Below are 201,498 nucleotides of genomic sequence, written 5' to 3' on the forward strand. Positions count from 1 at the left end.
ATTGAAATCGCCCCCACAGGTGTATGCCGGGGGGGGGGGCGTGCGGGGGGCTTTCGCGAATGAATTCGCTCCCACGGGGTGCCTGCGGTGGAGCGTCTGTGCGTGAGGCGCGCCGTCCGATCATCTGCACTGCGACCTATTGCCGCGATCCATGCAGGGCCTTCGCCCGCGTGGCCAGGCACCACGGGTTTCAAGGGCCAGGGGGTGCTGCGGGGTCATCTGATATGGTTTTTGCCTGATTACCTGAATCTGTTTCCGGTATCAGCGCCTCCCTATAGTCCGCCTCGCCGTCATAGCCCAAAAGGCCTGAATCATGAGCGAGACCATCCCCGTCCGGCAGGTAGAGGTCGACCCAACGAGTCGCCCCGCTGCCACGTCCCTGTATGCCTCCAGTGCACCGATCCACACCCGCAGCTTCACCGGGCGTTTCCGCAACCTGCGCCGGTTGGGCGCGGGGCTGTTGTGCTTGTTGTTCTTCGGCACCCTCTGGCTCGACTGGGACGGCCGCCAGGCCGTGCTCTGGAGTCTGGAGGACAGCAAGTTCTACATCTTCGGTGCGACCTTCTGGCCGCAGGACTTCATCCTGCTGTCGGGGTTGCTGATCATCTGTGCCTTCGGGCTGTTCTTCATCACGGTGTTCGCCGGCCGGGTGTGGTGCGGCTACACCTGTCCGCAGAGCGTCTGGACCTGGATGTTCATGTGGGTGGAGCAGCGCACCCAGGGTGACCGCAACCAGCGCATCAAGCTAGCCGCCGCGCCCTGGGGTGCGGAGAAGGTGGCGCGCAACGTGGCCAAGCACGGTCTGTGGCTGGCCATCAGCCTGGCCACGGCGGTGACCTTCGTTGGCTACTTCACGCCGGTGCGCGAGCTGGCGATGAACCTGCTGACGCTGGAAGCCGGCGGGGTGGCGCTGTTCTGGGTGGTGTTCTTCACCGCGGCCACCTACATCAATGCCGGCTGGATGCGTGAGCAGGTGTGCATCCACATGTGCCCCTATTCGCGCTTTCAGAGCGTGATGTTCGACAAGGACACCCTGGTGATCTCCTACGACACCGCCCGGGGCGAGTCGCGCGGGGCGCGCAAGAAGGGGGTGGACCCGAAGAGCCAGGGCCTGGGCGATTGCATCGACTGCACGCTGTGTGTGCAGGTGTGCCCGACCGGCATCGACATCCGCGATGGCCTGCAGATCGCCTGCATCGGCTGTGCGGCCTGCGTGGACGCCTGCGATTCGGTGATGGAGAAGATGGGCTACGCCAAGGGCCTGGTGCGCTACAGCTCGGAACGCGAGCTGGAAGGCGGCACCACGCACCTGCTGCGCCCGCGCCTGGTGGGTTACGCCGCTGCGCTGGTGATCATGATCGGGGCCTTCGCCTGGTTGCTGGCGACGCGCTCGGAGGTGTCGCTGGATGTGATCAAGGACCGGGGCATGTTCCGCGAGAACGCGGCCGGGCAGATCGAGAACATCTACAACCTGAAGCTGATCAACAAGACCCAGCAGGACCTGCGCTACCGCCTGGAGCTGGCCGAGGGCGAGGGCCTGGAGCTGGAGGCGCCGGCGCTGATCAGGGTGGAAGCCGGGGAGATCCTCGATCTGCCGGTGTCGGTGGCCCTGGTGGACGACGATGGCCGCAGCGGCCCCCGCGAGCTGGTGTTCCGCATCCGCGCGGTGGAGGGCGATGCCCAGGCCAGCGCCAGCAGCACCTTCGTCAGCCCGAGGCGCTGAGCCATGGAGCACGGCCGTGGCGGTAGCCGCACGCAGCGCTTAGAGTGGGCCTCCCCGGCCCACCTTCCCCAGGACAAGATGAAGCGCTACGAGAAATTCGCGGACGAGATCGCCGAACTGATCCGCACCGGCGTCCTGGCGCCGGGCCAGAAGGTGCCCTCGGTGCGGCATGCCAGCCGCACCTACGGGGTCAGTGCCTCCACGGTGTTCCAGGCGTACTACCTGCTGGAGAGCCGCGGGCTGATCATGGCCCGCGCACGCTCCGGCTACTTCGTCTGCCAGCACGTCAAGCGTCCGCTGCAGGAGCCCCAGGTGAGCAGCCGCGAGGCGGCCACCACCGAGGTGGACGTGAGCGAGCTGGTGTTCTCGGTGCTCAGTTCGATCCGTGACCCGGACACGGTGCCCTTCGGCTCGGCCTTCCCCAGCCCGGACCTGTTCCCCCTGCAACGCCTGGCGCGCTCCATGGCCCATGCGGTGCGCGACATGGACCCGCGCTCCACCGTGGCCGACATGACGCCGGGCAACCACGGCCTGCGCCGGCAGATCGCCCTGCGCTACATGGTCGGCGGGCTGCCGCTGCCCATCGAGGAGCTGGTGATCACCAACGGCGCGCTGGAGGCGCTGAACCTCTGCCTGCAGGTGGTGACCCGGCCGGGCGACCTGGTGGCCATCGAGTCACCGGCGTTCTACGCGAGCCTGCAGGTGCTGGAGCGGCTCAAGCTGAAGGCGGTGGAAATCCCGGTGCACCCGCGCGAGGGCATCGACCTGGAGGTGCTGGAGCGCAGCCTGGCGAGCCTGCCGATCAAGGCCTGCTGGTTCATGAGCAACTTCCACAATCCGCTCGGGGCGAGCCTGACCGAGGAACGCAAGAAGCACCTGGCGGGGCTGCTGGCCCGCTACCATGTGCCGATGATCGAGGACGACGTGTACGCCGAGCTGTACTTCGGCCAGCACGCGCCCAAGCCGGTGAAGGCCTTCGACAGTGAAGGGCTGGTGATGCACTGCAGTTCGTTCTCCAAGAGCCTGGCACCGGGCTACCGGGTCGGCTGGGTGGCGGGTGGGCGCTATGCCGGGGAGATCGAGCGGCTGAAGCTGATGACCAGCATCTCCGCTTCGGTGCCGGCCCAGGCGGCCATTGCCGACTACCTGCAGCACGGCGGCTACGACCGCCACCTGCGGCGCCTGCGCTATGCGCTGGAGAGCCAGCAGAACGCGATGCTGGCGGCGGTGGCCCGGCACCTGCCGGAGCAGACGGGGGTCAGCCGGCCCGACGGTGGTTACTTCCTCTGGCTGGAATTCCCCCGCCAGGTGGATGCGCTGCGCTTGTTCCAGTTGGCCCTGGCCCAGGGCATCAGCATCGCGCCGGGGCCGATCTTCTCGGCGACCCGCAGCTACGGGCATTGCGCCCGCCTCAACTACGGCCATCCCTGGACGCCCCGCAGCGAGCAGGCGGTGGAAACCCTCGGGCGCATCATCAAGTCGCTTTAAGCGCAACTCCCCGCGCAAAACGGTCGCCTTGTTCATTGACCTGAACTTGGGCGGCCGTTGTGCGCTCTATTTTTCAGGTTCGATACGCCGTCACTACGCAGTTGCCATGGCAGCGATGTGCGGCAGCGTTTGAATAACACCGGCAGCATGTCCTACACCTGACAGTGCATGAACTACTCACATGAGTCTGGAGCTTTCGACAAGTTTGCCTATATACTTCGCCAGCCTCCCCGAATGCATTGCGACCTCGCTGTAACGCAGACACCATGCGGCCTGGGCAGGCACCGAAGACAACCTCAAGGTTGCATCGGGATTGTGCATGGCACGCACACTCCCTCTTCTGGCGAAAGTTGCAAAGGGTACTCGCCCCTTCATCGCCGGAACTTGGATCAAGACCATTTCAACAGCACACAAGCGGATCACTACGTGACGAAAGACGAACTGCGCGCCGAACTCGAGCGCCAGGAGAAACGTTACAAGGATGTATACGGCGGGGAAGTCACCACCTACGCCGCCCAGCCGGACCCCGAACGCAAGCCCTGGCGCAAACGCCCCAACTACCTGGACCAGGCTTTCGAGCGCGAGCTCCAGAAGATGGAAAAAGAGCTCAAGCAATCGGACTGAAACGATTTTTAAACAAAGCCTGCGCAGCCCTCGTTTCTAGGGCTGCGCTGCCATGACGCACGGAACGATACGACCAATCAGCGGTCCGGAGCTGGGCGGGAAGCGGTTTTCTGGCATAATCCGCGCCCCCTAACCAGCCGTCATAAAACCTTCATGTTCGATCTCTTCAGCGGGCTTGATGCCTGGCTGGTGCTGAGCCTGGTGCTCGCCCTGGCATTCGTCCTGTCCTTCGAGTTCATCAACGGTTTCCATGACACCGCCAATGCGGTGGCCACGGTCATCTACACCAAAGCCATGTCGCCCTACCGGGCGGTGGTCCTCTCCGGCATCTTCAACTTCCTCGGCGTGCTGCTGGGTGGCGTTGGCGTGGCCTACGCCATCGTGCACCTGCTGCCGGTGGAGCTGCTCATCAACGTCAACACCGGCCACGGGCTGGCCATGGTGTTCTCGCTGCTGGCGGCGGCCATCACCTGGAACCTGGGCACCTGGTACTTCGGTATCCCGGCGTCCAGCTCCCACACCCTGATCGGTTCCATCCTCGGCGTCGGCCTGGCCAACGCGATGCTCACCGACCTGCCCCTGGGCGAGGGCGTGAACTGGGGCAAGGCCATCGACATCGGCCTGTCGCTGATCTTCTCTCCGGCTGCCGGCTTCATGGTCGCAGCCCTGGTGCTGCTGAGCCTGAAGTGGCTGTATCCGCTGTCGAAGATGCACAAGACGCCGGAAACCCGTAAGGAGCTGGACGACAAGAAGCATCCGCCGTTCTGGAACCGCCTGGTGCTGGTGCTCTCGGCCATGGCGGTGAGCTTCGTGCATGGCTCCAACGACGGCCAGAAAGGCATCGGCCTGATCATGCTGGTGCTGATCGGCATCGTTCCGGCCAAGTTCGTGCTGGACCTGAACAGCACCACCTACCAGATCGAGCGCACCCGCGACGCTGCGACCCACCTGAGCCAGTTCTACCAGCGTCACACCGACACCCTCGGCGAGATGCTGGCCCTGGGCAAAAGCAACGGCAGCGAGATGCCGCAAGCGTTCCGTTGCGATCCGAAGCAGACCGAAGCGACCATCGCCGGCCTGCTGGGCAACCTGAAGGGCGTGCGCAGCTACGCCGACATGAGCGAGGAGAAGCGCGTCGAGACCCGCCGCTACCTGCTCTGCCTGGACGACACGGCGAAGAAGGTGGGCAAGCTGTCCGGCCTGCCGGCCCGTGAAAAGGCCGACCTCGACAAGCTGCGCAAGGACCTGACCGCCACCACCGAGTACGCCCCCTTCTGGGTGATCATCGCGGTGGCCCTGGCCCTGGGCATCGGCACCATGGTCGGCTGGAAGCGCGTGGTGCTGACCGTGGGCGAGAAGATCGGCAAGCAGGGCATGACCTACGCCCAGGGCATGAGTGCGCAGATCACCGCCGCTGCAGCCATCGGCATGGCCAACCTCTACAGCCTGCCGGTCTCCACCACCCACGTGCTGTCTTCCGGCGTGGCCGGCACCATGGTCGCCAACAAGAGCGGCCTGCAGGGTGGCACGGTGCGCACCATCCTGATGGCCTGGGTACTGACCCTGCCCACCTCGATGGCGCTCTCCGCCGGTATGTTCTGGCTGGCGACCACGCTGTTCGTCTGAGTCATCTGCTTCATCGAGAAAGGCGCCTGCGGGCGCCTTTTTCATGCCTGCTCGCCGGCCGGGGCGTCGCTGAATGCCTGTGGAAAGCTCCGACATACAGGCATTTCGCCAGCCTCAAGCTTTAATGGGTAATGACCGACACACTGAGGGACGCAGCCACCAGAAGCCGCGTACCCGACGTATCAGGTATCCGCCCCAACCGGACGCACGAAGCCATGACCAAGAATATGAAGTTCAGCCACAAGATCCTGCTCGCCGCCTCGCTGGTGGTGATCGCGGCGTTCTCGCTGTTCACTCTGTACAACGACTACCTGCAACGGAATACGATCCGGGAAGACCTGGAGAGTTACCTGAAGGAAATGGGTAACGTCACCGCCGGCAATATCCAGAACTGGCTCTCCGGCCGGATTCTGATGGTGGAAAACCTGGCGCAGAACATTGCCCAGCACCCCGAGCCGGATGCGGTGGCCAAGCTGCTGGAGCAGAAGGCGCTGACCTCCACCTTCGCCTTCACCTACCTGGGCACTCAGGACGGCGCCTTCACCATGCGCCCGGACGAAGAGATGCCGGCCGATTACGACCCCCGCGTGCGCCCCTGGTACAAGGACGCCGTGGCCGCCGGCTCGACCACCCTGACCGAGCCCTACATCGACGCGGCGACCAAGGCGCTGATCATGACCATCGCCACGCCGGCGCCCGGCCAGGGCGTGGTAGGCGGCGACCTGAGCCTGGAAACCCTGCAGCAGATCGTCAATTCGCTGGACTTCCAGGGCATGGGCTACGCCTTCCTGGTAAGCGAGGACGGCACCATTCTGGTCCACCCCAACAAGGACCTGGTGATGAAGAAGCTGACGGAGGTCTACCCGACCAATACGCCACGCATCAGCACCGACTTCACCGAGACGGAGCTGGACGGCAAGGCCCGCATCCTCACCTTCGCCCCCATCAAGGGCCTGCCGACGGTGAAGTGGTACATCGGCCTGTCCATCGACAAGGCCCAGGCCTTCTCGATGCTCAACGAGTTCCGCACCTCGGCCATCATCGTCATGGTGATCGCGGTGGTGATCATCATCATCCTGCTGGGCATGCTGATCCGCTTCCTGATGCAACCGCTGCTGCTCATGGGCCGCGCCATGCGCGACATCGCCCAGGGCGAGGGTGACCTGACCCGCCGGCTGGAGGTGCACTCCCAGGACGAGTTCGGCGAAATGGCCCAGGCGTTCAACCAGTTCGTCGAGCGTATCCACGGCTCGATCCGCGAGGTCTCGGCCACCACGCGCCAGGTCAACGAGGTCGCCCAACTGGTGCTGAACGCCTCCAACTCCTCCATGAGCAACTCCGACGAGCAGGCGCAGCGCACCAACAGCGTGGCGGCGGCCATCAATGAGCTGGGCGCGGCGGCCCAGGAGATCGCCCGCAACGCAGCGGACGCTTCCCACCAGGCCTCCAATGCCAAGGATCAGTCGGAAGACGGTCGCCAGGTGGTGGAGCAGACCATCAAGGCCATGAGCGACCTGTCGGCGAAGATCAGCACCTCCTGCGCCAACATCGAGGCCCTCAACGCCAAGACGGTGAACATCGGGCAGATCCTGGAGGTGATCAAGGGCATCTCCGAGCAGACCAACCTGCTGGCGCTCAACGCGGCCATCGAGGCCGCCCGCGCAGGCGAAGCCGGGCGTGGCTTTGCGGTGGTGGCCGACGAGGTGCGCAACCTGGCCCACCGCACCCAGGAGTCGGCCCAGGAGATCCAGAAGATGATCGAGGAGTTGCAGGTGGGCGCCCGCGAGGCGGTCAACACCATGACCGAGAGCCAGCGCTACAGCGAGGAGAGCGTGACCATCGCCAACCAGGCCGGCGAGCGCCTCTCCAGCGTGACCCAGCGCATCGGCGAGATCGACGGCATGAACCAGTCGGTGGCGACCGCGACGGAAGAGCAGACCTCGGTGGTGGAATCCCTCAACGTGGACATCAACGAGATCAACATGCTCAACCAGGAAGGCGTGGAGAACCTGCAGGCGACCCTGCGGGCCTGCGCGGACCTGGAGCAACAGGCCGCCCGCCTGAAGCAACTGGTGGACAGCTTCCGCATCTGAACCGTCCGGGTACGAAAAAGGCGCCTCAAGGCGCCTTTTTCGTGTCTTCCGCTTCGTCCTGGATCTGCTTCCACAGGGCTTCGGCATCCGGGAAGTCGGTGCCGTCCTCCTCGTCCAGCGCCTCGGGGTCATAACGCCGCACACACCCCTCGCCGAGGGTGGGCGGAGCCTTGGAGGTGGCGCGTTCGAGGGGATCGGACATGCGGAGCTTCCTAGGCCAGACGGCTGCCGTCGTGCTGGGCAAAAGCCTTGATCGCCCGCAGGGCATCACGGCGGCTGAGTACGCCCACCAGCACGCCCTGCTCCACCACCGGGAAGGCCTCGCGCTGCTCACGCAACAGGCGCTGGCAGACGTCGACCACATCCTCCTCGGGAGACACGCTGTCCAGCTGCGACTGCATGCATCCGCCTACCACGCCGCCCACGGCGTCGTAGTAGGCACCGGAGAGGATGCCGCGCAGGCAATCGGATTCGGACAGCATCCCCAGCAGGTGGCCCTGGGCGTCCACCACCGGAGCACCGCTCAGGCGGTGCTCCAGCAGACGCTCGATGGCCAGGAACAGGTCGGTCTCCGGCCTAAAGGTCACCTGATGGTGGGTCATGTAGTCACGAACCTGGACGGACTTGAGCATGGGATCGTTCCTTGTATCGAAATCTCGGGGTCAGTCGAAGACCACGGTCTTGTTGTCGTGCACAAGCACGCGGTCTTCCAAGTGGTAGCGCAAGCCACGGGCCAGCACCAGCTTCTCCACGTCCTTGCCGAGGCGGACCAGGTCCTCGATGTCGTCGCGGTGGCTGATGCGCACCACGTCCTGTTCGATGATTGGGCCGGCGTCCAGCTCCTCGGTGACGTAGTGGCAGGTGGCGCCGATCAGCTTCACGCCGCGCAGCGAGGCCTGGTGGTAAGGCTTGGCACCCACGAAGGAGGGCAGGAAGCTGTGGTGGATGTTGATCACCTGGTGGGCGTAGCGCTGGCACAGGTCCGGCGGGAGGATCTGCATGTAGCGCGCCAGCACCACGGTGTCGGCATTGTGTGCGTCGACCAGGCGGGACACCTCGGCGAAGGCCGGGGCCTTGTCCTTCGGGTCCACCGGTACGTGGAAGTAGGGGATGCCGTGCCATTCGACCATGCTGCGCAGGTCGTTGTGGTTGGCGATGACACAGGGAATCTCGCAATCCAGCTCGCCACTGTGCCAGCGGTGCAGCAGGTCGGCCAGGCAGTGGGACTCACGGCTGGCCATCAGCACCACGCGCTTCTTCACCGCTGAATCGGTGATTCGCCAGGACATGGAGAACTCCCGGGCAATCGGCGCGAAAGCCTGGCGGAAACCGTCCAGGTCGAACGGCAGCGAGTCGGCGCGGATTTCATGCCGCATGAAGAACCAACCGCTCTGGTTGTCGGAGTGATGACTTGCCTCGGTAATCCAACCGTTATAGGTGGCCAGAAAATTACTCACCTTGGCGACAATGCCGACGCCGTCCGGGCAGGCAATCACCAGACGAAATGTGCGCATGGGAAACTCCAGATACTTCGCAAAGGCGGCCATTCTAGCGGCACGCGGTGAAAACTTCAGCAGGCCCGAACACTTCATCCGACGTCCCGCGTGCCCCTGCCAGGGGCATGGGTATTAGCACGCGGGTCTTCAATTCGCGGGGGAGTTGTTCATGCCAGTTACGTGCGAACAACTAACAGGCCCGCCTGCATTCATTGGTAAAAAATATTCGGCCGATACTTTCCTGACATGTTTACTTGGTTTAGTGTCCTGACTATTATCCCTTCCACATCATTCACCCCTAATTCACCAAGGGACACCGACATGTCGCTGATCAATGAATACCGCGCCACTGAAGAAGCCATCAAAGAACTCCAGGAGCGCCTGAAGAATCTGTCCCAGGACGACAAGCTGCAGAAAGAACTGGAATTCGAAGGCAAACTCCGCACCCTGATGGGCGAATACCAGAAGTCCCTGCGCGATATCATTGCCCTGCTCGATCCCGAAGCCAAAACCGCCAGGCAACCGCGCGCTGCCAGGCCGGCCACCGGCGTCAAGCGTGCCCGCAAGGTCAAGCAGTACAAGAACCCGAACACCGGCGAAGTCATCGAAACCAAAGGCGGCAACCACAAGACCCTGAAAGAGTGGAAAGCCAAGTGGGGCGCCGAGACCGTTGAAAGCTGGGCCACCCTGCTGGGTTGATTCAGTCAGCTCCATCAAAAACGCCAGCGGATGCTGGCGTTTTTTATTGCCTATTCAAAGCGGGACTACAGCGTATATCGCTGGCGCACTACTTCGGCGTGGGCATTCCAGGCATCGAGAATCGCCAATTGCGCGGGTGACGCAGTTGCCCGTAACTCCAGCAGCGCCTCGGTGAATGCCGCCAGGGTATTGGGTGCCCCGTAATTGGGATGCATAAGCCGATTCCGACAGAACTCCTGCCAGCGCGACGTCTCCTCGGCACTCAAAGTTTCCGGGAAGTTTCGTGCCCGGTAACGGAACAGCAATTCCGGCAAGCGCGAATCATCGAATGGCCATACTTCTCGCGCCAGTCGTTGCGGGTCGGCATTACGCACCTGTTCGCACAGTCGACGATCACGATCCCCGAGGAAGCCGTCATAAAGTTGCTGCTCAGGATCTTCGCTGCCGGCAAAGGACTCTTCGGCATAAACCGCTGCCAACTTGTCCTGCCAGTTCGCCTGTTGCCGTGCCAGTTCATCGGCCTTGGCCTGACAGGCAGACAGGTCGACGCCAATCCGCTCCCGGTCCGCAGGCCTTAATACGGAAAGCGGGGCCACCACGGGGCACTTGTTGATGTGCAGCAGCTTCAGCGGGACCGGCAACTCGCCTTCAGCCAGGGCATCCCGCCGGGTATAGAGGCGCGCGCGCAAGGTCTCGGCATCCAGCTCCAGCAGAGGCGACACCTCCACCTGCAGGTCGCAGACGATCAGGGCGTTGCGGTTGCGCGGGTGCCACGCCAACGGCAGCACCACTGCGAGGAAATGACGTTCCGCCGAGTAGCGGCCCGATACGTGGACCAGCGGCTGCATCAGGCGGATCTGCTCCATCACCTTGTGCTTGCTGCGCAACTGGAACAGGTAGTCGTACAGCCTGGGCTGGGCTTCGCGCACCCGGCGGGCCATGCCGATGGTGGCACGCACGTCGGACAGCGCATCGTGGGCCTGGCCATGATCGATGCCGTTGGCGGCGGTCAAGCGTTCCAGGCGCAGGGTCACCCGCCCCTCCTCGGTGGGCCACTGGAGGCCTTCCGGTCGCAGGGCATAGGCCGTGCGCAGGGTGTCGATCAGGTCCCAGCGGCTGTTGCCGCCCTGCCATTCCCGGGCGTAGGGATCGATGAAGTTGCGATAGAAGCTGTAGCGGGTCACCTCGTCGTCGAAGCGCAGGGTGTTGTAGCCCGCGCCGCAAGTGCCCGGGCGTGACAACTCGGCATGTACCTGGTGGATGAAGGCCGCCTCGTCCAGGCCCTTGTCCTGCAGGGTCGACGGCAGGATGCCGGTCACCAGGCAGGCCGCCGGGTGAGGCAGGATGTCGTCGCTGATGCGGCAATACAGGTTCACCGGCTCGCCGACTTCGTTCAGGGCCTCATCGGTGCGGATGCCGGCCACCTGGATGGCGCGGTCGCAACGCGGGTTGATGCCGGTGGTCTCGTAGTCGTACCAGAAGATGCTGGGGGTCACGCCGCCTCCTTGAATCCGGGCGCTGGGATGCAATGGGCGAGGAGTCTAACAGCCCCCTTTCCATGCAAATCGCCAAATCGTGAAGCAGCCGATTGCAATTGCCCGGGCAACTCCAGAAACTCCCCCACCATCCACAACCAGGCCCAAGGCACAGGGAAGCGTCATGAGCGAGATCCAGCAGAACCCCTACTCCGCACCGCGCAGCGAGCTGGTGGAGCGTCCGCCGGCTGTCGATGTACCGAGCATCGAAGAAGCCCTGGCGCGCGGCTATGACTTCCGCATCGGCGAGCTCATCAGCGAGGGCTGGCAACGCATCCAGGGCCTGAAAGGCATGATCATCGGCGGCCTTCTGGTCTACTCGGTGGTCAGCCAGCTCGTCAGCTTCATCCTCGGCCTGGTGCTGGGGCTGCTCGTTGCAAGCGATGGCATGCTGCTGATGATCGGCCAGTTGGTCATCGGCATCATCGCTGGTGCCTGCGCCGCACCGGTGATGGCCGGCCTTTATATGCTTGCCATGCGCCAGGTGACCGGCCAGCCGCTGAACTTCAACGAAGTCTTCGCTCACACCGGCAAGTTCGTCCCCCTGGCCATCCTCAGCCTGCTGCTCCCGCTGATGGTCTACCTGGGCTTCCTGCTGCTGGTCATTCCCGGCATCTACCTCAGCATCGCCTACGCTTTGGCCATGCCGTTGATGGTAGAACGCGGCCTCTCGCCCTGGCAGGCGATGGAAGCGTCGCGGCGTGCCATCAGCCAACGCTGGTTCAAGTGCTTCGGCCTGTTCGCCCTGCTCGGCCTGATCGTCATGCTCAGCGCCCTGCCGCTGTTCGTCGGCCTGGTCTGGACGCTGCCCATGTGCTTTGTGGTGGTGGCCCTGCTGTACCAGCGCATCTTCGGCATCCAGCAGTTCCCCCAGTAATTCGCGGAGCCCGGACCGGTCCGCCTGAGCGGATCGGTTGCCTCACCCCCCCGTTGCTCGCTAGCATCGGCCACCCCCTCCACGCAGTCGGACCATGTCTTCTACGACCGGCAACAACAGCCCATACGGAAATGAGCAGGGTCTGACCGCTCCGCTGGACACCCGCTACCGCGTCGAGACGCCCGAGGGCATCGACCTGCTGCTGCGCCCCGCCAGCCTCCTGCCACGCGCCCTGGCGTTCTTCATTGACCTGCTGATCCGTGGCGGCATCCTCCTGGTGATGTTCGTGGTCCTTGCCCTGCTCGGCCAGTTCGGCATCGGCCTGGGGATGATCCTGCTGTTCCTGGTCAACTGGTGGTACATGGTGCTGTTCGAGGTGCTCAACCAGGGGCGTTCCCCCGGCAAGCAGGTGATGGGCCTGCGCGTGGTGCATGACGACGGCACCCCGGTGGGCTGGGCCTCCTCCCTGGTGCGCAACCTGCTGCGCTTCGTCGACCTGCTGCCCTTCGGCTACACCCTCGGGCTGATCAGCAGCCTGCTCAACCCGGCCTTCAAGCGCCTGGGCGACATCGCCGCCGGGACCCTGGTGGTCTACCGCGAAGAGAAGGCCAGCCGCCCGAACCTGCCCGAGGCCACGCCCCTGCGCTCGCCGGTGCCCCTGAGCCTGGAGGAGCAGCGCGCCATCCTCGGCTTCGCCGAGCGCCAGGCCGGCCTCTCCACCGGCCGCCGTGCCGAGCTGGCCGGCATCCTCGCCGCGCCCCTGGAAACACCACCCGAACAGGCCGAAGCCACACTCAACGGCATTGCCCGCGGCCTACTGGGAAGCCCATGAAACAGAGCCTCTTCGAACACCGCCACCAGGCCGGCTGGAACCGCTTCGCCGCCCAGCTCGACGCCCTGGAACGCGGCAAGGCCGACCCCGCCAACTGCGAAACCTTCGCCGCGGAGTACCGCCACCTCTGCCAGCAGCTCTCCCTCGCCCAGGAGCGCGGCTACAGCAGCCACCTGATCGACCAGCTGCAGCACCTGGCCATGCGCGGCCACCAGCAGTTCTACCGCCACCGCAGCCACCTGGGTGCGCAGATCCTCGGCTTCATCCTCGGCGGCTTCCCGCGCCTGGTGCGCGAACAGTGGCGCAGCATCGCCGTTTCCAGCCTGCTGTTCTACGGCACCCTCATTCTCATGGGCGTGCTGGTCTACTGCTTCCCCGACCTGGTCTACAGCGTCGTCTCGCCGGAACAGGTCAGCGAGATGGATTCGATGTACGAGCCGGACGCCCACCGCATCGGCGCCAGCAAGCGCGACGCCAGCGACGACTGGATGATGTTCGGCCACTACATCATGAACAACATCGGCATCGGCTTTCAGACCTACGCCGGTGGCCTGCTCTTCGGGGTCGGCAGCCTGTTCTTCATCCTCTTCAACGGCCTGATGATCGGCGCCATCGCCGGCCACCTGACCCAGGCCGGCTACGGCGAAACCTTCTGGTCCTTCGTCATCGGCCACGGTGCCTTCGAGCTCACCGCCATCACCTTCGCCGGCGCCGCCGGGTTACAGCTCGGCTGGTCCCTGCTGGCCCCTGGTCGCCATACCCGTGCCGAATCCCTGCGCCTGGCCGGCGCCCGCAGCGTGCGTCTGGTGGCCGGGGTGATCCTGATGTTGCTGATCGCTGCCTTCATCGAGGCCTACTGGTCCTCCATGACCTTTGCCACACCCCTGGTGAAGTACGTCGTCGGCAGCAGCCTGTGGCTGCTGGTGGGCTGCTATTTCACCTTCGTCGGACGGGGTAGCCATGCGCCTGACTGACGCCTCCGTCGCCATCCGCCCACGCAGCGCCTGGGAGGCCATGGACCTGGGCGTCCTGCTGGCCCGTCGCCACGCCGGCCTGCTGATGGCCAGTTGGGCGCTGACCACCCTGCCGGTGTTCATCGTCATCAGCCTGCTGCTGTGGAAGTACTCCACCTGGGCCTTCATCGCCTTCTGGTGGCTAAAGCCGCTATTCGAACGCCTGCCGCTGTACATCCTTTCCCGCGCCCTGTTCGGCGACACCCCGACCCTGCGCGAAGCACTCAAGGCCTGGCCGACCCTGGCCAAGCGGCAGATCATCGCCAGCCTGACCTGGCGCCGCTTCAGCCCCACCCGCAGTTTCGACATGCCGGTCATGCAGCTCGAAGTGCTGTCAGGCGCCGCCCGTAGCCAGCGCCTCACCGTGCTGGGTCAGCGCGATGCCGGCGGCGCCACCTGGCTGACCATCATCGGCATGCACCTGGAGTGGGCGCTGTTCACCGGTTTCATCACGCTTCTCTACCTGATGCTGCCCCAGCAACTGATCATCGACATGGACTGGCAGAAGCTGCTGCAAGCCCAGGATGGCGACTGGGTCTGGATCGAGCACCTGTCCAACCTGTTCTATGCCCTGGTGCTGGTGATCTGGGAGCCGGTCTACGTCGCCTGCGGCTTCACCCTCTACCTGAACCGCCGCACCCAGTTGGAAGCCTGGGACATCGAACTGGTGTTCCGCCGCCTGCGCCAGCGTCTCACCGGAGTCGCCTATGCCCTGCTGCTGGGCCTGAGCGTCGGCCTGGCCTTCACCCTGCCTTCAGCCCCGGCCGTCGCAGAGGAAACCACGGCCGAGTCGGCGCCCGACACGGCCACTGCCGGCGACAAGGCCGCCGCCAAGCCGGAAGAGAAAATCGACCCGATGGGCCCCGAGGCCGACCGCCTGCTCAACCAGCCCCTCACCAGCACCGCCTCCCGGGACAACATCAAGGCCATTCTCGACGCCCCGCCCTTCACCAACCGCGAGACGGTCACCCGCTGGCGCCTGCATGAGGATGAGAAGCCGGAGAAGAAGCAGGAAGAGCTGAGCCAGGACGACAAGGACGCCCTCGAAGGCTTCATCCGCGGCCTCATGGCCCTGGGGGATTTCTGGAAATCCCTCGGTTTCCTCGCCAAGGTCATCGAGGTCCTGCTCTGGACCCTGGTCATCAGCCTGGTGTTGCTGCTGGTCTGGCGCTACCGCGAATGGCTCTCCACCTTCGTCGACCGGATCGGCCTGCCCGCCCGCATCCGCCGCGATACCCCCACCCAACTGTTCGGCCTGGAAGTGGCGCCCGAAAGCCTGCCCGACGATGTCGCCGCCGAAGCCGAACGCCTCTGGAGCGAACACCCCCGCGAAGCTCTCGGCCTGCTCTACCGTGCCCTGCTCAGCCGGCTGTTGCACGACTTCCGCCTGCCCCTCAAGGGCTCCCACACCGAAGGCGAGGTGCTGCAATTGGTTCAAGCCCTGGAGCGTGACGATCTTGGGCGCTTCACCCAGGTACTGACCCGCCACTGGCAGAACCTCGCCTACGGCCACCAGATGCCGCCGGAAACCCTCAAGCGCGGCCTCTGTGAAGGCTGGCGCCGACTGTTCGCCCAGGGGGCCAGCGCATGAGCCGTCGCGGCCAGTTCATCCTTGGCGCCCTCGCCTTCCTGATCATCGGCCTCATCGCCATCTACCTGCTCGGCCGCCTGGAGCCCTACGAGGAGACCCTCGAACTGGGCGCAGCCCCCGAGGCCCGTCAGGACGATTACCTGGCCGCCCAGTACTACCTCAAGCGCCAGGGCATCGAAGCCAGCCGGGCCGACAACCTCAGCGTGCTGGACACCCTGCCCGCCCCCGGCAACACCCTGCTGCTGATCGCCAGCCGCACGAACATGACCCCCTCCCAGGCCGACCGCGTCCTGGAATGGGCCAGCAAGGGCGGTCACCTGCTGTTCGTCGCCGAAGCCCTCTACGACGAAGAAACCGGCACCAGCGATGACCTGCTGCTCAACCGCCTCGGCATCCAGCAGTTCGACGCCGAGGAACTCGACGACGTCGACGAGGATGCGTCCGAGAGCGCAGCGGACGACGAGCAGGCAACGGACAGCGAAGACGCCGACAGCGAGGCCGACAGCAACGAAGACGCCGACGTCGACGCAGGCATCGACGAAGAGACCCAGCAGGCCGAAGCCCCTGCCGACGAACAGGACGCGGACGAGCAGCCCGAAGCGGACAGCGAGAACAGCAAGGAGCCCTACCCCGAGCTGACCAAGCTCTACCTGGAGAACGAAGACGCGCCGGCCTACATCGAATTCGACACCCGCTTCCACCTGTACGACAGCGAGGACCGCGCCCACGCCTGGGCCAACAGCGACAAGGCCACGCACATGCTGCAACTGAACTACGGCAACGGCCTGGTCACCGTGCTCACCGACAGCTGGATCTGGCAGAACGACAACATCGCCGACCACGACAACGCCTGGCTGCTCTGGTACCTGACCCAGGACACCCACGCCACGCTGCTCTACAACGCCGACCGCGACGACCTGGCCAGCCTGCTCGGCCGCCACTTCCCCGAAGCCCTGGCCGCCCTCGCCCTGCTGATCCTGTTCGGCCTGTGGCACGTCGGCCTGCGCCAGGGCCCGCAGATCGCCCCGGCGAACCGGGCGCGCCGGCAACTGGAAGAGCACCTGCGCGCCAGTGCCGACTTCCTCCTGCGCCGCAGCGGCAACCAGGTACTGCTGCGCCACCTGCAGGGCGACATCCTGCGCCGCGCCCGTCGTCGTCACCCCGGTTTCGAACGCCTCGGCGTGGCCGAGCAGTGGCAGGTGCTCAGCCGCCTCAGCCGCCTGCCTCCCAGCGCCATCAGCCAGGCCATGCGGCCGCTGCCCAAGCAGCGCCTCAGCGCCTCCGAATTCACCCGCCAGGTCGCCCACCTGCAAAGCCTCAGGAATGCCCTATGAGCGAACAGAAGCCCGATCAGCCGATCACCAACGAAGCCGAAGGCCTCAACCTGGACCTCGCCGACGTGACCTCGGACGCCACCGCCACGCCCCAGCCCGCCCAAGCGGCACCGGCTGCTGCCGCACCGGCGCCTGCCCCGCAGCCGGCGCCCGCACAGCCCACTGCCGCCAGCTCCCAGCGCCAGCGCGCCAGCCAGCTCGCCCAGGCCCTGCGCCAGGAGCTGCAGAAGGCCGTGGTCGGCCAGGTGCAGGTCATCGACGACGTGCTCACCGCTCTGCTGGCCGGCGGCCACGTGCTGGTGGAAGGCGTGCCCGGCCTCGGCAAGACCCTGCTGGTGCGCGCCCTGGCCCGCTGCTTCGGCGGTGAGTTCTCGCGTATCCAGTTCACCCCCGACCTGATGCCCAGCGACGTCACCGGCCACGCCGTCTACGACATGCAGAGCGAGCAGTTCAAACTGCGCAAGGGCCCGGTGTTCACCAACCTGCTGCTGGCGGACGAAATCAACCGCGCCCCCGCCAAGACCCAGGCCGCCCTGCTGGAGGTGATGCAGGAACGCCAGGTCACCCTGGAAGGCCGTGCCCTGGCCGTGCCCCAGCCGTTCCTGGTGATGGCCACCCAGAACCCCATCGAGCAGGAAGGCACCTACCCCCTGCCCGAGGCCGAGCTGGACCGCTTCATGCTCAAGCTGCGCATGGACTACCCCGAAGCCGGCGAAGAACTCGCCCTGGTGCGCCAGGTGACCCGCTCCGCCCGTGCCGACATGCTGGAAGTGGCGCCCCTGCGCACCCTGCTGCAGGCCAAGGACGTCCAGGCGCTGCAACGCATCGCCAGCGAACTGCCGATCGACGACCAGGTGCTCGACTACGCCGTGCGCCTGGCCCGCGCCACCCGTAGCTGGCCGGGCCTGGCCATGGGTGCCGGCCCGCGCGCCTCCATCGCCCTGGTGCGTGGCGGCCGTGCCCGCGCCCTGCTGCGCGGTGGCGACTTCGTGCTCCCCGACGACGTCAAGGCCTGCGCCCTGGCCGTGCTGCGCCACCGCGTGCGCCTGTCGCCCGAACTGGACATCGAAGGCCGCTCCGTCGACGACGTCCTCCAGCAACTGCTCGACCAGGTGCCGGCGCCCCGCCTATGAAGCCATCGCGCCTCCTGCTGGCCCTGCTGGGCGTCCTGCTGGCGCTCGGCATCGTGCTCGGCACCCTGGATGCCCTCAAGGTCGGTACGCCGGCACAGCTCCACCTCATCTGGTGGGGCCTGCTCGGCGCCCTTGGCTTCATCGCCGCCCTCGACGCCACCTGGCTCCGCCAGTTGCCCTCGCCGCGGCTGGAGCGCCAGTTGCACGGCAACCTGTCCCTCGGTCGCTGGGGCGAAGTGCGCATGATCGTGCACCATCCCTACGCTCGCGAACTGGCACTGAAGGTGTTCGACCACGTACCCGAAGGCATGGAGTTCGAGCACCTGCCCCAGGCAGTCGACCTGCAGCCCGGCAACACCACCGAATTCGGCTACCGTGTCCGCCCGCTGGCCCGCGGCCGCTTCGTCTTCCCCCGCTGCGAGCTGGAGCTGCCCAGCCCGCTGGGGCTCTGGGGCCATCGTCGGCGTCTGGAGATGAGCGACGAAACCCGCGTCTACCCCGATTTCGCCCGCCTCTACGGCGCTCAGTTGATGGCGGTGGACGACTGGATCAGCCAGCTCGGCGTGCGCCAGCGCCCGCGCCGTGGCCTGGGGCTGGAGTTCCACCAGCTGCGGGAATTCCGCGACGGCGACACCCTGCGGCAGATCGACTGGAAGGCCACCGCCCGCAAGCGCATGCCGATCGCCCGTGAGTACCAGGACGAACGCGACCAGCAGATCGTCTTCATGCTCGATTGCGGCCGCCGCATGCGCAGCCAGGACGGCGACCTCTCGCACTTCGACCACGCCCTCAACGCCAGCCTGCTGCTCAGCTACGTGGCCCTGCGCCAGGGCGACGCGGTGGGGCTGTCGACCTTCGCCGGCACGGGCGCGGATCGCTACCTGGCACCGGTCAAGGGCCAGGCGCAGCTCTCGGTGCTGCTCAACGCGGTGTACGACCTGGAAAGCAGCCAGCGCCCCGCCGACTTCGCCACCGCCATCGACGCGCTGCTGGCCAAGCAGCGCCGCCGCGCCCTGGTGGTGCTGGTGACCAACCTGCGCGATGAGGACGACGAGGAATTGCTGACAGCGGTGAAACGCCTGGGCCGGCAGCACCGGGTGCTGGTGGCCAGCCTGCGCGAGGAAGTGCTCGACACCCTGCGCCACACGCCCGTGCAGCGCTATGAGGAAGCCCTCGGCTACTGCGGCACGGTGAGCTACCTCAACGCCCGTAACGGCCTGCACGAGCGGCTGGCCGCCCACGGTGTCCCGGTCCTGGATTGCCGCCCTTCCGAACTGGGCCCCGAACTGGTCAGCCGCTACCTGGCCTGGAAGAAGGCCGGCGTCTTCTGAGGCCCCACCCCGATCAGGCAGAGGCGGCCAAGGGGTGGAAGCTGAAGTAGTAGCGCAGCGCCTCGACCAGCTCCGCGTACTCCAGCGGCGGCTCCACCAGCGAAAAGCCCGAATCGTAGTGGCCGGGGTTCACATCTTCCCGGCTCCAGTGGCACGTGGCGTAGAAATCGATGAAGCGGATCTGCCCGTCATGCGCCGGGATCTTCAGGCGCATGTCGAAACGGGCCCCCACCAGCATGGGCAACTGGCTGACGAGCATCAGGCCATCCAGGGACACATTGCCCAGATAACCCATGGGTTTGTCGGTGATGCGGTTGAACACCTTCAGGTAGTACGGCAGTTGATGGCGTTCGATATGGCGCTGGCTACGCATGATGGCGAATCGCTATTGATGGCCGTTCAGTATGGCCTCACTACTGCACCCAAACCAACTACCGCCCGCAACGCTCCTTGATCGCATCGGTCAGTTTGCGACGAGCGGCGTCCACCTGTTCGGCGCTGTAGTACTGCCGTTCTCCCTTGGCGTCGACGCTGAAATACTGGCCTTCGCGCTTGATCTGCGACAGCTGGGAACGCAACTGCACGCACTGGCTCGCCCGCTCGTTGCGGGCCTGGGCTTCCTTGCGACGCGCCTCTTCCTTCTCCTGACGACGCGCATCGAAGAATTGTTCAGCGCGTTGCAGACGCTCCCGGGTCGCCGCGTCGTCGTCCAGGGCCGGAGGACGGACCTCGACCTGCTGCGCGCCCTCTCGCGGCTGCTCGCTGAAATGCACCTGGCCGTTGGCATCCGTCCAGCGGTAGATCTCGGCCGACGCCAGGCCGGAACAGGCCAGCAGGCAGAAAAGCAGATGACGCATGGATTCTCCCTGTCCCGCCACGCCCACCGTCAGAGGGGCGCCGCGTTCGGTTTGGCCGCACTGCCCAGTTGCCCGATGCGCTCCAGGGTCTCGAGACGAGCCTTGGCACGGAAGGCGTATTCGCTGCTGGGGTAGCGGTTGATGATGAAATGGTAGGTCTGCGCCGCATCCACGAACAGGCTCTGGCGCTCCAGGCACTGGCCACGCAACAAGGAAATTTCCGGCTGCATGTAACTGCGCGAGCGGCTGCTGCGCTCGGCCTTGGACAGCTCGAGCATCGCCTCCTCGCAATTGCCTTCGTCATAGGCCTCGTAGGCGTTGTTCAGGTGCCGGTCAAGGGACCAGCGGGTGCAGCCGGCAAGGCCGACCAGCAGGGCCAGGATGATGAACGTGCGCATTGGGGTGTCTCCTCCGTTGGCGAGTATATCGGCGCTCCCGGGGATTTCTGCAACGCCTTCCGCCGGCCGGGCATAACCTCCGATGGGACTTGCATGGCTCCGCAACGACGCCCCCGGCGGCGCTGCTAGACTCCCGCCGTCCGGCCCAAGCGCCCCCTGGAGCCCCCATGCGCCACCTCCGCCCTGCCCTGCTCGCCAGTTGCCTGCTCGCCCTGTCCGCGTGCGCGCCGACCACCCCGTTGTTCATCGCCCAGATCACCACCAACGAAGTGGTCGAGCAGAAGGCCCTGAAGAACGCCCGCATGGCAGCGGCCGTGGAGGAAGAGGGCGACCTGCTCACCTACAGCGCCATGGCCATCCGCGACGGCACCAGCGCCAAGGCCGAGGCGCTGTACATGACCGGCTACCGCGACCGGCAGTTCACCGCCGAAGTCCGCGCCATCGCCCTCTACCAGATCGGCCTCATCTACATGAGCCGCTACAACGACCAGCGCGACGACACCCGGGCCCTCAACCTGTTCTATCAGGTCACCAACGAATTCCCCGGCACCCACGCCGCCGAGCATGCCCAGGCGCGCATCCTGATGATTCAGAAACGGGCCGAAGCGCCGGTGCAGAAGACCGCCCGCGAGCTGCTGGCGGACTGGAAGCCCAGCCAGGACCTCGACCTCTACCAGCGCGACCTGGACCCCGACATGACCCTGCTGTCACGCCGCGCCGTGCTCAAGGACCGGGTCGGCGAAGCCGAGCAGCTCTACGCGCTGGCACTGATCGACGACCATGTGCAGCCGGATATAAAGGCCCGTTCCCTGTACCAGATGGCCCTGATGAACCTGGCGCCGGCCAATCCCCATGCAGACCGCCAGAAGGCCGTGGGCTACCTGCGTCGCCTGCTGGCCGAATTCCCCGAAGCCGAACAGGCCGAGCACGCCGCCCGCCACCTGGACATGGCCCTGAACCCCGGCGTGAAGTGACGGCATGCACCCGCCGCGCGGGTAGTAGAAATGGAGCGAGACTACAGCCGAAGGGCGGTGTAGCCTCGGGCTCTGCTTTGAAACTGGAGCCTTCGCATGTCCTTCCGCCGTACCAAGATAGTCGCCACCCTCGGCCCGGCCAGTAACTCACCCGAGGTGCTGGAGCAACTGATCATCGCCGGGATCGACGTCGCCCGCCTGAACTTCTCCCACGGCACCCCCGACGAACACAAGGCACGCGCCCGCCTGGTACGCGAGCTGGCGGCCAAGCATGGCCGCTTCGTCGCCCTGCTCGGCGACCTGCAAGGCCCGAAGATCCGCATCGCCAAGTTCGCCGGCAAGCGCATCGAGCTGGAAGTCGGCGACACGTTCCGCTTCTCCGTCACCCATCCGCGTGACGCCGGCAACCAGGAGGTGGTCGGCATCGACTACCCGGACCTGATCAAGGACTGCGGCGTCGGCGACGAACTGCTGCTGGACGACGGCCGCGTGGTCATGCGCGTCGACGCCAGCACCGCCGACGAACTGCACTGCACCGTACTGATCGGCGGCCCACTGTCCGACCACAAGGGCATCAACCGTCGCGGCGGTGGCCTCACCGCCCCGGCCCTGACCGCCAAGGACAAGGCCGACATCAAGCTCGCTGCCGAAATGGAGCTGGACTACCTGGCCGTCTCCTTCCCCCGTGACGCCGCCGACATGGAACTGGCCCGCCGTCTGCGCGACGAGGCCGGTGGTACCGCCTGGCTGGTGGCCAAGATCGAGCGCGCCGAAGCCGTGGCCGATGACGAAGCCCTCGACGGCCTGATCCGCGCCAGCGATGCCGTGATGGTGGCCCGTGGCGACCTGGGCGTGGAGATCGGCGACGCCGAGCTGGTGGGCATCCAGAAAAAGATCATCCTGCATGCCCGCCGCTACAACAAAGCCGTGATCACCGCGACCCAGATGATGGAGTCGATGATCCACAGCCCCATGCCGACCCGCGCGGAAGTCTCCGACGTAGCCAACGCCGTGCTCGACTACACCGACGCCGTGATGCTCTCCGCTGAGAGCGCCGCCGGCGAATACCCGGTGGAGGCGGTCCAGGCCATGGCCCGCGTCTGCGTCGGTGCCGAGAAGCACCCCACCAGCCAGAAGTCCAGCCACCGCCTGGGCCACACCTTCAGCCGCTGCGACGAGAGCGTGGCCCTGGCGACCATGTACACCGCCAACCACTTCCCGGGCGTGAAGGCCATCATCTGCCTGACCGAAAGCGGCTACAGCCCGCTGATCATGTCGCGCATCCGTTCCTCGGTGCCGATCTTCGCCTTCTCCCCCCACCGCACCACCCAGGCGCGCGTGGCCATGTTCCGCGGCGTCTCCACCATCCCCTTCGACCCGGCCGCACTGCCGGCGGACAAGGTCAGCCAGGCCGCCGTGGACGAGTTGCTCAAGCGCGGCATCGTGCAGCAGGGCGACTGGGTCATCCTGACCAAGGGCGACAGCTACCACACCGTCGGCGGCACCAACACCATGAAGATCCTCCACGTCGGCGACCCGCTGGTGTAAGGCATCTGCAGTACGTGAAAAGGCCGCTCATCGAGCGGCCTTTTTTCATGTGCCGACACGGGATGGGTGGGCTGAAGCCCACCCTGCGGGGCCACTCAGGCGAACTTTGAAAAATCGGCGGTGCGCCGCTGCATGAACGCCGACAGCGCCTCGATGGCCTCGGGGGTGCGCAAGCGCTGACCGAACAGCTCGCCCTCTTCCATGATCACCCGGCGCAGTTCCTCGCGGCCGGGCTCGTGCATCAGTCGCTTGCTCACCTCCACCGCCGAAGGCGCGAGCGCCTCGAAGCGGCGGGCCATTTCGCGGGCACGGGCCAGGGTCGCGGCGCCGTCTGCCAGGGCCTCGTTGGCGATGCCCCAGGCGGCGGCCTGCTCACCGGTGAAGGATTCGCCGAGCAGCAGCAGTTCCGCCGCACGGGCATGGCCGAGCAGGCGCGGCAGGATCAGGCTGGAACCGAACTCCGGACACAGCCCCAGGTTGACGAAGGGCATCTTCAGCCTGGCGTCACGGGCCACGTAGACCAGGTCGCAGTGCAGCAGCAGCGTGGTGCCGATGCCCACGGCCGGGCCGCTGACGGCGGCCACCACCGGCTTGCTGAAGTCGAACAGTGCCTTCATGAAGCGGAACACTTCGCTGTCCAGCCCGGACGGCGGCGCCTGGATGAAGTCGGCCACGTCGTTGCCGCTGGTGAAGCAGGTCTCGCTGCCGGTGATCAGCACCGCACGCACGCTGCGGTCCTCGTCGGCGGCGTCCAGCGCATCGGCCAGGGCGCCATACATGGCGCGGGTCAGGGCGTTCTTCTTGTCCTCGCGGTCCATGCGCAGGGTCAGCAGGCCCTGCTCGCGTTCCAGGTGGATGTGTTCGCTCATGGTGGGTCCTCGGCGGTGGCCGCCTCAGACGGAGCGGCTCAGGAATTCGTCGGCCAGCAGTTGGTTGCGGGGCAGGCCCGCGAGGTAGAGCCGGCGGGCGAAGGCCTCGACCCGCTCCGGCCGCCCGCAGAGTAGGGCGACGGTTTGCCGGCTCACAAGCCGGATTTCGGCCAAAACAGCCTGTAGCTGCGCCACCGTCACCAGCTCGACCGTGATGTTGCCATGCTCGGCGGCCAGCGCACGCAAGGGCTCCGCCAGGTAGTGGCCGGCCTCGTCATGGGCCACATGAATGAGCCGGATGGGCCCGGCATGATGCTGGCGCAGCGCCTCCCGCAGCACGCCCCAGATCGGTGCCAACCCCGTGCCGGAGGCCAGCATCAGCAGCGGCCGGGTGTCCCAGGCCGGGTCATAGTGCAGCGCCCCGCCGCCCAGCTCGCCGAGGCGCAGCTCGTCCCCGGGCACCAGGGCCCGGGCGGCATTGCAGAAAGCGCCCGGCGCCCGGCAATCGATGTGGAACTCCAGCCAGGGCGTCTCCCCCGGCAGGCTGGCCAGCGAGTAGGGCCGGGCCACGCCCTCCCCCGTCCACAGCAGCAGGTGCTGCCCGGCGCTGTAGCGCAGCGGTCGTTGTGGCTCCAGGCGCAGGCGCAGCACCTCGCCCCCTAGCCAGTCACAGGCCTCGACCCGAGCCGGGATGCCGTCGCGCTGAGGGTCGAACAGCTCCACCGCCAGGTCCTGCACCACCAGGCACTGGCAGGCCAGGCGCCAGCCCTGCTCACGGCGCTCGGCATCCAGCGCCTCGGGGCGCGCATCGGCCGGCTCGCCGGCGGTCACCCGCACCAGGCAGGCATGGCAACTGCCGGCACGGCAACTGAATGGCACACGGCAGCCGCCGGCATTCAAGGCATCCAGCAGGTTGCTGGCGGGCGCCACGCTCCAGCGGCGCCCGGCGGCTTCGAGCTCAGGCACCCTGGATCTCCCATGCCGCATCGCAGCGGTTGCGGCCATTGCGCTTGGCCCGGTAGAGCGCCTGGTCGGCCCGCTGCAGGGCCTCGTCCAGGTCATCGTTGCAGCCGATCAGGGTCATCCCGGCAGACAGGCTCAGCGCCCCCACCTGCACCCCCACCGGTTCGGCGCTGGCGAAGGCCTCCCGCAGCCGCTCGCAGCAACTGGTCAGGCGGTCGGCATCGCAGTCGGGCAACAGCAGCACGAACTCCTCGCCACCGTAGCGGGCCAGGAGATCGCCATCGCGCAGGCAGGCCCGCGCCACGGCCGCGAAGGTCTGCAGCACCCGGTCGCCGGCCGCGTGGCCATGCTGGTCATTGATGCGCTTGAAGTGGTCGAGGTCGATCAGCGCCAGGCCATGGAAACGGCCCGGCGGCACGCCCCTCATCTCTCGCGCCGCCATGCGCAGGAAGTGCCGGCGGTTGAACAGCCCGGTGAGTTCGTCGGTGGCCACCAGGTCTTCCAGTTGGCGCATCATCCCGCGCAGCGTGTCCTGGTGGGCCTGCAGGGCGAAGCGCCGTTGCCGCATGCGCTGGCGCATCGCCTGGACATAGCTGGCGAACAGCCCCAGCCACACCAGCAGCACGAACAGCGCACACACCTGCAACAGCGCCAGGGCCGGCGACTGCAGGCGCATCTGGTACGCCTCCAGCAGGTTCAGGCCAGCGAAGGCCGTCAGCCCGAAGCCCGCACAGCGCAGGAATACCCGTGGCGGCAGTTGGAACACGCCGAACAGCAGGATCAGCACATACACCACCAGCAGTGCGCCCCGGGCCGGCCCCAGGTCGGCCATCAGCAGGGTGTGCCAGGTCATGGCCACGAGGATCTGCGCCTCAGTCAGGCTGGGGTCGGGGAAACGCAGGTTGCGACCGCTGCGCAGGAGCACGAAGAACACGAGTTGGGAAATGACGATGAGTCCGGTGAAGCCCAGCGCCACCCAGGGCGAGCGCTGGTAGAAACCGCCCAGCACCGCCAGCCAGAACAGAAGCAGCACGAGCGCATAGGTTGCCACTGCCATGCCGAAGCGCTTCAGCAGCAGGCTTTGCAGGCCCCGTTGGGTGGCCCCTCGACTGGATGTGCTCATGGGCTCCGTCCCGTGCTGGCACGATGCCGCCACTCTACGCGCGTGAAAACGAAAAACCTAGGGGACGCCAGCGGTTCGCCGAGGGCCGGTGTCGACTCTTGGCGGGTGTGCCCGGCCTTGAGCACGCGGTATACTTCCGCGCCATTTTCACCCCCAATCCAATGCGCGCCGGGTCGTGGTCCGGCGCTTCCTGATGTTCCCGAATTGAAGAGGAGCGCACCCATGACCGTGATCAAGCAGGACGACCTGATACAGAGCGTCGCCGATGCCCTGCAGTTCATCTCCTATTACCACCCCGTCGACTTCATCCAGGCCATGCACGAGGCCTACCTGCGCGAAGAGTCGCCCGCCGCGCGCGACTCCATGGCGCAGATCCTGATCAACTCGCGCATGTGCGCCACCGGCCACCGCCCCATCTGCCAGGACACCGGCATCGTCACCGTGTTCGTCCGCGTGGGCATGGACGTGCGCTGGGACGGCGCCACCATGAGCGTCGACGACATGATCAACGAAGGCGTGCGCCGCGCCTACAACCTGCCGGAGAACGTCCTGCGCGCCTCCATCCTGGCCGACCCGGCGGGTGCCCGTAAGAACACCAAGGACAACACCCCGGCGGTGATCCACTACTCCATCGTCCCCGGCAACACCGTGGAAGTGGACGTGGCCGCCAAGGGCGGTGGCTCCGAGAACAAGTCGAAGATGGCCATGCTCAACCCGTCCGACTCCATCGTCGACTGGGTCCTCAAGACCGTCCCGACCATGGGCGCCGGCTGGTGCCCGCCGGGCATGCTCGGCATCGGCATCGGTGGTACCGCCGAGAAGGCCGCGGTGATGGCGAAGGAAGTCCTGATGGACCCGATCGACATCCACGAACTGAAGGCCCGCGGCCCGCAGAACAAGATCGAGGAAATGCGCCTCGAACTGTTCGAGAAGGTCAACCAGCTGGGCATCGGCGCCCAGGGCCTGGGTGGCCTGACCACCGTCCTCGACGTGAAGATCATGGACTACCCGACCCACGCCGCCTCCCTGCCGGTGTGCATGATCCCCAACTGCGCCGCCACCCGTCATGCCCACTTCGTGCTCGACGGTTCCGGCCCCGCCGCCCTGGAAGCGCCGCCGCTGGACGCCTACCCGGAGATCGTCTGGGAAGCCGGCCCGAGCGCCCGCCGCGTCGACCTCGACAGCATCACCCCCGAGGACGTGCAGAGCTGGAAGCCGGGCGAGACCCTGCTGCTCAACGGCAAGATGCTCACCGGCCGCGACGCCGCCCACAAGCGCATGGTCGACATGCTCAACAAGGGCGAAGAACTGCCGGTGGACCTCAAGGGCCGCTTCATCTACTACGTCGGCCCGGTCGATCCGGTCGGTGACGAAGTGGTCGGCCCGGCGGGCCCCACCACCGCCACCCGCATGGACAAGTTCACCCGTCAGATCCTGGAAAGCACCGGCCTGCTGGGCATGATCGGCAAGTCCGAGCGTGGCCCCATCGCCATCGAAGCGATCAAGGACAACAAGGCCGTGTACCTGATGGCCGTCGGCGGCGCCGCCTACCTGGTGGCCCAGGCGATCAAGAAGTCCAAGGTCCTGGCCTTCGCCGAACTCGGGATGGAAGCCATCTACGAATTCGACGTGAAGGACATGCCGGTCACCGTCGCCGTCGACACCAACGGCGAGTCGGTGCACATCACCGGCCCGGCGATCTGGAACAAGAAGATCGCCGAAAGCCTCGCGGTGGAAGTGAAGTAAGCCACACCGCAATTGAAAAGCCCGGCCTCGTGCCGGGCTTTTTCATTGGCACTCTTCCGGTAACGCGCTGCTGATCAGTTCACCGCCAAGCGGATTCCAGGCTCCAACCTACTGCCCACCAAATCCCCAAAACGGGACGCACATCCGCAAATGACCGCACGGTCAATTTCAGGAGTGTGAGCCCTTGCACAGTTGCACTCCGACCAGTCGAACGGACGTGCCGCTTTCCTTATTCTCTCGCCCGCTTGTCGGGCCACACCCAGGCAGGTCGCCATAGGAAACCAACACGTCGCCTGGATGCGCAGCAGTCTGTCGAGCTTCACTATGCCCTGGACCCTTCTCCTCTCCCTGTGCCTTCCGGCCGGTACGCGGCTGCCTGCACCTGACCGCCCAAGCGCACCGGGAGCCGTCCGATGAGCCTGTGCCTGCCACGTCGTCTGGCCCGCCTCGCCTGGGCCTGCCTGCTGCTGTGCCCGCTGCTGTGGGCGGAACCGGCCAGCCAGGACAGCGAAGAGCGCTGGACCATCAACATGCGCGACGCCGACATCCGCGACTTCACCGAGCAGGTCGCCAGCATCAGTGGCCAGACCCTGGTGCTCGATCCCCGGGTCAAGGGCCAGGTCACCGTCATCTCCGAATCGCCGCTGACCCTCAGCGAGGTCTACCAACTGTTCCTCTCGGTGATGAGCACCCACGGCTACAGCGTGGTCACCCAGGGCAACCAGGCGCGCATCGTGCCCGATGTGGAAGGCCGCAGCGTGGCCAACAGCCCCACCGGCAGCGGCCCGGAAACCCTGGAGACACGCCTGCTGCAGGTGCAGCAGACGCCGGTCAACGAACTGCTCCCGCTGATCCGCCCGCTGGTGCCGCAGAACGCTCACCTGGCGGCCATCCCCTCCAGCAACTCGCTGATCGTCAGTGACAAGCGCGCCAACATCGAACGCCTGATCGCGCTGATCGCCCAGGTGGACAGCGCCGGTGCCAACGACAGCGTGTTCTACGACCTCAAGCACGCCTGGGCCCGCGACGTCGCCGCAATGCTGCAGGAGAGCCTGCGGCGCGGGCAACCGGCCGGTAACGGCAACGCCCAGGTGATCGCCGACCCGCGCACCAACCGCCTGCTGCTGCTTGGCCCGCCCGAAGCCCGCGAGCGCCTGCTGAAGATGGCCCGCCAACTGGACACCCAGCCCGTGCGCTCGGCCAACACCCGGGTCGTGCGCCTGCGCCATGGCGACGCCAAGGACCTGGCCAAGACCCTCAGCGACCTCTCCGAGCAACTGCGCGGCGCCGCCTCGCCCACCACCACCCAGGCACCGGTGCTGATCCGCGCCGACGAGGGGATCAACGCCCTCATCCTGATGGCCGAGCCGGACATGGTGGCGCAGCTTGAAGACCTGGTGCACCAGCTCGACGTGCCCCGTGCCCAGGTGCTGGTGGAGGCCGCCATCGTCGAGATGTCCGGCGACGTCAGCGAGGCCCTCGGCGTGCAGTGGGCCATCGACGGGCGCTCCGACAGCGGCCCCATCGGCGGCAGCAACTTCAGCAACACCGGGCTCTCGGTGGGCACCCTGCTCGGCGCCATCGACGCCAAGACCCCGGTCAACCTGCCCGACGGTGCCATCGTCGGCATCGGCAACAAGAACTTCGGCGCGCTGATCACCGCCCTCTCCGCCAACGGCAACAGCAACCTGCTCTCCACCCCCAGCCTGCTGACTCTGGACAACCAGAAGGCCGAGATCCTCGTGGGGCAGAACGTGCCCTTCCAGACCGGCTCGTACACCACCGACGCCGCCGGGGCCAACAACCCCTTCACCACCATCGAGCGCAAGGATGTCGGCGTCACCCTCAAGGTCACCCCGCACATCAACGAAGGCGGCACGTTGCGCCTGGTGATCGAGCAGGAGATTTCCTCCATCGCCCCCAGCACCGGCGCTGCCTCCCGCGCGGTGGACCTGGTCACCAACAAACGCATGATCAAGAGCACCGTACTGGCCGACAACGGCCAGGTGATCGTGCTCGGCGGCCTGATCCAGGACGACGTCACCCGCAGCGAAAGCAAGGTCCCGCTGCTGGGCGACATGCCCCTGGTGGGCGGCCTGTTCCGCTCCAGCAAGGACGTCAACGTCAAGCGCAACCTGATGGTCTTCCTGCGGCCCAGCGTGGTCCGCGATGGCACCCGCCTGGCCGACCTCAGCCAGGAGAAGTACCTCGACCTGCGGCAGCAGGCCGCCGGGTCAAGCGCCCAGCGCAGCCTGCCCCAGGAGCCGGCGCAGTTGTTCAAGTCCACCCGTGCAGCCGCCCCCGCTGCCCCGGTCGCCACGGCACCCGCCCCGGTTCCCGCGCCCAGGCCAGCCCAGACTCCAACCCCGGCCCAGCCCTACGCCGCCCCCGCTGAAACGCCCCTGCAGGGCAGCGCCCACCCCGTGGCGGCTACCCCCCCGCCAGCGGTACAGCCCCCAGCGCCTACGGCTCCGGCCCAGCCGACCACCGCTCCGGCGCCAGCTCCCGCCGCCCCGCAGCGCTACAGCATCAACCTGATCGAAGGCAGCAGCGAGCAGTACATGCGCGCACTGATGGCCCGCCACCCCGGCGCGCCCCTGCGCATCCAGCATTCGCAGCGCAACGGCCAGGACTGGTACCGCATGTTCTACGGCGAGTACTCCCAGGCCGACCTGGCCGAGCGCGCCTTGCGCGACCTGCCCGCCACACTGCCCAGCCATCGGGGACGGGTCACGGCGCTCTGAGGCTCAGGCTCACAACAATCACAACAATGCCGAACTGAAAGCGAGGGGACATGTTTCGCAAGCTCGTACTGATCTACGGACTGCTCAGCCTGGCCGGTTGCCTGGACCTGGGCGGCGGCGGAGGTGGCGGAGGTTCCAGCAACCCTGCCCCACCGGCCACCAGCACCCCCGAGACGCCGCCCCAGCCGCCCGCCAGCGGTGGCGCCAGCCCTGATCCGGAAACGCCCGCCCCCCCGGAACCGCCGGTCACGCCCCCTGTCACACCGCCCACCGAGCCGCCGGTCACCCCGACGAACCGCTTCCCCGAGCCCAGTGCCGCCGTGGTGGATGAAGTCGGCGCCCTCGGCTTCTACGACCAGACCGCCGACGGCCAGCCGCGCCCAGTGCGCAACGACCTCAGCGGTACCCTCGCCGCCATGCTGCAATTCGTGCAGAGCCACTCGGTGGACCCGCAAGGCAACGAAGCGAAGAACATGCCGCGCCTGACCAGCGAGCGCGAAGCCCTGCTGCTGGTCACCCCGGACCCGGCCCAGCCCCTGCCCAACTCCATGCGCGTGCAGGTGCTGGTGGACGGCGTCCTCAAGGGCGACCTGACGCTGCGCCACCCCGACGAGCTGTTCCGCGCCGACCGCACCGGCAGCGACGCCCGCCCCGACGTGGTGTATTCGCGCCGCGCCTGGTCCGCCGTACTGCCCTGGGACTGGGTGGTGCCCGGCATGAGCCTGCAACTCAGCGACGACCGGGGCCGCAGCGGCCAGCGCGCCGCCGAGCTCTTCGACTTCGCCCCGCCCGCCGAACTGCTGGTCCAGGCCATTCGCATCGGCATGCTCACCGCCGAGGTTCCGGGCGGCCAGCACGGGTTCAACACCCAGCCGGTCCAGGCCGCCACCGACTACTTCCAGACCGTGCCCATCGCCCGCATGGTGGCCGGCCAGTACGAAGACGTGCTGTTGCGCAAAGTGATGGTGGCCAACGGCACGATCTACGACGCCGACCAGGGCCAGGCCAGCGCCACCACCGGCGACGTCTACAGCGGCGACATGCGCGAGAACACCGCCAAGTCCACCTTCAGCACCGGCATCAACCTGGCCAACTGGGGCATCACCAGCGCCGGCATGGCCAGCCAGGAGCAGCCGCAACTGACCAACTCGGCGGTCATCCACCACGCCCGCGGCCAGTACGCCAACGGCCCGGCCAACCACGGCCTCAGCGGCGGCAACGGCATCCTCACCCTGATCGACTCGGTGGGGAACGAGTTCAGCCACGAGATCGGCCACCACTACGGCCTCGGCCACTACCCCGGACAGAGCGGCGACAACTACTTCTGGTCCGGCCACCACCACGACAGTGGCTGGGGCTACATCGCCTACCGCAAGCGCATGCGCGCCAACCTGCACTGGACCCGCGCCAAGACCGGCGGCCTCAACGGCATGCCGATCTACGCCGATGCCTACAGCTTCGCCACCGACGCCATGGCCGGCGGCAACTTCGCCAGCGGGCTGTCGCGCTACACCCACTACACCGGCTACAGCACCCGACAGAAGATCCAGCCGGCGCTGAACCGCGCCGTCTGGGCCCCCGACTCCCCAACCGGCTACCGCAAGTGGGACGCCACCAGCCGCAAGATGGAGGTGTTCCAGCCGAAGACGCCGACCTCCAGCACCGTCTGGTACAACAGCGCCGACGGTCACTACCGCAAGCCGCGCCTGTTCGGCGTCCCGGTCATCACCCTGCTCGGCGGCTACGACCCGGAGACCGGCGCCGCCGTGCTCTACCCGGCCCTGCGCGGCAACTGGGGCCAGGTCTACGACCTGCCGCTGCCCGACGCCGCTGCCACCAGCCGGCAATGCTGGCTGGCGGTCAGCTTCGCCAGCGGCACAACCCAGCGCATCGCCGTCGCCCCCACGCGCCTGGGCAGCAACGCCAACAAGCTGCACGTCAACCTGGCCCAGGCCGAACAGCCCCTCGCGGCGGCCCTGCAATGCCGCGACACGGCCGGCGCCGCCACCACCGAGCTGGCCAGCGTGATCATCCCCCAGGGCCTGCCCGCCCTGCCGCCGCCGGTGATCGTCGGTCGCGAAGCCGGCTTCCAGGCCCTGCGCCAGGAAGAACTGCCCCAGCTCGACGCCGCCCTCACGGCCCTCGCCGGCCAGCTCGTGCCCACCCTCAAGGGCAACGCACGGGTGCTCTTCGACAGCTACAGCGACCAGCCCGACGGCCTCTCGGCCACCGCCCAGCAGGTCCGCCAACGCCTGCTGGAGCAACAGGCCCACGCCCTGCGCCTGAACCGCTGGCTCGACGCCTACGGTGCCCAACTGGCCGGCAGCGCCGACGCCGCCCAGGCCCTGGATGCCCTGCTGACCACCCTGCAGTTCGACAGCCGCACCCTGCTGCCGCCGCGCCAGGGCTTCGCCATGGGCAACGGCAACTGCGTGCGGGTGGAACAGGTGGACGGCGCCTGGCAGCCCTACGTGCTGGCCAAGGCCCAGTGCACCGGCTCGGCGGAGGAACAATGGCGGGTGGACGCCAGCGGCCGCATCCGCAGCGTCGCCCAGCCCACCCAGTGCCTGACCGCCAGCAACGACGTGGGCCTGAGCGCCTGCGACATCCAGCAGGACGCCCAGGCCTGGGACTTCTCCGCACTGCCGCAGCTCAAAGCCGGCAACCGCTGTCTGGACCTCTCCGGCGGCTACCTCACCAACGGGCGCGGAAAGCTGATCCTCTATGGCTGCACCAGCGGCGCCAACCAGAAATGGTACGGCCCCACCCTCAGCGACAACGGCCTGCTGCCGCTGCTGCAAAGCCGCAACATCGCTGCCTTCACCGCCTATGCCGAGCAACGCGCCCAAGCCGTGTCCCCCTGAGGCCCACTGGCGCCAGGCCCCATGGGGCCTGGCGCTGCTGCTGGCACTGCTGCCTCCGCCGCTTGCCGCGGTGGAGCTGCCCACCGCCTTGCTGACCCCACCCCGGCTGCACCTGCAGCCGCTGGGCGCACTGCCCGGTCTCAGCGCATGGCGTCTGCACGGGGTGTTCAGCCGGGGGGATGGCCAGGGCAGCGCCACCCTCAGCCTTGAAGACGGGCCGCCCTTCAGCGTCCGGACCGGCGACCGCCTGCCTGGTGGCGTCGAGGTGCTGGCGATCCAGCGCGACCGCCTGCTGCTGCGGCGCGCCCGAGAACTCGGTGAACTGGTGATCCTGGGCCGCGCGCCGGGCGCGGGCGACAGTTCCGTCGCCGCCGCCCCAGTGGCCAGCGAGGCCCCCGGCAACCTGCCCAGCCTGCCGCCCGACTGCGAAGCCTTCGCCCTCGGAGGCGTCCCCCTGGACGAACTGCAGGCCCTGGGCGGATGCCCGTCGCTGGCGGACGAGAGCGGGCGTTAGCCCCTCACGCGCTCGAACTGCTCCGGCCAGTCCCGCCGGGTGAACACCTGCCCCTCCCGCCGTACCCGGCGCACCTCCTCCAGGTCCAGCTCGGCCAGCAGCCAGCGACTGCCGTCCGGACACAGCTCGGGGCTCTCGGCGATCACGCCGTTGCTCGGCATGCCGTAGTCCGGCGGCACATAGAGGCCGGCGCGGCCGATGTTCTCATCCAGCGCCGGGGACCAGGGCGCCAGCCCCACGGTGGGCGACTGCAGCACGGCGATCTGGCTTTCCAGGGCACGGGCCTGGGCGCCGATACGTACACGGTGGTAGCCGGCCTCGGTGTCGGTGCAACTGGGGGCGAGGATCAGGTCGACGCCGCCCTCGGCCAGGGTCCGCGCCAGCAGGGGGAACTCGTTGTCGTAGCAGATGAGGATGCCCAGCCGCCCGAACGCCGTGTCGAACACCCGCAGCCCCTGCCCTGCCGAAATGTGCCAGTGCTCGCGCTCGAAGCGGGTCATCATCAGCTTGTCCTGGTGGCCCAGTTCGCCGTCCGGGCCGTAGAGCCAGGCGCGGTTGCGGTACTGGCCATCGGCATCGCGCACCGCCACCGAACCGGGCTGCAGGTAGAGGCCGAGGCGCCGCGCCAGGTCCGCGCACAGCGCCCGCCAGGCGGGCAGCAGCGGCTGGATGCCGTCGATGGTGGCGTGCAGGTCGCCGCGCAGGGCCGGCGGCAATTGCCCGCTCAGCACCAGGCCGGCGTACTCAGGCAGCAGCAGCAGCTCTGCGCCCTCGCCGGCGGCGGCCTCGCACAGGGTAGTGAGGTGCTCGGCGTAGGCGTTCCAGGTTTCGAAGAGGTCGATGTGGTATTGGCAGGCGGCGATCTTCACGGGGCCAGCTCCCTCAGCCAGAACGACATGGGCTTGGCGCTTTCCTCGCACTCGCCCAGGTCACGCCAGTGGTATTCGGTGCGCAAGGCGGGGTGGTGGCGGTAGCCGCGACGGGCCCAGAACCCGTGCAGCGGCTGGTAGCCGGGCGGGCGGCGCGGGTGGTCGTCCGGGCGCTCCACGGCGCAGAAGGCGCACCACTGGAAACGCTCCAGCGAGCGGGCATAGGCCTCGCGCTCGGCGAAGAAGCGCACACCCAGGCCGCCGCCCCGGTACGCCGGCATCAGCACCGACTCCCCGAAGTAGAAGATCAACGCCGGGTCCCAGCCCTGCTCAAGAAAGGGCCGCTGGAAGGCGTCGGTCTCGTCCGCCAGGGGCAACCCGGTGGAGGCCCCGACCACCCGGCCCTGGTCGAACACCAGCACGAACAGGCTCTCGGCCGACTCGGCGTAGGTGGCCAGGTAGCGCGCCTCGTAGTCCAGGGTGCCGTCGTAGAGATAGGGGTACTCGCGGAACACCGTCAGGCGCAGCCGTGCGAGGTCGTCGATGAAAGGCGCGATGGCCGCGCCCTGGTAGCGTCGGATGTCCATGGTCGTCGTTTTGCCGGTCCCGATGACGCCCCTGGCTAAGAGCGGGGGCGGACAAGACCCTATCATGCAGCGCAACCCCGAACCGACCCATTTGCGACAGGACCTTGACCATGACCGCAGCCGAACTGGTGAAAGCCTATTACGACGCCTTCAACGCCGGGGACATGCCGGCCTTCCTCACCCTGCTCAGCGAGGACGTGGTGCACGACATCAACCAGGGCGAGCGCCAGCAGGGCAAGGCGGTGTTCGCCGCCTTCATGGAGAAGATGAACCGCTGCTACAGGGAGCGCCTGACCGACATCGTCATCATGCCCAGCGCCGACGGCAGCCGCGTGGCCGCCGAGTTCGTGGTGCACGGGCAGTACCTGGTGGGTGACGAGGGCCTGCCACCGGCCCGCGGCCAGACCTACGTGCTGCCGGCCGGCGCCTTCTTCCACGTGCACGCTGGCAAGATCGCGCGGGTGACCAACTACTACAACCTGACCGACTGGATCGAGCAGGTCAGTTGAGGCCCCAGGCCAGCCAACGCATCGAGAAACGCGCCAGGATGGCAGACGGTGCAGCCTGGTGCGGGCAGAGGCGTCGTGGCAACCGGCCCGGAGGCCGGTTGCCGGGCACGGATCAGAGCTTGGCTTCGAGGGCCTTGCGGATCGCGTCGGCGCGGGCGTCCACGTCGTCGACGTTGCTGAACGGGCGGAAGTTCAGGTCCAGCACGCCGCCGTCGAAGGCCACGCCGTCCTGGTAGGCGCTGGAGGGTGCAGTGGCCTCGTCGTAGCGCACCACCACCTTGCTCAGCTTGGCTTTCAGGGCCTGCTTGCCCATGTCGTCCACGGCAATGGCGGACAGGGCCTTCTGCAGGGGCACGAAGTAGATCTGGGTCCAGAAACCGTCCTGGGCGTAGTTGGCGGACTGGTCGGGCAGCGCAATGGTGTTCCATTGCACGTCCAGCGGCAGCTCGTAGCCGGCAGCGGCCTGAATGGCCTTGACCTGGTCGACGTAGGCGCCCTGCTCGTAGGCGGTGATGGCGCGACGCTCGGCCAGGGACGGCTCGGCGAAGGCGGGCGCACCGGCCAGCAGGCAGGCAGCAAGGGCGGTGAGGGTGATGAAACGTTTGGCAGCCATGAACAACTCCTGGGGCCATCGAACCCCGACCGCGAATGCAGCCGGTGGACGCGCGGCTGTGGCCTCCCTGCCACGCGCGGGGCAAGACTACCCGAGCAGGCTGGGGCGATCCGCCGACCGCCTCATGTTTCCGACCGATCGGTCACCCGGTGCGACGCGGCACCAGGCTCAGCCCGGCCGCCGTGCTGCGCTGGGCCAGGTAGCGGGTGCAGCTCACCCGCAGGAAGGAGGCGAAGTTCACCACCTCGCCGCGGTAATCCATCACCTCGTCGTAGAGCTTGGTGATGAGCTGGTTGGTGGTCATGCCGTCCACCTCGGCGATCTCCCGGAGGATGTCCCAGAACTGGTTCTCCAGGCGCAGGGTGGTGACCACGCCACGGATGCGCAGGGAGCGCGAGCGGGATTCGTAGAGGATCGGGTCGGCCTTTACATAGAGCTCGCACATGGGGTCGGTCCTTTATCGGGTGGTCCTGAACGTGTAGGGGCGACTTCAGTCGTCCGGTGGTGCGACGCAGCGCCATCGTGCCTGTATGCGGCGCCCCCTCGCACCTGCCCATCAGTCGTGAGGGGGCACCGCAGTATGCAGGACGGCGCGGGGATTCCCGCGCCTCGTTACAGGCTGATCCGCGTCCCCAGCACGTCGAGGAACTTCGCCAGCCAGGCCGAGTGGGCCGGCCAGGCGGGGGCGGTGACCAGGTGGCCGTCGACGTGGGCGTGGTCCACGGCGATGTCGACGAACTCGCCACCGGCCAGGGTGACTTCTGGGGCGCAGGCCGGGTAGGCGCTGCAGGAGCGGCCCTTGAGCACACCGGCGGCGGCCAGCAGTTGCGGGCCGTGGCAGACGGCGGCGATGGGTTTCTTCGCGGCGTCGAAGGCTTTCACCAGTTCGATCACCCGGGCGTTCAGGCGCAGGTATTCGGGGGCACGCCCGCCGGGGATCAGCAGGGCGTCGTAGTCCTCGGCGCGGACGCGGTCGAAATCGAAGTTGAGGGCGAAGTTGTGACCGGGCTTCTCGCTGTAGGTCTGGTCGCCTTCGAAATCGTGGATGGCGGTGCGCACGGTCTGCCCGGCGACCTTGTCGGGGCACACGGCGTGGACGGTGTGGCCGACCATGCCGAGGGCCTGGAACGGCACCATGGTTTCGTAGTCTTCGGCGTAGTCGCCGACCAGCATCAGGATCTTCTTGGCTGCCATTGCGGGGTCCTCCCAGTCAGGGTTCAGGGTGACAAAGGTAGCCAATCATCCTCCCCGGCACCGTTCCGTGGGTAACACCCGGCTACTACAGGGGCTGGCCGTTGGCGTCGATGCGCAGCAGCGGTTGCACCTGGCGGGTGGTGGCGATCTCCTGGCGGCCCAGCGCCTCATCCACCAGTTGCAGCGGGCCGTCGCCCTGGGGCGGAAGCTCGGCGTTCTTCGGTGGCGGGTCGAGTTCGTCGTAGCGCAGGTAGTAGGTGCCGCCGGCACCGGCTTCGAAAACGAAGCTGGTGATCTGGGTGAAGTCGAAATAGCCGCCGGCCAGCAGCGTCCAGTAGGTGCCCATCAGCGGGCGGCGCATCTCCAGGCGGTAGTTGGCCACGTCGAACTCCAGGGCCAGGTAGCCGTTGCTGGGCAGGATGCCGATCAGCCTGCCGTCGAGGAACAGCCCCGGCGCCTCCAGCTCCTGGTCGGCCCAGTCGCTGCGGGGGCGGTAGATGTAGACCAGGGCATGGTCACCGTCCCGTGGCGCCAGCGCCTCGAAGGCCGGGCCGTCGGTGGCGCCGAAGAAGGCACCGGGGGTGGAACAGGCGGACAACAGCACGACCAGCAGGGGCAACAGCAGCGGACGGCGCATGGGCACATCTCTCGTTATGGCGTGCAGGGAGCGTAGCCGGCGGCAGGCCACTGCCGACACCCGACAAAGGTTCGGCTCAGCGGCGGCGGTCCAGCAGGTTCACCGCCAGGCGGTCGAGCCAGCCCCACAGGCGCTGGTAGAGGCGTTTGAGCAGCGGCCGGGCGTGCCAGTCCTCCAGGGTGATCTCGCGGCTATCGTCGAAGTCACGGCAGAGGGAGGCCGCCACCTGCTCGGTGAAGCGATGGTCCAGCGCCTCGACGTTGGCTTCGAGGTTGAAGCGCAGGTTCCAGTGGTCGAAGTTGCACGAGCCGATGCTGACCCAGCCATCCACCAGCACCATCTTCAGGTGCAGGAAGCGCGGCTGGTACTCGAAGATCCGCACGTTGGCCCGCAGCAGACGCGGGTAGTAGCGCTGCCCGGCGAAGCGCACCGGCGGATGGTCGGTGTTGCGCCCGGTGAGCAGCAGGCGCACGTCCACGCCACGCCGGGCGGCCTTGATCAGGGCACGGCGCACCTTCCAACTGGGCAGGAAGTACGGCGTGGCCAGCCACACCCGCTCCTTGGCGTTGCGCAGGCTGCGCACCAGGGACTGGACGATGTCCAGGTGCTGGCGGGCGTCGGCGTAGGCCACCCGGCCCATGCCAACGCCGGCCGAGGGATAGGGCGGCAGGTGGCGAAGCCCCGGCGCCTCGCCCGGCAGCCAGGGGCGCCGGCTCAGGTTGGCCATCCACTGGTAGTCGAAGATCAGCTTCCAATGCACCACCAGCGGCCCCTGGATCGCCACCATGGCCTCGTGCCAATGGCTTTCGGCCTCGCCGGGCTGCCAGAAGTCGTCGGTGGAGCCGGTGCCGCCCACGTAGGCGACGCGGTCGTCCACCACCAGGATCTTGCGGTGGTCGCGGTAGAAGTTGTTCACCCCGCGCCGCCAACGGATGGGGTTGTAGAACTGCAGCAGCACACCGGCCTCGGCCAGCCGCCCGCGCGGGGCCTGCCCCAGCTTCTGGCTGCCGAAGCCGTCGAAAAGGCAGCGCACCTTCACCCCCCGCCGCGCGGCCTGGCAGAGCACCTCCACCAGGGCCTCGCTGCAATGGCCATCCTCCACCAGGTAGAGCTCCAGGCTGACGTGGTGCTCGGCCCGGCCGATGTCGGCCAGCATGGCGGGAAAGAAGCTCGGCCCGTCGATCAGCAGATCGAAGCGGTTGCCGGACTTCCAGGGGAAGATGTGGCCCATCAGCGCGCCGTGAAGATCAGCACGGCGCCCACCGGCACCGAGCTGCTGATAGAGGGGAGCCCGGCCAACTGCTTGAGCGTGCCCAGGCCGTCCATCAGACCGAAGTCCTCCACCTGCAGCACCAGCGGGGCCAGGGTCACCACCTGGAAGCGGCGGTCGTCCAGGCGGGTGGCCAGCAGCTCGGCCTGGTACTCGTGCTCGCGACCATGCAGCGTCACCTTCAGCGGCAGGCGCAGTTCCAGCTGGGCGCCGGGGGCCAGGTCGGTGATCGGGCGCAGGTCGATCTGGGCGTGCACCTCGGCCTCGGGGTTGCGCTCGATCTCGAAGAACAGGTCGCGCAGGCGCTGGTCCCGCAGCGGGATGCCCGTGCTCACCGACTCCAGTTCGATGCGCAGGTGGGCCTTGCCGGTGTCGCCGATGCTGCCGTGCAGGGTGAGGAAGCGGTGCACCTCGGAGAGGCTGCCGCCCTTGGTGGAGATGAAGGACAACCGCGAGGATTCGTTGTCCAGGTACCAGCCGGCGTGAGCCGGTAGCGCCAGGGCGCCCAGCAGGGCGAAGACGAGGGGAATGGACGTGCGCATGGGGACTCCTGTTGCAAATCGGCGCCACCTTAAACCGCCGGCCAGCGCACCTGCAAACCAGGGTCGCCGGCCCGCCTCCAGCAGGGCGAGGGCCGGCCGCTCCTTCGGATCAGAAGCTGTAGACGTAGTTCAGGTACAAACGTTCGGCGTGGTGGGTGACGATGCCCGCCGGCCCGCGCGAGGCCTGCCGGCGGTCCACCCCGTCGGGCACGCCTTCGGTGTGGAAGCGGTTGTGCAGCCAGGCCAGGCTGAGCCCCTTGAGCGGCCCGTCGAAGCGGTACTGCAGCAGGCTCTGGAACTCCCGCCGGGAGAAGTCGCGGTAGCCGGCGGCGTGGTCGGAGACGGCGTAGTGGCTGTCCAGCCGCAACTGCGGCAGGCCGAAGGCGCTGAAGTCCAGGCCGGCCATGAGCTTGACCATGGCCTCGTCCTCGGCGCCGAAGTAGTAGAACAGCTTGGCGCTGCTGTTCCAGGTGCCGTGGTCCTGGCGGAAGAACGGGCGGTCGAAGTCGCCGCCGCGCACCTTGTTGTAGGCCGCCCCCACGTAATGGGAGGGCGCGCGGTACTTCAGCGACAGGTCGGTGTAACGGGCCCGGTGCTGCCGCTCCGCCTCGAACAGGCCGCGCACGCCCTCGTGCTCGAACAGGCGCCCGGCGTCCTGCTGGGCGCCGAGGGTGCCCGCGAGGTCGATGAAGCGCTCATCCCCCAGGGCCAGGCTGTGCTCCAGCTTGATGGAGCCGACCTTGAGGTAGTCCTCGGCCAGGCTGTACTCGGCGGTCAGGCGGCTGGTGGTGGGCAGCGTCCACTCCACGGCCGCCAGGTGCAGCGCCTCGATGCGCTGACCACGGAAGTTGCGCAGGGTGTCGGACCAGCCCGACTCGTTGCGCGCGCTGAAACCGGTGAGCCGGCTGTAGCGCAGGGCGCGGCCCTCGGCGCGCCACTCCAGGTCCGTCCCCAGGGTAGAGGGCGGCAGGATGCGGCTGATGGGGTCGTCGTAGTACTGCCCGTAGCGCCGGCTCTTCTTGCCAAGCCCCAATTGCAGGTACCCGTCTGCAAGCGGGAGCCGCCCGCGCAGGTAAGCCTCCACCGGCTTGGCGATGCCGTGGGGCGACTGCACGCTGCGCCCGGCTTCCAGGTTGCTGATGCTGGTGGCCTCGTGGCCCACGTGCAATGCATCGGCCAGGCCGTAGGCGTAGTCCACGCCGAACAGGTCGCGGTACCAGCCGGAGTTGAAGCTGAACAGGGCGGCCTGCACCCATTCGTCGCGGTTGGGGCCGACCTCGCCACCGTCGTTCTCCTTCCAGTAGAACTGGCTGTAGCGCAGCGATGTGCGGGCGTCATCGACAAAGGGTTCGGCATGGCACGGCCAGCCGGACGCCAGGCACAGCAGCCCGGCGAGGCCTTTCTCTCGCAGGTTCATCTCGTTGTCCTTCTTGTTGTTCTGGATGAAAGGTGAGGCTGTCCGGACAGGCAGGCCCATTGTGGGCGGCCGCCCCCGACGGGCAATCGAAATGGGTTCCACCGGGTGGAATGGCGGGCGGGGCGATGATGCAGGCGGCAGGAAGCCGGGCAGGCCTGCCCGGCGGGAGGGTGGGCCGGCGGCCTAGGCCAGCCGGCCCTGCAACAGGTCGACGGTGCCGGCGAGGTCCTGCAGGTGCTGGCCGCTGACCCGCTCGACGCTGTCCTGGTCGCGGGGCCAGTGCAGGGCGACGCTGCCCACCACCCGCCCCTGGCGCCGCACCGGCAGGGCCACGGCACGGATCAGGAAGGGCAGGCGCACGGCATATTCCCAGCTACCCTCGGTGCGCTCGCCATAACCCTGGCGGTGGGCCTGTTCATGGACCCGCTGCAGCGCCTCGCCGGGCAGGCCATGGCGCACGGCCAGGCGCTCCAGGTCGGTGGGCTCCAGGGCGGCGACGCAGGCCTTGCCCATGGCCGACTGGTGCAGGCTGGCCTTGAGCCCCACCACCAGGCGGTTGTTCGGGTAGCGCCGACGCAGCACCTGGGGCACGGCGCTTTCCACCACCAGCAGGTCGTCGCCGTCGAAGAACGACAGGTCCGCCACCAGGCCGGTGCGCTCGGCCAGCTCGCAGAGCAGCGGCGAGGCCCGCTCCACCAGTTGCCGGAGGAAGCGCTGTTGCGGGTCGCCGAACAGGCGCTCGGCGGTGAGCCGGTAGCGCCGGTCACACAGGCCCCGGTACAGCCAGCCCTGCTCCTGCAGGGTGTGCAACAGGCGCGACACCGTGGCCTTGGGCAGGCCGGTGAGGTAGTGCAGCTCCTCCAACCCCAGGGCGTCGTGGGCGCCCAGCAGTTCGAGGATGCCCAGGGCGCGCTCCACCGAACGCACCGTGCCGCTTTCTTCTCGAGTGTGCATACCCGCCTCCCCTCCCCCATGGCGATGACAGGCGCCAGCAAGATACGGGCCTTGGCCAGGCCCGTGATCGCTCAGTTCGCGGATGGCCAGCCCAGCAACGCAGGCGGGCGCCGCGCCACCCAGCGGGTCTGCTGCTCGTGGGCATGGGCCAGTTGCAGCACCGCCAGGTCGGCGCGCGCCGGGCCGATCAGTTGCACGCCCATGGGCAGCCCGGCCTCGCCGAAGCCCACCGGCACGCTCATGGCCGGCAGGCCCGCGAGGCTCACGCCGATCACCACCTCCATCCAGCGGTGGTAGCTGTCCATGGCGCGGCCGGCCACCTCGGTGGGCCAGGGCTGCGCCGAGTCGAAAGGGAACACCTGGGCGCAGGGCAGCAGCAGGTAGTCGTAACGCTCGAACAGCGCCGTCACCACGCGGTACCAGTCACTGCGGTCCACCGAAGCCTGGTGCACCGCCTCGGCACTGAGGCCCAGCCCGCCCTCCACCTCCCAGCAGGCTTCCGGCTTGAGCCGCGCGCGCCGCGCCGGGTCGGCGTACAGCGGCCCCAGGCTGCCGGCCACCAGCCAGTGGCGGTGTACGCACCAGCAGCGCCAGAGCCGTTCCGGGTCGTAGTCCGGCACCACCGGCTCCACCTCGCAGCCCAGGGCGCGGAAGTCCGCCAGCCCGGCCTCGCACAGCGCCAGCAGGCCCGCCTCCATGGGCAGGTGCCCGCCCAGGTCGCCGAGCCAGCCGATGCGGGTGCCTGTGAAGTCCCGCTCCAGCGGGCCTTCCAGGTCATCGCCGGACAACTGCGCCAGAGGCACGCCCGCTGCCGGTCCGGCCTGGGTGCGCAGCAGCGCGGCGACATCGGCCACGCGGCGGCCCATCGGGCCTTCGGTGGCCAGTTGCTGGACGAACAGCTCCGGTGTCGGGCCGAAGGGCACCCGCCCCAAGGACGGGCGCAACCCGTAGACGTTGTTGAAGGCCGCCGGGTTGCGCAGCGAGCCCATCATGTCGCTGCCATCGGCCACCGGCAGCAGCCGCAGGGCCAGCGCCACCGCCGCCCCGCCACTGCTGCCGCCGGCGCTGCGGCTGGGGTCGTAGGCGTTGCCGGTGATGCCGTGCACCGGGTTGTAGGTGTGCGAGCCGAGGCCGAACTCGGGGGTGTTGCTGCGCCCGATGAACAGCGCCCCGGCCGCCCGGGCGCGGGCCACCACGTGGGCGTCGTGGCGGGTCACCTGGTCGGCGAACAGCGGCGAGCCGAGGCTGGTGCGCAGGCCGGCGGTGGCGGCCAGGTCCTTCGGCGCCTGGGGCATACCGTGCATCCAGCCGAGCCATTGCCCATTGGCCAGTTGCCGGTCGCGCTGCTCCGCCTCGGCCAGCAGGCGCTCCTCGGGCTGCAGGTCCACCAGGGCGTTGACCACCGGGTTGAGGGCGTGGATGTGCTCCAGGTAGGCCTGCATCACCTCGCGGCAGGCCACCTGGCGGGTGCGGATGGCCTCGGACAGCGGCAGGGCGTCCAGGGCGACGATCTGCTCGCGCAGGGAGCGGGCGGGTGAGGGGGTTCGGGTCAGGCTCATTCGGCGAGGCTCCGGGTGGGCTGGGACAGGGAGCGTCGGCGGGCACGGCGCGCCAGGGCGGCGGGGGCGCCTTCGCGCAGGTGCCAGTTGGCGACCAGTCCGATGCTGGCGGCAAAGATCACGTAGTAGGCCGGCGCCACCGGGTCACCAGTGGACTGGGTGAGCCAGGTGACGATGAAGGGGGCGAACCCGCCGAACAGCATCACCCCCAGGTTGTTCGACAGCGCCAGCCCGGTGGAGCGCACCGCCGCCGGGAACTGCTCGGCGCTGGCGGTGGGCCCGGGGCCGTAGATGCTGCCGATGGCGCTGCACAGCAGCAACTGCATCACCAGCAGGCGGCCGAGGCCGGGCGCAGCTGCGACCCAACTGAACAGCGGGTAGACCATCACCAGGAAGGCGAAGGTGCCCACCAGCAGCACCGGGCGCCGCCCGACCTGGTCGGACAGGTGCCCCGCCAGGGGGATCACCAGGGTCATCCAGGCCACGGCGGCCATCTGCACCATGAACACCTGGTCCAGCGGCAGCCCCAGTTGCTTGTGGGCGAAAGTGGGCATGTTCACCAGCACCACGTAGAAAGCCACGGTGCCGCTGATGGTGCAGCCGAGGGTGACCAGCACGGCCCGGCCGTTCTCCCGCAACATGCGGCCGAAGCCGACGGGCTCGCCGCGCTGGGTATCGCGGGCCTCCAGGAAGGCTTCGGTCTCGGCCATGTGCCGGCGCATCCACAGCCCCACCGGGCCGATCAGCAGGCCCACCAGGAAGGGCACCCGCCACCCCCAGGCATCCAGCGCTTCGGGCGAGAGCCCGTGGGTGACCAGGGCGCCCATGCCGGAGCCGGCGAACACCGCCAGGCACTGGCCGAACAGTTGCCAGGCGCCATACAGCCCGCGCCGATGGGCCGGGGCACTCTCCACCAGGAAGGCCGTGGCGCTGCCGTACTCGCCGCCGGTGGCGAAGCCCTGGAGCATCCGCGCCACCACGATCAGCAGCGGCGCGCCGAGGCCGATGGCGGCGTAGTCGGGGGCCAGGGCGATCATGGCGATGGAGACGGTCATCAGCAGGATGATCAGTTGCATGGCCGCCTTGCGTCCCCGGCGGTCGGCGTAGAGGCCCAGGAGGATGCCGCCCACCGGGCGCATGAAGAAGCCGACGCCGAAGGTGGCCAGGGCCATCAGCAGCGAGGCGTACTCGTCGTCCGAGGGGAAGAACAGCCGGGCGATGATGCTGGAAAGGAAGCCGTAGACGATGAAGTCGTACCACTCCAGTGCGTTTCCGATGACGGCAGCCGTCACCTGGCGGCCGCGCGAGGCGCCGCTGGCGGATGGTTTCATGGCGGTCTCCGGGTCAGGCGTGGGCGACGGGTTCGGCGAGGCGCACGGGCGTCACCTGTAGCCAGGATTCAGCCAGGGCGGCCCAGTAGGCGGCGCCCCTCGGGAGGATGGCGTCGTTGAAGTCGTAGGCGGGGTTGTGGACCATCGGCCCGTCGCCGTTGCCGATCATCAGGTAGCTGCCGGGGCAGCGCTGCAGCATCCAGCCGAAGTCCTCGCTGCCCATGAGGGTGGGCGCATCCTGCACGGCATCGGCGCCGGCCAGGTCGAGGGCGACACGGCGGGCGAAGGCGGTCTCGGCCGGGTGGTTGACGGTGACCGGGTAGGCCGGGCGGTGCTCGATCTGCACCTGGCAGCCGTGGCTGGCGGCGTGGCCGCGGATGATCGCCATCACCCGCTGAAGCTGGCGCTCGCGCACCGCCGGGTCAAGCGCACGCAGGCTCAGGCGCAGGCGTGCCGTCTGCGGGATGACGTTGGCCGCTTCGCCGGCCTGGAAGGCGCCGACGCTGACCACCGCCGCCTGCTGCGCATCGATGTGGCGGGCCACCACCGTCTGCAGCGCCATGACGATGTCGGCACCGGCCACCAACGGGTCGACGCACAGGTGCGGCATGGAGCCGTGGCCGCCGACGCCTTCGAGGGTGACCTCCAGCAGGTCCTGAGAGGCCATCACCGGCCCGGCGCGAAAGGCCAGTTGTCCGGCCGGCAGGCCCGGCATGTTGTGCATGCCGAACAGCGCATCACAGGGGAAGCGCTCCAGCAGGCCGTCCTCCAGCATGGCCAGGGCGCCGCCCTGCCCTTCCTCGGCGGGCTGGAAGATCAGGTTGAGGGTGCCGTCGAAGCGCCCGGCCTGGGCCAGGTAGCGGGCGGCGCCCAGCAGCATCACGGTGTGGCCGTCGTGCCCGCAGGCGTGCATGCAGCCGGGGTGACGGCTGCTATGGGCAGCCGCGCCGGCCTCGTGGATGGGCAGCGCATCCATGTCGGCCCGCAGGCCGAGCCGCGCCGTACCCCGGCCACGGCGCAGCACACCGACCACGCCGGTGCGACCGATGCCGGTGTGCACCTCGTAGCCCCAGCCGCGCAGCAGGCGCGCCACCAGTTCGGCGGTGCGGTGCTCCTCGAAGCCGAGTTCGGGGTGGGCGTGGATGTCGTGTCGCAAGGCACGCAGCTCGTCGGCGATGTCGTCGAGCCAGGCCTGAATGGGAGCGAAGCGGGTCATTGTTGTTGTTCTCCTCGTCCGGTGGAGACCGCCCGGGGCGGTCGGTCTCCAGCTAACCGCGCGGGGCGGAGGAGAACAATCGAAGGTGGTTCCACAGGGTGGAACCCGAGCGCGCGGCCTCAGGGCAGCGGGTCGGGCTCCGCCAGCAACTGGCAGCCCTGGCGCTCGCCGAGCCAGGCGGCGGTGTTGCTGCGCCCCAGGCCACGGGCGGTCACGCGCTTGCCGGCGGCATCGTCGAGGAAGCCGCTGATGGGCACGTACTGCTTCACGTAGCCCTGGCAGTAGTCCGCCGGGTTGTGCATCACGTAGCGGCAGGAGCAGTACTCCTTGGCGGTGTAGGCGCTGATGATGCCGGGGAAGGCCTGCAGGTGAACGCGGTTGTGCCAGGCCAGCCCGGCGAGCAGGAGCAGCAGCATAGCGAGGACGCTGAGCACGGGACGACGGCGGATCATGGCTTCACCTCCGAGGCGAAGGCGGCCAGGGCCAGCTCCAGGAAGCGGTCGTGCTGGTAGGTGCCGTCGCGGTCATCGGCGTAGCGCACGATCACCAGCTTCTCGGAGGGCAGCACGTAAAGCGCCTGACCCCAGTGGCCGAGGGCGGCGAAGGCGTCTTCCGGGGCGTGCGGCCAGGGCTTCGGCGCGCCTTCCACCACGCGGTTGAGCCACCAGTGGCCGCCGGGGACGGCTTCGCCGGGCTGTTTCGGGTCCGGCCGGTAGTCGGCGAAGGGCGTGCGGTTGAAGGCCACCCACTCGGCGGGCAGCAGTTGCCGCTCGCCCCAGCGACCGTTGCGCTGCATGAGCAGGCCGACGCGGGCCAGGTCACGGGCGCTGAGGTAGGCGTAGGAGGAGCCGACGAAGGTGCCGGCGGCGTCCCGCTCCCACACGGCGGAGCGGATGCCGAGGGGCTCGAACAGTGCGGTCCAGGGGTAACTCGGGTAGGCGGCCTCGCCCACCATGCCGCGCAGGGCGGCGGAGAGGACGTTGCTGTCGCCGCTGGAGTAGCGGAAACGCTTGCCGGGCACGGCGTCCAGCGGGTGTTCGGCGGCGAAGGCGGCCATGTCGCCGCGCCCTCGGGTGTAGAGCATGGCCACCACGGAGGACTTGAGCGGGGCGTATTCGTAGTCCTCCTGCCAGGCCAGGCCGGAGGCCCAGTGCAACAGGTGCTGCACCTGCACGCCGGGGTGGCTGGCGAAGGCGGGGTAGTGGCGGGCGACCGGGTCATCCAGCTTGAAGCGCCCCTCGCCAAAGGCCACGCCGAGGGTGGCGGCCAGCAGGCTCTTGCTCACCGACCAGGTGAGGTGCGGCGTCTGCGGCTGGGTGGGGCCGGCATAGCGTTCGTAGACCAGCTCGCCATCACGGATCACCACCACCGCGTCGCTGCGCACGCCCTGGCGCTGGGCATCGTCACGGGCGGGAAAGGCGTAGCGCTCGAAGCCGTCGAGGGCGGGGCTGCTGGCAGCGGGGGTGGTCGTCCAGTCGGGATCGGGCCAGCGCTCCGCCTGGGCGGGTAGCGCAGCGACAAGGCCGAGGGCCAGGTACAGGGCTCTGAGCAGGGGCATCGGGAGGCCTCTTGTTGTAGGAAGAGGCCGACCCTAGCACGGGCTGATGACAGCCCAAAGCGCCGGGCGCGCCGCGAAAGGTGGCCATTCCAGACAACTTCATTACGGTGCGAAGGCGTGGAGCGATTCCGCAAGAAACCAGGTGGTTTCCGTGTGCGCACCTGGCGAACGCGGGCCTGTTGCCTGCGCGTTCGCCTCGGCCATCAGCGAGGCAACTGATAGTCCTCGGGGCCCATCAGGTCGAGGCCGCAGTCGAGGTTCTCGATCCAGTAGAGGAAGGCGCTGATCATCTCCTTGCCGACGAAGGGACGGCCGTGCTGCGGCACGATCATCTCCAGGTCCATGCCACGGACCATCGCGGCCCACAGGCGGCAGGCCTTGTTGCCGGCCATGTAGCGCCGGTGGAAGCCCTCCATCTCCGGTACGTGATTGATGAAGTCGCGCACCGGGGAGGCGTCTTCGGTCATGGATGCGCCCATGTCGCCGGAGAAGAGGATCTTGCTCACCGGGTCATACAACTGGAAGTTGCCCACCGAGTGCAGGAAGTGCGCGGGCACCGCCTTGAGGTTGCAACGGCCGAGCGGGATCGACTGGCCACGGTCGGGCAGCGCGATGATGCGGTCGTAGGTGGAGATGCCGTGGCTGATGGCCAGGTAGTTGGCGGTCAGGTGCGGCAGGAAGCGCGCCCAGAGCTTGGAGCAGACCACCTTGGCGCGGGTGTGCAGCAGCCACTTGTCCAGGGACGCGATGATGTCCGGGTCCTGGTGGGAGGCGAAGATGTAGGTCAGGTCCTGCACCGGGATGTGCTTGGACAGCTCCAGCGACAGCGGGGTGTAGGTCAGGTCGCCGCCCGGATCGAGCAGCAGGTACTGGTCATGGTCGGTGATCAGGAACTGGTTGGACTGGATGCCGTCCCCACTGACCAGATCGTCGAACAGCATGCATTGGTGGGTGCCGTTGTCGAACAGCACGATGGGTTCACGGCGCATGGACACCTCGGATTCGGTTGCGGCGCACAGCATGCGGAGCCCCTGGTCCGGGCGTACTGATCTGCGTCAAGCGCCCCCTTCGTCGGGGGCGCAAAGGTCGCAGGGTGGCGGGCTGCGTCTCAATCCACCCACCCCAGCGCCTCCCGCGCCTTGACCAAGCGCGTGGCGCGCGCGGCACCGGCGATGGCCAGCAGGCCCTGGTCGCGCGTCCAGAGCGTTGCCCACTGCGCGGGGCCGCTGGCGAAGGCGGCGTCCAGCTCACTGCGCAGGCCGTCGAACTCGGCGAAAAGGCCGGCCAGCATGACGTGCATCACCGGGCTGGTGGCACACAGCCGGGCCACTTCGGCCGTGCCGGACAACAACCCCAGCAGGCGCATGCGCAGGGCCGGCGGCCAGCCGCTGTCCTGGCCGACACCCAGCAGCCAGGCGCTGAGGGCGGCGAGGACGTGGAGGTCTTCCAGGCTGCGGAAGGGTTTGACGTAGGCATCCCAGCCATCCCCGGCGAGGCGCTCGCAGTGGGCGCCGTCCAGGTGCAGGCGGGCGTGGGGGATGTCGGGCATCAGCGGCAGCGCCGGCAGGGGTTCGATGCGCACGCCGGGGGCGCCGTTGCGCACCACGGTGAGGGCCAGGCGCGGGGCCTCGCCGTCGGCTTCCTCGCGGGCGGCCACCAGCAGCCAGTCGGCAGCGTCGGCGGCGGTGACGAAGTCCTTGCGGCCATTGAGGCTGAGCCCGTCGAGGCGGACCTGCATGTCCGCCGGGCGCACACTGCGCGCTTCGGTCACGCAGAGCGCGCCGAGGCTGCGCGGGGCGGAGGGCCAGAGCAGGCGCAATGCACCCTGGTAGCCCGCGAGAAAGGCCAGCCCCGGGGTGGCGGCGAGGCGCCCGCCGAGGACGGCAAGTTCAAAGGGTGTGGCCTCGCCCAGGCGCTCCAGCAGGCTGCCGTACCACTCTTCGAGGGGCTGTGCGGGCAGGCGGTCACGGGTCTCGAGCAGGCGTTGCCAGGTCATGGGCGGTCTCCTTGGGGGCTGTCATTCAAGCATCACGGAAACGTCACGGAGGTGACACCGGGTCTGCCTAGCCTGAGCTTGCACAACAAGATCGTCCGGCTGCAACCGGGATCTAGCCGGCCCAAATGGAGGCTTACTCATGACCCAGATCGCTATCACCCGCGACAACGCCGCACGCGGCGACAAGAGCCCGCGCCGCCTGCAGGCCGAACGCCTCAGTGGGGTCGCTGCCCTGCGTGAAGCCCAGGCACTGCGCTACCGGGTGTTCAGCGCGGAGTTCGACGCCAAGCTCAAGGGCGCCGAATTCGGCCTCGACATGGATGACTTCGACCCGCACTGCCAACACATCGGGGTGCGCGACCTGGACAGCGGTGCGCTGGTGGCCACCACCCGCCTGCTGGACCACCAGGCCGCCCACGACATCGGCCGTTTCTACAGCGAGGAGGAGTTCCGCCTCGAGGGCCTGGGCGAGCTGCAAGGCCCGGTGCTGGAGATCGGCCGCACCTGCGTCGATGCGGCCTACCGCAACGGCGGCACCATCGCGGTGCTCTGGAGCGAGCTGGCAGAGGTGCTCAACGAGGGCGGTTACCGCTACCTCATGGGCTGCGCCAGCATCCCCATGCAGGACGGCGGCATCCAGGCCCAGGCGATCATGCAGCGCCTGCGCGAACGCTACCTGTGCACCGAACACCTGCGCGCCGAGCCGCGCACCCCGCTGCCGGCGCTGGAGCTGCCGGGCAACGTGATCGCGGAGATGCCGCCGCTGCTGAAGGCCTACATGCGCCTGGGGGCGAAGATCTGTGGCGAGCCGTGCTGGGACCCGGACTTCCAGGTCGCCGACGTGTTCATCCTGCTCAAGCGCGACGAGCTGTGTCCGCGCTACGCCCGCCACTTCAAGGCGGCAGTCTGAGGCCATGGCCGGGCTGCGGTTCTACCTGCGGGTCATCCGCCTGCTGGCAGTGATCGGCCTCGGCCTGCTGCTGGCGAGCGGGGTGGTGGTGCTGGAACGGCTGGCCCGGGGACGGGACCTGATGCCGCGCCGGCAGCGCCTGACCCGCTGGTTCCTGGCGCGCCTGGCCGGCGCCCTGCCCTTCCGGGTGCGGGTGGAAGGCGAGGTGCCGACGGTACCGATGCTGTGGGTCAGCAACCATGTGTCGTGGACCGACATCCCGCTGCTGGGCATGCTCGCGCCGCTGTCCTTCCTGTCCAAGGCGGAGGTGCGCGCCTGGCCGGTGGCCGGCTGGCTGGCGCACAAGGCCGGGACGCTGTTCATCCGCCGGGGTTCGGGGGAGAGCAACCTGGTGGGGCAGCAACTGGGCCGGCACCTGGGGCTGGGCCGCAACCTGGTGATCTTCCCGGAAGGCACCACCACCGACGGCAGTCTGGTGCGCACCTTCCATGGCCGCCTGCTGACCAGCGCCTGCGAGACCGGGGTGGCGGTGCAGCCGGTGGCGATCCGCTACCTGCGCGATGGTGAGCGGGACAGCGTGGCGCCGTTCATTGGCGAGGATGATCTGGTGTCTCACCTGGTGCGCCTGCTGCGCAGCCCGTGCAGCGAGGTGGAGATCCGCCTGCTGACGCCCATCCCCAGTAGCGGTCGCCACCGCAACGCTCTGGCCCGCGAGGCCCAGCAGGCGGTGCAGGTGGCGCTGTTCGGTGACGCCCCATCCGACGAGCTGGCGGCCTGATCCGCCACCTCAGCGGGCGGGCGGCACCACCAGCATGTCGCAATCGAATTCCCGCAGGGCAGCGTCCGCCACGCTGCCGATCAATGCCCGCTTGATCCCGCCCATGCCCCGCGTGCCCAGCACCAGCAGGTCCGGTTCGGCCTGCTGCAGTGCGCGGCGCAGCACGGTGATGGGCAACCCCTCCTCTGCCGAATGCTGGCTGAACACGCCCAGCAGCCCTTGCTCGCCAAGGAACTGCGCCAGGGCCGAACGGGCGGCCACGGCCTCGCGTTGCTCATGCTCCTCCAGGGCGCTGTCGGACAGCCCGGCACCCAGCAGGGTGAGCCGGGCGAAGGGCTCGAAGGCGTAGAGCGCGCGGCTGCGGGCCAGTTCCAGCAGCCCCAGTTCGCAGGCGGCCTGGGCGGCGCGGGCCGAACACGGCGAGAGGTCGAGACCGATGAGGATGTCGTGGTAGTGCCCTTCGGTCTCGCGGTTGACCACCAGCACCGGCGTGTCCCCGGTGCGCAGCACGCGCTCCAGGGTGGTGCCGACGAACACGTCGCGCAGGGCGTTGCGCCGGTGGCAGCCCATCACCAGCAGATCGAAGCCCTGGCTGCGCGCGAAGTCGACGATGCGCTCGGCCGGGTCGCCCACTTCGATGCGCAGCGTGGGGGCGGCGCCCGCCAGTTCGGCGATCTCACTCAGGTGCGAGGCCAGGGCCTCGTGGACCTGGGCGCTCCAGGCGCTGGCCAGGGCCTGGGGCTGATCGGCATCCACCACATGCAGCACCGTCCAGGGGCAGCGGAACTGCCGCACCAGTTGGGCGGCACGGCGCAGGGCACGTTCGGAGCGGTTGGACAGGTCGGTCGCCAGGAGCAGCGCTTTCATCGGAGCACCTCCACTGTTCTCGTCAGGTCGGACCGGGGTGGTCCGGGGCCCACGCATTGCACGCCCCGATCCGCTGCCGGGGCTTGATGCAGGTCAAGCCATGCCGGCCTGGGCGGCAAAGCGTTGCAGCTCGGGGTAGAAGCACCGGAAGCGTTCGCTGAGGGGCTGGTAGCGCTCAGCCAGTTCGTCGAACCCGCCGGCCAGCAGCTCGGGGCGGGACAGGCGGCGGCTCATGCCGCCCACCACGGCGGCCAGGGTGTCGAAGTCGCGGTAGCTGCCGAGCCAGTCCTGCTCGGCCATGCGCGGGGCGATGCGGGCCAGGGCACCGGGCAGCGCCGCCTGGTCGGCCAGCACCCGGTAGACCTGCCCGGTGAAGGCGGGCAGCGGCACCTCGGCGTAGTCGGCCCAGTCGCGGGCCAGGCAGTGGTCGAAGAACAGGTCCAGCAGGATGCCGGACACCCGCCGCCGGGCCGCCGGGAACAAGGCGCGTGCATCCCGGACCTGCGGGTGGGTGTCGGTGAACAGGTCGATGCGCCGGTGCAGGCGGATGCCGGCCTCGATGGCCTGGGGCCAACGGCCATCCAGCGGTCCCTTGACGAAGTCGCCGTAGAGGCTACCGAGCAGTTGGTGGGGCGTGGAGCCGCCGAGGTGGAGGTGGGCGAGGTAATTCATCGCGCCAGCTTAGCAGGCTGTTGAAAAAGCCCGTTGCGTCGACGCGCGTCCATCAGCCGGGCTGATGATGACTATCGCGGGAAACGATCCCGTATCGTTTTTGCCCGATATATAGTTCGCTCCATTCCGATATGACTGGTGGAGACGGCGATGACCGACACCCCCGACAGCCTCGACATCGACCTGGGCGAGATCCTCAAGGCCCTCGCCCACCCGGTACGGCGCGACATGCTGCTGTGGCTGAAGGAGCCGGAGCGCTACTTCGTCGAGCAGGACCACCCGTTCGAGATCGGCGTGTGCGCCGGCAAGTTCGACCAGCGCACCGGGCTCTCCCAGTCCACCGTATCGGCCCACCTGACCACGTTGCAGAAGGCTGGCCTGGTGACCAGCCGACGCATCGGCCAGTGGAACTTCTTCAAGCGCAACGAGGCCGTGATCGAGGCGTTCCTGCAGCGGATGAGCACCGAACTCTGACCGCAGCACCCGATCAAGAGTCCCGCCCGGCGGGCTCACCTCGGCCCCTTTGCCACCTGCCCTCATTCATTCAGGAGCTGGCCCATGCCAACCGCGCTTCTCGTCCTGGCGTTGTCCGCGTTCGCCATCGGCACCACCGAATTCGTAATCATGGGCCTGCTGCCCGATGTCGCCACGGACCTGTCCGTGAGCATTCCCGTCGCCGGCTGGCTGGTGACCGGCTACGCCCTGGGCGTGGCGGTCGGTGCGCCCTTCATGGCCATGGCCACGGCGCGCTTTCCCCGCAAGGCGGCGCTGCTGGCGCTGATGGCAATCTTCATCCTCGGCAACCTGCTGTGTGCCACGGCACTGAACTACGACCTGCTGATGCTGGCGCGGGTGGTGACGGCGCTCTGCCACGGGGCCTTCTTCGGCATCGGCTCGGTGGTGGCCGCCAGCCTGGTGCCGCCGAACCGCAAGGCGTCGGCGGTGGCGCTGATGTTCACCGGGCTGACCCTGGCCAACGTGCTGGGCGTGCCCCTGGGCACCGCGCTGGGCCAGGTGGCGGGTTGGCGCTCGACCTTCTGGGCGGTGACGCTGATCGGCGTGGCGGCCTTCATCGGGCTGTGGCGCGTGCTGCCGCGCCAGGATGACGAAGAGGCCGCCGACATGCGTGCTGAGCTGGCCGCCCTGCGCGGGGCCGGGCTGTGGCTGGCGCTGTCGACCACGGTGCTGTTCTCGGCGGCGGTGTTCTGCATCTTCACCTACGTGGCGCCGCTGCTGGGCGAGATCACCGGGGTGTCGCCACGCGGCGTGACCGGCACGCTGCTGCTGATCGGCCTGGGCCTGACCCTGGGCAACTTCATCGGCGGCCGCCTGGCCGACTGGAAGCTGGCGCAGACGCTGATGGGCGTGTTCATCGCCCTGGCCGTCACCTCCACCGTGGTGCACCTGGCCAGCCCGTACCTGATTCCCATGGAGATCACCCTGTTCCTCTGGGCCACCGCCGCCTTCGCGGCCGTGCCGGCCCTGCAGGTGAACGTGGTGGCGTTCGGCGCCGGTGCGCCGAACCTGGTCTCCACCCTCAACATCGGCGCCTTCAACGTGGGCAACGCCCTGGGCGCCTGGGTCGGTGGCGTGGTGATCGAGCAGGGCCTGGGTCTGACCCGTGTGCCGCTCGCCGCAGCCGTACTCGCCATCCTGGCGCTGGTCGCCACCCTGTTGACCTTCAGCCAACGCAAACCCGAGCTGGAAACCGCTCTCGACTAAGACGAGGTGTTCAAAATGGCAACATTGTTCGATCCGATCAAAGTGGGCGACCTGGAACTGGCCAACCGCATCATCATGGCCCCCCTGACCCGCTGCCGCGCCGACGAAGGCCGCGTACCCAACGCGCTGATGGCCGAGTACTACAGCCAGCGCGCGTCCGCCGGCCTGATCATCAGCGAGGCCACCGCCGTGACCCCGATGGGCGTCGGCTACCCCGACACCCCCGGCATCTGGAACGACGACCAGGTCAAGGGCTGGAGCAACGTGACCAAGGCCGTGCACGCCAACGGCGGCAAGATCGTCCTGCAACTGTGGCACGTGGGCCGTATCTCCGACCCGAGCTACCTGGACGGCGAAGCCCCGGTGGCCCCCAGCGCCATCGCCGCCAAGGGTCACGTCAGCCTGCTGCGTCCGCTGCGTGACTACCCGGTGCCCCGCGCGCTGGAGACCGAGGAAATCGCCGACGTCATCGAGGCCTACCGCCTCGGCGCGGAGAATGCCCTGGCTGCCGGCTTCGACGGTGTCGAGCTGCACGCCGCCAACGGTTACCTGGTGGACCAGTTCCTGCAGGACAGCACCAACACCCGCACCGACCGCTACGGCGGCTCACTGGAGAACCGCGCGCGCCTGCTGCTGGAGATCACCGACGCGCTGATCAAGGTCTGGGGCGCCGGCCGTGTCGGCGTGCACCTGGCACCGCGTGCCGACGCCCACGACATGGGCGACTCCAACCGCGCCGAGACCTTCGGCTACGTGGCCCGTGAACTGGGCAAGCGCGGCATCGCCTTCATCTGCGCCCGCGAGAAGGAAGCCGACGACAGCCTGGCCCCGCAACTGAAGGACGCCTTCGGCGGCGTGTTCATCGCCAACGAGCGCTTCACCAAGGACCAGGCCAACGCCTGGATCGCCGAAGGCAAGGCCGACGCCGTGGCCTGGGGCATCCCCTTCATCGCCAACCCGGACCTGCCGGCCCGCCTGGAGCAGGACGCGCCCTGGAACGAGCCGCACCCGGAAACCTTCTACGGCAAGGGCCCGGTCGGCTACATCGACTACCCGCGCCTGTAAGCGGCAACGCTGCAGTGAACGAAGCCCCGGCCCGCAAGGTCGGGGCTTTTTCGTGGCGGTAGGCACGTGCGGGCGAATGAATTCGCCCCTACAGGTCCCCCGTAGGGTGGGCCGGGCGGCGTTCCGCTTCAGCCCACCCACAAAGCCTCGCAGGTGGCACCTCCAGCAGCGGCGCTGGGCCTGTCCACGAGGGTGGATTAAAAGAGCGTTACCCACCCTCCATCCTGCTCAGCCCGGGCATGAAAAAGCCCCGGTCCTTGCGGTGCGGGGCTCATTCGCTGCGGCGACGGATCAGCGCGCGTTGATCTGCTGCTGCAGGTTCTGCACCTGGCTCTGCAGGGTGCTGATGTTGCGGGTCATCTGCGCGCGGAAGGCGTCGAACTCGGCCTGGTTGGTACCGCCGGCAACTGCCGGGGCCTGGGCCGGGCGGCTGTCCAGTTGGCTGCGCAGGACCAGCAGGTCCTGTTCGAGGCTCTTGATGGCCTGGCTGGGGTTGCCCTGCTTCTTCAGGACCTCCACTTCGCCGGCCAGTGCCTTGATGCGCTCCTCCAGCTTGGCGGCGTCGCCCTGAGCGGCCTTCAGGCGGGCCTGCTCTTCGGCCAGGCTCTGCAGGCGGCTGTCCAGTTGGCCGGCGGAACCGCTCTGGGTCTTGAAGTCGCCGGAAAGCTGCTCGACGCGCTTGTCCTGGCTGCCCAGTTGGGCGCTCAGGGCCTGCTGCTGCTTGGCTACTTCGGCCAGGCGGGATTGCAGTTGGCGGATGTCCAGCTTGATGGACTCGCTGCCGCTGGTGACGGTGGACTCGGTGGCGACCACCTTGCCGCTGATGTCCTTGATGCGGCCGGCAGCCTCTTCACTGATGCGGGCGAAGCTTTCCTGGGTGGCGACCAGTTGCTGCTCCATCATCGAGATCTGCTGGAAGCTCCACCAGCCGAGGCCGCAGAAGGCGATGACGGTGGCACCCAGCAGGGCCCACAGCGGGCCGGTGCTGGCGCCACCACGCGTTTCGGGCTCGTACCCCGCGCGACCACCCCGGGCCGGCGTGGAGGCGACACGGCGTGGGTGGTGGCCGAACTCGTCGCGGTCCTGCGCGTCGGTTGACAGGCTGGGGACATCGTCCAGTTCATCGAGAGCATCGTTACGCATGATTGACCTTCGGCAGGAGGAGCAAGAAATCGGGGTCGGCCCCAGGGCCGAGGGGCGCCAGTATACCGGTTCGCTTGGCTGGCATCAGCGCCGCGCCATGCTGGTGCGGGTGCCCTTCGTCGGTGCGCATCCTGGCTGATGGACCGGCTGCAGGGCCCATGGTTCCTGGGATTGTGAACTGGTACGCGGCTTGCTTTGGTCGTTGCGGGGCGTCCGGGGGCGCTCCACATGCGGCCGATGCCGCGCCGGACGGAGCCACCGCTGAACGGGTCCGACGCGCTCCGTCCGGGCAGGACGACAGGCCGGAGCTCTCTTCACACCTTGGGGGGAATACGCGTGGAACTGACCAAAGCCGTCTTGGATTGCATGCAGTGCCTTCGTCGCCAGATTCGCGAGGAGCAGGCCCTGGACATCCGCCTCAGCCAACCCGATGCCATCCAGCAGATGCTCAAGGCCTGTGCCGAGTCCCGACGCGAGGCGGTGATCAGCCTGGGGGAGCGCCTCAGCGAACTGACCGGCGTGCGCGTGCCGAAGGTGCTGTCCGAAGAGGAACTGGTGCGCAAGTACACCCAGTACGCCGGCCCGCTGCGCGGCTGAATCAGGCGCCCTGCTGCGCCTTCCACCAGGTGCAGAACTCGTCGAGGGCCGTCCACAGGCTGACCTGGGGGTCGTACTCCAGGTAGTGCCGGGCACGACTGATGTCGAGGCTGAAGTCCCGCGCCATCACGGCCACGCCCAGGCGGAACAGCGAGGGCTCGGGGCGCCCCGGCAACAGCCGGCAGACCGTTTCGTTGAGGGTCGCCGCCGCGTAGGCCACGCCGAAAGGCACGTGCCGGGTGACCGGCGGCAGGTCGAGGCGGCGCAGCACGTAGTTGACCACGTCCCACAGCGGCACCGGCTCGCCGTTACTGATGTTGTAGACCTTGCCCAGCGCCGGCCCGGCGGCCAGCAGGCCACTGAACAGCACGTCGTTGAGGTTGTGCACGCTGGTGAAGTCGACCTTGTTCAGGCCGTTGCCGATGATCGACAGGTGCCCCTTGCGCTGCATGGCGATCAGCCGCGGGAAGATGCTGGTGTCACCAGCCCCGGTGACGAAGCGCGGGCGGAAGGCGATAACCTCCAGGCCGAACTCCTCGGCGGCGAAGACCTTCTGTTCGGCCAGGTACTTGGTGGCGCCGTAGTGGTCGGAGAAGCGCTTGGGTACTTGCTCCTCGGTGATGCCGACATGGGAGCGCCCATCGAAGTAGATCGACGGCGAAGACAGGTGTACCAGGCGCTTGACCCGCTGCTTGAGGCAGGCTTCCACCAGGTTCTCGGTGACTTCGACGTTGGCCCGATGGAAGTCCTCGTAGCGCCCCCAGACGCCGACGGCGCCAGCGCAATGAACCACCGCCTCCACATCCCGGCACAAGGCCTGGGCCAGTTGCGGGTCCCCCAGGTCGCCAGCGACGAACTCCGCGCCCCGCCGCACCAGGTGCTCCACGGCCTCGGGCCGACGGCCGGTGACCCGCACCGTCAGGCCCTGTTCCAGGGCAAAGCGGGCGAAGCGCCCGCCGATGAAGCCACTCGCTCCGGTCACCAGAATCTTCATTGCCGTCCCCCACAGGTCGTGTGTTGCGCACTCTAGCAGCGCCCCGGCATGCCGTCGTGGGGCGGTGAGCCAGCACCCGCCCGCTGCCGGCCAGTTGAGTCAGTCACGCACCAGCCAGCGCCCGCCGGCGCGGGCCAGGTACTCGGTGAGGCTTGCCAGCAACTCGCCACCGTGGCGCCAGTGGTGCCAGTAGAGCGGTACATCGATGGGCCGTTCGGAAATCAGTTCCACCAGTTCTCCTCGGGCCAGTTCGCCCTCCACCTGGTGCTCGGGCACCAGGCCCCAGCCGAGGCCCGCCTGGGTCAGGCGGACGAAGCCCTCGGACGAGGGGCAGAGGTGGTGGGGAAAGGCGCCCTGGATGCCCAGCGCGGCGAGGTAGCGGTGCTGCAATTGGTCGTCGGGGCCATAGACGATGGAGGGCGCATTCAGCAGCGCCTCCGCCGTGACGCCCCGGGAGAAGTGCCGGGCCACGAACCCCGGGCTGGCCAGGGCACGGTAGCGCATGGCGCCCAGGGCCAGGCTGCGGGCGCCGGCCACCGGGCGCTCGGCGGCGCAGATGCAGCCGGCCACTTCACCGGCACGCATGCGCTTGAGGCCGACTTCCTGGTCCTCCACCACCAGATCCATCAGCACCCGGTGGCTGGAGCAGTAGTCCGCCACCGCCGGGGCCCACCAGGTGGCCAGGCTGTCGGCGTTGATGGCGATGCGCAGGCGCTCTGGCAGGCCGCCTTCGTCCAGCGCCGGCACCTGGGCCTGGAGGTCGCGTTCCAGCAGGCGCACCTGCTGCACATGGTTGAGCAGGCGGGTGCCGATCTCCGTCGGTGCCGGTGGCGCGGCGCGCACCAGCACGGGCTGCCCGACCCGCGCCTCCAGCAGCTTGACCCGCTGGGACACTGCCGACTGGGACAGCCCCAGCACCTGGGCGGCCCGCTCGAAACCACCCTGCTCCACCACGGCGGCGAGGGCGGCCAGGAGCTTGTAGTCGAACATATCGATTTTCCTTATGCGAGATCAGCAGGATTCGTTTTCCTTATACAGCCGCCCTCGGCAGACTCGCCAGCATTCCCTTCCCTCTTCAAGGAACCGACCGTGGCCGGAGAAACCGCCCTGTCCGTGCTGCTGCGCAGCCTGGAACCCCGTCTCGACGACAGTGACTACGTCTTCTGCACCCTGGTGTCTGACGCCCCGGCCGATTGCACGCCCGTGGCCAGCATCCGCGAAGCCGAGGGGTTGAGCCTGATCCTCCCGCGTGAACAGGCCGATGCGCTGGGGTTGCCCTACAACTACGTCGCCGCCTGGATCACCCTGCAGGTGCATTCCTCCCTGGCGGCGGTGGGGCTGACGGCCGCCGTGGCGGCGGCACTGGCCCAGGCGGACATCAGTTGCAATGTGGTGGCGGGCTACCACCACGACCACCTGTTCGTGCCCCGCGAGCGCGCCGAGTGCGCGGTGTCGATCCTGCGGGCGCTGGCCGCCAGCGCGGTGGAGGGCTGAGGCATGTGGCAGAGCTATTTCAACGGCATGCTGGTGGCCGCCGGGCTGATCATCGCCATCGGCGCGCAGAACGCCTTCGTCCTCGCCCAGAGCCTGCGCCGCGAGCATCACCTGCCGGTGGCGGCGCTCTGCGTGCTGTGTGATGCGCTGCTGGTGAGCGCCGGGGTGTTCGGCCTGGCCAGCGTGTTGGCGCAGAACCCGATGCTGCTGGCCATCGCCCGCTGGGGCGGGGTGGCTTTCCTCGCCTGGTACGGCAGCCAGGCACTGCGCCGCGCGCTGAGCCCGGGCACCCTGGCGATGCAGGCCGACGCCGGGCCACGCTCGCGCAAAGCGGTGCTGCTGGCGGCGCTGGCGGTGACGCTGCTCAACCCCCATGTCTACCTGGATACGGTGCTGCTGATCGGCTCCCTCGGCGCCCAGCAACCGGTGCCCGGTGCCTATGCCCTGGGCGCGGCCAGCGCCTCGCTGATCTGGTTCTTCGCCCTGGCCCTGGGCGCCGCCTGGCTCGCTCCCTGGCTGGCCCGCCCCACCACCTGGCGGCTGCTGGACTTCACCGTGGCGGTGATGATGTTCGCCATGGCGGCACAACTGGTGAACGGGATCTGAGCATGGGCGGTCCAAGCAGCACGGGCCGCGGAGGGGCTATTCCACACGGATACTGCGTGGTTAAGCCTCTGGTCGGGTGCTATGATCCGGCCTTCGCGGCATATAAAGAGTACGAACTCAAAGCCGCTCACCGGCCGCCCGTGAACGGCCCCGCGCCTTGCGCACATATCCAGACCTGATGAAGGAGACAGACATGGCTTTCGAATTGCCGCCGCTGCCGTACGAGAAGAACGCTCTCGAGCCGCACATTTCCGCCGAGACCCTGGAATTCCACCACGACAAGCACCACAACACCTATGTCGTGAACCTGAACAACCTGGTTCCGGGCACCGAGTTCGAAGGCAAGAGCCTGGAAGAGATCGTCAAGACCTCCTCGGGCGGCATCTTCAACAACGCCGCCCAGGTGTGGAACCACACCTTCTACTGGAACTGCCTGAGCCCGAACGGCGGTGGCCAGCCCACCGGCGCCCTGGCTGATGCCATCAACGCTGCCTTCGGTTCCTTCGACAAGTTCAAGGAAGAGTTCACCAAGACCTCCGTCGGCACCTTCGGTTCCGGCTGGGGCTGGCTGGTGAAGAAGGCTGACGGTTCCCTGGCCCTGGCCAGCACCATCGGCGCCGGCTGCCCGCTGACCAGCGGTGACACCCCGCTGCTGACCTGCGACGTCTGGGAACACGCCTACTACATCGACTACCGCAACCTGCGTCCGAAGTACGTCGAGGCGTTCTGGAACCTGGTGAACTGGGACTTCGTGGCCAAGAACTTCGCCGCCTGAGTCATCCGCACCACCTGAAAGGACCCGGCCATGCGCCGGGTCTTTTCGTTCATGCCCACCTGAACGGCAGCGCATGTCGAGCCGTGCAGTGCCATCCATTCGTCGAGCAGTATTCAAGTCGGACGATGCAACACCGACACAGGGGCGTGTTCGCTTGATGCATCAGCCCGCGAACCTTTCATTCGTGGCCCCTATTCCGCTTTTTGCGTACTGGCCCTTTGACGGCTCCCCGGTGTTTGCCAATACTCAAGCGGTCCGGCACCTACCGGCATCGAACAAGGAATTCCTACTTGAAGCTGGATCTGAAAAACAGCTTGTCACTGAAGTTGCTCCGCGTGGTGCTGCTGTCCGCACTGGTGGTGGGCGTGGTGCTTAGCTGCGCGCAGATCGTGTTCGACGTCTACAAGACCCGCCAGGCGGTGGCCAACGACGCCCACCGTATCCTTGGCATGTTCCGCGACCCATCGACCCAGGCCGTCTACAGCCTGGACCGCGAAATGGGCATGCAGGTCATCGAAGGCCTGTTTCAGCACGAGTCGGTACGCTTCGCCAGCATCGGCCACCCCAACGAACCCATGCTGGCGGAAAAGAGCCGACCACTGAGCGAGTTGCCGACCCGCTGGCTCACCGACCCGATCCTCGGCAAGGAACAGAACTTCACCACACAGTTGGTGGGGCGTGGTCCGTACAGCGAGTATTACGGCGACCTGGCCATCACCCTCGACACTGCGCCTTACGGCGAGGACTTCGTCATCAGCTCGGTGATCATCTTCGTCTCCGGTGTACTGCGCGCCCTGGCCATGGGCCTGGTGCTCTACTCCGTCTACCACTGGCTGCTGACCAAACCGCTGTCGAAGATCATCGAGCACCTGACCAACATCAACCCCGACCGCCCCAGCGAGCACAAGCTGCCCATGCTCAAGGGCAATGAGAAGAACGAGCTGGGGCTATGGATCAATACCGCCAACGAGCTGCTGGCCTCCATCGAACGCAATACGCACTTGCGCCGGGAGGCAGAGAACAGCCTGCTGCGCATGGCCCAGTACGACTTCCTCACCGGCCTGCCCAATCGCCAGCAGTTGCAGCAACAGCTCGACCAGATCCTCGAGGACGCCAGCCGTCTGCAGCGCCGAGTCGCCGTGTTGTGCGTGGGCCTGGATGACTTCAAGGGCATCAACGAGCAGTACAGCTACCAGACCGGCGACCAGCTGCTGATCGCCCTGGCTGATCGCCTGCGTGGCCACAGCGGCCGACTGGGCGCCCTGGCACGCCTGGGAGGCGACCAGTTCGCCCTGGTCCAGGCAGATATCGAGCAGCCCTACGAGGCCGCCGAGCTGGCCCAGAGCGTGCTGGACGACCTGGAAGCTCCCTTCGAGCTGGAACAGCATGAAGTCCGTCTGCGCGCCACCATCGGCATCACCCTTTTCCCGGAAGACGGCGACAGCACCGAAAAGCTGCTGCAGAAAGCCGAACAGACCATGACCCTGGCCAAGAGCCGCTCGCGCAACCGCTACCAGTTCTACATCGCCAGCGTCGACAGCGAGATGCGCCGTCGTCGCGAGCTGGAGAAGGACCTGCGCGAAGCCCTGAAGCGCAACGAACTGCACCTGGTCTATCAACCCCAGGTGGATTACCGCGACCACCGCGTGGTAGGTGTCGAGGCGTTGCTGCGCTGGCAGCACCCGCAACACGGTTTCGTGCCGCCGGACCTGTTCATCCCGCTGGCCGAGCAGAACGGCAGCATCATCCCCATCGGCGAATGGGTGCTGGACCAGGCCTGCTGCCAGTTGCGCGAGTGGCATGACCAGGGTTTCAACGAACTGCGCATGGCCGTGAACCTCTCCACCGTGCAACTGCACCACACCGAGCTGCCGCGCGTGGTCAACAACCTGCTGCAGGTCTACCGCCTGCCGCCGCGCAGCCTGGAGCTGGAAGTCACCGAGACCGGCCTGATGGAGGACATCTCCACCGCCGCCCAGCACCTGCTCAGCCTGCGCCGCTCTGGCGCGCTGATCGCCATCGACGATTTCGGGACCGGCTATTCCTCCCTGAGCTACCTGAAGAGCCTGCCGCTGGACAAGATCAAGATCGACAAGAGCTTCGTCCAGGATGTGCTCGAGGACGAGGACGACGCCACCATCGTCCGCGCAATCATCCAACTGGCCCGCAGCCTGGGCATGCAGGTGATTGCAGAAGGGGTCGAAACCCCCGAGCAGGAGAGCTACATCATTGCCCAGGGCTGCAACGAGGGGCAGGGCTACCTCTACAGCAAGCCGCTGCCCGGTCGCGAGCTGACCGGCTACCTCAAGCAATCCCGCCGTCTGAGCGCTGCGGCCTCCAATCCCGCCACTCTCTGATACCCCGCATGCACCACCGTGCGGGGGCGGGGCCGCGAGACGCTAGAGCCAACCGGTGGTGCGCAGCAGATAGACCGTCGCAACCGCCCCTACGATGCATACCAGGCCAGCGCCCAACGCCTGCCAGAAGAACGCCCGCGCCAGCACGTCCTCGCCATGGCTGGATAGCAGGAAAGGCCGCGCCTCCCCCGGGCGACGCATACGATTGACCGCCGGTGCCGCACTGGTGGCGCGGTGGCGGTCCTCCGCCTCCAACTGCGCGGCCAGGCGCACACGCCCCCACTCCCCCTCGTCCAGTTGGCCATCTCCATTGCTGTCGAAGCGTTTCAGCAGGCCGGTGAAATCACTTTTCCATTCGCGGATCACCGCCCCTTCGGCCCGGTTGGCATCGAACCCCTGCTGGCTCGCACCGGTGGTGACGAACTCGCCGATGGCATAGAGCGGGCCACCCAGCTCCAGGCGCTCCTCGGTGTAGCGGTAGTCGCCTCCACCGAACAGCGAGCCGAACAACCCGGCGGACTCCACCCGTAGCGGGTGCCGCTGGCTGCCCCGCCACACCTCACGGGTGGCGGGTCGTACCTCGGCGCCGCGCGGGTCGATCAGGCACTCGCCGGTGCCATCGCCCAGGGCCAGCCACTGATCGCTGACGCCGCTCTCCACCACTTTCCAGCGCTTGTTCTTGCCACTCTCGCTGTACTCCTCGATACGGAAGCGCCACCACACGCAGGGCTTGCCGGTAAGTGGCGCGCTCAACAGGCCGTGCTGCGGCTCGTGCAGCACACCGTAGAGTTCCACGTAACCCTGAGCCGCCGAACGGATCTTCGAGGTCGGCGTATCCAGCAGCAGGCGCCCCTCGTAGAAGCGCTTCAGGCACCACCAGCCGCCGCCAAGGAAGGCTCCCAGGCTGAAGGCCAGGCTCATCGCCAGACCACCAGCTTCACCCCCGTCCATCAGTTGAACAGGCTCTTGATGTCCACATCGGCCTTCTCTGCCTCGCTGAACACCAGCAGCTCTGCCGGACGGAAGCCGAACACCCGGGCGATCAGCACATCAGGGAACTGCTCGATGCGCACGTTGTTCAGGTTGACCGCCTCGTTGTACAGCTCGCGACGGTCGGCGATGCCGTTCTCCAAGCCACTGATGCGCTGCTGGAGGAACTGGAAGTTCTCGTTGGCCTTGAGCTGCGGGTAGTTCTCCGCCAGGGCGAACAGTTGCCCGAGGCCGGCGCGCAGCCCGCTTTCAGCCTGGCCCAGGGCGCCCAGGTCGCCGCGCTCACGGGCGCCCGCCACGGCATTTCGCGCAGCGATCACGCGCTCAAGGGTGCTGCGCTCGTGCTGCATGTACTGCTTGCAGGTTTCCACCAGCTTGGGCAGTTCGTCGTGGCGCTGCTTGAGCAGCACCTCGATGTTCGACCAGGCCTTGCCCACGCCGTGTTTCAGGCGCACCAGGGCGTTGTAGAGGATCACGGCATAGGCGCCCAACAACAGCAGGGCGACGAGGATGGCAACGGTGCTCAGGGACATGCGAACGACTCCTTGTCTTCGGTTCCGCAGAATTCTAGCGCCCGTCGCCCTCCGGCACAGCGACCCGGGGCACACCCATCGCGACAACGGGACAAAGTGCCACTTTTCAAAAATGCAAATCTTTCGCATTATGTCCGCCGTTTTCGCGCAGCAGCGCTTCCCAACACCACCAAAGGAATCCGCCATGAGTCGTATGCCCCTGGCCACCGCCAGCCTGCTTGCCATCGCCATCACTCTCGCCGGTTGCGGCGACGACAAGGACAAGGCCGCCGCGCCCCAGACCGCAGCCCCGGCTGCCGCCAGCAGCAGCAGCGCTGCACCGGCCGCCACCAAGCTGGACGAGGCAGCGACCAAGGCAGTGGTCAAGCACTACGCCGACCTGGCCCTGGCCGTGTTCACCGATGCCCACACCACCGGCCTCGCCCTGCAAAAGGCCGTGGACGCCTTCCTCGCCACCCCGAATGACGACACCCTGAAAGCCGCCCGCGAAGCCTGGCTGGCTGCCCGCGTGCCCTACATGCAGACCGAGGTGTTCCGCTTCGGCAACCCGGTGGTGGACGACTGGGAAGGCCAACTGAATGCCTGGCCGCTGGACGAAGGCCTGATCGACTACGTCGCCAAGGACTACCAGCACGCCCTGGGCAATCCCGGTGCTACCGCCAACATCGTCGCCAACAAGGAAATCCAGGTCGGCGAAGACAAGATCGACGTCACCGAGATCACCGGCGAGAAATTGGCCAGCCTCAACGAACTGGGCGGCTCCGAGGCCAACGTCGCCACCGGCTACCACGCCATCGAATTCCTGCTCTGGGGCCAGGACCTGAACGGCACCGGCCCGGGCGCCGGCAATCGCCCGGCCACCGACTACGCCCAGGGCAAGGACTGCACCGGCGGCAACTGCGACCGCCGTGCCACCTACCTGAAGGCCGTCACCGACCTGCTGGTGAGCGACCTGGACTACATGGTCGGCCAGTGGAAAGCCGGCGTCGCCGACAACTACCGTGCCAAGCTGGAAGCCGAACCGGCCGAGTCCGGCCTGCGCAAGATGCTGTTCGGCATGGGCAGCCTGTCCCTCGGTGAGCTGGCCGGCGAGCGCATGAAGGTCGCCCTGGAAGCCAACTCGCCTGAAGACGAACACGACTGCTTCAGCGACAACACCCACAACTCGCACTTCTACAACGGCAAGGGCATCCGCAACGTCTACCTGGGCGAATACAAGAAGGTCGACGGCACCACCCTGACCGGCCCGAGCCTGTCCTCCCTGGTCGCCAAGGCCGATGCCCAGGCCGACGCCACCCTGAAGGCCGACCTGGAGGCCACCGAGGCCAAGCTGCAGGTCCTGGTGGACCGCGCCAACAAGGGCGAGCACTTCGACCAGCTGATCGCTCCGGACAACGCCGAAGGCAACCAGGTGGTGCGTGACGCCATCGCCGCCCTGGTCAAGCAGACCGGTGCCATCGAACAGGCTGCCGGCAAGCTGGGCATCAGCGACCTGAAGCCGGACAACGCCGATCACGAGTTCTGATCGCACCGTCCACCTGTCCCGAAAGCGGATGCGGCCCATCGCCGCATCCGCTTTTTTCATGCCTGCAAATCCGCGTCTCGTCTGGCTGAAGATCGCGTCACGCCTGGGCTCCACCCTCTTCACAGCGGCCATCCAGACCCGCTATCACGAACGCAAATCCCTCTTATTTAATAGCCGTTCGCCTGCTAACATTGCCGGCCTGTTTTCCCCAGCCGGACCCGCCAATGCCCGTATCGTCGGCCCTCCGCCACCTGTCGCCGCTGTTGCTGGCCGTTGCCCTGGCCGGTTGCGACAAGCCCCCCCGCTTCACCCAGGCCGAACCCGGCGAGCAGCTTTCAGGCGGTGCCGCGACCATCAACCTGCATGACCGCAACGCCTTCTCCCAGGCCTCCGGCAACCTCACGCCGAGCCGCCGGCTGGACTTCAACGTCGGCAACAGCTTCTTCCGCAACCCCTGGGTGATCGCCCCCTCCTCCACCACCGCGAGGGATGGCCTGGGCCCATTGTTCAACACCAACGCCTGCCAGAACTGCCACGTGAAGGACGGCCGCGGCCATCCGCCAGGCGTTCGCGGTGACAACGCCGTGTCGATGCTGGTGCGCCTGTCCATCCCTGCCGAAGCCAAGGCCGAACACCAGCAGATGCTGGAGCGCCTGGGCGTGGTGCCCGAGCCGGTCTACGGTGGGCAACTGCAGGACGTTGCCATCCCCGGCGTCGCGCCGGAAGGCAAGGTGCGCATGCGCTACGAGCCGCTCAACGTCACCCTGGCCGACGGCACCGTGGTGGAACTGCAGAAGCCCACCCTGGAGATCACCCAGCTGGGCTATGGACCCATGCACCCACAGACCATGTTCTCTGCGCGAGTCGCCCCACCGATGATCGGCCTGGGCCTGCTGGAGGCCATTCCCGAGGACGCCATCCTGGCCAATGCCGGCCCATCCGAGGCCAAGGGCCCCGGCGTCATCGGCCGCCCCAACCGGGTCTGGGACGATGCCGCCGGAAAGACCGTGCTCGGCCGCTTCGGCTGGAAGGCCGGCCAGCCCAGCCTGAACCAGCAAAACGCCCACGCCTTCTCCGGCGACATGGGCCTGACCACCAGTCTGCTGCCCCACGACGACTGCACGCCGGCCCAGGTGGACTGCCTGAATGCCGTGAACGGCGGTGAGCCCGAGGTCAGCGACAACATCCTGCGTCTGGTGCTTTTCTACAGCCGCAACCTCGCCGTGCCCTCGCGGCGCGGGATCAACGACCCACAGATACTGGAAGGCAAGGGCCTGTTCCACCAGGCCGGCTGCCAGGGCTGCCACACCCCGAGCTTCACCACCCGGGCCGATGCTGCCGAACCGGAGCTGGCCAACCAGTTGATCCGTCCCTATACCGATCTGCTGCTGCACGACATGGGCGAGGGCTTGGCCGACGGCCGCCCCGAGTTCCAGGCCAGCGGCCGCGACTGGCGCACACCGCCGCTGTGGGGCATCGGCCTCACCGAGGTGGTCAATGGCCATACCCGCTTCCTTCACGATGGGCGCGCCCGCAACCTGCTGGAGGCCATCCTCTGGCACGGTGGCGAGGCCGAGGCGGCGAAACAGACCGTCATGCGCTACGACGCCGGGCAGCGAGCCGCGCTGCTGGCCTTCCTGAATTCCTTGTAAGGAGCCCTGCATGTTCCGCCCCAAACTGCTCTTCACCAGCCTCGCCGCCCTTGCCCTCGGTGCGTGCGCCCCTCAGGACCCACAAGCCCAGGCCACCTCGGCACTGGCCAAGCAGGTGATCCTGCCCACCTACAGCCGCTGGGTGGAGGCCGACCGGGCCCTGGCCGCCAGCGCCCTGGCGTTCTGCTCCGGGAAGGAGGACCTGGCCAAGGCCCGCGCCGACTTCCTCGTCGCCCAGAAGGCCTGGGCCGAACTGCAGCCGCTGATGGTGGGCCCGCTGGCCGAAGGCAACCGCGCCTGGCAGGTGCAGTTCTGGCCGGACAAGAAGAACCTGGTCGGCCGCCAGGTGGAACAACTGGTCAACGCCAAGCCGCAGATCGACGCTGCGGCCCTGGGCAAGTCCAGCGTGGTGGTGCAGGGCCTGTCCGCCTACGAATACATCCTCTTCGACAGCGGCCTGGACATGGCAGACCCGGAACAGAAGGCCCGCTACTGCCCCCTGCTGGAGGCCATCGGCGAGCGCCAGAAGACCCTGGCCGAGGAGATTCTCGCCGGCTGGAACAAGAAGGACGGCATGCTGGAGCAGCTGACCACCTTCCCCAACCCGCGCTATGCCGACTCCCACGAAGCCGTCTCGGAGCTGCTGCGGGTGCAGGTCACCGCTCTCGACACGCTCAAGAAGAAACTTGGCACCCCCATGGGCCGCATGAGCAAGGGCGTGCCGCAACCCTACCAGGCCGACGGCTGGCGCAGCGACACCTCCCTGGCCAGCCTCGGCGCCAGCCTGCTCAGCGCCGAGCAACTGTGGAAAGGTGTCGACGGCAAGGGCCTGCGCAGCCTGCTGGGTAGCGACCAGAAGGCGCTGGCCGAACAGATCGACGCCGCCTACGCGGACGCCCGCAGCAAACTCGACGCCCTGCAGCCGCCGCTGAGCAAACTGCTGGAGAGCGAAGAAGGCCTCAAGCAACTGGGCGTCTTCTACGCCAGCCTGGACGTGGTGCACCGCCTGCATTCCAACGAGCTGGCCCGCGTCCTCAACGTACAACTGGGCTTCAACGCCAACGATGGTGACTGACATGTTGCGCCGCCAGGTGATCGCACTCGGCAGCCTGCTGCTCGGCGCGGTGACGCTGGCCGGCTGGTCGCTCAGTCGCAAGGGGCGCGAGCCTCTGCTGCTCTCCGCCCGTGACGATGCCGACGGCGGCCACTACGCCGTCGGCTACCGCCTGGACGGCACCCAGGTGTTCGCCACCCGGGTTGCTCAGCGCTGCCATGACATCGTCCAGCACCCCAGCGAAGCGGTGGCCCTGTTCGTCGCTCGCCGCCCGGGGACCGAGAGCTACCTGATCGACCTGGAGGACGGCCGCCTGCTGCAGACCCTGCGCTCGCAACCGAACCGGCATTTCTACGGCCACGGGGTGTTCCACAAGAGCGGCGAATGGCTGTACGTCACCGACAACGACACCCGCGACCCAGGCCGTGGTGTGCTGGGCGTCTACGCCTACGCCGACCGCCAGTTGAGTTTCCAGGGCGAGCTGTCCACCCACGGCCTCGGCCCGCACCAGGTGTCCTGGATGCCCGACGGCGAGACCTTCGTGGTGGCCAACGGCGGCATCCGTACCGAAGCGGAAAGCCGCAAGGAAATGAACCTCGACGCCATGGAACCGAGCCTGGTGCTGATGCGTCGCGACGGCAGCCTGATCAGCCGCGAGACCCTGCCACAACAGATGAACAGCATCCGCCACCTGGCCGTCGCCGCCGACGGTACCGTGGTGGCGGGCCAGCAGTACATGGGCGATGGCGGGGACCACGCCGACCTGCTGGCCATCAAGCGCCCTGGCCAGCCGCTCGTCGCCTTCCCCGTGGCGGACGAGCAGCGCCTGGCCATGGCCCAGTACACCGCCAGCGTGGCGGTGCACGACGAACTGCGCCTGGTGGCCCTGACCGCCCCGCGGGGCAATCGCTTCTTCATCTGGGACCTGGATAGCGGCGCCCTGCGCCTGGACGCCCCGCTGCCCGACTGCGCCGGCGTGGGCGCGGTGAAGAACGGCTTCGTCGTCACCTCCGGCCAGGGGCGCTGCCGCCTCTACGACTGCCGCCAGGCCACCCCCACCGCCACACCGCTGCAATTGCCCGCCGGACTCTGGGACAACCACCTGCACCTGGCGTGAAACCCGAGCATTTCGTCGCCATGGTCTAACGCCTCGGTCATGGCGGCCGACCTATACTTTGCCTGCCCTTCCCTTCCTCCTCCCTGAGGCGTTCTTCAATGTCCCTGCAAAACTCCCTGCGAGGCCAACTCCTCGCGCTGTTGGGTGGCAGCCTGTTGCTGATCCTGGTGGTCGCGCTCGCCTGCTTCAATTCACTGTCTGGTGGTATCCAGTCCTATCGCAACCTCGTAGGCGGCACGCTGGAAGCGTCCGGCCTCGTCGACAGCGCCAACGTCGAGTTCAAGGTACAGGTCCAGGAATGGAAGAACGTGCTGCTGCGCGGCAAGGACCCGGCCGCCCTGGCCAAGTACTGGGGCCAGTTCGAGGACCAGGAGCGCAAGGTCCAGGATATTCTCGGCAAGCTGGTCAACGAAGCTCGCGACATGGGCGACCGTGACCTGCAGACCCAGGTAGAGCGCCTGCGCAGCGAACACCAGAGCCTGGGCGCGGCCTACCGCAAGGGCCGCGAAGCCTTCCTCGCCGCCGGGGCCGACCCGAGTGCTGGCGACAAGGCGGTGCAGGGCATCGACCGCGCCGCCAGCGACCAGATGACCGCGCTGGTCACCCAACTGCATGACCGTGGCACCCAGCAATCCGCCGAGATCAGTGCCAGTGCCAGCGCCACCCTCACCGGCGGTCTGGTGACCATGCTGCTTTCCAGCCTGGTGATCGGCGTGCTGGCCCTGTGGCTGATCAACCGCCGCCTGATCGCACCGATCCGTACCCTCATCGAGCACATCGCCCGCCTGAGCCGGGGCAACTTCGGCGAGCGTGTCGACAGCAGCCGCAAGGACGAACTGGGAAGCCTGGCCAATTCGGCGAACGTGTTGCGGGACTTTCTCGCCGACACCTTCAACCGCCTGAAGCACAGCACCAGCGAGCTGGACAACGCCAGTGGCGAACTCAACGCCATCGCCGCAATGATGGCGCAGGGCGTGCGCGAGCAGTTCTCACGCACCGACCAGGTGGCCACGGCCATGCACGAGATGTCCGCCACCGCTCAGGAAGTGGCGCGTCATGCCGCTGAAGCAGCCGGCGCCGCCGACCAGGCCGATACCTCCGCCCAGCAGGGCGAGCGGGTGATGCAGGCCACCATACAGAGCATCACCGGCATGCGCGGCGAGATCGCCTCCACTGCCGAAGTCATCCGCCGCCTGGAAAGCGACAGCGGCCGCATCAGCAAGGTGCTGGAAGTGATCCGCGGCATCGCCGAGCAGACCAACCTGCTGGCCCTCAACGCCGCCATCGAGGCTGCCCGTGCAGGCGAGCAGGGCCGCGGCTTCGCTGTGGTGGCCGATGAGGTCCGCACCCTGGCCCAACGCACGGCCGAATCCACTGCCGAGATCCACCAGATCATCGACACGGTGCAGACCGGTGCGGTGAATGCCGTGCGCGCCATCGAAAGCGGCCAGAACCGCAGCGAGCAGAGCGTCATCCAGGTCACCGAGGCCGGCGCCATGCTGCAGCGCATCACCGAGGCCGTGGAGGCGATCCGCGACATGAACCGGCAGATCGCCACTGCAGCCGAGGAGCAGACCTCGGTGGCCGAGGACATCTCCCGCAACCTCACCGAGATCACCGCCATCGCCGACACCAATAACGAGAACGTGCAGCGCACCGAAGGCGCCAGCCAGCGCCTGCATGAACTCTCGGGCGAGCTCAACGACATCACCCGCCGCTTCAGCGCCTGATTCTCCCGGCACAGGGATGTGCCCTCCCCTCTCACGCCTCTTTGGTAGCCGATCAAGCGCTCCAGAATAAGATCAGCGATCTACAGCGATCTTCGCCGATCATGATCGGCAGCCCTGGCATCACTCGCTGAACGCAATCTTTTGCAATTCCGAGGCTTTGACTTGCCCCCGCCGGTAGGAATAAGGTGCTCGCCTCGCCTATTCCCAGGCCCGACTCTGCCTTGCCAAGGAACCGGAATATGTTGCTTCGCCGCATGCTCATCATGCTCGGCGCGGTCATCCTCGTGGTGCTCGCCCTTGCCGCCTACAAAGCCTTCTCCATCCAGCAACAGATCGCGATGTTCACAGCACCCAAGCCGGCCATCAGCGTGTCGGCCGCTCTGGCCGAGCAGCGTCCTTGGCAGGAGCGCCTGCCGGCGATCGGCTCGCTCAAGGCCTTCCAGGGCGTGGACCTGACCGTCGAGGTCGCCGGCACCGTGCAGGACGTGCTGTTCCGCTCCGGCGAAAAAGTGCGCCAGGGTCAGCCGCTGATCCAGATGGACAGCGACGTGGAGAAGGCCAGCCTGGCCACCGCCGAGGCGACCCTGTCCCTGGCCCGCGTCGAGTTCGAGCGCGGCCGCAGCCTGGTGAACCGGCAGAACATCTCCAAGAGCGAGTTCGACCGCCTGTCCTCCGAACTGCAGAAAGCCAACGCCTCGGTGGCGCAGCTGAAGGCGACCCTGGACAAGAAACGCATCCTCGCACCGTTCGGCGGCACCATCGGCATCCGCAAGGTGGACGTGGGTGACTTCCTCTCTTCCGGCACTACCATCGCCACCCTGCAGGACCTGGACAACCTCTATGTGGACTTCTTCCTGCCCGAGCAGGCCGTGCCCAAGCTGGCCCTGGAGCAGCGCGTGCGGGTGAGCGTGGCGGCGTACCCGGGCGAGGTATTCGAAGGCACCATCTCGGCAATCAACCCCAAGGTCGAGGACACCACCCGCAATCTGCAGATCCGTGCCGTGCTGAAGAACCCCGACAACAAGCTGCTGCCGGGCATGTTCGCCAACCTCGAGGTGCTGCTGCCGGGCGAAGAACAACGCGTGGTGGTGCCTGAAACCGCCATCACCTACACCCTGTACGGCAACTCCGTGTACGTCATCGCACCGAAGAAGGGTGAGGATGGCCAGGAACAGAAGAACGACAAGGGCGAGCCCTACCTGGTGGTCGAGCGCCGCTTCGTCGAGACCGGTGAGCGCCGCGACGGCCAGGTGGTTGTGCTCAAGGGCCTGAAGACCGGCGAGCAGGTGGTCACCTCCGGCCAACTGAAGCTGGACAACGGCTCCCACGTCGCGGTGGTGGACGATCCGGTCCTCGCCCCCAAAACGGAAGATCAAGCCAGCGCTGCCCAGTAAGGCTGCGCCAAGGAATCGCATATGGCTTTCACAGATCCCTTCATCCGTCGGCCGGTCCTGGCGACCGTGGTCAGCCTGCTCATCGTCCTGCTCGGTTTCCAGGCGTTCAGCAAGCTGGTCATCCGCCAGTACCCGCAGATGGAGAACGCCCTGATCACGGTGACCACCGCTTACCCGGGGGCCAACGCCGAGACCATCCAGGGCTACATCACCCAACCGCTGCAGCAGAGCCTGGCGAGCGCGGAAGGCATCGACTACATGACGTCGTCGAGCCAGCAGAACATGTCGGTCATCTCGATCTACGCACGCATCGGCGCCAACTCGGACCGTCTGTTCACCGAACTGCTGGCCAAGGCCAACGAGGTGAAGAACCAACTGCCCCAGGACGCCGAAGACCCCGTGTTGTCCAAGGAGTCGGCCGACGCCTCGGCACTGATGTACATCAGCTTCTACAGCGACGAGCTGTCCAACCCGCAGATCACCGACTACCTGTCGCGGGTGATCCAGCCCAAGCTGGCGACCCTGCCGGGCATGGCGGAGGCGGAGATCCTCGGCAACCAGGTCTTCGCCATGCGCCTGTGGCTGGACCCGGTGAAGATGGCCGCCTATGGCGTCACCGCCACCGACGTGAGCGATGCGGTGCGCAAGTACAACTTCCTCTCGGCCGCCGGCCAGGTGAAGGGCGAATACGTGGTGACCAGCATCAACGCCACCACCGACCTGAAGTCCCCCGAGGCCTTCGCCGCCATCCCGGTGAAGACCGTGGGTGACAGCCGCGTGCTGGTGCGTGACATCGCCCGTGTCGAAATGGGTGCGGAGAACTACGACTCCATCAGCTCCTTCGACGGCATCCCCTCGGTGTACATCGGCATCAAAGGCACCCCCAGCGCCAACCCGCTGGACGTGATCAAGCACGTGCGCGCGATCATGCCGGAGCTGGAAGCGCAGCTACCGCCGAACCTGAAGGTGTCCATCGCCTACGACGCAACCCGCTTCATCCAGGCCTCCATCGACGAAGTGGTGAAGACTCTCGGCGAGGCGGTGCTGATCGTCATCGTGGTCGTATTCCTGTTCCTCGGCGCGTTCCGCTCGGTGCTGATCCCGGTGATCACCATCCCGCTGTCTATGATCGGCGTGCTGTTCTTCATGCAACTGATGGGCTACTCCATCAACCTGCTGACACTGCTGGCCATGGTGCTTGCCATCGGCCTGGTGGTGGATGACGCCATCGTGGTGGTGGAGAACATCCACCGGCACATCGAGGAGGGCAAGACGCCCTTCGACGCTGCCATTGAGGGCGCCCGCGAGATCGCCGTGCCGGTCATTTCCATGACCATCACCCTGGCGGCGGTGTACGCCCCCATCGGCTTCCTCGAAGGCCTGACCGGTGCACTGTTCCGCGAGTTCGCCCTGACCCTGGCGGGGGCGGTGATCATCTCCGGCATCGTCGCTCTGACGCTGTCGCCGATGATGTGCTCCAAGCTGCTGCGCCACGAAGAAAACCCGAGTGGCCTGGCCCACAGGCTGGACCTGATCTTCGAGCGCCTCAAACGCAGCTACCAGCGCGCCCTGCATGGCACCCTCAACACCCGCCCGGTGGTGGTGGTGTTCGCCGTGCTGGTGTTCTGCCTGATCCCGGTGCTGATGATGTTTACCAAGAGCGAGCTGGCCCCCGACGAAGACCAGGGCATCGTGTTCCTCATGGCCAAGGCGCCGCAGCCGACCAACCTGGACTACCTGAACGGTTACTCGGCGCAGTTCATGGACGTGTTCAAGTCCTTCCCGGAGTACTACTCGTCGTTCCAGATCAACGGCTTCGACGGCGTACAGGCAGGCATCGGCGGCTTCCTGCTCAAACCCTGGGACGAGCGTGAGCGCACCCAGATGGAGCTGCTGCCGCAGGTCCAGGCCAAGCTGGACGAGATCCCCGGCCTGCAGATATTCGGCTTCAACCTGCCGTCTCTGCCGGGCACAGGCGAGGGCCTGCCGTTCCAGTTCGTGGTCAACACCCCCAACGACTACGAGTCACTGCTACAGGTGACCGAGCGCATCAAGAAACGCGCCGAGGAGTCCGGGAAGTTCGCGTTCCTGAACATCGACCTAGCGTTCGACAAGCCCGAGGTGGTGGTGGACATCGACCGGCAGAAGGCCGCACAGATGGGCGTCTCCATGCAGGACCTGGGTTCGACCCTGGCGCTGCTGCTGGGCGAAGGCGAGATCAATCGCTTCACCATCGACGGCCGCAGCTACAAGGTGATCGCCCAGGTGGAGCGCGCCTACCGCGACAACCCGGGCTGGCTGAACAACTACTACGTGAAGAGCGAGAGCGGCACCATGGTGCCCCTGTCCACGCTGATCACTGTGCATGACACGGCGCGGCCGACCAAGCTGAAACAGTTCCAGCAGCTGAACTCGGCGATCATCGAGGGTTTCCCGGTGGTGAGCATGGGCGATGCGGTGGAGACGGTAACCCAGATCGCCCGCGAGGAGGCCCCGCGCGGCTTCGCCTTCGACTACGCCGGCGCCTCGCGCCAGTACGTCCAGGAAGGCAGTGCGCTGTACGTCACCTTCGGCCTGGCGCTGGCGATCATCTTCCTGGTGCTGGCTGCGCAGTTCGAGAGCTTCCGCGACCCGCTGGTGATCCTGGTGACGGTGCCGCTGTCCATCTGCGGGGCGCTGATCCCGCTGTTCCTCGGCATCTCCAGCATGAACATCTACACCCAGGTGGGCCTGGTGACGCTGATCGGCCTGATCAGCAAGCACGGCATCCTGATCGTGGAGTTCGCCAACCAACTGCGCCGCGAGAAGGGCCTGTCCCCGCGCGAAGCCGTGGAGGAAGCGGCGTCGATCCGCCTGCGTCCAGTGCTGATGACCACAGCGGCGATGGTGTTCGGCATGGTGCCGCTGATCCTCGCCACCGGTGCGGGTGCGGTGAGCCGCTTCGACATCGGCCTGGTGATCGCCACCGGCATGTCCATCGGCACGCTGTTCACCCTGTTCGTTCTGCCCTGCGTCTACACGCTGCTGACGCACAAGGACCCGCAGCACCAGCCCCAGGCCGAGCCCGTCTCGAGCCACTGAGGCGCGTAGAACCAGAAGGCCCCGCGGATGCGGGGCCTTCTTCGTTCAGGGCCGCTCAAAGCCGGCGCAGGACCTCCACGCGGTGGCCGAAGGCGCATTCGTAGGCGGTCAGCAGGTAGGCCCAGTCCGCATCGCTGATGGGGGGGAACGGCTATACCGTTGAAGAGAGATGGGTGCGAAAAATCGAGGACAGGCAGGAAACGAGCATGCATTGCGCCTGCACAGCTCCTCCCTTTCTCGCGGGAGGAGCGCCGTGGCGATGGTCAGTCCTGACCGCGCAGCCCTTGGGTCAGGCCATACATCAGCAGCAACAGGTTGTCGTCCGGCCTGGCCATGGGCTTGTGGCGGGCATTGGGGGGCACCGGGCAATAGCCGAGGTCATTGGAGCGAACCACCGAGGGGGATGGCTCGTGCCAGGCCGCCGCAGCCGCAGACGCGACCCCCAAGGCGCCAGCGAGGAACAAAGCTCGCGTGATTTCTAGTTTCATGATCGCAACCCCTTGATAGCGCTGCCAACGCTGTGACTTAACCGTAGAACACTTGGCGGTGCCCGCGACCTGGAGTGACGAACGGTCCTTCGGGCCCGGGGTGCTCGGCGCACCGCCGCAAAAATCAACGGCAGAGGGTGACAGACAATTGTTTCAGTTCGAGGTTCCCTACCACCCAATCCGCGCACCGATACGCTGCGCGGATGAGGATCAAGGGCAGATCAAGCGGAGGTGAAAAAAGCGTCAACTCAAGCGGGACGCTTGCCGAGTGCAACCTCGAACCGGCAGCCACTGGGCTCGACGGAAGTGAGGGTGACGCTCCAGCCCTGGTTGTCGCAGATCCGCTGCACCAACGAGAGGCCGAGCCCGAGACCGTCGCCCCGCTTGGCGCCGCCGCGGACGAAGGGCTGGAACATCACCTCGCGGTCTTCCTCGAGGATGCCGACTCCAGTGTCCTGCACCACGAAGGCGGCGCCGGACAGTTCCAGGCGAATGCGCCCGCTGTCGGTGTAGTGCAGCGCGTTGCGCAGCAGGTTGCCCATGACGGAGCGCAGGAAGGCAGCGTTGTAACGCTCCTCGCTGACCGCCTCACCGGGCAGGTAGAGGAAGGCCAGGCCTTTATCCTCGATGGCAGGCCGCCACAGTGCCTCCAGCTCATCGGCCACCTCGCGCAGGCTGGCCTGGGGCCCGAGGTTGGCCTCTTCCTGGCGCGCGCGGGCAAGCATCAGGAAGGTCTGCACCAGGTCGCGCATCTCCTCGCTGGCGCGGGCGATGCGAGCCACCTGGGCCTGGGCACGTCCGTCGAGGCTGCGGTTCTCTTGCAGCAGTTCGCAGGAGGAGGCCATCACCATCAGCGGGGTGCGCAACTCGTGGCTGACGTCACTGGTGAACAGTCGCTCACGGGTCAGTACCTGATGCAGGCGGCCCAGCGTATCGTCGAAGGCCAGGGCCAGTTGCCCCACTTCGTCGGTGGCATAGTCCGGCGCCAAGGGCGGCGCGAGCCCGAGCAACCGGTCACGATGGCGCACTTGGCGGGCCAGGCGCACCACCGGCTCGATGACCTTGCGCGCCAGCAGCCAGCCAAGCACGGCGGAGAGCAGTACGCTGAGTACGAAGCCCGCCAACACCACGCCGTAGAGCACCTGCTCGCGGTCTTCGAAGTCGCTCTGGTCCTGCAGCAGCATGTAACGGCGCCCGTGCGAGTCGCGCACCAGGGCGTGGTAGGACTGCGTACCTTCGAAGAGCTCGTGGAAACCCTCGCTCAGTTCACGGTAGGACGCCGGCATGGAGTAGCGGTTGTGGCCGCCGTCATCCATGTAGAAACGGGTGTCGCTGTCCAGTACCGGCGGACGTCCCTGGTAGATGTTCTGCGCCAGCACGCGGTCCAGTTCGTTGCTCAGGTCACGGGAGATGAGCTGCTCCTCGATCATGTGCACCACTTCGATGATGCCCAGGGAGAAGGTACCGCCCACCAGCACGGTCATCAGGGTGAAGGCGATGACGATGCGGCGGGCGAGGCTCTGCCTAAACTCCATCGATCGACTCCGAGAGCCGGTAACCGAGACCATGCAGGGTACGCAACAGGGGCTTTCCAAAAGGCTTGTCGATCACCTGGCGCAGTTGGTGGATATGGCTACGGAGGGCGTCGCTGTCGGGGCAGTCGTCGCCCCACAGGGCCTCTTCCAGCACTTCACGGCGCACCAGATGAGGGCTCTTCTGCATCAGCACCGCCAGCAGCTTGAGGCCGATGGGGTTGAGCTTGAGCGGCTTGCCGCCCCGGCTGACCTCCAGGGTGTCAAGGTCATAGTGCAGGTCGCCCACCTGCAGGGCGCGCTTGCCGCCGCCCCGGCTGCGCCGCAGGACGGCCTCGATGCGGGCGACCAGCTCCGACAGGGCGAAAGGTTTGACCAGGTAGTCGTCGGCACCGGAGCGGAAACCCTGCAGGCGATCGTCCAGGGCATCGCGGGCGGTGAGCATGATCACCGGCGTGTCCAGCCGTGCCTCTTCCCGCAGGCGCTGGCACAGGCTGTTGCCGTCCAGGCCGGGGAGCATCACGTCCAGCACGATCAGGTCGAAATGCCCGTTGGCCGCCAGGTGCAGGCCGGAGAGGCCATCCTGGGCGCAGTCCACCGTATAGCCCTTGAGCTCTAGGTAATCGGCCATGTTGACCAGGATGTCCTTGTTGTCTTCTACCAGCAGGATGCGCATCGCCCCCTCCTCGAACAGGTTGCCCGCACGTTGCAGGGCCGGCCTTTGACCACAGCCGGGACACAGGTTCCGGAAGTGGCGCTCATTCTGGCGAGAGCAGCCGGGGGTTGGGAAGCGCAGCGCCACGTTGCGGCATCCCGGTCGGCGCAGAAGCCTGGGCGCTCCAAAAGAAAAGCCCCGCGCAAGGCGGGGCTCTTCGATCAGCGTGTGGGCTGGAATGGCTTACATCATGCCGCCCATGCCGCCCATGCCACCCATATCGGGCATGGCCGGAGCCGGCTTGTCTTCCGGCAGGTCAGCCACGATGGCTTCGGTGGTGATCATCAGACCGGCGATGGAGGCAGCAGCCTGCAGCGCGGTACGGGTGACCTTGGCCGGGTCGATGATGCCGAACTCGATCATGTCGCCGTACTGGCCGGTGGCAGCGTCGTAGCCGTAGTTGCCGGAACCCTGCTTGACCTTGTCCAGGACCACGGAGGCCTCGTCACCGGCGTTGGTGACGATCTGGCGCAGCGGAGCCTCGACAGCGCGACGCAGGATGTTGATACCCGCGGTCTGCTCTTCGTTGACACCCACCAGGTCCTTGATGGAGGCCAGGGCACGAACCAGTGCCACGCCACCGCCAGGAACCACGCCTTCTTCCACTGCAGCACGGGTGGCGTGCAGGGCGTCTTCCACGCGGGCCTTCTTCTCTTTCATCTCGACTTCGGTAGCCGCACCGACCTTGATCACGGCAACACCGCCGGCCAGCTTGGCCAGACGCTCTTGCAGCTTCTCCTTGTCGTAGTCGGAGGAGGTTTCCTCGACTTGCTTGCGGATCTGGGCAACGCGGGCCTCGATGTCAGCCTGGGCGCCAGCGCCGTCGATGATGGTGGTGTTTTCCTTGCTCAGGACGACGCGCTTGGCGTTGCCCAGGTGCTCCAGGGTGGCGCTTTCCAGGGACAGACCGACTTCTTCGGAGATGACGGTACCGCCGGTCAGGATGGCGATGTCCTGCAGCATGGCCTTGCGACGGTCGCCGAAGCCCGGGGCCTTGACGGCAGCAACCTTGACGATGCCGCGCATGTTGTTGACGACCAGGGTAGCCAGGGCTTCGCCTTCGACGTCTTCAGCCACGATCAGCAGCGGACGGCCGGACTTGGCAACGGCTTCCAGAACCGGCAGCAGTTCGCGGATGTTGGAGATCTTCTTGTCGACCAGCAGCAGCAGCGGGCCGTCCAGCTCGGCCACCATGGTGTCCGGCTTGTTGATGAAGTAGGGGGACAGGTAGCCACGGTCGAACTGCATACCTTCCACGACGGACAGTTCGTTTTCCAGGCCCGAGCCTTCTTCAACGGTGATCACGCCTTCCTTGCCTACTTTCTCCATGGCTTCGGCAATGATGTTGCCGATGGAGTCGTCGGAGTTGGCGGAGATGGTGCCGACCTGGGCAATGGCCTTGGTGTCGGTGCACGGCTTGGACAGGTTCTTCAGCTCGGCAACGATGGCGGTGGTAGCCTTGTCGATACCGCGCTTCAGGTCCATCGGGTTCAGGCCGGCAGCGACGGCTTTCAGGCCCTCGGTGACGATGGCCTGGGCCAGAACGGTGGCGGTGGTGGTGCCGTCACCGGCAGCGTCGTTGGCCTTGGAGGCCACGTCTTTCACCAGCTGGGCGCCGATGTTCTCGATGCGATCCTTCAGCTCGATTTCCTTGGCGACGGAAACGCCGTCCTTGGTGATCAGCGGAGCACCGAAGCTGCGCTCCAGGACCACGTTGCGACCTTTCGGGCCGAGGGTGGCTTTAACGGCATCAGCCAGGGTGTTAACGCCTACGAGCAGTTTCTTGCGAGCGGCATCGCCGAATTTGACGTCTTTAGCAGCCATGTTGTCTTCCTCGAATCTCTAAGTGGGAAAGGGGTCGGGTTCAGGCTTCGATGACAGCGAGGATTTCGTTCTCGCCCATGACCAGCAGGTCTTCACCGTCGACTTTCACGGTGTTGCTGCCGGAGTAGGGGCCGAACACAACCTGGTCACCAACCTTCACAGCCAGGGGACGGACTTCGCCGTTGTCCAGCACGCGACCGGTACCGACAGCAACCACTTCGCCGCGGTTCGGCTTCTCGGCAGCCGAGCCCGGCAGCACGATGCCACCAGCGGTCTTGGTTTCTTCTTCGCTGCGACGGATCACGACGCGGTCATGCAGGGGACGAAGCTTCATGGTCTAACTCTCCCAATCAGTGTTTTCCGGCGCCGGTGATAATCACCGGCGGGTTAGCAAAAGCCGGCGGTGCCGGCAGCAGCGCGCCAGGCACGCTGCGGAAGTCTGAACTGCCCCTTGGGGACAGTAACCTTGCGGTGTCGGATAGATAGGGTCGCCTGACAGCATTTCAAGGGGCACCCGAAAAAAATTCCTCCGACCACAGGAAAACGGGGCGGAATCAGTCTTCGCGACGCTCGTATTCGCCTTCGATGACGTTATGCCGCGGCTGATTGCGTGCCAGTGGGTCGTCGGAGAAGGCCCGCTGGCGTTCGGCTTGCCGGGTAACCCGCTGCAGGACTCGACGGATGACCAGGCGACGTGTGAAGGGAATGATGCAAACCAGCCCGAAGAGGTCGCTGATGAAGCCGGGAAGCAGCAGCAGGCCGCCGCCGACCGCGATCATCAATCCCTCGAGCATCTCCTGCTCCGGCAGTTCGCCCCGGGCCAGCCGCTCGCGGGCACGCCAGGCGGTGGCAACACCGGCGATGCGCAGCATGAAGCTGCCCAGCAATGCGGTGGCCACCAGCAGCAACAGGGTCGGGAAGACGCCGATGACGCTGCCAACCTTGATCAGGACAGCCAGCTCGATGAGCGGGAACAGCAGGAAGAGGAACGCAAAGACACGCATGAAAGTTTCCTTCGCGGAAGAACGGCTTCCGGTAAGACAGCTACATGAAGCCGGCCTCCGGCGAATTCAAGCGTCGGGCGCCTCGGCATCAGGCCAGCGATCGGCCCGGGCCAGCGCCACCAGGGCCTGACGGACCGCACCCGGTGTGTTGCAGGATGTTGGGAAGGGCAGCCAGTGAATACTCTGACCCAGCCGGACATGGAAGCCTTCGCTGTCGATGCCCACCAGCTCGGCCGTCGGATCGGCAGGCAGGCCGCGCAGGGCCAGGTAGTGGTCGATGGCGCTGCGATGGTCGGCGTTCATGTGCTCCACCATCCCGGTCTCGCTTTCCCCGGCGAAAGGGTTGGCCAGGGCCACCTCGTCGATCCAGTGGATGGCGCCGAAGCCGCCGATGAAACGGGCACGCACCGGCTCCAGTACCCAGAAATCGAAATCATGGGTCAAGTGGTAGTCACGGGATTGGGGGAAGTAGCGGTAGTAGCGCGCACCGGCAGCGGCGATGGCCTCGGGCTCCGTCAACTGGCGCGCCTCGGCCAGCAGGGTCAGGCGGCCGACGGCCTGGATGTCGTCTGCACCGCGTTCGCCCACCAGCAGCGAGCACTTCGGATCTTTCTGCAGGTTGTGGGTGTGCTGGGCGATGCGGCTGATGAGGATGAGCGGCCGCCCTTCGGCGTCCAGGCAATAAGGGGCCACCGATCCGAAGGGGTAGCCGGGCATGGCCTTGGACTGGGTCGAGAGCACGCCCCGGTATTCCTTGAGCAGCAATTCTCGGGCATTCTTTGCGGCTTTCACGCTCACCTTCTGACTCCTCGCAGAGAATCCGTCGTAAACGGACGGGCGCTCAGGATAACGGTTCCGGGCTGCCAGCGGGGCACAGCGATCCATAATTCCCAGTTCGAGGGGCTACACCATGCAGCTGAAAGACAAGGTCATCATCATCACCGGCGGCGGCCAGGGCCTGGGCCGGGCCATGGGCGAATACCTGGCGGCCAAGGGCGCACGCCTGGCGCTGGTCGACCTCAACCAGGAGCGCCTGGACGAGGCCGTGGCGGCCTGCAAGGCAGCCGGTGGCGACGCCCGCGCCTACCTGTGCAACGTGGCCAACGAAGAGCAGGTGACCCACCTGGTCAGCCAGGTGGCGGATGACTTCGGCGCGATCAACGGCCTGGTGAACAACGCCGGCATTCTGCGCGACGGCCTGACCATCAAGGTCAAGGACGGCGAGCTGACCAAGATGAGCCTGGCCCAGTGGCAGGCGGTGATCGACGTGAACCTGACCGGCGTGTTCCTCTGCACCCGCGAAGTGGCCGCCAAGATGATCGAGCTGAAGAACGAAGGCGCCATCGTCAACATTTCTTCCATCTCCCGCGCCGGCAACATGGGCCAGGCCAACTACTCCGCGGCCAAGGCCGGGGTGGCGGCCGATACCGTGGTGTGGGCCAAGGAGCTGGCACGCTACGGTATCCGCGTCGGGGCCGTGGCACCCGGCTTCATCGAGACCGAGATGGTCGCCAGCATGAAGCCCGAGGCCCTGGAGAAGATGACCGCCGGCATTCCGCTCAAGCGCCTGGGCAAGCCGATGGAGATCGCCCACTCGGTGGCCTACATCCTGGAGAACGACTACTTCACCGGCCGCGTACTGGAACTCGACGGCGGTCTGCGCCTGTAAGGCGCGCCCCGCTCCACGAAAAAGCCCCGCCGAAGCGGGGCTTTTTCATACCGGTCGCCGTTACCAGCCGATACCGAAGCCCACGGTGTAGCGGGTGCGGTCGGTGTCTCCTTCGGCGCCGCTGACCAGGTCGCGCTCGGCCTTCATGTTGAGCGACGCCCAATCGGTGACCTTGTAGCGCAAGCCCACCTCGGCATCCAGGGAGTAATCGGCAGCGTTGCCCAGCGGGCGGCCCACTTCGCCAGTGCTGAAGAGTTCGACCGTCTTGCCCACCAGATAGCGGTTGTAGTCCCACTTCACACCGAGGGCATAGAAGTTGTCCTTCTCGCCGGTGTCGTACTGGTAGTCGGTGCGGTTGACCAGGGAGGCCAGGGAGAAGGCGCCCAGTTCGTCGTCCCAGAACTGGTAGCCGGGGCCGGTACCCAAGGTACGCTGACGGCGCAGCTCCTCGATCTTGTCGCGCTTGTAGCCGGCGCGGCCCTGCCAGAAGAACTTGTCGGTGATGAAGCGGTCGAGGGCGTACTCCAGCTCCCAGTTCTCGGTGGTCTTCACCTCATTCTGGAACTCGCGGTTGTACTCGCCGTTGGCGTTGTGCCGCCAGCGGCCGTGGCGGGCCTTGGTCTTGAAGTCGACGTCGTAGTCGTCGGTGTCCTTCTCGGCACGCTTGTAGTCGAGCGAGACGTCGACGTTGCCGGTCCAGGTCAGGTCTTCGACGAAGGGCTTGGGCTTCATGATCTGCTCGATGCTGGCCAGTTCGACGGTCTTGGGCGCATCGCCATTGGCCAGGATCACCTTGCCCGGTTCGGCCGGCATGAGGGTCTTGGCGCGCTCGCCGGTGAGATCGTCCTGCTTGACCATGAGTTCCTGATCGCTCTGCAGTGTGGCGACCTTGGACCAGTCCAGCGGGATGGAACCGCCGTAATCGGTCTGCAACATCAGTTTGCCGCCGTCGAATACCCGGATCTTGCCGGTCAGGCGGTCACCGTTCTTCATCCAGACGGTGTCGGCGAAGGTGGAGGTCGAAGCGGCAACAAGGGCCAGGCAAAGGAGTTTTCTGGACAACATGATGGATACGCAGGCTCAGGACTTTGCGGAAAAGCCAGGCATTATCCGCAAGCCCGGCGACTGAGCAAGGACTGACCGACGTATCGTCGCCAAGTTCCCGTCACCACCTCCGACGTTGCCCCTCCCCCGGCACCACCCTATGCTGGCCGCCACCGCCCGCCGGAACCCGCCATGCCCCCGTCAACACCCCCTGCCCAGGACGATTTGCGGCTGTCCAGCCCTGAAGCCCGTCGCGAAGCCCTCTACCTTACCTTGGCCCAGGTTCCGCCCGGCAAGGTGGTCAGCTACGGGCAGTTGGGCGAGATGGCCGGACTGGGCCGTGCAGCACGCTGGGTGGGTCGCACCCTCGGTCAGTTGCCGGAAGGCACCCGCCTGCCATGGCATCGTGTCATCGCGGCGGGTGGACGGCTCAGCCTGCCTGCCGGAACCGTCTCCGGTGACGAGCAACGGGCACGTTTGCGAGCCGAAGGGGTCTTCATCCACAACGAACGGGTGGACATGCGTCGGCACGGCTGGCTTCCCATGCCACCCAAGGGTTAGAGTGCGCGCTTTGTTGCGGTCCCCTGGCACGCACGCCGTCAAGGACCGCCCCGTGCCTTCTGGATCTCACGCCTGATGTCCCACCGAACCTGGCGAGCCGCCCTGGCCGCCTATGCCAGTCCGGCCACCCTGGCCCTGCTTTTGCTGGGCTTTGCGGCAGGCCTGCCGTACATGCTGGTGTTCTCCACACTCTCCGTCTGGTTGCGCGAGGCCGGCGTCGCCCGCGAAACCATTGGCTTCGCCAGCCTCATCGGCCTGGCCTACGCCTTCAAGTGGATCTGGTCGCCGCTGCTGGACCAGTTCCGCCTGCCGTTACTGGGCCGCCTGGGCCGGCGCCGTTCCTGGCTGGTGCTCTCCCAGGCACTGGTAGCCCTCGGCCTGGTGGGCATGGCCCTGGCAGACCCCAAGGAGCACCTGACCTGGCTGATTGCCCTGGCGGTGGTGGTGGCCTTCGCCTCGGCCACCCAGGACATCGCGGTGGACGCCTACCGCCTGGAAATCGCCGACGACAGCCGCCAGGCCGCCCTGGCCGCCAGCTACATGCTGGGCTACCGGGTCTCGGCCCTGCTCGCCACTGCAGGCGCCCTGTACTTCGCCGAGGGGTTCGGCTCCACCGCCAGCGCCTATGAATACCGCGCCTGGGCCAGCACCTACCTGGTATTCGCGTTGCTGATGCTGCCGGGGCTGATCACCAGCCTGTGGATGCGCGAGCCACACATCGATGCCCAGGTGCAGGCCAACACCTCGCGCTTCCGCCTCAAGGACCAGCTCGCCTCGGTGCTGATCCTGCTGGTGATGCTGATTTCCCTGCCGGCGATGATCACCGGCATGCTCGACCGCGCCTGGCCACGTGCCCTGCTCTATTTCCTGTTCCTCGTGGCCTGCCTGTCGCCCTGGGGGCGCCGCCAGATCGCCCCGGTGCGCGACCTGCTCAGCCAGCAACGCCGGCAACTGCTGGCGGCAGCGCGGGGCAAGGTGATTCCCAACTTCGATTTCGTCCACCAGGCGGTGTCGATGATCGTGCTGATCGTGATCCTGGTGACCACGGCGGCCGCCATCAAGGCCTATGCCTCGGGCGCCTGGCCCCGGGGCACGCTGTTCGTACTGATCACCCTGGCCTGCTTCTCCGCCCCGGGTCGCCTGCTGATGGCGCCGGTGGTGACGCCCATCAGCGAGTTCGTCCAGCGCTACCGCTGGCACGCCCTTCTGCTGCTGGGGCTGATCGCCACCTACAGGATGTCGGACACGGTAATGGGGGTGATGGCCAACGTCTTCTACATCGACCAGGGCTTCACCAAAGACCAGATCGCCAGCGTCAGCAAGGTCTTCGGTCTGGTGATGACGCTGCTGGGCGCCGGCGCCGGCGGCCTGCTGATCGTGCGCTTCGGCATCCTGCCCATCCTGTTCATCGGTGGTGCCGCCTCGGCGGCCACCAACCTGATGTTCGTGATGCTCAGCGACATGGGCGCGCACCTGCAGATGCTGATCCTCACCATCTCCTGCGACAACTTCAGCGCCGGGCTCGCCACCTCGGCCTTCGTGGCCTACCTGTCGAGCCTGACCAACCTGAAGTTCTCGGCGACCCAGTACGCACTGCTCAGCTCGCTGATGATGCTGCTGCCACGCCTGATCGGCGGCTATTCGGGGGTGATGGTGGAGAGCCTGGGCTATCACCAGTTCTTCCAGCTCACTGCCATTCTCGGCATCCCCACCCTGGTGCTGATCGCCATCCAGTGGAACCGTGAGTCACGCCAACCGGTGCAACCCGGCGAGCCCAAGGCCGAGGAACCGGCAGCGCCGCCCTCCTCCGAACGCCCATGAAAAAGGCCGGGATCACCGGCCTCTTTTCATCATCCGGACCTAGCCCGGCTGGACCTGCACCAGCCTCGACGGCTGGGCCAGCTCCACGCCGACCGCGCGCAAACGGTCACGCACCTGCTCGTTGAGCATGAACATCACCGCACCATAGTCGCCGCGGGCCGTCCATAGGCGCAGGGAGAGGTTGATGGCCGTGTCCGTCAGGGCCGCCACCACCACTACCGGTGCGGGATCTTGCAGCACACGGGGGTCGTCCGCCAGGGCCAGCAGGGCCTCCCGCGCCTTGCCCAGGTCGCTGGCGTAATCGAGCTTCACGTCGTACATCAGTTGCCGGGTGGGCTGGCTGGACACGTTGGTGATAATGCCGTTGGACAGCGCGCCATTGGGCAGGATCACCGTGCGGTTATCAACCGTGCGCAATACGGTGTGGAAGATCTGGATGCTGTCGACGGTCCCGGAAACGCCCTGGGCCTCGATGAAGTCGCCCACCTTGAACGGCCGGAAGAACAGGATCAGCACCCCGCCGGCGAAGTTCGCCAGGCTGCCCTGCAGCGCCAGGCCGATGGCCAGGCCGGCGGCACCGATGGCGGCGATGAAGGAGGTGGTCTCGATGCCGATCATCGAGGCGACACTGACCAGCAGCAGCACCTTGAGAGCAACGTTTGCGAGGTTGGAGATGAAGCGGTGCAGGGTCAGGTCGACCCGGCGCATCGACAGCAATGCGCTGATCCGGTTGGTGAGCAGGTTGATCAGCCACCAGCCGACCAGCAGCGTCACCAGGGCGAGGGTGACCTTGCCGCTGTATTCGAGAATGACGGGGAGCCAGGCTTCGGACTGCCTGACCAGGTTGTCGAGGTTCATGTCCATGCGGACCTCCTTCTATCGACTCGAGAAAACCGCAGCCGCCCTGGCAAGCAGAGCGGCAAACGGACCTATGTGCGACGCGGAGAGACCGCGAAGGTTCAACGGGTCAGTCGCGGAAGTTGGTGTACTGCAGCGGCATGCCGAGGGACTCGCCACGCAGCAGGGCGATGGCTTCCTGCAGGTCGTCGCGCTTCTTGCCGGTGACACGCACCTGCTCGCCCTGGATGGCAGCCTGGACCTTGAGCTTCTTGTCCTTGATCAGGGCGACGATCTTCTTCGCCAGTTCCTTGTCGATGCCCTCGCGGAAGTTCACTTCCTGCTTGACCACCTTGCCGGACGGGTAAGGGTCCTTGAGCTCCATGCATTGGATATCCAGCTTCCGCTTGATCAGGCAGTTGCGCAGGATGTCCAGCACCTGCTCCAGCATGAAGTCGGCCTCGGCGGTGATGGTGACGGACTTGTCCTTGCTTTCCACGCTGCACTTGCCGCGCAGGTCGAAACGGCGCTCCAGTTCCTTGGTGGCGTTGTCGAGGGCGTTGGTGAGTTCGTGCTTGTCCAGCTCGGACACCACGTCGAACGATGGCATGGGTTTCCTCCAGATAGACGGCGCGACCCACATCACGTAAGGGATGCGCCTGGCTTGACGGGTGAAAATGGGCGCCCATTATAACGATCAGGATTCCCTTTTTTGCGGGAATGCTTGGCAGCGACACGTTCAGCGCTAACCGTCAGCGTAAAAACCTGCTGAAATAGGCGCTGATATCACCGAGCCATCAAACTCCCCTCTTCTGTCTTTCTTGCGAGCCTGCCATGCCCAACCCTCACCTCAGCATCCTGGTGGTGGATGACGCCAAGTTCTCCAGTGCGATGATCGGTCGGGCGCTGACCCAGGCCGGCTATCAGGACGTCCGCTTCGCCAACAGTGCGGGCGAAGCCCTGCGCCTGCTGGAAGAGCGACCGGCGAACGTGCTGCTGGCGGACTGGCTGATGCCGGAGATCGACGGCCTGGAGCTCACCGCCCGAGTTCGCCAGCTCGACGAGATGATCGATCACTACACCTACGTCATCCTGCTGACCGGCAAGGAAGGCGAGAACGTCCTGGGCGAGGCCTTCGACCGCGGCGTGGACGACTTCATCAGCAAGTCCTCGATGAACGAGCAACTGGTGCCCCGCGTCTACGCCGCCGACCGCCTGTGCAACACCCTGCAGCGCCTGCTCCACGAAAACCGGTTGATGACCCAGAACATCGCCAGTCTGGAGCAGCGCAACCTGGTGGACTCCCTCACCGGCCTCGGCAACCCGCGCTACCTGCGCCAGAAACTGGCCGACAGCCTGCGCCAGGTGGAGTCCCGTGGCGGCGCCCTGTGCTACCTGCTGATCGGCCTGCAGGATGCGCCGCAACTGCGCAACCAGCACGGCGTGGCGTTCTACAACGAACTGCTGCAGGGCGTTTCCCGCCGGCTGCAGCAACTGGTGCGCCCGCTGGACGTACTGACCCGCCTGGACGACAACCATTTTGGCCTGATCACCCTGCTGGGCGACCTGCATGAGTGCTCCCCCAGCAGCTTCAAGCGCCTGCATGAAAGCCTGAACCTCAAGGCCTTCAAGACCAGCGAAGGCTTCATCACCCTCAAGGCCGGCATCAGCCTGGTGGGCCTGGATGCCAAGGCCCTGCCGGTGGAGGTTGAGGCCCTGCTCGAGCGGGCCGAGCGTCTTCTGCCGGACTCCTACGCCAGCGGCCGGGTCAGCGCGATACGCCTGCCCAGCGCATGACCTGGCACATCCTCGGTAGCGGCAGCCTCGGCACGCTATGGGCCTGCCGCCTCGCCCGGGCGCATCTGGACGTGCGCCTGCTGCTGCGTGACGAAGCACGTCTGGCCGCCTACCACCAGGCGGGCGGGCTGACCCTGGTGACCCAGGGCCAGGCCCGGGCCTACGCCCTGCCAGCCGAACTCGCCAGTGCCCCCGACCCGATCCAGCGCCTGCTCGTCGCCTGCAAGGCCTATGACGCCGAAGCCGCCGTGGCCAGCGTCTGCGCACGGCTGGCCCCCGGTGCCGAGGTGGTGCTGCTGCAGAACGGCCTCGGCAGCCAGCAAGCCGTGGCGGATAGCCTGCCCCAGGCCCGCTGCATCCTCGCCTCCAGCACCGAAGGTGCCTTCCGCGAAGCGGACTTCCGCGTGGTGTTCGCCGGGCAGGGCTTCACCTGGCTGGGCGACCCACTCGCCTCCGCCCCGCCGGCCTGGCTGGGTGAACTGGAGGCAGCCGGCATCCCCCACGGGTGGACCGCCGACATCGAAACCCGACTCTGGCGCAAGCTAGCGCTCAACTGCGCGATCAACCCGTTGACGGTGCTGCACCATTGCCGCAACGGCGAACTGTCCGCCGAGCCGGATGCGGTCAACGGCCTGTGCGACGAACTCGCCCACCTGCTCCAGGCCTGCGGCCAGGCCGAAGCCGCACACGACCTGCACCGCGAGGTGTGGCGGGTGATCGACGCCACCGCCGCCAACTACTCCTCCATGTACCAGGACGTGGCACGCGGCCAACGCACCGAGATTCGCTACCTGATCGGTCACGCCAGCGCCGAGGCACGGCGCCTGGGCGTGTCGCTGCCACGCCTGGAACAGCTGCTGGACGCCCTGCGCCAGCACCTGGCCGCCCACGGATTGCCCCAGGACTGAGCCCCGCGCTAACCTGCCGCCTTCCCCGCGCCCTGCCTGGACCCTGCCCGTGAACAGCCTGCGCCAACGCCTCGAGAACCTGTCCGTCGGCCGCAAACTGCTGGCCGCCCTGCTGGTCCTGCTGGCCACCGTGCTGCTGATCGCCAACCTGGCCTTCATCAGCGCCGCCTACTGGATCTCACAGGAGAGCATGGCGCCCCAGGCCCTGCAGACCCTCGGTCGGCTCATCGCCACCCCGCAACTGGCCGGCGAGGCCCTGTCCTCGGCGAAGGCTGCCGAGCATTTGCTCATCCAACTGGAGGGCTACAGCCCCCTGCGCGCCGCGGCGATCTACGACAGCCGGGGCCAGCGCCTGGCCGAGCGGGTCAGCGGCAGCGACCTGAAGCTCCCGAAGCACGCCGACGCCCTGAAGCGCTGGCGCCTGCACGAGTTCCGCAGCACCCAGGTGGTGGAGTTGCCGCAACCAGCAGGCCCGCCGGGCCACCTGCTGCTGGTGGCTTCCAGCGAGCTACCGGGGGTCTTCTACACCGGCACCCTCAGCGCCAGCCTGGCGATCCTCGCCTGCAGCATCCTGATGTGGATGCTGGTGGCCCGGCAGATCCGCCGTCTGATCACCCGGCCGATCCACGAACTGGAAGAACTCTCGCGCCAGGTAACCCGGGAAGAGAACTACTCCCTGCGTGCCGAGCGCGGCCACCGCGACGAGATCGGCAGCCTGGCCGACGCCTTCAACACCATGCTCAGCCGCATGGAAGCCCGCGAACAGCAGCTCAAGCGCGCGCGGGACGAATCCCAGGCGGCCTTCAACCAGGCCCAGGCCCTGGCCGAGGAGACCCGTCACTCCAACCGCAAACTGGAGCTGGAAGTGCAGGTGCGCAGCAAGATCGAGAAGAAGCTGACGGGGTTCCAGAACTACCTCAACAGCATCATCGACTCCATGCCGTCGGCGCTGATCGCCCTCGACGAGCAGCTCTACGTTACCCAGTGGAACCAGGAAGCCACCGCCCTCTCCGGCACCCCGCTGGACGACGCGCTCAACCAGCCGGCGTTCCTCGCCTTCCCTTTGCTCAAGCCCTTCCTGCCGCAGATCAAGCGCACCGCCGAGCACCACCGGGTGGAGAAGGTCGAGCGGGTCAGTTGGCTGATGGGGGAAGAGGTGCACCACTACGCCCTGACCTTCTACCCGCTGATGGGCGGCACCGGGCGCGGCGTGGTGATCCGCATAGACGACATCACCCAGCGCCTGTCCATGGAAGAGCTAATGGTGCAGTCGGAGAAGATGCTCTCCGTTGGCGGCCTGGCGGCCGGCATGGCCCACGAGATCAACAACCCCCTCGGCGCCATCCTGCACAACGTGCAGAATATTCGCCGCCGCCTCTCCCCCGAGCTGGAAAAGAACCGCGAGCAGGCCGAGGCCGCCGGCATTCGCCTGGAGGCCGTCAACCAGTATCTGGCGGCACGCGAGGTACCCAAGCTGCTGGAAGGCATCCACCAGGCCGGCAGCCGCGCGGCCAAGATCGTCACCCACATGCTGGCGTTCAGCCGTCGCAGCAACCGCCAGATGGAACCCTGCCAGTTGCCCCAGTTGCTGGACCAGGCCGTGGAAATCGCCAGCAACGACTTCGACCTCACCGAGGGCTTCGACTTCAAGGGCATGCGCATCACCCGCGAGTTCGACCCGAAGCTGGGTCCGGTGCCCGGCACCGCCAACGAACTGGAACAGGTGCTGCTCAATCTGCTGAAAAACGCCGCCCAGGCCATTCACCAGCGCGAGGACGAGCAGGAAGGTCACATCGCCCTGCGCACCCGCCTGGCGCCGCCCTGGGCGGAGATCCAGGTGGAGGACAACGGCGTGGGCATCCCCGAGAACGTGCGCAAGCGCATCTTCGAACCCTTCTTCACCACCAAGGAGGTGGGCCAGGGCACCGGGCTCGGGCTTTCCGTCTCCTACTTCATCATCACCAACAACCACAAAGGCCAGATGGAAGTGCAGTCCAAGCCCGGACAGGGCACCTGTTTCACCCTGCGCCTGCCGTTGAATGCCAGCGCCCCAGGAGCCTGACATGGGAAACCGCCTTTCGAAGATCTACACCCGCACCGGCGACCAGGGGCAGACCGGCCTCTCCGGCAACCGCCGCGTCTCCAAGAACCATCCGCGCATCGAAGCCATCGGCGAGGTGGACAGCCTCAACAGCCAGATCGGACTGCTGCTGGCCGAGATGGCAGAGCGCCAGGCCGACTGGCCCGGACTGGCCGAAGTGGTCGAGGTGCTCGCGCCCTGCCAGCACCGCCTGTTCGACCTGGGTGGCGAACTCTCGATGCCGGAGTACCAATCGCTGCGCGCCAGCGAAGTGGAGCGGCTGGAAGTGGCCATCGACCACTGGAACGAGGAGCTGGGCCCTCTGGAGAACTTCATCCTGCCCGGCGGCTCGCGCCTGGTGGCACAGGCCCACGTCTGCCGCGCCGCCGCCCGCACCGCCGAACGCCGAGCCCAGGCCCTCAACGCCGAGGAGCCCTTGCGTGGGGAATTGCTCGCCTACCTCAACCGCCTCTCCGATCTGCTCTTCGTCGCCGCCCGCCTGATCGCACGGCGGCAGGGGATCGGCGAAGTGCTGTGGCAGGCGGCGGCAAAGGCCTGAAACCACTGTTCTGCAGCCAGGATAGGGCGATACATCCAGTAGCCCGGGCTTCAGCCCGGGAGGCCAGCCGAACCGCATGGCACGAAGCGGATCAAACCTCGCAGCCTCATCAACGCGGCAAGCGCGCTCTGGTGGATGCAAAGAGCGGCATCCAAGCTACCCACCTCGGCGTGTCCCGCCTGATTGCAGGATGGCGGCAGCAAACCAATGCCGGAGCAGGCGGTAACGCGCGACGCACTACAAGAGCCAGCAGCGTAGGGGGGACCACGCTTCACCGGTCCACCCATCGTGCTCATGCCCACTCCCGACGGTGGGCGTGAACAATGGCGCCCACCCTCCCCCTCTTCAGCCTTGGCCGGGCCAGAAGGCACGGATGCCCGCCACGCCCTGGGCGCCGGCTTTCCATGCCCGCTCACGGTCATCGGGACCGACGCCGCCGAGCAGGTACACCGGTTTGTTGAAGCGACGGATCATCGATTGCGCAGCCTCCCAGCCCAGAGGCTGTGCGTCCGGGTGGGTCTGGGTGGGCTCTACAGGCGACAGGGTGACGAAGTCCACCCCCATCCGGGTCGCCAACTCCAGTTCCTCTTCGCTGTGGCAGGACGCAGCCAGCCAGCGCGCTTCGGGGAACGGGCGTCCCTTGGCAGCGTACTTGCGCAGTTGCTCGGCGGTCAGGTGCCAACCCGCCGCCGGGAAGTCACCGAGCCATTCCAGCGGCCCCTTGAGCATCAACTGGGCCTTGCGCGCGCAGAGCCCCTGGATGTCCACCGCCAGGTCGCGGTACTGCGGGTCGAACATGTTCGGCGCCCGCAGCTGGATGAGTTGCACACCCTCGGCGACGGCGCGCCGCACCCCTGCCAGCAGCTCCGCAGGCTCCAGGCCATCCGGGGTGATCAGGTAGCGGTCCGGCAGCCGTGCAGCAGTGATGATCGGCTGATTGGCGGCGGGAAAGGCGTAGTCGGGCAGGTCGCGGGACTCCACCCAGGCAAGGGGCTGGCCTTCGGCACCATGGGGTTCGCCGGAGAAGGCGGTGACCTCCCAGACATCCAGCAGCACCTGCTTGTCCGGGTAGTCATGGTGAATCTGGATCAGCGGGCGGGCGGCTTCGACACGGATGCCCAGCTCTTCCTCCAGCTCCCGTGCCAGGGCCGACTCAACGGCCTCCCCGTCTTCGACCTTGCCACCGGGGAACTCCCACAGGCCGCCCTGGTGCTTCTCCTCCGGGCGCTTGGCAATCAGCACCCGGCCATCGGCGCCACGGATCACCGCCGCCGCTACGTGTACTCGCTTCATTCACTGCTCTCCGCTTCCTCCAGGGCCGCCTGGTACCAACGCTGGAAGGCAGGCCACTGGTAGAGGGTTTCGACATAGGCGGCGGCCTCGTCCGGCAGCACCACCACATAACTGCGCAACCGGCTCGCCACCGGTGCGAAAAAGGCGTCCGCCAGGCTCGGCTGGCCGAACAGGTAGGGCCCGCCCTGACCGAAGCGGTGACGGCACTCCGCCCACAGCGCCACGACCCGCTGGATGTCCGCCTCCACCTCCGTCGGCACCGTTTCCAGGGCCTGGCGACGCGCCATATCCATCGGCATGTGGCTGCGCAGGGCCATGAAGCCGCTGTGCATCTCGGCGCATACCGAGCGTGCTAGGGCTCGCGCAGCCACATCGCGGGGCCAGAGGCCCGCCTCGGGGAAGCGCTCAGCGAGGTATTCGCCGATGGACAGGGAATCCCAGATGACGCCATCGGCCTCGGTCAGCAGGACCGGCACCTTGCCCGTGGGGGAGCGGGTCAGCAGGCGCTGGCGGCTGTCAGGCTGGTAGAGAGGGATGAGGATCTCGTCATAAGCGACGCCGGTCAGCTCGATGGCGAGCCAGGCACGAAGGGACCACGACGAATAGTTCTTGTTGCCGATCACCAGGTTCAGGGGCATGACGTTCTCCTCAGGGACTGTTCCAGGGGCCGAACATGCACCCTAGAGAGGCCGCCGAGGCCTGGCAACTCCCATCGTTCATGGGGCATGAGCGATGGGAGTGCCGGGCTGTCAGGTACGGTATTCGGCGTTGATTTTCACGTACTCGTGGGACAGGTCGGTGGTCCAGATCGTCTCGTTGCAGTTGCCACGGCCCAGCTCGATGCGGATACCGATCTCCTCGCGGGCCATCACCTCGGCGCCCTGGGCTTCGGTGTAGGTCGACGCGCGACCGCCTTTGCTGGCGATGCAGACGTCACCGAGGAACACGTCGATCTTGCTCACATCCAGGTTCGGCACGCCGGCGCGGCCGACCGCAGCCAGGATGCGGCCCCAGTTGGGGTCGGAGGCGAACAGGGCAGTCTTGATCAGCGGGGAGTGGGCCACGGCGTAAGCCACATCCAGGCACTCCTGGTGGGTGCCACCGCCGTTGACCTGCACGGTGACGAACTTGGTGGCGCCTTCGCCGTCGCGGACGATGGCCTGGGCCACCTCCATGCACACCTCGAACACTGCCTGCTTCAGGGCGGCGAACAGTTCGCCGGACGCCTGGGTGATCTCCGGCAGTGCGGCGCGGCCGGTGGCGACCAGCATGCAGCAGTCGTTGGTGGAGGTGTCGCCGTCGATGGTGATGCGGTTGAAGGACTTGTTGGCGGCATCGCGCAGCAGGTCCTGCAGGACGCCCTGGGCGACCTTCGCGTCGGTGGCGATGTAGCCGAGCATGGTGGCCATGTTGGGCTTGATCATTCCGGCGCCCTTGCTGATGCCGGTGACGGTGACGGTGACGCCGTCGTACACGAACTGGCGGCTGGCGCCCTTGGGCAGGGTGTCGGTGGTCATGATGCCGGTGGCAGCCGCCGCCCAGTTGTTCTCGGAGAGGTCAGCCAGGGCATCGCCCAGCACCGCTTCGATCTTCTCGACCGGCAGCGGCTCACCGATCACGCCGGTGGAGAACGGCAGCACGGCGCTTTCATCCACGCCGGCCAGTTCGGCGAGGCGGGCGCAGGTACGCGCTGCAGCAGCCAGGCCGGGCTCACCGGTGCCGGCGTTGGCATTACCGGTGTTGGTGAGCATGTAGCGTACCGGGCCGAGAACGCGCTTGCGGGCCAGGATCACCGGCGCGGCGCAGAACGCATTGAGGGTGAATACACCAGCGACAGTGGAGCCTTCCGCGCATCGCATCACCACCACATCCTTTCGCCCGGGTCGCTTGATGCCGGCAGAGGCGATGCCGAGTTCGAAACCGGGAACCGGATGGAGGGTGGGCAGAGGGCCGAGACCAACAGCCATGGAAGCGCTCCTTGTCGTGATGTGGACAGTCGGCGAGGTGCCGCTGTTCAGGGGGTCAGTGTGAAAACGCCGCGAGCGGCTCAAGCCGGTCGCGGCGCTGTGGTCATGCCTGGCAGGTCAGCTGATCTGGCCGTGGCAGTGCTTGTACTTCTTGCCGGAACCGCAGGGGCAGGGCTCGTTGCGACCGATCTTGGGCTCGGCGCGAACCGGAGCCACGGCGGCGGCAGTGGCAACATCGCCCTCTTCCGCTGCCTCTTCGGGCTCATCCAGGCCCGGGGCTTCGGCGTGCTGGAACTGCATGCGCTTGGCCAACTCCTCGGCCTCGCGGCGCAGACGGGCTTCTTCCTCGGCCGGGTCTTCGCGGCGGACCTGAACGTGAGAGAGGACGCGGATGGTGTCGCGGCGGATGGAGTCCATCAGTTCCTGGAACAGGGCGAAGGACTCGCGCTTGTATTCCTGCTTCGGGTTCTTCTGCGCGTAGCCGCGCAGGTGGATACCGTGGCGCAGGTGATCCATGGTGGACAGGTGGTCCTTCCACAGGTCGTCCAGTACGCGCAGCAACATCTGCTTCTCGAAGGAGCGCAGGGCTTCGGCGCCGGCCAGCTCTTCCTTCTCGTTGTAGGCGGCCACCAGTTGCTCCAGGATCTTCTCGCGCAGCGTTTCCTCGAACAGCTTGTCATCTTCGTCGAGCCACTGCTGGATCGGCAGCTTGATGCCGAAGTCGCTGTACAGCGCCGCCTCAAGACCGGCGACATCCCACTGCTCCGGCAACGATTGCGGCGGAATGTGGGTGTCGATGGTGCGCCCCAGCACGTCCAGGCGGAACTCGGCGATGGTCTCACCGATGTCCTCGGCCGCCAGCAGGCTGTTGCGCATGTGGTAGATCACCTTGCGCTGCTCGTTGGCCACGTCATCGTATTCGAGCAACTGCTTGCGGATGTCGAAGTTGCGACCTTCGACCTTGCGCTGCGCCTTCTCGATGGCGTTGGTGACCATGCGGTGCTCGATGGCCTCGCCCTGTTGCATGCCCAGCGCCTTCATGAAGTTCTTCACCCGGTCGGAGGCGAAGATGCGCATCAGGTTGTCTTCCAGGGACAGGTAGAAACGGCTGGAACCCGGGTCCCCCTGGCGACCGGCGCGGCCACGCAACTGGTTGTCGATACGACGGGATTCGTGGCGCTCGGAGGCAATCACGTGGAGACCGCCGGCCTCGATCACTTGCTGGTGGCGCTTCTGCCACTCTGCCTTGATCTGCGCGATCTGCTCTTCGGTGGGATTTTCCAGGGCGGCGACTTCGACCTCCCAGTTACCCCCCAGGAGGATGTCGGTACCGCGACCGGCCATGTTGGTGGCGATGGTGACTGCACCGGGACGACCGGCCTGGGCGATGATCTCGGCTTCCTTCTCGTGGTACTTGGCGTTGAGCACCTTGTGCTCGATGCCAGCCTTGGTCAGCAGCTGGGAGACGTACTCGGAGCTGTCGATGGAGGCAGTACCCACCAGGATTGGCCGGCCGCTGGCCTGGCAATCCTTGATGTCAGTGATGATGGCGGCGTACTTCTCTTCCTGGGTCAGGTAGACCAGGTCGTTGAAATCCTTACGGGCAATCGGGCGGTGGGTGGGAATGACCACCACTTCGAGGCCGTAGATGCTGTGGAATTCGAACGCCTCGGTGTCGGCCGTACCGGTCATGCCGGCGAGCTTGTTGTAGAGGCGGAAGTAGTTCTGGAAGGTGGTGGAAGCCAGCGTCTGGCTCTCGGCCTGGATCTGCAGGTTTTCCTTCGCCTCGATGGCCTGGTGCAGGCCCTCGGACAGGCGGCGGCCGGGCATGGTGCGACCGGTATGCTCGTCGATCAGCAGGATCTGGCCGTCCTGGACGATGTACTCGACGTTGCGGTGGAACAGGGTGTGGGCGCGCAGGCCAGCATAGACATGGGTCAGCAGGCCCAGGTTGTGCGCGGAGTAGAGGCTCTCGCCCTCGGCCAGCAGGCCGGCCTGGGTGAGCAGCTCTTCGATGTACTGGTGGCCCTGCTCGTTGAGTTCGACCTGGCGGGTCTTCTCGTCGACGCTGTAGTGGCCTTCCTGGACGACGTTGCCTTCTTCGGGCTCGACGTGCTTCTTCAGGCGAGGGATCAGTGTGTTGATCTGCTGGTAGAGGCGGGAGCTGTCCTCGGCCTGGCCGGAGATGATCAGCGGGGTACGCGCTTCGTCGATGAGGATGGAGTCCACTTCGTCGATCACGGCGAAGTTCAGTTCGCGCTGAAACTTGTCTTCCAGGCTGAACGCCATGTTGTCGCGCAGGTAGTCGAAGCCGAATTCGTTGTTGGTGCCGTAGGTGATGTCGGCGGCATAGGCGGCGCGCTTCTCTTCCGGCGGCTGGAACGGCGTCACGATACCTACAGTGAGGCCGAGGAACTCATACAGCGGACGCATCCAGTTGGCATCGCGGCGGGCGAGGTAGTCGTTCACCGTCACCACATGCACGCCCTTGCTCGACATGGCGTTGAGGTAGACCGGCAGCGTACCCACCAGGGTCTTGCCTTCGCCGGTACGCATCTCGGCGATCCTGCCTTCGTGGAGGGTCATGCCGCCGATGAGCTGGACGTCAAAGTGGCGCATGCCCATCACACGCTTGCCCGCCTCACGAACGACGGCGAATGCTTCGGGAAGAATCTGGTCCAGGGTTTCGCCCTTGGCCACCCGGGCCTTGAACTCTTCGGTCTTGGCTCTGAGCTGTTCGTCGCTCAGCGCGACCATTTGCTCTTCCAGGGCGTTGATTGCCTGGACAGCTTTGGCCATGCGCTTCACTTCGCGCTCGTTCTTGCTTCCAAAGAGTTTCTTCAACAAAGGCGCAAACATATCGAAAGGATCTTCCACATATATGGATGGGGGGCGCTCCCGAAGTCGCCCTTGCAGCCTTCATGGCTGCATGCGAAGGGGGCATTCTACTCGGATTCGTTCTGGAGAAAAGCGGCGTTATTCCGCGTCGGTGGAACGCGCTATATAGAGAGCCGGATTGACGACTTCGCCGTCCCGGGTGACCTCGAAATGCACGTGGGCACCAGTGGATCGGCCACTGCTGCCGACCTTGGCGATGGCCTGTCCGCGCTGTACCAGGTCCCCTACATCGACGAGGTTGCGCTGGTTGTGCGCGTAGAGGGTCCGGTAGCCATCGGCATGACTGATCTCGACCAGATTGCCGTAGCCGCTCTTGCGGCCGGACCAGGTCACCACACCGGCGCCGACCGCCAGCACATCGCTACCGGCCTTTGCGGCGAAGTCGACGCCCTTGTGGTAGCTGAGCCGACCGGTCAGCGGATCGCTGCGCACGCCAAACGGCGAGGACACGTAACCCTGGCGAACCGGGCGCCCAGCCGGGCTGGTGGCGTCGTTGAGACGGCGCTCGCCCAGCAGTTGCTCCAGCACTTCCAACTGCTGTTCGCGGCTGTGCAGACGCTCACCGAGCTGGTCCAGAACCTGCATGAACGGAGGTGGCTGGTAGGCCGGCGCGTCGAGCGCATCCTCCGGCCCTCCCTGCCCGACACTCAGGGAAAAGTCGAACTCGCTGGCATCCAGTTCGGCCAGCTCGGCAACGCGCTCGCCCAAGGCATCGAGCCGGGTCAGGCGGGCCTGGAGTTCGGCGATATGGGCGGCGAAGGCATCCAGCTGCCGCTGGGCATCCTCGCGAGCCTGGGTCATCTCGCTGCGCTGGGCATCGAGCGCATCGGCCAGGCGAGGATCGGCGGATACTGCCTCGCTTGCGTTCATCCACGCGCCCAGAGCAACACCGGTGCCCAGCGCAAGCCCGAAGCTAAGCAGACCGCCCAATAGCAGCCAGCGAACGTCCAGGCTGAGCGACCGCGCCGCACCGCGGTCGCGGCTCAGAAAAATGATGTGCATGACTTCCCCATGTGATCCGGCGGGTCGCTGGTGCAGCCTTCTGCTACCATGCCCGCTCTGTATTCTTCAGGCGTCCTGCCATGTCTTTTCGTCCCTTGCCGGCCCGCTCCCCCGTCGCCTTGCTGAAGGAGGAGAAGCCCCTGAGGGCCCTGTTCGACCAGGCCCAGCGCATCGACCATCTGCAACGCGTTCTGGAAGGCCAATTACAACCTGCGGCCCGCGAACACTGCCGGGTGGCATCGTGGCGAGAGGGCTGCCTGCTGCTGATCATCAGTGACGGCCACTGGGCAACTCGCCTGCGTTATCAGCAGCGACGCCTGCAACGTCAGTTGCAGGCACTCGAAGAGTTCGCGAACTTAACGAAAATCATCTTCAAGGTGCAACCTTCGAGAAGCGCTGGGCGCAACCCCTCTCAGGGCGCTGCGTTGTCCGCCTACGCGGCGGAAAGCCTGCAATCCACGGCCGAAGGCATCAGCGACCCGCGACTGCGTGCCGCACTCGAACGCCTGGCCTCCAGAGCTCGTCCGACGGACTGACCCCTTCATACCCAGGCGACAATAATCTGGAAAAAAAGAGGCCACCCATCGGGTGGCCTCGAAAGAAAGGAAAGGTATTGTTGCTTACACGGCCGCTACCGGGCGCATGTAGGAGATCGGTGCGGTGCTGGCATCCTCGAAGGTCACCACTTCCCAGGCATCCTTGTCGGCGATCAATGCGCGCAGCAGGCGATTGTTGAGCGCATGGCCCGACTTGTAGCCACGGAACTCGCCGATCAGGCTATTGCCGAGCAAATACAGGTCACCGATGGCGTCGAGGATCTTGTGCTTGACGAACTCGTCCTCATAACGAAGGCCGTCTTCGTTCAGCACGCTGTCCTCATCCACCACGATGGCGTTGTCGACGCTGCCACCGAGTGCCAGATTGTGGGACCGCAGGAACTCCAGATCACGCACGAAACCGAAGGTGCGCGCGCGGCTGACTTCCTTGACGAAGGTGGTGCTGGAGAAGTCCACCGACGCTTTCTGGGTGCGACCGTTGACCACCGGGTGGTCGAAGTCGATCTCGAAAGTGACCTTGAAGCCATCGAAGGGAACGAAGGTGGCGCGCTTGTCGCCATCCTGCACACTCACTTCACGCTTGATACGGATGAAGCGCTTGGGTGCGTCCTGCTCTTCCAGGCCAGCGGACTGGATCAGGAAGACGAACGGACCGGCGCTGCCATCCATGATCGGCACTTCGGCGGCAGAAAGTTCGACGTAGGCGTTGTCGATACCCAGGCCGGCCATGGCCGAGAGCAGGTGTTCGACCGTGCCGACCTTCACGTCGCCATTGAAAAGATTGGTGGACATGGTCGTCTCGCCAACATTCTCGGCATAGGCGGCAATCTGGACCATCGGGTCCAGGTCGGTACGGCAGAACACGATGCCGGTGTCCACGGGAGCGGGCTTGAGGGTCAGGTAGACCTTTTCCCCGGAGTGCAGCCCGACACCCGTGGCACGGATGACGTTCTTGAGAGTGCGTTGTTTGATCATGGCTGTGGCCGCTTTCGCGCTAGTTGCGAACTGTTTTCAACAATGGCCGGGGATGATAGCAGAACCGGCCTTTGCTGAACACCAATCACAGACATAGCACTGATTGACTCCATCAATCGGCCTGACGGCGCAGGAACGCGGGGATGTCCAGGTAATCCAGGTCATCCTGCGGGTTCAGCTTCGCCGCGGCTGCGGTGTTGCCATGGGACTGGTTGCGCATCACCGTCGGACGGTCCAGGTCACGGTAGTTGACCGACGGTTGCTCGGCGCGCTGAGGCGCAGCCGGGGTGGCTACGGCTGCAGCGGCCTGGACGGTGTTGTCCACAACCTTGACCGGCTTCTCCAGGCGCGCGCCCAGACCGGTGGCAACCACGGTGACGTGCAGTTCGTCGCGCATGTCCGGATCGATCACGGTGCCCACCTTGACGGTGGCGTTCTCGGAAGCGAACTGCTCGATGATGCTGCCCACGTCGGAGTACTCACCCAGGGACAGATCCGGACCCGCAGTGATATTGACCAGGATGCCGCGGGCGCCCTGCAGGTTGACGTCGTCCAGCAGCGGGTTTCGGATGGCCGCTTCGGTAGCCTCGCGAGCGCGATTCGGACCGCTGGCGCAGCCGGTGCCCATCATCGCCATGCCCATCTCGCTCATGACGGTCTTCACGTCAGCGAAGTCGACGTTGATCATGCCCGGGCGCTTGATGATGTCGGAGATGCCGCGCACAGCGCCGGCCAGCACGTCGTCCGCCTTGGAGAAGGCAGACAGCAGGCTCGCATCCTTGCCCAGGATGGTCAGCAGCTTCTCGTTGGGGATGGTGATCAGCGAATCGACATTCTCGGCCAGCGCGCGGATGCCTTCGTCGGCGATCTGCATGCGCTTGCGACCTTCGAACGGGAACGGACGGGTGACCACGGCCACGGTCAGGATGCCCAGGTCCTTGGCCACCTCGGCGATGATCGGCGCCGCACCGGTACCGGTACCGCCACCCATGCCGGTGGTGATGAAGACCATGTCGGTGCCCTGCAGGACTTCGGCAATGCGGTCGCGGTCCTCCAACGCGGCCTGACGACCGACTTCCGGATTGGCACCCGCACCTAGGCCCTTGGTGACGCCCGGGCCGAGTTGCAGAACGGTGCGCGCACCGATGTTCTTCAGCGCCTGCGCATCGGTGTTGGCGCAGATGAACTCCACGCCTTCGATGTTGGTCTTGGCCATGTGGTTCACGGCGTTGCCACCGCCACCACCGACGCCGATCACCTTGATGACCGCTGTTTGCGGAACGTTATCTACGAGTTCGAACATTTTCCCCTCTCCTTCCTTTCTAGTTGTATCGCCTACTGCAAAACTCAGAAATTGCCCTGGATCCAGCGTTTGAAGCGTTCCAGGACAGGTGCCTTCGGTTCGTCGCTGAAGCTGTTCCCCACGGAGAAGGACAGGCCATCGGACTGCTTCTGCAGGCCGTACATCAGCAAGCCCACGCTCGTGGAGTAGATCGGGTTGCGCACCACGTCGCTCAGCCCCTTGACGCTATGCGGCACGCCCAGGCGCACCGGCATGTGGAAAATTTCTTCGGCCAGTTCGACCGCCCCTTCCATTTTCGCCGTACCGCCGGTCAACACGATGCCGGCGGGAATCAGGTCCTCGTAGCCGCTGCGACGCAGCTCGGCCTGGATCAGGGTGAACAGCTCGTCATAGCGCGGCTCGACCACCTCGGCCAGGGCCTGGCGAGACAGTTCACGCGGCGGCCGATCGCCCACACTTGGGACCTTGATGGTCTCGCCGGCACCGGCCAGCTTGGCCAATGCGCAGGCGTAACGGATCTTGATCTCTTCGGCGTACTGGGTCGGCGTGCGCAGGGCCATGGCGATGTCGTTGGTCACCTGGTCGCCGGCGATCGGGATCACCGCCGTGTGGCGGATCGCGCCCTCGGTGAAGATCGCGATGTCGGTGGTGCCGCCGCCGATGTCCACCAGACACACGCCCAGCTCCTTCTCATCGTCGGTCAGCACCGAATAAGCCGACGCAAGCTGCTCGAGGATGATGTCGTCCACTTCGAGGCCGCAGCGACGGACGCATTTCTCGATGTTCTGCGCCGCATTCACCGCACAGGTCACCACGTGCACCTTGGCCTCCAGACGCACGCCGGACATGCCCAGGGGCTCGCGCACACCTTCCTGGTTATCGATCACATAGTCCTGCGCCAAGGTGTGCAGCACCCGCTGGTCGGCAGGGATGGCCACGGCCTGGGCAGCGTCCAGCACGCGCTCGATGTCCGCCGGGCTGACTTCGCGATCACGGATCGCGACGATGCCGTGGGAGTTCAGGCTGCGGATATGGTTACCCGCCACGCCGACGAAGGCGGAGTGGATACGGCAGCCCGCCATCATCTGGGCTTCCTCGACCGCGCGCTGGATCGATTGCACGGTGGACTCGATGTTCACCACCACGCCTTTCTTCAGCCCGCGGGACGGATGGGTCCCGATGCCCACGATTTCCAGCTGCCCGTCGGCCGCGATCTCGCCCACCAGCGCCACCACCTTGGAGGTACCGATATCCAGGCCGACGATCATCTTGCCGCTCTGCACGCTTGCCATGTTCCTAACCTTCTCCTCAATTCGCGCGACTGGCCACAGCCGCTGCGGGGGCCTCGACCGGCGTGCGCCACGCTACCGCCAGCCCGTTGGGGTAACGCAGGTCGACACGCTCGATGTTGGCGATCTGATCTTTCAGCGTCTTGTCGTAGATCGAGATGAACCGACGCATCTTTTCCACAAGGTGATCCCTACCCAGCAGTATCTCCACGCCCTGCCCCGTCGACAGGAACCAGCTCCCACGTTCACGAAGCTCCAGCCGAGCGATGGAAAAACCCAGCGGGCGAAGCATCTGGCTGAGCATCTGGTATTGCTGCATCACCTGTTCCTGGGCCCGCTGTGGCCCCCACAGCTGAGGCAATTGTTCGTAATGGGCCAACTCACGCGGGGTGAACGCCTGGCCCTTGTTGTTCAGCAACGCCTCGTCACCCCAACGGGCGATGGGCAGTTGCTCGTCGAGCCGGATCATCACTTGATCCGGCCACACCCGACGTACTTCGGCGTGTGCGATCCAGGGCATCTGCTCCAGCTCGCGGCGCATGCCGGCGAGATCGATGCTGAAGAAGCTCGCCGCGATGTAAGGCGCGATCCGCTGCTGCACCGCCTGCTGGCTGATGTAACTGAGATCACCCTGCACGCTGACCTTGGCAATCGGCCGATCCGCATAAGGCAACAGCCGTTGTGCCCCCTCGTAGGCACCAACACCCAGCACTACCAGCATCACCGGCCAGGTCAGCCGGCGCAGGAAGCCGAAGCTCGGCTTGGGCAGCCGGACGCTCAGCGGTTCCTTCGCCACCAACCGGCTGGCACCCCGCGGCACGTCCTTGCGCTGAGGCGCACGGACGGGGCCGGGTTGCGGGTGACGGAGGGAGGCGCCACGCATGGTCTTAACCCCTTGCCTCGACGCTATCGGCGAGGACAGCCAGCACCAGTTGCTGGTAATCCAGGCCTACGGCGCGTGCCGCCATCGGCACCAGGCTGTGGTCGGTCATGCCAGGCACGGTGTTGACTTCCAGCAGCCAGAAACGCCCCTCGGCATCCTGCATCACATCGGCACGGGCCCATCCCTGAGTACCCACGGCCTCACAGGCACGGGCAGTCAGAACCTTGAGCTCGGCCTCCTTCTCGGCGTCCAGCCCACAGGGGATCTGGTAGCGGGTGTCACTGGCCAGGTACTTGGCCTCGTAGTCATAGAAGGTATGCGGGGTGCCCAGCCGGATGGGTGGCAGCACCTCGCCACGCAGCATGGCGACGGTGAACTCGGGGCCGTGGATCCATTGCTCCACCAGCACCTGAGGGTCATAACGGCTGGCGTCACGCCAGGCATTCACCAGCGCGTCGACGTCTTCCACCTTGGCCATGCCGATACTCGAACCTTCATGGGCCGGTTTGACGATCAACGGGAAGCCCAGTTCCCTCGCAGCGCGCTCACAATCCTCAGCACTTGCCAGCACGGCGTGACGCGGCGTGGGCAGGCCAAGGCTGTGCCAGACCTGCTTGGTGCGCAGCTTGTCCATCGCCAGTGCTGATGCCAATACACCACTGCCGGTATACGGAATACCCAGGCATTCCAGCAGGCCCTGCATACTGCCATCCTCGCCGCCCCGCCCATGTAGGACGATGAACGCACGATCGATGCGCTCGCTCGACAGGCGTTGCAGGAAGTCGTCGCCAACATCGATCCCGAAGGCGTCTACACCCGCCGACAGCAAGGCCTCCAGCACCATGGAGCCAGACTTCAGGGACACTTCGCGCTCTGCGCTGCGGCCCCCGTAGAGCACCGCTACACGGCCGAACGCGCTCGGCGGAACGGTGGATTTCAGATGGTCAGTCATGCGTCCTTCCTCGCGGCGCCCGCATCGCCGGCACCACTGAACAGCGGGCTCTGAATCAATTGGGGGGCCAGTGCACCGATATCGCCGGCCCCCTGGCAAAGCAGGATGTCGCCGGGCCGCAGCAGTGGCTTGACCAACGGCGCCAGATCGACACCGCGCTCGATGTAGATCGGGTCGAGCTGGCCGCGCTGACGAATGCTGTGGCACAGCTGACGGCTGTCGGCACCGGGAATCGGCTCTTCGCCCGCCGGATAGACCTCCATCAGAAGCAGCACGTTGGACTCGCCCAGCACCTGCACGAAGTCGTCGTAGAGGTCCCGGGTGCGGCTGTAGCGGTGCGGCTGGTAGACCATGACCAAGCGACGCTCCGGCCAACCACCACGGACGGCCTTGATCACCGCGGCGACCTCGCGAGGATGATGGCCGTAGTCATCGACCAGCATCACGCTGCCGCCCTCGACCTGCAGCTCACCGTAGACCTGGAAGCGGCGGCCGACGCCCTGAAAGCCCGAGAGGCCCTGGACGATGGCGGCATCGTCGATGCCTTCGTCGGTGGCGATGGCGATGGTGGCCAGCGCATTGAGCACGTTGTGGTTGCCGGGCATGTTCACGGACACCTCCAGCGGCTCGCGGTCACGGCGCAGCACGGTGAACCAGGTGCGCATGCCCTCCTGGCGCACGTTGATAGCGCGCAGGTCGGCATCTTCGGAGAAGCCGTAGGTCACGGTCGGGCGCGCGACCTGGGGCAGGATTTCGCGAACCACCGGATCGTCCACACACATCACCGCCAGTCCGTAGAACGGCAGGTTGTGCAGGAACTCGACGAAGGTCTTCTTCAGCTTGTTGAAGTCGCCGCCGTAGGTACTCATGTGGTCGGCGTCGATATTGGTCACCACGGCCACCATCGGCTGCAGGTGCAGGAAGCTGGCATCGCTCTCGTCGGCTTCGGCCACCAGGTAGCGGCTGGTACCCAACTGGGCGTTGGTGCCGGCGGCATTCAGGCGCCCACCGATGACGAATGTCGGGTCCAGGCCACCGGCGGCGAAGACGGAGGCGATCAGGCTGGTGGTGGTGGTCTTGCCGTGAGTGCCGGCAACGGCGATGCCGTGGCGATAGCGCATCAGCTCGGCGAGCATCTCGGCACGCGGCACCACCGGAATGCGGCGCTCCAAGGCGACGGCCACCTCGGGGTTGGCCTTGTTCACGGCACTGGACACCACCAGCACATCGGCGTTTTCGGCATTCTCGGCACGGTGGCCGATGAATATCTGGGCGCCGAAGCTCTCCAGGCGCGCGGTAACAGCCGAGGCCTTCAGGTCGGAGCCGGAAACCTGGTAGCCCAGGTTCAGCAGCACTTCGGCGATGCCACACATGCCCACGCCGCCAATGCCCACAAAATGGATACGGCGGATGCGGCGCATTTCCGGCTGAGGTACGGCCTTCTGGCTCTCAACCATGGGCCACCTCCAGGCAGATATCGACCACGGTGCGGGTAGCAGCGGGCTTGGCCAGACGGCGAGCAGTGTCGCCCATGGCCTTGAGTCGTTCGGGTTGCATCAGTACCTCGGTCAACCGCGCGGCCAGGGTCGCCGCGTCGGTGGCATGTTGCGGCAGAAGGAAGGCTGCGCCCTCCTTCGCCAGGTAATCGGCATTGCGCGACTGATGGTCGTCGATCGCATGGGGCAACGGCACCAGGAATGAGGGCAGCCCGGCAGCAGCCAACTCACTGACCGTCAGCGCACCAGAGCGGCACACCACCATGTCCGCCCAGGCGTAGGCCCGGGCCATGTCCTTGATGAAGGGGCCAACCTCGGCCTCCACCCCCGCCGCGCGATAACGCTCGGCGGTAACTTGATCGTGATTCTTACCGGCCTGGTGAAACACCTGCGGGCGAATATCCGCCGACACAAGGGCCAAGGCCTCCGGCAACAATTTGTTCAGCGGCTCGGCACCCAGGCTCCCGCCCAGCACCAGCAGACGTGGCTGACGGCCTTCCAGCGCATCACGCGGAGTCTCCAGAAACAGCTCTTCACGCACCGGGTTCCCAGTGGTGCGGCGTTTGCTGCTGGCCGCGAAGGTATTGGGGAACGCCTCGCAGATACGCTTCGCAAAAGGCGCCAGGCTGCGGTTGGCCGTACCCGCCACTGCGTTCTGCTCGTGGATCACCAGAGGTACACCCGCGAGGCGCGCCGCCAGGCCGCCGGGGCCCGTCACGTAGCCGCCCATGCCCAGCACGCACACCGGTTTGAGCTCACGCACCACACGGCGAGCCTGGAATAGCGAGCGCAACAGCTCGAAAGGCGCCTTGAGCAGAGACTTAAGTCCTTTGCCGCGGAGGCCGCTTATATGAATCAGGTGGAGCGGCAAGCCGGCCTGGGGAACCAGTTCGTTCTCGATGCCACGGGGCGTACCCAGCCAGTGCACGCTGTAACCACGCGCCTGGAATTCGCGGGCACAGGCCAGCGCCGGAAAGACGTGTCCGCCGGTGCCGCCGGCCATGATGAGCACATTGCCGGTCATGTGCGCACCTCCTCTTCTGCGAAGTCGCTCTCGTCGAACTCCACGTCTTCATTACCCAGGTAGGTCCTGCGCTCCCACTCGATCCGGAGCAGCAGGCCCATACAGACGCAGCAGATCACCAGAGAGCTACCGCCATAGCTGAGGAACGGCAGCGTGAGGCCCTTGGTGGGCAGCAGGCCGACGTTCACGCCGATGTTGATGAGCACCTGGCCAATCCATTGGAACGCCAGGCCGTAAGCCACATAGGCCGAAAAATACTGCCGGGCCTTCTCCGCCCAGAGTCCGATATAGAGGGCCCGCACACTGACGAACACGAACAGAGCGACCGTAGCCAGTGCCCCGACCATGCCCAGTTCCTCGGCCAGTACGGCGAACACGAAGTCGGTATGGGCTTCCGGCAGGTAGAACTGCTTCTGAATGCTGTTGCCCAGGCCAACGCCGAACCATTCACCACGACCGAAGGCGATCAATGCCTGGCTCAATTGGTAACCGGCACCGTACTGGTCGGCCCAGGGGTCGATGAAGTTGGTCAGGCGCTGCATCCGATAGCTCTGGCTGGTCATCACCAGCACGCCGGCTCCCAGTACGGCAACGACAAGTGGGATGAAGCGCACCAGGTTGATGCCGCCGAGGAACAGCATGGCAATGCAGGAGCCGACCAACACCACAGTAGCCCCGAAGTCCGGCTCGGCCAGCAGCAGCACGGCCATGGGACCGAGCACCAGCATGGGCTTGATGAAGCCGGTGAGTTTGGAGCGCACCTCGTCCTGCCGGCGCACCAGGTAGCCGGCGATGAACATAACGGTGAACAGCTTGGCCAGTTCAGACGGCTGCAGGTTGAACAGACCAAAGCCGATCCAACGCTTGGCCCCGTTCACCTCGCGACCGATACCTGGCAACAGCACCATGATCAGCAGCACGAAGGCCAGCAGCATCAGCCGAGCACCGTGGCGCTGCCAGAACGCCATGGGTACCTGCAAGGTGACGAGGCAGGCCGCGCCACCGATGGTCAGGTAAATGAGATGACGAATGCTGTGATAGAGCGGGTTGCCGGACAGCGCCGAGGCCACTTCCGAAGATGCAGAGGTGACCATCACCAACCCAAGGCCGAGCAGCGCCAGACAACCCGCCAGGAGCGGGAAGTCCAGATCGATGCCGCGGTTATTGCGCAGCGGCGACTGCTGGGCGAACAGGTGGGCGAGCATCAGGACAACCCCTCCGCAGCCTGGGCGAACAGGCGCCCGCGTTCCTCGAAGTTCTTGAACATGTCGAGGCTGGCGCAGGCGGGCGACAGCAGCACTGCATCCCCCTCATGGGCCAGCTCGGCGCAACGCTGTACGGCCTCATCAAGGGTCTGAACGCGAACCAACGGCACCGCATTGCCCAGGGCGGCGGCGATCAGCTCGGCATCGCGCCCCAGCAGGACCACGGCTCGGCAGTAGCGTGCAACCGGTGCGGTGAGGCCGGAGAAGTCGGCCCCCTTGCCATCCCCGCCGGCGATCAGCACGAGCTTGCCGTCGATGTCGGCCCCCAGGCCGTCGATGGCAGCCAGGGCCGCACCGACGTTGGTGGCCTTGGAGTCGTCGTAATACGCCACGCCGCGCAGTTCGCGAACCCACTGGCAACGGTGAGCGAGGCCGGTGAACTCCCGCAGCGCAACCAGCATCGGCTCGAACGGCAGGCCGACGGCATGGCCCAGCGCCAGGGCTGCCAGGGCGTTGGCCTGGTTATGGGCGCCACGGACCTTGAGCTCACGCACCGGCATGAGCTTCTCGAACTGGTAGGCCAGGTACTTCTCGCCATCTTCCTCGATGAGGCCGAAGGCTTTGAAATCCGGCTTGTTCAGGCCAAAGCTCCAGCACGGCAGCTGGTCGGCCACCAGCGGACGGGACAATGCGTCGCCACGGTTCACCACCACCTGGCGGGCACCGCGGAAGATGCGGTGCTTGGCGAGATGATAGGCCTGCATGTCGGCGTAGCGGTCCATGTGGTCTTCGCTGACGTTGAGCACCGTGGCCACTTCGGCATTCAACCGCTCGGTGGTCTCCAACTGGAAGCTGGACAGCTCCATCACGTAGAGCTCGATGTCGTCGGCCAGCAGGTCCAGCGCCGGCGTACCGAGGTTTCCTCCCACCGCAACCCGCTTGCCGGCCGCGCGCGCCATGTCCCCAACCAGGGTAGTGACGGTGCTCTTGGCGTTGGAGCCGGTGATCGCAACGATAGGTGCCTTGGCATGGCGGGCGAACAGCTCGATGTCACCCGACAGCTTCACACCACGCTTGGCGGCTTCCTGCAGCGCCGGGGTGGCAAGGGCCAACCCGGGGCTCACGTACAGCACCTGGGCGCGGCAGAGGAACTCCACGTCCAGCTCGCCGCACCGTACTTCGACCTGCGGGAACTGGAGGCGCAGCTTCGCCAGCTCCGGCGGGTTCTCGCGGGTGTCGGCGACCGCGAACGGCACGCCCTGGCGCGCCAGGAAGCGCACCAGGGACATGCCGCTCTTGCCGAGGCCGACAACGATGCGGAAGTGGTCGGAAGCGATCAGGCTCATGCTGTCCTCAACGCAGTTTCAGGGTGGCCAGGCCGATCAGCACGAGGATCACGGTGATGATCCAGAAGCGCACGATCACGCGGGGCTCGGGCCAGCCCTTGAGTTCGAAATGGTGATGAATGGGCGCCATGCGGAACACGCGGCGGCCGGTGAGCTTGAACGAGGCCACCTGGATCATCACGGACAGGGTCTCCATGACGAACACGCCGCCCATGATGAACAGCACGACTTCCTGGCGCACGATCACAGCGATGGTGCCCAGAGCGGCACCAAGCGCCAGGGCGCCGACGTCGCCCATGAAAACCTGTGCCGGGTAAGTGTTGAACCAGAGGAAGCCCAGGCCGGCGCCCACCAGGGCGGCGCAGAACACGATCAGCTCGCCCGCGCCCGGTACATAGGGAATCAGCAGGTACTCGGCAAATTTGATGTTGCCGGAGAGGTAGCAGAAGATCCCCAGCGCACCGCCGACCATCACGGTCGGCATGATCGCCAGGCCATCCAGGCCGTCGGTGAGGTTCACCGCGTTGCTGGAGCCCACGATCACGAAGTAGGTCAGGACAATGAAGCCGACGCCCAACGGGATGCCGACGTCCTTCACCAGCGGCAGGATCAGGGTCGTCTCGGCCGGCGTGGTGGCGGTCATGTAGAGGAAGACGGCCGCTGCGATGCCGAACACCGACTGCCAGAAATACTTCCAGCGACTCGGCAGGCCACGGGAGTTCTTCTCGATCACCTTGCGGTAGTCATCCACCCAGCCAATGGCACCGAACAGCAGGGTGACAGCGAGCACCACCCAAACGTAACGATTCGACAGGTCGGCCCACAGCAGCGTGCTGATGCCGATGGCCGTGAGGATCAGCGCACCGCCCATGGTGGGCGTGCCGGATTTGGACAGGTGCGATTGCGGGCCGTCATTACGCACGGACTGGCCGATCTGGCGGATCTGCAAGGTGCGGATCATCCAGGGACCGAGCCAGAGCGACAGCGACAGGGCCGTCAGGACGCCGAGAATCCCGCGCAGGGTCAGGTACTGGAATACGCCGAACCCTTTGTAGAACTGTTGCAGGTACTCAGCGAGCAGCAGCAGCATGATTAGTGAGCCTCCCCCGTCCCGCAGAGGGCCGCGACGACCTTGTCCATCGCCGCGCTACGGGAACCTTTGATCAGAATGGTGGTGTTTGCGTCCTGCTCACCGGACAACGCTTCGACCAGACTGGTCTGGTCGATGAAATGACGGCCGCCTGGGCCAAACGCCTCGACGGCGTGACGCATCAGAGGACCCACGGCATACAGCGAACTGACCTTGCCCCGCGCGTAGAGTCCCACGTCGCGATGACCCTGTTCGGCCCATTCGCCCAGTTCACCCATGTCCCCCAGCACCAGAACGGTGCGACCGGAAAAGCCGGTGAGTATGTCAACAGCGGCCATCATCGACGCGGGGTTGGCGTTATAGCTGTCGTCGATCACCCGCATGCCACTCGTCGCCAACAGTGCAACGGTGCGGCCTTTGACCGGCTGCAGACTCTGCAGCCCCAGGCGGATGTCGACCAGAGGCACACCCAGGGCGTGGGCTGCAGCAGCGGCAGCGAGGGCATTGGCCACGTTGTGCAGACCCAGCAGGTTGAGCTGGATGTCCGCCTCGCCAGTCACGCCCGTCAGGCGGAAGCCCATGCAGCCACGGGCGTCACGCACGATGGAATCGGCCCGTACGTCAGCGCGGACATCGTTCAGGGCAAAACTCAGGACCGGGCGACCAGAGGCACGCTGGCGCCAGGTCTCGAAAGCCTTGTCGTCAAGATTGAGCACGGCGGTGCCATCACTCGCCAGACCTTCGAGGATTTCCCCCTTGGCCAGGATGATCTTCTCCGGCCCGCCGAACTCGCCAACGTGGGCGTTGCCGGCATTGTTGATGATCGCTACGTGCGGACGGGTGAGACCGACGGTGTAGGCGATCTCGCCCACACGGGAAGCGCCCAGCTCGATGACGCCGCTGCGGTGCTCGGGAGCGAGCTCCAGCAGTGTCAGTGGTGCACCGAGGTCATTGTTCAGATTGCCCCGGGTGGCCAGCACCGGCCCCTGGGTACGCAGGATGCTGGCGAGCATCTCCTTGACGGTGGTCTTGCCGCTGGAACCGGTCACCGCTGCAACACGGCCAATGAAGGCATCGCGATTGAGCGCGCCCAGTCGCCCGAGGGCCTCGCGGGTATCGGCCACCACCAACTGCGGCAGGTGAACGCCTTCGACTGCACGCTCCACCAAAGCAGCAACAGCGCCCTTGGCGGCTACGTCAGCCAGATAGTCATGACCATCGAACTTCGGCCCGGTCAGGGCGATGAACAACTGGCCGGACTCGATGCGCCGGCTATCGGTGGAGACCGAGGTGAACGTGGCGTCTTCGCCGACGAGCCGCCCCGCCAAGGGGGACTGCAGGCTGCTGAGGCGTAAGGCTTCGATCATGGGCGCTCCCAGGTGGACAAGGCGCTTTCTGCTTCAACTAGATCGGAGAAGGGCAGGCGCTCGCCCTGGATCTCCTGGTAATCCTCATGCCCCTTGCCTGCCAGCAAGACGACATCGTCGACGCCGGCCGAGGCGATGAGTTGCGCAATAGCGGTGCCCCGACCGTGCACGAACTCGACGGTGGACTGCTCGGCAAAGCCCGGGCGGATGTCATCGAAGATGCGGGCCGGGTCCTCGGTGCGCGGATTGTCGTCGGTGACCAGCACGGCATCAGCCAGACGCTCGGCTACGGCAGCCATCAGCGGACGCTTGCCACGATCACGGTCACCGCCACAGCCGAACAGGCAGAGCAGCCGCCCACGCGCGTGGGGACGCAGGGCTTCGAGCACCTTTTCAAGGGCATCAGGGGTGTGGGCGTAGTCGACTACCACCAGTGGTTTCTCACCGCCGCCCAGGCGTTGCATACGACCTTCCGGCCCTTGCAGTTCGGGCAGTACGGCCAGCACATCGCCCAGCGGATAGCCCATGCCCAACAGCGCACCGACCACGGCCAGCAAGTTGCTCAGGTTGAAGCGCCCCAGCAGCGGACTGCGCAGCAGGCCTTCTCCCTGAGGCGTGACGATCTGGGCGCGGACACCATCGTCATCGAACGAGGCTTCGCGGCAATAAAGGAAAGCTTCCGGGTCGATCTGGCTGTAGCCGATAAGGCGAGCGTCATGCTCGCGACTGGCCAGTTCACGGCCAAATGCGTCGTCCAGATTGATCACGCGGCAGCGCAAGTCCGGCCACTCGAAAAGGCGGGCCTTGGCAGCGCCGTAGGCTTCCATGGAACCGTGGTAGTCCAGATGATCGCGGGACAGGTTGGTGAATACCGCCACGTCGAACGCAAGCGCAGCCACCCTCCCCTGTTCCAGGCCATGGGACGAAACCTCCATCGCCACCGCACGGGCACCTGCCTGCTTGAGGCGGGCCAGGGTGGCCTGGACAGCGAGGGGGTCAGGCGTGGTGTGGCGGCCGCTCTCCAGCTCGCCATGGAACCCGGTGCCCAGGGTGCCAACAATGCCGCAGCGCTCGCCCAGTCGGTCCAGCGCCTGGGCCACCAACTGGCTGACGCTTGTTTTACCGTTGGTGCCGGTCACGCCGACCAAATCCAGCGCACGGCTGGGTTCGCCATAGAAACGCCCGGCAATGGCCGAAAGCTGGCCAGCAAGCCCCTTGATGGGGATCAGCTCGGCCTGGGTGGGCGCCGGCAGGCTGGGCGCAGACTCGCTTTCATAAGCCACGGCGGCCGCGCCCCGTGCGAGTGCGTCAGCGATGTGCAGACGGCCGTCGTGCTGACCGCCGGGAACAGCCAGGAACAGGTCGCCGGGCAGCACCTTACGACTGTCCAGGGTAAGTTCGCGGATCAGCGCAGCACCCTGCGCCTGAAGTAGCAGTTGGTTCAGTGGCATGGGCATCAGGTGCGCCCTCCTTTGCCGTTGGCCGCATTAGCGGTCTGTTGTTCCTCGGTGGGCAGGTTGTCCGGGGCGATGTTCATCAGTCGCAGCGCGCCGGCCATGACCCTACCGAATACGGGTGCCGATACCAGGCCGCCGAAGTAGCCGGCCTTGGTGGGCTCGTCGATCACAACCACCATCGCCAGGCGCGGGTTGGTGGACGGCCCGAAGCCCGCGAAAAGCGAGCGGTAGGCGTTCTGGGTGTAGCCTTTGGTGCCCACGCTGGCCTTGCGCGCGGTGCCGCTCTTGCCGGAGACGTGGTAGCCCGGGACCTGGGCGCGGAACACACCGCGCGGCGCCTCTACCACTTGCTGGAGCATGCCTTGCAAGGTCTTGGCGACATCGGGCGGGATGGCCTGGGAACCGGATGGCAGTCTGTCGACACGGGTCATGGACAGCGGAACAGCCAAGCCGTTGTTGGCCAGAGTGGCGTAGGCATGGACCATCTGCACCGCTGTGACCGACAGGCCGTAGCCATAAGACAGGGTCGCGGTTTCAGCCTTGCGCCACTCGCGGTGGTTGGGCAGGTTGCCGACGCGCTCGCCGGGAAAGCCGAGGCCGGTGTCCTGGCCAAGCCCGAGCCGGCGCATGGTGTCGTAGATGCTCTCGCCACCGATGTCGAAGGCGATCTTGCTCATTCCGACGTTGCTGGAATTGATGAGGATGCCGGTCAAATCGAGAATCGGACCTTCACTCCTGGACACGTCCTTGATGGTGTAGCGACCGATCTGTAGAGAGCCGGGATAAACCTCAACCTTGTCTTCCGGCTTCCAGCGGCCGGACTGCAAGGCAGCAGCCATGGAGATCGGCTTGACGGTGGAGCCCGGCTCGAACACGTCGATCATGGCGCGGTTGCGCATCGCCGCCGGCAGCAGGTTGCGGCGGTTGTTTGGGTTGTAGGTGGGCTGGTTGGCCATGGCCAGCACTTCACCGGTTTTCACGTCGACAATGACCAGGCTGCCCGCCTTGGCACCGTTCTCCACCAACGCATTGCGCAGTTCGCGGTGGGCGAGGTACTGCAGGCGCAGATCGATGGACAACGCGAGGGTCTTGCCGGGCTTGGCATTGCGGGTGACCTGGACGTCCTTGATCAGCCTGCCGCGGCGGTCCTTCAGAACCTGGCGCTTGCCGGGAACACCCGCCAGCCACTGATCGAAGGACAGTTCGACACCCTCACGGCCGCGATCATCCACGTCGGTGAAGCCGACCACATGGGCAGTGACTTCGCCAGCGGGGTAGAAACGACGAAACTCCTCAATGGCATAAACGCCCGGGAGTTTGCGATCAAGGATCATCTGCCCCTGCTCTGGCGTAAGGCCACGGGCCAGATACAGGAATTCGCGGTTGGCATTCTGCTCGATGCGCTCGGCGAAGATGCGTGGGTCCTGCCCCAACGCGCCAGCGATCGCCTGCCACTGGTCGCGAAATGCCATGAGGTCCTTGGGATTGGTCCACAGGGTAGTCACCGGGGTACTGACGGCCAGCGGCTCGCCATTGCGATCAGTAATCAGGCCGCGGTGAGCCGGAATCGGGATGTGGCGGACACTTCGCGCGTCGCCCTGCTCCTTGAGGAAGTCGTGGTCGATGACGTGCAGGTCGACTATGCGCCAAGCAATCGCGGCGACCATCACGCCAAGCAGGCCGAGGACGATCCGGAAGCGCCACGGATAGAGCGCGCCCTCCAGGTTCATCATGGGGCCACCATGCGGATTTCCGCAGGCTCGGGGATGCGCATCTTGAGCTGTTCGGTCGCCAGGGACTCGATGCGGTTATGGGCCGTCCAGGTGCTTTGCTCAAGAATCAGCCGTCCCCACTCAGCCTGGGCCTTGTCACGGACACTGAGCTCGGCATACAGCTTGTTGAGCAACTGCCGGTTCCAGTAAGCGCTGTAGGACACCGAGATAGCGGACACCAGCACGCCAACGAACAACAGCAACATGATGAAGCTGCCGCGCGGCAGGGGCTTGGAGAAAAGGCGGCTCATCGCAGCTTCTCCGCCACACGCATCACCGCGCTACGGGAGCGGGGGTTGGCCTTGAGTTCCGCCTCGGAGGCGTACTGGGGCTTGCCGAGCAGTCGCAGGCGCGGTTCGAACGCGGCCTGGCGCACGGGCAAATCGCGGGGCAGGTTGTCCGCCTCGCCCTTGACCTGGCGGCGCATGAATTGTTTAACGATGCGGTCTTCCAGCGAGTGGAAGCTGATCACAACCAAGCGACCGCCGATGGCGAGGCTGTCCAGCGCAGCCTGCAGGCCGCGCTCGAGGTCACCCAACTCGTTGTTGATGTGGATTCGGATGCCCTGGAAGGCACGGGTCGCAGGGTTTTTGCCCTTCTCCCAGGCCGGGTTGGCAGCGGCGATCACGGCCGCCAGGTCGGCGGTGCGCTCGAAGGGGCGCTCGGCACGACGCTGCACAATGGCACGAGCCATGCGGCGAGCGAAGCGCTCCTCGCCGTATTCCTTGAGCACATGGCTGATCTCATCTTCGCTCGCTGTGGCAATCCACTGCGCTGCACTCTGGCCACGCTCAGGGTCCATGCGCATGTCCAGCGGGCCATCGTTGAGGAAACTGAAGCCACGCTCAGCGTCATCCAGCTGCGGAGACGAGACTCCAAGGTCCAGCAGGACGCCGTCGATCCGACCAGCCAATCCACGCTCGGCAAGCTCTTCGCCAAGTTCGGCAAAGCTGCGCTGCACAATGACAAAGCGGCCGTCTTCGGCCGCCAGCGCTTGCCCCGTGGAGATGGCTTGGGGGTCCTTGTCAAAACCGAGAAGCCGCCCCTCGCTGCCAAGATGCCGAAGAATGAGCCGACTGTGCCCACCTCGCCCGAAGGTGCCATCGAGGTAGCAGCCGTCCACACGCACGGCGAGACTTTCAACGGCCTCGTCGAGCAGGACAGTGATGTGGCGGAAGCTGCTTTCAATGCTCACAGGATAAGATCACGCAGTTCGTCCGGCAGGCCGCCGGGTTGTTTGATTGCCTGGAGATCAGCGTCGGAAACGGTATTCCAGGCGTCTTCATCCCAGATCTGAAATTTGTTCAGTTGCCCCACCAACATCGCCTTCTTGTCCAGCCCGGCGTACTCACGCAGACGGGGCGGGACCAGGAAACGACCATTGCCATCCAGCTCGAGATCAACGGCGTTGCCAATCAGCAGGCGCTGCAGTCGACGCGTTTCCTCTCGCAGGGACGGCAACTCGCGGAGCTTGGCTTCAATGATTTCCCACTCAGGAAGGGGGTAGAGGGTCAGACAACGGTCAACCGCATCGATGGTAACGATGAGCTGCCCAGCACAACGCGAAAGAAGCTCGTCGCGATACCGACTTGGCATCGCGATGCGCCCTTTGGCATCGAGACTGATGGCATTTGCTCCGCGAAACACGGCTGCGCTTCCCCTGAATCAGGCTATCCGTACCAATTAATCCCACTTCTACCCACTTTCCACCACTCCGCACACTATAGAAATGGCCCCGCCCCACCGTCAAGGCGCGCCAGAACGGAAAATTCCTTACGGGACGGTGATTTAGAGAACTTTTTGGCGAAACGGAGGGAGTTTTTCTGCGTATTTCAGAATGAAAAATCAGCGGCAACAAAGACGCCGAGATGCAAACTTAAAGTAATGTCTTAAGAGTTAGGGCTTCTGAAATTTCAGACAGGAGGCAGGGAGGGGTATTTCTGAGGGGAAAGTGGGGAAAAGTGGAGAGTCGATCTGTAAGCCGGGTTCTGTCGTGGACAGTCATTCATCTACGGCTGCCATCACTGACAGCCTTTAGCAACCTACCCGAATCCGACGCGGGCCACGCCAAGGATTCCTATTTGGTCTTGCTCCGAGTGGGGTTTACCTAGCCACGAGCTGTTACCAGTCGTGCGGTGCGCTCTTACCACACCTTTTCACCCTTACCGGCGCTTGCGCGCTTAGGCGGTTATTTTCTGCGGCACTTTCCGTAGGCTCTCGCCTCCCAGGCGTTACCTGGCACTCTGCCCTATGGAGCCCGGACTTTCCTCCCTCCCGAAATCGCGAACGAAACGGGACAGCGACTGTCCGATCGACTCTCCGGCGCGAAGGTTAGCGGCAGACTGCCCAGGACACAAGCTCAGGAATCAGCCTGACGCTCCAACGCTGCCTGATAGAGGAGGTTCTTGCGTACGCCGGTGATCTCGGCGGCCAAAGCTGCCGCGCGCTTCAGCGGGAGTTCGCCCAACAACAGATCCAATACACGCAACGCCTCGCCGCTGATCGCATCCTCTCCTTCCGGGGGCTGCCAACCAGCTACCAGCAGCACGCACTCGCCTCGCTGCTGATTGCTGTCTGCCGCGATCCACTCGGCCAATCCACCGAGCGGTGCTCCCTTAAGGGTCTCGAACGTCTTGGTGAGTTCACGGGCAAGCACGGCATGACGCGCCTCGCCGAACAGCAACGCCATGTCCTGGACCGACTCCAGCACCCGATGAGGCGCCTCATAGAAGATGAGCGTCCGCGGCTCTTCCTTTAATAGCTCCAGTCGCCCTCTTCGCGCCGCTGCCTTCGCTGGCAGGAAGCCTTCAAAGATGAAGCGATCAGACGGAAGACCGGCCGCCGACAGCGCTGCGATCAGCGCACTGGGCCCCGGCACCGGCACCACCTCAATTCCGGCCGCACGCACCTGGCGCACAAGGTGATACCCGGGATCGGAGATCAGCGGCGTACCCGCATCCGAAATCAGCGCAACGTCATCTCCAGCCAGCAGCCGAGCCACGAAGCGGCCGCCTTGCTCACGTTCGTTGTGGTCATGGCAGGCCGCGAGGGCCGTTGTGATTCCGAAGTGCTGCAGGAGGCGAATCGAATGACGCGTATCCTCTGCAGCGATCAGCGCAACTTCCCTCAGCGTGCGCAAGGCCCTCGAACTGATGTCGTCGAGGTTACCGATGGGCGTCGCGACCACGTAGAGCTTGCCGGGCTGGGCGGCAGCAACAGAAGACGTGGAAAGAGTCACAGGGCACCTCGGAATAAACTGAAAGGCGCGCATTGTAGCCCGTTTCCAGGCACCGACATCGCACCCCGCCCGCCCCTCCGGTACAATCGCGGGCTTCGTTGATCAAGTACCGGGATCGTTAAATGATCGCTCGACTGCGCCCGCTCTCTGCCCTCTGCCTCGCCGGCCTCCTGGTCGCCTGCGGCAGCTCGCCTACATCCAGCCTCGGCGAACTGCCCCGCACACCCCAGGCCAGCATCGAACAGCTCCTGCAAAAGGCCGGAGAGAGCAAACCCGAGCAAGCCGCCATACTGCGCCTGTCAGCTGCAGATCTGGCCTATCGCCAGCAGGACGTCGGCCGCGCAGCCCGCATCCTGGAGCAAGTCCAACTGGACGGCCTGAAACCTGCGCAACAGGTATTTGCCAGCACCCTTTCAGCCGAACTGGCCATGGCGCGCAATCAACCCAAGAGCGCCCTGAAAGCACTTGGCCACCCCAGCCTCGACCGATTGGCTGAACTCCCGGTCGACCAGCAAGTACGCTCCCAGCTCGTACGCGCACGTGCCCTGGAGGCAGATGGACAGAGCCTGGCCGCCGCACGCGAGCGCGTCTTCATTGCCCCACTGCTCAATGGCGAAGCTGAAAAGCAGAACCATGAAGCCATCTGGGTGCTGATTTCCGGCTTGCCCGTGGATCAGTTGCAGCCGACCGGCGATGCCGACCTGGCAGGATGGATGGAACTCGCCCGCTCAACACGCAGCGCCGCCACCCTGCCCCAGCAGCAAGCCGCCATCGAAGCCTGGCGCAGCCAGCATCCGCAACACCCGGCAGCCGAGCAACTGCCTGCACCGCTGGCCAAATTGAAAGAGCTCGCCAACCAACCCCTGACCAAGATTGCCTTGCTCCTACCGCAGGAAGGGCCACTGGCCTCGGTAGCCCGCGCACTACGCGATGGCTTCCTCGCCGCCCACTACCAGGCGCAGCAAGCCGGCCAGAACCCGCCCTCCATTCAGATTTACGACAGCGCCCACCTGACCTCGCTCGATGACTTCTATCGCCAGGCCCAGATGGACGGCGTACAACTCGTGGTCGGTCCGCTGGAGAAGCCGCTGGTCAAGCAGATGAACGAACGCCAGCAGTTGCCCATCACCACACTGGCCCTGAACTACAGCGATGCTGGACAAGAAGGGCCGGCACAGCTCTTCCAGTTTGGCCTAGCGGCCGAAGACGAAGCACGCGAAGTAGCGCGCCGCGCCTGGTCCGACGGCATGCGCCGCGCTGTCGCCATGGTGCCACGCGGCGAGTGGGGGGACCGAGTGCTCGCCGCCTTCCGCCAGAGCTGGCAGCAAGCCGGCGGCAGCCTGATCGCCGCAGAACACGTGGACCAACCGGTGCAACTGGCCCAGCAAATCGCAGACCTGTTCCAGCTTCGCCAAAGTGAAGTGCGCGCCAAACGCCTGCGAAGCACACTCGGCACCTCCGTTGCCACCCAGCCGACTCGCCGCCAGGACGTCGACTTCATCTTCCTCGCCGCCACACCGCAGCAAGCCCAACAGATCAAGCCCACGCTGGCCTTTCAGTACGCTGGCGACGTCCCCGTTTACGCCACGTCACACCTCTACTCCGGTGGTAACGATGTGGCCCAGTACCAGGACCTGAGCGGTATCCGCTTCTGCGAGACCCCCTGGCTGCTGAACCGCGACGACCCACTTCGCCAACAGGTCGACCGCCAGTGGCCCCAAGCTGGCGGCAGCCTCGGCCGACTCTATGCCATGGGCGTAGACGCGTACCGCCTAGCCCCACGCCTCGCCGAGTTGAAGGCCCTGCCGGAAAGCCGCGTGGACGGCCTCTCAGGCCGACTCAGTCTCACTCCGTCTCAGCGCGTTGAGCGCCAACTGCCGTGGGCGGAGTTCCGCGACGGCCAAGTCCAACGCCTGCCCGATAGCGACTCTTGACCACGAGCGGAGACAGCGGGCGAAACGCGGAAGAAGTCGCCCGCCAACACCTTCAAAAGCACGGCTTGCGATTGCTTGCCAGCAACTGGCGATGCCCCCGGGGCGAGCTCGATCTGGTCATGCTGGACGGCGATACAGTAGTATTCGCCGAAGTCCGCTACAGGCGGCATAGAGCCTGGGGCGGAGCACTGGAAAGCGTAGATGCGCGCAAGCGCGCAAAACTCATCAGTGCGGCACAGTACTTCCTGCAGAAGGAATCCCGCTGGGCCAATCACCCTTGCCGATTTGACGTGATCGCCATCGACTCGATGGATGGCGACTCACCCGTGCGACTGACCTGGCTTAAGAACGCCTTCGACACTTGAACAGTCGCCTTCCACTGAAGGTCATACCGATGGACATGCAACCCCGAATCCGCCAGTTGTTCCAGGCCAGCATCGACACCAAGCTGCTCGCCATGGAAGTCGTGGCCCCCCACATCGAGCATGCCAGCATGGTGATGGTCAATGCGCTGCTGAACGAGGGCAAGATCCTCGCGTGCGGCAACGGTGGCTCCGCTGGCGATGCCCAGCATTTTTCCTCCGAACTGCTAAACCGCTTCGAGCGCGAGCGCCCCAGCCTGCCAGCCCTGGCGCTGACCACCGACAGCTCCACGATCACCTCGATCGCCAATGACTACAGCTACAACGAAGTCTTCTCGAAACAGATCCGCGCACTTGGCCAACCGGGCGACGTGCTGCTCGCCATCTCCACCAGCGGCAACTCGGCCAACGTGATCCAGGCCATCCAGGCCGCACACGATCGCGAAATGATCATCGTCGCCCTGACAGGTCGCGATGGTGGTGGCATGGCATCCCTGCTACTGCCCGAGGATGTCGAGATTCGCGTGCCCTCCAAAGTCACCGCGCGTATCCAGGAGGTCCACCTCCTGGCCATCCACTGCCTCTGCGACCTGATCGACCGTCAATTGTTTGGGAGTGAAGAATGACCCGTTCCCCCCTGATCCTGACCCTACTGGCATTCACCCTTGTGTTGGGCGGCTGCGGTGGCCGAACCATTGGCAAGACCATTGATGACCAGTCCACCCCCTCGAAGGTGCGCGCCAAGATCGACGCCGCAAGCCCCGAGCTCAAGACCAACTCGCACATCGTGGTAACCAGCTTCAACGGCGTGGTGCTGCTGGCTGGACAAACTCCCAAGCAGAACCTGAAGACGCTGGCAGAGCAGGCGGCTCGTACTGCTCAGGGCGTCAAGAAGGTTCACAACGAACTGCAGGTCGGAGCGAACTCATCGACCCTGGCACGCATGAATGACAGCGCCATCACCACCAAGATCACCACCCAACTGCTCGCCAACAGCCAAATCCCCAGCTCCAACATCAAGGTGGTGACCGAGAACGGAATCGTCTACCTGCTGGGCCTGGTGAGCCGCCAGGAAGCAGGGCTGGCCACCAGCGTGGTGCAAGGGGTTTCCGGCGTACAGAAGATCATCAAGCTCTTCGAATACACCAACTGAATACAACAGCCATAAATAAAAAGGCGATCCAGTTGGATCGCCTTTTTTTATTTCACCACTTTCAGGCTGGGCCGACCGGCCGGACGACCTCCTCCCGAAGAAGGAGAGGCGCCATCACCAGATGGCCCATCATCCTCAGGGCCGTCCCCTTCATCCATTGCAGACGACTCCAGGTCGAAGACCATGCCTTGCCCGTTCTCACGTGCGTAGATGGCCATGACCGCCGCGCCAGGGATGTAGAGGCTATGGGCGACGCCACCGAAACGCCCCTCAAAGCTCACCGCTTCGTTATCCATGTGCAGATGACGGACAGCACTCGGCGACACGTTCAGCACAATCTGGCCGTCACTCGCATACCCCGGAGGCACCCGAACACCCGCATGCTCCGCATTGACGAGCAAATGGGGTGTGCAATCGTTGTCGACGATCCACTCATACAGGGCCCGAACCAGATAGGGACGACTGGATTTCATCGATTCACCTCAACGCATATCACGCTCAACGTCCGACAGACTCGCCTGGAAAGCCGGCCGCGAGAAATGGCGATCCATATACTCGAGAAGCGGCTTGGCCGGACGAGGCAATTCGATACCCAGCTTCGGCAGACGCCAGAGGATGGGCAACAGGCAGCAGTCTACAAGACTCATCTCTTCACTGAGAAAGAAAGGCTTGTCAGCAAACAACGGAGACACGCCGGTGAGGCTTTCCCGAAGCTCCTTGCGAGCCTGGGCCTTCGCTGCATCCTTGATCTTTGGGTCCAGCACCAGATCGACCAGGGAACACCAATCGCGCTGAACCCGATGCATGAGTAACCGGGTATTGCCCCGTGCAACGGGATAGACCGGCATCAGCGGCGGGTGAGGATAGCGCTCTTCCAGGTACTCCATCACCACCGTCGGCTCATACAGTGCAAGATCCCTGTCCAACAACGTGGGCACAGTGCCATAAGGGTTCGACTCGATCAGCTTTGGCGGGCACTGGCCATTGGCGACATCGATGATATCTACAGCAACGCCCTTCTCTGCAAGGACGATACGCACACGATGGGAATAGTGATCCGCGGGGTCGGAGTAACAGGTCAGCTTGGTAATAGCCGCCATCGCGCCCTCCTCGCTTGAAGTTTTATGCGGAGTCAAAAAAAGCGCGCGCCCATCAGGGCGCGCGCGTTACAGCATCAGCTTTCGATCAGTGAACGTCTTTCCAGTACTCACGCTTGAGCAGGTAGGCGAACACGAAAAAGAAGGCCAGATACAGCAGGACGTAGGTCCCGATGCGCTGCATATGCAGCTTGTTCGGGTCAGCGGAGTAAGCCAGGAAGGTCACCAGATTCTGGATCTTCTGATCGAACTCGGCCTCGGTCAGCTTGCCGGTCTTCGGAACGATAGTCAGCTGGTCGCACGCCTCATGGGTAATCGGCGCACCGGTCAGCGGATCGAACTGCTTCTTGCCATCTTCGACAACCTGAACCTGCTTGCAACCGACAACCTGGCGACCTTGCAGACCCACCAGTACGTTAGGCATACCCACGTTCGGGAAAACCTTGTTGTTGACGCCCCACGGACGTGCCGGGTCTTCGTAGAAAGCACGCAGGTAACTGTACAGCCAGTCGGTACCACGAACGCGAGCCACAAGGGTCAGGTCCGGCGGAGCTGCACCGAACCACACCTTGGCGTCGTTCGGCTTCATGGCGCTCTGCATGTGGTCACCGATCTTTGCACCGGTGAACACCAGATTTTCCAGCATCAGCTCTTCGGGGATGCCCAGATCCTTGGCTACACGTTCATAGCGCTGGAACTTGGCACCGTGACAGCCCATGCAGTAGTTGGCGAAGGTGCGCGCACCATCCTGCATGGCAGCCTTGTCGGTCAGGTCGATTTCGACATGATCCAACTCGACCTTTTCACCACCGGAAGCGAATGCGGCAACCGGCAGGAGAGCGATAACAAATGCAGCAAATAGCTTCTTCATCAGCCTGTCACCCTTTCCGGAACCGGTTTGGTTGTTTCCATCCTGGTGTAGAACGGCATCAGGATGAAGTACGCGAAGTACAGGATGGTGCACACCTGCGAAAGCAGCGTACGGCCAGGGGTCGGCGCCAGAACACCCAGCACGCCGAGAATGATGAAGGAAACGCAGAACACCAGCAGCCAGATCTTGCTCAGCCAGCCCTTGTAGCGCATGGAGCGCACAGGGCTGCGATCCAGCCAAGGCAGGACGAACAGCACAGCGATTGCAGCTCCCATCGCAATCACGCCCATCAGCTTATCCGGAACCGCGCGGAGAATTGCGTAGAACGGGGTGAAATACCAGACAGGCGCAATGTGCTCAGGCGTCTTGAACGGGTTGGCCTGCTCGAAGTTCGGCTTCTCGAGGAAATACCCACCCATTTCCGGGAAGAAGAACACCACGAAGCAGAACACGAAGAGGAACACCACAACACCGACAATGTCCTTCACGGTGTAGTACGGGTGGAAGGCGATGCCGTCCAGCGGAATGCCGTTCTCGTCCTTCTTCTTCTTGATGTCCACACCATCCGGGTTGTTGGAGCCCACTTCGTGGAGCGCCAGGATATGCAGGACCACCAGACCCAGGATCACGATCGGCAGAGCGATCACGTGCAGGGCGAAGAAGCGGTTCAGGGTGATACCGGAGATCAGGTAGTCACCACGGATCCACTGGGTGAGGTCGTCACCGATGACCGGGATCGCGCCGAACAGCGAGATGATCACCTGTGCACCCCAGTAGGACATCTGGCCCCAGGGCAGCAGGTAGCCCATGAAGGCCTCGGCCATCAGAGCGAGGTAGATCAGCATGCCGAAGATCCACACCAGCTCACGGGGCTTCTGGTAGGAGCCGTAGAGCAGGCCGCGGAACATGTGCAGGTAGACCACGATGAAGAACGCGGACGCACCCGTGGAGTGGAGGTAACGGATGATCACCCCGTATTCCACGTCGCGCATGATGTATTCGACGGAAGCGAAGGCTTCTTCCGCGGACGGAGTGAAGCTCATGGTCAGCCAGACACCGGTCAGGATCTGGTTGACCAGAACCAGCAGAGCCAGCGAGCCGAAAAAGTAGAAGAAGTTGAAGTTCTTGGGAGCGTAGTACTTGCTCAGATGGTCTTCCCACATCTTGGTGGCGGGGAAGCGCGCATCGATCCATTCCATGAATTTGCTCATCATGCCTTCTCCTGGTCCACGCCGATGATGATGACATCATCCGACTCGTAGGAGTGGGGTGGCACCGGCAGGTTCAAGGGGGCAGGCTGCGCTTTGTAGACGCGGCCAGCGAGGTCGTAGCGGGAACCGTGGCACGGGCAGAAGTAACCACCAACCCACTCGGCACCCAGGTCAGCCGGGGCGACCTCGGGACGGAAGGAAGGCGAGCAGCCCAGGTGGGTGCACAGGCCGACCAGCACCAGGATCTCCGGCTTGATCGAACGCTTCTGCGGATCGACGTAGGTCGGTTGCACGGAGGCTTTGGACTCCGGGTCGGCCATGCTGCCGTCAATCTTGGCCAGGTTACCGAGGATTTCCTCCGTGCGGCGCAAGATGAACACGGGCTGACCGCGCCATTCGGCGACAATCTGCTGGCCTGCGTCGATCTTGGCGATGTTCACCTTCACAGGTGCACCTGCGGCCTTGGCCTTGGCACTGGGTTGCCATGACCCCACAAACGGGATCGCAGCACCCACCGCTCCTGCAGCACCCACCACGGATGTGGCTGCCACAAGGAAGCGACGCCGGCCTGCATTCACGCCGTCATTGCTCATTCAGTCGTCTCCCATCAGCTTTGCGGCCTGTTGTTCAGGCCTCTACTAAGTAAAAATCGAGCCGCGCAAAAAATTCGCCAAATGGTAAAGAAAACCCCCTCTGATGACAAGGTAATAGCCGGATACAAAACAGCTGAAAGCCTTGAACCACTAGGGATTCGCGAGTGCGACAAGCTGTCGCAGCCAACTTTTCCACAGGCATAAAAAAACGCCCAGGCCGAAAAGGAACCTGGGCGTTTCTTGCAGCGCCGTATTAGCGCTTGGAGTACTGCGGACGCTTACGCGCTTTACGCAGACCGACTTTCTTACGTTCGACTTCGCGAGCGTCGCGAGTCACGTAGCCGGCCTTGCGCAGCGGGCTGCGCAGGGACTCGTCGTAGCTGATCAGGGCGCGAGTGATGCCATGACGGATGGCACCGGCCTGACCACTGACACCACCACCGAGAACGGTGACGTAGATGTCGAACTTCTCGACGGTCTCGGTCAGCTCCAGAGGCTGACGCACGACCATGCGAGCAGTTTCGCGGCCGAAGAACTGCTCCAGGCTGCGATTGTTGATGGAAATCTTGCCAGTACCCGGGCGCAGGAATACGCGCGCGGTTGCAGTCTTGCGACGGCCAGTGCCGTAATTTTGAGTCGCCGACATAATGAATCTATCCCGTTAAATCTTCAGTTCTTGGGGCTGCTGAGCGGTGTGCGGGTGGACGGCACCCTTGTACACCTTCAGCTTGCGATACATGTCGCGACCCAGCGGGTTCTTCGGCAGCATGCCTTTGACCGCGGTCTCGATCACGCGCTCAGGCGCCTTGGCGATCAGCTTCTCGAAGTTGATCTCCTTGATGCCACCCGGGAAACCGGAGTGCGAGTAGTACTTCTTGTCGGTGGTTTTGGAACCAGTGACACGAACCTGCTCGGCATTGATGACGACGATGTAGTCGCCGGTATCAACGTGCGGAGTGTATTCCGGCTTGTGCTTGCCGCGCAGACGGCTTGCAATTTCGGTGGCCAGACGACCCAGGGTCTGACCGGCAGCGTCGACGACATACCAGTCGCGCTTAACAGTTTCCGGTTTTGCAGTAAAAGTCTTCATTCGCTATAGCCTCAGGGGCCGCCCTGAAAATAAGACGGCGGATCTTACTGAATAGTGCTCGCCCTGGCAACACAGGGCAGCCGGAAACAGACGCTATCGGGGGCTCGGGTCAGCGCGTCCGCTACGGCAAAAGGTTTTCGGCAGGCTAGGCATCCCCGCCTTCCTTCTCGGCAGGCTAGGCATCCCCGCAAAGAAAGCCGCGAAATTATGCCGATTGCAGGAAAAATTTCAACCTGATTTGATAACGATCTTTCGCCCGACGAGGAGCCACCATGCAATACCGTCAACTCGGCCGCACGGATGTGAAGGTCAGCAGCCTCTGCCTTGGCACCATGACCTGGGGCGAACAGAACACTCAGGCCCAGGCGTTTGCGCAGATCGAACGTGCCAAAGCCTACGGCGTCAACTTCATGGACGTGGCGGAGATGTACCCGGTCCCTCCTCGCCCCGAGACCTACGGTGCCACCGAAACCATCATCGGCAACTGGTTCGCCGCCAGACGGGACCGGGCGGACTGGGTCCTGGCGAGCAAGGTCGCAGGGCCGGGCAACGGCATCACCCACATCCGCGACGGCTATCTAAAGCACAACCGGCACCACATCGCCGCCGCGCTCGACGCCAGCCTCAAGCGTCTGCAGACCGACTGGATCGACATCTACCAGTTGCACTGGCCCGAACGCAGCACCAACTACTTCGGCCAACTGGGCTATCGCCACCGGGACGAAGACTTCACGCCCCTGCAGGAAACCCTCGAAGCGCTCGCCGAGCAGGTCAAGGCCGGCAAGATCCGTTACGTCGGCCTGTCCAACGAGACACCCTGGGGAACCATGACCTTCCTGCACCTGGCCGACCGTCTCGGGCTACCCCGTGCCATATCCATCCAGAACCCCTACAACCTGCTGAATCGCACCTTCGAGGTGGGCCTGGCGGAAGTTGCCATTCGCGAGCAGTGCGGCCTGCTGGCGTATTCACCCCTGGCCTTCGGCATGCTCTCCGGCAAGTACGAGAACGGCGCACAACCGCCCCAGGCACGCATCACCCGGTTCAGCCGTTTCACCCGCTACACCAACCCGCACGCGAAGGCGGCCTGCTCGCGCTATGTCGCCCTGGCCCGTGAGCACGGGCTGGACCCGGCGCAGATGGCCCTCGCCTTCGTCACCGCACAGCCGTTCGTCACGAGCAACATCATCGGCGCGACTGACCTCGATCAGTTGGAGAGCAACCTCGCCAGCAGCGAACTGAAGCTGCCCGATGCCGTGCTGGAGGGGATTGCCGAGATTCACCGCGACCAGCCGAACCCCGCCCCCTGACCTAATCGAACAACCCCGGCAGCGTGTCCGCTCCAGCAGCGGACATGTCGCCTCGCCGGGTCAGTTCTGGCAGCCGATAACCTCGACAACCACGCAAGACCAACTCCAGCGCGCAGCTCATCGACAACCGTTGCCCGGGCGACACCACCGGCGGCGCACGCCATCCCGGCTGCGCAGCATCCAGCCGATCTGCTCGCCCTCATGCTCCAGTGGCACATGCTTGCCCCGCGCAATGCCTGACTCAGCGTGATGCCCCACAAGCACCACCCGCGCGGCCAGTTCACCCTGCAGGCGCTTGGCGTGGCGGACGCTGCCGTCCCAGTCATCGAAGGGGGAAGTACTCATGAACGGGCTCCGGAAAATCGACACAGGGTAGACCCGGAGCCAGCGGAAAGGGTCCGCCGCACTGCCCGGCGGCGGAACCGGGGCCTTACAGCGAACGGGCAATGATCTCCTTCATGATCTCGTTGGTGCCCGCATAGATGCGCTGCACGCGAGCATCCGCCCAGGCGCGTGCTACCGGGTACTCCCACATGAACCCATAGCCACCGTGCAGCTGCACGCACTCATCCAGCACCTTGCACTGCAGGTCCGTGCCCCAGTACTTGAGCATTGCGGCTGTCGGAACGTCGAGCTTGCGCTGCAGGTGCAGCTCCAGGCAGCGGTCGACGAAGACCCGGCCGATCTGGATCTCGGTGGCCATTTCCGCCAGCTTGAAGCGCGTGTTCTGGAACTCCGCGATGGCCTTGCCGAACGCCTTGCGGTCGCGGGTGTAGTCGAGGGTCCACTTCAGCGCCGCCTCCGCCGAAGCCAGTGCCCCGATGCCCACCGTCAGGCGTTCCTGAGGCAGCTCCTGCATCAGGTAGGCGAAGCCCATGCCCGCCTGGCCCAGCAGGTTCTCCTTGGGTACCCGGACGTCCTGGAAGAACAGCTCGGAAGTGTCCTGGGCCTTCATCCCCACCTTCTCCAGGCGCTTGCCCTTGGAAAAGCCGGGCGTATCCGCCTCCACCAGGAACAGGCTGGTACCCTTGGCCCCCGCCTTGGGATCGGTCTTGGCAACCACGATGACCAGATCGGCCAGGAACCCGTTGGTGATGAAGGTCTTGGAGCCGTTGATCACGTAGTGGTCGCCATCCAGCACCGCCGTGGTCTTCACGCCCTGCAGGTCGGACCCCGCCCCGGGCTCGGTCATGGCGATGGCCGTCACCAGCTCGCCGCTGACCAGGCGCGGCAGGTACTTCTCCTTCTGCGCCTCGCTGCCGTAGTGAAGGATGTAGGGCGCCACGATGTCCGAATGCAACGAGAAGCCGATGCCGGTGAGGCCCAGGCGACCGATCTCCTCGATCACCACCGTGCTGTAGAGGAAGTCGGCCCCGACACCGCCATAAGCCTCGGGAATGTGGGAGCAGAGCAGCCCCGCCTCCCCCGCCTTGTTCCACAAGGCCCGGTCCACGTGGCCATCCTTCTCCCACTGGTGATGGAAGGGCACCGCCTCCTCTTCGAGGAAGCGGCGCACGCTATCACGGAAGAGTTCATGTTCGGGGCTGAAGAGCGTTCTGGGGATCATCGCGTCACCTTCACGGGCAGTCGGTCGAAGAAGGCCCCGACTGTAGGACAGGCCTGCGCCGGCACACACTGGACACTTGCGACAAAAAATAAGACGATCCAGCCGCCTAATGACCGCTTTCCCCTAATAAGAACAAGACCATGACCATTCAGCAGTCCCCCACCCTAAGGCGGGTGAGCATCCTCGCCACCGACGGCGTCTTCGCCTCCACCCTCATGCAGGCCAAGGACTTCTTCCACATGGCCAGCCTGCGCTACAGCAAGCTGCAGGGCCTGGGGCTGAGGCCCGCGTTCCAGATCAACCTGGTCAGCCCGGATGGGCAGCCGATACGCAGTTTCAGCGAAGTGACCATGCCGGTGGACGGCTCCCTGGATGCCGCCGACGTCATCATCCTCCCCGCGTTCTGGGACGACTTCGACGCCCAGTGCGCGCGCTACCCCCAGATACTGCCCTGGCTGCGCGAGCGGCACGGCGCCGGCAGCATGATCTGCGGCGAAGCGACCGGCGTGTTCTGGATGGCCCAGGCCGGGCTGCTGGACGGCAAGGAGGCGACCACCTACTGGCGCTTCTTCCGTGAGTTCGCCGAGCGCTTCCCCAAGGTCCAGCTCAACCAGGACAAGCACCTCTCCGACGCCGACAACCTCTATTGCGCTGGCGGCGTCACCTCCGCCTGCGACCTGTACATCTACATGATCGAGCGCTTCTGCGGCGCCTCCATCGCCCAGGCGGTCTCCCGCGACATCCTCTACGAGGTCCAGCGCAGCTACTCGCCCGGGCGCATCGGCTTCGGCGGACAGAAGCTGCACCAGGACGTCACCATCCTGCAGATCCAGCATTGGCTCGAGGAGCACTACGCCGACAAGTTCCGCTTCGAGGACGTGGCCCGGGATCACGGCATGAGCATCCGCAACTTCATGCGGCGCTTCCAGGCCGCCACCGGTGACAAACCGCTGCACTACCTGCAACGGTTACGCATCGAAACAGCCAAGGGCCTGCTCTCCGCCACCCGCAAGAGCATCAAGACCATCAGCTACGAAGTGGGCTACGACGACGCCAGCTTCTTCGCCCGACTGTTCCGCCAGCACACGACCCTGTCGCCCAACCAGTACCGCCGGCAGTTCCAGCACAAAGGCGACTGACGCGGCCATCCCAAGGATGGGTTGGCCCCCAGGGTGAGCATCTTATGATCCGCGCCAGGCCCTAGCGGGCTCTCGACCCTTCGCCGCCCGAGGGCGGATGCGCAGAACAACAAGAAAGGTACTCTCCCATGCGCCGCTACCTGCTCACCCTGCTGGCTGCCGCCAGCCTTCATGCCACCGCCGACGACAGCTGGAAACCCTTCCCCTACGACCAGTCCGCCTACGACTATTCCGGCGACAAGCTGCGCCAGGCCTGGCCCCAGCTGATGCGTGGCTTCGGCCCCGACTACCCGTTCCCCGATGCCGACTGGGTGGTAACCATGGCCACCCAGAACCCCAAGGCACTGGAGATGACTGTAGCCGGCAACACCGGCTTCACCGGCAAGCCCGAGGAAGCAGAGGCCTACGCCGCGCGCTTGCAGGACGTCTGGCGACTGATGTTCCGTGGCGATTTCGAACAGGCGAAGAAGAAGGGCCTGGAACTGGGCGTGGGCGGCCAGGTGCCAGCGATGTTCGCCCAGGTGATCTACGCCATGTTCCTCGCCCCCGACCAGGCCGAGAAACACCGCCTGCTGGAGGAAGTCATCACGTACACCGACGAGGCCGGCGAGCTGGTCCAGGCCGACACCGTGGCCCAGTTCGGCCGCGTCTACGCCAAGGCACGCCTGGGCGAGGAGCTGTCGGTGCCGGTGGTGCTCAAGCGCGGCTACACCAGCCAGATCCCCGAGGAACTGGACGCCCTGCTGAAGAAACAGCCTCGCCAACCCTTCGCCCTCGCCCTGTATGGCGGCTACGAAGCCGGGGTGATCCGCAAGGTCGGCAAGCTGGTGGGCAAGATGACCTACGGGGTCAGCGCGGACAAGATGGAGCAGTACTTCACCCGCTCCTTCACCGCCAAGGACGACCTGCCCATCGGCCACTACGAATACGCCAACGCCCTGGTCTACGTGTACGGCGAAGACGAGCAGGAAAAGGTGCTGGAGCACCTGCGCAAGGCGGTGGCCATCAAACCCATCAACGCCATGGAGGCGCTCGAAGTGGCCCACGCGCAGCAACTGCTCAAGCAATACGAGAAGGAAGTGGCCCAACGCTGAGCGCGAAAGGCGGAAATGAAAAAAGGGCAGGTCCGAGACCTGCCCTTTTTCATGCCTGCACGCCTCAAGGCTTGTGCGGGCGAGAGAGGAACTCGTGGGACTGCATCTCTAGCAGGCGGCTCAGGGTGCGCTGGAACTCGAAGTTCAGGCGGCCACCGCTGTAGAGGTCCTTCAGCTCCACCTCGGCGGAGATGATCAGCTTCACGTTGCGGTCGTAGAACTCGTCCACCAGGTTGATGAAGCGACGCGCCATGTCGTCCTTGGCCACGCCCATCTGCTCGACGTTGGCCAGGATGACCGCGTGGAAGATCTTGCCCAGCTCGATGTAGTCGTTCTGGCTGCGCGGGCCATCGCACAGCTCGCGGAACTCGAACCAGGCGACGTCTTCGCAGACACGCACGGCACGGATCTCGCGGTTCTCCACCATCAGCACCTCGCCTTCCTGGGCATGGGTGCAGTCGGGCAGCAGGCTCTTGAAGCTGGCCTTCAGGCTGGCCTCGGAGGCCGGGCCCAGCGGCCAGTGGTAGAGCTCGGCCTGCTCCAGGGCACGCAGGCGATAGTCCACGCCGCTGTCGACGTTGACGATCTCGGTGTGCTCCTTGAGCAGCGCAATGGCCGGCAGGAAGCGCGCGCGCTGCAAGCCGTCCTTGTAGAGGCCGTCCGGGACGATGTTGGAAGTGGCCACCAGCGAGACGCCGTTCTTGAACAGCTCTTCCAGCAGCGTGGCAAGGATCATCGCATCGGTGATGTCGGAGACGAAGAACTCATCGAAACAGATGACCCGGGCCTCGTCGGCAAAGCGCTTGCCGATGATGGTCAGCGGGTTCTTCTCGCCCTTGAGGGTCTTCATCTCCTCGTGGACGCGCTTCATGAAGCGGTGGAAGTGCGTGCGCATCTTCTGCTTGAAGGGCAGCGCATCGAAGAAGGTGTCCACCAAGTAGGTCTTGCCGCGGCCGACCCCGCCCCAGAAGTAGAGCCCCTTCACCGGTCCCTGGCGTTTCTTGCCGAACAGGCCGCCGAACAGCCCGGGCTTGGCTCGCTCATCGGCGATCAGGTCGTCGTAGAGCCGCTGCAGATGACGCACGGCATTTTCCTGCGCCGCGTCGTGGAAGAAGTCCGGCCGCTTGAGGTCGGCCTGATAGCGCTCGAGGGGGGTCATGATCGATAGCAAGGCAAGGAAAAACGGGGCCGTCACTTTAGCGACGGCCCCGTTGATTGGCAATCAGCCGGAATGCGGGCTTGCGCCGGGCATTCAGTCTTGCGGTGCAAGCGCCTCGCGCAGCCGCTCGATGGCCTGCTCGCAGGCCTGAAGGTCGGCGAAGGCCGGGCTCTGTGCCACGGCCGCGCCGTCCAGCCACACCGCGAAGGCATTGCCGTCCACGCGAATATCCAGGGCCTCGCCGGCCTGCAGGCGCTTGGTCACCTGGCCGGCTGCCTTGCCGTCGGCAAAGGCGCTGGAGAGCAGCAGTTGCTCGCCCGCGGCATCCAGCAGGCGGAAGCGGAAGCTGCCGTCGTCCTCGCGGAAGCTGACGAAGCGCGCGCTCTTGGTCGCCTTCTTCTTGCCGCCTTCATTGCCCTGCACCGCGCTACGGAAGGAACGCAGGCCGACCGCTTCGCGCAGTTCGTTGAGGAAGGGCGTCGCGGTCTTGCGAGCCTTGGCCGCACCGGCCAGGAGGATGTCCTCCAGATCCGCCGGGCGCTCGATCAGTGCGTGGTAACGCTCGCGGGCCTCGCCCAGCTCGTTGTCCAGCAACTGGAACAGGCGCTGCTTGGCCTCGCCCCAGGCCAGGCCATCAAGCAGTTCGGCACGGAACGCGGCCAGTTGCTCCGGCGTGGCGAAGGCCTGGTAGAGGGTGAACAGGTGAGCGCTGTCCGGGTCCTTCGGCTCACCCGGCGCGCGGGAGTCGGTGACGATGCGGGCGATCGCATCCTTGAGCTGCTTGGCACTGCCGAACAGCGGGATGGTGTTGTCGTAGCTCTTGGACATCTTGCGACCATCGAGGCCGGGCAGCGTCGCCACTTCTTCCTCGATCACCGCCTCGGGCAGAGTGAACAGCTCGCGACCGGCACCGAACAAGTGGTTGAAGCGCTGGCCGATATCGCGTGCCATCTCCACGTGCTGGATCTGGTCGCGGCCGACCGGCACCTTGTGGGCGTTGAACATGAGGATGTCCGCCGCCATCAGCACCGGGTAGCTGTACAGGCCCATGGTGACGCCGGCGTCCGGGTCTTCGCCGGCCTCGACGTTCTTGTCCACCGAGGCCTTGTAGGCATGGGCGCGGTTCAGCAGGCCCTTGGCGCTGACGCAGGTGAGCAGCCAGGTGAGTTCGGGGATCTCGGGAATGTCGGACTGGCGGTAGAAAGTCGCCTTGTCGGTATCCAGCCCGCAGGCCAGCCAGGTGGCGGCGATCTCCAGGCGGGAACGCTGGATGCGCGCGGGGTCGTCGCACTTGATCAGCGCATGGTAGTCGGCCAGGAAGTAGAACGAATCCACATCGCCGGCACGGCTGGCGACGATGGCGGGACGGATGGCACCGGCGTAGTTGCCCAGGTGGGGCGTGCCGGTGGTGGTGATACCGGTGAGGATACGAGTGGTCATGGTTTTCGCTTGTCGGACTTCGTTCGGAATCAGAGACGCGGCAGGACCAGGTCCTTAAGATCGGTCAGCTTGCCGTGGAAGAAGTGGCCGCATTCTGCCACTTTCAGCAACTCATGGGGGCGTGTCAGGCTCGCGCACCAGTCATACACCGCCTGGGGTGGAACCACCTCGTCGGCCTCAGGCTGGATCACCGTCAGCGCCGCGCGCTCGGGCAGCTCGGCCGGATCGGCAAGGCGCATCACCGCTGGGGCCACCATCACCAATCGGGGTACTTCGCCCCCCTCGCGTTCCAGCCGCCCTGCCAGGCTCGCCGCCACGAAACCGCCGAAGGAGAAGCCCAGCAGCGTCAACGGCTGGCCGGGATGCTGCTCGATGAACCAGCGGGCAGCCGCCTCGGCATCGTCCACCTCGCCGGTGCTCATGTCGTGGCTGCCGGCGCTGGCACCTACGCCCCGGTAGTTGAAGCGCAACGTGGCGTAGCCTGCATCACGCGAGGTGCGCTGGAGGGTGGAGACCACCTTGTTGAGCATGGTCCCACCCTGCACGGGGTTCGGGTGGCAGATCAGCGCCAGCCCACGGGCGTCGGGCAGGTCGAGGTGAAGTGCCTCCAGCGACCCGCAAGGCCCCTGGAGCAGGATGGGATTTTCACGATTGGACAACGGGAACTCCGTGACCCCAGGCCGGGTCGACTCGTCTTGGTTAGGCACCACATAGGGCTTGCGTCGCGGTATACAGCGCAGATTCGAGCCGTTAACGTAAAGCAAAGCCGCTTATAGAGGAAGGACTCGTGGAACAGTCGCTCACGGCCTGGTTGTTACCGGCCCTCGCCCTGCTCGCCGGCATCGGCATCGGTTTCTTGGTGGCCCGCGTGCTGCCGGGCACCTCCCCCAATCGCACCCAGCGCCAGCTGGACGACCTGCAGGCCCGCTTCGACACCTACCAGAGCGAAGTGGTCACCCACTTCAACACCACCGCCAGCCTGGTCAAGAAACTCACCCAGAGCTATCAGGAGGTACAGGAACACCTGTCCGAAGGCGCCAACCGCCTCGCCCTCGACGAGCTGACCCGCCAGCGCCTGCTAGCTGCCCTGCACGCCGACGACGCCCCCGGCACCCGGGAGCGCCTGACACCGCCGCGCAGCAACGAGGCGCCCAAGGACTACGCCCCGAAAGCCCCAGACTCACCGGGTACGCTGGACGAGGGCTTCGGCCTCAAGGGCAAGTACTGATCCAACGTGCTGAAAACAGAAGGCCCCGCACATGCGGGGCCTTCTTCATGGGGCACAGCTCAGCGCCAGTTCCAAAGAAAATGCCCCGCCTGAGCGGGGCATTTTCGTGGAGCGGCGCTTAGATCAGGCCGCGACTGCGCAACAGGTCGAGGACTGCCTTGGCCCCCTCCTCCACCGACAGGCTCTGGGTGTCGACCACCAGGTCGGCATTCAGCGGAATGTCGTAGGGGAAGGACTCGCCCGGGATGTTGTCCTGGCCGGCCGCGTAGAGCCCCTGAGGATCACGCTCACGGCATGCCTGCGGCGAGGCCTGCACGTAGACGGTGATCAGCCGCTCGGGACCGATGAGCGACCTGGCCTGCTCGCGACCTTCGGCATCCGGCGCGACGAAGGCGGCCAGGGTCAGCAGGCCGGCTTCGTTGAACTGACGCGCCATCTGGGCGGCACGGCGCCAATTCTCGGTGCGGCCCGCACGGTCCTGCGGCAGCCCCTTGTTCAGGTCGTGGCGCAGGTTCTGGCCATCCAGCACGTAGACGGCGCGCCCCGCATCGAACAGCTTGCGCTCCACGGCATAGGCCAGGGTGCTCTTGCCTGCGCCGGAAAGGCCGGTGAACAGCACGGTGGCCGGCTGCTGGCCGAAGCGCGCGGCGCGCTCCTCGCTGCTGACGTGACCAAGGGGATCACGATGGCCCGCGCCGAACTGAGGCTCGGCGATGATCATGCCGGCGCCGACGGTGCCGTTGGTAAGGCGGTCGATGACGATGAACGCACCGGTGGTGCGGTTCTGCTCGTAGCCATCGAGGGCGATGGGCGCGTCGAGGCTGACCTTGACCCGGGCGATCTCGTTCAGTTGCAGGCTGCTGGCAGCGGCCTGCTCCAGGGTGTTCACGTCCACCTTGTGGGTGATGCTGGGGATGGAGCCCGGCACGTAGCTGGTGGCGCGCTTGATGTCGTACTTCTTGCCCGGAAGCATCGGCTCCTCGGACATCCACACCAGCATCGCGTCGAACGCATCGCTGACCAGCGGGCGATTGTCGGCATGCACCAGCATGTCGCCACGGGATACGTCGATCTCGTCTTCCAGGGTCAGGGTGATCGCCTGGCCCGGGCCGGCCTGCTCCAGCTCGCCTTCGAAGGTGACGATGGATTTGACGCGGCTGCCCTTGCCCGACGGTAACGCCACCACTTCGTCGCCCTTGTGCACCACGCCGCTGGCGAGGGTGCCGGAGAAGCCACGGAAGTTCAGGTTGGGGCGGTTCACGTACTGCACGGGGAAGCGCATGTCGTCGAGGTTGCGGTCACCACTGATTTCGACGCTCTCGAGGATCTCCATCAACGGCTGGCCGGTGTACCAGGGCGAACGCTCGCTGCGGTTGACCACGTTGTCGCCCTTCAGCGCCGACATCGGCACGAAGTGCAGGGAGCTGGGCTTGAGGCCGATGCGCTCGGCGAACTGCAGGTAGTCCGCCTTGATCGACTCGAACACGTCCTGGTCGAAGTCCTTGAGGTCCATCTTGTTGATCGCCACGACGATGTGGCGGATGCCCAGCAGGGACGCGATGTAGCTGTGGCGGCGGGTCTGGGTCTGCACGCCGTAGCGGGCATCCACCAGGATGATCGCCAGGTCGCAGGTGGAGGCCCCGGTGGCCATGTTGCGGGTGTACTGCTCGTGACCGGGGGTGTCGGCGATGATGAATTTGCGCTTGGCGGTGCTGAAGTAGCGGTAGGCCACGTCGATGGTGATGCCCTGCTCGCGCTCGGCCTGGAGGCCGTCCACCAGCAGTGCGAGGTCGACGTCGTCACCGGTGGTGCCGACCTTCTTGGAGTCACGGGTGATGGCTTCGAGGTGGTCCTCGTAGATCATCTTGGAGTCATGCAGCAGGCGCCCGATCAGGGTGCTCTTGCCGTCGTCGACGTTGCCGCAGGTGAGGAAGCGCAGCAGTTCCTTGCGCTCGTGCTGGGCCAGGTAGGCGAAGATGTCCTGGCTGATCAGATCGGATTGGTGGCTCATGGTGCGGAATCCTTAGAAGTAGCCCTGACGTTTCTTCTCTTCCATCGAACCGGCCTGGTCATGGTCGATGACACGGCCCTGGCGTTCGGAGGTACGGGTCAGGAGCATTTCCTGGATGATTTCCGGCAGCGACTGGGCAGTGGACTCCACCGCACCGGTGAGCGGGTAGCAGCCCAGGGTGCGGAAACGCACCCTCTTCTTCTGGATACTGGCCTTCTGCTCGGGCGTCAGGTGCTCGAGGATGCGCTCGTCGTCGATCATGATCAGTGCGCCGTTCATCTCGATCACTTCGCGCTCGGCGGCGAAGTACAGCGGGACGATCGGGATCTGCTCAAGGTAGATGTACTGCCAGATGTCCAGCTCGGTCCAGTTGGACAGCGGGAACACGCGGATCGACTCGCCCTTCTTCACCTTGCCGTTGTAGACGTTCCACAGCTCGGGGCGCTGGTTCTTCGGGTCCCAACGGTGCTTGCTGTCGCGGAAGGAGTACACGCGCTCCTTGGCGCGGGACTTCTCCTCGTCACGGCGGGCGCCACCGAAGGCGGCATCGAAGCCGTACTTGTCGAGCGCCTGCTTGAGGCCCTCGGTCTTCATGATGTCAGTGTGCTTGGCACTGCCGTGTGTGAAGGGGTTGATGCCCTGGGCCTTGCCCTCGGGGTTCACGTGGGTAATCAGCTCGAGCCCCAGTTCGCTGACCATCTTGTCGCGGAACCGGTACATCTCCTGGAACTTCCACTGGGTGTCCACATGCATCACCGGGAACGGCAGCTTGCCCGGGAAGAAGGCCTTGCGTGCCAGGTGGAGCATCACGGCAGAGTCCTTGCCGATGGAGTAGAGCATCACCGGGTTGTCGAATTCGGCGGCCACCTCACGAATGATGTGGATACTTTCCGCCTCCAGCTGTTTCAGGTGCGTCAGTTTATCGAGCATGGCTACTCACGGATTTCGGTCTTATACGACGGCCTTCGGGCCGTGGACGAGCGCGCACTCTAGCACAGCACCTTCTTATATTGAGGCGCCCTGTTAGAACGAAACGATCTAGTTATATAGCCACGGAAACGGGCGCTGAAAGCACCTCAAACCGGATTGGTGCAGTCGATGAACAGGTGCTCGATGGCGAAGCGCCGGGCCAGGTATTCGCCCAGTGCCTGCACGCCATAGCGCTCGGTGGCATGGTGGCCGGCAGCGATGAAGCTGACATCGTTTTCCCGCGCGCTGTGGAAGGTCTGCTCGGATGCCTCACCGGTGAGATAGAGGTCGACGCCTGCCGCGATGGCCGTGTCGATGTAGCCCTGGCCGCCGCCGGTACACCAGCCGATGCGCTGGATCGCCCGCGATCCCTCCACCAGCAGCGGTTCGCGGCCGAGCACGTCGCGCACGCGCCGGGCGAAGTCCAGCGCCGCCATCGGCTCGGACAACGAGCCGACCAGGCCGACCACCTTGGCATCGTTCGGGTCTAGCGGGCCCTCCACGGTGACGTCGAGCTGCCGTGCCAACTGCACGTTGTTGCCCACCTCGGGGTGAACATCGAGCGGCAGGTGATAGGCCAGAAGGCTGATGTCGTGGGTGAGCAGCGTCTTCAATCGACGCTGCTTGATGCCGGTAACGCAGGGGTTCTCGCCCTTCCAGAAATAGCCGTGGTGAACCAGCACCACGTCCGCCTCAACATCCACCGCTGCATCCAGCAGGGCCTGGCTTGCCGTAACACCGCTGACGATGCGCCGCACCTGGGGGCGCCCCTCCACCTGCAGTCCGTTGGGGCAGTAGTCGCTGATGCGCGCCGCGCTCAGGTAACGATCCGCTTCTTCCACCAGGGTGGTCAGTGCGATAGCCATCCGCCTCTCCTCACAAGCTGTTTCGCGCGGCTATTTTCTTCGTCGCCGCCCCGTATAATGGCCGCCACCTTAAAGGGGGCCTCTCCCCCCTCGCAACCCTCAGGATTCCACTCGATGTCCAAGGCCCTGCGTTTCTTCGGCTGGCCCCTGCTTGTCGGCGTACTGGTCGCCCTGTTGATCATCCAGCAGTACCCCGAACTGGTGGGCCTGCCCCGCCAGGAAGTCCACCTTCAGGAAGCACCCCGCTACAGCGTGTCGCGACCCGGCCCCCAGTCCTACGCCGAGGCGGTGGACAGCGCATCACCTGCGGTGGTCAACCTCTACACCACCAAAGTGGTGAGCAAGCCGGCGCACCCTCTGTTCGACGACCCGCAGTTCCGCCGCTTCTTCGGTGACAACCTGCCCCGCCAGCGCCGCATGGAGTCCAGCCTGGGCTCGGCGGTGATCATGAGCCCTGAGGGCTACCTGCTGACCAACAACCACGTCACCGCCGGTGCCGAGCAGATCGTCGTCGCCCTCAAGGACGGTCGCGAAACTCTGGCTCGCCTGGTAGGCAGCGACCCGGAAACGGACCTGGCGGTTCTCAAGATCGACCTCGACAACCTGCCGGCCATCACCCTCGGGCGTTCCGACGCCATCCGCATCGGCGATGTCGCCCTGGCCATCGGCAATCCGTTCGGAGTCGGCCAGACGGTGACCATGGGCATCATCAGCGCCACTGGTCGCAACCAGTTGGGCTTGAACACCTACGAGGATTTCATCCAGACCGATGCTGCCATCAACCCAGGTAACTCCGGGGGCGCGCTGGTGGATGCCGCCGGCAACCTGGTGGGCATCAACACCGCGATCTTCTCCCGCACCGGCGGCTCCCAGGGCATTGGTTTTGCCATCCCCACCAAACTGGCCCTGGAGGTAATGAGAGCCATCATCGAGCACGGCCAGGTGATCCGTGGCTGGCTGGGCATCGAGGTGCAGCCGCTGACGCCAGAACTGGCGGAGTCCTTCGGCCTCACCGGCCGCCCCGGCATCGTGGTCGCCGGCATCTACCGCGACAGCCCAGCCCAGCGCGCCAACCTGCTACCGGGGGACATCATCCTCGCCATCGACGGTGAGCCAGCAGGTGATGGACGACGTTCGATGAATCAGGTGGCGCGCACCAAGCCTGGCGAGAAGGTCAGCATCCAGGTGTTGCGCAACGGCAAGCTGCTGGAGCTGGTGGCAGCAGTGGGGCTACGCCCACCCCAGCAGACGGCGCCAGTCGGAAACGAGTAAGCGGTATCGACCACCGATGAAAAAGCCGAGGAACATGCCTCGGCTTTTTCGTTACTGACTCGCGATCAACCCACGTCCAGGGCATCCAGCAGCGCCTGGTTCTGCTCCGGCGTGCCGATGGTGATGCGCAGGAACTGGGCGATGCGCGCCTGCTTGAAGTGACGCACGATAACGCCCTTCTCCCGCAGCCCCGCGGCGATACCAGCGGCATCCTTGTCCGGGTGCCGGGCGAAGACGAAGTTCGCCGCCGACGGCAGTACGTCGAAACCACGGGCCTCAAGCGCCGCCACCAGTTGCTCGCGGCTGTGGATGACGCGCTGGCGGGTTTCATCGAACCAGGCGCGATCATCGAAGGCCGCCGCCGCACCGGCAATGGCCATGCGATCCAGCGGGTAGGAGTTGAAGCTGTTCTTGATTCGCTCGAGGGCCTCGATCAGGTCCGGGTGCCCCACCGCAAGACCCACACGCAAGCCGGCCAGGGAGCGGGACTTGGACAGGGTCTGGGTCACCAGCAGATTCGCATAGCGATCGACCAAGGCGATGGCGCTCTCTCCACCGAAGTCGATGTAAGCCTCGTCGACCACCACCACCGAGTCCGGGCTGCCGTCCAGCAGGGCCTCCACGGCGCCCAGGGTCAGCAGGCAGCCAGTGGGCGCATTCGGGTTGGGGAAGATGATGCCGCCGTTGGGGCGTGCGTAGTCCTCCACACGGATCTGGAACTGTTCGTCCAGCGGCACCGCCTCGAAGGGGATGCCATAGAGGCCGCAGTAGACCGGGTAGAAGCTGTAGGTCACGTCGGGGAACAGCAGCGGGCGGCCGTGCTGGAACAGGCCGTGGAAGATGTGCGCCAGCACCTCGTCCGAGCCGTTGCCGACGAACACCTGGGCCGTGGTCACACCGTAGTGGTCGGCAACGGATTGCTTGAGGCGTTCGCTGTTCGGGTCCGGGTAGAGGCGCAGGCTATCGCCCAGCTCTGCCTGCATCGCGGCGATGGCCTTCGGCGAAGGGCCATAGGGATTCTCGTTGGTGTTCAGCTTCACCAGGTTGGCGATCTTCGGCTGTTCACCCGGTACGTAGGGCACCAGTTCCTTGACGAAGGGACTCCAGAACTTGCTCATGCTTATTCCCCCTTGATCCGGTATTCGGCACTGCGGGCGTGGGCGGTCAGCGACTCGCCACGGGCCAGTACGGACGCCGTCTTGCCCAGCTCGGACGCGCCATCAGCGGAGCAGTAGATGATCGACGAACGTTTCTGGAAGTCATACACGCCCAGCGGAGAGGAAAAACGCGCGGTGCCGGACGTCGGCAGCACGTGGTTCGGGCCGGCGCAGTAGTCGCCCAGGGCCTCGGCGGTGTAGCGGCCCATGAAGATGGCGCCGGCGTGGCGGATGTGCGGCAGCCAGGCCTCGGGCTCGGCCACCGAGAGCTCCAGGTGTTCCGGGGCGATGCGGTTGGCTACCACGCAGGCCTGGGCCGGGTCGACGACCTGGATCAGCGCTCCGCGGTTGCTCAGGGAGGTGCGAATTATCTCGGCACGCTCCATGGTCGGCAGCAGCCTGTCGATGCTGGCAGCCACCTTGTCGAGAAACGCGGCATCAGGGCTGACCAGGATGGCCTGGGCATCCTCGTCGTGCTCGGCCTGAGAGAACAGGTCCATGGCGATCCAGTCCGGGTCGGTGTCACCGTCGCAGACCACCAAGATCTCCGACGGGCCGGCGATCATGTCAATGCCCACCTGGCCGAAGACGTGGCGCTTGGCGGTGGCCACGTAGATGTTGCCGGGGCCGACGATCTTGTCCACACGCGGCACGCTCTCGGTGCCGTAGGCCAGCGCGGCCACGGCCTGGGCGCCACCGATGGTGAAGACGCGGTCGACGCCGGCCACACAGGCGGCGGCGAGGACGATCTCGTTGATCTCGCCACGGGGGGTCGGCACCACCATCACCACTTCGGCCACGCCGGCGACCTTGGCCGGGATGGCATTCATCAGCACGGAAGACGGGTAGGAGGCCTTGCCACCCGGTACGTAAAGGCCGGCACGGTCCAGCGGGGTGACCTGCTGCCCCAGCACGGTGCCGTCGGCCTCGGTGTAGGTCCAGGAGTCCTGCTTCTGCTTCTCGTGGTACAGGCGCACCCGCTCGGCGGCTTTCTCCAGCGCCTGGCGCTGTTCGGCGGTGATGCGGGTCAGGGCCAATTCCAGGCGCTCGCGAGGGAGGATCAGCTCCGCCATGGTGGTGGCCTGCACGCCATCGAAGCGCTGGGTGAACTCGACCACGGCTGCATCGCCACGCTCGCGCACGGCCTGGATGATATCGAGGACGCGCTGGTTGACCGCCTCGTCGGAAACGCTTTCCCAGCTCAGCAGATGATCCAGGTGTCGACCGAAGTCCGGATCAGCGGCATTGAGACGACGGATAGCAATGGGAGCAGTCATAGCGAGCCTCTTGTAAGAATGGCGTTAACTCGGGCGCCGCTAGACTACCAAGCCCACCGTGCGGGCACCCGAGAAAATTCGCTATGACACGGATAGGGCCGGAGCTGCACGCCAGGCCTTCTCCCGAGCGGGAAACAGGCCTGGAGGGCAACGGGTATCAGTGACGGTGTCGCTTCTCGACCGCTTCGCGCAGCGTGTCGATCAGGGCCTGGATGCGTGCGTGCTGCATCTTCATCGAGGCCTTGTTGACCACCAGGCGGGAGCTCACGGTGGCGATGAGTTCCTGGGGCTCCAGGCCGTTGGCGCGCAGGGTGTTGCCGGTGTCCACCACGTCGATGATCTTGTCGGCCAGACCGACCAGCGGAGCCAGCTCCATGGAGCCGTAGAGCTTTATCACGTCGACCTGGCGACCCTGCTCGGCGTAGTAACGCTTGGCGACGTTGACGAACTTGGTGGCTACGCGCAGGCGCCCCTTTGGCTCCGGCGCGCCGACCGCACCGGCGGTCATCAGCTTGCAGTTGGCGATCATCAGGTCGAGAGGCTCGTAGAGCCCCTGCCCGCCGTACTCCATCAGCACGTCCTTGCCCGCCACACCAAGGTCGGCTGCGCCGTGTTCGACGTAGGTCGGCACGTCGGTAGCACGGACGATCAGCAGGCGGACGTCATCCTGAGTGGTCGGGATGATGAGCTTGCGGCTCTTGTCCGGATTCTCGGTGGGCACGATGCCGGCCTCTGCCAACAGCGGCAGGGTGTCATCGAGAATACGGCCCTTGGACAGCGCGATGGTGAGCATGGGGTTCCCTTGTTAGCCCGGCACGCGGCGGATCTTGGCGCCGAGCAGCTGGAATTTTTCCTCGATGCATTCGTAGCCACGGTCGATGTGGTAGATGCGGTCGATCAGCGTGTCGCCCTCGGCTACCAGACCGGCAATCACCAGGCTGGCGGATGCACGCAGGTCGGTGGCCATCACTGGGGCGCCCTTGAGCTTCGGCACGCCAGTGACAATGGCGGTGTTACCCTCGACCAGGATCTGAGCGCCCATGCGGTTCATCTCATAGACGTGCATGAAACGGTTCTCGAACACGGTTTCGATGACCGCACCAGTGCCTTCGGCCACGGCGTTCATGGAGATGAACTGGGCCTGCATGTCGGTAGGGAATGCAGGATACGGCGCGGTACGCACGTTGACGGCTTTCGGGCGGTTTCCCTTCATGTCCAGCTCGATCCAGTTGTTGCCGGTGCTGATGTGAGCACCCGCTTCTTCCAGCTTGAGCAGAACGGCTTCGAGGATGGTCGGATCGGTATCCTTCAGCTTGACGCGACCGCCTGTGGAGGCAGCGGCGACCAGGTAGGTGCCGGTCTCGATACGGTCGGGCATCACGCTGTAACGTGCACCACCAAGGCGCTTCACGCCATCGATGATGATGGTGTCGGTGCCGGCGCCCTGGATCTGAGCCCCCATGGCGATCAGGCAGTTGGCCAGGTCGACCACTTCCGGTTCGCGGGCGGCGTTTTCCAGCACGGTACGGCCATTGGCCAGGGTGGCGGCCATCATGATGTTCTCGGTACCGGTCACGCTGACGGTATCGAAGAAGAAGTGCGCACCACGCAAACCACCGGCAGGGGCACGGGCCTTGATGTAGCCGCCGTCAACGTCGATCAGCGCCCCCATCGCCTCAAGGCCGCGAATATGCAGGTCGACCGGGCGGGAGCCGATGGCGCAGCCACCGGGCAGTGCCACTTCGGCCTGGCCAAAGCGCGCGACCATGGGGCCGAGCACCAAGATCGAGGCGCGCATGGTCTTCACCAGTTCATAGGGCGCGACCAGAGTCTTGATGGAGCTGGCGTCCACTTCAACGCTGAGCTTCTCGTCGATGACCGGCTGCACGCCCATGCGACCGAACAGCTCGATCATGGTGGTGATGTCGTGCAAGTGCGGCAGGTTGCAGACGGTGACCGGGGTATCGGCCAGCAGCGTGGCAGCCAGGATCGGCAGAGCCGAGTTCTTGGCGCCGGAAACGCGGATTTCGCCATCAAGGCGTTGGCCGCCGGTGATAATCAGTTTGTCCATTGGGAGTCTCGTCGCCGGGGGGTCAGGAACGCTCGGCCCAGCCGGCGCGGCTGAAGAATTTCATGGTGACGGCGTGGATGCTGCCGTCGGCGATCCAGGGATTCAGGTGCGAATAGACCTGCTGCTGGCGCTTGACCGGGCTGAGAGCGGCCAGTTCGTCGCTGATCAGGTTCAGCTGGAAGTTGCAACCTTCACCTTCCACTTCGACCTGGGTACCGGGCAACTTCGCCTCCAGGAGGCTTTTCACTTCTACGGCCTGCATGCTCAACCTCTATCGGCGCCCTGTGCGCGCGGGTCGGCAATGATACAAAAAAGCCCCCCGCCTGCGAACCCCGCTCATGCGGGGCCTGACGGAGGGCTTTCGGGCATCAGTGCTCGAGGGGCAGCAACGCGTCGAGCCCGGATACACCGGCAATCTGCCGCATGTCCTCGGGCAGCGCGCGGATGCTGAGGGTCTTGCCGGCCTTGCGGGCATCACGCATGAAGGCCAGCAGCAGGGAAAGCCCGACGCTGCTGGATTTCACCACGCCGGAGCAGTCGATCACCAGGGCGGCGGCGGCCTGCTCGCGGATCAGCCTGGCACCGGTTTCACGCAAGGTGGGGCCGCTGCTGTAGTCAAGGACGCCAAGGAGCTTGAGCTCCCCGCCGTTCCCAGCTACCAGAGACGCCTCACTCATGACCGGCAGCCTTCTGGCCTTCCTCGGACTGCTTGGCCTTCGCCACGATCTCGGCCCAGCCATCGATGGTCTTGTTGAGGTCGTTGCCGTTCTTCTGCATGGCGTCGGCGAACTGATCACGGAACAGCTTGCCGATGTTGATGCCGTTGATGATCACGTTACGCAACATCCATTGACCCTCGATGTTCACCATGGTGTAGGAGACGGGGTAGACGGTGCCCTTGCTGTCCTTCACTTCCATGCCGACGCTGGTGCGCTCGGGGTCTTCCTGCTTGGCGGGCAGGACGCGGATATCCTGGTTGTCGTACTCCAGCAGTGCATTGCCGTAGAACTGGATCAGGCTGCGCTTGAAGTTCTCCTCGAAGCGGGTCATCTGCTCCGGGGTGGCCTGGCGCGAGTATTTGACGGTCATGATGCTGCGGGAAATGCCGTCGGCATCTACAACCGGACCGAGGATGCCGTTCAGCGCATCGTAGAAAGCACTTGGGTTGCTGCGGTACTGGGCCTTGTTGGCCTTGAGGTCGTTGAGCAGCTTGTCGGTGGTCTGCTGCACCACATCGCGGGCGCTCGGCGCCGCATTGGCCAGCAGGGGCAATGCGGCCATCAGCAGCAACAGGCCTTTTCGCAGGGCTTTGATCATTTCGAAGGTCCTCACTTGGTGTCCTTGTTGACCGTATTGAGCAGGAACTTGCCGATCAGGTCTTCCAGCACCAGCGCGGACTGGGTATCGCGGATGGTGCTGCCATCCTTCAACAGCCGATCGTCGCCGCCAACGCTGATCCCGATGTACTTCTCGCCCAGCAGGCCGGCGGTCAGGATGGAGGCAGTGGAGTCGGTCGGCAGGTTGTCGACCTTCTTCTCCAGCTCCATGGTGACGCGACCTGTGTAGCTGTCACGGTCCAGGTCGATGGCCGTGACCCGGCCGATGGTTACACCGGCCATGGTCACCTTCGCTCTGACAGTCAGACCGGCGATGTTGTCGAAATGTGCATAAACCTTGTATGTCTCGCCAGCACTGCCTACGGACAGCCCGCTAACACGCAGGGCCAGCAGCAGCAGGGCAAGCAACCCGGCCAGGAGGAACAGGCCGACACCAATTTCCAGGGTGCGGATTTGCATCAGAAATCTCCAAACATCAGGGCGGTCAGGATGAAGTCGAGCCCCAGCACGGCCAACGAGGCATAGACCACGGTTTTAGTCGTTGCGCGGCTGATCCCCTCGGAGGTGGGCTCGCAGTCGTAACCCTGGAACACGGCGATCCAGGTGGCGACGAAAGCGAAGGCCAGGCTTTTCAGCACGCCATTGAGAACATCTTCGGTGAATTCAACGCTGTTCTGCATGTTCGACCAGAACGAACCGTCGTAGACACCGAGCCAGTTGATGGCCACCATTGCGCCCCCCCAGATGCCGACCACATTGAAGATCAGCGCGAGCACCGGCATCGAGATGAAGCCGGCCCACAGGCGGGGCGCAATGATGTACTTGAGCGGGTCGACACCGATCATTTCAAGGCTGGAGAGCTGCTCGGTGGATTTCATGTTGCCGATCTCTGCGGTCAGCGCGGAGCCCGCACGCCCAGCGAACAGCAGCGCCGTGACAACCGGGCCGAGCTCGCGCAACAGGGTCAGGGCGACCATCTGTCCGACAGCCTGCTCGGACCCGTAGCCGACAAGGATGTTGTAGCCCTGCAATGCCAGCACCATGCCGATGAAGACGCCGGAGACGACGATGATCGGCAGCGACAGCACGCCGACGAAATAGAGCTGCTTGACCAATAACTGGAAACCGGAGCCAGTCCCGGTGCGGCCGAACATGGCCCGCAGCAGGAACAGGGTGGAACGGCCGAGCGCCTCCACCACGTCAAGGCCGGCGCGCCCGAGCAGGCGGATGCGCTCGAGCGGGGACTTCTTGCGCATCAATGCTCTCCCAGCAAGTCGTTACGGTAATCGGGCGCCGGGAAGTGGAACGGCACCGGCCCGTCAGGGATGCCCTTCATGAACTGGCGAATCCGGGGATTGTCCGAGTCCATCAACTCAGCCGGAGTGCCCTGGCCCAGCACCTGCGCATCGCCCACCACATAGATGTAGTCGGCGATGCTCGCGGTCTCAGCCAGGTCGTGAGAAACGACGATGCTGGTGATGCCCAGTGCGTCGTTCAACAGGCGGATCAGGCGCACCAAGACGCCCATGGCAATCGGGTCCTGGCCGACGAAGGGCTCGTCGTACATGAGGATCTGCGGGTCCAGGGCTATGGCCCGGGCCAGCGCCACACGCCGCTTCATCCCGCCGGAGAGTTCGTCAGGCATCAGGTCGATGGCACCACGCAGCCCGACGGCCTGAAGTTTCATCAGCACGATGTCGCGGATCATCTCCTCAGGAAGCTGGGTATGAACACGCAACGGGAAGGCGACGTTCTCAAACACATCCAGATCGGTGAACAATGCGCCACTCTGGAACAGCACACCGAACTGCTTGCGCATGTCGAAGAGCTCGGAACGGGAAAGCGAGGGCAGGTTCTGACCATTGACCCAGACTTCTCCCGACGCCGGCTTCAGTTGAGCAGCGATCAGGCGAAGGAGGGTGGTCTTGCCGCAGCCGGACGGCCCCATGATCCCGGTGACCTTGCCACGGGGTATGCGTATGTCAACGTCGCGAAAAATGCTGCGCTCGCCGCGCTTGAAGGTCAGGCCCTTCAGCTCCACGGCATAAGCGTTATCGGCGCTCATCTGTACTCCTTGCGATGCGGCCATCCCTGAATGGACGTCGTCTCCCGAGAACGAGACACGGCCCGGCGAGGTGGCCGAACAGGCGGCGGATCATAGCATTGCGCCCTGGGCCGCCCAAGGCCGCAGACAGCTTCGTTCAGGAGCGTGACAGGTTCGACGCATCATTGACGACGATGAAGCGTGAGCGATTCGTGCTTTACCGGTATAATCCGCGCCTTTTCCTCGGCCACTGCACTCAAGACATGAGCCAGTCCAGCGACCTGATCCAATCCGCGCAACGCACCATTCGACTGGAACGCGACGCCATCGACGCCCTTCTCCAGCGAATCGACAGTGATTTCATCAAAGCCTGCGAACTCGCCCTTGCCTGCAAGGGGCGCGTCGTTGTTGTCGGCATGGGCAAATCCGGCCATGTCGGCCGCAAGATCGCTGCGACCCTGGCCAGCACCGGTACGCCTTCCTTCTTCGTCCACCCGGCAGAAGCCAGCCACGGCGACATGGGCATGATCACTCGCGACGACGTGGTACTGGCCCTCTCCAACTCCGGCTCGACGGCGGAAATCATCACACTGCTGCCGCTGATCAAGCGTCTGGGTATTCCGCTCATCAGCATGACCGGCAACCCGGAGTCCGCCCTCGCGAAAGCAGCCGAGGCACGCCTGGATGCGAGGGTAGACAAGGAAGCCTGCTCGCTCAACCTGGCCCCTACCTCCTCCACCACAACAGCACTGGTGCTTGGCGATGCCCTGGCCATTGCCTTGATGGAGGCACGCGGCTTCTCCGCCGAAGACTTCGCCTTCTCGCACCCGGGTGGCGCGCTGGGCCGCCGCCTGCTGCTAAAAGTGGAAAACGTCATGCACAGTGGCGAAGCGCTACCCCGGGTCGCCCGCGGTACTTCGTTGCGCGACGCCCTGCTGGAAATGACCCGCAAGGGGCTCGGCATGACCATCGTACTGGAGAATGACGGCCGTCTCGCCGGCATCTTCACCGACGGCGACCTGCGCCGGACCCTCGACAAGGGCGTCGATGTGCACCAGGCGAGCATCGACGAGGTGATGACCGTGCACGGCAAGACCGCACGCGGTGAAATGCTGGCGGCCGAGGCCTTGAAGATCATGGAAGACCACAAGATCAACGTGCTGGTGGTGGTGGACGACAACGACACCCCCATCGGCGCCCTGCATATCCACGACCTGACCCGCGCCGGAGTGATCTGATGAGCGAACACCTGCACCAGCGCGCCCAAGCGATCCGCCTCGCGGTCTTCGACGTGGATGGCGTGCTCACCGATGGCAAGCTCTACTTCCTGGCAGATGGCAGCGAGTTCAAGACCTTCAATACCCTGGACGGCCACGGCATCAAGATGCTGATCAACTCCGGCGTACGCACAGCCATCATCTCCGGACGCAGCACCCCGGTGGTGGAGCGCCGCGCGCGCAACCTCGGCATCCAGCATCTCTACCAGGGCCGCGAGGACAAGCTGGTCGTCCTCGACGAGTTGCTGGGCGAACTGGGCCTGGACTACAACCAGGTTGCCTATCTGGGTGACGATCTGCCGGATCTGCCCGTGATCCGCCGCGTAGGCCTGGGCATGGCCGTTGCCAGCGCCGACGCCTTCGTGCGCCAGCATGCCCATGGGGTTACCGCTGCCAAGGGCGGTGAAGGTGCCGCACGGGAATTCTGCGAACTGATCATGCGCGCCCAGGACACCCTGGATGCCGCGCAATCCGCCTACCTGTAGGTCCCCCATGCACAAGAACGTTCGCCTCGCCCTGATCCTTGCGCCGCTCGCCGCCCTGCTGATCGCGCTGGGCTACTGGAACATCCGCCCCGAGAGCTTCATGGACCGCCAGGCCCAGCCAGCCGGGGACGAGAACACCATCGACTTCTACGTCATCAACGCAACCAGCGTGCAGTTTCAGGAAGATGGCAAGCGCCACTATGAAATGAGGGCAGACAAACTCGAACACATCAAGGCAAACGATGTGACGATGCTGACCAGACCGGACCTGCAGCTTTACCGAGGCACCGACTACCCTTGGCATGTTCAGAGCGAACGTGGAGAGGTGGGCCCGGAAGGCAAGCAGGTGGAATTGATCGAACAGGTCCGCGTGGCCCGCACCGACCCCAAGGGGCGACCGACCGTCCTGACCACCAGCCGGCTGACCGTGTTCCCGGATCAGGAATATGCGCAGACCGAGCAAGCCGTTAAAATCGACGCCGCCAACGGGGTCACCACGGCACAAGGAATGAAAGCGTACTTGAATGACGGCAGGATGCTCCTGCTGTCCAACGTAAGAGGCCAGCATGAGGTTCGTTAAAACCCTCCCCCTACTGCTCAGCCTGGGCGCCGCACTCGGAAGTGCCAGTGCCTGGGCGCTGCCCAGCGATCGCGACCAGCCTATCCGCGTCCAGGCGGACAGCGCCGAGCTCGACGACAAGCAGGGCGTTGCGGTCTACCGCGGTGACGTGGTCATCACCCAGGGCACCCTGAAGATCACCGGTGATACCGTGACCATCACCCAGAACGCCCAGGGCGAGCTGGATGTGTTCACCTCAGTGGGCAAGCCGGCCTACTACGAGCAGAAGCCGGCCCCGGACAAGCAGATCGTCAAGGCTTACGGGCGCACCATCCAGTACTTCGCCGCCAACGAGCGCATCGTACTGATCGACCAGGCGAAGGTGATCCAGGAAGGCAATACCTTCGAAGGCGAGAAGATCGTCTACGACACCCGCCGCCAGATCGTCAACGCAGGTCGTGCCACCGGCACCAACGTCGGCACGCCACGCCCGCGCATCGACATGGTCATCCAGCCCAAGAAGCAAGCGGGACAAGCACAGTAATGGCGATCCTCAAAGCCCAGCACCTGGCCAAAAGCTACAAGAGCCGCCAGGTGGTCCGTGACGTCAGCCTGTCCATCGAAAGCGGCCAGATCGTCGGCCTGCTCGGCCCCAACGGTGCAGGCAAGACCACCTGCTTCTACATGATCGTAGGCCTGGTCAAGGCTGATCAGGGCCGTGTCCTGATCGACCAGCAGGATGTCACCCACCAACCCATGCACGGCCGGGCGCGCGCCGGAATCGGCTATCTGCCGCAGGAAGCCTCAATCTTCCGCAAGCTGAGCGTGGCGGACAACATCATGGCGATCCTGGAAACCCGCAAAGACCTGGACCGCGCAGGGCGAAACCGCGAGCTGGAAAGCCTGCTGCAGGAGTTCCACATCAGCCACATTCGCGACAGCCTCGGCATGAGCCTCTCCGGTGGCGAGCGTCGTCGCGTCGAGATCGCCCGTGCACTGGCCACCGCGCCGAAGTTCATCCTGCTGGACGAGCCCTTCGCTGGCGTCGACCCCATCTCCGTGGGCGATATCAAGCAGATCATTCATCACCTCAAGAACAAGGGCATCGGCGTACTCATCACCGACCACAACGTTCGCGAAACCTTGGACATCTGTGAGACGGCCTACATCGTCAACGATGGCCAACTGATCGCCGAAGGCACCGCTGAGGAAATCCTGGCCAACCAGCTGGTCAAGGAAGTCTACCTGGGGCACGAATTCCGTCTCTGAGGCGCGCTGCAGCCCAGAAGGGCGTTGCGCCTGCTGGAAAAATCATTCAAGGTCAGGCATATAATTTGCTTCCTGGTGGCGCCTCGGCGTCCTGTAGTGGATGGCGCACACGCGCCGGCGAATAAGGTGCAAAGCCCTCTGCCATGAAACCATCGCTTGTCCTGAAGATGGGCCAGCAGCTGACGATGACCCCGCAGCTGCAACAGGCCATCCGCCTACTCCAACTCTCCACCCTGGACCTCCAGCAGGAGATCCAGGAAGCGCTGGAGTCCAACCCCATGCTCGAACGCCAGGAGGAAGGGGAAGACTTCGACAACTCCGACCCCATGGCGGAAAGCGAGCAGCAGCCCAACTCCGGTGGTCAGGAAGCCAGCTTCCAGGAAACCACCGTGCCCAGCAACGACAACGAGGGCATCGACGAGGGCGAATGGCACGAGCGTATCCCCAGCGAACTTCCCGTCGATACCGCCTGGGAAGACGTTTACCAGACCAGCGCCAGCAGCCTGCCCAGCTCAGATGATGACGAGTGGGACTTCACCTCACGCACCTCCGCCGGGGAAAGCCTGCAGAGCCATCTGCTGTGGCAATTGAACCTCGCCCCTATGTCTGACACAGACCGGCTGATCGGCGTCACCATCATCGACTGCATCAACAACGACGGCTACCTTGAGGAAACGCTCGAGGAGATCACCGAGTCCTTCGACCCTGAACTGGGCATCGAGGTGGATGAGGTCAAGGTCGTTCTCAATCGAATCCAGCAGTTCGAGCCGTCCGGTATCGGCGCGCGTGACCTGCGCGAATGCCTGCTGCTGCAGCTTCGCCAACTGCCGACCGCGACGCCCTGGCTGGGCGAAGCACAGCGCCTCGTCGGCGATTACCTGGACCTGCTCGGTAGCCGCGACTACAGCCAGCTGATGCGCCGCATGAAGCTGAAGGAAGACGAGCTTCGCCAGGTCATCGAGCTGATTCAGGCCCTCAATCCACGCCCAGGCTCGCAGATTGAGGCCAGCGAACCCGAATACGTCGTTCCCGACGTCATCGTTCGCAAGCACAACGACCGTTGGCTAGTCGAATTGAACCAGGAGGCCGTGCCTCGTCTGCGCGTCAATCCGCACTACGCGGGATTCGTCCGTCGTGCCGACTCCAGCGCGGACAACACGTTCATGCGCAACCAGTTGCAAGAGGCACGTTGGTTTATCAAGAGCCTGCAGAGCCGCAACGAAACCCTCATGAAGGTGGCCACCCAGATCGTCGAACATCAGCGTGGCTTCCTCGAGTACGGTGATGAGGCCATGAAGCCTCTGGTCCTGCACGACATCGCCGAAGCAGTCGGGATGCACGAGTCCACGATTTCCCGCGTCACCACACAGAAATTCATGCATACCCCTCGTGGCATTTACGAGCTGAAATACTTCTTCTCCAGCCACGTCAGCACCTCCGAAGGTGGCGAATGCTCGTCCACCGCGATCCGCGCGATCATCAAGAAACTGGTGGCCGCCGAAAATGCCAAAAAGCCGTTGAGCGACAGCAAGATCGCTGGTTTACTGGAAGCACAGGGTATCCAAGTGGCCCGCCGCACAGTCGCCAAGTACAGGGAATCTCTTGGCATCGCGCCTTCCAGCGAACGCAAGCGACTGATGTGAGCGGATTGATCCACGCCAAAGTGTTCCGGTGGCAGGCCCGTTAGCCTGTCTCTTACACACGGGCAATAAGGAGAAAGCGGTATGCAAGTCAACATCAGTGGACATCAACTGGATGTGACCGACGCCCTGCGCGACTACGTGATCGAAAAGTTCGAACGCCTGGAGCGCCACTTCGACAAGATAACCAACGTGCAAGTGATCATGCAGGTCGAAAAGCTGAAGCAGAAGATCGAGGCCACCCTGCACATCGCAGGTGGTGAGGTCGTCGCCAACGCCGAGCATGAAGACATGTACGCCGCCATCGACCTGCTGACCGACAAACTCGACCGTCAACTGATCAAGCACAAGGAAAAGCAGCTCAACCGCCAGCAGGGCGCGGCCGTCCGCTGACCTACCCCCTCCCCTATGATCCGACTTGAGCAAATACTGACCCCCGGCCGTTCACTCGTGAACGTGCCGGGTGGCAGCAAGAAACGCGTGCTGGAACAGATCGCCAACCTCGTCGCACGCGACCTGGTGGATCTCGACTCGCAAGACATCTTCGAAAGCCTCGTGGCCCGAGAAAAACTCGGCTCGACCGGCTTCGGCAACGGCATCGCCATTCCCCACTGTCGCCTTCAGGGCTGCGCAGCACCGGTGAGTGCGGTGCTGCGCCTGGATGCGCCTGTAGATTTCGACGCCATCGATGGCGCCCCTGTGGACCTGCTCTTCGTACTGCTGGTACCCGAAGCGGCGACCGATGAACACCTTGAGCTGCTGCGCCAGATCGCCAGCATGCTCGACCGCAGCGACGTTCGGGATCGCCTGCGTCACGCGCGAGACAGCGAGGATCTGTACCAGGTGGTCGTCGACGTGCAGAACGCACAGTAGGCACCGGGATGCGCCTGGTCATCGTCAGTGGTCGTTCCGGGTCCGGCAAGAGCACAGCCCTCGACGTTCTTGAGGACAACGGCTTCTACTGCATCGACAACCTCCCCGCCGGACTCCTTCCCGAACTCGCCGAGCGTGCACTGCTGCACACCGAACTGCTTCACCCGCAGGTCGCGGTTTCCATCGACGCCCGCAATCTGCCGAGCCAGCTCCAGCGTTTCCCGGAGCTGCTCGCCGAGGCCCGCGCCAAGCACATCCTCTGCGACCTGCTGTACCTGGATGCGGACGAGGAGACGCTGCTCAAACGCTTCTCCGAGACCCGCCGGCGCCACCCGCTGACCACCGAGGATCGCTCCCTGGCCGAGGCCATCCACGACGAGAGCAAGCTGCTCGCACCGATCGCCGACCTCGCCGACCTCAAGATCGACACCACACACCTGAACCTCTATCAACTGCGTGACACCATCAAGCTGCGCCTGCTCAACAAGCCCGAGCCCGGCACCGCCTTCCTGGTGGAGTCCTTCGGTTTCAAGCGCGGCATGCCGGTGGACGCCGATTTGGTTTTCGACGTGCGCTGCCTGCCCAATCCCTACTGGAAGCCCGACCTACGGGACTATTCCGGGCTCGACAGCGTGGTCGCCGACTACCTGGCCGCCCAGCCCGATGTCGAGGAGATGTATCAGGACATCTTCGGCTACCTGAACAAATGGCTGCCCCGGTTCGCCGCCAGCAACCGTGCCTACGTCACCATCGCCATCGGCTGCACCGGCGGTCACCACCGCTCCGTGTACCTCGCCGAGCGCATTGGACGCACCCTCAAGCCGCTTCTCAAGAACGTTCAGGTTCGCCACCGCGACCTCACCTGATAAGGACCCCACGCGATGCCAGCCTGTGAAATCACCATCTGCAACAAGCTCGGCCTGCACGCACGCGCTGCGGCGAAGTTCGTTGGCGTTGCAGGCCGCTTCCCGTGCCAGGTCCGCGTCGGACGCTCCCCGGAAAGCTTGGTGGACGGCAAGAGCATCATGGCCGTGATGATGCTGGCCGCGGGCAAAGGCACCCCCATTCACCTGCACACCGAAGGGGACCAGGGGGACGAAGCCCTCAACGCCCTGATCGAGTTGATCAACAACAAGTTTGACGAAGGCGAATAGCCCCCCCTCGCTACACCAGCGCCGTATCCAGCACCATCATCAGGCAGAAGCCGAACGCCAGGCCCAGGCTACCGGCCACCGGATGTCCTCGCCTATGGCACTCAGGAATGATCTCGTGGGTTACTGCGAAAAGCATTGCACCCGCAGCCAGGGCCAGGCCCCACGGCAGCAGCAAGGTCGAGACCTGCACCAGCCACGCACACAAGAGCGAAAACAGTGGCTCCACTAACCCGGATGCAGCGCCAATCAACAGCGCCTTCCCTCGGGACATCCCAGCACCCGCCAGTACCAGGGAAATGATCAGCCCCTCCGGCAGATCCTGCAGGGCAATGCCCAGTGCCAGGCTGTCAGCACCGGCCAAACCCGCTCCAGCCGCCACCCCCACCGCCATGCCTTCCGGAATGTTGTGCACCACGATGGCAATCACGAATAGCACCACCCGGGGGGCCAGGCGAACGCCAGCCCCAGCATCGACGGGTAACGCGTGATCCGGCAGCAAGCGCCCCAGGCCGAACAGCGCGCTGGCCCCCAATAGCAAGCCAATGCTGACCAGAAACCCAGCCGACCACCGGGAAAACCCCAGTTGCCCCGCCGCCTCCAGTCCTGGCATCAGCAGCGAAAACACCGTCGCTGCCAGCATCACACCGGCCCCGAAACCAAGCAGGGCATTGGACGCTCGAGCCGACAGACTGCCCAGGCACAGTACCGGCAGGGCGCCAACGGCCGTGCCCAAGGCACAGAGGCTCCCAGCCATCAGCGCATGCCAAAGGTGCGGCTCCAGCACCCGCTCGGTAGCCAACAGCGCCCGCCACCCCAGCAGCAGCGCCCCGATCAACACCAGGGCGATACCCAACACCTGCCGAAGCGACAAGCCGCTGGGCAGGCCCGACCCCACCAGCCGCCGTCGACGGGCCAGGAACGGTACACGCAAGGGCGCAGCCATCAGGCAAGCGCCTCTCGATAGCGCCGCTCAACCTCGACCCAATCCACCACGTTGTAGAACGCCCCGATGTATTCCGGTCGGCGGTTCTGATAGCGCAGGTAATAGGCGTGCTCCCACACGTCCAGCCCCAGCACCGGCGTGTTGCCATGCATAAGCGGACTGTCCTGGTTACCGGTACTCTCCACCACCAGACCTCGTTCGGGCGTTACCGACAACCATGCCCAGCCACTGCCGAAGCGCCTCAGCGCTGCCTGCGTAAAAGCCTCCTTGAAGGCGGCGAAACTGCCCAGCTCCACTTCGATGGCCGTGCGCAGGGTTCCACCGGGCTCACCGCCACCTGACGGCGACATCACGGTCCAGAACAGGCTGTGGTTCGCATGCCCGCCCCCGTTGTTGATCACCGCCACGCGCAAGGCCTCGGGCAGCTCATCGATGCGACGCAGCACCTGCTCCACCGGCAGATGCCCGAGCGAGTTGCCCTCCAGCGCCGCGTTCAGGTTGTTCACGTAGGCCTGGTGGTGCTTGCTGTGGTGAATTTCCATGGTGGCCGCATCGATGTGCGGCTCCAGAGAGTCGTAGGCATAGGGCAAGGCAGGCAAGACGTAAGGCATGGAGGATGTTCCTCTCTCAGTGGTAATGGCGGCTCATGGCGGGTGCCCGACGGGCGACGGGGGTGCCGCCATCCAGCAAACGATCGGTGCGCGGGTAGGTACCGTGCTCCTGGATGAAGTGCATCAGCGTGGCGTAGGTCCGCCCACTGTGGCGCTGCGCCATCTCCCGCAGGTCCTGCGGCTGGCGCGCGTCATACACCAGTTGCAGCAGCCGCTCGTGGCAGGCACAGAGGTACTCTGCGGTTTCTTCCGGCTGCTCCAGCATCAGGTGCAGATCGCCCAGGTTGTGGTACGAAACCACCAGTGCCGATACCGCCTCGGCCGGCTCCGGCCAGCGCTCCAGCAACATCTGCGCCTGAGCGAGCGCGCGCAGGTAAAGCTCGCGCGCCTCGATCCAGTCCCCTTCTTGGAAATAGCGGTTGCCCGCCGTGATGATGCGTTTCCAATATTCCATGCGACACCTCCAGGACAGGAGCGCCACCGGAGTGGCGCCCGGTGGGGCGGTTAGAGGCCGCCCTCGGTGAGTTTCTCGGGGTTGAGCAACTGCTCCAGTTCGCCCCGGGACAGCGCGGTGTGCTCCTCGGCCACATCGATCACCGGGCGTCCCTCGCGGTAGGCCTGCTTGGCGATTTCCGCCGCCTTCAGGTAACCGATGATGGGATTCAGCGCCGTCACCAGGATGGGGTTGCGCGACAGCGCTTCCTTCAGCTTCGGTTGGTTGACGGTGAAGCTCGCCACGGCGCGGTCCGCCAGCAGGCGGCTGCTGGTGGTGAGCACCTGCAGGCTGCCCAGCAGGTTATGGGCCACCAGCGGCAGCATCACGTTCAGTTCGAAGTTGCCGGACTGCCCCGCCAGGGTGATGGCGGCGTCGTTGCCGATCACCTGGGCGGCCACCATCGCCGTCGCTTCCGGAATCACCGGGTTGACCTTTCCCGGCATGATCGAAGAGCCCGGCTGCAGGGCCTCCAGCTCGATTTCTGCCAGTCCGGCAAGCGGCCCCGAGTTCATCCAGCGCAGGTCGTTGGCAATCTTCATCAGCGACACGGCCACCGTCTTCAACTGCCCGGACAAGGCCACCGCAGTGTCCTGGGAGCCGATCAGGGCGAAGAAGTTGCTGCCTGGGACAAAGTGCAGAGCAGTCAGGGTATTCAGCTCATCGCAGAAACGTTCGGCAAAACGCGGATGGGCGTTGATCCCGGTGCCCACCGCCGTGCCGCCCTGGGCCAGTTGCTGCAGGCTCGGCAGCAGCCCACGCAGGTGCTCGATGTTGCTTTGCACCTGCTGTGCCCAGCCGTCGAGCACCTGGCTCATGCGCACCGGCATGGCATCCATCAGGTGGGTACGCCCGGTCTTCACATAAGGACGGACCGCCAGGGACTTCTCACACAGCACCTGCAGCAGATGACCCAGCGCCGGCAGCAGGCCCTCGGTGAGTTCGATGGCCGCACTGATGTGGATGCTGGAGGGAATCACATCATTGCTGCTCTGCCCGCAGTTCACATGGTCGTTGGGGCTGACGGGCTCGCCGAGCAGGCGCCCGGCCAACGTGGCGATCACCTCGTTGGCGTTCATGTTGGAACTGGTGCCGGAGCCGGTCTGGAAAACATCCACCGGGAAGTGCGCCATGAAGTCCGTAGCCAGCAGCTCCTGGCAGGCCCCCACGATGGCATCGCCCATGGCCGGGCTGATCTGCTCCAGTTCCACGTTGGCGCGGGCCGCAGCCGCCTTGGCCAGGATCAGGGCACGGATGAAGGGTGCCGGCATCCGCAGGCCGGATACCGGGAAGTTGTTCACTGCCCGCTGGGTCTGAGCGCCATAGAGGGCATGGGCGGGCACGGCCAGCTCGCCCATGCTGTCGCGTTCGATTCGGGTGTCAGTCACGCTGGGCTCCTTCTTCGGGATCGTGGTAACGGAGGGACGGCGCCAGGTCCAGGGTCGCCAGGCGCCATTGCAGCGCGCGAAGGCGGCGCTGCAGGGCAGAGCTGCGCGCGTGGTGGCGCAGCTCCTGCAGGGGGAGGTAGGCGTAGTCCAGGCACTGCGCCCGCCAGTGGGCCGGGAGCGCGCGGTCTTCCGCGCTGCGCAGCAGCAGGTCGAGGCAGGCCTCGAAGATGCGCCAGGGCGAGGCGCCTTGGCGCTCGGCCAGTTGCCGGGCCTCGTTCAGGTAACGCACCAGCAGGCGCGGCTCATCCGGACACAGCGCGCAGCGGATGCGCAGGCCGGTCGAGCGCCAGCGGGCGGTAGCCGGGTTTTCCTCGCGGCAGGACTGCATGGCAAACCTCTAACGAAAATCATTCGCGAATGAGAATAATAATATTTAGAGATAATTACCAGGCGCCGTTGTGCGAGCCCGCACGCCAGCCGTGGGCCGCGTTTCGATGAAAGCGCTTGAAAAAGCGGGAAAAGAAACGAAAACGCGCCCATTGGGCGCGTTCTCAGGGACGGAGCATGTAGAAGCGATCAGCTGCCAGCAACAGTCATCCGCTCGATCAACACCGAGCCAGTGCGGATGTTGCCGCGCATCTCCAGGTCGGAGCCCACAGCGAGGATCTGGCGGAACATATCCTTCAGGTTGCCGGCGATGGTCACTTCCTGCACCGGGAACTGGATCTCGCCATTCTCCACCCAGTAGCCGGCCGCACCACGGGAATAATCACCGGTGACCATGTTCAGCCCCTGTCCCATCAGCTCCGTCACCAGCAGGCCACGCCCCATGCGGCGCAGCAGCGCCTTCTGGTCTTCCGGGCCATGGCTGACGAACAGGTTGTGCACTCCGCCGGCATTGGCCGTGCTCGGCAGGCCGAGCTTGCGCCCGGAATAGGTGCCCAGCACATAGGACACCAGGTCGCCCTTCTCCACGAACGGCTTGGCGTAGGTGGCCAGGCCATCGTTGTCGAACGCTGCACTGGCCATGGCGCGCGGGATGTGCGGGCGCTCGTCGATGCTCAGCCATTCGGGGAACAGGCGCTGGCCCAGCGCGCCCTCCAGGAAGGAAGACTTGCGGTACAGGTTGCCGCCGGAAATGGCCGACAGGAAGCTGCCGAACAGCCCCGTGGCCAGCTCCGCCGCGAACAGCACCGGCACCTCGCAGGTGGGTACCGCCCGGGCCCCCAGGCGGCTGACGGTACGCTCGGCGGCGCGGCGACCGATGCTCGCCGGGTCCGCCAGTTGGGTGCCAATGCGGTTCACGTCGTACCAGTAGTCGCGCTGCATCTGGCCTTCGCTACCGCCGATCATCACGCAGCTCAGGCTGTGGCGGGTGCTGGCGTAGCCCCCGACGAAGCCATGGCTGTTGCCGTACACGCGGCAGGCCTGGTGGGTGCTGAGGGTGGTGCCGTCGGCATTGGTGATGCGCGGATCGGCATCGAAGGCCGCTGCCTCGCAAGTGAGCGCCAGCTCCACCGCCTGCTCCGGGCTGATGGCCCAGGGGTGGTAGAGGTCCAGCTCCGGCAGGTCGCGAGCCATCAGGGCCGGGTCGGCCAGCCCCGCGCAGTCGTCTTCCGAGGCGTGCTTGGCAATCGCCAGGGCCGCCGCCACGGTCTCGCGAATGGCATCCTCGCCGCTGGCCGAGGTGCTCGCCGAGCCCTTGCGCTGCCCCACATAAAGGGTGATGCCGAAACCCTGATCACGGTTGAACTCCACCGTCTCCACCTCGCGCTGGCGCACCGTGGTGGACAACCCCTGTTCCATCGACACCGCAACCTCGCAGGCCGTCGCGCCCTGACGGGCGGCCTCGGCGATGATGCGCTCTACCTGCGCCTGCAGCTCCGGAAGGGCCTGCGGGCCAACACCTTGTACGTCACTCATAGCCACTCCGATTTCTCAAACCCGTTTCGACGGGGCGGGCGCCGCGCACCCTGCCCCACCCGCCGCGAACGCGGCGCCAGCCGGGACGGACAATCCCCCTCCGACTGGTTATCATGGCGGCGTTTTCCACTGGACCACCCCCATGCCTGAATATCTCGACGATGACTTCTCCGGAGAGAAGAGCAAGTCCCAGGTCAAACGCGAGCTGCAGGCCCTGCAGGACCTGGGCGAACGCCTGACCACCCTCAAGCCCGACATGCAGGACAAGCTCCCGCTCACCGATGCGCTGCGCAAGGCCCTGATCGAGGCGCCCAAGCACAAGGCTCACATCGCCCGCAAACGCCACCTGCAGTACATCGGCAAGCTGATGCGCGAGCAGGATGTCGAGGCCATCGTCGCCATGGTGGACCAGGTCGACAACACCACCCGCGAATACAACGAGCGCTTCCACAGCCTCGAGCGCTGGCGTGATCGCCTGATCGCCGGCGACGACGAAACCCTCGAAGCCTTCGTGGCCGACTACCCGGACACCGACCGCCAGCACCTGCGCGGCCTGATCCGCCATGCCCAGCACGAAGCGGCCCGCAACAAACCGCCCGCCGCCGCACGCAAGGTCTTCAAGTACATCCGCGAGCTGGACGAAATCCAGCGCGGCCTGCGCTGAAGACCGCCACGGGCCCGCACCCCGGCCATGCCGGGGCCTACGGCCCGTAGCACCGCGCCGCATCAGGCGCCGGTGCCTCCCACAGTGATCGCGTCGATCTTCAGCGTCGGCTGACCAACGCCCACGGGCACCGACTGCCCGTCCTTGCCACATGTCCCCACACCGCTGTCCAGCGCCAGGTCGTTGCCCACCATGGACACCCGGCTCATCGCCTCCGGCCCGTTGCCGATCAACGTCGCGCCCTTCACCGGCGCGGTGATCTTGCCGTTCTCGATCAAATACGCCTCGCTGGTGGAGAACACGAACTTGCCGCTGGTGATGTCCACCTGACCACCGCCGAGGTTGGCGCAGTAGATGCCGCGTTGGACCGAGGCGATGATTTCTTCCGGGTCGCTTTCACCCGCCAGCATGTAGGTGTTGGTCATGCGCGGCATCGGCAGGTGCGCGTAGGACTCTCGACGGCCGTTGCCGGTGGGCGCCACACCCATCAGCCGCGCATTGAGCTTGTCTTGCATGTAGCCCTTGAGCACGCCGTTCTCGATCAGCGTGGTGCACTGGGTCGGGGTGCCTTCGTCGTCCACGCTCAGCGAACCACGGCGACCGGCCAGGGTGCCGTCATCGACGATGGTGCACAGGCTGGAGGCGACCTTCTCGCCGATGCGGCCGCTGTAGGCCGAACTGCCCTTGCGGTTGAAATCACCTTCCAGGCCGTGGCCCACCGCCTCGTGCAGCAGCACGCCGGACCAGCCGGCACCCATCACCACCGGCAGCGTACCGGCCGGTGCCGGCACCGCTTCCAGGTTCACCAGCGCCTGGCGCAGCGCCTCGCGGGCGTAGCCCATGGCGCGGTCTTCCTGGAGGAAGTAGCGGTAGTCGGTCCGCCCGCCGCCACCATGTCCGCCGCGCTCGCGGCGACCGTTCTGCTCGACGATCACACTGACGTTGAAACGCACCAGCGGGCGCACATCGCTGCCCAGGCTGCCGTCGCTGGCGGCCACCAGCACATGCTCCCAGACCCCCGCCATGCTCACGGTGACCTGCTTGATGCGCGGGTCGAGCGCGCGGGTGGCCTGGTCGATGCGCTGCAGCAGCGCGACCTTCTCGGCACGGCTGATCACGTCCAGCGGGCTGTCCGGCGCATAGAGCCGGGCCACTTCGGGGCTGGCGAATGCCTGCACGCGACCCTGCTGCCCGGCCCGGGCGATGGAGCGGGCCGCGCGGGCCGCCTGGCTCAGCGCCTCGGGGGTGATGGCGTTGCTGTAGGCGAAGCCGGTCTTCTCGCCGGACTGGGCACGCACGCCCACGCCCTGGTCGAGGTGGAAGCTGCCGTCCTTGACGATGCCGTCTTCCAGCACCCAGGACTCGGAAACCAGCCCGTGGAAATACAGGTCGGCGGCATCGATGCCCGGACCGGCCACCTCGCCGAGGACACCCTGCAACTGCTCGATGGCAAGGCCGCCCGGTGCCAGCAGGCGGTCACTGACGGATAACAACATCTGGCTCATAGCTACTCCGTAAGCACCGGCGCGGGTTCGGCCGGCGTCTTGAATCGTCTGTGTGCCGTCACCGGCATTCGTTGGCGGATCGCCCGCTGCTCCTCGGCATCGCGCCGGGCCAGCAGCACCGCCTCACCCTTTCCGACCTCGGCCAGGACACGCCCCCATGGATCGACGATAGCCGAATGCCCATGGGTTTCCCGTGGCCCCGGATGAACGCCGCCCTGCCCGGCCGCCAGCAGGTAACACTGGGTCTCTATGGCGCGGGCGCGCACCAGCACCTCCCAATGTGCCGCACCAGTAACCGCCGTGAACGCCGACGGCGCGGTGATCAACTCGGCCCCGGCCTCGCGCAATGCGCCGTACAGCTCGGGGAAACGCAGGTCATAGCAGACCGTCAGCCCCAGGCGCCCGACCGGCGTATCGGCCAGCACCACGTGGTCGCCGAAGGCGTAGTCGTCGGACTCGCGATAGCGCCCCCGCGCATCGGCCACGTCCACATCGAACAGGTGGATCTTGTCGTAGCGCACGACCCGCTCGCCGTGCTCATCCACCAGCAGCGAGCAGGCGTTGGGCTTGGCGTCCGGGCAGCCTTCGGGTGGCAGCGGCAAGGTGCCGGCCACGATCCATAACCTGAGGTCGCGAGCGGTCTGTTTCAACCAGGGCAGGATCGGCCCTTCGCCACGGGCCTCGGCCTGGCCCAACCGAGCCAGGTCGCGCCGGCCCATGGCGGCGAAGTTCTCCGGCAGCACGGCCAGGCGCGCGCCCTGCCCTGCCGCGTCGGCCAGCAGGCGCCGAGCGGCGTCGAGGTTGGCCAGGACATCGTCCTGGCTGGTCATCTGGATTACCGCGAACTCCATGGCGTCCTCCGGCGTACGACAACGGCCATGCAACGGCCCGTCATGAATCGGGTTTCTCGAACGGCTTGTCGAAGGTGAACTTCGGGTCCTGCAGGGGGCCGCGCACCTTGTACTGCACGCTGGCGAAGCGGGCGACCCGGTCCCCCAGCAGCTTGTCCACCACGAACAACGCACCGCCAATGGCCGGGGCGCCGACGATCAGTGCGGCAAGCGGCAGGTTGTTGGTCACCGGCAGGGTCACCAGCAGCTTGGCGTCGATGCTCTCGTGGGCCATGTCCAGGGTGCCATTGAGCTCCAGCCCGCTGGAGGGCCCTTCGAGCACGATGGGCTTGCGGGTCACAAAGACCCCGTCGGTGCCCTCCAGCACGCCCTTCACCCGGTCGTAGGCCAGGCCCTTGCCCAGCAGGTCGGAGAAGTCCAGGCGCAGGCGGCGGCCGATGGAGTTGAAGTTGAGCAGGCCAAACACTCGCAGGGCCTGGGCACTGCCGTCGGCCTCGACGAACTGCCCCTTGCGCAGCGCGGCATCGAGGGAACCGTTGAAGCGCTTCAGGCTGACCCAGGCCGGCGAGCCGGGCCAGCGCCCGTCCACATCTAGACGGAAGCGCTCGCTGGTGGCGGTGGGCGCGTACTTCCAGGCCAGCAGCACGTCGGCGAGGTTCTTGCCTTCCAGGCGCCCCTTGTACCAAGTGCTGCTGGCGTCCACGCTGCCCTCCCAGCCAAGGGTACCGTCGATGTGCAGCCCCTTGAGGTCCAGCGACAGCTCGCTGAACTGGGTGCCTCTGGCCACTGGACGTGCCTTGAACGACCAGGCCCCCAGTGGCTCATCGCCAAGCTGAACCTGGGCGATGCGCACGTCCAGCGCGGGCAGGGAACGGGGGTCGTGATCCTTGAGCGGGTCGGGACCAGGGGTATCGGCCTTGTCGTCGGCCGGCTTGGGCAGGCGCAGACGCGCCAGGTCCAGTACCACCGGTGCACCCTGAGCGTCCGGCAGGCTGATGGCGCCCTGCAGCAGGTCGCTGTCCAGGTCCACCTTCCAGGCCGCTTCACCCCGCTGCAGGCCAACGCGGAAGTCCTGCAACTCCAGCCCCATGCCGCTGAACCGGCCGATGCGCAGGTCGGCACTTTGCAGCAAGCCGACGGCATTGCCGGCATCCTTCTCGGCGTAACGCTGGCGCACGGCCTGCCAGGCATCCAGGTCGAGGTCATCCAGCACGCCGCGCACGCGCACGCCACGGGTGGTGGGCAGCACGGCACGCCCGGAGCCGAGCATCAGCTCGCCACGGGCGCCGGAGAAATCGTTCGCAGGAGCCGCCAGCGTCAGATCGGCAAGGTCGGCGTACTGGAACCAGTAACGGCGTTCGGCGCCATCCAGGGTCATGCGCCACTGGCTGTCACGCACAGTCTCGGCAGACTTGCCGAAGGGCGCCGGCAGGTCGATGGCCACGCCCTTGAGGGACGAATCCACTTTCAGTTGACTGTCCTTGCCGTCCAGCAGCAGGTCGAGCCGATAGGGCACCGCGCCGCTGACCGGCAACGGGCGATTGACACCGAGCCAGTTGGTCAGGTCCTTCAGCGCCACCACGCCATTGGCCTGGATGCGGCTGCGCGCCTGCCCCTTGCGGCCTTCGGCCGTGGCACGGGCAACGACGTCGCGACCGAAGACCCGGGCACGGATGTCCTTGCCACTCAGACCGCTGGCCGTGTCGTAGCGGAAGGCACCGTTCAGGGCGCTGAGTTCGAGGCTGGGAATGGAGAAGCGCAGGCGCGCGTCCTGGGTGGCCAGGTCGACCACCACACGGGGCTCACCGCCAGCCTTCGCCAGGGGGATGTCCAGGTCCAGGTTGCCGTCCAGGGTGCCTTCGCCCTGCCAGCCGGCCATGATCTGCGCGGCGGGAGTCGGTGCCTGCTGGAGGATCTTCAAAGCGTCAGTGAAGCTGCTGTCGAGTCGGGCGCTCAGCTTGAGATGAGGTACCTTGCCGCTGTCCACGTGGGGCACGTCGGCGTGGACGTCACTGACCTGGCTGTCGAGGATGCGGCCGCTGGGTACCCGCACCCGCACGCCGGTGTGCTCGACGAACACGTCACCGCGGGCCTCAGCCAGGGTCGGCCAGCCGGGCTGGTAATCAAGCTGGGCGTCACGCACCTTGAAGAACAGGCTGATGGAGCGCGCCTCCGGCGGCGAGGCGTTCCGCAAGGAGCCCTGGTACTGGAAGAAGCCTTCGTCGATGCTGCCGCCCTTGATGGAACGCTTGAGCCACCCCGCCAGCTCCGGGCTGAGGCCGGGGGACAGGGTCGGCAGGTATTTCTCGGTGAAACGCGCATCGCCCTGGCTGAGACCGACGCGCAGGTCCATGTAGTCCTCGCCGTCAGGGTCGCGCAGCAGGCGGATGAGGAAGTCCCCGGCGATATGGCCCTCCTCGCCTTCCACCCGCAGATAGGGGGCAGCCAGGGTGAAAGCCTGCTCGTCCAGCGTCCAGGTCAGCCGGGCGTGGGCTTCGCGGTAGTACCAGGGCTTGGGGAACAGATCGTCGAGGTGCAGGGCGAAATCATCGGCGTCCAGACGCAGCTCGCCGCCAGCCAGGCTGCCAGTCAGGCTGCCACTGACGTTCTCCGCCGCCGGCGCACCGCGCACAGCGCCGAAGCTGAGGCGTTCCAGGTTGGTGCTGTAGGTCAGACGTTGACCGAGAGGGGCATCCGGGCGCCAGGTGGCCTGTACGTTGCGCAGGGCGCCCTTGGGGTCGAGGCCGTCCACCAGTTCCCGCGCCAGGTCGTTGAGGGGCGCAAGCCCCTTGACCAGGGGCACCAAGGGTTGCAGGTCAATGCGGTCAGCGCGCACACGCCACTCCCGCGCGCCGTCGCTGCCGCCCTCTTCGGCCAGCAGGTGCACGCCGCCCCAGCGCTGTTCGCCCACGGTCATGGCCAGGGAGTCCAACTGCAGTCTCATGCCGGAAGCGGTGCGGTCGAAATAGGCGTCCACCGCGAGGTCCTGGAGGGTCACGGCTGCCTGGTCGCGGCGGCCGCCTTTCAGCTCACCGATCCGCAACCGACTCACCGCACGGCGCAGCTCGCCACGGGCCCACTCCGCCCACAGTTCACCGCCGCCCAGCACCTTGCTCAAGCGCCAGTCGCTGGCGAGCGATTGGGGCAGCCAGCGGGCCCAATCGGTCTGAGGCAGGCTCAGGTAGGCACGGGCTTCGCTGGCCAGCCAGTCCTCGGGGTCCAGGCGGGTATCCAGACGCAGGCTCAGGGGCTGCCCATCGGCCAGCACCAGGCGCCCCTCCAGTTGCTGGGACGATGCGCTACCGGAAAGCGCTGCCTCCACATAGGTGAAGGTCACCGGCTGCTGCTGCCAGGGCTGAACGGTGACCTGGCTGTTGACCAGCGCGAACCGCCCCACGGACTGGAAACCCTGGATCAACTGGGCGGGACGCAGCGCGGGGGAATCGGGGCGGGCCGGCATGCCCGCGACGGCCCAATGGCCGCTTTCATCCTGCACCACCTGCAGGTTCAGGCCGTCTAGTTCGATGCTGGCCAGCCTGGGCGCACGCTGCAGGAGGCTGCCGAGCACATCCGGCACCAGTCGGACCTGATCCAGCCGCAGCACCTCGTCGCCCTGGCCGATGACCACGTCACGGGCCACCACCACGGGTGCAAAGCCCTGCCAGCTGCCTTCCAGGGCACCGATCTCGACATCCTGGCCCAAGGCATCGCTGGCGCGGGTGCGCAGGTCGTCGCGGTATTCGGCCACCATCGGCACCAGCTGCCGACCGAGGCTGACATAGAGCGCGGCCAACACCAGCCCCAGTGCACAGAGGGCCAGGAGGGTTCTTAGGAGGGTGACCAGTAGCAGACCCTGGCGCGCCATTCAGCGGGGGCCCTCAGAGCAGGACGACATCGTACTGCTCCTGGGAATACATGGCCTCGACCTGGAACTTGATGGTGCGCCCGATGAAGGCCTCCAGGTCGGCGACATTGCCGGACTCCTCGTCCAGCAGGCGGTCCACCACCTTCTGGTTGGCCAGCACTCGGTAGCCCTCGGCCTGGTAGGCGCGGGCCTCGCGGAGGATTTCGCGGAAGATCTCGTAGCAGATGGTTTCCGGCGTCTTCAGCATGCCGCGCCCCTGACAGCTCGGGCAGGGCTCGCAGAGGTTCTGCATGAGGCTTTCGCGGGTGCGCTTGCGGGTCATCTGCACCAGGCCGAGTTCGGTGATGCCGATGATGTTGGTCTTGGCGTGGTCGCGCTCCAGCTGCTTCTCCAAGGTCCGCAGGACCTGCCGCTGGTGCTCCTCGTCTTCCATGTCGATGAAGTCGATGATGATGATCCCGCCGAGGTTGCGCAGGCGCAGTTGGCGGGCAATGGCGGTGGCGGCCTCGAGGTTGGTCTTGAAGATGGTCTCTTCCAGGGTCCGGTGACCGACGAAGGCACCGGTGTTCACGTCGATGGTGGTCATCGCCTCGGTGGGGTCGATGATCAGGTAGCCGCCGGACTTGAGCAGCACCTTGCGCTCCAGGGCCTTCTGGATTTCGTCCTCGACGCCGTACAGATCGAAGATCGGCCGCTCGCCGGGGTAGTGCTCCAGGCGGTCGGCGATCTCGGGCATCAGCTCGTCGACGAACTGGGTGACCTTCTGGAAGGTCTCGCGGGAGTCGATGCGGATCTTCTCGATGCGCGGATTCACCAGATCACGCACGGTGCGCAGGGCCAGGCTCAGGTCCTCGTAGATCACCGAGGGAGTGGAGGCGGTCTGCATCTGCCCGGAAATCTGCTCCCAGAGGCGACGCAGGTAGCGGATGTCCACCAGGATATCTTCACGGCGGGCACCATCGGCAGCCGTGCGCAGGATGAAGCCACCGGCTTCCTCGATGCCCTCGGCAGCCACGCAATCGGCCACCACCTGCTTGAGGCGCTCACGCTCGGCTTCGTCCTCGATCTTCAGGGAGATGCCCACATGGGCGGTACGCGGCATGTACACCAGGTAGCGCGAGGGGATCGATAACTGGGTGGTCAGGCGTGCGCCCTTGGTGCCGATGGGGTCCTTGGTGACCTGCACCACAAGGCTCTGCCCCTCATGGACCAGCGCGCTGATGTTCTCCACCGCGGTGCCTTCGCGGGTGGAGATTTCCGAGGCGTGGATGAAGGCGGCACGGTCCAGGCCGATGTCGACGAAAGCCGCCTGCATGCCCGGCAGCACACGCACCACCTTGCCCTTGTAGATGTTGCCGACGATGCCGCGACGCTGGGTACGCTCGACGTGCACTTCCTGCAGCACGCCGTTCTCCACCACCGCCACGCGCGATTCCATCGGCGTGATATTGATCAGAATCTCTTCGCTCATGCTGAAAACCTACCTGAGGCGCTGCCAACAAGGAATGCCGAACTGCCCGAGTAGTTCCGCCGTTTCCAGCAACGGTAGCCCGACCACGGCGGAATAGCTGCCCTGCAGATCGGCGACGAAGACCGCCCCCAGGCCCTGGATGGCATAGCCACCGGCCTTGTCGCTGGGCTCGCCGCTGGCCCAGTAGGCCTCGCGCTCGGCCGGGGAGATGTCGCGGAAGCGCACCTGACTGGTCACCAGACGGGAGAGGCAGCGGGAGCTGTCGATCAGGGCCACGGCGGTGAGCACCTGGTGTTCGCGCCCGGAGAGCGCGGCCAACATGGCCAGCGCGTCCTCGCGGTCCAGGGGCTTGCCGAGGATGCGACCGTCCAGCACCACGGCAGTGTCGGCACCCAGTACGCAGTGGCCGTCGCTCGCAGCACCCAGCGCTGCCAGGCCGGCGGCGGCCTTTTCCCGGGCCAGGCGCTCGACGTAAGCCGGCGCGGATTCACCGGGCAGCGGGGTTTCATCGATGGGAGCGCCCAGGGGCTGGAAGGGAACGCCGATCTGCGCCAGCAGTTCGCGGCGGCGGGGCGATCCGGAGGCCAGGTGGAGCGTGGCCATGCAGACTTCTCCATGTCGAGAAGGCCCCGCGGCATGGCCGCAAGGCGATCAGTGGACGTTGAGGCGCCGACTCAGGCCGCGCATGGCGGCGAAGATCCAGGGCCAGAGCAGCCCGCTCACCAGGGCGGGCAGAAGGAACAAGAGGGTCGGCGGGCGGTTGCCGGTGAGGGCGTTGAGCCAGAGCTGCACCAGTTGCGCCAGACCGAAGACCACCATCAGCACCAGGCTCTGCTGCCACATGGGGAACATGCGCAGGCGCTGGTGAAGATTGAGCACGAGGAAAGTGACCAGGGCCAGCACCAGGGCGTTCTGCCCCAGCAGCGAGCCGTAGAGCACATCCTGGGCGATGCCGACGATCCAGGCGGTGGTCATGCCCACGCGCTGGGGCAGCGCCAGGGTCCAGTAGGTCAGCAGCAGGGCGGGCCACAGCGGGCGACCGACCTCCATGAAACTGGGCATCGGTGCAACGCTGAGCAGCAGGGAGACCAGCAGGCTGAAGCCGATCACCCAGCCATTGCGGGGGCGCGCAGTGGCCATCAGTGGTTGCCTCGGGAAGCGGGAGCCGCCTGGGCAGGCGCAGCGGGAGCGGCTGCCGGCGCCGGGGATGCAGCAGGTGCCGCAGCCGGTGCCGGCTGCGCAGCGCCCTGGGGCTGAGCGGCCTTGCTGGCGGCCTCGCGGTCAGCGGCTTCCTGGGCCTCGGCAGCGGCGTTGGCACGCTCCTCGGGGCTCCGGGTGTCAGTGAATACCAGCAGCACGTAACGGCTGCGGTTGAGGGCGGCAGTGGGCACCGCGCGGACGATGGCGAAGGGCTGGCCAGAGTCGTGGATCACTTCCTTGACGGTGGCCACCGGGTAGCCTGCCGGGAAGCGCTGACCCATGCCGGAACTCACCAGCAGGTCGCCTTCCTTGATGTCGGCCGTGTCGGCCACATGGCGCAACTCCAGGCGCTCCGGGTTACCGGTGCCGCTGGCAATGGCGCGCAGGCCGTTTCGGTTCACCTGCACCGGGATGCTGTGGGTGGTGTCGGTGAGCAGCAGCACGCGGGAGGTGTAAGGCATGACTTCCACCACCTGCCCCATCAGGCCCCGGGCATCGAGCACCGGCTGACCGAGAAACACACCATCCTTCTCACCCTTGTCGATGAGGATGCGGTGGGTGAAGGGGTTGGGGTCGACGCCGATCAACTCCCCCACCAGCACCTTCTCGTCCACCAGAGCGGAGGAGTTGAGCAGCTCGCGCAGGCGCACGTTCTGCTCGGTGAGGGCCGCCAGCTTCTGCAGTCGGCGCTGCATCAGCAGGGCCTCGGCCTTGAGCTTCTCGTTCTCGGCGATGAGCACGCTGCGGCTGGTGAACTGGTCACTGATGCCATCCCACACGCGCACAGGCAGGTCCGCCAGCCAATAGAAGGGCGTCAGGACCGATCCCAGTTGGCTGCGAACGGGCTTGAGGGTCTCGAAGCGCGCATCCACCACCATCAGGGCGGCGGACAGCACGGCGAACGCCAGCAGGCGCACGCCGAGCGAGGGTCCCTTGGCGAATAGCGGTTTGATGGGCCGCTCCTATGTGGGGCGCAATGGCTCTCCGACCTTACTCGGTGGAGAGCAGGTCCATCGCGTGGCGATCCATCATTTCCAGGGCACGGCCGCCACCACGGGCCACGCAGGTCAGCGGGTCCTCGGCGACGATCACCGGCAGACCGGTTTCCTGGGAGAGCAGCTTGTCCAGGTCACGCAGCAGGGCGCCACCGCCGGTCAGCACCAGGCCACGCTCGGCGATGTCGGAGGCCAGTTCCGGCGGGGATTGCTCCAGCGCGCTCTTGACCGCCTGGACGATGGTCGCCAGGGATTCCTGCAGCGCTTCGAGCACTTCGTTGGAGTTCAGGGTGAAGCTGCGCGGCACGCCCTCGGCGAGGTTGCGGCCACGGACGTCGATCTCGCGGACCTCGCCACCGGGGAAGGCGGTGCCGATTTCCTGCTTGATGCGCTCGGCGGTGGATTCGCCGATCAGGCTGCCGTAGTTGCGGCGCACGTAGGTGACGATGGACTCGTCGAAACGGTCGCCGCCCACACGTACGGATTCGGCATAGACCACCCCGTTCAGGGAGATCAGGGCGATCTCGGTGGTGCCGCCGCCGATGTCGACGACCATGGAACCACGGGCTTCCTCGACCGGCAGGCCGGCACCGATCGCCGCGGCCATGGGTTCTTCGATGAGGAACACTTCGCGGGCACCAGCGCCCAGGGCGGATTCACGGATGGCACGGCGCTCGACCTGGGTCGACTTGCACGGTACGCAGATCAGCACACGGGGGCTGGGCTGCAGGAAGCTGTTCTCGTGAACCTTGTTGATGAAGTACTGCAGCATCTTCTCGCAGACGCTGAAGTCAGCGATCACGCCGTCTTTCATCGGGCGGATGGCGGAAATATTGCCGGGAGTACGACCGAGCATGCGCTTGGCTTCGGTACCGACGGCCACGACGCTCTTCTGGTTGCCGTGGTTGCGGATCGCGACAACGGACGGCTCGTTCAGGACGATGCCGCGTTCGCGCACATAAATGAGGGTATTGGCAGTGCCCAGGTCGATCGACAGATCACTGGAAAACATGCCACGCAGCTTCTTGAACATGGGAGAGGGACCCTAGGCGACGCGTGGGTAAAAAAGTGCGGCAAACTCTAACAACGGCAGGGATTTTGGGCAAGGCAGGCGTTGTGCTAAATTGCCGGTTTTTCCGGGCCTCCGGGCCCATCATCGCGGCCTTTGACCGCCCGTTCGCGGTACCGTTCCCGACCCTCTTCCCACCCGGTCGGATGCCCCTGGCGGCCACCGCATTTTCAGTTGGAGAACCCGATGGCGCTTGAACGCTCCGACGTGGAAAAGATCGCCCGCCTGGCCCGACTGGGCCTGAACGAAGGCGATATCCCGCGTACCACCGAGACCCTGAACAACATCCTCGGCCTGATCGACGCGATGCAGGCCGTGGACACCGACGGCGTCGAGCCGCTGGCCCACCCCCTCGAAGCCACCCAGCGCCTGCGCGCTGACCAGGTGACCGAGGAAAACCATCGCGACGCCTACCAGGCCATCGCGCCGGCCGTCGAGAACGGCCTCTACCTCGTGCCTAAAGTCATCGACTAAGGAAAAGGGTTACCCCATGCATCAATTGACCCTGGCCGAGATCGCCCGCGCGCTGGCCGCCAAGGAATTCTCCTCCGAGGAACTGAGCAGCGCCCTGCTGGCGCGCATCCAGGCCCTCGACCCGCAACTCAACAGCTTCATCACCGTCACCGCCGACCAGGCCCTGGAACAGGCGCGCGCCGCCGACGCCCGTCGCGCCGCCGGCGAGAACGGCGCCCTGCTCGGTGCGCCCATCGCCCACAAGGACCTGTTCTGCACCCAGGGCGTGCGCACCAGCTGCGGCTCGAAGATGCTCGACAACTTCACCGCGCCCTATGACGCCACCGTGGTCGAGAAGCTCAAGGCCGCCGGCGCCGTCACCCTCGGCAAGCTGAACATGGACGAGTTCGCCATGGGCTCCTCCAACGAGTCCAGCCATTACGGCCCGGTGAAGAACCCCTGGGCGCTGAACCGCGTGCCCGGCGGCTCCTCCGGTGGTTCTGCCGCCGCCGTCGCCGCGCGCCTGGTGCCCGCCGCCACCGGCACCGACACCGGCGGCTCGATCCGCCAGCCCGCCGCCTTCACCAACCTCACCGGCATCAAGCCCACCTACGGCCGCGTCTCGCGCTGGGGCATGGTGGCCTACGCCTCCAGCCTCGATCAGGGCGGCCCGCTGGCCCGCACCGCCGAGGACTGCGCCCTGATGCTCGGCGCCATCGCCGGCTTCGATCCGAAGGACAGCACCTGCGTCGACGCCCCGGTGGACGACTACCTCGCCACCCTCGCCCAGCCCCTGGCCGGCCTGCGCATCGGCCTGCCGAAGGAGTACTTCGGCGCCGGCCTCGACGCGCGCATCGGCGCGGCGGTGATGGCCGTGGTGGAAGAGCTGAAAAAACTCGGCGCCACCGTCAAGGACATCTCGCTGCCCAACATGCAGCACGCCATCCCGGCCTACTACGTCATCGCCCCGGCCGAGGCCAGCTCCAACCTGTCGCGCTTCGACGGCGTGCGCTTCGGCCACCGCTGCGAAGACCCCAAGGACCTGATGGACCTGTACAAGCGCTCCCGCGCCGAAGGCTTCGGCAGCGAAGTGAAGCGCCGCATCATGGTCGGCACCTACGCCCTGTCTGCCGGCTACTACGACGCCTACTACCTCAAGGCGCAGAAGATCCGCCGCCTGATCAAGAACGACTTCGTCGCGGCCTTCACCGATGTCGACGTCATCCTCGGCCCGACCACGCCCAACCCGGCCTGGGAACTGGGTGCGAAGAACAACGACCCGGTCGCCGAGTACCTGGAAGACATCTACACCATCACCGCCAACCTCGCCGGCCTGCCGGGGCTGTCCATGCCCGCCGGCTTCGTCGACGGCCTGCCAGTGGGCGTGCAACTGCTTGCGCCCTACTTCCAGGAAGGCCGCCTGCTCAACGTGGCCCACCAGTACCAGCAGGTCACCGACTGGCACAAACAGGCCCCGGCCGGATTCTGAGGACGACACACATGCAATGGGAAACCGTGATCGGGCTGGAAATCCACGCACAGCTCAGCACCCAATCGAAGATCTTCTCCGCCAGCGCCACCAGCTTCGGCGCCGAGCCCAACACCCAGGCCAGCCTGGTTGACCTGGGCATGCCCGGCACCCTGCCGGTGCTCAACGCCGAAGCCGTGCGCATGGCGCTCAAGTTCGGCCTGGCCATTGACGCCGAGATCGGCGCGCGCAACGTCTTCGCCCGCAAGAACTACTTCTACCCGGACCTGCCCAAGGGCTACCAGACCAGCCAGATGGACTTGCCCATCGTCGGCAAGGGCCACCTGGACATCACCCTGGAAGACGGCACCATCCGCCGCATAGGCATCACCCGCGCGCACCTGGAAGAGGACGCCGGCAAGAGCCTGCACGAAGACTTCCACGGCATGAGCGGCATCGACCTGAACCGCGCCGGCACCCCGCTGCTGGAGATCGTCTCCGAGCCGGAGATGCGCAGCGCCAAGGAAGCCGTCGCCTATGCCAAGGCCATCCACGCCCTGGTGCGCTACCTCGGCATCTGCGACGGCAACATGGCCGAAGGCTCCCTGCGCTGCGACTGCAACGTCTCGGTGCGCCCCAAGGGCCAGGCCGAGTTCGGCACCCGCCGCGAGATCAAGAACGTCAACTCGTTCAAGTTCATCGAGCGCGCCATCAACGCCGAGATCGCCTGGCAGATCGACGAGCTGGAATCCGGCCGCAAGATCGTCCAGGAAACCGTGCTCTACGACGTGGCAGCCAACAAAACCCGCTCCATGCGCAGCAAGGAAGAAGCCAACGACTACCGCTACTTCCCCTGTCCCGACCTGCTGCCGGTGGTGATCGAGCAGAGCTTCCTCGACGAAGTGCGCGCCCAGTTGCCGGAGCTGCCGGTGCAGAAGCGCGAGCGTTTCGAGAGCCAGTTCGGCCTCTCCGCCTACGACGCCAGCGTGCTCTCCGCCAGCCGCGAGATGGCCGACTACTTCGAGGCCGTGCAGCGCACCTGCGGCGACGCCAAGCTGGCCGCCAACTGGGTGATGGGCGAGCTCTCCAGCCTGCTCAACAAGGACGGCCTGGAGATCGAGCAATCGCCGGTTTCCGCCGAGCACCTGGGCGGCATGATCCTGCGCATCAAGGACAACACCATCTCCGGCAAGATCGCCAAGATGGTCTTCGAAGCCATGGCAGCCGGTGAAGGCAGCGCCGACGCGATCATCGAGAAGAAGGGTCTCAAGCAGGTCACCGACTCCGGTGCCATCGAAGCCATGCTCGACGAAGTCCTCGCCGCCAACGCCGAGCAGGTCGAGCAGTACCGCGCCTCGGACTCCGCCAAGCGCGGCAAGATGTTCGGCTTCTTCGTCGGCCAGGCCATGAAAGCCTCCAAGGGCAAAGCCAACCCGGGGCAAGTGAACGAACTGCTGAAGAAGAAACTCGAAGGGTAAGCCGGACTGGCCAACCCATGGGTTGGCCCGGCGAACGACCGGCCACGGAAGGCCGGTCCGGGATTCCCGGTTGACCCGGTGCAGCGTCAGGAGGCCCGACGCAGCGCACAAGCACCGGTCAACCGCTCCCTGGAGACGTCCTGATGTGGCGATTCCTCAGCTCACTTCCGCTGTTGGCCGGCCTGGCCCTGCTGGCCGCCTGCAGCACCCCCGGCTTCTTTTCCGCTGAAACCGGTGGCACCTACCGTGAGGACGGCGAAGCCTCGTACTACGGCGCACGCCACCACGGCAAGCGCACCGCCAGCGGCGAGCGCTTCGACCAGAACGCCCTCACCGCCGCCCACCGCACCCTGCCCTTCGGCACCCGGGTGAAAGTCACCAACCTGAACAATGACCGCAGCGTCGTGGTGCGCATCAATGATCGCGGCCCCCATGTGCGCGGCCGCCTCATCGACCTCTCGCGCCGCGCCGCCGAAGCCCTGGACATGCTGCGCAGCGGCGTGGCCCCGGTACGCGTGCAACGCGCTGATGAGTGAAACGGCCTGCAACGAGCACTCGGGCAACGGGCATCGCAGTCGGATATGCTTCGGCAATTTTCCTCAATAGGACTGGCCCATGGAACTCATGACCTTCGTCTACCTCGTTTCCGGCCTGGTACTTCTGGTGATCGGTGCCGAAGTGCTGGTACGCGGCGCCGCCAGGCTGGCGGCCCAGTTCGATATCCCCCCACTGATCATCGGGCTGACCGTGGTCGCCTTCGGCACCAGCGCGCCGGAAACCGCGGTGAGCGTGCAGTCCGCCTGGAATGGCAGTGGAGACCTGGCGATCGGCAACGTCATCGGCAGCAACATCGCCAACATCCTGCTGATCCTGGGGTTTACCGCCCTGATAGCGCCCCTGACCGTCTCGCGCCAACTGATCCGGCTGGACGTGCCGCTGATGATAGGTGCCAGCCTGGTGACCTGGGGGCTCGCTGCGGACGGCCGGCTGGGTCGGCTGGATGGCGCCCTGCTTTTTGCCAGCGTCATCGCCTATACCCTGTTCCTCATCATCAAGGCCCGCCAGGAGCCTGGCACCGCGAATGACGAGTTCAGCGAGGAATACGCCCTCCACGAACCCCAGGGGCGTTATGCCACCCTGGCCAACCTCGGCCTGGTCCTCCTGGGTCTGGTGTTGCTGGTCGGCGGCTCCAACCTGCTGGTGGAAGGTGCAACCCAGCTCGCCCGCGCCCTCGGGCTCTCGGAACTGGTGATCGGCCTGACCGTCGTCGCCATTGGCACCTCGCTGCCGGAGCTGGCCACATCCGTCATGGCGGCCATCAAGGGTGAACGTGACATCGCCGTGGGCAACATCGTCGGCAGCAACCTCTTCAACCTGCTCTGCGTGCTGGGTCTGGCCTCGCTGGTCGCTCCCGGTGCCATTCCCGTGGCCGAGAACGCACTGGCCTTCGATTTCCCGGTCATGATCGCCGTCGCCATCGCCTGCCTGCCGATCTTCTTCCATGGCTACTGCATCAACCGCTGGGAGGGTGCGCTGTTCGTGGGCTACTACGTCCTCTACACCGTCTACCTGATCATGCACAGCAATGGCGCCCCTTGGCTGGGCGCTTTCCAGCACGCCATGCTCACCTTCGTCCTGCCCCTGACAGCCCTGACCCTGGCCATCATCGGCGTTCGAGCCTGGCGCCTTCAGCGCTGAAAAGAGGAGACAGAGATGCACGAGAAAACCCTTCCGGGGGAACAGGTCCGTCGCGAGGTGATGGGCGACGCCTTCGTCGACCGCGCCCTGGGCAATGCCACCGAATTCACCCAGCCCCTGCAGGACTTCGTCAACGAGCACGCCTGGGGCGGCGTGTGGAACCGCGAAGGGCTCGACCGCAAGACCCGCAGCCTCATCACCCTCGCCGCCCTCACCGCCCTGAAGTGCCCCCAGGAGCTGAAAGGCCACGTGCGCGGGGCCTTGAACAATGGCTGCAGCGTGGAGGAAATCCGCGAGGCGCTGCTGCACTGCGCGGTGTACGCCGGCGTACCGGCCGCCATCGACGCCTTCCGCGCCGCCCAGGAAGTGGTCGACGCCTGGCAGGCCAACCCGCAGGGCTGACGCCGGAACGATGGGTGGGAACAGCGTAGGGGGGATGGCGCTGTTTCCATCCACCAACGGAGCTGCCAGCGGCTTCGATGGTGGGCTGAAGCGTAACACCGCCCGGCCCATCCTTCGGTTCCCGCGAGGGCTGGCAAATCTTGAGGGAGAGCGACCGATGAGCCTCAGCCGCCGGCACACCTTCACCCGTAGGATGTGGTGAGCCCGCGAACCGCATCAAACCCCGCTCACCAGGCCAACGTCGTGCGCACCGCTCGGCGCTCATACGACGCGTAGGGCGGTTCGCGCACCATCGATCCACCGCCCAGGCGCCCCAGCCGGCGCCGAGGCTCAGCCCGAAGAACTGATCAGGGGTAGCTGAAGCTCTTCACCAGGGTGAGTTCGCCCGGCTGGCGCATGGGCACGATGAAGTTTTCCTGCTTCTCGCTCGGCGTGCCTTCCTCGGTGATGACCGTCACCTGGGCGGTGATCAGTGGCTGCGCAGGGCCTTCGGTGCCGTCGTCGCTGCCGTAGTAACCGCCGCCGTAGTAGTTCACGTACACCAGGTACTGCCCCTTGAGCGGGGTCGGGCTGGCGATCATTTCCGGGCCGTAGCCGGTGGTCACGTCCACGTCCAGCGCCGTGCCGTTGGGCGCGCTGCGGTCGCCGTACCAGATGTGGGCGCCATCCGGGGTCACCAGATGCAGGTCCAGGTCGGTGTTGTCGGCATCCCAGGAGAGCACCACACGCATGCGTGCCGGTACGCCGCCCTTGGCCCGGCTGTAGAACTGCACGCGGTGGGATTGCTTGCCATCCGGGCTGCGCACTTCGACGCTGTTGCTGCCGGAGGGGAACACGAAGGGCCGCTGGAAGCTGCCGTCCTCGCCCACCTTCAGCGGCATGCTCACGCCGTTGACCACCAGGGTGCCGGGGCCGCTGGCCGCTTTCGGCAGACCGGTGATCGCCCCCTTGATCAGCGCAGTGTCGGCCTGGTCCGCCACGGTGTTGACCGAAGAAGCCGGGTAGTTGACCTCCTGCATGAAGTGCTCCCCGGAGCCGGCGCCCTCGCGCCAGCCACCGCGCGGTGTGTCGAGTCGCACCTCGGCGCAGGCGAGCAGCGGCGTCAGAGCCAGGAACAGGGAAGCAAGGGAGGCGCAGCGCATGGGGATCATTCCAGTAGCAGTTGGCGGGCGAGCCGCTCGACGTAGGCTTCGTCCTGGCCGTTGGGGTGGGCTTCGAAGGCCAGGTGCAGGTATTCGTGGGTCAGGTCGAGGCGGTCCTGCAGGGAAAACAGGCCGCGCACGAAGATGCGCCGCCGCTCGCGGTCGACATGGGGCCGACCAGAGGCCAGGCGGCACACCGAGAACTGCGGGATTTCAGCGTAGCCCGGCTCGGCATCGAGGATCGGACGCCATCCGCGACGCTGGCGGCGCAGCCACTCCTCGGCATTGGGCAGGGCCTGACAGGCCGCCACGGGCTTGTCCCAGCGGCTGAGGCTGGCGCGCGGGAAGGCACGGGCGAGGATGCTGTCGTAACGGATGCCCTCCTTCGCTTCCGTTACGGCCTGCTGCCAGGAGAGGCGATCCGGACCGGCGCGCTCGCTGTGGTAGGTCACCGTGCTGCCGGCCAGCACCAGGTCGGCGGTCCAGGCGGCGATGGTACGACTGGCAGCAGACGCCGGCCGGGGGGAGACCCGCTGGCTGGAGCTGCTGTCGTCGATGGACAGGCACTCGCCGCGACGCACGGCGTTCTGCACCAGGTAGGTGCGCACCGCCACGGCCAGGGCCTTGGCGGCCTCGGCCGGTTCGGCTGCCGCCTCGCGGTCGAGCACGCGGGCCACGTAGTCCTCGCGCTCCAGATGAGCGGTCAGCGCCAGGCCGTCGTCACGGCGTTCGAGAAAGAGCTCGCCCTGGCTTTCGATGTCCAGGCGGTTGCCGTTCTCGAACAACACCTGGTAGCGCCCGCGCAGGGCACCGGGCGCCACGGGCGTGGACTGGCCAGCGAGGCTGACCTCGCGCAGCGGATAGCGGCTGAACAGCCGCACCTCCACGCAACTGCCCGGCTCGCGGGGCCAGCTCACCGGCAACGTGCGTTCGAGCACCTCGGCGTACTGCCCGAGAACGCGCTGGCTGGTGCCGGGGCCGCCGGCCCAGACCGGCGTGCCGTCGTTCAGCCAGCCGGCGAAGCCGCCCTGGCGGGCCTGGGGATCGGCGTCCGCGAGCCAGCTCCAGGTCTTCACCCGCAGGCGCGCGCCGAGGGTGGCGAGCACGCCGGCATCACGGGCCTGGAGCGGTACATCGAGCAGCACGCGGCGGGCCTCGTCCTGGGCCGGCAGGGTCTGCAACTGGGCCAGCAGGTCGGCCACCGGGACACGCGCCTCAGGCTTCAGCGCATCGAGGCGTTGCAGCCAGGCCGGGGCACGGCGTGCCTGCCAGTAGCGGGCCCAGTCATCCGGGGTCACACCTAGGCGTACCGGGTCGAAATACAGGCCGCAGGATTTCACCAGCGCCTGGTCACGGTCGATGCGTTCGCCGGGGTTGCAGCAATACACCTCGTCACGGTCGTGGCCGAGGCACTGGTAGCCGGGGTCCGGCCGTTGTTGGTCCACCAGGTAGGCGTAGACGAAGAGCTTCCACAAGCTGCCCAGGGGTGCCTGGCGCTCGGCGGGCAAGGGACCGCGCGCCAGCACGCGGCTGCGGTCCAGTTCGAGCAGTTCGTTACCGGCCGGGGTGCGCCAGGCCAGGGCGAGGGGCGCCTCGGCGGCCCCCACCGGGAGGGCCGCCAGCGCCAGCAGCGCAGCGGCCATGCGCAGGCCCCTGGTCAATCTCAATCGACCTTGATCTGTCCCAGCGCCGGTTCGCTCTCCAGCGCCTGCTCCTGCGGCGCGTAGAGGCGGACGTAGCGCGCCGGCGGCAACTGGAACTCGCCTTTCTGCGAGAAGCGCACCAAGTGACGCAGCACCAGGGCACCTTCCAGGCGATCCACCGGGACGGCGTAGACCATCTGCCCCGGTTCGTTGCGGGCCTTCTCCAGGGCGGAGGCTTCCTCGCCTTCCAGGCCGGAAACCTGGATGCCCCAGGTGGTGCGCTCGACATCGGCACCGGGCGGCAGCGGCACTTCCAGCAGGCCATAGCGCAGGGCGCGGCCGGCCTGGGCGTTCAGCACCACTTCGTCCAGGTAGAGGGCGTCGCTGGAGATGTCACCGGGCTTGGCCTCTTCGGCCTTGAAGGTGAAGGGCTCGCTGCCCGGCACCAGGCGCAGCAGGCGGCGGCTGATCGCCACCGGCAGGGCGGCACCCGCGCCGGCAGCCTGGGCGCTCTGGTAATCCAGGCGCACGTCCACCGGGTGGGCCAGGTCGGTCGGCAGGTCGAGGGTGGCGGGCACGCCCTGGCCATGCCACTGCCAGTAGCGTTCGCCGCTGTCGCCTTCGCGGGCCTGCCAGTCGCCTTGCGGGGCGATGACCAGGTCCGGGCCGGCCTTGTCCAGGCTGCGTTGCAGCCAGGTCAGGGCCAGGGCGCGCTCGACGGTGGACTGCCCCGGCGCCAGGCGCTTGAGCAGGGCAGCCGCACGCACCGGGTCGGCCCCATTGAGGTACAGGCCAAGGGCTTCGGCGAAGGGCTGCTGGCTGGCGGACAGACGCTCGCGGGCGGCACCCAGTTGGGCGTCCAGCGCTGCCGGCACGCGGACTTGCAGCTGACGGGCAAGACCGGCGGTGAGCACGCGGGCAGCCGCCAGGCCGAGGGACGACTCCGGTGCGGCCATCACCAGGCTGGCGCGGCCGTCGTCCACCTCGGGCACGTCCTCGCCCTCACCGGCGGCGGCCAGGTCGGCCATCAGGCCTTCCATCAGGGTGTTCACCGGCAAGCCCATGTCGCGGGCGAAGGCCAGCACCAGGGCACGTTGCAGCAGCGGGGTGTTGGGGGCCTGGGCGGCGTAGGTGTCCAGCACGCGCTGCCAGTGGTCCGGCGGCAGCTGAACCTCCAGGGCACGGCTGGTGTACCAGTCGGCGTAGTAGGCGTAGGCGGTGAGGAAGGCGTCGGCATCGGCCTCGTCGCCCCACCAGGTGAACACCGCGTCCGGGCCGGCCATCTGCACCAGGCGCAGGCGGCCGGTCTGCATGATCAGGCGCAGGCGGTCGCTCACGCGGCGCTCGCCCTGGGACAGGGTCGGGTAGGCCACGGCCAGCGGCAGCAGGCGGCTGGCGGTCTGCTCGACGCCGCCATAGGGGTAGGCGAGCAGGTCGTCGAGGGCGCCACGGAACAGGGCCTGGCCGTTGTCGTCCTGGCGCAGGCGGATGGCGCTGGCGTCAGCCGGCAGGCCCAGCTCGGTCTTGCCGGCGTAGGCCACCAGGCTCTTGCTCTGGGCACTCGGCCAACCGTCGGCAGCCAGGTGCAGGGCCACGTCGAGGGCATCGACGGCCTGGCCGTCACGCACCAGTTCGGCGTGGAAGTCCCCTTCGGCCACGGCCGGAACCGTCAGCGGCAGGTAGTTGATGCCCTTGGCCAGTTCCACTGTGGTGCGCTGTTCCTGGCCGGCGTAACGGGTCACCAGTTCGGCCTTGGAACCCGCTTCGCCCTGGTTGAAGGCAAACAGGCCGAGGGTCGGGCGGTCGCCCTTGCGGAAGGTGGTCGGGCCGCTCCATTTGAGATACAGCGGCTTTTCGGAGCGCACGAACTGGCGCTTCTGGCCCACCTGGCCATCGGCGTTCATGGCCCGCGCGGTGATGCGCCAGCGGGTCAGGGAGTCCGGCACGCGGAAGCTGAAGCGCACCTTGCCGTTGGCGTCGGTGACCAGGTCCGGCTGCCAGGCGGCGGTGTCCACGTCCTCGCGGCGCGGACGCTCCAGCACCTTCACGCCTCGGTCGCTGCGGTTGGCGCGGCCGGGCGCGGTGGCGCTGCCGGGCAGGGCCAGGTCGTAGGCGATGAACGAGAGGCTGGCGCTGGTGCGCACGTTGTTGCGGCGCGGGTGGTAGAAGAACTGGTCGATGCCCGGGGCGATCTCCGGCTGCAGCGCGTAGATCATCTCGTCCACCACGCTGACGGTGAGGCGCGAGGCGGTGGGTTTGCCTTCGTAGCGAGTGGTCAGCTCGACGGTGACGGTGTCACCCGGGCGGGCCACTTCCTTGTCGGCCACCACCTCGATGTCGATCTGCGGCGTGGCCACCTTGATGCCGGCGTTCTGGAAGCTGTAGTCGCCGCCACGGGTGTACAACGCGGAGAAGGTGATGTTGGGCGAGAAGGTCTTGCCCACCGGGATGCGCGCGCGGTACTGGGTGTCGGAGAGGCGCTCCAGCTTCAGCCAGTCGCCGCCCTTGGACAGCAGCGCGGTGGCTTCCACCTTGTCGCGCTCCAGGGTCAGCAGGGCATCGCTCACCGGCTCGGGGAAGGTGATCAGCGCCAGGGCTTCCTCGCCGGCCTTGTACTCGGCCTTGTCGAGGACGATCTCGATGGTGCCGGCCACAGACTTCACGCCGTCGCCGCTGACCGAGTGGCCGGTGGCGCCGAGGATCAGGCCCTTGTCGTCCTTCAGGGTGATGCTGTAGGTGCCGGGGCGCTCGAACTTCAGGTCGAAGCCGTCGCTGCCGCCGGCCAGGGTGCCGCCCTGGGTGCTCTGGTCTTCCAGGCGGACCCAGTCGTAGCGGGCCGGCTTGAGGTCGCTCGGGCGCTCACTGCGGAAGCTGAAGTGCACCGACTCGCCGGCGCTGCTGAAGCGTTGCGGCGCGGTGAGGACATAGCGGGCCGCACCGCGCTCGATGAGGATCTCCTTGCTGGTGCGCACGCGGTAGGCGGCGCCATCGCTGGCGAACACGGTGAGCAGGTAGCGGCTGGGCTTTTCGGCGGCCGGCAGGTTGAGTTCGGCACGGCCCTGGGCGTCGGTGGTGAGCTCGGTGCTCTCCAGCTCCACCGGGAACTGCCCGAGGTACTGCAGTTCGTTGTCGATCATCGACAACTGCTGGGCGCGCAGGCTCAGTTGCAGGCGGGCGTTGGCCACCGGTTTGCCGTCCGGGTAGAGCAGCACCAGGGCGCCTTTCACCGGCTCGCCGGTGCGGAAGTCCGGCTTGGCCAGGTCCAGCGACACCTCGAAGTGCGGCTTGATGTACTCGGCCACGCGGAAGGCGCTGCTGTAGATCTGGTCGCGGTAGCGGAAGCGCAGTTCGTAGCCACCGGCCACGGCGTTGCGCGGCAACTGGAAGCGGCCCTGGGTGCCGGACTGGCCGTCCAGCGCCAGGTCCAGGGTCTGCAGCTCGGTGCCGTTGGCGTCAAGCACGCTGAGCTTCAGCGGCGCGGCGGTGGGGGCGACCGAGTCGCGGGCGTTCTTGAATTCGCGACCGACGATCTTCACCTCGACCCAGTCGCCCGGGCGGTACAGCGGGCGGTCGGTGAAGGCGTAGAGCTTGGTGTCGTAGATCTCGCTGTCGTAATAGAAGTTCTCGGAGACGAACACGCCACCTTCGGCATCCTCGCCCAGTACGTAGGAACGCTCGGGGCTGCCGTGGCCGAGGCGCAGCAGGCCCTGGGCGTCGGTGGTGCCGCTGGTCATCACGCCCAGGCCGTCGCTCCACAGCACCTTGGCATCGGCCACCGGCGTACCTTCATGTTTGCGGGCGGTCCACACCAGCAGCTCACCGCCGGCGATCTTGCTCACGGCCACGGTGTTGGAGACGAACACCACGGTGGTGGCGCGGTACTTGCCGACGATGGCTTCGGTCAGGTACAGGCCGGGCTTGAGCTTGCCGAGGGGGATGTAGACGTTGCCCGGCTGGGTGCTGGTGAACTGGCTGGAGGAGCCGGCCAGCTCGACGCCCTTCGGCGGCTCGATGGGCTTGGCCTGCCACAGCGGGTAGCGGAACTGCGCCACCATCGGCATGCCCTTGAGCGGTGCGTACTGCACCTGCGGGGTGAACTCGGTGGGCTGGCGGATGGCCTCGCCCATGCTCAGTTCGGGTGCTTCTTCGGTGACCTGCTTGCGCGACTCGTAGGAGAAGGCCCGCTGCATCACCCGACGCGACTTGCGGTACCAGTTGTCCCAGAGGTAGGCCAGGGTGTTGGACAGGCCCTCGCCCTTGAAGTCGCCCTCGGTGCTCACGCGGTGCAGGTTCTTCTGCCGCTTGAGGAAGTCGAGGGGGTTCTCGATGCGGTACACGCGGATGTCGACGCCGCCGTATTCCTCCATCCGGTAGCGACGGTAGTCGCGGCCCGGAGCCTCCAGGCGCACCTGGGCCACTTCATCGGTGGCGAAGCTGCTATCGGAGAGCAGGAAGAAGGACTCGCCCGCCAGGGGCGTGTAGCCGCTGGCCGGCACCTCGTCCTCGGCCTGGGTGAGCGCCGGCAGGGCCAGGGGCAGCACCAGCGCCATCAGCGCGGCAGCGGACAGGCGCGCCACACGGCGCAGGGGGCTGGCGTTCATCGGGCGAGGAAGTTCAGTCGATAGATGCCGATAAAGTTGGGGTTGGATTCGTCGGGGATCCATCGGGTGTCCTTCCATTTCATGAGTTGTTGCAGGCTGACGGAGCGCATGCCGTTATCGGTCGGGGTGCTGGTGCCGGTGTGGTAGGCGATTTCCCGCCCCATCCAGATCATCAGGTGCTGGTCATCACCCTGGTCGAAGAAGATCAGGTCGCCGGGACGGGCCTGGTTGAGGTCGCGGCCGGCGAACCGGCTGTTGTGCTGAATGAGTTTGATGGCGTTGACGTAGGGGCCGACCTTGCCACCGCCCTGTTGCCAGTTCTGCGCGAGCTGGCGCTGGGCGTCGCTCAGCTCCAGCTCCGGCGGCAGGTAGCGGTTGGACAGGCCATTGGCGCGCAGCCACTTGGCGTCGTGGACCTTGAGCGCCTCGTTGGCGGCGAAGCGCACCAGGCCGGCGCAATCCTGCTGGTGCCAGCGCGGGCTCGGGCCCTGACGCAGCTGCTCCTGGGCGATGCGCACGAACCAGGCGCGGAACACCTGGGACTGCTCGGGATCGAGCCCCACCGTTTCGTCGGCGCGCAGCACCAGGCTCCACACCATCAGCAGCGCGGCCAGCCCGAACGGCAGGCGACGGATCACAGGGAGCGCCATTCCAGGGGCAGCCATTCCCACGGGTCGCTGGCCTGGGTGTCGGCCGGCAGCGCCAGGGCGTATTTGCCGTGGCCACCGAGGGCCCGCAGCTTGGGCAGCAGGTGGGCTTCGGCGGCGTTGCGGAACACCGGCTCGTCGTTGCTCGGCAGGCTGTCGAGGGTTTCCCGCTCCAGCAGCTTGGCCAGGCCTTCGGGGGCCAGGTAGGCCGGCACCAGGGCGTCCTTGGGCAGGGTCTCGCCCAAGGGCGGGAAGCGCTTGTCGAGGGTATCCAGGCCCTTGGTCACCAGCTTGTCGTCCAGGGAGAACAGCAGGGTGTCGCCATGGCGCGCCAGGCTCACGTGGAAGTAGCCACGGGAGGCCAGGGCATCGGGGTTGGCGCTCTGGGATGCGGGGTACTGGCCGAAGTTGGAGCCGACGTCGCGGGCCCAGATGCGGGCGGCGCCCCGGGTCTGGCTCTCCAGCGGGAAGCGACCGCCTTCGGCATAGGGTTCGAAGGCACCGATCACCGAGCCGAACAGGCCTTCGATGGCCGGGTCCATCTGGCCGGAGGCCGCCTCGTCGAGGTGGGCCACCAGCAGCGGCGAATGCAGGCGGGAGTCGGCGTACCAGCACAGGCCGGCGGTGGTGCCGAGGCGCTTGCCGAGCTGCTCGGTGACCTCCTTGCCGGCACCGACGCGGTCCAGCAGGCGGGCATTCACGCCCGGCGCCACGGGCAGCGCGACGCAGGCACTGGCGCCCATGGGCATGGCCTGCCACAGGGGCTTGAAGTCGAACTTGGCCTGGTCGTCCACCTCGTTGAGGGCGACGTAGCTGCGCCAGCCCTTGTCGTCCATCTCGAAGCGCAGGCCGGCAAAGCTGGGCAGGAAGCGCTGGTAGCCGAAGGCGAGGAATTCGCCGCCCAGGGCGATGCGCTGCTGCTCCTGGCCACGGGCCTTGAGGCCGAAACGCTCGGGGAAGGGATCATCGCCGGCCATCAGGCCCTCGACCGTCTCGGTCTCGGCGCGGGCCAGCTTGCCGGATTCGTCCAGCAGCATGCCGGGGCTGGAGAGCACCAGCAGCTTGTCGCCATGACTGGCCAGCAGCACCGAGCGCTCGCCCAGGTAGCGCAGGCTGTACAGCGGCACGCTGTCGCCGTCCACCCGCAGCTCGCCCACCTGGCTTAGTTGGGTGTCGTCCAGGGCCGCGTGTGCCAGTGGCTCCAGCACTCGGGCCAGGCCGCCGCGCTGCAGGGTCACCAGCACGTGCTTGAGCTTGCCGTCGGCACCCCGCCAGGCCGCGACTTCAGCGGGCTGGTCGAGCAGTTCGTCGATCAGCGAGTCCTGCAGCTTGAGGTCGTGCTCGTAGATGATGCGACGCAGGCTGCCGGCCAGGCCGAGGCGGTCGGCGTTGTCCTGGTAGTAGAAGACGAAGTCCTCGGTGAGGGTGTCGCGCAGCAGCGGCACCGCGAGGATGTCCTTGGGCAGGCGGCTGAGGGAGGCGCTCTCGATCAGGGCGTCAGGGCGCTTGAGGTCCAGCCCCAGGGCGCTCTGTTCGGCCAGGTCGCGCGGTTCCTGCTTGTCGCAGCCCCCCAGCAGGCCGGCGGCCGCCAGCGGCAGCAGCAGGCCGAGGGCCAGGGCGCGCGGGTGACGCGCCAGGGCAGTGCGGGCGCTTTCAGGAGTGGTGTTCTGGTTCATGGTGAAAAACCCCGGTTCATCCACGCGGCGGGACATCAGAAGTTGAAGGATTTGACGAGCACCAGCTCACCGATGGCCCGCAAGGGCACGACGAAGGACTCACGCTTCTCGTTCACGGTGTTCTCGTTGAACACCAGGCTGATCTGCGACGTGATGACCTCGTTCTGGTTGCTGCCGGCGTCGAAGTTGTAGCCATTGGCGCCGTAGTTGCCCCAGTAGTTCACGTACACCAGGTAGGTGCCGTGCAGGGGCGCGGCCATGGTGAACATTTCCGGGCCGGGGCCGTCGACGCTGTCGGTGTCCAGGCCGCCGCCGTTGCTCATCACCGGGTCGGCCCAGAAGGCGTGCTGGCCGTCGGGGGTGACGATGTGCAGGTCGAGTTCGGCCTTGGGATCGTCCCAGCCGAGCACCACGCGCAGGCGCGCCGGGGTGCGGCCGGTGTTGGCTTCGTAGAACTGCACGCGCTTGAGCGACTTGCCGTCGCCGGACACCACTTCGACGCTGTTGGAGCCGGCACCGAACGCGTACGGGCGGACGAAACGTCCGGCGTCATCGGTGTAGAGCGGCAGTGGGTTGCCGTTGACCACCAGACGGTGCGGCGGGCGGACGTGGCCGATGTTGGCCAGGCGTCCTTCGATGAGGGTGCGGTTGCGCTGTGCGCCCCGGTCGATGGGCGGCGTCGGGTAGGCAACCGCCGGGTTTTCGCTGCGATCGAGCAAGCCGGCGTAGCGCCAGCCGGCACTAGGGCCCTCCAGCGTGGCGGACGGCTCGGCCGACCAGGCAAGGGGGGCCAGGAAGAACAGGCTGAGCAACGAAACGGCGCGCATGTTTAATCCGTTAATGGCGCAAAGGCCGCGATGCTAGCCCTCCCCACGCCAAGACGCAACGCGCGCGACCGAGGAGTCGGAAGCCCCTCACATTCTGATACAACTCACCCAAGGCCAGGCAGACCGGGGCATCGGGCCTAGATCAGGCCGAGCAGCTGCAGGCTCAGCAGGCCGATGTTGGTGGTCACCACGGCGGCCAGGGTGGTGATGACGATGATGGAGGCAGCCAAGGCATGGTTGCCGTTCACCGCCCGCGCCATGACGAAGCTGGCGGCGGCCGTGGGGCTGCCGAAGTAGAGGAAGAGGATCGCCAGCTCGGCCTGGCGGAACCCCAGGGCCCAGGCGCCGGCGGTGGCCAGCAGCGGCAGCCAGACCATCTTCATCAGGCTGGAGCTGATGGCCAGGCGGCCGCTCTGGCGCAGGGACGCCAGCGACAGGGTGCCGCCGATGCAGATCAGCGCCAGGGGCAGGGTCATCTGGGCGAAGTACTCGCCGGAGGTCATCAGCCAGGCCGGCAACTGCAGTTGCAGGTAGGCCACGGGGATGGCGGCGAGCACGCCGATGATCAGCGGATTCTTCAGCACGCCCTTGATCAGGCTCCAGGGGTCGGCGCGCATGCCCGGTGCGTAGACCGCCAGCACGATGGAGGACAGGGTGTTGTAGCAGAGGATCACCACGCCCCCGAGCACACCCCCAACCGACAGGCCGTAGTCGCCGTACATGCTGGTGGCCAGGGCGAGGCCGATGATGCCGTTGTTTCCACGGAACGCGCCCTGGGTGTAGATGCCCCGGTCCGCCTCCGGGCAGCGCCAGAGGGCCCAGAGCCAGGCCAGGCCGAAGCAGCCCAGGGTGGCGACGACGAAGTAGGCGATGAGCGCGGGCTGCAGGGCGGTGCTCAGGTCCGCCTTGATGATGCCGAGGAACAGCAGGGTCGGCATGGTGCCGCGGAAGACCAGGCTGGAGGCGGTGTCGATGAAGGGGGCGTCGATCCAGCCCAGGCGGCGCAGCAACACGCCAAGGAACAGCATGGAGAACACCGGGGCGGTGATGCCGAGAATCTGCTGGACAACGGGGAACATGACGGGCCTGGGCGGGATTGGTTAGGCGGCTAAGAATACCAAGGCCCGGCCACCAGTGGCTTTCAGGACGCTTTCAGGGGAGAAGAACCGGAGGGCGCTGAGCGAGCCTTGGCTTGAGAGGGGAGCCTGATCGCGAATGAACCCGTGCCTGTGGGGTGGCGGCGCTGCGCGCCGCTTGGCGACTGAAGTCGCCCCTGCAGGTGCGGTGCCGTAGGCGTAGCCCGGACTTCAGTCCGGGGCTGGTCGCCCACTCCGCTCCCGGGCTGAGGCCCGGGCTACGGAGCCCCGCGTTTGCCTCAGCGACGGACCGGGCGCTTCTGCAGCTTGCGCTGCAGGGTGCGGCGGTGCATGCCCAGAGCACGGGCGGTGGCGGAGATGTTGCCATCGTGCTCGGCCAGCACGCGCTGGATGTGCTCCCACTGCAGGCGGTCCACCGACATGGGGTTCTCCGGCACCAGGCTTTCCACGTCGGCCTGCTGGGACAGCAGCGCGGTCAGCACGTCGTCGGCGTCGGCCGGCTTGCACAGGTAGTTGGTGGCGCCGCGTTTGATGGCCTCCACGGCGGTGGCGATGCTGGAGTAGCCGGTGAGGATGACCACCCGCATGTCCGGGTCCAGCTCCAGCAGCTTGGGCAGCAGCACCAGGCCGGAGTCGCCTTCCATCTTCAGGTCCAGCACGGCGTAGTCCGGCAGGTCGTCCTTGGCCAGGGCCAGGCCCTCGTCGGCCGAACCGGCCACCGACACGCGCAGGCCCCGGCGGCTCATGGCGCGGGCCATGACGCGGGTAAAGGTGGCGTCGTCGTCCACCAGCAGCAGGTGGGGCTGTTCTTCGCCGTCGATCAGGGGTTCTTCGCTCATGTCGAGTCCTCTCGTGGTGGGCTCAGGCGACACCGTGGCTGCGGGGCAGGCGCAGCTCGGTGAGGGTACCGCCCTCTTCGTGGTTGTACAGCTTCACCGTGCCACCGGCGCGCGTCACGCTGGCCTGGCTGAGGAACAGGCCGAGGCCGAATCCCTTGCCCTTGGTGGTGAAGAAGGGCCGGCCGAGTTGCTCGGCGATGGCCAGGGGAACGCCGGCGCCCTGGTCGCGGATGCTCAGCACCATCCATTGATGGTCCCAGTCCAGGCGAATGTCGAGTTTCTCCGGACAGGCGTCGGCAGCGTTGTTCAGCAGGTTCAGCAGGGCCTGGGTCAGGTCGGCCGGCGGGCGCAGGCGCGGCGCCAGGCCAACGCCCAGGCACTGGTAGCGGTAGGTGGCTTCCGGGCGCATCAGGTGCCAACGGTTGAGGGTCGCCTCCAGCCACTCCACGGCGGTCTGGTCCACCACGGCCTGGCGGCGGTCCGCCTCGGCGGCACGCACCAGTTGCTGCAGGGTTTCCTTGCACAGCTTCACCTGCTCCTGCAGCAGCGCCAGGTCATCCTGCAGGGCCGGCTTGTCGCCGTACTCCTGGCGCAGCTCCTTGAGCAGCACGCTCATGGTCGCCAGCGGGGTGCCGAGTTCATGAGCGGCACCGGCGGCCTGGGTGGCCACAGCCAGAAGCTGCTGGTCACGCATGCTTTCCTCGCGGCGCACGGCGCGCAGCTGGTCCTGGCGGCGCAGCTCCTCGGTCATGCGGGCGGCGAAGAAGGTGATCAGCGCCGCCGCCAGGGCAAAGCTCAGCCACATGCCGTAGATCAGCATCGCCTCGCGCTGCTCCACCGGCATCTCCAGCGGGTGGAACCACACCAGCAGCAGGGTGTAGGCCGCCAGCGCCAGCCCCGCCAGCACCAGGGTGTAGACCCAGGGCAAGGTGGCGGCGGCGATGGTCAGCGGCACCAGGTAATAGGAAACGAAGGGGTTGGTGGAGCCGCCGGAGTAATAGAGCAGCACGCTGTGGATGACCAGGTCGCAGGCCAGTTGCACCGAATACTCCAGCTCGGTGACCGGCCACGGGCCGCGCAGGCGCAGGGTGGTGCTCACACAGAGCACCAGCGACACCGCCAGGGTCACCGACAGCTCCAGCCAGGGCAGCTCCAGCAGTTGCGCCCGGTAGGCAAGGCCCACCGAACCGGCCTGGGCGGCCAGCACGAGCACACGGATGAGGGTCAGACGCAGGAGGTTCTGCCGGCTGGCGGACAGGTGGTGTAAGGGTTCGAGCATGGCCACTCCAAGAATTCGGCGGAGTATAACCAAGGTGCCTGGCGCACCGCTGATATGCGTCAACTCGCCGCATCGTTGAACTGCCGGCGGATCATGGACAGCGCGACTGCGCAGCCTGCGTACCAGAGCGGCCGAGAATACGAGGCCGTGATCGAACGAAAAAAATTCCTGCGGTCTTAACCCGGACCGCACGGAACGCCCGTCTACCCTGTTGACTGCCGCAAACCGCGCGCACACCCACTGCCTCTCACAAGGAGCCGACATGCAAGCCATCACCCGCCTCTCCGCCGCCCTCGCCCTGGCCACCGCCGCCTTCGCCAGCCTCCCGGCCATGGCCGATGAGGCGCGCTACAACCAGGTGGCCCTGCGTGCCGAGGTCAGCCAGGACGTGGCCCATGACCTGATGCACGTCACCCTGTTCAGCGAATCCGAGAACAGCGACCCGGCCAAGCTGGCCGCCGAGATCACCCGCACCCTCAACGCCGCCGTCGAGAAGGCCCGCGCCACCAAGGGCATCACCGTCAGCCTCGGCAGCCGCAACAGCTACCCGGTCTACGACGACAAGGGCCAGAAGATCACCCGCTGGCGCGAGCGCGCCGAAGTGCGCCTGGAAAGCGCCGACTTTGCCGCCCTGTCCCAGCTCAGCGCCGACCTGATGGGCAGCCTGAAGATGGCCGGCATGGATTTCAGCATCGCCGACGCCACCCGCAAGAAGAACGAAGACGCCCTGCTGAAGGATGCCGTTGACGCCTTCAAGGCCCGCGCCCAACTGGCGACCCAGGCCCTGGGCGGCTCCGGCTACAAGCTGGTGAGCCTCAACCTCAACAGCGACGGCTTCCAGCCGCGCCCGATGATGGCCATGCGCGCCGCCAAGGCCAGCATGATGCTGGCCGAAGACGCCCCGGCACCGGAGATCGAAGCCGGCACCAGCCGCGTCAACGTCACCGCCGATGGCGTCATCGAGGTGCAGATGCCCTGACACGGGGCCCGGGCCACCCGCACGAACGGGTGGCCCCAGGCTGCGAACGGTCGCGAACTTGCAGAATTGCGACACCGCCTTACAGCATCGCCACAGCTTCTACACTCATGTCCCACCATGGCTTGCCTCGGGCATGTGCCATGCATAGTTTCGGGCGAGGCGCCTTACGAGGGCGCCCCTCACGATGACAAACACAACAAGACATGAGGTCAAAATGCGTAAAAACGCCGTCATCCAAGCGCTTCTCGCTGCCGGGCTGATCGCCGGCGCACCGCTGGCCAGCGCCGCCGGGAACCTGGTGTTCTGCTCCGAAGGCAGCCCCGCCGGCTTCGACCCCGGCCAGTACACCACCGGCACCGACTTCGACGCCGCCGCCGAGACCGTCTTCAACCGCCTGACCCAGTTCGAGCGGGGCGGCACCGCCGTCATCCCCGGCCTGGCGGAGAAGTGGGACGTCTCCCCCGACGCCCTCACCTACACCTTCCACCTGCGCCCGGGCGTGAAGTTCCACACCACCGACTACTTCAAACCCACCCGCACCTTCAACGCCGACGACGTGCTGTTCACCTTCCAGCGCATGCTCGACAAGGACCACCCGTTCCGTAAGGCCTACCCCACCGAATTCCCCTACTTCACCGACATGGGCATGGACGCCAACATCGCCAAGGTCGAGAAGCTGGACGACATGACCGTCAAGTTCACCCTCAACCAGGTGGACGCGGCCTTCATCCAGAACCTCGCCATGAGCTTCGCCTCCATCCAGTCCGCCGAATACGCCGACCAGTTGCTCAAGCAGGGCAAGGCCGCCGACCTCAACCAGAAGCCCATCGGCACCGGCCCGTTCGTGTTCAAGCGCTACCAGAAGGACGCGCAGATCCGCTTCGCCGGCAACAAGGACTACTGGACGCCCGAGGACGTGAAGATCGACAACCTGATCTTCGCCATCAACACCGACGCCTCCGTGCGCATGCAGAAGCTCAAGGCCGGCGAGTGCCAGATCACCCTCTTCCCCCGCCCCGCCGACCTCGAAGCGCTGAAGAAGGACGCCAACCTCAACATGCCGTCCCAGCCGGGCTTCAACCTCGGCTACATCGCCTACAACGTCACCCACAAGCCCTTCGACAAGCTCGAAGTGCGCCAGGCGCTGGACATGGCGGTGAACAAGAAGGCCATCATCGACGCCGTTTACCAGGGCGCCGGCCAGCTCGCCGTCAACGGCATGCCGCCGACCCAGTGGTCCTACGACGAGACCATCAAGGACGCCGGCTACAACCCCGACAAGGCCAAGGAACTGCTCAAGGCCGCCGGCGTGGCCGAAGGCACCGAGATCACCCTCTGGGCCATGCCCGTGCAGCGCCCCTACAACCCCAACGCCAAGCTGATGGCCGAAATGCTCCAGGCCGACTGGGCCAAGGTCGGCATCAAGGCCCGCATCGTCACCTACGAGTGGGGCGAGTACATCAAGCGCGCCAAGGGCGGCGAGCACGACGCCATGCTGATTGGCTGGAGCGGCGACAACGGCGACCCGGACAACTGGCTCGGCACCCTCTATGGCTGCGACGCCATCGACGGCAACAACTTCTCCAAGTGGTGCAACACCGACTACGACAAGCTGGTCAAGCAGGCCAAGGCCAACCCCGACCAGGCCCAGCGCACCGAGCTGTACAAACAGGCCCAGCACATCCTCAAGGACCAGGTGCCGATCACCCCGATCGCCCACTCCACGGTCTACCAGCCGATGCGCAAGAACGTGCAGGACTTCAAGATCAGCCCGTTCGCCCTCAACGCCTTCTACGGCGTGAGCGTCGGCAAGTAACCCGGCAGGCGGGGCACCACGCCCCGCCCTCCCGGCACCGGGTGCCCGCTACTGGGCGCCCTCCTCCATCCGCCACCGCGGGCACGCATTCGCGGCAGGCCATCACGCCAAGGACGCCCGATGCACCCACGCCTGCTGCCCTTCCTGCTCCTGCTGCCCCTCTGGACCCAGGCCGCTCCCAGCCTGGTGGTCTGCACCGAAGCCGCCCCGGAAGGCTTCGACATCGTCCAGTACACCGCCGCCAACACCGCCGACGCCAGTGCCGAAACCCTCTTCGACCGCCTCGTGCAGTTCGCCCCCGGCAGCACCCGCATCGAACCCGCGCTGGCCGAACGCTGGACGCTTTCCGATGACGGCCTCAGCTACGAATTCACCCTGCGCCAGGGCGTCAAGTTCCACACCACGGCCTGGTTCACCCCCACCCGCGACTTCAATGCCGACGACGTGCTCTGGAGCTTCCAGCGCCAGCTCGACCCCAGGCACCCCTGGCACGAACGCTCGCCCCGGGGCTTTCCCTATGCCGAATCCATGGCCCTGGGGCAGTTGATCGAGCGCATCGAAAAGCTCGACGACCACCGCGTCCGCTTCGTCCTGCGCCACCCCAAAGCGCCCTTCCTCGCCGACCTCGCCATGGGCTTCGCCTCCATCTACTCCGCCGAATACGCCGACCGCCTGCTCGCCGCCGGCACGCCCGAGGCCCTCAACAGCCGCCCTATCGGCACCGGCCCCTTCGTCTTCCAGCGTTACGAGAAGGACGCCCAGGTGCGCTTCACCGCCCACCCCGACTACTGGGGCGGCCGCCCGGCCATCGACCGGCTGCTGCTGGCCATCACCCCCGATCCCAACGTGCGGGTGCAGAAGCTCAAGGCCAACGACTGCCAGGTGGCCATCTACCCGCGCCCCACCGACATCCCGGTACTGCGCCAGGAGCCGGAGCTGAACGTGCTGGAGATGGACGCCCTGCTGGTCGCCTACGTCGGCCTCAACACCCGCCACCCGCCGCTGGACGACGTGCGCGTACGCCAGGCCATCAACCTCGCCTTCGACCGCGACGCCTACCTGCGCGCCCAGTTCGGCGAAGGCAACGCCACCCTCGCCGCCGCCCCCTATCCACCCAGCGTGCTCGGCTACGACCCCGCCCTGAAGCCCTGGGCCCACGACCCCGCGCGCGCCCACCAGCTGCTGGCCGAGGCCGGGCATGCCAACGGCTTCCACCTTTCCATCTGGACCCGCCCCGGCGGTGGCCCCACCAACCCCAACCCCGGCATCGGCGCGCAGATGCTCCAGGCGGACCTCGCCGCCGTCGGCATCCAGGCCGACATCCGCGTCTTCGAATGGGGGGAACTGATCAAACGCGCCAAGAACGGCGAACACGACCTGGTGTTCATGGGCTGGGTCGGCGACAACGGCGACCCGGACAACTTCCTCGGCCCCAACCTCTCCTGCGCCGCCGCCAGCTCCGGCGAAAACCTCGCCGGCTGGTGCGACCCCACCTTCGACGCCCTGATCCGCCAAGCCCGCGCCGAACGCGACGACACGCAGCGCGCCGCCCTCTACCGGCAAGCCCTGGGCATCTTCCACCAGCAAGCCCCCTGGATCCCCCTCGCCCACCCCCGGCAATTCGCCGTCGTGCGCAAGGGCGTCAGCGGCTACCAGCTCAACCCGCTGGGGTCGAACAACTTTGCGCGGGTGAGGTGGGAGGGGGACTGAGCGGCGTATAAGCGGGGGTAGTGGCTGGAGCCAAGGGCATTCGAACCCGTCACCGCCCGAGGAATGGGTGACCACGCGAAGGTGAGCGTACAAGGTGGGCCAGTGGCGTCCTACACCTCGGTTTTCGGAGCCGATCAGAAAATGCTGAAGGCTCCTTCGGTGCTTGCCAAAGCAGTGGGAGCCGATCACGAAATTGAAAAATGGGCTGGCAACGCGACCAGGATATTTGGTTGACTGCCGCATCGCAGGGCGGGATGCCCTGTCCCTCTGAGACAAGGAAGTCCGATGCCAATTAGCCCTGACCCAATTATCGGTATCGACGAAATATGCGGCGTGCGCCCTGCAACCTGCGCCGACGACAACCAGGGCTGCGCGCTATCCAGCGAGCATACCGGCAGTGCGGAGAAGATCACCGTGGCCTACAACGCTGTTCCTGCCGCTCACCGTCACCGGACCGTGTGACGAGTTACAGTTATGACTCACAGGGAATATTAATTGGACAAGCCACAACGCAACGCCGATGCCGCTAGCGCTGCCCAAAGGCGCTTTATACAATGAAATATTAAAATCACCTTTATCCATGCACTCTATTTTACACCAGAATCAATACGCACCACTGTAAAGGAATACATAATGTCTGATTATCAAACAACACCATGGACTCAGCCCACCCAACACTCTCAAATCACAAAAACACCCCTTAGAAAAAAAATCGCCATATCAATAAATTGCATCGTAGCAATATCACTTTTAGCCATATCCATCCCCAGCCTAGGCGACAACTACTCTTGGGGCAATTATTATCAATCTGGCTTACCAACACCAGTAGCTGCATGTAAAAATCTTGAAAGTCACACTGGAAATACATTTTACTATGCAGTAAAAAAATATGACGACCAATGGAATTGTTATGGAAGCATAAATCACGTACCAGGTCCTTTTCTCAATGGCGAGGTCTTTTTGAGAGGAAACGGCTGCCCTGATGGGGCAACGCTGAAACCAGGCATTGGGTGCCGAGTACCATCCAAGGATGTCGGAAGTACTTGCACATCGGACCCAAGCAAGATACGGCAACTTGATGGAAGCTGCGTAGATTTAGGACGAGCAGCTTCACTGAAGGGGATGCCGAACGAGACTGCTTGCCCTATCGCAGGTAACCCAATAGTGTTTTCAACAGGAAATAAAATTCAGTTTGAGATGCCTCTACCAGATTTACGCCTCACCTACAACTCCAGCGATGGCATGTGGCGCCACAACTATTCAGACTACATAATTACTGATGATGATTACGCTGCCATTACGACGAGCGACGGAAAGGAAATATACTTTACAAAGACCCAAAATTCTTACACTGAGAACCTCCCAAAAACCGGAACACTAAAACAAGAAAATGGATTATTCACCTATATCAGCCAAGAAAACAAAATCATGTTTTTTGACAGCTACGGCAGACTTTCAAAAATCATCGAACACGGTAAAACCCATCATGTAATCCACTCAGCATATATAACCACAGTAAACTCACCAACGGGAAGCATAGAATTAAAAACAAAAGGCGCACAATTGCTATCCGCAAAATCAGGAAGCATAGAAATCGCTTTTAACTACAACTCTCAAAACAAACTCTCGCAATTAAATTACTCAAACGGCTTAATTAGACACTATCTCTACGAAGACACCCGCAACCCCAACCTCCTCACCGGCATCACCGACGAGCGCGGCATCCGCTACGCCACCTGGACCTACGACGACCAGGGCCGCGCCATCTCCAGCGAGCACGCCGGCGGTGCGGAAAAGGTCACCGTGGCCTACAACGCCGACGGCTCCTCCACCGTCACCAACGCCCTCGGCAAACGCGCCACCTACCGCTTCCAGACCATCCAGGGCATCCGCCGCATCACCGCCATCGAAGGCGAACCCTCGGCCAACTGCCCCAACAGCAACGCCACCTTCACCTACGACGACCGTGGCCTAGTCAAGACCCGCACCGACAACAAAGG

At 65.8% G+C, this 201,498-nt stretch carries 191 protein-coding genes, 1 other RNA gene and 2 pseudogenes; 78 read left to right on the forward strand and 116 right to left on the reverse strand.

Features of this window, described 5'->3' with window-relative positions; genetic code table 11:
* Nucleotides 1-313 precede the first annotated feature (313 nt).
* The 6 genes and pseudogenes from ccoG to A7D27_RS28990 all read left to right on the forward strand — a co-directional run bounded on the left by ccoG (nucleotide 314) and on the right by A7D27_RS28990 (nucleotide 7,554).
* Nucleotides 314-1,723 carry a cytochrome c oxidase accessory protein CcoG gene (ccoG, locus tag A7D27_RS01210; RefSeq protein WP_069563887.1) on the forward strand — a complete coding sequence of 470 codons (1,410 nt, stop codon included), beginning with the start codon at nucleotides 314-316 and terminating at the stop codon, nucleotides 1,721-1,723.
* A 78-nt stretch (nucleotides 1,724-1,801) separates the two neighbouring features.
* On the forward strand, nucleotides 1,802-3,211 hold the full coding sequence (gene mapR / locus A7D27_RS01215) for a GntR family transcriptional regulator MpaR (protein ID WP_069563888.1): 1,410 nt from the start codon (nucleotides 1,802-1,804) through the stop codon (nucleotides 3,209-3,211).
* Between the two features lie 426 nt (nucleotides 3,212-3,637).
* Complete coding sequence (locus tag A7D27_RS01220; RefSeq protein ID WP_044413114.1) at nucleotides 3,638-3,835, forward strand: hypothetical protein; 198 nt, start codon at nucleotides 3,638-3,640, stop codon at nucleotides 3,833-3,835.
* 153 nt (nucleotides 3,836-3,988) lie between these two features.
* Nucleotides 3,989-5,461 carry an inorganic phosphate transporter gene (locus tag A7D27_RS01225; protein WP_069561344.1) on the forward strand — a complete coding sequence of 491 codons (1,473 nt, stop codon included), beginning with the start codon at nucleotides 3,989-3,991 and terminating at the stop codon, nucleotides 5,459-5,461.
* A 227-nt stretch (nucleotides 5,462-5,688) separates the two neighbouring features.
* Nucleotides 5,689-6,696, forward strand: a pseudogene (locus A7D27_RS28985) (cache domain-containing protein); the annotation flags it as partial.
* Nucleotides 6,697-6,789: 93 nt separating this feature from the next.
* A complete protein-coding gene (locus tag A7D27_RS28990) occupies nucleotides 6,790-7,554 on the forward strand; it encodes a methyl-accepting chemotaxis protein (RefSeq protein WP_371850562.1) in 765 nt (254 codons plus the stop codon).
* Between the two features lie 25 nt (nucleotides 7,555-7,579).
* Here the strand turns inward: A7D27_RS28990 and A7D27_RS28240 are convergent, their stop codons facing one another.
* Genes A7D27_RS28240 through purU form a run of 3 tightly spaced genes read right to left on the reverse strand, consistent with a single transcriptional unit; the run spans nucleotide 7,580 to nucleotide 9,068 of the window.
* Nucleotides 7,580-7,756: a hypothetical protein gene (locus A7D27_RS28240; protein WP_165663983.1), complete on the reverse strand. Its 177-nt coding sequence runs from the start codon at nucleotides 7,754-7,756 to the stop codon at nucleotides 7,580-7,582.
* Nucleotides 7,757-7,766: 10 nt separating this feature from the next.
* Nucleotides 7,767-8,186: a CBS domain-containing protein gene (locus A7D27_RS01235; RefSeq protein WP_069561346.1), complete on the reverse strand. Its 420-nt coding sequence runs from the start codon at nucleotides 8,184-8,186 to the stop codon at nucleotides 7,767-7,769.
* A gap of 30 nt (nucleotides 8,187-8,216) precedes the next feature.
* A complete protein-coding gene (gene purU, locus A7D27_RS01240; protein ID WP_069563890.1) occupies nucleotides 8,217-9,068 on the reverse strand; it encodes a formyltetrahydrofolate deformylase in 852 nt (283 codons plus the stop codon).
* 303 nt (nucleotides 9,069-9,371) lie between these two features.
* On the opposite strand from purU, the gene mvaT reads away from it, so the two are divergent.
* Nucleotides 9,372-9,749 (forward strand): histone-like nucleoid-structuring protein MvaT, encoded by a 378-nt coding sequence (gene mvaT, locus A7D27_RS01245; RefSeq protein WP_069561347.1) that lies wholly within the window; start codon nucleotides 9,372-9,374, stop codon nucleotides 9,747-9,749.
* Nucleotides 9,750-9,814: 65 nt separating this feature from the next.
* Here the strand turns inward: mvaT and sbcB are convergent, their stop codons facing one another.
* Nucleotides 9,815-11,245, reverse strand: coding sequence for an exodeoxyribonuclease I (sbcB, locus tag A7D27_RS01250; RefSeq protein ID WP_069563891.1), 1,431 nt, complete (start codon nucleotides 11,243-11,245; stop codon nucleotides 9,815-9,817).
* A gap of 163 nt (nucleotides 11,246-11,408) precedes the next feature.
* On the opposite strand from sbcB, the gene A7D27_RS01255 reads away from it, so the two are divergent.
* The 7 genes from A7D27_RS01255 (at nucleotide 11,409) to A7D27_RS01285 (ending at nucleotide 19,395) form a co-directional block, all read left to right on the forward strand.
* The gene (locus tag A7D27_RS01255) at nucleotides 11,409-12,161 is read left to right on the forward strand and encodes a hypothetical protein (RefSeq protein WP_069561349.1); all 753 of its coding nucleotides are present in this window, start codon (nucleotides 11,409-11,411) and stop codon (nucleotides 12,159-12,161) included.
* Nucleotides 12,162-12,255: 94 nt separating this feature from the next.
* Complete coding sequence (locus tag A7D27_RS01260) at nucleotides 12,256-12,993, forward strand: RDD family protein (protein WP_069561350.1); 738 nt, start codon at nucleotides 12,256-12,258, stop codon at nucleotides 12,991-12,993.
* Complete coding sequence (locus A7D27_RS01265; protein WP_069561351.1) at nucleotides 12,990-13,967, forward strand: stage II sporulation protein M; 978 nt, start codon at nucleotides 12,990-12,992, stop codon at nucleotides 13,965-13,967. The genes A7D27_RS01260 and A7D27_RS01265 overlap by 4 nt, the downstream gene beginning before the upstream one ends.
* Nucleotides 13,954-15,597 (forward strand): DUF4129 domain-containing protein, encoded by a 1,644-nt coding sequence (locus A7D27_RS01270; protein WP_069563892.1) that lies wholly within the window; start codon nucleotides 13,954-13,956, stop codon nucleotides 15,595-15,597. Before A7D27_RS01265 ends, A7D27_RS01270 begins: the two co-directional genes overlap by 14 nt.
* Nucleotides 15,594-16,931 carry a DUF4350 domain-containing protein gene (locus tag A7D27_RS01275; protein WP_069561353.1) on the forward strand — a complete coding sequence of 446 codons (1,338 nt, stop codon included), beginning with the start codon at nucleotides 15,594-15,596 and terminating at the stop codon, nucleotides 16,929-16,931. Before A7D27_RS01270 ends, A7D27_RS01275 begins: the two co-directional genes overlap by 4 nt.
* Entirely contained in the window at nucleotides 16,928-18,064 is a 1,137-nt protein-coding gene (locus A7D27_RS01280) for a MoxR family ATPase (protein ID WP_240915824.1), read from the forward strand. The genes A7D27_RS01275 and A7D27_RS01280 overlap by 4 nt, the downstream gene beginning before the upstream one ends.
* Nucleotides 18,061-19,395, forward strand: coding sequence for a DUF58 domain-containing protein (locus A7D27_RS01285; RefSeq protein WP_069563893.1), 1,335 nt, complete (start codon nucleotides 18,061-18,063; stop codon nucleotides 19,393-19,395). Before A7D27_RS01280 ends, A7D27_RS01285 begins: the two co-directional genes overlap by 4 nt.
* Nucleotides 19,396-19,408: 13 nt before the next feature.
* Here the strand turns inward: A7D27_RS01285 and A7D27_RS01290 are convergent, their stop codons facing one another.
* Genes A7D27_RS01290 through A7D27_RS01300 form a run of 3 tightly spaced genes read right to left on the reverse strand, consistent with a single transcriptional unit; the run spans nucleotide 19,409 to nucleotide 20,650 of the window.
* Complete coding sequence (locus A7D27_RS01290; RefSeq protein ID WP_069561355.1) at nucleotides 19,409-19,768, reverse strand: PilZ domain-containing protein; 360 nt, start codon at nucleotides 19,766-19,768, stop codon at nucleotides 19,409-19,411.
* 58 nt (nucleotides 19,769-19,826) lie between these two features.
* Entirely contained in the window at nucleotides 19,827-20,252 is a 426-nt protein-coding gene (locus A7D27_RS01295) for a DUF4124 domain-containing protein (protein ID WP_069561356.1), read from the reverse strand.
* A gap of 29 nt (nucleotides 20,253-20,281) precedes the next feature.
* Entirely contained in the window at nucleotides 20,282-20,650 is a 369-nt protein-coding gene (locus A7D27_RS01300; RefSeq protein ID WP_069561357.1) for a tol-pal system YbgF family protein, read from the reverse strand.
* Nucleotides 20,651-20,817: 167 nt separating this feature from the next.
* Between A7D27_RS01300 and A7D27_RS01305 the strand changes: the two genes are divergently transcribed.
* Nucleotides 20,818-21,624, forward strand: a complete 807-nt coding sequence (locus tag A7D27_RS01305) for a tetratricopeptide repeat protein (RefSeq protein WP_069563894.1) — start codon at nucleotides 20,818-20,820, stop codon at nucleotides 21,622-21,624.
* Between the two features lie 96 nt (nucleotides 21,625-21,720).
* Complete coding sequence (pyk, locus tag A7D27_RS01310) at nucleotides 21,721-23,172, forward strand: pyruvate kinase (RefSeq protein WP_069563895.1); 1,452 nt, start codon at nucleotides 21,721-21,723, stop codon at nucleotides 23,170-23,172.
* Between the two features lie 95 nt (nucleotides 23,173-23,267).
* On the opposite strand, the gene A7D27_RS01315 is transcribed toward pyk, so the two are convergent.
* From A7D27_RS01315 to A7D27_RS01325, 3 genes are read right to left on the reverse strand one after another with little or no spacing between them, the layout of a single operon-like run.
* The gene (locus tag A7D27_RS01315; RefSeq protein WP_069563896.1) at nucleotides 23,268-24,041 is read right to left on the reverse strand and encodes an enoyl-CoA hydratase; all 774 of its coding nucleotides are present in this window, start codon (nucleotides 24,039-24,041) and stop codon (nucleotides 23,268-23,270) included.
* Between the two features lie 24 nt (nucleotides 24,042-24,065).
* Nucleotides 24,066-25,007, reverse strand: a complete 942-nt coding sequence (locus A7D27_RS01320) for an iron-sulfur-binding ferredoxin reductase (protein WP_069563897.1) — start codon at nucleotides 25,005-25,007, stop codon at nucleotides 24,066-24,068.
* On the reverse strand, nucleotides 25,000-26,127 hold the full coding sequence (locus tag A7D27_RS01325) for a diguanylate cyclase (protein WP_069563898.1): 1,128 nt from the start codon (nucleotides 26,125-26,127) through the stop codon (nucleotides 25,000-25,002). Before A7D27_RS01325 ends, A7D27_RS01320 begins: the two co-directional genes overlap by 8 nt.
* A gap of 222 nt (nucleotides 26,128-26,349) precedes the next feature.
* Between A7D27_RS01325 and A7D27_RS01330 the strand changes: the two genes are divergently transcribed.
* The 4 genes from A7D27_RS01330 to A7D27_RS01345 all read left to right on the forward strand — a co-directional run bounded on the left by A7D27_RS01330 (nucleotide 26,350) and on the right by A7D27_RS01345 (nucleotide 33,995).
* The gene (locus tag A7D27_RS01330; protein WP_069561363.1) at nucleotides 26,350-27,873 is read left to right on the forward strand and encodes a fumarate hydratase; all 1,524 of its coding nucleotides are present in this window, start codon (nucleotides 26,350-26,352) and stop codon (nucleotides 27,871-27,873) included.
* Between the two features lie 413 nt (nucleotides 27,874-28,286).
* Nucleotides 28,287-30,617, forward strand: coding sequence for a type II secretion system secretin GspD (gspD, locus tag A7D27_RS01335; RefSeq protein ID WP_069563899.1), 2,331 nt, complete (start codon nucleotides 28,287-28,289; stop codon nucleotides 30,615-30,617).
* 50 nt (nucleotides 30,618-30,667) lie between these two features.
* On the forward strand, nucleotides 30,668-33,481 hold the full coding sequence (locus A7D27_RS01340) for a M66 family metalloprotease (RefSeq protein ID WP_069563900.1): 2,814 nt from the start codon (nucleotides 30,668-30,670) through the stop codon (nucleotides 33,479-33,481).
* Nucleotides 33,447-33,995 carry a hypothetical protein gene (locus A7D27_RS01345; RefSeq protein WP_069563901.1) on the forward strand — a complete coding sequence of 183 codons (549 nt, stop codon included), beginning with the start codon at nucleotides 33,447-33,449 and terminating at the stop codon, nucleotides 33,993-33,995. The genes A7D27_RS01340 and A7D27_RS01345 overlap by 35 nt, the downstream gene beginning before the upstream one ends.
* Here A7D27_RS01345 and A7D27_RS01350 read toward each other — a convergent pair.
* Both A7D27_RS01350 and A7D27_RS01355 read right to left on the reverse strand, forming a co-directional pair.
* A complete protein-coding gene (locus tag A7D27_RS01350; protein WP_069563902.1) occupies nucleotides 33,992-34,864 on the reverse strand; it encodes a carbon-nitrogen hydrolase family protein in 873 nt (290 codons plus the stop codon). The two genes, A7D27_RS01345 and A7D27_RS01350, sit on opposite strands and share 4 nt — an antisense overlap.
* Nucleotides 34,861-35,451, reverse strand: coding sequence for a GNAT family N-acetyltransferase (locus A7D27_RS01355; RefSeq protein ID WP_069563903.1), 591 nt, complete (start codon nucleotides 35,449-35,451; stop codon nucleotides 34,861-34,863). Before A7D27_RS01355 ends, A7D27_RS01350 begins: the two co-directional genes overlap by 4 nt.
* A gap of 110 nt (nucleotides 35,452-35,561) precedes the next feature.
* On the opposite strand from A7D27_RS01355, the gene A7D27_RS01360 reads away from it, so the two are divergent.
* Complete coding sequence (locus A7D27_RS01360; RefSeq protein WP_069563904.1) at nucleotides 35,562-35,960, forward strand: nuclear transport factor 2 family protein; 399 nt, start codon at nucleotides 35,562-35,564, stop codon at nucleotides 35,958-35,960.
* Between the two features lie 112 nt (nucleotides 35,961-36,072).
* On the opposite strand, the gene A7D27_RS01365 is transcribed toward A7D27_RS01360, so the two are convergent.
* The 15 genes from A7D27_RS01365 to A7D27_RS01435 all read right to left on the reverse strand — a co-directional run bounded on the left by A7D27_RS01365 (nucleotide 36,073) and on the right by A7D27_RS01435 (nucleotide 50,247).
* Nucleotides 36,073-36,573 (reverse strand): hypothetical protein, encoded by a 501-nt coding sequence (locus A7D27_RS01365; protein ID WP_069563905.1) that lies wholly within the window; start codon nucleotides 36,571-36,573, stop codon nucleotides 36,073-36,075.
* A 142-nt stretch (nucleotides 36,574-36,715) separates the two neighbouring features.
* Nucleotides 36,716-37,018 (reverse strand): ribbon-helix-helix domain-containing protein, encoded by a 303-nt coding sequence (locus A7D27_RS01370; protein WP_044409347.1) that lies wholly within the window; start codon nucleotides 37,016-37,018, stop codon nucleotides 36,716-36,718.
* Between the two features lie 167 nt (nucleotides 37,019-37,185).
* Entirely contained in the window at nucleotides 37,186-37,767 is a 582-nt protein-coding gene (locus A7D27_RS01375) for a DJ-1/PfpI family protein (protein WP_069563359.1), read from the reverse strand.
* 85 nt (nucleotides 37,768-37,852) lie between these two features.
* Nucleotides 37,853-38,404, reverse strand: a complete 552-nt coding sequence (locus A7D27_RS01380) for a DUF2846 domain-containing protein (RefSeq protein WP_069563906.1) — start codon at nucleotides 38,402-38,404, stop codon at nucleotides 37,853-37,855.
* A gap of 76 nt (nucleotides 38,405-38,480) precedes the next feature.
* Nucleotides 38,481-39,638, reverse strand: coding sequence for a phosphatidylserine/phosphatidylglycerophosphate/cardiolipin synthase family protein (locus tag A7D27_RS01385; protein WP_069563950.1), 1,158 nt, complete (start codon nucleotides 39,636-39,638; stop codon nucleotides 38,481-38,483).
* Entirely contained in the window at nucleotides 39,635-40,216 is a 582-nt protein-coding gene (locus A7D27_RS01390) for a YceI family protein (RefSeq protein WP_069563907.1), read from the reverse strand. The genes A7D27_RS01385 and A7D27_RS01390 overlap by 4 nt, the downstream gene beginning before the upstream one ends.
* A 109-nt stretch (nucleotides 40,217-40,325) precedes the next feature.
* Nucleotides 40,326-41,633, reverse strand: coding sequence for an OprD family outer membrane porin (locus tag A7D27_RS01395; protein WP_069563908.1), 1,308 nt, complete (start codon nucleotides 41,631-41,633; stop codon nucleotides 40,326-40,328).
* Between the two features lie 183 nt (nucleotides 41,634-41,816).
* The gene (locus A7D27_RS01400) at nucleotides 41,817-42,587 is read right to left on the reverse strand and encodes an IclR family transcriptional regulator (RefSeq protein ID WP_069563909.1); all 771 of its coding nucleotides are present in this window, start codon (nucleotides 42,585-42,587) and stop codon (nucleotides 41,817-41,819) included.
* Nucleotides 42,588-42,658: 71 nt separating this feature from the next.
* Entirely contained in the window at nucleotides 42,659-44,146 is a 1,488-nt protein-coding gene (locus A7D27_RS01405) for an amidase (protein ID WP_069563910.1), read from the reverse strand.
* Nucleotides 44,143-45,477, reverse strand: coding sequence for a citrate-proton symporter (locus A7D27_RS01410; RefSeq protein ID WP_069563353.1), 1,335 nt, complete (start codon nucleotides 45,475-45,477; stop codon nucleotides 44,143-44,145). Before A7D27_RS01410 ends, A7D27_RS01405 begins: the two co-directional genes overlap by 4 nt.
* Nucleotides 45,478-45,490: 13 nt before the next feature.
* Entirely contained in the window at nucleotides 45,491-46,693 is a 1,203-nt protein-coding gene (locus A7D27_RS01415) for a M20 aminoacylase family protein (RefSeq protein ID WP_069563911.1), read from the reverse strand.
* A 119-nt stretch (nucleotides 46,694-46,812) separates the two neighbouring features.
* Nucleotides 46,813-47,145, reverse strand: a complete 333-nt coding sequence (locus tag A7D27_RS01420) for an amidase (protein WP_069563912.1) — start codon at nucleotides 47,143-47,145, stop codon at nucleotides 46,813-46,815.
* On the reverse strand, nucleotides 47,142-48,251 hold the full coding sequence (locus A7D27_RS01425; RefSeq protein ID WP_069563913.1) for a serine hydrolase: 1,110 nt from the start codon (nucleotides 48,249-48,251) through the stop codon (nucleotides 47,142-47,144). Before A7D27_RS01425 ends, A7D27_RS01420 begins: the two co-directional genes overlap by 4 nt.
* 203 nt (nucleotides 48,252-48,454) lie before the next feature.
* Entirely contained in the window at nucleotides 48,455-49,240 is a 786-nt protein-coding gene (locus A7D27_RS01430) for an MBL fold metallo-hydrolase (protein WP_069563366.1), read from the reverse strand.
* A 119-nt stretch (nucleotides 49,241-49,359) separates the two neighbouring features.
* A complete protein-coding gene (locus A7D27_RS01435) occupies nucleotides 49,360-50,247 on the reverse strand; it encodes an acyl-CoA dehydrogenase family protein (protein ID WP_069563914.1) in 888 nt (295 codons plus the stop codon).
* A gap of 139 nt (nucleotides 50,248-50,386) precedes the next feature.
* On the opposite strand from A7D27_RS01435, the gene olsB reads away from it, so the two are divergent.
* Together olsB and A7D27_RS01445 are read left to right on the forward strand one after the other, a co-directional pair.
* On the forward strand, nucleotides 50,387-51,157 hold the full coding sequence (gene olsB / locus A7D27_RS01440) for an L-ornithine N(alpha)-acyltransferase (protein WP_069560170.1): 771 nt from the start codon (nucleotides 50,387-50,389) through the stop codon (nucleotides 51,155-51,157).
* A 4-nt stretch (nucleotides 51,158-51,161) separates the two neighbouring features.
* The gene (locus tag A7D27_RS01445) at nucleotides 51,162-51,935 is read left to right on the forward strand and encodes a lysophospholipid acyltransferase family protein (protein WP_069560169.1); all 774 of its coding nucleotides are present in this window, start codon (nucleotides 51,162-51,164) and stop codon (nucleotides 51,933-51,935) included.
* Nucleotides 51,936-51,944: 9 nt separating this feature from the next.
* Here the strand turns inward: A7D27_RS01445 and A7D27_RS01450 are convergent, their stop codons facing one another.
* Entirely contained in the window at nucleotides 51,945-52,802 is an 858-nt protein-coding gene (locus A7D27_RS01450; protein WP_069563915.1) for a universal stress protein, read from the reverse strand.
* Nucleotides 52,803-52,895: 93 nt separating this feature from the next.
* Nucleotides 52,896-53,474, reverse strand: a complete 579-nt coding sequence (locus tag A7D27_RS01455; protein WP_069560167.1) for an ACP phosphodiesterase — start codon at nucleotides 53,472-53,474, stop codon at nucleotides 52,896-52,898.
* Nucleotides 53,475-53,624: 150 nt separating this feature from the next.
* On the opposite strand from A7D27_RS01455, the gene A7D27_RS01460 reads away from it, so the two are divergent.
* The 3 genes from A7D27_RS01460 (at nucleotide 53,625) to A7D27_RS01470 (ending at nucleotide 56,261) form a co-directional block, all read left to right on the forward strand.
* A complete protein-coding gene (locus A7D27_RS01460; RefSeq protein ID WP_044409417.1) occupies nucleotides 53,625-53,948 on the forward strand; it encodes a helix-turn-helix transcriptional regulator in 324 nt (107 codons plus the stop codon).
* A gap of 84 nt (nucleotides 53,949-54,032) precedes the next feature.
* The gene (locus A7D27_RS01465; RefSeq protein WP_044409420.1) at nucleotides 54,033-55,196 is read left to right on the forward strand and encodes an MFS transporter; all 1,164 of its coding nucleotides are present in this window, start codon (nucleotides 54,033-54,035) and stop codon (nucleotides 55,194-55,196) included.
* Nucleotides 55,197-55,211: 15 nt separating this feature from the next.
* Nucleotides 55,212-56,261: an alkene reductase gene (locus tag A7D27_RS01470; protein ID WP_069560165.1), complete on the forward strand. Its 1,050-nt coding sequence runs from the start codon at nucleotides 55,212-55,214 to the stop codon at nucleotides 56,259-56,261.
* A gap of 291 nt (nucleotides 56,262-56,552) precedes the next feature.
* Here the strand turns inward: A7D27_RS01470 and A7D27_RS01475 are convergent, their stop codons facing one another.
* Nucleotides 56,553-57,404, reverse strand: a complete 852-nt coding sequence (locus A7D27_RS01475; protein WP_069563916.1) for an ATPase — start codon at nucleotides 57,402-57,404, stop codon at nucleotides 56,553-56,555.
* Nucleotides 57,405-57,740: 336 nt separating this feature from the next.
* Between A7D27_RS01475 and A7D27_RS01480 the strand changes: the two genes are divergently transcribed.
* Nucleotides 57,741-58,001: a hypothetical protein gene (locus A7D27_RS01480; protein ID WP_069560163.1), complete on the forward strand. Its 261-nt coding sequence runs from the start codon at nucleotides 57,741-57,743 to the stop codon at nucleotides 57,999-58,001.
* Between the two features lies 1 nt (nucleotide 58,002).
* Here A7D27_RS01480 and A7D27_RS01485 read toward each other — a convergent pair whose 3' ends face one another.
* Nucleotides 58,003-58,995, reverse strand: a complete 993-nt coding sequence (locus A7D27_RS01485; RefSeq protein WP_069560162.1) for an NAD(P)-dependent oxidoreductase — start codon at nucleotides 58,993-58,995, stop codon at nucleotides 58,003-58,005.
* A gap of 99 nt (nucleotides 58,996-59,094) precedes the next feature.
* The gene (locus tag A7D27_RS01490) at nucleotides 59,095-59,991 is read right to left on the reverse strand and encodes a LysR family transcriptional regulator ArgP (protein ID WP_165666130.1); all 897 of its coding nucleotides are present in this window, start codon (nucleotides 59,989-59,991) and stop codon (nucleotides 59,095-59,097) included.
* 93 nt (nucleotides 59,992-60,084) lie between these two features.
* Here A7D27_RS01490 and A7D27_RS01495 point away from each other — a divergent pair, with 93 nt between their 5' ends.
* The 4 genes from A7D27_RS01495 to A7D27_RS01510 all read left to right on the forward strand — a co-directional run bounded on the left by A7D27_RS01495 (nucleotide 60,085) and on the right by A7D27_RS01510 (nucleotide 64,227).
* Nucleotides 60,085-60,489, forward strand: a complete 405-nt coding sequence (locus A7D27_RS01495; protein ID WP_069563917.1) for an ACT domain-containing protein — start codon at nucleotides 60,085-60,087, stop codon at nucleotides 60,487-60,489.
* A 3-nt stretch (nucleotides 60,490-60,492) separates the two neighbouring features.
* Entirely contained in the window at nucleotides 60,493-61,095 is a 603-nt protein-coding gene (locus A7D27_RS01500; protein WP_069563918.1) for a LysE/ArgO family amino acid transporter, read from the forward strand.
* 193 nt (nucleotides 61,096-61,288) lie between these two features.
* The gene (sodB, locus tag A7D27_RS01505) at nucleotides 61,289-61,870 is read left to right on the forward strand and encodes a superoxide dismutase [Fe] (protein ID WP_044409441.1); all 582 of its coding nucleotides are present in this window, start codon (nucleotides 61,289-61,291) and stop codon (nucleotides 61,868-61,870) included.
* A 290-nt stretch (nucleotides 61,871-62,160) separates the two neighbouring features.
* Nucleotides 62,161-64,227, forward strand: coding sequence for a bifunctional diguanylate cyclase/phosphodiesterase (locus tag A7D27_RS01510; protein WP_069560158.1), 2,067 nt, complete (start codon nucleotides 62,161-62,163; stop codon nucleotides 64,225-64,227).
* Between the two features lie 42 nt (nucleotides 64,228-64,269).
* Here the strand turns inward: A7D27_RS01510 and A7D27_RS01515 are convergent, their stop codons facing one another.
* Together A7D27_RS01515 and A7D27_RS01520 are read right to left on the reverse strand one after the other, a co-directional pair.
* Nucleotides 64,270-65,148, reverse strand: coding sequence for a GIDE domain-containing protein (locus tag A7D27_RS01515; protein ID WP_165678235.1), 879 nt, complete (start codon nucleotides 65,146-65,148; stop codon nucleotides 64,270-64,272).
* Between the two features lie 29 nt (nucleotides 65,149-65,177).
* A complete protein-coding gene (locus A7D27_RS01520; RefSeq protein WP_069560156.1) occupies nucleotides 65,178-65,750 on the reverse strand; it encodes a LemA family protein in 573 nt (190 codons plus the stop codon).
* Nucleotides 65,751-65,934: 184 nt separating this feature from the next.
* Here A7D27_RS01520 and A7D27_RS01525 point away from each other — a divergent pair, with 184 nt between their 5' ends.
* From A7D27_RS01525 to A7D27_RS01555, 7 genes are all read left to right on the forward strand, one after another.
* A complete protein-coding gene (locus A7D27_RS01525) occupies nucleotides 65,935-67,275 on the forward strand; it encodes an imelysin family protein (protein WP_069563920.1) in 1,341 nt (446 codons plus the stop codon).
* 224 nt (nucleotides 67,276-67,499) lie between these two features.
* The gene (locus A7D27_RS01530; RefSeq protein ID WP_069563921.1) at nucleotides 67,500-68,927 is read left to right on the forward strand and encodes a di-heme oxidoredictase family protein; all 1,428 of its coding nucleotides are present in this window, start codon (nucleotides 67,500-67,502) and stop codon (nucleotides 68,925-68,927) included.
* Between the two features lie 10 nt (nucleotides 68,928-68,937).
* Entirely contained in the window at nucleotides 68,938-70,002 is a 1,065-nt protein-coding gene (locus A7D27_RS01535; protein WP_069560153.1) for an imelysin family protein, read from the forward strand.
* Nucleotide 70,003: 1 nt separating this feature from the next.
* Entirely contained in the window at nucleotides 70,004-71,098 is a 1,095-nt protein-coding gene (locus A7D27_RS01540; protein WP_069563922.1) for a DUF1513 domain-containing protein, read from the forward strand.
* Between the two features lie 704 nt (nucleotides 71,099-71,802).
* Entirely contained in the window at nucleotides 71,803-72,828 is a 1,026-nt protein-coding gene (locus A7D27_RS28995; protein WP_371914803.1) for a methyl-accepting chemotaxis protein, read from the forward strand.
* Nucleotides 72,829-73,067: 239 nt separating this feature from the next.
* The gene (locus tag A7D27_RS01550) at nucleotides 73,068-74,222 is read left to right on the forward strand and encodes an efflux RND transporter periplasmic adaptor subunit (RefSeq protein ID WP_069563923.1); all 1,155 of its coding nucleotides are present in this window, start codon (nucleotides 73,068-73,070) and stop codon (nucleotides 74,220-74,222) included.
* A gap of 21 nt (nucleotides 74,223-74,243) precedes the next feature.
* Nucleotides 74,244-77,303 (forward strand): multidrug efflux RND transporter permease subunit, encoded by a 3,060-nt coding sequence (locus tag A7D27_RS01555; RefSeq protein WP_069560149.1) that lies wholly within the window; start codon nucleotides 74,244-74,246, stop codon nucleotides 77,301-77,303.
* Between the two features lie 263 nt (nucleotides 77,304-77,566).
* Here the strand turns inward: A7D27_RS01555 and A7D27_RS01560 are convergent, their stop codons facing one another.
* The 7 genes from A7D27_RS01560 to A7D27_RS01590 all read right to left on the reverse strand — a co-directional run bounded on the left by A7D27_RS01560 (nucleotide 77,567) and on the right by A7D27_RS01590 (nucleotide 83,664).
* Nucleotides 77,567-77,791 carry a hypothetical protein gene (locus A7D27_RS01560; RefSeq protein ID WP_069560148.1) on the reverse strand — a complete coding sequence of 75 codons (225 nt, stop codon included), beginning with the start codon at nucleotides 77,789-77,791 and terminating at the stop codon, nucleotides 77,567-77,569.
* A 248-nt stretch (nucleotides 77,792-78,039) separates the two neighbouring features.
* Complete coding sequence (locus A7D27_RS01565; RefSeq protein ID WP_069560147.1) at nucleotides 78,040-79,326, reverse strand: HAMP domain-containing sensor histidine kinase; 1,287 nt, start codon at nucleotides 79,324-79,326, stop codon at nucleotides 78,040-78,042.
* On the reverse strand, nucleotides 79,316-79,999 hold the full coding sequence (locus A7D27_RS01570) for a response regulator transcription factor (protein ID WP_069560146.1): 684 nt from the start codon (nucleotides 79,997-79,999) through the stop codon (nucleotides 79,316-79,318). Before A7D27_RS01570 ends, A7D27_RS01565 begins: the two co-directional genes overlap by 11 nt.
* A 222-nt stretch (nucleotides 80,000-80,221) precedes the next feature.
* Nucleotides 80,222-81,862: a chaperonin GroEL gene (groL, locus tag A7D27_RS01575; protein ID WP_069560145.1), complete on the reverse strand. Its 1,641-nt coding sequence runs from the start codon at nucleotides 81,860-81,862 to the stop codon at nucleotides 80,222-80,224.
* Between the two features lie 40 nt (nucleotides 81,863-81,902).
* Complete coding sequence (locus tag A7D27_RS01580; protein ID WP_044409482.1) at nucleotides 81,903-82,196, reverse strand: co-chaperone GroES; 294 nt, start codon at nucleotides 82,194-82,196, stop codon at nucleotides 81,903-81,905.
* A 220-nt stretch (nucleotides 82,197-82,416) separates the two neighbouring features.
* Nucleotides 82,417-82,866, reverse strand: a complete 450-nt coding sequence (locus A7D27_RS01585) for an FxsA family protein (RefSeq protein WP_069560144.1) — start codon at nucleotides 82,864-82,866, stop codon at nucleotides 82,417-82,419.
* Between the two features lie 66 nt (nucleotides 82,867-82,932).
* Nucleotides 82,933-83,664: a HugZ family protein gene (locus A7D27_RS01590; protein ID WP_069560143.1), complete on the reverse strand. Its 732-nt coding sequence runs from the start codon at nucleotides 83,662-83,664 to the stop codon at nucleotides 82,933-82,935.
* Between the two features lie 112 nt (nucleotides 83,665-83,776).
* Between A7D27_RS01590 and A7D27_RS01595 the strand changes: the two genes are divergently transcribed.
* Nucleotides 83,777-84,535: an SDR family oxidoreductase gene (locus tag A7D27_RS01595; protein ID WP_044409491.1), complete on the forward strand. Its 759-nt coding sequence runs from the start codon at nucleotides 83,777-83,779 to the stop codon at nucleotides 84,533-84,535.
* A 60-nt stretch (nucleotides 84,536-84,595) separates the two neighbouring features.
* Here the strand turns inward: A7D27_RS01595 and A7D27_RS01600 are convergent, their stop codons facing one another.
* Entirely contained in the window at nucleotides 84,596-85,600 is a 1,005-nt protein-coding gene (locus A7D27_RS01600; RefSeq protein WP_069560142.1) for a DUF481 domain-containing protein, read from the reverse strand.
* Nucleotides 85,601-85,771: 171 nt separating this feature from the next.
* Here A7D27_RS01600 and A7D27_RS01605 point away from each other — a divergent pair, with 171 nt between their 5' ends.
* Both A7D27_RS01605 and A7D27_RS01610 read left to right on the forward strand, forming a co-directional pair.
* On the forward strand, nucleotides 85,772-86,140 hold the full coding sequence (locus tag A7D27_RS01605; protein WP_044409498.1) for an MGMT family protein: 369 nt from the start codon (nucleotides 85,772-85,774) through the stop codon (nucleotides 86,138-86,140).
* A gap of 75 nt (nucleotides 86,141-86,215) precedes the next feature.
* On the forward strand, nucleotides 86,216-87,961 hold the full coding sequence (locus A7D27_RS01610) for an AmpG family muropeptide MFS transporter (RefSeq protein WP_069560141.1): 1,746 nt from the start codon (nucleotides 86,216-86,218) through the stop codon (nucleotides 87,959-87,961).
* 39 nt (nucleotides 87,962-88,000) lie between these two features.
* Here the strand turns inward: A7D27_RS01610 and A7D27_RS01615 are convergent, their stop codons facing one another.
* Both A7D27_RS01615 and A7D27_RS01620 read right to left on the reverse strand, forming a co-directional pair.
* Nucleotides 88,001-88,825: a mechanosensitive ion channel family protein gene (locus A7D27_RS01615; RefSeq protein WP_069560140.1), complete on the reverse strand. Its 825-nt coding sequence runs from the start codon at nucleotides 88,823-88,825 to the stop codon at nucleotides 88,001-88,003.
* Between the two features lie 103 nt (nucleotides 88,826-88,928).
* Nucleotides 88,929-89,408: a YajQ family cyclic di-GMP-binding protein gene (locus A7D27_RS01620; RefSeq protein ID WP_069560139.1), complete on the reverse strand. Its 480-nt coding sequence runs from the start codon at nucleotides 89,406-89,408 to the stop codon at nucleotides 88,929-88,931.
* A gap of 215 nt (nucleotides 89,409-89,623) precedes the next feature.
* Between A7D27_RS01620 and A7D27_RS01625 the strand changes: the two are divergent.
* The 4 genes and pseudogenes from A7D27_RS01625 to A7D27_RS01640 form a co-directional block, all read left to right on the forward strand.
* A pseudogene (locus tag A7D27_RS01625) lies at nucleotides 89,624-90,595 on the forward strand (response regulator); the annotation flags it as partial.
* Complete coding sequence (locus A7D27_RS01630; RefSeq protein ID WP_069560137.1) at nucleotides 90,592-91,503, forward strand: putative 2-dehydropantoate 2-reductase; 912 nt, start codon at nucleotides 90,592-90,594, stop codon at nucleotides 91,501-91,503. The pseudogene A7D27_RS01625 and the gene A7D27_RS01630, both read left to right, overlap by 4 nt.
* A 49-nt stretch (nucleotides 91,504-91,552) precedes the next feature.
* Nucleotides 91,553-93,565: an ATP-binding protein gene (locus A7D27_RS01635; protein WP_069560136.1), complete on the forward strand. Its 2,013-nt coding sequence runs from the start codon at nucleotides 91,553-91,555 to the stop codon at nucleotides 93,563-93,565.
* A gap of 1 nt (nucleotide 93,566) precedes the next feature.
* Complete coding sequence (locus A7D27_RS01640; protein WP_069560135.1) at nucleotides 93,567-94,142, forward strand: cob(I)yrinic acid a,c-diamide adenosyltransferase; 576 nt, start codon at nucleotides 93,567-93,569, stop codon at nucleotides 94,140-94,142.
* A 345-nt stretch (nucleotides 94,143-94,487) separates the two neighbouring features.
* On the opposite strand, the gene A7D27_RS01645 is transcribed toward A7D27_RS01640, so the two are convergent.
* The 5 genes from A7D27_RS01645 to A7D27_RS01665 all read right to left on the reverse strand — a co-directional run bounded on the left by A7D27_RS01645 (nucleotide 94,488) and on the right by A7D27_RS01665 (nucleotide 101,302).
* Nucleotides 94,488-95,435: a Nudix family hydrolase gene (locus tag A7D27_RS01645; protein WP_069560134.1), complete on the reverse strand. Its 948-nt coding sequence runs from the start codon at nucleotides 95,433-95,435 to the stop codon at nucleotides 94,488-94,490.
* On the reverse strand, nucleotides 95,432-96,073 hold the full coding sequence (locus tag A7D27_RS01650; protein ID WP_069560133.1) for a glutathione S-transferase family protein: 642 nt from the start codon (nucleotides 96,071-96,073) through the stop codon (nucleotides 95,432-95,434). Before A7D27_RS01650 ends, A7D27_RS01645 begins: the two co-directional genes overlap by 4 nt.
* Before the next feature lie 111 nt (nucleotides 96,074-96,184).
* Nucleotides 96,185-97,402, reverse strand: a complete 1,218-nt coding sequence (gene argJ / locus A7D27_RS01655; protein WP_069560132.1) for a bifunctional glutamate N-acetyltransferase/amino-acid acetyltransferase ArgJ — start codon at nucleotides 97,400-97,402, stop codon at nucleotides 96,185-96,187.
* Between the two features lie 117 nt (nucleotides 97,403-97,519).
* Entirely contained in the window at nucleotides 97,520-100,261 is a 2,742-nt protein-coding gene (gene secA, locus A7D27_RS01660; protein ID WP_069560131.1) for a preprotein translocase subunit SecA, read from the reverse strand.
* Between the two features lie 117 nt (nucleotides 100,262-100,378).
* A complete protein-coding gene (locus tag A7D27_RS01665; protein WP_069560130.1) occupies nucleotides 100,379-101,302 on the reverse strand; it encodes a M23 family metallopeptidase in 924 nt (307 codons plus the stop codon).
* A gap of 80 nt (nucleotides 101,303-101,382) precedes the next feature.
* Between A7D27_RS01665 and A7D27_RS01670 the strand changes: the two genes are divergently transcribed.
* Nucleotides 101,383-101,838, forward strand: a complete 456-nt coding sequence (locus tag A7D27_RS01670; RefSeq protein ID WP_069560129.1) for a DciA family protein — start codon at nucleotides 101,383-101,385, stop codon at nucleotides 101,836-101,838.
* 84 nt (nucleotides 101,839-101,922) lie between these two features.
* On the opposite strand, the gene lpxC is transcribed toward A7D27_RS01670, so the two are convergent.
* From lpxC to rsmI, 18 genes are all read right to left on the reverse strand, one after another.
* A complete protein-coding gene (gene lpxC / locus A7D27_RS01675; RefSeq protein ID WP_044409538.1) occupies nucleotides 101,923-102,834 on the reverse strand; it encodes a UDP-3-O-acyl-N-acetylglucosamine deacetylase in 912 nt (303 codons plus the stop codon).
* A gap of 112 nt (nucleotides 102,835-102,946) precedes the next feature.
* Nucleotides 102,947-104,137 (reverse strand): cell division protein FtsZ, encoded by a 1,191-nt coding sequence (gene ftsZ, locus A7D27_RS01680; protein ID WP_069560128.1) that lies wholly within the window; start codon nucleotides 104,135-104,137, stop codon nucleotides 102,947-102,949.
* A gap of 44 nt (nucleotides 104,138-104,181) precedes the next feature.
* Complete coding sequence (gene ftsA, locus A7D27_RS01685) at nucleotides 104,182-105,429, reverse strand: cell division protein FtsA (RefSeq protein WP_069563924.1); 1,248 nt, start codon at nucleotides 105,427-105,429, stop codon at nucleotides 104,182-104,184.
* Between the two features lie 16 nt (nucleotides 105,430-105,445).
* A complete protein-coding gene (locus tag A7D27_RS01690; protein ID WP_069563925.1) occupies nucleotides 105,446-106,309 on the reverse strand; it encodes a cell division protein FtsQ/DivIB in 864 nt (287 codons plus the stop codon).
* A 4-nt stretch (nucleotides 106,310-106,313) separates the two neighbouring features.
* On the reverse strand, nucleotides 106,314-107,261 hold the full coding sequence (locus A7D27_RS01695; RefSeq protein WP_069560125.1) for a D-alanine--D-alanine ligase: 948 nt from the start codon (nucleotides 107,259-107,261) through the stop codon (nucleotides 106,314-106,316).
* On the reverse strand, nucleotides 107,258-108,718 hold the full coding sequence (murC, locus tag A7D27_RS01700) for a UDP-N-acetylmuramate--L-alanine ligase (protein WP_069560124.1): 1,461 nt from the start codon (nucleotides 108,716-108,718) through the stop codon (nucleotides 107,258-107,260). The genes A7D27_RS01695 and murC overlap by 4 nt, the downstream gene beginning before the upstream one ends.
* The gene (murG, locus tag A7D27_RS01705) at nucleotides 108,711-109,781 is read right to left on the reverse strand and encodes an undecaprenyldiphospho-muramoylpentapeptide beta-N-acetylglucosaminyltransferase (RefSeq protein ID WP_069560123.1); all 1,071 of its coding nucleotides are present in this window, start codon (nucleotides 109,779-109,781) and stop codon (nucleotides 108,711-108,713) included. The genes murC and murG overlap by 8 nt, the downstream gene beginning before the upstream one ends.
* A complete protein-coding gene (gene ftsW, locus A7D27_RS01710; RefSeq protein ID WP_069560122.1) occupies nucleotides 109,778-110,986 on the reverse strand; it encodes a putative lipid II flippase FtsW in 1,209 nt (402 codons plus the stop codon). The genes murG and ftsW overlap by 4 nt, the downstream gene beginning before the upstream one ends.
* Nucleotides 110,986-112,332, reverse strand: coding sequence for a UDP-N-acetylmuramoyl-L-alanine--D-glutamate ligase (murD, locus tag A7D27_RS01715; RefSeq protein WP_069560121.1), 1,347 nt, complete (start codon nucleotides 112,330-112,332; stop codon nucleotides 110,986-110,988). Before murD ends, ftsW begins: the two co-directional genes overlap by 1 nt.
* Nucleotides 112,333-112,339: 7 nt before the next feature.
* A complete protein-coding gene (gene mraY, locus A7D27_RS01720; protein ID WP_044409566.1) occupies nucleotides 112,340-113,422 on the reverse strand; it encodes a phospho-N-acetylmuramoyl-pentapeptide-transferase in 1,083 nt (360 codons plus the stop codon).
* Between the two features lie 2 nt (nucleotides 113,423-113,424).
* Nucleotides 113,425-114,789, reverse strand: a complete 1,365-nt coding sequence (gene murF, locus A7D27_RS01725) for a UDP-N-acetylmuramoyl-tripeptide--D-alanyl-D-alanine ligase (RefSeq protein ID WP_069560120.1) — start codon at nucleotides 114,787-114,789, stop codon at nucleotides 113,425-113,427.
* Nucleotides 114,786-116,246 carry a UDP-N-acetylmuramoyl-L-alanyl-D-glutamate--2,6-diaminopimelate ligase gene (locus A7D27_RS01730; RefSeq protein ID WP_069560119.1) on the reverse strand — a complete coding sequence of 487 codons (1,461 nt, stop codon included), beginning with the start codon at nucleotides 116,244-116,246 and terminating at the stop codon, nucleotides 114,786-114,788. The genes murF and A7D27_RS01730 overlap by 4 nt, the downstream gene beginning before the upstream one ends.
* On the reverse strand, nucleotides 116,246-117,979 hold the full coding sequence (locus tag A7D27_RS01735; RefSeq protein ID WP_069560118.1) for a penicillin-binding protein 2: 1,734 nt from the start codon (nucleotides 117,977-117,979) through the stop codon (nucleotides 116,246-116,248). Before A7D27_RS01735 ends, A7D27_RS01730 begins: the two co-directional genes overlap by 1 nt.
* Entirely contained in the window at nucleotides 117,976-118,269 is a 294-nt protein-coding gene (ftsL, locus tag A7D27_RS01740) for a cell division protein FtsL (protein WP_069560117.1), read from the reverse strand. The genes A7D27_RS01735 and ftsL overlap by 4 nt, the downstream gene beginning before the upstream one ends.
* Nucleotides 118,266-119,207: a 16S rRNA (cytosine(1402)-N(4))-methyltransferase RsmH gene (gene rsmH / locus A7D27_RS01745; protein WP_139131089.1), complete on the reverse strand. Its 942-nt coding sequence runs from the start codon at nucleotides 119,205-119,207 to the stop codon at nucleotides 118,266-118,268. The genes ftsL and rsmH overlap by 4 nt, the downstream gene beginning before the upstream one ends.
* A gap of 2 nt (nucleotides 119,208-119,209) precedes the next feature.
* Complete coding sequence (mraZ, locus tag A7D27_RS01750) at nucleotides 119,210-119,665, reverse strand: division/cell wall cluster transcriptional repressor MraZ (protein WP_069560115.1); 456 nt, start codon at nucleotides 119,663-119,665, stop codon at nucleotides 119,210-119,212.
* A gap of 314 nt (nucleotides 119,666-119,979) precedes the next feature.
* Nucleotides 119,980-120,337, reverse strand: an RNA gene (rnpB, locus tag A7D27_RS01755) — RNase P RNA component class A.
* Between the two features lie 40 nt (nucleotides 120,338-120,377).
* Nucleotides 120,378-121,289 carry a 16S rRNA (cytidine(1402)-2'-O)-methyltransferase gene (rsmI, locus tag A7D27_RS01760; RefSeq protein WP_069560114.1) on the reverse strand — a complete coding sequence of 304 codons (912 nt, stop codon included), beginning with the start codon at nucleotides 121,287-121,289 and terminating at the stop codon, nucleotides 120,378-120,380.
* A gap of 89 nt (nucleotides 121,290-121,378) precedes the next feature.
* On the opposite strand from rsmI, the gene A7D27_RS01765 reads away from it, so the two are divergent.
* From A7D27_RS01765 to A7D27_RS01780, 4 genes are read left to right on the forward strand one after another with little or no spacing between them, the layout of a single operon-like run.
* Entirely contained in the window at nucleotides 121,379-123,190 is a 1,812-nt protein-coding gene (locus tag A7D27_RS01765; RefSeq protein ID WP_069560113.1) for a penicillin-binding protein activator, read from the forward strand.
* Nucleotides 123,187-123,555 carry a YraN family protein gene (locus A7D27_RS01770; RefSeq protein WP_069560112.1) on the forward strand — a complete coding sequence of 123 codons (369 nt, stop codon included), beginning with the start codon at nucleotides 123,187-123,189 and terminating at the stop codon, nucleotides 123,553-123,555. Before A7D27_RS01765 ends, A7D27_RS01770 begins: the two co-directional genes overlap by 4 nt.
* Before the next feature lie 29 nt (nucleotides 123,556-123,584).
* Nucleotides 123,585-124,178, forward strand: coding sequence for a phosphoheptose isomerase (locus tag A7D27_RS01775; RefSeq protein ID WP_069560111.1), 594 nt, complete (start codon nucleotides 123,585-123,587; stop codon nucleotides 124,176-124,178).
* On the forward strand, nucleotides 124,175-124,705 hold the full coding sequence (locus tag A7D27_RS01780) for a BON domain-containing protein (RefSeq protein WP_069560110.1): 531 nt from the start codon (nucleotides 124,175-124,177) through the stop codon (nucleotides 124,703-124,705). The genes A7D27_RS01775 and A7D27_RS01780 overlap by 4 nt, the downstream gene beginning before the upstream one ends.
* A gap of 47 nt (nucleotides 124,706-124,752) precedes the next feature.
* On the opposite strand, the gene A7D27_RS26950 is transcribed toward A7D27_RS01780, so the two are convergent.
* The 7 genes from A7D27_RS26950 to rplM all read right to left on the reverse strand — a co-directional run bounded on the left by A7D27_RS26950 (nucleotide 124,753) and on the right by rplM (nucleotide 129,567).
* On the reverse strand, nucleotides 124,753-125,178 hold the full coding sequence (locus A7D27_RS26950; protein ID WP_083265501.1) for a ClpXP protease specificity-enhancing factor: 426 nt from the start codon (nucleotides 125,176-125,178) through the stop codon (nucleotides 124,753-124,755).
* 9 nt (nucleotides 125,179-125,187) lie between these two features.
* Nucleotides 125,188-125,805: a glutathione S-transferase N-terminal domain-containing protein gene (locus A7D27_RS01785; protein WP_069560109.1), complete on the reverse strand. Its 618-nt coding sequence runs from the start codon at nucleotides 125,803-125,805 to the stop codon at nucleotides 125,188-125,190.
* 85 nt (nucleotides 125,806-125,890) lie between these two features.
* A complete protein-coding gene (locus A7D27_RS01790) occupies nucleotides 125,891-126,673 on the reverse strand; it encodes a cytochrome c1 (RefSeq protein WP_069560108.1) in 783 nt (260 codons plus the stop codon).
* A complete protein-coding gene (locus tag A7D27_RS01795; protein WP_069560107.1) occupies nucleotides 126,673-127,884 on the reverse strand; it encodes a cytochrome bc complex cytochrome b subunit in 1,212 nt (403 codons plus the stop codon). The genes A7D27_RS01790 and A7D27_RS01795 overlap by 1 nt, the downstream gene beginning before the upstream one ends.
* On the reverse strand, nucleotides 127,884-128,477 hold the full coding sequence (petA, locus tag A7D27_RS01800; RefSeq protein WP_069560106.1) for a ubiquinol-cytochrome c reductase iron-sulfur subunit: 594 nt from the start codon (nucleotides 128,475-128,477) through the stop codon (nucleotides 127,884-127,886). Before petA ends, A7D27_RS01795 begins: the two co-directional genes overlap by 1 nt.
* A gap of 253 nt (nucleotides 128,478-128,730) precedes the next feature.
* Nucleotides 128,731-129,123 carry a 30S ribosomal protein S9 gene (gene rpsI, locus A7D27_RS01805; protein ID WP_044409613.1) on the reverse strand — a complete coding sequence of 131 codons (393 nt, stop codon included), beginning with the start codon at nucleotides 129,121-129,123 and terminating at the stop codon, nucleotides 128,731-128,733.
* 15 nt (nucleotides 129,124-129,138) lie between these two features.
* Entirely contained in the window at nucleotides 129,139-129,567 is a 429-nt protein-coding gene (gene rplM, locus A7D27_RS01810; RefSeq protein WP_044409616.1) for a 50S ribosomal protein L13, read from the reverse strand.
* A gap of 272 nt (nucleotides 129,568-129,839) precedes the next feature.
* On the opposite strand from rplM, the gene A7D27_RS01815 reads away from it, so the two are divergent.
* Nucleotides 129,840-130,877 (forward strand): NADP(H)-dependent aldo-keto reductase, encoded by a 1,038-nt coding sequence (locus tag A7D27_RS01815; RefSeq protein ID WP_069563926.1) that lies wholly within the window; start codon nucleotides 129,840-129,842, stop codon nucleotides 130,875-130,877.
* A 1-nt stretch (nucleotide 130,878) separates the two neighbouring features.
* Here the strand turns inward: A7D27_RS01815 and A7D27_RS29000 are convergent, their stop codons facing one another.
* The 3 genes from A7D27_RS29000 to A7D27_RS01825 form a co-directional block, all read right to left on the reverse strand.
* The gene (locus A7D27_RS29000; protein WP_139134036.1) at nucleotides 130,879-130,998 is read right to left on the reverse strand and encodes a hypothetical protein; all 120 of its coding nucleotides are present in this window, start codon (nucleotides 130,996-130,998) and stop codon (nucleotides 130,879-130,881) included.
* Nucleotides 130,995-131,222 (reverse strand): hypothetical protein, encoded by a 228-nt coding sequence (locus tag A7D27_RS01820; protein ID WP_069560104.1) that lies wholly within the window; start codon nucleotides 131,220-131,222, stop codon nucleotides 130,995-130,997. The genes A7D27_RS29000 and A7D27_RS01820 overlap by 4 nt, the downstream gene beginning before the upstream one ends.
* 85 nt (nucleotides 131,223-131,307) lie before the next feature.
* On the reverse strand, nucleotides 131,308-132,444 hold the full coding sequence (locus tag A7D27_RS01825) for an acyl-CoA dehydrogenase family protein (RefSeq protein ID WP_044409625.1): 1,137 nt from the start codon (nucleotides 132,442-132,444) through the stop codon (nucleotides 131,308-131,310).
* Between the two features lie 239 nt (nucleotides 132,445-132,683).
* Between A7D27_RS01825 and A7D27_RS01830 the strand changes: the two genes are divergently transcribed.
* Together A7D27_RS01830 and A7D27_RS01835 are read left to right on the forward strand one after the other, a co-directional pair.
* The gene (locus A7D27_RS01830) at nucleotides 132,684-133,583 is read left to right on the forward strand and encodes a GlxA family transcriptional regulator (protein ID WP_170832265.1); all 900 of its coding nucleotides are present in this window, start codon (nucleotides 132,684-132,686) and stop codon (nucleotides 133,581-133,583) included.
* Nucleotides 133,584-133,711: 128 nt separating this feature from the next.
* On the forward strand, nucleotides 133,712-134,677 hold the full coding sequence (locus A7D27_RS01835) for a hypothetical protein (RefSeq protein WP_069563928.1): 966 nt from the start codon (nucleotides 133,712-133,714) through the stop codon (nucleotides 134,675-134,677).
* Between the two features lie 64 nt (nucleotides 134,678-134,741).
* On the opposite strand, the gene zapE is transcribed toward A7D27_RS01835, so the two are convergent.
* The 3 genes from zapE to A7D27_RS01850 all read right to left on the reverse strand — a co-directional run bounded on the left by zapE (nucleotide 134,742) and on the right by A7D27_RS01850 (nucleotide 137,935).
* Nucleotides 134,742-135,836, reverse strand: coding sequence for a cell division protein ZapE (zapE, locus tag A7D27_RS01840; protein ID WP_069563929.1), 1,095 nt, complete (start codon nucleotides 135,834-135,836; stop codon nucleotides 134,742-134,744).
* A 93-nt stretch (nucleotides 135,837-135,929) separates the two neighbouring features.
* The gene (locus A7D27_RS01845) at nucleotides 135,930-137,276 is read right to left on the reverse strand and encodes a tryptophan--tRNA ligase (RefSeq protein ID WP_069563930.1); all 1,347 of its coding nucleotides are present in this window, start codon (nucleotides 137,274-137,276) and stop codon (nucleotides 135,930-135,932) included.
* 29 nt (nucleotides 137,277-137,305) lie between these two features.
* Nucleotides 137,306-137,935: an alpha/beta hydrolase gene (locus A7D27_RS01850; protein WP_069560100.1), complete on the reverse strand. Its 630-nt coding sequence runs from the start codon at nucleotides 137,933-137,935 to the stop codon at nucleotides 137,306-137,308.
* Between the two features lie 128 nt (nucleotides 137,936-138,063).
* Between A7D27_RS01850 and A7D27_RS01855 the strand changes: the two genes are divergently transcribed.
* Complete coding sequence (locus tag A7D27_RS01855; RefSeq protein ID WP_069560099.1) at nucleotides 138,064-138,504, forward strand: YhcB family protein; 441 nt, start codon at nucleotides 138,064-138,066, stop codon at nucleotides 138,502-138,504.
* A gap of 118 nt (nucleotides 138,505-138,622) precedes the next feature.
* On the opposite strand, the gene cysN is transcribed toward A7D27_RS01855, so the two are convergent.
* The 3 genes from cysN to A7D27_RS01870 form a co-directional block, all read right to left on the reverse strand.
* On the reverse strand, nucleotides 138,623-140,515 hold the full coding sequence (cysN, locus tag A7D27_RS01860; RefSeq protein ID WP_069563931.1) for a sulfate adenylyltransferase subunit CysN: 1,893 nt from the start codon (nucleotides 140,513-140,515) through the stop codon (nucleotides 138,623-138,625).
* 12 nt (nucleotides 140,516-140,527) lie between these two features.
* The gene (gene cysD / locus A7D27_RS01865) at nucleotides 140,528-141,445 is read right to left on the reverse strand and encodes a sulfate adenylyltransferase subunit CysD (RefSeq protein WP_069563932.1); all 918 of its coding nucleotides are present in this window, start codon (nucleotides 141,443-141,445) and stop codon (nucleotides 140,528-140,530) included.
* 146 nt (nucleotides 141,446-141,591) lie between these two features.
* Nucleotides 141,592-142,350, reverse strand: a complete 759-nt coding sequence (locus tag A7D27_RS01870; RefSeq protein ID WP_069560096.1) for a Nif3-like dinuclear metal center hexameric protein — start codon at nucleotides 142,348-142,350, stop codon at nucleotides 141,592-141,594.
* A 114-nt stretch (nucleotides 142,351-142,464) separates the two neighbouring features.
* Between A7D27_RS01870 and algW the strand changes: the two genes are divergently transcribed.
* Nucleotides 142,465-143,622, forward strand: a complete 1,158-nt coding sequence (gene algW / locus A7D27_RS01875) for a Do family serine endopeptidase AlgW (RefSeq protein WP_069560095.1) — start codon at nucleotides 142,465-142,467, stop codon at nucleotides 143,620-143,622.
* Nucleotides 143,623-143,687: 65 nt separating this feature from the next.
* Here algW and hisC read toward each other — a convergent pair whose 3' ends face one another.
* From hisC to A7D27_RS01925, 10 genes are all read right to left on the reverse strand, one after another.
* Entirely contained in the window at nucleotides 143,688-144,740 is a 1,053-nt protein-coding gene (hisC, locus tag A7D27_RS01880) for a histidinol-phosphate transaminase (RefSeq protein WP_069563933.1), read from the reverse strand.
* 2 nt (nucleotides 144,741-144,742) lie between these two features.
* A complete protein-coding gene (gene hisD / locus A7D27_RS01885) occupies nucleotides 144,743-146,056 on the reverse strand; it encodes a histidinol dehydrogenase (protein WP_069560093.1) in 1,314 nt (437 codons plus the stop codon).
* Between the two features lie 157 nt (nucleotides 146,057-146,213).
* On the reverse strand, nucleotides 146,214-146,849 hold the full coding sequence (gene hisG / locus A7D27_RS01890; protein ID WP_069560092.1) for an ATP phosphoribosyltransferase: 636 nt from the start codon (nucleotides 146,847-146,849) through the stop codon (nucleotides 146,214-146,216).
* 12 nt (nucleotides 146,850-146,861) lie between these two features.
* The gene (gene murA / locus A7D27_RS01895; RefSeq protein ID WP_069560091.1) at nucleotides 146,862-148,127 is read right to left on the reverse strand and encodes a UDP-N-acetylglucosamine 1-carboxyvinyltransferase; all 1,266 of its coding nucleotides are present in this window, start codon (nucleotides 148,125-148,127) and stop codon (nucleotides 146,862-146,864) included.
* Nucleotides 148,128-148,149: 22 nt separating this feature from the next.
* Nucleotides 148,150-148,389 (reverse strand): BolA family protein, encoded by a 240-nt coding sequence (locus A7D27_RS01900; protein WP_044409669.1) that lies wholly within the window; start codon nucleotides 148,387-148,389, stop codon nucleotides 148,150-148,152.
* A 106-nt stretch (nucleotides 148,390-148,495) separates the two neighbouring features.
* Nucleotides 148,496-148,804 (reverse strand): lipid asymmetry maintenance protein MlaB, encoded by a 309-nt coding sequence (locus A7D27_RS01905; RefSeq protein WP_069563934.1) that lies wholly within the window; start codon nucleotides 148,802-148,804, stop codon nucleotides 148,496-148,498.
* The gene (locus tag A7D27_RS01910) at nucleotides 148,797-149,444 is read right to left on the reverse strand and encodes a phospholipid-binding protein MlaC (protein WP_069563935.1); all 648 of its coding nucleotides are present in this window, start codon (nucleotides 149,442-149,444) and stop codon (nucleotides 148,797-148,799) included. The genes A7D27_RS01905 and A7D27_RS01910 overlap by 8 nt, the downstream gene beginning before the upstream one ends.
* An 11-nt stretch (nucleotides 149,445-149,455) precedes the next feature.
* Nucleotides 149,456-149,923 carry an outer membrane lipid asymmetry maintenance protein MlaD gene (mlaD, locus tag A7D27_RS01915; protein WP_069560088.1) on the reverse strand — a complete coding sequence of 156 codons (468 nt, stop codon included), beginning with the start codon at nucleotides 149,921-149,923 and terminating at the stop codon, nucleotides 149,456-149,458.
* Complete coding sequence (mlaE, locus tag A7D27_RS01920; protein WP_069563936.1) at nucleotides 149,923-150,720, reverse strand: lipid asymmetry maintenance ABC transporter permease subunit MlaE; 798 nt, start codon at nucleotides 150,718-150,720, stop codon at nucleotides 149,923-149,925. Before mlaE ends, mlaD begins: the two co-directional genes overlap by 1 nt.
* Nucleotides 150,720-151,529, reverse strand: a complete 810-nt coding sequence (locus A7D27_RS01925; protein WP_069563937.1) for an ATP-binding cassette domain-containing protein — start codon at nucleotides 151,527-151,529, stop codon at nucleotides 150,720-150,722. Before A7D27_RS01925 ends, mlaE begins: the two co-directional genes overlap by 1 nt.
* A gap of 242 nt (nucleotides 151,530-151,771) precedes the next feature.
* On the opposite strand from A7D27_RS01925, the gene A7D27_RS01930 reads away from it, so the two are divergent.
* From A7D27_RS01930 to A7D27_RS01975, 10 genes are all read left to right on the forward strand, one after another.
* On the forward strand, nucleotides 151,772-152,746 hold the full coding sequence (locus tag A7D27_RS01930; protein WP_069560085.1) for a KpsF/GutQ family sugar-phosphate isomerase: 975 nt from the start codon (nucleotides 151,772-151,774) through the stop codon (nucleotides 152,744-152,746).
* A complete protein-coding gene (locus tag A7D27_RS01935) occupies nucleotides 152,746-153,270 on the forward strand; it encodes an HAD family hydrolase (RefSeq protein ID WP_069560084.1) in 525 nt (174 codons plus the stop codon). The genes A7D27_RS01930 and A7D27_RS01935 overlap by 1 nt, the downstream gene beginning before the upstream one ends.
* A gap of 7 nt (nucleotides 153,271-153,277) precedes the next feature.
* Nucleotides 153,278-153,850: an LPS export ABC transporter periplasmic protein LptC gene (lptC, locus tag A7D27_RS01940; protein ID WP_069560083.1), complete on the forward strand. Its 573-nt coding sequence runs from the start codon at nucleotides 153,278-153,280 to the stop codon at nucleotides 153,848-153,850.
* The gene (gene lptA, locus A7D27_RS01945) at nucleotides 153,837-154,373 is read left to right on the forward strand and encodes a lipopolysaccharide transport periplasmic protein LptA (protein WP_069560082.1); all 537 of its coding nucleotides are present in this window, start codon (nucleotides 153,837-153,839) and stop codon (nucleotides 154,371-154,373) included. The genes lptC and lptA overlap by 14 nt, the downstream gene beginning before the upstream one ends.
* Nucleotides 154,373-155,098 carry an LPS export ABC transporter ATP-binding protein gene (gene lptB, locus A7D27_RS01950; protein ID WP_069560081.1) on the forward strand — a complete coding sequence of 242 codons (726 nt, stop codon included), beginning with the start codon at nucleotides 154,373-154,375 and terminating at the stop codon, nucleotides 155,096-155,098. The genes lptA and lptB overlap by 1 nt, the downstream gene beginning before the upstream one ends.
* 143 nt (nucleotides 155,099-155,241) lie before the next feature.
* Nucleotides 155,242-156,741 carry an RNA polymerase factor sigma-54 gene (locus A7D27_RS01955; protein ID WP_069563938.1) on the forward strand — a complete coding sequence of 500 codons (1,500 nt, stop codon included), beginning with the start codon at nucleotides 155,242-155,244 and terminating at the stop codon, nucleotides 156,739-156,741.
* Between the two features lie 81 nt (nucleotides 156,742-156,822).
* A complete protein-coding gene (gene hpf / locus A7D27_RS01960) occupies nucleotides 156,823-157,131 on the forward strand; it encodes a ribosome hibernation-promoting factor, HPF/YfiA family (protein WP_069560079.1) in 309 nt (102 codons plus the stop codon).
* Nucleotides 157,132-157,146: 15 nt separating this feature from the next.
* A complete protein-coding gene (gene ptsN / locus A7D27_RS01965) occupies nucleotides 157,147-157,611 on the forward strand; it encodes a PTS IIA-like nitrogen regulatory protein PtsN (protein ID WP_069560078.1) in 465 nt (154 codons plus the stop codon).
* Nucleotides 157,612-157,619: 8 nt separating this feature from the next.
* Entirely contained in the window at nucleotides 157,620-158,477 is an 858-nt protein-coding gene (gene rapZ, locus A7D27_RS01970) for an RNase adapter RapZ (RefSeq protein WP_069563939.1), read from the forward strand.
* 15 nt (nucleotides 158,478-158,492) lie between these two features.
* A complete protein-coding gene (locus tag A7D27_RS01975; protein ID WP_069560076.1) occupies nucleotides 158,493-158,765 on the forward strand; it encodes an HPr family phosphocarrier protein in 273 nt (90 codons plus the stop codon).
* A 10-nt stretch (nucleotides 158,766-158,775) separates the two neighbouring features.
* Here the strand turns inward: A7D27_RS01975 and A7D27_RS01980 are convergent, their stop codons facing one another.
* From A7D27_RS01980 to pmbA, 6 genes are all read right to left on the reverse strand, one after another.
* Nucleotides 158,776-159,708 carry a ZIP family metal transporter gene (locus A7D27_RS01980; protein ID WP_139131085.1) on the reverse strand — a complete coding sequence of 311 codons (933 nt, stop codon included), beginning with the start codon at nucleotides 159,706-159,708 and terminating at the stop codon, nucleotides 158,776-158,778.
* Nucleotides 159,708-160,319 (reverse strand): superoxide dismutase, encoded by a 612-nt coding sequence (locus A7D27_RS01985; protein ID WP_069563940.1) that lies wholly within the window; start codon nucleotides 160,317-160,319, stop codon nucleotides 159,708-159,710. Before A7D27_RS01985 ends, A7D27_RS01980 begins: the two co-directional genes overlap by 1 nt.
* Nucleotides 160,320-160,335: 16 nt before the next feature.
* Nucleotides 160,336-160,773 (reverse strand): tetratricopeptide repeat protein, encoded by a 438-nt coding sequence (locus A7D27_RS01990; RefSeq protein ID WP_069563941.1) that lies wholly within the window; start codon nucleotides 160,771-160,773, stop codon nucleotides 160,336-160,338.
* Between the two features lie 50 nt (nucleotides 160,774-160,823).
* Complete coding sequence (locus A7D27_RS01995) at nucleotides 160,824-162,200, reverse strand: lyase family protein (RefSeq protein ID WP_069560073.1); 1,377 nt, start codon at nucleotides 162,198-162,200, stop codon at nucleotides 160,824-160,826.
* The gene (locus A7D27_RS02000) at nucleotides 162,193-162,588 is read right to left on the reverse strand and encodes a hypothetical protein (protein WP_069560072.1); all 396 of its coding nucleotides are present in this window, start codon (nucleotides 162,586-162,588) and stop codon (nucleotides 162,193-162,195) included. Before A7D27_RS02000 ends, A7D27_RS01995 begins: the two co-directional genes overlap by 8 nt.
* A 188-nt stretch (nucleotides 162,589-162,776) precedes the next feature.
* Entirely contained in the window at nucleotides 162,777-164,123 is a 1,347-nt protein-coding gene (pmbA, locus tag A7D27_RS02005) for a metalloprotease PmbA (protein WP_069560071.1), read from the reverse strand.
* Between the two features lie 142 nt (nucleotides 164,124-164,265).
* Here pmbA and yjgA point away from each other — a divergent pair, with 142 nt between their 5' ends.
* A complete protein-coding gene (gene yjgA, locus A7D27_RS02010) occupies nucleotides 164,266-164,787 on the forward strand; it encodes a ribosome biogenesis factor YjgA (RefSeq protein WP_069560070.1) in 522 nt (173 codons plus the stop codon).
* 62 nt (nucleotides 164,788-164,849) lie between these two features.
* On the opposite strand, the gene tldD is transcribed toward yjgA, so the two are convergent.
* Genes tldD through mreB form a run of 8 tightly spaced genes read right to left on the reverse strand, consistent with a single transcriptional unit; the run spans nucleotide 164,850 to nucleotide 175,707 of the window.
* The gene (tldD, locus tag A7D27_RS02015; RefSeq protein WP_044409760.1) at nucleotides 164,850-166,292 is read right to left on the reverse strand and encodes a metalloprotease TldD; all 1,443 of its coding nucleotides are present in this window, start codon (nucleotides 166,290-166,292) and stop codon (nucleotides 164,850-164,852) included.
* Between the two features lie 2 nt (nucleotides 166,293-166,294).
* Nucleotides 166,295-167,143, reverse strand: a complete 849-nt coding sequence (locus tag A7D27_RS02020; protein ID WP_069560068.1) for a carbon-nitrogen hydrolase family protein — start codon at nucleotides 167,141-167,143, stop codon at nucleotides 166,295-166,297.
* Nucleotides 167,144-167,183: 40 nt separating this feature from the next.
* Nucleotides 167,184-171,008 carry a YhdP family protein gene (locus tag A7D27_RS02025; protein ID WP_069560067.1) on the reverse strand — a complete coding sequence of 1,275 codons (3,825 nt, stop codon included), beginning with the start codon at nucleotides 171,006-171,008 and terminating at the stop codon, nucleotides 167,184-167,186.
* Nucleotides 171,009-171,021: 13 nt separating this feature from the next.
* Nucleotides 171,022-172,479, reverse strand: a complete 1,458-nt coding sequence (rng, locus tag A7D27_RS02030; protein ID WP_069560066.1) for a ribonuclease G — start codon at nucleotides 172,477-172,479, stop codon at nucleotides 171,022-171,024.
* Nucleotides 172,480-172,488: 9 nt separating this feature from the next.
* Complete coding sequence (locus A7D27_RS02035) at nucleotides 172,489-173,082, reverse strand: nucleoside triphosphate pyrophosphatase (protein WP_069560065.1); 594 nt, start codon at nucleotides 173,080-173,082, stop codon at nucleotides 172,489-172,491.
* A gap of 48 nt (nucleotides 173,083-173,130) precedes the next feature.
* On the reverse strand, nucleotides 173,131-173,619 hold the full coding sequence (mreD, locus tag A7D27_RS02040) for a rod shape-determining protein MreD (protein WP_069560064.1): 489 nt from the start codon (nucleotides 173,617-173,619) through the stop codon (nucleotides 173,131-173,133).
* Nucleotides 173,619-174,632, reverse strand: a complete 1,014-nt coding sequence (mreC, locus tag A7D27_RS02045; RefSeq protein WP_083265502.1) for a rod shape-determining protein MreC — start codon at nucleotides 174,630-174,632, stop codon at nucleotides 173,619-173,621. Before mreC ends, mreD begins: the two co-directional genes overlap by 1 nt.
* Nucleotides 174,633-174,669: 37 nt before the next feature.
* The gene (gene mreB / locus A7D27_RS02050) at nucleotides 174,670-175,707 is read right to left on the reverse strand and encodes a rod shape-determining protein MreB (protein WP_021217765.1); all 1,038 of its coding nucleotides are present in this window, start codon (nucleotides 175,705-175,707) and stop codon (nucleotides 174,670-174,672) included.
* 222 nt (nucleotides 175,708-175,929) lie between these two features.
* Here mreB and gatC point away from each other — a divergent pair, with 222 nt between their 5' ends.
* The 6 genes from gatC to A7D27_RS02080 all read left to right on the forward strand — a co-directional run bounded on the left by gatC (nucleotide 175,930) and on the right by A7D27_RS02080 (nucleotide 181,242).
* The gene (gene gatC / locus A7D27_RS02055; RefSeq protein WP_069560062.1) at nucleotides 175,930-176,217 is read left to right on the forward strand and encodes an Asp-tRNA(Asn)/Glu-tRNA(Gln) amidotransferase subunit GatC; all 288 of its coding nucleotides are present in this window, start codon (nucleotides 175,930-175,932) and stop codon (nucleotides 176,215-176,217) included.
* A gap of 16 nt (nucleotides 176,218-176,233) precedes the next feature.
* Complete coding sequence (gene gatA, locus A7D27_RS02060; protein ID WP_069563942.1) at nucleotides 176,234-177,685, forward strand: Asp-tRNA(Asn)/Glu-tRNA(Gln) amidotransferase subunit GatA; 1,452 nt, start codon at nucleotides 176,234-176,236, stop codon at nucleotides 177,683-177,685.
* 11 nt (nucleotides 177,686-177,696) lie between these two features.
* Nucleotides 177,697-179,142, forward strand: coding sequence for an Asp-tRNA(Asn)/Glu-tRNA(Gln) amidotransferase subunit GatB (gene gatB, locus A7D27_RS02065; protein ID WP_069563943.1), 1,446 nt, complete (start codon nucleotides 177,697-177,699; stop codon nucleotides 179,140-179,142).
* A 143-nt stretch (nucleotides 179,143-179,285) separates the two neighbouring features.
* On the forward strand, nucleotides 179,286-179,678 hold the full coding sequence (locus A7D27_RS02070; protein WP_069563944.1) for a septal ring lytic transglycosylase RlpA family protein: 393 nt from the start codon (nucleotides 179,286-179,288) through the stop codon (nucleotides 179,676-179,678).
* A gap of 79 nt (nucleotides 179,679-179,757) precedes the next feature.
* A complete protein-coding gene (locus A7D27_RS02075) occupies nucleotides 179,758-180,840 on the forward strand; it encodes a calcium/sodium antiporter (protein ID WP_069560058.1) in 1,083 nt (360 codons plus the stop codon).
* A 15-nt stretch (nucleotides 180,841-180,855) separates the two neighbouring features.
* On the forward strand, nucleotides 180,856-181,242 hold the full coding sequence (locus tag A7D27_RS02080; protein ID WP_069563945.1) for a carboxymuconolactone decarboxylase family protein: 387 nt from the start codon (nucleotides 180,856-180,858) through the stop codon (nucleotides 181,240-181,242).
* Between the two features lie 347 nt (nucleotides 181,243-181,589).
* On the opposite strand, the gene A7D27_RS02085 is transcribed toward A7D27_RS02080, so the two are convergent.
* The 9 genes from A7D27_RS02085 to A7D27_RS02125 form a co-directional block, all read right to left on the reverse strand.
* Nucleotides 181,590-182,384 (reverse strand): YfaP family protein, encoded by a 795-nt coding sequence (locus A7D27_RS02085; protein WP_069563946.1) that lies wholly within the window; start codon nucleotides 182,382-182,384, stop codon nucleotides 181,590-181,592.
* Between the two features lie 5 nt (nucleotides 182,385-182,389).
* Nucleotides 182,390-184,027, reverse strand: a complete 1,638-nt coding sequence (locus tag A7D27_RS02090) for a DUF2300 domain-containing protein (protein ID WP_069563951.1) — start codon at nucleotides 184,025-184,027, stop codon at nucleotides 182,390-182,392.
* Between the two features lie 20 nt (nucleotides 184,028-184,047).
* The gene (locus A7D27_RS02095) at nucleotides 184,048-188,628 is read right to left on the reverse strand and encodes an alpha-2-macroglobulin (protein ID WP_083265503.1); all 4,581 of its coding nucleotides are present in this window, start codon (nucleotides 188,626-188,628) and stop codon (nucleotides 184,048-184,050) included.
* Nucleotides 188,625-189,263, reverse strand: coding sequence for a DUF1175 domain-containing protein (locus A7D27_RS02100; RefSeq protein WP_139131087.1), 639 nt, complete (start codon nucleotides 189,261-189,263; stop codon nucleotides 188,625-188,627). The genes A7D27_RS02095 and A7D27_RS02100 overlap by 4 nt, the downstream gene beginning before the upstream one ends.
* Entirely contained in the window at nucleotides 189,263-190,951 is a 1,689-nt protein-coding gene (locus A7D27_RS02105) for a DUF2138 domain-containing protein (protein WP_069563953.1), read from the reverse strand. The genes A7D27_RS02100 and A7D27_RS02105 overlap by 1 nt, the downstream gene beginning before the upstream one ends.
* A 35-nt stretch (nucleotides 190,952-190,986) precedes the next feature.
* Nucleotides 190,987-191,778 carry a YfaP family protein gene (locus A7D27_RS02110; protein WP_069563947.1) on the reverse strand — a complete coding sequence of 264 codons (792 nt, stop codon included), beginning with the start codon at nucleotides 191,776-191,778 and terminating at the stop codon, nucleotides 190,987-190,989.
* A gap of 137 nt (nucleotides 191,779-191,915) precedes the next feature.
* A complete protein-coding gene (locus tag A7D27_RS02115) occupies nucleotides 191,916-192,857 on the reverse strand; it encodes an AEC family transporter (protein ID WP_069560052.1) in 942 nt (313 codons plus the stop codon).
* 296 nt (nucleotides 192,858-193,153) lie between these two features.
* Nucleotides 193,154-193,714 (reverse strand): response regulator transcription factor, encoded by a 561-nt coding sequence (locus A7D27_RS02120; RefSeq protein WP_044409812.1) that lies wholly within the window; start codon nucleotides 193,712-193,714, stop codon nucleotides 193,154-193,156.
* A gap of 22 nt (nucleotides 193,715-193,736) precedes the next feature.
* A complete protein-coding gene (locus A7D27_RS02125; protein ID WP_044409815.1) occupies nucleotides 193,737-194,993 on the reverse strand; it encodes an ATP-binding protein in 1,257 nt (418 codons plus the stop codon).
* A 262-nt stretch (nucleotides 194,994-195,255) separates the two neighbouring features.
* Between A7D27_RS02125 and A7D27_RS02130 the strand changes: the two genes are divergently transcribed.
* The 6 genes from A7D27_RS02130 to A7D27_RS27635 form a co-directional block, all read left to right on the forward strand.
* Nucleotides 195,256-195,972 carry an SIMPL domain-containing protein gene (locus tag A7D27_RS02130; protein WP_069560051.1) on the forward strand — a complete coding sequence of 239 codons (717 nt, stop codon included), beginning with the start codon at nucleotides 195,256-195,258 and terminating at the stop codon, nucleotides 195,970-195,972.
* A gap of 214 nt (nucleotides 195,973-196,186) precedes the next feature.
* A complete protein-coding gene (locus A7D27_RS02135) occupies nucleotides 196,187-197,788 on the forward strand; it encodes an ABC transporter substrate-binding protein (protein ID WP_069563948.1) in 1,602 nt (533 codons plus the stop codon).
* Nucleotides 197,789-197,908: 120 nt separating this feature from the next.
* Nucleotides 197,909-199,498 carry an ABC transporter substrate-binding protein gene (locus A7D27_RS02140; RefSeq protein ID WP_069563949.1) on the forward strand — a complete coding sequence of 530 codons (1,590 nt, stop codon included), beginning with the start codon at nucleotides 197,909-197,911 and terminating at the stop codon, nucleotides 199,496-199,498.
* A 102-nt stretch (nucleotides 199,499-199,600) separates the two neighbouring features.
* A complete protein-coding gene (locus A7D27_RS28590; RefSeq protein ID WP_256557141.1) occupies nucleotides 199,601-199,732 on the forward strand; it encodes a hypothetical protein in 132 nt (43 codons plus the stop codon).
* 99 nt (nucleotides 199,733-199,831) lie between these two features.
* Nucleotides 199,832-199,960: a hypothetical protein gene (locus A7D27_RS28595; RefSeq protein WP_256557142.1), complete on the forward strand. Its 129-nt coding sequence runs from the start codon at nucleotides 199,832-199,834 to the stop codon at nucleotides 199,958-199,960.
* Nucleotides 199,961-200,131: 171 nt separating this feature from the next.
* On the forward strand, nucleotides 200,132-201,498 hold a 1,367-nt coding region (locus A7D27_RS27635), incomplete at its 3' end, for an RHS repeat protein (RefSeq protein ID WP_139134038.1).

This window comes from Pseudomonas sp. 1D4 (assembly GCF_001728925.1).
Classification (GTDB): domain Bacteria; phylum Pseudomonadota; class Gammaproteobacteria; order Pseudomonadales; family Pseudomonadaceae; genus Metapseudomonas; species Metapseudomonas otitidis.

Bases quoted from the DNA above. Each gene is read 5' to 3' on its own strand.
- ccoG (WP_069563887.1), top strand. From the start codon at position 314: ATGAGCGAGACCATCCCCGTCCGGCAGGTAGAGGTCGACCCAACGAGT.
- mapR (WP_069563888.1), top strand. From the start codon at position 1,802: ATGAAGCGCTACGAGAAATTCGCGGACGAGATCGCCGAACTGATCCGC.
- A7D27_RS01225 (WP_069561344.1), top strand. From the start codon at position 3,989: ATGTTCGATCTCTTCAGCGGGCTTGATGCCTGGCTGGTGCTGAGCCTG.
- A7D27_RS28990 (WP_371850562.1), top strand. From the start codon at position 6,790: ATGAGCAACTCCGACGAGCAGGCGCAGCGCACCAACAGCGTGGCGGCG.
- A7D27_RS28240 (WP_165663983.1), bottom strand. From the start codon at position 7,756: ATGTCCGATCCCCTCGAACGCGCCACCTCCAAGGCTCCGCCCACCCTC.
- A7D27_RS01235 (WP_069561346.1), bottom strand. From the start codon at position 8,186: ATGCTCAAGTCCGTCCAGGTTCGTGACTACATGACCCACCATCAGGTG.
- purU (WP_069563890.1), bottom strand. From the start codon at position 9,068: ATGCGCACATTTCGTCTGGTGATTGCCTGCCCGGACGGCGTCGGCATT.
- mvaT (WP_069561347.1), top strand. From the start codon at position 9,372: ATGTCGCTGATCAATGAATACCGCGCCACTGAAGAAGCCATCAAAGAA.
- A7D27_RS01255 (WP_069561349.1), top strand. From the start codon at position 11,409: ATGAGCGAGATCCAGCAGAACCCCTACTCCGCACCGCGCAGCGAGCTG.
- A7D27_RS01260 (WP_069561350.1), top strand. From the start codon at position 12,256: ATGTCTTCTACGACCGGCAACAACAGCCCATACGGAAATGAGCAGGGT.
- A7D27_RS01265 (WP_069561351.1), top strand. From the start codon at position 12,990: ATGAAACAGAGCCTCTTCGAACACCGCCACCAGGCCGGCTGGAACCGC.
- A7D27_RS01270 (WP_069563892.1), top strand. From the start codon at position 13,954: ATGCGCCTGACTGACGCCTCCGTCGCCATCCGCCCACGCAGCGCCTGG.
- A7D27_RS01275 (WP_069561353.1), top strand. From the start codon at position 15,594: ATGAGCCGTCGCGGCCAGTTCATCCTTGGCGCCCTCGCCTTCCTGATC.
- A7D27_RS01280 (WP_240915824.1), top strand. From the start codon at position 16,928: ATGAGCGAACAGAAGCCCGATCAGCCGATCACCAACGAAGCCGAAGGC.
- A7D27_RS01285 (WP_069563893.1), top strand. From the start codon at position 18,061: ATGAAGCCATCGCGCCTCCTGCTGGCCCTGCTGGGCGTCCTGCTGGCG.
- A7D27_RS01290 (WP_069561355.1), bottom strand. From the start codon at position 19,768: ATGCGTAGCCAGCGCCATATCGAACGCCATCAACTGCCGTACTACCTG.
- A7D27_RS01295 (WP_069561356.1), bottom strand. From the start codon at position 20,252: ATGCGTCATCTGCTTTTCTGCCTGCTGGCCTGTTCCGGCCTGGCGTCG.
- A7D27_RS01300 (WP_069561357.1), bottom strand. From the start codon at position 20,650: ATGCGCACGTTCATCATCCTGGCCCTGCTGGTCGGCCTTGCCGGCTGC.
- A7D27_RS01305 (WP_069563894.1), top strand. From the start codon at position 20,818: ATGCGCCACCTCCGCCCTGCCCTGCTCGCCAGTTGCCTGCTCGCCCTG.
- pyk (WP_069563895.1), top strand. From the start codon at position 21,721: ATGTCCTTCCGCCGTACCAAGATAGTCGCCACCCTCGGCCCGGCCAGT.
- A7D27_RS01315 (WP_069563896.1), bottom strand. From the start codon at position 24,041: ATGAGCGAACACATCCACCTGGAACGCGAGCAGGGCCTGCTGACCCTG.
- A7D27_RS01325 (WP_069563898.1), bottom strand. From the start codon at position 26,127: ATGAGCACATCCAGTCGAGGGGCCACCCAACGGGGCCTGCAAAGCCTG.
- A7D27_RS01330 (WP_069561363.1), top strand. From the start codon at position 26,350: ATGACCGTGATCAAGCAGGACGACCTGATACAGAGCGTCGCCGATGCC.
- gspD (WP_069563899.1), top strand. From the start codon at position 28,287: ATGAGCCTGTGCCTGCCACGTCGTCTGGCCCGCCTCGCCTGGGCCTGC.
- A7D27_RS01340 (WP_069563900.1), top strand. From the start codon at position 30,668: ATGTTTCGCAAGCTCGTACTGATCTACGGACTGCTCAGCCTGGCCGGT.
- A7D27_RS01345 (WP_069563901.1), top strand. From the start codon at position 33,447: ATGCCGAGCAACGCGCCCAAGCCGTGTCCCCCTGAGGCCCACTGGCGC.
- A7D27_RS01355 (WP_069563903.1), bottom strand. From the start codon at position 35,451: ATGGACATCCGACGCTACCAGGGCGCGGCCATCGCGCCTTTCATCGAC.
- A7D27_RS01360 (WP_069563904.1), top strand. From the start codon at position 35,562: ATGACCGCAGCCGAACTGGTGAAAGCCTATTACGACGCCTTCAACGCC.
- A7D27_RS01365 (WP_069563905.1), bottom strand. From the start codon at position 36,573: ATGGCTGCCAAACGTTTCATCACCCTCACCGCCCTTGCTGCCTGCCTG.
- A7D27_RS01370 (WP_044409347.1), bottom strand. From the start codon at position 37,018: ATGTGCGAGCTCTATGTAAAGGCCGACCCGATCCTCTACGAATCCCGC.
- A7D27_RS01375 (WP_069563359.1), bottom strand. From the start codon at position 37,767: ATGGCAGCCAAGAAGATCCTGATGCTGGTCGGCGACTACGCCGAAGAC.
- A7D27_RS01380 (WP_069563906.1), bottom strand. From the start codon at position 38,404: ATGCGCCGTCCGCTGCTGTTGCCCCTGCTGGTCGTGCTGTTGTCCGCC.
- A7D27_RS01390 (WP_069563907.1), bottom strand. From the start codon at position 40,216: ATGCGCACGTCCATTCCCCTCGTCTTCGCCCTGCTGGGCGCCCTGGCG.
- A7D27_RS01395 (WP_069563908.1), bottom strand. From the start codon at position 41,633: ATGAACCTGCGAGAGAAAGGCCTCGCCGGGCTGCTGTGCCTGGCGTCC.
- A7D27_RS01400 (WP_069563909.1), bottom strand. From the start codon at position 42,587: ATGCACACTCGAGAAGAAAGCGGCACGGTGCGTTCGGTGGAGCGCGCC.
- A7D27_RS01405 (WP_069563910.1), bottom strand. From the start codon at position 44,146: ATGAGCCTGACCCGAACCCCCTCACCCGCCCGCTCCCTGCGCGAGCAG.
- A7D27_RS01410 (WP_069563353.1), bottom strand. From the start codon at position 45,477: ATGAAACCATCCGCCAGCGGCGCCTCGCGCGGCCGCCAGGTGACGGCT.
- A7D27_RS01415 (WP_069563911.1), bottom strand. From the start codon at position 46,693: ATGACCCGCTTCGCTCCCATTCAGGCCTGGCTCGACGACATCGCCGAC.
- A7D27_RS01420 (WP_069563912.1), bottom strand. From the start codon at position 47,145: ATGATCCGCCGTCGTCCCGTGCTCAGCGTCCTCGCTATGCTGCTGCTC.
- A7D27_RS01425 (WP_069563913.1), bottom strand. From the start codon at position 48,251: ATGCCCCTGCTCAGAGCCCTGTACCTGGCCCTCGGCCTTGTCGCTGCG.
- A7D27_RS01430 (WP_069563366.1), bottom strand. From the start codon at position 49,240: ATGCGCCGTGAACCCATCGTGCTGTTCGACAACGGCACCCACCAATGC.
- A7D27_RS01435 (WP_069563914.1), bottom strand. From the start codon at position 50,247: ATGACCTGGCAACGCCTGCTCGAGACCCGTGACCGCCTGCCCGCACAG.
- olsB (WP_069560170.1), top strand. From the start codon at position 50,387: ATGACCCAGATCGCTATCACCCGCGACAACGCCGCACGCGGCGACAAG.
- A7D27_RS01445 (WP_069560169.1), top strand. From the start codon at position 51,162: ATGGCCGGGCTGCGGTTCTACCTGCGGGTCATCCGCCTGCTGGCAGTG.
- A7D27_RS01450 (WP_069563915.1), bottom strand. From the start codon at position 52,802: ATGAAAGCGCTGCTCCTGGCGACCGACCTGTCCAACCGCTCCGAACGT.
- A7D27_RS01455 (WP_069560167.1), bottom strand. From the start codon at position 53,474: ATGAATTACCTCGCCCACCTCCACCTCGGCGGCTCCACGCCCCACCAA.
- A7D27_RS01460 (WP_044409417.1), top strand. From the start codon at position 53,625: ATGACCGACACCCCCGACAGCCTCGACATCGACCTGGGCGAGATCCTC.
- A7D27_RS01465 (WP_044409420.1), top strand. From the start codon at position 54,033: ATGCCAACCGCGCTTCTCGTCCTGGCGTTGTCCGCGTTCGCCATCGGC.
- A7D27_RS01470 (WP_069560165.1), top strand. From the start codon at position 55,212: ATGGCAACATTGTTCGATCCGATCAAAGTGGGCGACCTGGAACTGGCC.
- A7D27_RS01475 (WP_069563916.1), bottom strand. From the start codon at position 57,404: ATGCGTAACGATGCTCTCGATGAACTGGACGATGTCCCCAGCCTGTCA.
- A7D27_RS01485 (WP_069560162.1), bottom strand. From the start codon at position 58,995: ATGAAGATTCTGGTGACCGGAGCGAGTGGCTTCATCGGCGGGCGCTTC.
- A7D27_RS01500 (WP_069563918.1), top strand. From the start codon at position 60,493: ATGTGGCAGAGCTATTTCAACGGCATGCTGGTGGCCGCCGGGCTGATC.
- sodB (WP_044409441.1), top strand. From the start codon at position 61,289: ATGGCTTTCGAATTGCCGCCGCTGCCGTACGAGAAGAACGCTCTCGAG.
- A7D27_RS01515 (WP_165678235.1), bottom strand. From the start codon at position 65,148: ATGAGCCTGGCCTTCAGCCTGGGAGCCTTCCTTGGCGGCGGCTGGTGG.
- A7D27_RS01520 (WP_069560156.1), bottom strand. From the start codon at position 65,750: ATGTCCCTGAGCACCGTTGCCATCCTCGTCGCCCTGCTGTTGTTGGGC.
- A7D27_RS01525 (WP_069563920.1), top strand. From the start codon at position 65,935: ATGAGTCGTATGCCCCTGGCCACCGCCAGCCTGCTTGCCATCGCCATC.
- A7D27_RS01530 (WP_069563921.1), top strand. From the start codon at position 67,500: ATGCCCGTATCGTCGGCCCTCCGCCACCTGTCGCCGCTGTTGCTGGCC.
- A7D27_RS01535 (WP_069560153.1), top strand. From the start codon at position 68,938: ATGTTCCGCCCCAAACTGCTCTTCACCAGCCTCGCCGCCCTTGCCCTC.
- A7D27_RS01540 (WP_069563922.1), top strand. From the start codon at position 70,004: ATGTTGCGCCGCCAGGTGATCGCACTCGGCAGCCTGCTGCTCGGCGCG.
- A7D27_RS01550 (WP_069563923.1), top strand. From the start codon at position 73,068: ATGTTGCTTCGCCGCATGCTCATCATGCTCGGCGCGGTCATCCTCGTG.
- A7D27_RS01555 (WP_069560149.1), top strand. From the start codon at position 74,244: ATGGCTTTCACAGATCCCTTCATCCGTCGGCCGGTCCTGGCGACCGTG.
- A7D27_RS01560 (WP_069560148.1), bottom strand. From the start codon at position 77,791: ATGAAACTAGAAATCACGCGAGCTTTGTTCCTCGCTGGCGCCTTGGGG.
- A7D27_RS01565 (WP_069560147.1), bottom strand. From the start codon at position 79,326: ATGGAGTTTAGGCAGAGCCTCGCCCGCCGCATCGTCATCGCCTTCACC.
- A7D27_RS01570 (WP_069560146.1), bottom strand. From the start codon at position 79,999: ATGCGCATCCTGCTGGTAGAAGACAACAAGGACATCCTGGTCAACATG.
- groL (WP_069560145.1), bottom strand. From the start codon at position 81,862: ATGGCTGCTAAAGACGTCAAATTCGGCGATGCCGCTCGCAAGAAACTG.
- A7D27_RS01580 (WP_044409482.1), bottom strand. From the start codon at position 82,196: ATGAAGCTTCGTCCCCTGCATGACCGCGTCGTGATCCGTCGCAGCGAA.
- A7D27_RS01585 (WP_069560144.1), bottom strand. From the start codon at position 82,866: ATGCGTGTCTTTGCGTTCCTCTTCCTGCTGTTCCCGCTCATCGAGCTG.
- A7D27_RS01595 (WP_044409491.1), top strand. From the start codon at position 83,777: ATGCAGCTGAAAGACAAGGTCATCATCATCACCGGCGGCGGCCAGGGC.
- A7D27_RS01600 (WP_069560142.1), bottom strand. From the start codon at position 85,600: ATGTTGTCCAGAAAACTCCTTTGCCTGGCCCTTGTTGCCGCTTCGACC.
- A7D27_RS01605 (WP_044409498.1), top strand. From the start codon at position 85,772: ATGCCCCCGTCAACACCCCCTGCCCAGGACGATTTGCGGCTGTCCAGC.
- A7D27_RS01610 (WP_069560141.1), top strand. From the start codon at position 86,216: ATGTCCCACCGAACCTGGCGAGCCGCCCTGGCCGCCTATGCCAGTCCG.
- A7D27_RS01615 (WP_069560140.1), bottom strand. From the start codon at position 88,825: ATGGACATGAACCTCGACAACCTGGTCAGGCAGTCCGAAGCCTGGCTC.
- A7D27_RS01620 (WP_069560139.1), bottom strand. From the start codon at position 89,408: ATGCCATCGTTCGACGTGGTGTCCGAGCTGGACAAGCACGAACTCACC.
- A7D27_RS01630 (WP_069560137.1), top strand. From the start codon at position 90,592: ATGACCTGGCACATCCTCGGTAGCGGCAGCCTCGGCACGCTATGGGCC.
- A7D27_RS01640 (WP_069560135.1), top strand. From the start codon at position 93,567: ATGGGAAACCGCCTTTCGAAGATCTACACCCGCACCGGCGACCAGGGG.
- A7D27_RS01645 (WP_069560134.1), bottom strand. From the start codon at position 95,435: ATGAAGCGAGTACACGTAGCGGCGGCGGTGATCCGTGGCGCCGATGGC.
- A7D27_RS01650 (WP_069560133.1), bottom strand. From the start codon at position 96,073: ATGCCCCTGAACCTGGTGATCGGCAACAAGAACTATTCGTCGTGGTCC.
- argJ (WP_069560132.1), bottom strand. From the start codon at position 97,402: ATGGCTGTTGGTCTCGGCCCTCTGCCCACCCTCCATCCGGTTCCCGGT.
- secA (WP_069560131.1), bottom strand. From the start codon at position 100,261: ATGTTTGCGCCTTTGTTGAAGAAACTCTTTGGAAGCAAGAACGAGCGC.
- A7D27_RS01665 (WP_069560130.1), bottom strand. From the start codon at position 101,302: ATGCACATCATTTTTCTGAGCCGCGACCGCGGTGCGGCGCGGTCGCTC.
- A7D27_RS01670 (WP_069560129.1), top strand. From the start codon at position 101,383: ATGTCTTTTCGTCCCTTGCCGGCCCGCTCCCCCGTCGCCTTGCTGAAG.
- lpxC (WP_044409538.1), bottom strand. From the start codon at position 102,834: ATGATCAAACAACGCACTCTCAAGAACGTCATCCGTGCCACGGGTGTC.
- ftsZ (WP_069560128.1), bottom strand. From the start codon at position 104,137: ATGTTCGAACTCGTAGATAACGTTCCGCAAACAGCGGTCATCAAGGTG.
- ftsA (WP_069563924.1), bottom strand. From the start codon at position 105,429: ATGGCAAGCGTGCAGAGCGGCAAGATGATCGTCGGCCTGGATATCGGT.
- A7D27_RS01690 (WP_069563925.1), bottom strand. From the start codon at position 106,309: ATGCGTGGCGCCTCCCTCCGTCACCCGCAACCCGGCCCCGTCCGTGCG.
- A7D27_RS01695 (WP_069560125.1), bottom strand. From the start codon at position 107,261: ATGACTGACCATCTGAAATCCACCGTTCCGCCGAGCGCGTTCGGCCGT.
- murC (WP_069560124.1), bottom strand. From the start codon at position 108,718: ATGGTTGAGAGCCAGAAGGCCGTACCTCAGCCGGAAATGCGCCGCATC.
- murG (WP_069560123.1), bottom strand. From the start codon at position 109,781: ATGACCGGCAATGTGCTCATCATGGCCGGCGGCACCGGCGGACACGTC.
- ftsW (WP_069560122.1), bottom strand. From the start codon at position 110,986: ATGCTCGCCCACCTGTTCGCCCAGCAGTCGCCGCTGCGCAATAACCGC.
- murD (WP_069560121.1), bottom strand. From the start codon at position 112,332: ATGAGCCTGATCGCTTCCGACCACTTCCGCATCGTTGTCGGCCTCGGC.
- mraY (WP_044409566.1), bottom strand. From the start codon at position 113,422: ATGCTGCTGCTGCTCGCTGAGTACCTGCAACAGTTCTACAAAGGGTTC.
- murF (WP_069560120.1), bottom strand. From the start codon at position 114,789: ATGATCGAAGCCTTACGCCTCAGCAGCCTGCAGTCCCCCTTGGCGGGG.
- A7D27_RS01730 (WP_069560119.1), bottom strand. From the start codon at position 116,246: ATGCCCATGCCACTGAACCAACTGCTACTTCAGGCGCAGGGTGCTGCG.
- A7D27_RS01735 (WP_069560118.1), bottom strand. From the start codon at position 117,979: ATGATGAACCTGGAGGGCGCGCTCTATCCGTGGCGCTTCCGGATCGTC.
- ftsL (WP_069560117.1), bottom strand. From the start codon at position 118,269: ATGAGCCGCCTTTTCTCCAAGCCCCTGCCGCGCGGCAGCTTCATCATG.
- rsmI (WP_069560114.1), bottom strand. From the start codon at position 121,289: ATGCGCGCCTTTCAGTTTATTCCGAGGTGCCCTGTGACTCTTTCCACG.
- A7D27_RS01765 (WP_069560113.1), top strand. From the start codon at position 121,379: ATGATCGCTCGACTGCGCCCGCTCTCTGCCCTCTGCCTCGCCGGCCTC.
- A7D27_RS01775 (WP_069560111.1), top strand. From the start codon at position 123,585: ATGGACATGCAACCCCGAATCCGCCAGTTGTTCCAGGCCAGCATCGAC.
- A7D27_RS01780 (WP_069560110.1), top strand. From the start codon at position 124,175: ATGACCCGTTCCCCCCTGATCCTGACCCTACTGGCATTCACCCTTGTG.
- A7D27_RS26950 (WP_083265501.1), bottom strand. From the start codon at position 125,178: ATGAAATCCAGTCGTCCCTATCTGGTTCGGGCCCTGTATGAGTGGATC.
- A7D27_RS01785 (WP_069560109.1), bottom strand. From the start codon at position 125,805: ATGGCGGCTATTACCAAGCTGACCTGTTACTCCGACCCCGCGGATCAC.
- A7D27_RS01790 (WP_069560108.1), bottom strand. From the start codon at position 126,673: ATGAAGAAGCTATTTGCTGCATTTGTTATCGCTCTCCTGCCGGTTGCC.
- A7D27_RS01795 (WP_069560107.1), bottom strand. From the start codon at position 127,884: ATGAGCAAATTCATGGAATGGATCGATGCGCGCTTCCCCGCCACCAAG.
- petA (WP_069560106.1), bottom strand. From the start codon at position 128,477: ATGAGCAATGACGGCGTGAATGCAGGCCGGCGTCGCTTCCTTGTGGCA.
- rpsI (WP_044409613.1), bottom strand. From the start codon at position 129,123: ATGTCGGCGACTCAAAATTACGGCACTGGCCGTCGCAAGACTGCAACC.
- rplM (WP_044409616.1), bottom strand. From the start codon at position 129,567: ATGAAGACTTTTACTGCAAAACCGGAAACTGTTAAGCGCGACTGGTAT.
- A7D27_RS01815 (WP_069563926.1), top strand. From the start codon at position 129,840: ATGCAATACCGTCAACTCGGCCGCACGGATGTGAAGGTCAGCAGCCTC.
- A7D27_RS29000 (WP_139134036.1), bottom strand. From the start codon at position 130,998: ATGAGCTGCGCGCTGGAGTTGGTCTTGCGTGGTTGTCGAGGTTATCGG.
- A7D27_RS01820 (WP_069560104.1), bottom strand. From the start codon at position 131,222: ATGAGTACTTCCCCCTTCGATGACTGGGACGGCAGCGTCCGCCACGCC.
- A7D27_RS01825 (WP_044409625.1), bottom strand. From the start codon at position 132,444: ATGATCCCCAGAACGCTCTTCAGCCCCGAACATGAACTCTTCCGTGAT.
- A7D27_RS01830 (WP_170832265.1), top strand. From the start codon at position 132,684: ATGGCCAGCCTGCGCTACAGCAAGCTGCAGGGCCTGGGGCTGAGGCCC.
- A7D27_RS01835 (WP_069563928.1), top strand. From the start codon at position 133,712: ATGCGCCGCTACCTGCTCACCCTGCTGGCTGCCGCCAGCCTTCATGCC.
- zapE (WP_069563929.1), bottom strand. From the start codon at position 135,836: ATGACCCCCCTCGAGCGCTATCAGGCCGACCTCAAGCGGCCGGACTTC.
- A7D27_RS01845 (WP_069563930.1), bottom strand. From the start codon at position 137,276: ATGACCACTCGTATCCTCACCGGTATCACCACCACCGGCACGCCCCAC.
- cysN (WP_069563931.1), bottom strand. From the start codon at position 140,515: ATGAGCCACCAATCCGATCTGATCAGCCAGGACATCTTCGCCTACCTG.
- cysD (WP_069563932.1), bottom strand. From the start codon at position 141,445: ATGCTCGATAAACTGACGCACCTGAAACAGCTGGAGGCGGAAAGTATC.
- A7D27_RS01870 (WP_069560096.1), bottom strand. From the start codon at position 142,350: ATGGCTATCGCACTGACCACCCTGGTGGAAGAAGCGGATCGTTACCTG.
- algW (WP_069560095.1), top strand. From the start codon at position 142,465: ATGTCCAAGGCCCTGCGTTTCTTCGGCTGGCCCCTGCTTGTCGGCGTA.
- hisC (WP_069563933.1), bottom strand. From the start codon at position 144,740: ATGAGCAAGTTCTGGAGTCCCTTCGTCAAGGAACTGGTGCCCTACGTA.
- hisD (WP_069560093.1), bottom strand. From the start codon at position 146,056: ATGACTGCTCCCATTGCTATCCGTCGTCTCAATGCCGCTGATCCGGAC.
- hisG (WP_069560092.1), bottom strand. From the start codon at position 146,849: ATGCTCACCATCGCGCTGTCCAAGGGCCGTATTCTCGATGACACCCTG.
- murA (WP_069560091.1), bottom strand. From the start codon at position 148,127: ATGGACAAACTGATTATCACCGGCGGCCAACGCCTTGATGGCGAAATC.
- A7D27_RS01900 (WP_044409669.1), bottom strand. From the start codon at position 148,389: ATGCAGGCCGTAGAAGTGAAAAGCCTCCTGGAGGCGAAGTTGCCCGGT.
- A7D27_RS01905 (WP_069563934.1), bottom strand. From the start codon at position 148,804: ATGAGTGAGGCGTCTCTGGTAGCTGGGAACGGCGGGGAGCTCAAGCTC.
- A7D27_RS01910 (WP_069563935.1), bottom strand. From the start codon at position 149,444: ATGATCAAAGCCCTGCGAAAAGGCCTGTTGCTGCTGATGGCCGCATTG.
- mlaD (WP_069560088.1), bottom strand. From the start codon at position 149,923: ATGCAAATCCGCACCCTGGAAATTGGTGTCGGCCTGTTCCTCCTGGCC.
- mlaE (WP_069563936.1), bottom strand. From the start codon at position 150,720: ATGCGCAAGAAGTCCCCGCTCGAGCGCATCCGCCTGCTCGGGCGCGCC.
- A7D27_RS01925 (WP_069563937.1), bottom strand. From the start codon at position 151,529: ATGAGCGCCGATAACGCTTATGCCGTGGAGCTGAAGGGCCTGACCTTC.
- A7D27_RS01930 (WP_069560085.1), top strand. From the start codon at position 151,772: ATGAGCCAGTCCAGCGACCTGATCCAATCCGCGCAACGCACCATTCGA.
- A7D27_RS01935 (WP_069560084.1), top strand. From the start codon at position 152,746: ATGAGCGAACACCTGCACCAGCGCGCCCAAGCGATCCGCCTCGCGGTC.
- lptC (WP_069560083.1), top strand. From the start codon at position 153,278: ATGCACAAGAACGTTCGCCTCGCCCTGATCCTTGCGCCGCTCGCCGCC.
- lptA (WP_069560082.1), top strand. From the start codon at position 153,837: ATGAGGTTCGTTAAAACCCTCCCCCTACTGCTCAGCCTGGGCGCCGCA.
- lptB (WP_069560081.1), top strand. From the start codon at position 154,373: ATGGCGATCCTCAAAGCCCAGCACCTGGCCAAAAGCTACAAGAGCCGC.
- A7D27_RS01955 (WP_069563938.1), top strand. From the start codon at position 155,242: ATGAAACCATCGCTTGTCCTGAAGATGGGCCAGCAGCTGACGATGACC.
- hpf (WP_069560079.1), top strand. From the start codon at position 156,823: ATGCAAGTCAACATCAGTGGACATCAACTGGATGTGACCGACGCCCTG.
- ptsN (WP_069560078.1), top strand. From the start codon at position 157,147: ATGATCCGACTTGAGCAAATACTGACCCCCGGCCGTTCACTCGTGAAC.
- rapZ (WP_069563939.1), top strand. From the start codon at position 157,620: ATGCGCCTGGTCATCGTCAGTGGTCGTTCCGGGTCCGGCAAGAGCACA.
- A7D27_RS01975 (WP_069560076.1), top strand. From the start codon at position 158,493: ATGCCAGCCTGTGAAATCACCATCTGCAACAAGCTCGGCCTGCACGCA.
- A7D27_RS01980 (WP_139131085.1), bottom strand. From the start codon at position 159,708: ATGGCTGCGCCCTTGCGTGTACCGTTCCTGGCCCGTCGACGGCGGCTG.
- A7D27_RS01985 (WP_069563940.1), bottom strand. From the start codon at position 160,319: ATGCCTTACGTCTTGCCTGCCTTGCCCTATGCCTACGACTCTCTGGAG.
- A7D27_RS01990 (WP_069563941.1), bottom strand. From the start codon at position 160,773: ATGGAATATTGGAAACGCATCATCACGGCGGGCAACCGCTATTTCCAA.
- A7D27_RS02000 (WP_069560072.1), bottom strand. From the start codon at position 162,588: ATGCAGTCCTGCCGCGAGGAAAACCCGGCTACCGCCCGCTGGCGCTCG.
- pmbA (WP_069560071.1), bottom strand. From the start codon at position 164,123: ATGAGTGACGTACAAGGTGTTGGCCCGCAGGCCCTTCCGGAGCTGCAG.
- yjgA (WP_069560070.1), top strand. From the start codon at position 164,266: ATGCCTGAATATCTCGACGATGACTTCTCCGGAGAGAAGAGCAAGTCC.
- tldD (WP_044409760.1), bottom strand. From the start codon at position 166,292: ATGAGCCAGATGTTGTTATCCGTCAGTGACCGCCTGCTGGCACCGGGC.
- A7D27_RS02020 (WP_069560068.1), bottom strand. From the start codon at position 167,143: ATGGAGTTCGCGGTAATCCAGATGACCAGCCAGGACGATGTCCTGGCC.
- A7D27_RS02025 (WP_069560067.1), bottom strand. From the start codon at position 171,008: ATGGCGCGCCAGGGTCTGCTACTGGTCACCCTCCTAAGAACCCTCCTG.
- rng (WP_069560066.1), bottom strand. From the start codon at position 172,479: ATGAGCGAAGAGATTCTGATCAATATCACGCCGATGGAATCGCGCGTG.
- A7D27_RS02035 (WP_069560065.1), bottom strand. From the start codon at position 173,082: ATGGCCACGCTCCACCTGGCCTCCGGATCGCCCCGCCGCCGCGAACTG.
- mreD (WP_069560064.1), bottom strand. From the start codon at position 173,619: ATGGCCACTGCGCGCCCCCGCAATGGCTGGGTGATCGGCTTCAGCCTG.
- mreB (WP_021217765.1), bottom strand. From the start codon at position 175,707: ATGTTCAAGAAGCTGCGTGGCATGTTTTCCAGTGATCTGTCGATCGAC.
- gatC (WP_069560062.1), top strand. From the start codon at position 175,930: ATGGCGCTTGAACGCTCCGACGTGGAAAAGATCGCCCGCCTGGCCCGA.
- gatA (WP_069563942.1), top strand. From the start codon at position 176,234: ATGCATCAATTGACCCTGGCCGAGATCGCCCGCGCGCTGGCCGCCAAG.
- gatB (WP_069563943.1), top strand. From the start codon at position 177,697: ATGCAATGGGAAACCGTGATCGGGCTGGAAATCCACGCACAGCTCAGC.
- A7D27_RS02070 (WP_069563944.1), top strand. From the start codon at position 179,286: ATGTGGCGATTCCTCAGCTCACTTCCGCTGTTGGCCGGCCTGGCCCTG.
- A7D27_RS02075 (WP_069560058.1), top strand. From the start codon at position 179,758: ATGGAACTCATGACCTTCGTCTACCTCGTTTCCGGCCTGGTACTTCTG.
- A7D27_RS02080 (WP_069563945.1), top strand. From the start codon at position 180,856: ATGCACGAGAAAACCCTTCCGGGGGAACAGGTCCGTCGCGAGGTGATG.
- A7D27_RS02085 (WP_069563946.1), bottom strand. From the start codon at position 182,384: ATGCGCTGCGCCTCCCTTGCTTCCCTGTTCCTGGCTCTGACGCCGCTG.
- A7D27_RS02090 (WP_069563951.1), bottom strand. From the start codon at position 184,027: ATGGCCGCTGCGCTGCTGGCGCTGGCGGCCCTCCCGGTGGGGGCCGCC.
- A7D27_RS02095 (WP_083265503.1), bottom strand. From the start codon at position 188,628: ATGAACGCCAGCCCCCTGCGCCGTGTGGCGCGCCTGTCCGCTGCCGCG.
- A7D27_RS02105 (WP_069563953.1), bottom strand. From the start codon at position 190,951: ATGAACCAGAACACCACTCCTGAAAGCGCCCGCACTGCCCTGGCGCGT.
- A7D27_RS02110 (WP_069563947.1), bottom strand. From the start codon at position 191,778: ATGCGCGCCGTTTCGTTGCTCAGCCTGTTCTTCCTGGCCCCCCTTGCC.
- A7D27_RS02115 (WP_069560052.1), bottom strand. From the start codon at position 192,857: ATGTTCCCCGTTGTCCAGCAGATTCTCGGCATCACCGCCCCGGTGTTC.
- A7D27_RS02120 (WP_044409812.1), bottom strand. From the start codon at position 193,714: ATGAGCGAAGAACCCCTGATCGACGGCGAAGAACAGCCCCACCTGCTG.
- A7D27_RS02125 (WP_044409815.1), bottom strand. From the start codon at position 194,993: ATGCTCGAACCCTTACACCACCTGTCCGCCAGCCGGCAGAACCTCCTG.
- A7D27_RS02130 (WP_069560051.1), top strand. From the start codon at position 195,256: ATGCAAGCCATCACCCGCCTCTCCGCCGCCCTCGCCCTGGCCACCGCC.
- A7D27_RS02135 (WP_069563948.1), top strand. From the start codon at position 196,187: ATGCGTAAAAACGCCGTCATCCAAGCGCTTCTCGCTGCCGGGCTGATC.
- A7D27_RS02140 (WP_069563949.1), top strand. From the start codon at position 197,909: ATGCACCCACGCCTGCTGCCCTTCCTGCTCCTGCTGCCCCTCTGGACC.